This is a genomic window from Mammaliicoccus sciuri (assembly GCF_025561425.1).
GTDB lineage: Bacteria > Bacillota > Bacilli > Staphylococcales > Staphylococcaceae > Mammaliicoccus > Mammaliicoccus sciuri_A.
Map to the genome: position 1 here is coordinate 1,326,443 of NZ_CP094824.1, position 230,686 is coordinate 1,557,128.

The 230,686-nt window shown below is 32.3% G+C and carries 242 protein-coding genes, 1 other RNA gene, 4 pseudogenes, 2 riboswitches and 1 other annotated feature (2 of these 250 cut by a window edge); of the genes and pseudogenes, 212 read left to right on the forward strand and 35 right to left on the reverse strand.

Features of this window, described 5'->3' with window-relative positions; translation table 11 throughout:
* The 13 genes from MUA60_RS06840 to tnpA (MUA60_RS06900) all read left to right on the forward strand — a co-directional run.
* Positions 1-113, forward strand: partial view of a tetratricopeptide repeat protein gene (locus MUA60_RS06840; RefSeq protein ID WP_262650376.1) — the end only. It extends 556 nt beyond the left edge of the window; only the last 113 of its 669 coding nucleotides appear in the window; its start codon lies beyond the left edge, outside the window; the stop codon is at positions 111-113.
* A gap of 2 nt (positions 114-115) precedes the next feature.
* Entirely contained in the window at positions 116-2,506 is a 2,391-nt protein-coding gene (gene recD2 / locus MUA60_RS06845) for an SF1B family DNA helicase RecD2 (protein ID WP_262650378.1), read from the forward strand.
* A gap of 39 nt (positions 2,507-2,545) precedes the next feature.
* Positions 2,546-2,711, forward strand: a binding site (T-box leader).
* Positions 2,712-2,755: 44 nt separating this feature from the next.
* Positions 2,756-5,386 (forward strand): alanine--tRNA ligase, encoded by a 2,631-nt coding sequence (alaS, locus tag MUA60_RS06850; protein ID WP_262650380.1) that lies wholly within the window; start codon positions 2,756-2,758, stop codon positions 5,384-5,386.
* 67 nt (positions 5,387-5,453) lie between these two features.
* The gene (locus MUA60_RS06855) at positions 5,454-5,723 is read left to right on the forward strand and encodes an IreB family regulatory phosphoprotein (protein ID WP_037588397.1); all 270 of its coding nucleotides are present in this window, start codon (positions 5,454-5,456) and stop codon (positions 5,721-5,723) included.
* The gene (ruvX, locus tag MUA60_RS06860; protein ID WP_262650381.1) at positions 5,716-6,144 is read left to right on the forward strand and encodes a Holliday junction resolvase RuvX; all 429 of its coding nucleotides are present in this window, start codon (positions 5,716-5,718) and stop codon (positions 6,142-6,144) included. The genes MUA60_RS06855 and ruvX overlap by 8 nt, the downstream gene beginning before the upstream one ends.
* Before the next feature lie 19 nt (positions 6,145-6,163).
* Positions 6,164-6,469 (forward strand): DUF1292 domain-containing protein, encoded by a 306-nt coding sequence (locus tag MUA60_RS06865; RefSeq protein ID WP_025904237.1) that lies wholly within the window; start codon positions 6,164-6,166, stop codon positions 6,467-6,469.
* A gap of 79 nt (positions 6,470-6,548) precedes the next feature.
* A complete protein-coding gene (mltG, locus tag MUA60_RS06870) occupies positions 6,549-7,664 on the forward strand; it encodes an endolytic transglycosylase MltG (protein WP_262650382.1) in 1,116 nt (371 codons plus the stop codon).
* A 185-nt stretch (positions 7,665-7,849) separates the two neighbouring features.
* Complete coding sequence (locus tag MUA60_RS06875; RefSeq protein WP_262650383.1) at positions 7,850-8,491, forward strand: O-methyltransferase; 642 nt, start codon at positions 7,850-7,852, stop codon at positions 8,489-8,491.
* A complete protein-coding gene (locus MUA60_RS06880) occupies positions 8,491-9,414 on the forward strand; it encodes a peptidase U32 family protein (protein WP_262650385.1) in 924 nt (307 codons plus the stop codon). The genes MUA60_RS06875 and MUA60_RS06880 overlap by 1 nt, the downstream gene beginning before the upstream one ends.
* A 23-nt stretch (positions 9,415-9,437) precedes the next feature.
* The gene (locus MUA60_RS06885; RefSeq protein ID WP_262650387.1) at positions 9,438-10,706 is read left to right on the forward strand and encodes a peptidase U32 family protein; all 1,269 of its coding nucleotides are present in this window, start codon (positions 9,438-9,440) and stop codon (positions 10,704-10,706) included.
* Entirely contained in the window at positions 10,706-11,329 is a 624-nt protein-coding gene (udk, locus tag MUA60_RS06890) for a uridine kinase (RefSeq protein ID WP_025904232.1), read from the forward strand. The genes MUA60_RS06885 and udk overlap by 1 nt, the downstream gene beginning before the upstream one ends.
* Before the next feature lie 29 nt (positions 11,330-11,358).
* On the forward strand, positions 11,359-11,835 hold the full coding sequence (gene greA, locus MUA60_RS06895; protein ID WP_262650388.1) for a transcription elongation factor GreA: 477 nt from the start codon (positions 11,359-11,361) through the stop codon (positions 11,833-11,835).
* A 197-nt stretch (positions 11,836-12,032) separates the two neighbouring features.
* The gene (gene tnpA, locus MUA60_RS06900) at positions 12,033-12,512 is read left to right on the forward strand and encodes an IS200/IS605 family transposase (protein ID WP_262650389.1); all 480 of its coding nucleotides are present in this window, start codon (positions 12,033-12,035) and stop codon (positions 12,510-12,512) included.
* Positions 12,513-12,656: 144 nt separating this feature from the next.
* On the opposite strand, the gene MUA60_RS06905 is transcribed toward tnpA (MUA60_RS06900), so the two are convergent.
* Positions 12,657-13,520 carry an IS3 family transposase gene (locus MUA60_RS06905; RefSeq protein WP_103361549.1) on the reverse strand — a complete coding sequence of 288 codons (864 nt, stop codon included), beginning with the start codon at positions 13,518-13,520 and terminating at the stop codon, positions 12,657-12,659.
* A complete protein-coding gene (locus MUA60_RS06910; RefSeq protein WP_025907016.1) occupies positions 13,484-14,035 on the reverse strand; it encodes a helix-turn-helix domain-containing protein in 552 nt (183 codons plus the stop codon). Before MUA60_RS06910 ends, MUA60_RS06905 begins: the two co-directional genes overlap by 37 nt.
* A gap of 158 nt (positions 14,036-14,193) precedes the next feature.
* Here MUA60_RS06910 and pxpB point away from each other — a divergent pair, with 158 nt between their 5' ends.
* The 21 genes and pseudogenes from pxpB (at position 14,194) to MUA60_RS07015 (ending at position 29,169) form a co-directional block, all read left to right on the forward strand.
* Positions 14,194-14,919: a 5-oxoprolinase subunit PxpB gene (gene pxpB / locus MUA60_RS06915; protein WP_262650390.1), complete on the forward strand. Its 726-nt coding sequence runs from the start codon at positions 14,194-14,196 to the stop codon at positions 14,917-14,919.
* The gene (locus tag MUA60_RS06920; protein WP_262650391.1) at positions 14,916-15,923 is read left to right on the forward strand and encodes a 5-oxoprolinase subunit C family protein; all 1,008 of its coding nucleotides are present in this window, start codon (positions 14,916-14,918) and stop codon (positions 15,921-15,923) included. Before pxpB ends, MUA60_RS06920 begins: the two co-directional genes overlap by 4 nt.
* Positions 15,920-16,339, forward strand: coding sequence for an acetyl-CoA carboxylase biotin carboxyl carrier protein (locus tag MUA60_RS06925; protein WP_262650393.1), 420 nt, complete (start codon positions 15,920-15,922; stop codon positions 16,337-16,339). Before MUA60_RS06920 ends, MUA60_RS06925 begins: the two co-directional genes overlap by 4 nt.
* Positions 16,340-16,353: 14 nt before the next feature.
* Positions 16,354-17,691 carry an acetyl-CoA carboxylase biotin carboxylase subunit gene (gene accC, locus MUA60_RS06930; protein ID WP_262650596.1) on the forward strand — a complete coding sequence of 446 codons (1,338 nt, stop codon included), beginning with the start codon at positions 16,354-16,356 and terminating at the stop codon, positions 17,689-17,691.
* Between the two features lie 12 nt (positions 17,692-17,703).
* Entirely contained in the window at positions 17,704-18,462 is a 759-nt protein-coding gene (gene pxpA, locus MUA60_RS06935) for a 5-oxoprolinase subunit PxpA (protein WP_262650395.1), read from the forward strand.
* A gap of 11 nt (positions 18,463-18,473) precedes the next feature.
* Positions 18,474-19,712 carry an NRAMP family divalent metal transporter gene (locus MUA60_RS06940; RefSeq protein WP_262650396.1) on the forward strand — a complete coding sequence of 413 codons (1,239 nt, stop codon included), beginning with the start codon at positions 18,474-18,476 and terminating at the stop codon, positions 19,710-19,712.
* A 66-nt stretch (positions 19,713-19,778) separates the two neighbouring features.
* Positions 19,779-20,468, forward strand: coding sequence for a 5'-methylthioadenosine/adenosylhomocysteine nucleosidase (locus MUA60_RS06945; protein ID WP_262650398.1), 690 nt, complete (start codon positions 19,779-19,781; stop codon positions 20,466-20,468).
* 230 nt (positions 20,469-20,698) lie between these two features.
* A complete protein-coding gene (locus MUA60_RS06950; protein ID WP_243559961.1) occupies positions 20,699-21,223 on the forward strand; it encodes a YqeG family HAD IIIA-type phosphatase in 525 nt (174 codons plus the stop codon).
* A gap of 2 nt (positions 21,224-21,225) precedes the next feature.
* A complete protein-coding gene (gene yqeH, locus MUA60_RS06955) occupies positions 21,226-22,326 on the forward strand; it encodes a ribosome biogenesis GTPase YqeH (RefSeq protein WP_262650399.1) in 1,101 nt (366 codons plus the stop codon).
* A 12-nt stretch (positions 22,327-22,338) separates the two neighbouring features.
* On the forward strand, positions 22,339-23,157 hold the full coding sequence (aroE, locus tag MUA60_RS06960; RefSeq protein WP_262650401.1) for a shikimate dehydrogenase: 819 nt from the start codon (positions 22,339-22,341) through the stop codon (positions 23,155-23,157).
* Positions 23,151-23,441 carry a ribosome assembly RNA-binding protein YhbY gene (gene yhbY / locus MUA60_RS06965; protein ID WP_262650403.1) on the forward strand — a complete coding sequence of 97 codons (291 nt, stop codon included), beginning with the start codon at positions 23,151-23,153 and terminating at the stop codon, positions 23,439-23,441. The genes aroE and yhbY overlap by 7 nt, the downstream gene beginning before the upstream one ends.
* Positions 23,442-23,457: 16 nt before the next feature.
* Positions 23,458-24,018: a nicotinate (nicotinamide) nucleotide adenylyltransferase gene (gene nadD, locus MUA60_RS06970; protein ID WP_262650404.1), complete on the forward strand. Its 561-nt coding sequence runs from the start codon at positions 23,458-23,460 to the stop codon at positions 24,016-24,018.
* On the forward strand, positions 24,008-24,580 hold the full coding sequence (gene yqeK / locus MUA60_RS06975; RefSeq protein WP_025904220.1) for a bis(5'-nucleosyl)-tetraphosphatase (symmetrical) YqeK: 573 nt from the start codon (positions 24,008-24,010) through the stop codon (positions 24,578-24,580). Before nadD ends, yqeK begins: the two co-directional genes overlap by 11 nt.
* Before the next feature lie 12 nt (positions 24,581-24,592).
* A complete protein-coding gene (rsfS, locus tag MUA60_RS06980) occupies positions 24,593-24,946 on the forward strand; it encodes a ribosome silencing factor (protein WP_025904219.1) in 354 nt (117 codons plus the stop codon).
* Positions 24,946-25,662, forward strand: a complete 717-nt coding sequence (locus MUA60_RS06985) for a class I SAM-dependent DNA methyltransferase (RefSeq protein ID WP_262650406.1) — start codon at positions 24,946-24,948, stop codon at positions 25,660-25,662. The genes rsfS and MUA60_RS06985 overlap by 1 nt, the downstream gene beginning before the upstream one ends.
* Before the next feature lie 42 nt (positions 25,663-25,704).
* Complete coding sequence (locus tag MUA60_RS06990; RefSeq protein ID WP_262650407.1) at positions 25,705-26,352, forward strand: helix-hairpin-helix domain-containing protein; 648 nt, start codon at positions 25,705-25,707, stop codon at positions 26,350-26,352.
* Positions 26,353-26,412: 60 nt separating this feature from the next.
* A complete protein-coding gene (locus MUA60_RS06995; RefSeq protein WP_262650409.1) occupies positions 26,413-26,868 on the forward strand; it encodes a ComE operon protein 2 in 456 nt (151 codons plus the stop codon).
* A gap of 15 nt (positions 26,869-26,883) precedes the next feature.
* A complete protein-coding gene (locus MUA60_RS07000; RefSeq protein WP_262650410.1) occupies positions 26,884-27,438 on the forward strand; it encodes a hypothetical protein in 555 nt (184 codons plus the stop codon).
* A gap of 8 nt (positions 27,439-27,446) precedes the next feature.
* A pseudogene (locus tag MUA60_RS07005) lies at positions 27,447-28,213 on the forward strand (ComEC/Rec2 family competence protein).
* A gap of 33 nt (positions 28,214-28,246) precedes the next feature.
* Positions 28,247-28,618, forward strand: a complete 372-nt coding sequence (locus MUA60_RS07010; RefSeq protein ID WP_262650412.1) for an MBL fold metallo-hydrolase — start codon at positions 28,247-28,249, stop codon at positions 28,616-28,618.
* A 32-nt stretch (positions 28,619-28,650) separates the two neighbouring features.
* Positions 28,651-29,169 (forward strand): ComEC/Rec2 family competence protein, encoded by a 519-nt coding sequence (locus MUA60_RS07015; RefSeq protein ID WP_262650413.1) that lies wholly within the window; start codon positions 28,651-28,653, stop codon positions 29,167-29,169.
* A 34-nt stretch (positions 29,170-29,203) separates the two neighbouring features.
* Here the strand turns inward: MUA60_RS07015 and MUA60_RS07020 are convergent, their stop codons facing one another.
* Positions 29,204-29,341, reverse strand: coding sequence for a YqzM family protein (locus MUA60_RS07020; protein ID WP_262650414.1), 138 nt, complete (start codon positions 29,339-29,341; stop codon positions 29,204-29,206).
* Positions 29,342-29,432: 91 nt separating this feature from the next.
* Between MUA60_RS07020 and holA the strand changes: the two genes are divergently transcribed.
* Positions 29,433-30,407: a DNA polymerase III subunit delta gene (holA, locus tag MUA60_RS07025; protein ID WP_262650416.1), complete on the forward strand. Its 975-nt coding sequence runs from the start codon at positions 29,433-29,435 to the stop codon at positions 30,405-30,407.
* A gap of 72 nt (positions 30,408-30,479) precedes the next feature.
* Here the strand turns inward: holA and rpsT are convergent, their stop codons facing one another.
* Positions 30,480-30,731: a 30S ribosomal protein S20 gene (gene rpsT, locus MUA60_RS07030; protein ID WP_025904213.1), complete on the reverse strand. Its 252-nt coding sequence runs from the start codon at positions 30,729-30,731 to the stop codon at positions 30,480-30,482.
* A gap of 234 nt (positions 30,732-30,965) precedes the next feature.
* Here rpsT and lepA point away from each other — a divergent pair, with 234 nt between their 5' ends.
* From lepA to recO, 20 genes are all read left to right on the forward strand, one after another.
* Positions 30,966-32,789: a translation elongation factor 4 gene (lepA, locus tag MUA60_RS07035; protein ID WP_262650417.1), complete on the forward strand. Its 1,824-nt coding sequence runs from the start codon at positions 30,966-30,968 to the stop codon at positions 32,787-32,789.
* Between the two features lie 54 nt (positions 32,790-32,843).
* On the forward strand, positions 32,844-33,962 hold the full coding sequence (gene hemW, locus MUA60_RS07040) for a radical SAM family heme chaperone HemW (protein ID WP_262650419.1): 1,119 nt from the start codon (positions 32,844-32,846) through the stop codon (positions 33,960-33,962).
* Positions 33,963-34,078: 116 nt separating this feature from the next.
* Positions 34,079-35,053: a heat-inducible transcriptional repressor HrcA gene (gene hrcA / locus MUA60_RS07045; RefSeq protein WP_262650420.1), complete on the forward strand. Its 975-nt coding sequence runs from the start codon at positions 34,079-34,081 to the stop codon at positions 35,051-35,053.
* Between the two features lie 27 nt (positions 35,054-35,080).
* Positions 35,081-35,668: a nucleotide exchange factor GrpE gene (gene grpE, locus MUA60_RS07050; RefSeq protein WP_262650421.1), complete on the forward strand. Its 588-nt coding sequence runs from the start codon at positions 35,081-35,083 to the stop codon at positions 35,666-35,668.
* A gap of 43 nt (positions 35,669-35,711) precedes the next feature.
* Positions 35,712-37,547 carry a molecular chaperone DnaK gene (gene dnaK / locus MUA60_RS07055; protein WP_262650423.1) on the forward strand — a complete coding sequence of 612 codons (1,836 nt, stop codon included), beginning with the start codon at positions 35,712-35,714 and terminating at the stop codon, positions 37,545-37,547.
* Between the two features lie 94 nt (positions 37,548-37,641).
* Complete coding sequence (gene dnaJ / locus MUA60_RS07060; protein WP_025904208.1) at positions 37,642-38,775, forward strand: molecular chaperone DnaJ; 1,134 nt, start codon at positions 37,642-37,644, stop codon at positions 38,773-38,775.
* A 3-nt stretch (positions 38,776-38,778) separates the two neighbouring features.
* Positions 38,779-39,711 carry a 50S ribosomal protein L11 methyltransferase gene (gene prmA / locus MUA60_RS07065; protein WP_262650425.1) on the forward strand — a complete coding sequence of 311 codons (933 nt, stop codon included), beginning with the start codon at positions 38,779-38,781 and terminating at the stop codon, positions 39,709-39,711.
* 8 nt (positions 39,712-39,719) lie between these two features.
* Complete coding sequence (locus MUA60_RS07070) at positions 39,720-40,469, forward strand: 16S rRNA (uracil(1498)-N(3))-methyltransferase (RefSeq protein WP_107577765.1); 750 nt, start codon at positions 39,720-39,722, stop codon at positions 40,467-40,469.
* 6 nt (positions 40,470-40,475) lie between these two features.
* Positions 40,476-41,822 (forward strand): tRNA (N(6)-L-threonylcarbamoyladenosine(37)-C(2))-methylthiotransferase MtaB, encoded by a 1,347-nt coding sequence (gene mtaB / locus MUA60_RS07075; RefSeq protein ID WP_262650427.1) that lies wholly within the window; start codon positions 40,476-40,478, stop codon positions 41,820-41,822.
* Positions 41,823-41,946: 124 nt separating this feature from the next.
* Positions 41,947-42,123 (forward strand): 30S ribosomal protein S21, encoded by a 177-nt coding sequence (rpsU, locus tag MUA60_RS07080; protein ID WP_016998564.1) that lies wholly within the window; start codon positions 41,947-41,949, stop codon positions 42,121-42,123.
* Positions 42,124-42,379: 256 nt separating this feature from the next.
* Complete coding sequence (locus tag MUA60_RS07085; protein WP_262650597.1) at positions 42,380-43,051, forward strand: NfeD family protein; 672 nt, start codon at positions 42,380-42,382, stop codon at positions 43,049-43,051.
* 23 nt (positions 43,052-43,074) lie between these two features.
* On the forward strand, positions 43,075-44,070 hold the full coding sequence (floA, locus tag MUA60_RS07090; protein WP_025904203.1) for a flotillin-like protein FloA: 996 nt from the start codon (positions 43,075-43,077) through the stop codon (positions 44,068-44,070).
* Positions 44,071-44,085: 15 nt separating this feature from the next.
* Positions 44,086-44,790, forward strand: coding sequence for a hypothetical protein (locus tag MUA60_RS07095; RefSeq protein WP_262650429.1), 705 nt, complete (start codon positions 44,086-44,088; stop codon positions 44,788-44,790).
* A 98-nt stretch (positions 44,791-44,888) separates the two neighbouring features.
* Positions 44,889-45,392, forward strand: coding sequence for a PH domain-containing protein (locus MUA60_RS07100; RefSeq protein ID WP_262650431.1), 504 nt, complete (start codon positions 44,889-44,891; stop codon positions 45,390-45,392).
* A 35-nt stretch (positions 45,393-45,427) separates the two neighbouring features.
* Positions 45,428-46,375: a PhoH family protein gene (locus MUA60_RS07105; RefSeq protein WP_262650433.1), complete on the forward strand. Its 948-nt coding sequence runs from the start codon at positions 45,428-45,430 to the stop codon at positions 46,373-46,375.
* 1 nt (position 46,376) lies between these two features.
* A complete protein-coding gene (gene ybeY / locus MUA60_RS07110) occupies positions 46,377-46,838 on the forward strand; it encodes an rRNA maturation RNase YbeY (RefSeq protein ID WP_262650434.1) in 462 nt (153 codons plus the stop codon).
* Positions 46,831-47,178: a diacylglycerol kinase family protein gene (locus tag MUA60_RS07115; RefSeq protein ID WP_243522209.1), complete on the forward strand. Its 348-nt coding sequence runs from the start codon at positions 46,831-46,833 to the stop codon at positions 47,176-47,178. Before ybeY ends, MUA60_RS07115 begins: the two co-directional genes overlap by 8 nt.
* 19 nt (positions 47,179-47,197) lie before the next feature.
* The gene (gene cdd / locus MUA60_RS07120; RefSeq protein WP_025904197.1) at positions 47,198-47,602 is read left to right on the forward strand and encodes a cytidine deaminase; all 405 of its coding nucleotides are present in this window, start codon (positions 47,198-47,200) and stop codon (positions 47,600-47,602) included.
* Entirely contained in the window at positions 47,603-48,502 is a 900-nt protein-coding gene (era, locus tag MUA60_RS07125; RefSeq protein WP_037588330.1) for a GTPase Era, read from the forward strand. It abuts the gene before it with no gap.
* 22 nt (positions 48,503-48,524) lie between these two features.
* Complete coding sequence (gene recO / locus MUA60_RS07130) at positions 48,525-49,277, forward strand: DNA repair protein RecO (RefSeq protein ID WP_232174158.1); 753 nt, start codon at positions 48,525-48,527, stop codon at positions 49,275-49,277.
* Positions 49,278-49,379: 102 nt separating this feature from the next.
* On the opposite strand, the gene MUA60_RS07135 is transcribed toward recO, so the two are convergent.
* Positions 49,380-50,768 (reverse strand): glycine--tRNA ligase, encoded by a 1,389-nt coding sequence (locus MUA60_RS07135; protein WP_262650437.1) that lies wholly within the window; start codon positions 50,766-50,768, stop codon positions 49,380-49,382.
* 294 nt (positions 50,769-51,062) lie between these two features.
* Between MUA60_RS07135 and MUA60_RS07140 the strand changes: the two genes are divergently transcribed.
* The 9 genes from MUA60_RS07140 to MUA60_RS07180 all read left to right on the forward strand — a co-directional run bounded on the left by MUA60_RS07140 (position 51,063) and on the right by MUA60_RS07180 (position 59,172).
* Entirely contained in the window at positions 51,063-51,698 is a 636-nt protein-coding gene (locus MUA60_RS07140) for a transcriptional regulator CcpN (protein ID WP_037588327.1), read from the forward strand.
* 14 nt (positions 51,699-51,712) lie between these two features.
* Positions 51,713-52,528, forward strand: coding sequence for a pyruvate, water dikinase regulatory protein (locus MUA60_RS07145; protein WP_262650439.1), 816 nt, complete (start codon positions 51,713-51,715; stop codon positions 52,526-52,528).
* Positions 52,529-52,539: 11 nt separating this feature from the next.
* Entirely contained in the window at positions 52,540-54,312 is a 1,773-nt protein-coding gene (gene dnaG / locus MUA60_RS07150) for a DNA primase (protein WP_262650440.1), read from the forward strand.
* A 26-nt stretch (positions 54,313-54,338) separates the two neighbouring features.
* Positions 54,339-55,448, forward strand: a complete 1,110-nt coding sequence (gene rpoD, locus MUA60_RS07155; RefSeq protein WP_048539697.1) for an RNA polymerase sigma factor RpoD — start codon at positions 54,339-54,341, stop codon at positions 55,446-55,448.
* Between the two features lie 100 nt (positions 55,449-55,548).
* Positions 55,549-55,902 carry a c-type cytochrome gene (locus tag MUA60_RS07160; RefSeq protein WP_048539698.1) on the forward strand — a complete coding sequence of 118 codons (354 nt, stop codon included), beginning with the start codon at positions 55,549-55,551 and terminating at the stop codon, positions 55,900-55,902.
* 54 nt (positions 55,903-55,956) lie between these two features.
* Positions 55,957-56,622, forward strand: a complete 666-nt coding sequence (locus MUA60_RS07165; RefSeq protein WP_262650441.1) for a tRNA (adenine(22)-N(1))-methyltransferase — start codon at positions 55,957-55,959, stop codon at positions 56,620-56,622.
* Positions 56,622-57,716 (forward strand): Nif3-like dinuclear metal center hexameric protein, encoded by a 1,095-nt coding sequence (locus tag MUA60_RS07170; RefSeq protein WP_262650442.1) that lies wholly within the window; start codon positions 56,622-56,624, stop codon positions 57,714-57,716. The genes MUA60_RS07165 and MUA60_RS07170 overlap by 1 nt, the downstream gene beginning before the upstream one ends.
* 47 nt (positions 57,717-57,763) lie before the next feature.
* On the forward strand, positions 57,764-58,300 hold the full coding sequence (locus tag MUA60_RS07175; protein WP_262648361.1) for a transposase: 537 nt from the start codon (positions 57,764-57,766) through the stop codon (positions 58,298-58,300).
* An 8-nt stretch (positions 58,301-58,308) separates the two neighbouring features.
* A complete protein-coding gene (locus MUA60_RS07180) occupies positions 58,309-59,172 on the forward strand; it encodes an IS3 family transposase (RefSeq protein WP_262650532.1) in 864 nt (287 codons plus the stop codon).
* A gap of 66 nt (positions 59,173-59,238) precedes the next feature.
* On the opposite strand, the gene MUA60_RS07185 is transcribed toward MUA60_RS07180, so the two are convergent.
* Positions 59,239-60,207 carry a 4-hydroxy-3-methylbut-2-enyl diphosphate reductase gene (locus MUA60_RS07185; RefSeq protein WP_262650443.1) on the reverse strand — a complete coding sequence of 323 codons (969 nt, stop codon included), beginning with the start codon at positions 60,205-60,207 and terminating at the stop codon, positions 59,239-59,241.
* A gap of 148 nt (positions 60,208-60,355) precedes the next feature.
* Between MUA60_RS07185 and MUA60_RS07190 the strand changes: the two genes are divergently transcribed.
* From MUA60_RS07190 to tnpA (MUA60_RS07215), 6 genes and pseudogenes are all read left to right on the forward strand, one after another.
* On the forward strand, positions 60,356-61,690 hold the full coding sequence (locus tag MUA60_RS07190; protein ID WP_262650444.1) for a DEAD/DEAH box helicase: 1,335 nt from the start codon (positions 60,356-60,358) through the stop codon (positions 61,688-61,690).
* 9 nt (positions 61,691-61,699) lie between these two features.
* Positions 61,700-62,590, forward strand: coding sequence for a deoxyribonuclease IV (locus MUA60_RS07195; protein ID WP_262650446.1), 891 nt, complete (start codon positions 61,700-61,702; stop codon positions 62,588-62,590).
* 108 nt (positions 62,591-62,698) lie between these two features.
* Complete coding sequence (locus tag MUA60_RS07200; protein ID WP_262650447.1) at positions 62,699-63,505, forward strand: metal ABC transporter ATP-binding protein; 807 nt, start codon at positions 62,699-62,701, stop codon at positions 63,503-63,505.
* Between the two features lie 99 nt (positions 63,506-63,604).
* Positions 63,605-64,486 (forward strand): metal ABC transporter permease, encoded by an 882-nt coding sequence (locus MUA60_RS07205; protein ID WP_232188196.1) that lies wholly within the window; start codon positions 63,605-63,607, stop codon positions 64,484-64,486.
* Positions 64,449-64,862: a Fur family transcriptional regulator gene (locus MUA60_RS07210; RefSeq protein ID WP_262650449.1), complete on the forward strand. Its 414-nt coding sequence runs from the start codon at positions 64,449-64,451 to the stop codon at positions 64,860-64,862. The genes MUA60_RS07205 and MUA60_RS07210 overlap by 38 nt, the downstream gene beginning before the upstream one ends.
* A 174-nt stretch (positions 64,863-65,036) precedes the next feature.
* Positions 65,037-65,515: pseudogene (gene tnpA, locus MUA60_RS07215) on the forward strand (IS200/IS605 family transposase).
* Between the two features lie 298 nt (positions 65,516-65,813).
* Here tnpA (MUA60_RS07215) and MUA60_RS07220 read toward each other — a convergent pair.
* From MUA60_RS07220 to MUA60_RS07230, 3 genes are read right to left on the reverse strand one after another with little or no spacing between them, the layout of a single operon-like run.
* Complete coding sequence (locus tag MUA60_RS07220; RefSeq protein ID WP_262650451.1) at positions 65,814-66,377, reverse strand: 5' nucleotidase, NT5C type; 564 nt, start codon at positions 66,375-66,377, stop codon at positions 65,814-65,816.
* A 28-nt stretch (positions 66,378-66,405) separates the two neighbouring features.
* On the reverse strand, positions 66,406-67,488 hold the full coding sequence (ispG, locus tag MUA60_RS07225; protein WP_262643427.1) for a flavodoxin-dependent (E)-4-hydroxy-3-methylbut-2-enyl-diphosphate synthase: 1,083 nt from the start codon (positions 67,486-67,488) through the stop codon (positions 66,406-66,408).
* A 41-nt stretch (positions 67,489-67,529) separates the two neighbouring features.
* On the reverse strand, positions 67,530-68,285 hold the full coding sequence (locus MUA60_RS07230; RefSeq protein ID WP_262650452.1) for a DUF1189 domain-containing protein: 756 nt from the start codon (positions 68,283-68,285) through the stop codon (positions 67,530-67,532).
* A gap of 164 nt (positions 68,286-68,449) precedes the next feature.
* Between MUA60_RS07230 and MUA60_RS07235 the strand changes: the two genes are divergently transcribed.
* The 13 genes from MUA60_RS07235 to MUA60_RS07295 all read left to right on the forward strand — a co-directional run bounded on the left by MUA60_RS07235 (position 68,450) and on the right by MUA60_RS07295 (position 79,892).
* Entirely contained in the window at positions 68,450-69,052 is a 603-nt protein-coding gene (locus MUA60_RS07235) for a superoxide dismutase (RefSeq protein ID WP_025904177.1), read from the forward strand.
* A gap of 189 nt (positions 69,053-69,241) precedes the next feature.
* Positions 69,242-71,287, forward strand: a complete 2,046-nt coding sequence (locus tag MUA60_RS07240; protein ID WP_262650454.1) for a peptidoglycan D,D-transpeptidase FtsI family protein — start codon at positions 69,242-69,244, stop codon at positions 71,285-71,287.
* Between the two features lie 381 nt (positions 71,288-71,668).
* Positions 71,669-72,619, forward strand: a complete 951-nt coding sequence (locus MUA60_RS07245; protein ID WP_262650456.1) for a PstS family phosphate ABC transporter substrate-binding protein — start codon at positions 71,669-71,671, stop codon at positions 72,617-72,619.
* Between the two features lie 66 nt (positions 72,620-72,685).
* A complete protein-coding gene (gene pstC, locus MUA60_RS07250) occupies positions 72,686-73,615 on the forward strand; it encodes a phosphate ABC transporter permease subunit PstC (protein ID WP_262650458.1) in 930 nt (309 codons plus the stop codon).
* 1 nt (position 73,616) lies between these two features.
* Positions 73,617-74,519 (forward strand): phosphate ABC transporter permease PstA, encoded by a 903-nt coding sequence (gene pstA, locus MUA60_RS07255; protein ID WP_025904173.1) that lies wholly within the window; start codon positions 73,617-73,619, stop codon positions 74,517-74,519.
* Between the two features lie 78 nt (positions 74,520-74,597).
* Positions 74,598-75,386 carry a phosphate ABC transporter ATP-binding protein PstB gene (pstB, locus tag MUA60_RS07260; protein WP_394812744.1) on the forward strand — a complete coding sequence of 263 codons (789 nt, stop codon included), beginning with the start codon at positions 74,598-74,600 and terminating at the stop codon, positions 75,384-75,386.
* Position 75,387: 1 nt separating this feature from the next.
* Positions 75,388-76,035, forward strand: a complete 648-nt coding sequence (gene phoU / locus MUA60_RS07265) for a phosphate signaling complex protein PhoU (RefSeq protein WP_262650460.1) — start codon at positions 75,388-75,390, stop codon at positions 76,033-76,035.
* A gap of 76 nt (positions 76,036-76,111) precedes the next feature.
* The gene (gene rpmG / locus MUA60_RS07270) at positions 76,112-76,261 is read left to right on the forward strand and encodes a 50S ribosomal protein L33 (protein WP_016911879.1); all 150 of its coding nucleotides are present in this window, start codon (positions 76,112-76,114) and stop codon (positions 76,259-76,261) included.
* A gap of 149 nt (positions 76,262-76,410) precedes the next feature.
* Positions 76,411-76,965 carry a 5-formyltetrahydrofolate cyclo-ligase gene (locus tag MUA60_RS07275; protein ID WP_262650461.1) on the forward strand — a complete coding sequence of 185 codons (555 nt, stop codon included), beginning with the start codon at positions 76,411-76,413 and terminating at the stop codon, positions 76,963-76,965.
* Positions 76,966-78,414 (forward strand): rhomboid family intramembrane serine protease, encoded by a 1,449-nt coding sequence (locus MUA60_RS07280; protein WP_262650463.1) that lies wholly within the window; start codon positions 76,966-76,968, stop codon positions 78,412-78,414.
* Between the two features lie 4 nt (positions 78,415-78,418).
* Positions 78,419-78,610 (forward strand): YqgQ family protein, encoded by a 192-nt coding sequence (locus tag MUA60_RS07285; RefSeq protein ID WP_078099923.1) that lies wholly within the window; start codon positions 78,419-78,421, stop codon positions 78,608-78,610.
* Complete coding sequence (locus MUA60_RS07290; protein WP_262650464.1) at positions 78,607-79,578, forward strand: ROK family glucokinase; 972 nt, start codon at positions 78,607-78,609, stop codon at positions 79,576-79,578. The genes MUA60_RS07285 and MUA60_RS07290 overlap by 4 nt, the downstream gene beginning before the upstream one ends.
* Complete coding sequence (locus MUA60_RS07295) at positions 79,578-79,892, forward strand: MTH1187 family thiamine-binding protein (protein WP_037588286.1); 315 nt, start codon at positions 79,578-79,580, stop codon at positions 79,890-79,892. The genes MUA60_RS07290 and MUA60_RS07295 overlap by 1 nt, the downstream gene beginning before the upstream one ends.
* Positions 79,893-79,921: 29 nt before the next feature.
* Here MUA60_RS07295 and MUA60_RS07300 read toward each other — a convergent pair whose 3' ends face one another.
* Positions 79,922-80,161 (reverse strand): DUF2759 domain-containing protein, encoded by a 240-nt coding sequence (locus MUA60_RS07300; RefSeq protein WP_016911885.1) that lies wholly within the window; start codon positions 80,159-80,161, stop codon positions 79,922-79,924.
* A gap of 97 nt (positions 80,162-80,258) precedes the next feature.
* Between MUA60_RS07300 and MUA60_RS07305 the strand changes: the two genes are divergently transcribed.
* Entirely contained in the window at positions 80,259-80,891 is a 633-nt protein-coding gene (locus MUA60_RS07305) for an MBL fold metallo-hydrolase (RefSeq protein WP_262650465.1), read from the forward strand.
* Between the two features lie 215 nt (positions 80,892-81,106).
* Positions 81,107-82,459, forward strand: a complete 1,353-nt coding sequence (locus MUA60_RS07310; protein ID WP_262650467.1) for an IS1182 family transposase — start codon at positions 81,107-81,109, stop codon at positions 82,457-82,459.
* 131 nt (positions 82,460-82,590) lie between these two features.
* Here MUA60_RS07310 and MUA60_RS07315 read toward each other — a convergent pair whose 3' ends face one another.
* Entirely contained in the window at positions 82,591-82,839 is a 249-nt protein-coding gene (locus MUA60_RS07315; RefSeq protein ID WP_025904960.1) for a DUF2626 family protein, read from the reverse strand.
* Positions 82,840-82,992: 153 nt separating this feature from the next.
* Here MUA60_RS07315 and comGA point away from each other — a divergent pair, with 153 nt between their 5' ends.
* The 10 genes from comGA to gcvPB all read left to right on the forward strand — a co-directional run bounded on the left by comGA (position 82,993) and on the right by gcvPB (position 91,186).
* Positions 82,993-83,895, forward strand: a complete 903-nt coding sequence (gene comGA, locus MUA60_RS07320; protein WP_262650468.1) for a competence type IV pilus ATPase ComGA — start codon at positions 82,993-82,995, stop codon at positions 83,893-83,895.
* Positions 83,885-84,925, forward strand: a complete 1,041-nt coding sequence (gene comGB, locus MUA60_RS07325; protein ID WP_262650469.1) for a competence type IV pilus assembly protein ComGB — start codon at positions 83,885-83,887, stop codon at positions 84,923-84,925. Before comGA ends, comGB begins: the two co-directional genes overlap by 11 nt.
* 15 nt (positions 84,926-84,940) lie before the next feature.
* Positions 84,941-85,258, forward strand: a complete 318-nt coding sequence (gene comGC / locus MUA60_RS07330) for a competence type IV pilus major pilin ComGC (protein ID WP_037588275.1) — start codon at positions 84,941-84,943, stop codon at positions 85,256-85,258.
* Between the two features lie 28 nt (positions 85,259-85,286).
* Entirely contained in the window at positions 85,287-85,685 is a 399-nt protein-coding gene (locus MUA60_RS07335; protein ID WP_262650599.1) for a prepilin-type cleavage/methylation domain-containing protein, read from the forward strand.
* Positions 85,669-85,950 carry a competence type IV pilus minor pilin ComGE gene (gene comGE, locus MUA60_RS07340; protein ID WP_262650471.1) on the forward strand — a complete coding sequence of 94 codons (282 nt, stop codon included), beginning with the start codon at positions 85,669-85,671 and terminating at the stop codon, positions 85,948-85,950. The genes MUA60_RS07335 and comGE overlap by 17 nt, the downstream gene beginning before the upstream one ends.
* Positions 85,925-86,359, forward strand: a complete 435-nt coding sequence (locus MUA60_RS07345) for a competence type IV pilus minor pilin ComGF (RefSeq protein WP_262650473.1) — start codon at positions 85,925-85,927, stop codon at positions 86,357-86,359. Before comGE ends, MUA60_RS07345 begins: the two co-directional genes overlap by 26 nt.
* Before the next feature lie 234 nt (positions 86,360-86,593).
* Positions 86,594-87,082: a shikimate kinase gene (locus tag MUA60_RS07350; protein ID WP_262650475.1), complete on the forward strand. Its 489-nt coding sequence runs from the start codon at positions 86,594-86,596 to the stop codon at positions 87,080-87,082.
* A 16-nt stretch (positions 87,083-87,098) separates the two neighbouring features.
* Positions 87,099-87,194, forward strand: a riboswitch (glycine riboswitch).
* An 80-nt stretch (positions 87,195-87,274) separates the two neighbouring features.
* Entirely contained in the window at positions 87,275-88,363 is a 1,089-nt protein-coding gene (gcvT, locus tag MUA60_RS07355) for a glycine cleavage system aminomethyltransferase GcvT (RefSeq protein WP_262650600.1), read from the forward strand.
* Positions 88,364-88,374: 11 nt separating this feature from the next.
* Entirely contained in the window at positions 88,375-89,718 is a 1,344-nt protein-coding gene (gene gcvPA, locus MUA60_RS07360) for an aminomethyl-transferring glycine dehydrogenase subunit GcvPA (RefSeq protein ID WP_262650476.1), read from the forward strand.
* Complete coding sequence (gene gcvPB, locus MUA60_RS07365; RefSeq protein ID WP_262650477.1) at positions 89,711-91,186, forward strand: aminomethyl-transferring glycine dehydrogenase subunit GcvPB; 1,476 nt, start codon at positions 89,711-89,713, stop codon at positions 91,184-91,186. Before gcvPA ends, gcvPB begins: the two co-directional genes overlap by 8 nt.
* 44 nt (positions 91,187-91,230) lie before the next feature.
* Here gcvPB and MUA60_RS07370 read toward each other — a convergent pair whose 3' ends face one another.
* The gene (locus MUA60_RS07370) at positions 91,231-91,611 is read right to left on the reverse strand and encodes a rhodanese-like domain-containing protein (protein ID WP_262650478.1); all 381 of its coding nucleotides are present in this window, start codon (positions 91,609-91,611) and stop codon (positions 91,231-91,233) included.
* Between the two features lie 120 nt (positions 91,612-91,731).
* Here MUA60_RS07370 and MUA60_RS07375 point away from each other — a divergent pair, with 120 nt between their 5' ends.
* Positions 91,732-92,562, forward strand: a complete 831-nt coding sequence (locus tag MUA60_RS07375; protein WP_262650479.1) for a lipoate--protein ligase family protein — start codon at positions 91,732-91,734, stop codon at positions 92,560-92,562.
* 27 nt (positions 92,563-92,589) lie between these two features.
* Here MUA60_RS07375 and MUA60_RS07380 read toward each other — a convergent pair whose 3' ends face one another.
* Positions 92,590-92,802, reverse strand: a complete 213-nt coding sequence (locus tag MUA60_RS07380; RefSeq protein WP_025904948.1) for an SA1362 family protein — start codon at positions 92,800-92,802, stop codon at positions 92,590-92,592.
* 55 nt (positions 92,803-92,857) lie between these two features.
* Positions 92,858-93,448, reverse strand: a complete 591-nt coding sequence (locus MUA60_RS07385) for a hypothetical protein (protein WP_262650480.1) — start codon at positions 93,446-93,448, stop codon at positions 92,858-92,860.
* Between the two features lie 99 nt (positions 93,449-93,547).
* Between MUA60_RS07385 and MUA60_RS07390 the strand changes: the two genes are divergently transcribed.
* The 13 genes from MUA60_RS07390 to MUA60_RS07450 all read left to right on the forward strand — a co-directional run bounded on the left by MUA60_RS07390 (position 93,548) and on the right by MUA60_RS07450 (position 105,367).
* Entirely contained in the window at positions 93,548-94,603 is a 1,056-nt protein-coding gene (locus MUA60_RS07390; protein WP_262650481.1) for a M24 family metallopeptidase, read from the forward strand.
* Positions 94,604-94,628: 25 nt separating this feature from the next.
* The gene (efp, locus tag MUA60_RS07395) at positions 94,629-95,186 is read left to right on the forward strand and encodes an elongation factor P (protein ID WP_025904945.1); all 558 of its coding nucleotides are present in this window, start codon (positions 94,629-94,631) and stop codon (positions 95,184-95,186) included.
* Between the two features lie 181 nt (positions 95,187-95,367).
* Positions 95,368-95,817, forward strand: coding sequence for an acetyl-CoA carboxylase biotin carboxyl carrier protein (accB, locus tag MUA60_RS07400; protein WP_262650482.1), 450 nt, complete (start codon positions 95,368-95,370; stop codon positions 95,815-95,817).
* Between the two features lies 1 nt (position 95,818).
* Positions 95,819-97,177, forward strand: a complete 1,359-nt coding sequence (accC, locus tag MUA60_RS07405; protein ID WP_262650483.1) for an acetyl-CoA carboxylase biotin carboxylase subunit — start codon at positions 95,819-95,821, stop codon at positions 97,175-97,177.
* Positions 97,178-97,189: 12 nt separating this feature from the next.
* Complete coding sequence (locus MUA60_RS07410) at positions 97,190-97,549, forward strand: Asp23/Gls24 family envelope stress response protein (protein ID WP_025904942.1); 360 nt, start codon at positions 97,190-97,192, stop codon at positions 97,547-97,549.
* A 56-nt stretch (positions 97,550-97,605) separates the two neighbouring features.
* Positions 97,606-97,998 carry a transcription antitermination factor NusB gene (gene nusB, locus MUA60_RS07415; RefSeq protein WP_262650484.1) on the forward strand — a complete coding sequence of 131 codons (393 nt, stop codon included), beginning with the start codon at positions 97,606-97,608 and terminating at the stop codon, positions 97,996-97,998.
* A 12-nt stretch (positions 97,999-98,010) separates the two neighbouring features.
* On the forward strand, positions 98,011-99,336 hold the full coding sequence (gene xseA / locus MUA60_RS07420) for an exodeoxyribonuclease VII large subunit (RefSeq protein WP_262650485.1): 1,326 nt from the start codon (positions 98,011-98,013) through the stop codon (positions 99,334-99,336).
* Between the two features lie 32 nt (positions 99,337-99,368).
* A complete protein-coding gene (gene xseB / locus MUA60_RS07425; protein WP_394812745.1) occupies positions 99,369-99,560 on the forward strand; it encodes an exodeoxyribonuclease VII small subunit in 192 nt (63 codons plus the stop codon).
* On the forward strand, positions 99,541-100,419 hold the full coding sequence (locus MUA60_RS07430; protein ID WP_262650488.1) for a polyprenyl synthetase family protein: 879 nt from the start codon (positions 99,541-99,543) through the stop codon (positions 100,417-100,419). The genes xseB and MUA60_RS07430 overlap by 20 nt, the downstream gene beginning before the upstream one ends.
* Positions 100,420-100,475: 56 nt before the next feature.
* A complete protein-coding gene (dxs, locus tag MUA60_RS07435; RefSeq protein WP_262650490.1) occupies positions 100,476-102,344 on the forward strand; it encodes a 1-deoxy-D-xylulose-5-phosphate synthase in 1,869 nt (622 codons plus the stop codon).
* Positions 102,345-102,492: 148 nt separating this feature from the next.
* Positions 102,493-102,945 (forward strand): transcriptional regulator AhrC/ArgR, encoded by a 453-nt coding sequence (ahrC, locus tag MUA60_RS07440; protein WP_025904936.1) that lies wholly within the window; start codon positions 102,493-102,495, stop codon positions 102,943-102,945.
* A gap of 17 nt (positions 102,946-102,962) precedes the next feature.
* The gene (gene recN / locus MUA60_RS07445; protein ID WP_262650491.1) at positions 102,963-104,639 is read left to right on the forward strand and encodes a DNA repair protein RecN; all 1,677 of its coding nucleotides are present in this window, start codon (positions 102,963-102,965) and stop codon (positions 104,637-104,639) included.
* 23 nt (positions 104,640-104,662) lie between these two features.
* Entirely contained in the window at positions 104,663-105,367 is a 705-nt protein-coding gene (locus MUA60_RS07450; protein ID WP_262650493.1) for a sporulation initiation factor Spo0A C-terminal domain-containing protein, read from the forward strand.
* A gap of 2 nt (positions 105,368-105,369) precedes the next feature.
* Here the strand turns inward: MUA60_RS07450 and MUA60_RS07455 are convergent, their stop codons facing one another.
* Positions 105,370-105,627 carry a DUF2627 family protein gene (locus tag MUA60_RS07455; RefSeq protein ID WP_025904933.1) on the reverse strand — a complete coding sequence of 86 codons (258 nt, stop codon included), beginning with the start codon at positions 105,625-105,627 and terminating at the stop codon, positions 105,370-105,372.
* Between the two features lie 120 nt (positions 105,628-105,747).
* Here MUA60_RS07455 and MUA60_RS07460 point away from each other — a divergent pair, with 120 nt between their 5' ends.
* From MUA60_RS07460 to MUA60_RS07500, 9 genes are all read left to right on the forward strand, one after another.
* Positions 105,748-106,638, forward strand: coding sequence for a phosphate acyltransferase (locus MUA60_RS07460; protein WP_262650495.1), 891 nt, complete (start codon positions 105,748-105,750; stop codon positions 106,636-106,638).
* A gap of 209 nt (positions 106,639-106,847) precedes the next feature.
* On the forward strand, positions 106,848-107,948 hold the full coding sequence (locus MUA60_RS07465) for a Glu/Leu/Phe/Val dehydrogenase dimerization domain-containing protein (protein WP_316964789.1): 1,101 nt from the start codon (positions 106,848-106,850) through the stop codon (positions 107,946-107,948).
* Positions 107,948-109,009 (forward strand): butyrate kinase, encoded by a 1,062-nt coding sequence (gene buk, locus MUA60_RS07470; protein ID WP_262650497.1) that lies wholly within the window; start codon positions 107,948-107,950, stop codon positions 109,007-109,009. Before MUA60_RS07465 ends, buk begins: the two co-directional genes overlap by 1 nt.
* An 11-nt stretch (positions 109,010-109,020) precedes the next feature.
* Entirely contained in the window at positions 109,021-110,433 is a 1,413-nt protein-coding gene (lpdA, locus tag MUA60_RS07475) for a dihydrolipoyl dehydrogenase (protein WP_262650499.1), read from the forward strand.
* Positions 110,434-110,447: 14 nt separating this feature from the next.
* Entirely contained in the window at positions 110,448-111,446 is a 999-nt protein-coding gene (locus tag MUA60_RS07480; RefSeq protein WP_025904928.1) for a thiamine pyrophosphate-dependent dehydrogenase E1 component subunit alpha, read from the forward strand.
* Positions 111,439-112,422 (forward strand): alpha-ketoacid dehydrogenase subunit beta, encoded by a 984-nt coding sequence (locus MUA60_RS07485; RefSeq protein WP_262650500.1) that lies wholly within the window; start codon positions 111,439-111,441, stop codon positions 112,420-112,422. Before MUA60_RS07480 ends, MUA60_RS07485 begins: the two co-directional genes overlap by 8 nt.
* 11 nt (positions 112,423-112,433) lie before the next feature.
* A complete protein-coding gene (locus MUA60_RS07490) occupies positions 112,434-113,708 on the forward strand; it encodes a dihydrolipoamide acetyltransferase family protein (RefSeq protein ID WP_262650502.1) in 1,275 nt (424 codons plus the stop codon).
* A gap of 73 nt (positions 113,709-113,781) precedes the next feature.
* A complete protein-coding gene (locus MUA60_RS07495) occupies positions 113,782-114,219 on the forward strand; it encodes a BrxA/BrxB family bacilliredoxin (RefSeq protein ID WP_025904925.1) in 438 nt (145 codons plus the stop codon).
* An 18-nt stretch (positions 114,220-114,237) separates the two neighbouring features.
* Positions 114,238-115,203 carry an aromatic acid exporter family protein gene (locus MUA60_RS07500; RefSeq protein WP_262650503.1) on the forward strand — a complete coding sequence of 322 codons (966 nt, stop codon included), beginning with the start codon at positions 114,238-114,240 and terminating at the stop codon, positions 115,201-115,203.
* A gap of 236 nt (positions 115,204-115,439) precedes the next feature.
* Here MUA60_RS07500 and prli42 read toward each other — a convergent pair whose 3' ends face one another.
* Positions 115,440-115,541, reverse strand: a complete 102-nt coding sequence (gene prli42 / locus MUA60_RS07505; protein ID WP_150527395.1) for a stressosome-associated protein Prli42 — start codon at positions 115,539-115,541, stop codon at positions 115,440-115,442.
* 95 nt (positions 115,542-115,636) lie between these two features.
* Between prli42 and MUA60_RS07510 the strand changes: the two genes are divergently transcribed.
* Together MUA60_RS07510 and gndA are read left to right on the forward strand one after the other, a co-directional pair.
* Positions 115,637-116,752, forward strand: coding sequence for a M20/M25/M40 family metallo-hydrolase (locus MUA60_RS07510; RefSeq protein WP_262650505.1), 1,116 nt, complete (start codon positions 115,637-115,639; stop codon positions 116,750-116,752).
* Positions 116,753-116,862: 110 nt separating this feature from the next.
* A complete protein-coding gene (gndA, locus tag MUA60_RS07515; RefSeq protein ID WP_262650506.1) occupies positions 116,863-118,266 on the forward strand; it encodes an NADP-dependent phosphogluconate dehydrogenase in 1,404 nt (467 codons plus the stop codon).
* A 50-nt stretch (positions 118,267-118,316) separates the two neighbouring features.
* Here gndA and MUA60_RS07520 read toward each other — a convergent pair whose 3' ends face one another.
* Together MUA60_RS07520 and zwf are read right to left on the reverse strand one after the other, a co-directional pair.
* Positions 118,317-119,177, reverse strand: a complete 861-nt coding sequence (locus MUA60_RS07520) for an effector binding domain-containing protein (RefSeq protein WP_232174181.1) — start codon at positions 119,175-119,177, stop codon at positions 118,317-118,319.
* A gap of 28 nt (positions 119,178-119,205) precedes the next feature.
* Positions 119,206-120,690, reverse strand: a complete 1,485-nt coding sequence (gene zwf, locus MUA60_RS07525; RefSeq protein WP_262650508.1) for a glucose-6-phosphate dehydrogenase — start codon at positions 120,688-120,690, stop codon at positions 119,206-119,208.
* Between the two features lie 195 nt (positions 120,691-120,885).
* Here zwf and rnz point away from each other — a divergent pair, with 195 nt between their 5' ends.
* Complete coding sequence (gene rnz, locus MUA60_RS07530; protein ID WP_025907037.1) at positions 120,886-121,803, forward strand: ribonuclease Z; 918 nt, start codon at positions 120,886-120,888, stop codon at positions 121,801-121,803.
* Positions 121,804-121,860: 57 nt separating this feature from the next.
* Here the strand turns inward: rnz and proC are convergent, their stop codons facing one another.
* A complete protein-coding gene (gene proC, locus MUA60_RS07535) occupies positions 121,861-122,676 on the reverse strand; it encodes a pyrroline-5-carboxylate reductase (protein WP_262640936.1) in 816 nt (271 codons plus the stop codon).
* Between the two features lie 139 nt (positions 122,677-122,815).
* Here proC and MUA60_RS07540 point away from each other — a divergent pair, with 139 nt between their 5' ends.
* Positions 122,816-123,571 carry an SDR family NAD(P)-dependent oxidoreductase gene (locus tag MUA60_RS07540; protein ID WP_262650511.1) on the forward strand — a complete coding sequence of 252 codons (756 nt, stop codon included), beginning with the start codon at positions 122,816-122,818 and terminating at the stop codon, positions 123,569-123,571.
* A gap of 42 nt (positions 123,572-123,613) precedes the next feature.
* Here the strand turns inward: MUA60_RS07540 and MUA60_RS07545 are convergent, their stop codons facing one another.
* Positions 123,614-124,525 carry an aldo/keto reductase gene (locus MUA60_RS07545; RefSeq protein ID WP_262650513.1) on the reverse strand — a complete coding sequence of 304 codons (912 nt, stop codon included), beginning with the start codon at positions 124,523-124,525 and terminating at the stop codon, positions 123,614-123,616.
* A 77-nt stretch (positions 124,526-124,602) separates the two neighbouring features.
* Here MUA60_RS07545 and MUA60_RS07550 point away from each other — a divergent pair, with 77 nt between their 5' ends.
* From MUA60_RS07550 to xerD, 3 genes are all read left to right on the forward strand, one after another.
* Positions 124,603-125,145, forward strand: coding sequence for an NUDIX hydrolase (locus tag MUA60_RS07550; protein WP_262650514.1), 543 nt, complete (start codon positions 124,603-124,605; stop codon positions 125,143-125,145).
* A 100-nt stretch (positions 125,146-125,245) separates the two neighbouring features.
* Complete coding sequence (fur, locus tag MUA60_RS07555) at positions 125,246-125,686, forward strand: ferric iron uptake transcriptional regulator (RefSeq protein ID WP_025907044.1); 441 nt, start codon at positions 125,246-125,248, stop codon at positions 125,684-125,686.
* 91 nt (positions 125,687-125,777) lie between these two features.
* Positions 125,778-126,692 carry a site-specific tyrosine recombinase XerD gene (xerD, locus tag MUA60_RS07560; RefSeq protein WP_262650516.1) on the forward strand — a complete coding sequence of 305 codons (915 nt, stop codon included), beginning with the start codon at positions 125,778-125,780 and terminating at the stop codon, positions 126,690-126,692.
* 86 nt (positions 126,693-126,778) lie between these two features.
* Here the strand turns inward: xerD and MUA60_RS07565 are convergent, their stop codons facing one another.
* A complete protein-coding gene (locus MUA60_RS07565; protein ID WP_262650518.1) occupies positions 126,779-127,282 on the reverse strand; it encodes a DUF309 domain-containing protein in 504 nt (167 codons plus the stop codon).
* Positions 127,283-127,379: 97 nt separating this feature from the next.
* Between MUA60_RS07565 and MUA60_RS07570 the strand changes: the two genes are divergently transcribed.
* The 9 genes from MUA60_RS07570 (at position 127,380) to MUA60_RS07610 (ending at position 136,242) form a co-directional block, all read left to right on the forward strand.
* Positions 127,380-128,114 (forward strand): segregation and condensation protein A, encoded by a 735-nt coding sequence (locus tag MUA60_RS07570; protein ID WP_262650520.1) that lies wholly within the window; start codon positions 127,380-127,382, stop codon positions 128,112-128,114.
* On the forward strand, positions 128,101-128,661 hold the full coding sequence (gene scpB, locus MUA60_RS07575) for an SMC-Scp complex subunit ScpB (protein WP_037588190.1): 561 nt from the start codon (positions 128,101-128,103) through the stop codon (positions 128,659-128,661). The genes MUA60_RS07570 and scpB overlap by 14 nt, the downstream gene beginning before the upstream one ends.
* Positions 128,661-129,398, forward strand: a complete 738-nt coding sequence (locus tag MUA60_RS07580) for a pseudouridine synthase (RefSeq protein WP_262650522.1) — start codon at positions 128,661-128,663, stop codon at positions 129,396-129,398. Before scpB ends, MUA60_RS07580 begins: the two co-directional genes overlap by 1 nt.
* A 114-nt stretch (positions 129,399-129,512) precedes the next feature.
* Entirely contained in the window at positions 129,513-130,049 is a 537-nt protein-coding gene (resA, locus tag MUA60_RS07585; protein ID WP_058592335.1) for a thiol-disulfide oxidoreductase ResA, read from the forward strand.
* A 13-nt stretch (positions 130,050-130,062) separates the two neighbouring features.
* Positions 130,063-131,682 carry a cytochrome c biogenesis protein ResB gene (gene resB, locus MUA60_RS07590; protein WP_262650524.1) on the forward strand — a complete coding sequence of 540 codons (1,620 nt, stop codon included), beginning with the start codon at positions 130,063-130,065 and terminating at the stop codon, positions 131,680-131,682.
* Between the two features lie 32 nt (positions 131,683-131,714).
* Positions 131,715-132,932, forward strand: a complete 1,218-nt coding sequence (gene ccsB, locus MUA60_RS07595; RefSeq protein WP_262650525.1) for a c-type cytochrome biogenesis protein CcsB — start codon at positions 131,715-131,717, stop codon at positions 132,930-132,932.
* Positions 132,933-132,959: 27 nt separating this feature from the next.
* Positions 132,960-133,667 (forward strand): response regulator transcription factor, encoded by a 708-nt coding sequence (locus MUA60_RS07600; protein ID WP_262650526.1) that lies wholly within the window; start codon positions 132,960-132,962, stop codon positions 133,665-133,667.
* Complete coding sequence (locus MUA60_RS07605; protein ID WP_262650527.1) at positions 133,667-135,409, forward strand: ATP-binding protein; 1,743 nt, start codon at positions 133,667-133,669, stop codon at positions 135,407-135,409. Before MUA60_RS07600 ends, MUA60_RS07605 begins: the two co-directional genes overlap by 1 nt.
* Positions 135,410-135,484: 75 nt before the next feature.
* Positions 135,485-135,614: riboswitch (FMN riboswitch) on the forward strand.
* Positions 135,615-135,693: 79 nt separating this feature from the next.
* On the forward strand, positions 135,694-136,242 hold the full coding sequence (locus MUA60_RS07610) for an ECF transporter S component (RefSeq protein ID WP_262647760.1): 549 nt from the start codon (positions 135,694-135,696) through the stop codon (positions 136,240-136,242).
* A gap of 41 nt (positions 136,243-136,283) precedes the next feature.
* On the opposite strand, the gene MUA60_RS07615 is transcribed toward MUA60_RS07610, so the two are convergent.
* Positions 136,284-136,532 carry a ferredoxin gene (locus MUA60_RS07615; RefSeq protein ID WP_016913182.1) on the reverse strand — a complete coding sequence of 83 codons (249 nt, stop codon included), beginning with the start codon at positions 136,530-136,532 and terminating at the stop codon, positions 136,284-136,286.
* 104 nt (positions 136,533-136,636) lie between these two features.
* Here MUA60_RS07615 and MUA60_RS07620 point away from each other — a divergent pair, with 104 nt between their 5' ends.
* The 5 genes from MUA60_RS07620 to MUA60_RS07640 all read left to right on the forward strand — a co-directional run bounded on the left by MUA60_RS07620 (position 136,637) and on the right by MUA60_RS07640 (position 142,631).
* The gene (locus MUA60_RS07620; protein WP_262647761.1) at positions 136,637-137,593 is read left to right on the forward strand and encodes a helix-turn-helix domain-containing protein; all 957 of its coding nucleotides are present in this window, start codon (positions 136,637-136,639) and stop codon (positions 137,591-137,593) included.
* On the forward strand, positions 137,574-138,947 hold the full coding sequence (locus MUA60_RS07625; RefSeq protein WP_262647762.1) for a RecQ family ATP-dependent DNA helicase: 1,374 nt from the start codon (positions 137,574-137,576) through the stop codon (positions 138,945-138,947). Before MUA60_RS07620 ends, MUA60_RS07625 begins: the two co-directional genes overlap by 20 nt.
* Positions 138,948-139,035: 88 nt before the next feature.
* Positions 139,036-140,520, forward strand: coding sequence for a LysM peptidoglycan-binding domain-containing protein (locus MUA60_RS07630; RefSeq protein ID WP_262647763.1), 1,485 nt, complete (start codon positions 139,036-139,038; stop codon positions 140,518-140,520).
* Between the two features lie 24 nt (positions 140,521-140,544).
* Positions 140,545-141,183, forward strand: a complete 639-nt coding sequence (locus MUA60_RS07635) for a CBS domain-containing protein (RefSeq protein ID WP_262647764.1) — start codon at positions 140,545-140,547, stop codon at positions 141,181-141,183.
* A 461-nt stretch (positions 141,184-141,644) separates the two neighbouring features.
* Positions 141,645-142,631: a YpdA family putative bacillithiol disulfide reductase gene (locus MUA60_RS07640; RefSeq protein WP_262647765.1), complete on the forward strand. Its 987-nt coding sequence runs from the start codon at positions 141,645-141,647 to the stop codon at positions 142,629-142,631.
* Positions 142,632-142,677: 46 nt separating this feature from the next.
* Here the strand turns inward: MUA60_RS07640 and MUA60_RS07645 are convergent, their stop codons facing one another.
* A complete protein-coding gene (locus MUA60_RS07645) occupies positions 142,678-143,646 on the reverse strand; it encodes an asparaginase (RefSeq protein ID WP_262647766.1) in 969 nt (322 codons plus the stop codon).
* Positions 143,647-143,720: 74 nt separating this feature from the next.
* On the opposite strand from MUA60_RS07645, the gene cmk reads away from it, so the two are divergent.
* The 31 genes from cmk (at position 143,721) to MUA60_RS07800 (ending at position 172,480) form a co-directional block, all read left to right on the forward strand.
* A complete protein-coding gene (cmk, locus tag MUA60_RS07650) occupies positions 143,721-144,374 on the forward strand; it encodes a (d)CMP kinase (RefSeq protein ID WP_262647767.1) in 654 nt (217 codons plus the stop codon).
* A 78-nt stretch (positions 144,375-144,452) separates the two neighbouring features.
* Positions 144,453-145,610 carry a 30S ribosomal protein S1 gene (gene rpsA, locus MUA60_RS07655; protein ID WP_262647768.1) on the forward strand — a complete coding sequence of 386 codons (1,158 nt, stop codon included), beginning with the start codon at positions 144,453-144,455 and terminating at the stop codon, positions 145,608-145,610.
* Between the two features lie 128 nt (positions 145,611-145,738).
* Positions 145,739-147,049, forward strand: a complete 1,311-nt coding sequence (der, locus tag MUA60_RS07660) for a ribosome biogenesis GTPase Der (RefSeq protein ID WP_025907085.1) — start codon at positions 145,739-145,741, stop codon at positions 147,047-147,049.
* 19 nt (positions 147,050-147,068) lie between these two features.
* A complete protein-coding gene (locus MUA60_RS07665) occupies positions 147,069-148,073 on the forward strand; it encodes an NAD(P)H-dependent glycerol-3-phosphate dehydrogenase (RefSeq protein WP_262647769.1) in 1,005 nt (334 codons plus the stop codon).
* A gap of 17 nt (positions 148,074-148,090) precedes the next feature.
* On the forward strand, positions 148,091-148,297 hold the full coding sequence (locus MUA60_RS07670; RefSeq protein WP_025907089.1) for a DUF2768 domain-containing protein: 207 nt from the start codon (positions 148,091-148,093) through the stop codon (positions 148,295-148,297).
* Positions 148,290-149,015 carry a hypothetical protein gene (locus tag MUA60_RS07675; protein ID WP_262647770.1) on the forward strand — a complete coding sequence of 242 codons (726 nt, stop codon included), beginning with the start codon at positions 148,290-148,292 and terminating at the stop codon, positions 149,013-149,015. Before MUA60_RS07670 ends, MUA60_RS07675 begins: the two co-directional genes overlap by 8 nt.
* 127 nt (positions 149,016-149,142) lie before the next feature.
* Positions 149,143-149,415: an HU family DNA-binding protein gene (locus tag MUA60_RS07680; protein WP_016912122.1), complete on the forward strand. Its 273-nt coding sequence runs from the start codon at positions 149,143-149,145 to the stop codon at positions 149,413-149,415.
* A 131-nt stretch (positions 149,416-149,546) separates the two neighbouring features.
* Complete coding sequence (locus MUA60_RS07685) at positions 149,547-150,017, forward strand: hypothetical protein (RefSeq protein WP_262647771.1); 471 nt, start codon at positions 149,547-149,549, stop codon at positions 150,015-150,017.
* Positions 150,018-150,057: 40 nt separating this feature from the next.
* Positions 150,058-150,762, forward strand: a complete 705-nt coding sequence (locus MUA60_RS07690; RefSeq protein WP_262647772.1) for a demethylmenaquinone methyltransferase — start codon at positions 150,058-150,060, stop codon at positions 150,760-150,762.
* A 12-nt stretch (positions 150,763-150,774) separates the two neighbouring features.
* Complete coding sequence (locus MUA60_RS07695; RefSeq protein ID WP_262647773.1) at positions 150,775-151,737, forward strand: polyprenyl synthetase family protein; 963 nt, start codon at positions 150,775-150,777, stop codon at positions 151,735-151,737.
* A gap of 75 nt (positions 151,738-151,812) precedes the next feature.
* Positions 151,813-152,265, forward strand: coding sequence for a nucleoside-diphosphate kinase (ndk, locus tag MUA60_RS07700; RefSeq protein ID WP_262647774.1), 453 nt, complete (start codon positions 151,813-151,815; stop codon positions 152,263-152,265).
* A gap of 644 nt (positions 152,266-152,909) precedes the next feature.
* Positions 152,910-154,076, forward strand: coding sequence for a chorismate synthase (aroC, locus tag MUA60_RS07705; protein WP_159315643.1), 1,167 nt, complete (start codon positions 152,910-152,912; stop codon positions 154,074-154,076).
* A gap of 8 nt (positions 154,077-154,084) precedes the next feature.
* The gene (gene aroB, locus MUA60_RS07710; RefSeq protein ID WP_316964812.1) at positions 154,085-155,158 is read left to right on the forward strand and encodes a 3-dehydroquinate synthase; all 1,074 of its coding nucleotides are present in this window, start codon (positions 154,085-154,087) and stop codon (positions 155,156-155,158) included.
* A gap of 15 nt (positions 155,159-155,173) precedes the next feature.
* Positions 155,174-156,412, forward strand: a complete 1,239-nt coding sequence (locus MUA60_RS07715) for a tetratricopeptide repeat protein (protein WP_262647776.1) — start codon at positions 155,174-155,176, stop codon at positions 156,410-156,412.
* Positions 156,413-156,424: 12 nt separating this feature from the next.
* Positions 156,425-156,961: a YpiB family protein gene (locus tag MUA60_RS07720; RefSeq protein WP_262647777.1), complete on the forward strand. Its 537-nt coding sequence runs from the start codon at positions 156,425-156,427 to the stop codon at positions 156,959-156,961.
* On the forward strand, positions 156,961-157,392 hold the full coding sequence (locus MUA60_RS07725) for a DUF2487 family protein (protein WP_239739337.1): 432 nt from the start codon (positions 156,961-156,963) through the stop codon (positions 157,390-157,392). The genes MUA60_RS07720 and MUA60_RS07725 overlap by 1 nt, the downstream gene beginning before the upstream one ends.
* 135 nt (positions 157,393-157,527) lie before the next feature.
* A protein-coding gene (locus MUA60_RS07730) for an IS3 family transposase (protein WP_262647778.1) occupies positions 157,528-159,080 on the forward strand; the annotation gives its coding sequence in 2 pieces (ribosomal slippage) (positions 157,528-158,202 and positions 158,205-159,080; 1,551 coding nt in all).
* 362 nt (positions 159,081-159,442) lie between these two features.
* The gene (locus MUA60_RS07735) at positions 159,443-159,946 is read left to right on the forward strand and encodes a Rieske (2Fe-2S) protein (RefSeq protein ID WP_107577812.1); all 504 of its coding nucleotides are present in this window, start codon (positions 159,443-159,445) and stop codon (positions 159,944-159,946) included.
* Positions 159,947-159,959: 13 nt separating this feature from the next.
* Positions 159,960-160,634 carry a menaquinol-cytochrome c reductase cytochrome b subunit gene (gene qcrB / locus MUA60_RS07740; protein ID WP_016912349.1) on the forward strand — a complete coding sequence of 225 codons (675 nt, stop codon included), beginning with the start codon at positions 159,960-159,962 and terminating at the stop codon, positions 160,632-160,634.
* Between the two features lie 37 nt (positions 160,635-160,671).
* Entirely contained in the window at positions 160,672-161,460 is a 789-nt protein-coding gene (locus MUA60_RS07745) for a menaquinol-cytochrome c reductase cytochrome b/c subunit (protein WP_262640976.1), read from the forward strand.
* Positions 161,461-161,518: 58 nt separating this feature from the next.
* Complete coding sequence (locus MUA60_RS07750) at positions 161,519-162,112, forward strand: DUF1405 domain-containing protein (RefSeq protein WP_262647779.1); 594 nt, start codon at positions 161,519-161,521, stop codon at positions 162,110-162,112.
* Between the two features lie 86 nt (positions 162,113-162,198).
* Positions 162,199-162,852, forward strand: coding sequence for a zinc metallopeptidase (locus MUA60_RS07755; RefSeq protein ID WP_048539821.1), 654 nt, complete (start codon positions 162,199-162,201; stop codon positions 162,850-162,852).
* A 181-nt stretch (positions 162,853-163,033) separates the two neighbouring features.
* The gene (locus MUA60_RS07760; protein WP_025905482.1) at positions 163,034-163,348 is read left to right on the forward strand and encodes a nucleotide pyrophosphohydrolase; all 315 of its coding nucleotides are present in this window, start codon (positions 163,034-163,036) and stop codon (positions 163,346-163,348) included.
* 19 nt (positions 163,349-163,367) lie between these two features.
* A complete protein-coding gene (gene bshA / locus MUA60_RS07765; RefSeq protein ID WP_262647780.1) occupies positions 163,368-164,489 on the forward strand; it encodes an N-acetyl-alpha-D-glucosaminyl L-malate synthase BshA in 1,122 nt (373 codons plus the stop codon).
* Between the two features lies 1 nt (position 164,490).
* Entirely contained in the window at positions 164,491-165,702 is a 1,212-nt protein-coding gene (locus tag MUA60_RS07770) for a CCA tRNA nucleotidyltransferase (protein ID WP_262647781.1), read from the forward strand.
* Positions 165,689-166,657, forward strand: a complete 969-nt coding sequence (locus MUA60_RS07775) for a biotin--[acetyl-CoA-carboxylase] ligase (protein ID WP_262647782.1) — start codon at positions 165,689-165,691, stop codon at positions 166,655-166,657. Before MUA60_RS07770 ends, MUA60_RS07775 begins: the two co-directional genes overlap by 14 nt.
* A gap of 10 nt (positions 166,658-166,667) precedes the next feature.
* The gene (locus MUA60_RS07780; RefSeq protein ID WP_262647783.1) at positions 166,668-169,361 is read left to right on the forward strand and encodes a helicase C-terminal domain-containing protein; all 2,694 of its coding nucleotides are present in this window, start codon (positions 166,668-166,670) and stop codon (positions 169,359-169,361) included.
* 62 nt (positions 169,362-169,423) lie between these two features.
* On the forward strand, positions 169,424-170,716 hold the full coding sequence (asnS, locus tag MUA60_RS07785) for an asparagine--tRNA ligase (protein WP_025905487.1): 1,293 nt from the start codon (positions 169,424-169,426) through the stop codon (positions 170,714-170,716).
* A gap of 69 nt (positions 170,717-170,785) precedes the next feature.
* On the forward strand, positions 170,786-171,478 hold the full coding sequence (locus MUA60_RS07790) for a DnaD domain-containing protein (RefSeq protein ID WP_262647784.1): 693 nt from the start codon (positions 170,786-170,788) through the stop codon (positions 171,476-171,478).
* On the forward strand, positions 171,468-172,136 hold the full coding sequence (gene nth / locus MUA60_RS07795; protein WP_058611264.1) for an endonuclease III: 669 nt from the start codon (positions 171,468-171,470) through the stop codon (positions 172,134-172,136). The genes MUA60_RS07790 and nth overlap by 11 nt, the downstream gene beginning before the upstream one ends.
* A complete protein-coding gene (locus MUA60_RS07800) occupies positions 172,133-172,480 on the forward strand; it encodes a YpoC family protein (protein WP_262647785.1) in 348 nt (115 codons plus the stop codon). Before nth ends, MUA60_RS07800 begins: the two co-directional genes overlap by 4 nt.
* 67 nt (positions 172,481-172,547) lie before the next feature.
* Here the strand turns inward: MUA60_RS07800 and MUA60_RS07805 are convergent.
* From MUA60_RS07805 to recU, 3 genes are all read right to left on the reverse strand, one after another.
* A protein-coding gene (locus MUA60_RS07805) for an IS3 family transposase (protein ID WP_262647786.1) occupies positions 172,548-174,100 on the reverse strand; the annotation gives its coding sequence in 2 pieces (ribosomal slippage) (positions 172,548-173,423 and positions 173,426-174,100; 1,551 coding nt in all).
* Positions 174,101-174,261: 161 nt separating this feature from the next.
* Positions 174,262-176,595 carry a transglycosylase domain-containing protein gene (locus tag MUA60_RS07810; RefSeq protein ID WP_262647787.1) on the reverse strand — a complete coding sequence of 778 codons (2,334 nt, stop codon included), beginning with the start codon at positions 176,593-176,595 and terminating at the stop codon, positions 174,262-174,264.
* Complete coding sequence (gene recU / locus MUA60_RS07815) at positions 176,592-177,218, reverse strand: Holliday junction resolvase RecU (protein WP_049318846.1); 627 nt, start codon at positions 177,216-177,218, stop codon at positions 176,592-176,594. The genes MUA60_RS07810 and recU overlap by 4 nt, the downstream gene beginning before the upstream one ends.
* A gap of 168 nt (positions 177,219-177,386) precedes the next feature.
* On the opposite strand from recU, the gene MUA60_RS07820 reads away from it, so the two are divergent.
* From MUA60_RS07820 to MUA60_RS07840, 5 genes are all read left to right on the forward strand, one after another.
* Positions 177,387-177,716, forward strand: coding sequence for a DUF1798 family protein (locus tag MUA60_RS07820; RefSeq protein ID WP_262647788.1), 330 nt, complete (start codon positions 177,387-177,389; stop codon positions 177,714-177,716).
* Positions 177,713-178,273, forward strand: a complete 561-nt coding sequence (locus MUA60_RS07825; protein WP_262647789.1) for an SLOG family protein — start codon at positions 177,713-177,715, stop codon at positions 178,271-178,273. The genes MUA60_RS07820 and MUA60_RS07825 overlap by 4 nt, the downstream gene beginning before the upstream one ends.
* A gap of 13 nt (positions 178,274-178,286) precedes the next feature.
* A complete protein-coding gene (gene gpsB / locus MUA60_RS07830; protein ID WP_243560063.1) occupies positions 178,287-178,601 on the forward strand; it encodes a cell division regulator GpsB in 315 nt (104 codons plus the stop codon).
* A 47-nt stretch (positions 178,602-178,648) separates the two neighbouring features.
* An RNA gene (gene rnpB, locus MUA60_RS07835) (RNase P RNA component class B) lies at positions 178,649-179,018 on the forward strand.
* Between the two features lie 84 nt (positions 179,019-179,102).
* Positions 179,103-180,227 carry a THUMP domain-containing class I SAM-dependent RNA methyltransferase gene (locus MUA60_RS07840; protein ID WP_262647790.1) on the forward strand — a complete coding sequence of 375 codons (1,125 nt, stop codon included), beginning with the start codon at positions 179,103-179,105 and terminating at the stop codon, positions 180,225-180,227.
* Between the two features lie 131 nt (positions 180,228-180,358).
* On the opposite strand, the pseudogene MUA60_RS07845 reads toward MUA60_RS07840, so the two are convergent.
* A pseudogene (locus MUA60_RS07845) lies at positions 180,359-182,011 on the reverse strand (b(o/a)3-type cytochrome-c oxidase subunit 1).
* Positions 182,008-182,487, reverse strand: coding sequence for a cytochrome c oxidase subunit II (locus tag MUA60_RS07850; RefSeq protein WP_025905838.1), 480 nt, complete (start codon positions 182,485-182,487; stop codon positions 182,008-182,010). The pseudogene MUA60_RS07845 and the gene MUA60_RS07850 overlap by 4 nt, the downstream one beginning before the upstream one ends.
* Positions 182,488-182,772: 285 nt before the next feature.
* Here MUA60_RS07850 and MUA60_RS07855 point away from each other — a divergent pair, with 285 nt between their 5' ends.
* Together MUA60_RS07855 and MUA60_RS07860 are read left to right on the forward strand one after the other, a co-directional pair.
* Complete coding sequence (locus tag MUA60_RS07855) at positions 182,773-186,201, forward strand: dynamin family protein (protein ID WP_262647791.1); 3,429 nt, start codon at positions 182,773-182,775, stop codon at positions 186,199-186,201.
* Positions 186,202-186,212: 11 nt separating this feature from the next.
* Positions 186,213-187,097, forward strand: coding sequence for a 5'-3' exonuclease (locus MUA60_RS07860; RefSeq protein ID WP_262647792.1), 885 nt, complete (start codon positions 186,213-186,215; stop codon positions 187,095-187,097).
* Positions 187,098-187,139: 42 nt separating this feature from the next.
* Here MUA60_RS07860 and MUA60_RS07865 read toward each other — a convergent pair whose 3' ends face one another.
* Complete coding sequence (locus MUA60_RS07865; protein WP_262650602.1) at positions 187,140-187,538, reverse strand: ribonuclease HI family protein; 399 nt, start codon at positions 187,536-187,538, stop codon at positions 187,140-187,142.
* Positions 187,539-187,990: 452 nt separating this feature from the next.
* Between MUA60_RS07865 and MUA60_RS07870 the strand changes: the two genes are divergently transcribed.
* From MUA60_RS07870 to MUA60_RS07895, 7 genes and pseudogenes are all read left to right on the forward strand, one after another.
* Entirely contained in the window at positions 187,991-190,765 is a 2,775-nt protein-coding gene (locus tag MUA60_RS07870; RefSeq protein WP_262647793.1) for an MSCRAMM family adhesin SdrC, read from the forward strand.
* Between the two features lie 47 nt (positions 190,766-190,812).
* A complete protein-coding gene (locus MUA60_RS07875; protein WP_262647794.1) occupies positions 190,813-191,169 on the forward strand; it encodes a helix-turn-helix domain-containing protein in 357 nt (118 codons plus the stop codon).
* A gap of 9 nt (positions 191,170-191,178) precedes the next feature.
* Positions 191,179-191,349: a hypothetical protein gene (locus tag MUA60_RS07880; protein WP_262647795.1), complete on the forward strand. Its 171-nt coding sequence runs from the start codon at positions 191,179-191,181 to the stop codon at positions 191,347-191,349.
* Positions 191,350-191,357: 8 nt separating this feature from the next.
* The gene (locus tag MUA60_RS07885) at positions 191,358-192,221 is read left to right on the forward strand and encodes an IS3 family transposase (RefSeq protein WP_262650532.1); all 864 of its coding nucleotides are present in this window, start codon (positions 191,358-191,360) and stop codon (positions 192,219-192,221) included.
* 130 nt (positions 192,222-192,351) lie between these two features.
* A pseudogene (locus MUA60_RS15550) lies at positions 192,352-192,477 on the forward strand (G5 domain-containing protein); the annotation flags it as partial.
* A gap of 33 nt (positions 192,478-192,510) precedes the next feature.
* Positions 192,511-197,589 carry a Rib/alpha-like domain-containing protein gene (locus MUA60_RS07890; protein WP_262647796.1) on the forward strand — a complete coding sequence of 1,693 codons (5,079 nt, stop codon included), beginning with the start codon at positions 192,511-192,513 and terminating at the stop codon, positions 197,587-197,589.
* Between the two features lie 94 nt (positions 197,590-197,683).
* On the forward strand, positions 197,684-199,282 hold the full coding sequence (locus tag MUA60_RS07895; protein WP_262647797.1) for a poly(glycerol-phosphate) alpha-glucosyltransferase: 1,599 nt from the start codon (positions 197,684-197,686) through the stop codon (positions 199,280-199,282).
* Between the two features lie 61 nt (positions 199,283-199,343).
* Here the strand turns inward: MUA60_RS07895 and MUA60_RS07900 are convergent, their stop codons facing one another.
* Complete coding sequence (locus tag MUA60_RS07900; RefSeq protein ID WP_262647798.1) at positions 199,344-200,033, reverse strand: queuosine precursor transporter; 690 nt, start codon at positions 200,031-200,033, stop codon at positions 199,344-199,346.
* Between the two features lie 151 nt (positions 200,034-200,184).
* On the opposite strand from MUA60_RS07900, the gene MUA60_RS07905 reads away from it, so the two are divergent.
* The 13 genes from MUA60_RS07905 to MUA60_RS07965 all read left to right on the forward strand — a co-directional run bounded on the left by MUA60_RS07905 (position 200,185) and on the right by MUA60_RS07965 (position 208,445).
* On the forward strand, positions 200,185-200,379 hold the full coding sequence (locus MUA60_RS07905) for a zinc-finger domain-containing protein (RefSeq protein WP_353463798.1): 195 nt from the start codon (positions 200,185-200,187) through the stop codon (positions 200,377-200,379).
* Positions 200,380-200,389: 10 nt separating this feature from the next.
* Positions 200,390-201,514, forward strand: coding sequence for a virulence factor (locus MUA60_RS07910; protein WP_262647799.1), 1,125 nt, complete (start codon positions 200,390-200,392; stop codon positions 201,512-201,514).
* A gap of 3 nt (positions 201,515-201,517) precedes the next feature.
* Complete coding sequence (locus MUA60_RS07915; RefSeq protein WP_025906276.1) at positions 201,518-201,955, forward strand: BrxA/BrxB family bacilliredoxin; 438 nt, start codon at positions 201,518-201,520, stop codon at positions 201,953-201,955.
* Positions 201,939-202,739 carry a class I SAM-dependent methyltransferase gene (locus MUA60_RS07920; protein ID WP_262647800.1) on the forward strand — a complete coding sequence of 267 codons (801 nt, stop codon included), beginning with the start codon at positions 201,939-201,941 and terminating at the stop codon, positions 202,737-202,739. Before MUA60_RS07915 ends, MUA60_RS07920 begins: the two co-directional genes overlap by 17 nt.
* A 408-nt stretch (positions 202,740-203,147) precedes the next feature.
* Entirely contained in the window at positions 203,148-204,101 is a 954-nt protein-coding gene (locus tag MUA60_RS07925) for a thymidylate synthase (RefSeq protein ID WP_262647801.1), read from the forward strand.
* A 15-nt stretch (positions 204,102-204,116) separates the two neighbouring features.
* The gene (locus MUA60_RS07930; protein ID WP_262647802.1) at positions 204,117-204,593 is read left to right on the forward strand and encodes a dihydrofolate reductase; all 477 of its coding nucleotides are present in this window, start codon (positions 204,117-204,119) and stop codon (positions 204,591-204,593) included.
* Position 204,594: 1 nt separating this feature from the next.
* A complete protein-coding gene (locus MUA60_RS07935) occupies positions 204,595-205,344 on the forward strand; it encodes a lysophospholipid acyltransferase family protein (protein ID WP_262647803.1) in 750 nt (249 codons plus the stop codon).
* The gene (locus MUA60_RS07940; RefSeq protein WP_262647804.1) at positions 205,331-206,173 is read left to right on the forward strand and encodes a DegV family protein; all 843 of its coding nucleotides are present in this window, start codon (positions 205,331-205,333) and stop codon (positions 206,171-206,173) included. The genes MUA60_RS07935 and MUA60_RS07940 overlap by 14 nt, the downstream gene beginning before the upstream one ends.
* Positions 206,163-206,729, forward strand: a complete 567-nt coding sequence (locus MUA60_RS07945; RefSeq protein ID WP_262647805.1) for a DUF2140 family protein — start codon at positions 206,163-206,165, stop codon at positions 206,727-206,729. Before MUA60_RS07940 ends, MUA60_RS07945 begins: the two co-directional genes overlap by 11 nt.
* Positions 206,730-206,756: 27 nt before the next feature.
* The gene (msrA, locus tag MUA60_RS07950) at positions 206,757-207,275 is read left to right on the forward strand and encodes a peptide-methionine (S)-S-oxide reductase MsrA (protein ID WP_048542967.1); all 519 of its coding nucleotides are present in this window, start codon (positions 206,757-206,759) and stop codon (positions 207,273-207,275) included.
* A 1-nt stretch (position 207,276) separates the two neighbouring features.
* Complete coding sequence (gene msrB, locus MUA60_RS07955) at positions 207,277-207,705, forward strand: peptide-methionine (R)-S-oxide reductase MsrB (RefSeq protein WP_262647806.1); 429 nt, start codon at positions 207,277-207,279, stop codon at positions 207,703-207,705.
* A gap of 14 nt (positions 207,706-207,719) precedes the next feature.
* The gene (locus MUA60_RS07960) at positions 207,720-208,223 is read left to right on the forward strand and encodes a PTS sugar transporter subunit IIA (protein ID WP_262647807.1); all 504 of its coding nucleotides are present in this window, start codon (positions 207,720-207,722) and stop codon (positions 208,221-208,223) included.
* Positions 208,224-208,445, forward strand: a complete 222-nt coding sequence (locus tag MUA60_RS07965) for a YozE family protein (protein WP_262647808.1) — start codon at positions 208,224-208,226, stop codon at positions 208,443-208,445. It abuts the gene before it with no gap.
* 63 nt (positions 208,446-208,508) lie between these two features.
* Here MUA60_RS07965 and MUA60_RS07970 read toward each other — a convergent pair whose 3' ends face one another.
* Complete coding sequence (locus MUA60_RS07970; RefSeq protein WP_103361549.1) at positions 208,509-209,372, reverse strand: IS3 family transposase; 864 nt, start codon at positions 209,370-209,372, stop codon at positions 208,509-208,511.
* Positions 209,336-209,887, reverse strand: a complete 552-nt coding sequence (locus MUA60_RS07975) for a transposase (RefSeq protein WP_262647809.1) — start codon at positions 209,885-209,887, stop codon at positions 209,336-209,338. Before MUA60_RS07975 ends, MUA60_RS07970 begins: the two co-directional genes overlap by 37 nt.
* Before the next feature lie 387 nt (positions 209,888-210,274).
* Between MUA60_RS07975 and MUA60_RS07980 the strand changes: the two genes are divergently transcribed.
* The 15 genes from MUA60_RS07980 to MUA60_RS08050 all read left to right on the forward strand — a co-directional run bounded on the left by MUA60_RS07980 (position 210,275) and on the right by MUA60_RS08050 (position 228,115).
* Positions 210,275-211,702: a S41 family peptidase gene (locus tag MUA60_RS07980; protein ID WP_262647810.1), complete on the forward strand. Its 1,428-nt coding sequence runs from the start codon at positions 210,275-210,277 to the stop codon at positions 211,700-211,702.
* Positions 211,703-212,233, forward strand: a complete 531-nt coding sequence (locus tag MUA60_RS07985) for a GNAT family N-acetyltransferase (RefSeq protein ID WP_262647811.1) — start codon at positions 211,703-211,705, stop codon at positions 212,231-212,233.
* Between the two features lie 2 nt (positions 212,234-212,235).
* On the forward strand, positions 212,236-213,303 hold the full coding sequence (locus tag MUA60_RS07990; protein WP_262647812.1) for an undecaprenyldiphospho-muramoylpentapeptide beta-N-acetylglucosaminyltransferase: 1,068 nt from the start codon (positions 212,236-212,238) through the stop codon (positions 213,301-213,303).
* Positions 213,304-213,316: 13 nt separating this feature from the next.
* The gene (locus MUA60_RS07995; RefSeq protein WP_262647813.1) at positions 213,317-213,925 is read left to right on the forward strand and encodes a phosphatase PAP2 family protein; all 609 of its coding nucleotides are present in this window, start codon (positions 213,317-213,319) and stop codon (positions 213,923-213,925) included.
* 770 nt (positions 213,926-214,695) lie between these two features.
* The gene (locus MUA60_RS08000; protein WP_262647814.1) at positions 214,696-215,370 is read left to right on the forward strand and encodes a response regulator transcription factor; all 675 of its coding nucleotides are present in this window, start codon (positions 214,696-214,698) and stop codon (positions 215,368-215,370) included.
* Entirely contained in the window at positions 215,367-216,743 is a 1,377-nt protein-coding gene (locus MUA60_RS08005) for a HAMP domain-containing sensor histidine kinase (RefSeq protein ID WP_262647815.1), read from the forward strand. The genes MUA60_RS08000 and MUA60_RS08005 overlap by 4 nt, the downstream gene beginning before the upstream one ends.
* A gap of 91 nt (positions 216,744-216,834) precedes the next feature.
* A complete protein-coding gene (locus MUA60_RS08010) occupies positions 216,835-219,621 on the forward strand; it encodes a 2-oxoglutarate dehydrogenase E1 component (protein ID WP_262647816.1) in 2,787 nt (928 codons plus the stop codon).
* A gap of 13 nt (positions 219,622-219,634) precedes the next feature.
* Positions 219,635-220,879: a 2-oxoglutarate dehydrogenase complex dihydrolipoyllysine-residue succinyltransferase gene (gene odhB / locus MUA60_RS08015; protein WP_262647817.1), complete on the forward strand. Its 1,245-nt coding sequence runs from the start codon at positions 219,635-219,637 to the stop codon at positions 220,877-220,879.
* A gap of 158 nt (positions 220,880-221,037) precedes the next feature.
* Positions 221,038-221,229 carry a hypothetical protein gene (locus tag MUA60_RS08020; RefSeq protein ID WP_159315679.1) on the forward strand — a complete coding sequence of 64 codons (192 nt, stop codon included), beginning with the start codon at positions 221,038-221,040 and terminating at the stop codon, positions 221,227-221,229.
* A 335-nt stretch (positions 221,230-221,564) separates the two neighbouring features.
* Complete coding sequence (locus MUA60_RS08025; RefSeq protein ID WP_262647818.1) at positions 221,565-222,380, forward strand: VOC family protein; 816 nt, start codon at positions 221,565-221,567, stop codon at positions 222,378-222,380.
* 15 nt (positions 222,381-222,395) lie between these two features.
* On the forward strand, positions 222,396-222,599 hold the full coding sequence (locus MUA60_RS08030) for a DUF6501 family protein (protein WP_025905040.1): 204 nt from the start codon (positions 222,396-222,398) through the stop codon (positions 222,597-222,599).
* Positions 222,600-222,677: 78 nt separating this feature from the next.
* Positions 222,678-223,475: an ATP-binding protein gene (locus tag MUA60_RS08035; RefSeq protein ID WP_204170198.1), complete on the forward strand. Its 798-nt coding sequence runs from the start codon at positions 222,678-222,680 to the stop codon at positions 223,473-223,475.
* Between the two features lie 10 nt (positions 223,476-223,485).
* Complete coding sequence (locus tag MUA60_RS08040; RefSeq protein WP_262647819.1) at positions 223,486-225,372, forward strand: vWA domain-containing protein; 1,887 nt, start codon at positions 223,486-223,488, stop codon at positions 225,370-225,372.
* A 115-nt stretch (positions 225,373-225,487) separates the two neighbouring features.
* Positions 225,488-226,825, forward strand: coding sequence for a branched-chain amino acid transport system II carrier protein (gene brnQ, locus MUA60_RS08045; protein WP_262647820.1), 1,338 nt, complete (start codon positions 225,488-225,490; stop codon positions 226,823-226,825).
* Between the two features lie 87 nt (positions 226,826-226,912).
* A complete protein-coding gene (locus MUA60_RS08050; protein ID WP_262647821.1) occupies positions 226,913-228,115 on the forward strand; it encodes a DUF819 family protein in 1,203 nt (400 codons plus the stop codon).
* Positions 228,116-228,341: 226 nt separating this feature from the next.
* On the opposite strand, the gene MUA60_RS08055 is transcribed toward MUA60_RS08050, so the two are convergent.
* The 3 genes from MUA60_RS08055 to MUA60_RS08065 all read right to left on the reverse strand — a co-directional run.
* Entirely contained in the window at positions 228,342-229,217 is an 876-nt protein-coding gene (locus MUA60_RS08055) for an IS3 family transposase (RefSeq protein WP_316964813.1), read from the reverse strand.
* Positions 229,214-229,750, reverse strand: coding sequence for a transposase (locus MUA60_RS08060; RefSeq protein ID WP_262647822.1), 537 nt, complete (start codon positions 229,748-229,750; stop codon positions 229,214-229,216). The genes MUA60_RS08055 and MUA60_RS08060 overlap by 4 nt, the downstream gene beginning before the upstream one ends.
* A 190-nt stretch (positions 229,751-229,940) precedes the next feature.
* Positions 229,941-230,686, reverse strand: the 3' portion of a protein-coding gene (locus tag MUA60_RS08065; protein ID WP_262647823.1) for a toxic anion resistance protein. 457 nt of this gene lie beyond the right edge of the window; the window shows 746 of its 1,203 coding nt (coding positions 458-1,203); its start codon lies off the right edge, out of view — the gene reads right to left on this strand; the stop codon is at positions 229,941-229,943.

Sequence of the window (230,686 nt, forward strand, 5' to 3'; positions counted from 1 at the left end):
ACGCTGAAGAAGCACTTGTTTATTTTAGAAAAGCAGTCGACATTCAACCAAATCATTTATTAAGTGGTCACGCTATTAACATGTTTGAACAATTATTAGAAGAGGAGGACTAACATTGGAAAACTTATCTTTATTTGATCTTTCACATGTAAAAGGTGAAGTTATTAGAATTCTTTTTCAAAACAGTGATAACTATTATACCGTTATTAAAGTCGATGTGATGGATTCAAATGAAGATTTTGATCAAGAAGTCACAATTGTTGGTTACTTACCTCAAATAGTTGAAGGAGAAACGTACCTTTTTAAAGGTAAAGTGACAAACCATCCGAAATACGGTAAACAACTACAAGCCGAAACATTTGAAAAAGAATTACCACAAACAAAACAAGGTGTTATCCATTACTTATCAAGTGATTTATTTAAAGGTATTGGTAAAAAAACAGCAGAAACAATAGTGGACAAACTAGGTGAAGATGCACTTCAGAAAATTATAGATGACCCCGATGTCCTTAAAGAAATACCTAAACTCAACAAGCAAAAAAGAGATACAATTGCAGAATCAATACGTGAGAATCAAGCTATTGAACGTATTATGATTAAACTTAATGAACTTGGTTTCGGACCTAAACTTGCGATGGCGATTTATCAATTTTATAAAGAAGAAACACTTAATATAATTAAACAATCTCCTTATCGTTTAGTGATGGATATAAATGGTATAGGTTTTCAAAGAGCTGACCAAATAGCTGATCAAGTTGGGATTTCTAAAGATCATCATGATCGACTTGTAGCGGGTGTCAGTTACTTTTTAGACCAACAATCATTACAGAATGGTCATACATTTTTACCTGTTGATATTTTGGTCAACGGGGCATATGAATTGTTAAATCATAATCAACCTGAAGTTGTAAATAAAGATCAGATTAATGGTGTCATTATAGAAATGAGTGAAGAAAATAAACTTATTATCGAAAATGATAATTGTTTTTTACCTTCACTTTATTATTCAGAAGCGAAAAGTGTGCAAATCATTCATAGGCTTTATCAACATCAAGATGAGCTTAAAGAAATTGAGAAAAGTGATCTTCAATTACACATTGGCCAAATTGAAGATATGAATGATGTTTCATATGCAGATGGACAAAAATTAGCGTTAGAAACAGCTATTAATCACAAAATGATGCTATTAACAGGTGGACCTGGAACAGGTAAGACGACCGTTATTCGAGGTATTTGTGAGTTGTATTCTGAAATACATGGTGTAAGTTTGAATTATGATGATTATCAAGAAGGAACAGACTTTCCAATTGTGTTAGCAGCACCGACTGGTCGTGCAGCAAAGCGTTTAAGTGAATCAACTCGACTAGAAGCAATGACGATTCATAGATTAATTGGATGGAGTAAAGATACACAACCGGATGATGTGTTAGATAATGATATTCATGCCCATTTAATCATTCTAGATGAAATGTCTATGGTAGATGCATGGTTAATGTATCAATTTTTAAGAGCAGTCCCTGATTATGCCCAAATCATATTTGTAGGTGATGAAGATCAATTACCATCAGTTGGACCAGGTCAGATTTTTAAAGATTTGATTGATTCTAAAGTTATACCGAGAGTGAACTTAACAGAAGTTTATAGACAACAAGAAGGATCATCCATCATAGACTTGGCGCATAAAATAAAAAATGGATTGCCTGTTTCTATTAATGAAAAACATCACGATCGCTCATTTATTCCGTGCAGTAGTAATCAAATTGCGACAGTTGTAGAAAAGGTCGTTCAAGGTGCTGTTAATAAAGGATATAATATGCAAGATATTCAAGTGCTAGCCCCTATATATCGTGGACCAGCTGGTATTAATAAATTAAATGAATTATTGCAAGATATATTAAATCCGAAAGATGAAGATACAAGATTCCTTCAATATGGTGATATTGAATATCGTGAAAATGATAAAGTACTACAACTTATTAATCGGCCAGATGATAATGTGTTTAATGGTGATATTGGTGTAGTGACGGGTGTTTATAAAGCAGAAGAAAATGCACTCGGTAAAGATGTCGTCATTGTGGATTATGAAGGGAATGACATTACATACACTAAACAAGATTTATCAGAAATTACACATGCTTATTGTTGTTCAATTCATAAATCCCAAGGGTCGGAATTCCCGATAGTCATTATGCCTATCGTCAGACAATACTTTAGAATGTTACAAAAAAATATTCTATATACCGGACTTACACGTGCGAAACAGTCGCTTGTTGTGTGTGGTGAAGAGCAAGCCTTTAATCAAGGTATTCAAACGCTAGGTCATGAGAGAATGACTTCGTTTGATACGAAATTAAAAATGTATTTCGATACTGATGTTGAAGAAGATACGGTGTCTGAAACAGAATCTATTCAAACGAAACATATTATTTTAACTGAAGATAATATGTTTGAAATAGATCCGATGATTAATATGAATGATAAAACACCATATGATTTTATGAAATAATTGACATCTAAAAATCGAGTGATTATAATCAAATAGAATACAAAAAAGAAACCGAGTAAATAATTGATTGTTTAAGAGACATGTTGGTTGGTGAGAAACATGACAATGATTATTGAACGCTACTTCTTTTATAAAAGTTTAATAAACTTAAAGTGATGACTTTTAGTCATAACTAGGGTGGTACCGCGATACGTTCGTCCCTTTTTTAGGGGATGGACGTTTTTTTATTTTAATTGAGGAGTGAAGACAATGAAAAAATTAAAAGCTAGTGAAATCAGACAAATGTATATTGACTTTTTTGTTGAAAAAGGACATATGGTTGAACCATCTGCACCTTTAGTGCCAATTGATGACGATACATTATTATGGATAAACTCAGGTGTTGCGACTTTAAAAAAATATTTTGATGGTCGAGAAATCCCTAAAAATCCTAAAATTGTAAATGCTCAAAAAGCAATTAGAACAAATGATATTGAAAATGTTGGTTTTACTGCAAGACACCATACATTCTTTGAAATGTTAGGAAACTTTTCAATTGGTGATTACTTTAAACGTGAAGCAATTGAATATGCTTGGGAATTTTTAACGAGTGATAAATGGATGGCAATGGATCCAGAAAAATTATATGTAACGATTCATCCAGAAGATACAGAAGCATATGATTTATGGCATGATTTAATTGGACTTGAAGAAAGTAGAATTATTAGAATCGAAGGTAACTTCTGGGACATCGGTGAAGGACCTTCTGGACCTAATACTGAAATATTCTACGACAGAGGCGACACATACGGGAAAGAAGATCCAGCTGAAGAAATGTATCCAGGTGGAGAAAATGAACGTTATTTAGAAGTGTGGAATTTAGTGTTTAGTGAATTTAACCATAATGCTGACCATACTTATACGCCACTTCCAAATCAAAATATTGATACAGGTATGGGTCTTGAGCGTATGACATCTATTTCTCAAGATGTACCAACGAACTATGATACAGACTTATTTATCCCAATTATTGAACAAGTTGAAGCGGTTAGTGGATTAAAATACTTAGAGAATAAAGAACAAGATATCGCATTTAAAGTTATTTCAGACCATATTAGAACAATCAGTTTTGCGATTGGTGACGGTGCGTTACCTGCTAATGAAGGTAGAGGATACGTATTAAGAAGATTGCTAAGAAGAGCTGTTCGTTTTAGCCAATCACTTAATATTAACGAGCCATTCTTATATAAATTAGTTGATATTGTAGCAGATATTATGGAACCTTATTACCCAAATGTTAAAGCGCAAAGTGACTTCATTAAAAAAGTTGTAAAATCTGAAGAAGAACGTTTCTATGAAACACTTGAAGAAGGTTTAGCAATTTTAAACACAATGATGGCATCAGCTAAGCAACAAGGTAATGTATTATCAGGATCAGATGCATTTAAATTATATGATACGTATGGTTTCCCAATCGAGTTAACGGAAGAAATCACTGCGCAAGAAGGCATTTCAATAGACAATGAAGGTTTTGAAAATGAGATGCATCAACAACGTGAAAGAGCAAGAGCTGCACGTCAAAAGACACAATCAATGCAAGTTCAAAATGAAGTACTTGGTAACATCAACACACCAAGTAAATTCGTTGGATATGACGTAACAGAAACACAAACAGAAATTACAGATATTATATTTAATGGTGAATTAGTTGATGAAGTAGAAAGTGGAGAAAACATTCAATTTATTTTAAGAGAAACACCGTTTTATGCAGTATCAGGTGGTCAAGTAGCGGATAAAGGTATTATTCGTCACGATCAATTTGAAATTGAAGTGACAGAAGTTATAAAGGCACCTAATGGCCAAAATCTACATGCTGGACATGTAACATTTGGACAAGTTCATGTTGGTGAAACTGTAGAAGCAATTGTTAATAAAGATGATCGTAAATCAATCATCAAAAACCACTCAGCAACTCACTTATTACATGCAGCTTTAAAAGAAGTTTTAGGTACGCATGTTAATCAAGCAGGTTCATTAGTTGAAAATGATAGATTACGATTTGACTTCTCACACTTTGGCCAAGTTACACAAGAAGAATTAGAAACGATCGAAAAAATTGTTAACGAAAAAATTTGGCAAAACATTCCTGTAGTAATCGAAGAAATGCCAATAGAACAAGCTAAAGAAAAAGGCGCAATGGCATTATTCGGAGAAAAATATGGTGATGTTGTAAGAGTTGTTAAAATGTCATCATACTCAATTGAGTTATGTGGTGGTATACACGTACGTAACATAAGTGAAATTGGTATCTTCAAAATTGTTTCAGAATCAGGTACAGGTGCAGGTGTTCGAAGAATCGAAGCTGTAACAGGTAGAAAAGCATATGAAACATTAAAAGAAACAGAAACAATCCTTAAAGATGTTATGCAACATGTCAAAATTAAAGACCAAGCAAGAACAATTGAAAAAATCGAACAAATTCAACAACATAATAAAGACTTAGAAAAAGAAGTTCAACAAAAGAACAAAACAATTACTGAATTAAAATCAGGCAATATTGAAGACAGTGTTGAAGAAATTAATGGCATTAAAGTGCTTTCGCAATTAGTTGAAGCTGAAAATCCAAAAGTATTAAGATCAATCATGGATGATTATAAATCTAAAATGCAAGACACAGTTCTATTATTAGCAAGTGTCAATGGAGATAAAGTTTCACTTGTTTCTTCAGTACCAAAAGATTTAACGGATAAAGTTAAAGCTGGTGACATTATTAGAGAAGCTGCTCAAATTACAAACGGTAAAGGTGGCGGTCGCCCTGATATGGCTCAAGGTGGCGGAACAGATCCTTCTAAAGTAACAGAAGCATTACAGTTTGTTAAAGACTACATTAAAACGCTATAATTTTACGTGTAATTAGAATATGATATAATTAATATTAAGTTAATGGAGTTAGGGAGTGTAAATAAAGATGAATAATTTTGATAAAACTATGAAATTTAACTATGATGATTTTCCAAAAGAAAATGTCAAAACAGTACTACAAAATGTTTATCGAACTTTAGAAGAAAGAGGCTATAATCCAGTAAATCAAATAGTCGGTTATTTACTTTCTGGCGATCCAGCTTATATACCTAGACACAACGAAGCAAGAAATCAAATAAGACGTTTAGATAGAGATGATATTATGGAAGAGCTTGTATCACACTATTTAAAGCAAGAAAATGAATTCAATGCTTAAAAACAGGATAATAGGTTTAGACGTCGGTAGTAAAACAATAGGTGTAGCTGTAAGTGATGCGATGGGTTGGACAGCTCAAGGTATAGATACACTCCGCATTAACGAAGAAAACGAAGATTTTGGAATTGACCAACTTATAAAAATCATTGATGAATATGATGTTGATACTGTCATTATAGGATTGCCCAAAAATATGACCAATTCTATTGGTCCTCGCGGAGAGGCATCCATTCAATTCAAAGATTTACTTCAACAAGAAAGACCAGAATTAAAAATGGTAATGTGGGATGAAAGACTAAGCACAGTTGGTGCTGAACGCATATTATTAGAAGCAGATGTTTCTCGAAAGAAAAGAAAAAAAGTAATAGACAAAATGGCAGCTGTATTTATATTACAGGGTTACCTAGATTCTATTAAATAATTGATGAGGAGAATGAATAATGACTGAACATAATCACGAAGGACATTTAGAAATTAACAATGAGGAAGAATTATTAACATTAATAGACGAAAATAATAATGAAGTCTTATACCGTAAAGTATTAGAATTCTATCACCCAGAATTCAAAAAAGAATACATCATCTTAGCTGAAGAAGGTACAGCAGATGATGAAGAAATTGAATTAATCCCAATGATCAATGAAGCAAACGACGACGGTGAAGGTGGTAAATTATTACCAGTTGAAACTGACGAAGAGTGGGATATGATTGAAGAAATCGTTAATACTGAAATGGACGATGTTTAAAATTTAATATGTAATAGTACACTTTACCCCTAATGTGATATAATCATTAGGGGTATTTATTTTACTTAAGGAGTTACATATGGAAAAAAATAGTATATATAAAGATGCGAGATTATTATCCAAGTATATTAGTTTAACAATCATAAGCATCCTCTTTTTATTACTTATATTAATTACTTTAATAGGCTTGATCGTAGTAGGGATAAATGTGAAACCTGTTAACGCTGATAGCAATGAGCAAGTTATTGTAAATGTTAATCCAAACACAAATACTGAAATGTTAAGCCAAGAGTTATCCGATAAAAAAATAATTAGAAATGCTACTATTTTTAAATATTATTTGAAACTCAATAATATTTCTAGTTTTCAAGCTGGGGAATATAAGTTTTCTCCTTCAATGTCACCTAGAGAAATTGCGAAAAGTTTAGAAACTGGAAAAGTGTATTTAAAAACAGCGATCCAATATGATGTAAAAGAAGGTTCGAATATAGAATTAATTGCAGGCATTTTAGAAGAAAATACTTCTATTAGTCGCGAAAGCTTTTTGAAGAAAATGAGAGATCAAGATTTTGTGAAAAAATATCAAAAGAAATATCCCGATATGTTGACAGACGAAGTATTAAATAAAAACTTAAGATACCCATTAGAAGGCTATTTAGCACCAAGTACGTATCAGTTTTCAAAAAAAGATGTGACGATTGATGACGTTACAAATGAAATGTTGAATGAAACATACCATACAACTTATAAAATATATAAAGAAAATGGCGGTTTTAAATACACGAGTAACTATGAAGAAAAGAAGGTTACTTTCCATGAGTATTTAACGTTATCTTCAATTGTAGAATCAGAAATGAAAAACGTTACAGATAAATCGAGATATATTTCATTACTTTTAAACAGAATTGAAAACAATCCACAAATTGCTTTGAATTCAGATGCGACAGTAAGATATGCAAATAAAAAAGAAACAACAGAAGCACTATCAGATAAAGATTATAAAAATGATTCAAAATATAACACATACGCACATAAAGGATTACCTATAGGGCCAATATGTAACATATCTGATGAAACAGCTAGAACAACAGTTAACCCTCCAGAAACAGATTATTTTTACTACACAACAACCAAAAAGGGTAAAGTATTATTTGCAGAGAACTTAAAAGAACAAGAAAAGAATAGAGATAAATAATATAAACAAGAACGCTTTTAAATTTTAAAAGCGTTCTTGTTTGCATATATACTTACTTTTTATTCGAAAATATGGTAAAATATCTAATGTTTATGAAATCATATTGTAGATATGACTGATACATACTAACTAGTCAGGAGACTAGTTGGGTTTTTTATTATATTCGAGTGTAAGGAAGTAATGACATGGAAAAAGATATAGAATATATCGAACAATTGTTGTTTCAAAATTCATCAAATATCGATGAATTAAGGCATTATGCTGAACAATATAATGTTCCAATAATGGATAAAATCTCCACAGAGTTTGTTAAACAAATAATTAGAATTAAAGATGTGAAAAGTATTCTAGAGATTGGAACGGCAATTGGATATAGCGCGATGCATTTTGCTTCATGTGATCCGGATATTAATGTTTGGACGATTGAAAGAAAAGAAGAAATGTATGAACAAGCTATTTCAAATATTAAAGACTTTGGTTATGAAAGCCAAATAAATGTTATCTTTTCTGATGCATTAGAAGCTTTTGACTTATTACCTACCGACCAGACATTTGATATGATTTTTATCGATGCTGCTAAAGCACAATCACAAAAGTTTTTTGAGCTTTATGAACCACTGCTTAAAGATGACGGTATCATAATTACAGACAATATTTTATACCATGGTTTTGTCAGTAATATAGAAATTGTAAGAAACAGAAACGTTAAACAAATGGTTAAAAAAGTTCAAAAATATAATCATTGGTTAATGAATCATGATAAATATAAAACAACATTGATTAATATTGGTGATGGAATGTCCATTTCTAAAAAGGAGAAGTTGTAATGACAGAATTACTAGTGACACCTAAGTCCGTTAAACATATTGAAGAATTAATTAAATTAGGTGCTGATGCATTTGTCATTGGTGAAGAAAAATTTGGATTAAGACTTGCTGGTGAATTTAAAGAACCAGAACTTCGTGAAGCCATTAAGCTTATCCATGAGCATGGTAAAAAAGCATACGTAGCGGTAAATGGTATTTTTCATAATGAACACATTGATGATTTGGAATCTTATATTGATCTGTTACATGAATTAAAGGCAGATAGAATCATCTTTGGCGATCCAGCAGTTGTTATGGCAATGAAAAATCGTGAGAATCCTATTCCTTTAAATTGGAATGCTGAAACAATTGTGACAAATCATTTTCAATGTAATTATTGGGGGGATAGAGGTTCAGCTAGAGCAGTGTTGGCTCGTGAGTTAAGTATTGAAGAAGTACTAGAAATTAAAGAAAAAAGTAATGTCGAAATAGAAGTTCAAGTACACGGCATGACTTGTATGTTCCAGTCTAAAAGAAAAGTACTAGGTAATTACTTTATGTATCAAGATAAAGTCATGAAAATTGAAAATCGTAAAGAAAATAAAGACATGCTTTTATACGATGAAGAAAGAAGTAATAAATATCCAATTTATGAAGATTATAATGGTACACACATTATGAGTCCGAATGATATTTGCTTAATCGAAGACTTAGAGGATTTATTAGAAGCACAAATTGATGCGTTTAAGATTGACGGCGTACTTCAAACAGAAGAATATATTAATATCGCGACTGAGCAATATAGACAAGCGATTGACTTATATAACGAAGATCCAGAGTTATATGAAGATGAAAAATTTATGTTAGTAGAACCTATTGAAGAAGTTCAAAAAGATCATCGTCCAATGGATCAAGGATTTATGTTCAAACAAACAGTTTATTAAGTTATATTAAAGGAATGATATATATGAAAGTTCTAGAACCTATTGGCGCAAGTCGTCAAACAAAGATAAAAAAACCAGAACTTCTAGCGCCTGCAGGAAATTTAGAAAAACTCAAAATTGCTGTTCATTATGGTGCGGATGCAGTGTTCCTAGGTGGACAAGAATATGGTTTAAGGTCAAATGCTGATAACTTTACGATGGAAGAAATTAAAGAAGGCGTTCAGTTTGCAGCAAAATATGGCGCAAAAATTTATGTCACAACAAATATTTTTGCACATGATGAAAATATTCCAGGGCTAGAAGAATATTTAAAAAAACTAAATGAAACGGGTGCACACGGAATTATAGTTGCCGATCCACTTATTATAGAAACGTGTAAACGTGTTGCACCTAATTTAGAAATCCATTTAAGTACACAACAGTCTTTATCAAATTACCGTGCAGTTCAATATTGGAAAGAAGAAGGGCTTGAAAGAGTCGTTTTAGCTCGTGAAACGAGTGCTGAAGAAATGCGCGAAATGAAAGAAAAAGTTGATATCGAAATTGAAACATTTATACATGGTGCAATGTGTATTGCTTATTCTGGTAGGTGTACATTAAGTAATCATATGACAGCAAGAGACTCAAATAGAGGTGGTTGTTGTCAAAGTTGTAGATGGGATTATGATTTAATTTCAGTAGAAGAAGATGGAGAATTAGAACCATATTTCGATGGTAATGAGATCACACCTTTTGCAATGAGTCCAAAAGACTTGAAATTAATCGAATCAATACCTAAAATGATGGACATCGGTATAGATTCTCTAAAAATTGAAGGTCGAATGAAATCTATTCATTATATTGCAACCGTTGTATCTGTATATCGTAAAGTAATTGATCGCTATGCTGAGGATCCAGAAAACTTTAAAATCGATCCTAGATGGTTGATTGAAATAGATAAATGTGCGAATAGAGACACTGCACCAGCGTTCTTCGAAGGTGTTCCACATTACGAAGAACAAATGTTTGGACACGAATCAAATAAAAAAACACCTTTTGATTTTTGTGGATTAGTGTTAGACTATGACGAAGTATCACAAATAGCTACCATCCAACAAAGAAATTATTTCAAGCCAGGACAAGAAATTGAATTTTTTGGACCTGAGATTGAAAACTTCACTCAAGTCATTGATAAGATATATGATGAAAATGGTGAAGAGCTCGACGCAGCCAGACATCCACTTCAAGTCATTCAAATAAAAGTGGATCGTCAGATTTATCCAAATAACATGATGAGAAAGGGAATCGTTTGATGGGAAAGACTACAATTATAGGTATTGCAGGGGGTTCTGGTTCAGGTAAGACTTCTGTAACATCCGAAATTATGAAAAATTTAGATGGATATAGTGTTGCATTAATAGAACAAGATTACTATTATAAAGATCAATCACATATGTCTTTTGAAGATAGATTGAAGACGAACTATGATCATCCATTCGCTTTCGATAATGAAAGATTAAAACAAGATTTAACTAGAATTAAAGATGGACATGCAATTGAAGTGCCTACGTATGATTATTCAAATCACACGAGAAGCGATAAGACGATTAGATTCGAACCTAAAGATGTTATTATACTTGAAGGTATATTCGCGCTTGAAAATGAAGATTTACGTAATTTAATGGATGTTAAGATATATGTTGATACTGATGCTGACTTAAGAATTTTACGTCGTTTAACGAGAGACATTAAAGAAAGAGGACGTACGATGGAATCAGTAATTGATCAATACTTATCAGTTGTAAGACCGATGCATATCCAATTTATTGAACCAACGAAGAAATATGCGGATATCATCATCCCTGAAGGTGGTAGTAATAAGGTAGCTATTGATATTATGACTACGAAAATTCAATCGTTAGTTAAAAATATTTAAATAATTATAAAGTAAAGGAAGATGGAAGAATGGAAACACAAAAAGAATTTCCTATGACACAGGAAGGTTTTAACAAATTAGAAAAAGAACTTGAAGAATTAAAAACAGTTAAGCGACCAGAAGTCGTTGAAAAAATAAAAGTAGCACGTAGTTTTGGTGACTTATCTGAGAACTCTGAATATGATGCAGCTAAAGATGAGCAAGGTTTCATTGAACAAGAAATTCAAAAAATTGAAAACATGATTCGTCATGCTCAAATTATTGAAGATAATGGTTCAAAAAATGACGTGCAAATCGGTAGAACTGTAACATTTACTGAAATTCCAGGTAACGAAGAAGAAAGTTACAAAATTGTAGGTTCAGCAGAAGCAGATCCTTTTGAAGGTAAAATTTCTAATGAATCTCCAATTGCTAAAGCTTTAATTGGTAAAAAATTAAACGAAGAAGTAAATGTTCCATTACCAAATTGTAACGAAATGAAAGTTAAAATCGTAAAAATCGATTAATCGTATTATAATTTAGAAGAAAAGCTGTAAAAACGTATGAAATAAATGTTTTTACAGCTTTTTTTTGTGAAATTAAAACCATATGCTATGCGTATGGTACAGTATGGTTTCGCCGTTGTATTAAAAAATGCATCTCTACATGCTAGAATAATATTTGGTCAGCCAACCAAAATTAACAACACGAGGAGATGCATTAAATGTCATCAGACACAAACAGTTTAGCACATACAAAATGGAATTGTAAGTACCACATTGTGTTTGCACCAAAATATCGTAGACAAATTATTTATGGGAAAATTAAAAGAGATATTGGTATTATTTTAAGACAATTGTGTGAAAGAAAAGGTGTAGAAATAATAGAAGCTGAAGCATGTAAAGATCATATTCATATGTTAGTTAGCATTCCACCAAAGTTAAGTGTTTCTCAATTTGTAGGTTATTTAAAAGGTAAGAGCAGCTTAATGATATTTGATAGACATGCCCATTTAAAGTATAGATATGGTAACAGAAAATTTTGGTGTAAAGGATTTTATTTAGATACAGTTGGTAGAAATAAAAAAGTGATAGAAAATTATATAAGAAATCAATTACAAGAGGATATAGTAGCAGAACAGTTAACAATGATAGAGTACATAGATCCTTTTACTGGGGAAGAAACTCGAAAGAAGAAAAAATAAAACAACCCTTTTAAGGGTTGCTGGGAAAGTAGTACATTTGGCTGATCTTCTCAGTGCCCTTTTAGGGCTGGTCAGTAATAGAGGCTTATAGCCGCAGAACAAACCACCCGTTAAGGTAGTGCCCCCCCAAAGTTAGAGTTTCCATTATGCTATTAATTGGCTGGATTGAGTTCGGTATTGTACTGGACTTCGTCCAGCCAATTTTAATTTCAAACGTTCATTGTTATACCAATAGATGTAATCCTCAATTCTTCTTTTTAATGTTTCATAGTTAACAAGTTCTTCTCCATGATACATTTCCTGCTTCATGATGCCAAAGAAATTCTCCATAGAAGCATTATCCGCACACGTCGCTTTACGTGACATACTTTGATAAATCCTTTGTTCCGATAATCTTCTAATCCATGCATTATGCTGATAATGCCAACCTTGATCAGAATGTATCGTCGTACGATATGGTGCTTCATGCTTAATGATTGTAACTGCTTTATCCAATGATTGAAGTACTAAGTCTAATGTTGGTCTTCTGGATATACCATAAGAAATGATTTCCCCATTGTATAAATCCATAATAGGGCTGAGATATAATTTTTGTTCTTCAGCACATTTAAATTCAGTGATATCTGTCACTAATTTTTGAAGTCGAATAGATGTATGGAATCTACGATTCAAGCGATTTTCAGCCACTTTACCAACTGTACCTTTGTATGATTGATAGCGTGATTTACGTGTGAATTTTTGACATTTTAATCCTAGTTCTCGCATAATTCGTTGTACTTTCTTATGGTTAATGAGATAACCTTGATTTCTCAAAGCTAAATATATACGACGATAGCCGTATTTACCGTTGTGTTTTTGAAAAAGTTCAATGATCTTTTTCTTCCAACCTTTATCTAAATCTTCCTTTTGTAATTGTTTGGCATGGTAATGATAGGTTGCTTCTGGTATACCAACCTTTACTAAGATATCTTTTAATTTGAATCCTTCTTCTTTGAGTTCGAATGCCACTGCTGCTTGTGCTTTTCTAGAAAGGCACTCGGATTCTCTCGAAAAGCGTTCAACTTTTTTAAATAAGCATTCTCTAATCGAAGATTTTCATTTTCTAGCTCTAACTCTTTTTCTCGTGATAGGTTTTGATTAGATTTCTTCTGTTTCTTCTTTTTCATGGGAGGTCGTCCTTTCGGCTTTTCGAGTCCTTCCACACCTTCTTTGTCATATATCTTTTTCCATCGCACAATAATAGATGGGGTATTTAGGCCAAATTTAATCGCTGTATCTTGGAAGGAATCGCCTGTTCTTTTCATATAGTTTAATACATTTATTTTGAATGTAACAGAATAAACTGTCTTTTTCTGTTTCTTTTTAATGCCATCTACACCGAATGATTGAAAGGCTTTTACCCATGTTCGTATAATAATTTTATCAGGTATATTATATTTTTTAGCTAATTTTCGATAACCATAATGGCCATCTAGATAATCTCTTACAACTTTCAACTTAAATTCATCACTATATTTTGTCATATTAAAACACCCCCTAAAGTTAGTTTTTTTTTACTCTAACTTTAGGGGTGCAGTACCTAAACGGGTGGTTTTGATTATATATAAATCATGGTATTATGATAAAGTATAATTGTTTTAATAATCTGATTATTAAAAGCGTTAACAAAGGGGTGGTAAAATTGGATATTAAGCAAGTGAGTGAGACGCATTTTATGATTTATGAACAAAATGAAATCAGTCCAGAAATAAGGAATAAAATTTCGACGATTGCTTTACATATTGAATCTTTGCAGCATCCAGCTGTTATAAGTGTGACATCATCATATCGATCAATCATGATTGCATTTGATGCAAAACAATATACATATGAAACAATCCTTAATGAACTAGACTTGCATCATTTAAATCTTAATCAAGAAAATGCATCACGGTCAAAAAAATTGATTACATTACCAGTTGTATATGGTGGTGAATTTGGTCCAGATTTAAATATTGTTGCTGAACATGCACAATTAACTGAAGAAGATGTGATTCAAATACATACGGAAGACAATTATTTGATTTATGCAATTGGATTTTTACCTGGCTTTCCATTTTTAGGGGGATTAAATAAGAAAATACATACACCTAGAAAGGAAACTCCGAGAAGTAAAATCGTCCAAGGATCTGTTGGAATTGCAAATAATCAAACAGGACTTTATCCGAAATCATCACCAGGCGGATGGCAAATTATTGGTCGAACACCAATAGATGTTTTTAACTTAGATCGTGAGCCTATGATTTTATATGAAGCTGGAGACTATATTGCTTTTAAAGCTATTCATCAAGAAGAATTTACGCGAATTGAAGACGAAATTGCAAATGGCACATTTGATTATAGTCAGTTAGTAGGTGATTTGAAATGAAATGTATAAAACTAGGTTTGTTTACGACTGTTCAAGATATAGGTCGATCAAAATTTGAAAAAGATGGATTTTCTGAAGCGGGTGTTATGAATCAATATTTATACAGTATCGCAAATGCTTTAGTGGATAATGACAATGCACCAGTATTAGAAGTGACATTAAATGGACCTACATTGAAATTTGAAGAACCGAATATTGTCGCATCTGTTGCGTATGCTGCAGATATACAGCTTGATGATGCACCGATATCAGTTAATACAGCAATTTATGTAGAAAAAGGGCAAGTGCTCAATATCAAGTCTATTTCATCTGGGGCAAGAGGCTATTTAGCTTTTCATAAATCTTTAAATATTGAACCGATATTAGACAGTGTATCGACACATACTAGAAGTGGTATAGGTGGCATGAATGGAAGAACATTAAACAGAAATGATGTTTTGAAATTCAAAGATAAAACTATAAACCATGACATAATTGGTAATACGTTTAATATTAATCAATTAGAAGATGCAAACATCATTCCAATTATGGAAGGGCTACAATTTGATGAATTTACATCAGAAGCACATGACCAACTTGTTAATCAATCATATACAATATCAGAAATGTCAGATCGTATGGGTTATCGATTAAATGGGGATGAACCACTTGAACATAAGCACAACGCAGACATTATTTCTGAACCGATTGCACCAGGTAGTGTACAAGTTCCTATTAATGGTCAACCGATTATATTGCTTAATGATCGTCAGACGATAGGTGGTTATACAAAGATTGCTACAGTTAGTTTTATAGGTAGAGAAAAGCTCTCTCAATTAAAAGCAAATGACAGTATTACTTTTAAATGGATTTCGTTTGAAGATGCCACGGTTGAATATCAAACATATAATAAACAAATAGAAGCAGATATAGATGATATTAAACTGAAAAAATATAAAGATTTAAGCAATATTCGTCCTAAATCTAAAAAAATAGCAAAACTTATAAAGGGGAATCAGTCATGAATATAGAAAAGATAGAAGAACTTATTAAACTCATGAAACAAAATCAAGTAAATTATATGAAATATAAAGATGAAATGGTCGAAGTTGAGTTAGATTTAAAATCAACTTCAAATAACGTGACTACAACGCCAGTCAATAAAGTTGAAGAAAGCTCGACATCTTCAAATCAAGAAGAACAATTAAATACAATTGAAGCGGAAATTCTTGGAACATTTTATTTACAAGATGAAGAAACTTTACAAAATCCACTTGTCAAAGTTGGGGATGAAGTTAAAAAAGGTCAAGTTGTCGGTTATATCGAATCAATGAAAGTACTCAATGAAGTTATAAGTGAGTATGACGGTATCGTTAATGATATACAAATTAATCATGGGGATCCTGTTGAATACGGACAAACGATTATCACATTGAAATAAGGGGGATTTATATGATTAAGCGTTTACTGATTGCAAACAGAGGCGAGATTGCGGTAAGAATCATTAGAACATGTAGAATGATGAATATCACAACAATCGCAATATATTCCAAAGCAGATAAAGATAGTTTACATGTGCAATTAGCAGATGAAGCCATTTGTATTGGACCAAGTCAATCAAGTGATAGTTATTTAGATATTGAACGCATTTTAGAAGCTTGTAAGATGAGTAAAGCAGATGCGATTCATCCTGGTTATGGATTTTTATCAGAATCCACGACTTTTAGAAAAAGAGTGGATGAAGAAAATATTATCTTTGTTGGTCCTAGTTATAACACGATGGATTTAATGGGAGATAAAATAAAAGCAAGAGAAACGATGTACAACGCGAACGTACCTATTATTCCTGGGTCTATTGGAGAAGTAAAGACAGTTCAAGAAGCAGAAGAAGTTGCTGAAAAAGTAGGCTATCCATTTGTGTTAAAAGCTGCTAGTGGCGGTGGTGGTAAAGGGATTCGAATCGTACAAGAACCTGACCAACTTGAACAATTCTTTAAAGAGGCTCAATCTGAAGGCGAAAAATACTTTGGAGATAAACGTGTGTATATTGAAACATTCATTGATGAAGCTAGACATGTGGAAGTTCAAATACTCGCGAGTAAACATGGAGAAGCGATTCATCTCGGTGAACGTGATTGTTCAATTCAAAGAAAGAACCAAAAGTTAATCGAAGAAGCACCTTGTGCAGCACTCGATCAAGAAACAAGAGATTCACTTCATGCAGATGCTGTTAAAGCTGCTAAAGCTTGTAATTATGAAAGTGCTGGAACAATTGAATTTTTACTGACTGATGACGGCTATTATTTCTTAGAAATGAATACACGTATTCAAGTTGAGCATACAGTCACAGAATTATTAACAGGTGTCGATTTAATAAAGCAACAAATATTAGTAGCTAATGGTGAGAAGTTATCTATTAATCAAGAGGATATCCATTTTGATGGACATGTGATTGAATGTCGTATTAATGCTGAAAATCCAGAAAAACAATTCCGCCCAGCAGCAGGTGTAGTTCAAGCATTACATTTACCTAATGGATTTAATACGAGAGTAGACAGTATGTTATATGATGGTTATCAAATTCCACCTTACTATGATTCATTAGTCGCAAAAATACTTGTTAAAGGTGAAGATAGACTTGAAGCAATTGAAAAAATGAAAGGTACGTTAGAAGAAACGGTCATTGACGGTTTTCCGACAACGTTAGACTTTTTATATCGCGTATTGAGCTATGAACCATATATTAAAAATGATATAACAATTAAGTTTCTACATGAACATAAAATCGTTTAAGGAGAGGGTATTGTGGTACAAGTTGATTTGAATTGTGATTTAGGAGAAAGCTTTGGTAACTATAAACTTGGAAATGATGAAAGTATATTACCTTTAATCACTTCTGCAAATGTGGCTTGTGGTTTTCATGCAGGAGATCAACACGTTATGAATGAAACAGTTAAATTGGCGGTTCAACATGATGTACATATTGGTGCTCATCCAGGATTTCAAGATTTAATTGGATTTGGGCGTAGAAATATAGATGTTACACCGGAAGAAGTTTATGATTTAATCATTTATCAATTAGGTGCATTATCTGGATTTTGTAAAATACACGAAACAAAAATTCACCATGTTAAACCGCATGGCGCGTTGTATCAAATGGGTGCTAAAAATCCAGAAATTGCCGATGCAATTGTTAAAGCAGTGAAAGATTTTGATGATCAATTATTATTTGTTGGTTTATCTAACAGTGAATTAATCGAATCATGTAAACGTCATAATTTAACATATAAGAGTGAAGTATTTGCTGATCGTGCATACGAGGATAATGGCCAATTAGTATCTAGGAAAAAAGAAGGTGCGCTTATTAAAGATACAAACCAAGCTGTCGCACAAGTAATTAAAATGGTTAAAGAATCTAAAGTTATCACGATAAATGGAAATGAAATTCCGATTGAAGCAGATACAATCTGTGTACATGGAGACGGACAACATGCTTTAGATTTTGTTCAAGAAATTATTCGACAGTTTAAAGCTGAAGGCATAGAAATTAGTGCAATGAAATAGGAGGAAAGCGTATGAAGCAAAATAAAGGGTATCAGGAGTTAAATCAACCGTTTGAAATAACAAATAAACATAGAAGAATTCTATGGGGTGCAGTATTCTTAATGGCTACTTCATCTATTGGACCAGCATTCTTGACTCAAACGGCAGTTTTTACTGAGCAATTTCTTGCAAGCTTTGCATTTGCAATACTTGCATCTATTCTGATTGATGTCGGTGCACAAATTAATATTTGGCGTGTTATCACAGTTGTAGGTAAAGGTGGACAAGATATCGCGAATGATGTGTTTAAGGGGTTAGGTACATTTATCGCAATATTAATCGCTATTGGTGGGCTAGCATTTAACATCGGTAACGTTGCAGGGGCTGGACTAGGACTTAATGCGATATTCGGTTTAGATGTAAGAATTGGTGCAGGTATTACAGGCGTATTAGCGATTTTAATATTTGTTGTTAAAAACGCACAAAAAGTCGTAGATATTATTACACAAATTTTAGGTGTACTCATGATTGCCATTGTTGCTTATGTAATGGTATTAACGAAACCACCAGTTGTCGAAGCGGCACAAAAAATGATTGTACCTGATGATATTAGTAAACTCATTGTACCAATCATTACTTTAGTAGGTGGAACTGTTGGTGGTTATATTACATTTGCAGGTGCACATAGATTGTTAGAAGCAGGTATAACTGGAAAAGGCTATATACAATTTGTAAATAGAGCTTCTATTTCAGGTATTTTAACAACGGGTATAATGAGAACATTTTTATTCTTAGCAGTACTTGGTGTTGTTGTTACGGGATTCGCTTTAAATCCAGAAAATCCACCAGCATCTGTATTTGAACATGTATTAGGACCTGTTGGTAAACAAGTATTCGGTGTTGTATTATTTGCAGCAGCATTATCATCAGTAATTGGCTGTGCATACACTAGTACAACATTTATTCAATCATTGCATCCATCTATTAAAAATCATAGAAACTTAGTTATTATTATTTTCATAGTCGTTTCATCTATTATATTCTTAACAATTGGTAAGCCGGTTAAATTATTAATTATTGCTGGTGCATTGAACGGTTTGATTTTACCAGTAACTTTAGGAACAATTTTAATTGCTTCTAAGAAGAAAAGTATCGTTGGTGACTATAAACACCCAACTTGGATGATTGTACTTGGTGTTGTTGCTGTTCTTACAACAATAATAGCAGGGGTATTATCATTACAAGGCTTACAAAGTTTGTGGAATAGTTAAAACTTATTTCAAAGTATACTAATTATGTTAATATGAATATGAATGAATATGATGGAGTGATAAAGCATGATTGGTATTATTGGAGCAATGGAAGAAGAAGTAGAAATATTAAAGTCATCTATTGAAAATAGAGAAACAATCCAAATTGCACATGTTATTTTTTATAAAGGTAATATAGAAGATAAACAAGTTGTATTAGCACAAAGTGGTATTGGTAAAGTAAATGCTGCAATTACAGCAACATTACTTATCAATGAATTTAAACCAGATTTAATCATTAATACAGGGTCAGCAGGTTCTGTTGATAGCGAATTAAATATTGGTGATATCATTATTAGTAATAAAGTTTATTATCATGATGTTAATGCAACAGCATTTGGCTATAAATTGGGACAAGTACCAAGTATGCCAGAATTTTATGAAACTGATAAAGCATTAATTGACTTAGCGAAATCATCAATAGAACAACTTGATTTAAATGGTATTGTGGGTGAAGTTGCTACAGGTGATAGTTTCATAGGCTCAATTGATCAGCGTAAAGTGATTAAATCTAACTTTCCTACTGCGAGTGTAGTAGAGATGGAAGCTGGTGCAATTGCGCAAACTTGTTACCAATGTAATGTGCCTATTATTGTTACGAGAGCTGTTTCAGATTTAGCAGATAAAGAATCTGATGTTACTTTTGAAGAATTTTTAAAAGTAGCTTGCGTCAATTCTAGTAAAATTGTAAAATTATTATTAAATAGAGTGGCATAAGGAGGCAGTTTCATGTTAATATTAATGGCTATCGCTGTCATTGCTACAGCACTTGTTGGTTATGTGATTTATGCGAATACAGAAGTTGAAAAATCTTCTGACCGTGAAATTACAGAATAATATTTAGTGTTGCGAATCGTAAGTGATTTGCAACACTTTTATTTTGTATTCAACTAAAGGAATGTATATATGATTTATGTTAAAATAAAAGATAATATAGAGGTGTAATAATGGGATTATTTACAAAATATTTTTTACCAAATGAATATGTTCAATCAGTATTTAATATCGAACCTGAACATTTAAAATCAAAAAATATAAAAGCAATTATCACAGACTTAGATAATACATTAGTAGGTTGGGATGTTAAAAATCCAACTGATGAAGTGAGAAATTGGTTTGAAAATATGAAAGATAATGGTATAACAGTTACGATTGTTTCTAATAATAATCAAGAACGTGTTGCGTCATTTTCATCAAGTTTAAATATTGATTATATTTTTAAAGCACGTAAACCACGTGGTAAAGCTTTTAGACAAGCAGCTAAATTAATGAACGTCAATAAGTCTGAAGTAGTTGTTATTGGTGATCAAATGTTAACAGATGTGTTTGGTGGAAATAGAAACGGATTATATACAATTATGGTCGTACCTGTGAAAAAGACAGATGGTTTCGTTACGAAATTCAATCGATTAATAGAAAGAAGATTTTTAAATTACTTTAAGAGAAAAGGTTTAATTAACTGGGAGGAATAAATTTGACAGAGTTTGCTAAATGTATTGGTTGTGGTGCAACACTTCAATCTGAAAATCCGAATGAAGCTGGATACGTTCCACAATCAAGTTTGAATAAAGAAGATGTCATTTGTAAAAGATGTTTTAGACTTAAAAATTATAACGAAGTCCAAGATGTTGATTTAACAAGTGAAGATTTTCTAAATATGTTGAAATCTCTTCACAATGAAGATGGTCTAATCGTCAATGTTGTGGATGTATTTGATTTAGAAGGTTCAATGATACATCGCTTAAAAGATATAGTAGGTAAGAAAAAAGTTGTACTTGTTGCGAACAAAATGGATATCTTACCTAAAGCCATTAATAAAAGAAGAGTCGAAATTTGGTTAAGAAATCGTGCGAAAGATTTTGGACTTAATCCTGACGAAGTTGTACTGATTTCTGCATATAAAAATCAAGGAATTGATGATTTACTATCAACTATCGAGAAAGTAAGAGATGGTAAAGATGTTTATGTAGTGGGTACAACAAACGTAGGTAAATCTACATTAATCAATAGATTGATTGAAAAGAGTGTCGGTGAAAAAGAAGTAATTACAACAAGTCATTTTCCTGGTACAACATTAGATATGATTGATATACCATTAGATGATGATTCATATATGTTTGATACACCTGGTATTATTCAAAGTCATCAAATGACGCATTACGTTACTGATAAAGAATTAAAAGTTGTAATGCCTAAAAAAGAAATTAAGCCAAAAGTGTATCAATTAAACGAAGAACAAAGCTTATTTTTAGGTGGATTAGTTAGAGTAGATTATGTAAGTGGCGGTAGACGTTCTTTAACATGTTTTGTATCAAACGACTTAAACATTCATAGAACAAAGTTATCAAACGCTGATGATTTATGGAAACGTCAAATTGGTGAACTGCTTAAACCACCATATGACCCATCAAACTTTAACTTCGACAACTTAAAAACAACTAAGATTACAACCGAATCTGAAAGAAAAGATGTTATGATTTCAGGATTAGGATTTGTAACTGTAGATGCTGGGGCAGAAATACATGTTACGGCACCTAAAGAAGTCGAAGTTACATTAAGAACATCTATTTTATAAGAGGTGAATTAAATGAAGTTTGGAGTTATCGGACATCCTATTAACCATTCGCTTTCACCGATTATGCACGAAGCAAATTTTGACGCATTAGGTAGGGAAGATGAATATGGTGCTTTAGATATTCCACCAGAACAATTTAAACATATTAAAGAAATAATAAATGAAAAAGCTTTAAACGGCTTTAATATTACAATACCTCATAAAGAATCCATCTTACCTTATTTAGATGAAATATCTTCAAATGCTAAGCATATTGGTGCTGTTAACACCGTTCTAATACAAGATAATAAATGGATTGGTTATAATACGGATGGCATTGGTTTTGTTAAAGGTTTAATTGAACATTATGGTAGTATTCAAGATCGTAAAATTTTAGTGCTCGGTGCTGGTGGTGCGAGTAAAGGTATTGTTTCCGAAATGCAGAAGTTCACGAATCATAAAATAACAGTAGCAAATAGAACGATGTCTAGATTTGATAATTGGCAAATTGCTATAAATACAATAAGTCTTACAGATGTTCAATCTATTCTTCATACATTTGATATTATTATTAATACGACACCGGTAGGCATGAATACTCAACATAGTGAATTCATTATTCCTGTGGAGAAAATAAGTAAAAGTAGTTTAGTCTGTGATATTATCTATATTCCTGACAAGACACCGTTACTGCAAGCATGTGAGCAAACAGGTATTGCAATATATAATGGATTAGATATGTTCGTTTATCAAGGCGCAGAAAGTTTTAAAATTTGGACGGGACAAGAAGCCCATATAGAATCAATGAGAAATAAAGTACAAGAGGAACTTAAAAGGAGATCATTATGTTAACAGGTAAACAAAAGAGATATTTAAGAAAAGAAGCGCACCATTTAGATCCAATTTTCCAAATTGGTAAAGGCGGATTAAATGACAATATGATAGAACAAGTGCAAGACGTACTTGAAAAAAGAGAATTGATCAAAATTCATATCTTACAAAACAATATGGATGATCATAAAGAAGTAGCTGAATCAATCGCTGAACAAGCAGGTGCTGAACTCGTACAACTTATCGGTAATATTATTGTCTTATATAAAGAATCTAAAGATAATAAAAGATTAGAACTACCATAATATTATGAAAAAGCTCATGATCTATGGAGGTCAATTTAATCCAATTCATATTGGACATATGTTAGTTGCGAGTGAAGCATATCAATTTGTTCAACCTGATAAATTCATTTTCTTACCAAGTTATCAATCACCACTTAAAGAACATAACGAATCTTATTTAATAGAATCAGAACGTGTAAAAATGTTAGAATTAGCTATTGAAGATTTGCAATTCGGTGAAGTTGATGAGAGAGAGCTTAATAGAAAAGGTACGAGTTACACATTTGATACGATTAAAGAATTTAAACAAGAATTTCCTGATTATCAAATATATTTTGTAATCGGTTCAGATCAATACGAGAAATTGCATAAATGGAGAAACATTGCAGAATTGAAAGAATTATTAACATTTGTCGTTGTTAATAGAGAAGTTGATAAACAAGATGTAAAAGAAGGGATGTTAGCATTGCACATTCCTAGAATTGATGTAAGCTCAACAGACATTCGCAATAGATGTAAAAATCGTCAATCTATAAAGATGCTCGTTACGCCACGAATTGAAAGATATATCAAAAGGGGACGATTGTATGAAAATTAAAAAAGCAGTCAAATTGGTTGAAGAAACATTACCATCAAAAAGATATAATCACTCTATGAGAGTAGCCGAAACAGGTAAGAAAATGGCAGAAATCTTTGATGGTGATATGAAAAAAGTTGAATTAGCAGGTATACTGCATGATTTATGTAAATATGAAGAACTTTCAGCGTTATACCAAAGTGTAACGCAATATGATCTAGGGCAAGATTTATTAAGTTATGGCTCAGAAATACTACATGGACCAGTTGCTGCTGCAAGGCTTAAAGATCAATATGATATAAATGACGAAGATATTTATTATGCTATATATAGTCATACGACTGGTAGAGCACAAATGAATAAGACTGAAAAAATAATTTTTATTGCTGACTATATTGAACCTAAAAGAACAACTCCAGGTGTAGATGAAATTAGAGATATTGTCTTTAAAGAACGCAACTTGGATAAAGCAGTATATGAAATATCAAAACGTACAGTGTTACACTTAATTAATAAGGATAAAACAGTACATTTAAAAACTATAGAATGCTTAAATTATTATAATATGCATTCAGAACAATAAGGGAATGGTTAAATGAATTCAAATGATTTAATGAAACAAACGTTACTAGCATGTGATGATAAACGTGCTGAAGATATTATTGCAATTGATATGAAAGGTATTAGCGATATAGCTGATTATTTTGTTGTATGTCATGGTAACAGTGACAAGCAAGTTCAAGCTATTGCAAGAAATGTTAAAGATGAAGCGGAAATTAATGATGTATTAGTGAAAAGACTAGAAGGCTTTAATGAAGCAAGATGGGTATTAATTGATTTAGGCGATGTTGTTGTACACGTATTCCATAGAGAAGAACGTGATTACTACGATTTAGAAAGATTATATAAAGATGCACCAATTATTACACTAAATGAGGTAGCACAATAATGGCATACAATCGTATGAGTCATTATTATGACCTTCTAACTGAAGATCAACCATATGATAAATGGAAAGACATTGTCGGTCATTATGTTACAGGTAATGATAACGATATTTTGGATATTGGTTGTGGGACAGGACGCTTAACAGAGCAATTATTAGAATATGGTCGCGTAAGTGGTCTTGATTTAAGTGAAGATATGTTAGAAGTAGCTGAAAGTCGTAATCCTAATGTTAATTGGTATTGCCAAGATATGAGAGATCTAGACTTACCGCAAAGTTACAATTTGATTACAATTTTTTGTGACAGCTTGAACTATATAACAGACCCTGAAGAAGTTCTTCAAGTATTTAACTATGTAAATGAATTTTTAAATGATGGTGGGTTGCTTATATTTGATGTGCATTCACTATATAAGATGAATCACCAATTTAATAACCGTAACTATATTGATGAAACTGAACAATTAACATTAGCATGGCAAGCAATTGCAGGTGAAGAACCTAATAGTGTATTTCATCAAATGTCATTTTTCATCGAAAGAGAAGATGGACTTTACGAACGATTCGATGAAGAACATTATCAAGTCACATATGAAATCGACCTTTATAAACAACTTTTAGACTTTGCTGGATTTAAAGTCGAAAATATATTTACTGATTTCAATATTGATCAATTTGATGAAAATGGCGATAGACATTTTATAGTTGCACGTAAGTAATTTTGAACACTTCCTACGTTTAATAATGTAGGAGGTGTTTTTTTGAAATATATTCATAAAATGAAGGATTGGGTAATGGAGAATTACCAACTTGCAATCATCATGATTGTTGTATTATTTTTTATTTGTAATAGCCTTCTCACTGGCAATGATGATCATGAAGCTATCATTCATCAACAAGATACAACAAATGAAGTTAAACAAGAGTCTTCAGATGAGAAGGCCGTTGATAAGACAGATGAATCTAAATCTACTAAAGAAGTTAATAGAAATGTAGTAGTAGATGTGAAAGGAGCTGTTAATTATCCTAATACATATTCAATGTCTTCAAAGGATCGTGTGCATGATGTGTTAAAGAAAGCTCAAACAAAGCATAATGCAGATTTGTCTAAAATCAATCTATCTGAACGACTTAAAGATCAAATGTATATATATGTTCCAATAACTGGCGAACATGTGCCAAGTGTTAATACAAACCAATCTTCTAATGATAAAGTAGAAGTTAATATCAACACAGGAGATAAATCAGAAATTGAAAAGTTACCTGGTATCGGTCCGAGTAAAGCAGATGCCATTTTACAATATAGAGAAACAAATGGAGAATTTAAGACTGTTGATGATTTGAAGAAGGTCAAAGGATTTGGAGATAAAACAGTCGAAAGTTTAAAAGACTTTATCGTTTTAAATTGAATTGCATTTATACTTGTTAAATTTTACAATAAGAATATATGAAAGGTAGGTCGATGTGTAATGGATAGAATTGAATGGAAAGAATACTTTATGGCTCAAAGTCATCTATTATCATTAAGGTCAACATGTGAAAGATTATCTGTTGGTGCAACAATCGTTAAAGATAATAGAGTGATTGCTGGTGGATATAATGGGTCTGTTTCAGGAGAAGAACATTGTATAGATAATGGCTGCCTTGTAGTGGACGGACATTGTATAAGAACTATTCATGCTGAAATGAATGCGATCATGCAATGCGCTAAGTTAGGTGTTTCCTCAGAAGGTGCGACTATTTATGTTACACATTTCCCTTGTCTAAATTGTACGAAATCAATTATACAAGCTGGTATTAAACAAATTTATTATGCTGACGATTATCATAATCATACATATGCAATACAATTGTTAGAACAGTCTGGTGTACACTATGAAAAAATTAATTTCCATCCAGAAGACATTATTAAATATCTAAAGTAAGGACTAATATATAAGATGTGGTTTTATTTTGCACTTTATTTATTGTCTGGTTTAATTTTCTTTGTACATCCTTATGTAAGTATAGTCATGCTCATTATCTTAGTTATAAGTTGCTATATTAAATGGCAATCATTAAAAATTTTGGTGATGAGCTTTATATTTTTTATGATAGGTTACTTAATTTATCCGAATGATCCAATACAATATTACGAATCATTTAACGTTTCAATAAATCATAAAAATTATACTGAAATGATTCAGTTTGGAGATAAAATAACGATTGATGGAGACGGCGTTCAAGCTGAAGGACAAATCCATAATCAAACGTATAAAGCATTTTATACGATTAAAAATGAAAAAGAAAAGCTTAAACTTCAGAAGAAAATGCCTTATTTAAAAAATTGCCGTATTACTTACTCTGTAAATCAAATTTTACCAAATACTAACGCATTAAAATTTCAATACTTTGAGTTTTTGCAAAATCATGATATTAAAGGTGTTATTAAGATAGAACACTTATTTTTAAATACTTGTACGAGTCGGTCATTAACTATTATCGAACGAATTTAATTCATGAAATGAAACAACTTGATATAGATGGTGTTGATGATATTATTGCGCTCACGTTAGGTGATACAAGTTATTTAGGTGAAGAAAGAATAGATCAACTTAAGAAATTAGGTATATATCATTTATATGCTGTAAGTGGATCGCATGTCGCATTGTTAAATATATTTTATTTAAATTATTACTTAGGATGAACATCAAATATCATCATGCCGAGAATATGATATTTATACTGTTACCAATATACGCTGTCTTAACTGGTTTAAGTCCGAGTGTTCTTAGAGCAGTAGGGGTAGTAATGGTTTATATGATTTTGAATAAAGTCATGAAAATAGACGCTTTACAAATACTATCTATCACTTTCATTGTTTATACAATTTATAATCCTCATATTATTTTTGATATTGGTTTCCAATTATCCTATATCGTCTCCACGTTTATCATTTTATGTGTACCACTTATAAAATCTTTCAATACAATCCACAAAATCATTACGATTAATGTCGTATCTCAATTATCTTCATTTGTCATATTACTGATTCACTTTAATGCTTTTCAATGGCTAGGATTTATAACAAACTTTCTTTTTATTCCACTTTTTGAATTAATTATTTTTCCACTTGTGATGTTATTCATGTTGATGTTTGCCACTTTTGGTAAAGTTCCCAATTTATTTGCGACAATAATAGAAATTTGTATGAATCAAACTTTTAAATTAATAGATGTTATGAGTCGTATTCCTATAAATGAGTTAGTCGTAAGAAATCTATCCGAATGAATATATTTAATCATACTTATTATAGTAGTGTTAATGTTATTTATTAAAAAGAAATATATAACATCTTTACTCCTTTTCACAATGTTAGTCATTGCCATCACATATCATTTTAATCATAACGAGGTTGTTTTAAAATTTATTGATATTGGTCAAGGAGATGCAATGGTTGCTTATCATCAGGATGTGAATCAAGTTGTGATGATAGATACTGGTGGTAAAGATAAATTGAAGAAGAAACCATGGCAAACTAGAAGTAAAATATCAAATTATACAGATTCAATTATCGTGCCAGAACTTAAAGAAAAGGGATTTCAAAAAATTGATTATTTAATCATTACACATCCACATGTAGATCATATGGGAGAATTAGCTACTTTGAGTAAAAAATATCAATCAAACATTTAATTATCAACAAGAAGACTTGGGACAGCCATGAATTGAAACATTTGTTAGAAGAGGTTAAAGAAACGAACACACAAATTGTAGATAGCTCAAATTTGAATGAATTAAAGGTTGGAGAATCGACGTATAAATTTTTTAACCAAAATAGTCCGAATTATGAAGATAAGAATGATACATCAATCGTTACTGAAATCACTTCGTTTGGCAGAACGATATTAACAACAGGTGATGCAACAGTAGAGGTAGAGGAAAGTATATTGAGTCAATTTATAGGTGATTATGATATTTTAAAAGTGGCGCATCATGGTAGTTTAACAAGTACAAGTGATAGCTTTTTAATAAAAGCAAAGCCACAAATTTGTGTTATAAGTTCTGGACGTCATAATAGGCATGGGCTACCGAAAGCGGCCATTGTAAATAAACTTAAACAAAACAATTGTAAAGTATTCAATACACAAGATTATGGAATGGTGCAATTTAAGATCAATAAAGACAACATGATGATGACACATGGACTACAAGAATATAATAAAAAAGCTTACAATCGACAGTAGTCGTTTGTAAGCTTATATAAATGGATTTGTTATATTAGTTTGGTAATAAACTGAATACTTGTGCAATAATATAAATTGCAGCTAAGAATACGAAACCAATTATAAATGCAAATCCAGAGTCTTTAACATCATTGTTACGCCCTTGAGTATTTTCACCTTCAAATCTGTTCATATGACTCCCTCCTATACTTACTTTCATTATATGATAATAAACTTAAAAATGCTATACTTAATTAGAACTTTATAAGAGAGGGAGACTTATTTTGGAAGACAATATTGTATTGAATTATGGTGCAGTAAATGCACTTATTGAGAAAAAATCTGACGAAATTATAAATCAATATTTAGGTGGAGAAAGAGACGATTTCAATTATGTTAAATTTGATTTATACGAAACACCTATTTCAAGTGCGATAGAAGAATCATTAACTTTACCATTCCTCTCAGACAAAAAAGTTGTACATGTTAAGAATGCTTACCTTTTTACAGGAGAAAAAGTTAGTACTCAAATCAATCAAAATATCGATCAATTGATTCAATTTATTGAACAGTATGATGGTGATACGTTAGTCGTATTTGATGTGTTTAATGAGAAGTTAGATGAGAGAAAGAAACTCGTCAAAACAGTTAAGAAAAATGCAAGACTCAATAAAATTGACCAAATGACTGAACAAGAAATTAAACAATGGATTAAATCTTATTTGCATGAACAATATAAAGATATTAAAGAAGATGCATTGATAGAATTTCTAGAACTGACAGGTATTCAATTTAATATAATTAAAGCGGAATTGGATAAATTAGTGTTATTTATTGGTGATGAAGCGGTTATTAATAAACAGGACGTTAAAGAAATTGTGAGTCGTTCTCTAGAACAGAATGTATTTTTGTTAACGGAATATATTCAGAAAGGTCAAAAAGAAAAGTCTATTAATTTATTGAAAGACTTAATCAATATGAAAGAAGAGCCGATTAAGCTGTTAGCGTTAATCACAAGTAATTATCGCTTGTATTATCAATGTAAGATTCTAGCTAGTAAACATTATAGTGAACAGCAAATTGCCAAAACGATTGGTGTACATCCATATAGGGTTAAACTGGCACTACGTATTACGAGAAAGCTATCACTCGATCGTTTATTAGCGACCATTGATATTTGTGCTGATACAGATTACCAATTGAAATCTTCATATATGGATAAAGTACTCATATTAGAACTTTTCATTTTAAAAATATAAGATGTGAGGTTGGTATTTCATGCCATAAAAAAGGGCGTGACACAGAATGTTCTGTGTCACGCTCTCACATAATTAGTTAGCTTTTGACATTAAGCTTGATTTAATTCTATCAGCTTTATTTGAATGAATTAGATTGTTTTTAGAAGCTTTATCAACTTTTTTAACAGCTAATGAAACTAATTCAGCTTTGTTTTCAGCATTGTTTTCGATTGCAGTTTTAGCAGCTTTTACAGCTGAACGCATATCATTTTTTTGTGAAATGTTAGCAGCGTCTTTCTTTTCTGTAACAGCAACGCGTTTAATAGCAGATTTAATGTTTGGCATGAGAGTCACCTCCTAAATATGTTGTCCGTGATCAAAGAATTTTTGATTGCAACAAAAAATATTTTATCAAATGTAGGGCATAAGTGCAATGATTATTTACACATTCCTTATAAAGCATAACACTTTATTGATAGTTTGATAATACGTTTGCATTTATTTCATAAAGACGGTATCATATCAAAGATGCGACTTACATTTAATACATGTAAAATTAACGAGAAAGTTGGAGTTCAAATGGACAGAACTAAACGCCTAGAGCGCCAAAATAAAATTAGAAACTTTTCTATCATTGCTCATATTGACCATGGTAAATCTACGTTAGCTGATAGAATTTTGGAAAATACAAAAAGTGTAGAATCACGTGAAATGAAAGAACAATTATTAGATTCCATGGATCTTGAAAGAGAACGTGGTATAACAATCAAACTTAATGCTGTTCGATTAAATTATACTGCTAAAGATGGGGAAACATATATCTTACATTTAATTGATACACCGGGGCATGTCGATTTTACATATGAAGTTTCAAGATCACTCGCAGCATGTGAAGGTGCGATTTTAGTTGTAGATGCTGCACAAGGTATCGAAGCACAAACGTTAGCAAACGTATACTTAGCTTTAGACAACGACTTAGATTTAATACCTGTAGTCAATAAAATCGATTTACCTGCAGCTGAACCTGAGCGTGTTAAACAAGAAATTGAAGACGTAATTGGTTTAGATACAAGTGATGCAGTACTTGCAAGTGCTAAATCTAATATTGGAATTGAAGACATATTAGAGAAAGTTGTAGAAATGGTACCACCTCCAGAAGGTGATCCAGATAACCCATTACAAGCGCTTATTTTTGATTCTTCTTTTGATGCTTATAGAGGTGTAATTTCTTCTATACGTGTTGTTGAAGGTTCAGTTAAAGCTGGAGACAAGATTCAAATGATGTCTACAGGTAAGACATTTGAAGTTACTGAAGTGGGTATTAATACACCGAAACAACTTCCAGTTGATACGTTATCTGTCGGAGATGTAGGTTATATTGTAGCTTCAATTAAAAATGTTGGAGATTCCAACGTTGGTGATACTATCACTTTAGCTGACAGACCTGCTGAGAAGCCGTTAAAAGGATATAAAAAGATGAATCCAATGGTATTCTGTGGATTATATCCAATTGATAATAGTAAATACAATGATTTAAGAGAAGCACTTGAAAAGCTTCAACTTAATGATGCATCTTTAGAATTTGAAGCTGAAACTTCTCAAGCTTTAGGTTTTGGTTTCAGAACAGGATTCTTAGGTTTACTACACATGGAAATTATTCAAGAAAGAATTGAAAGAGAATTTAATATTGAACTGATTGCGACTGCACCGTCAGTTATTTATGAATGTGAATTAACAGATGGCGAAAAATTACAAATTGACAACCCATCACAATTCCCAGACCCACAAAAAATCAACAGAATATATGAACCATATGTTAAAGCAACTATGATGGTTCCAAATGATTATGTTGGTGCTGTAATGGAATTATGTCAGAAAAAACGTGGTAACTTTAAGACGATGGATTATTTAGATGATATTCGTGTCAATATTATTTATGAACTTCCATTATCTGAAGTTGTATTCGATTTCTTTGATCAGTTGAAATCTAATACGAAAGGTTATGCATCGTTTGATTATGAATTAATTGGATATCAAGAAAGTAAACTTGTTAAAATGGATATTTTATTAAATGGTGATAAAGTAGATGCATTAAGCTTTATCGTCCATAAAGAGTTTGCATATGATAGAGGTAAAGCAATAGTAGATAAATTAAAAACATTAATCCCAAGACAACAATTTGAAGTACCAGTTCAAGCAGCAATTGGTAATAAAATAGTAGCTCGAACAAACATTAAATCTATGGGTAAAAATGTTTTAGCAAAATGTTACGGTGGGGATATTAGCCGTAAACGTAAGTTACTTGAAAAACAAAAAGCAGGTAAAGCTAAGATGAAATCAGTAGGTAATGTGGAAATTCCACAAGATGCATTCTTAGCCGTGCTTAAAATGGATGAAGAATAATTTTGAAACAGCTGCATAATATGTAGCTGTTTCTATTTTTAAAGGAGCGTTTATATGGCAAAAAGTGTATATATTCATATACCTTTCTGTGTGAGAATTTGTACTTATTGTGATTTTAATAAGTTCTATATTGCTAATCAGCCGGTAGATGAGTACTTAGATTGTTTGATAAAAGAGATGTCAACGAGAAAAGATAAAGAAGTTGAGACAGTTTTTGTAGGTGGAGGTACACCAACAGCATTATCTGAAGCACAACTTGAAAGATTACTGCAAGCTATTAACGATTTATTTGTGATTACAAAAGAGTATACATTTGAAGCTAATCCAGATGAATTAACAGAAGCAAAAATAAAATTACTCAAACAATATGATGTGAACAGATTATCATTAGGTGTTCAAACATTTGATGATGAATTGTTAAAAGTATTAGGAAGAACTCATCATAGTGACGATATTGAAAAAGCTGTTACATTATCTAGAAAACATAAAATTCCTTCTGTAAGTTTAGATCTTATGTTTCATTTACCTGGTCAAACATTAGAACAATTTGATGATTCACTCAATAAGGCACTATCACTTGATGTAGATCATATTTCAAGTTATGCACTTATACTTGAACCTAAAACGCAATTCTACAATTTATATAGAAAAGGGCGTTTGAAGTTACCTAATGAAGATTTAGGTGAAGAAATGTATCAACATTTGAAAAAGAAATTAGCAGACTCTAACCTTAATCAATATGAAATCTCTAACTTCTCGAAAGAAGGGCATGAATCTGTTCATAATAAAGTATATTGGAAAAATGAAGAATATTATGGTTTCGGTGCAGGTGCTCATGGCTATATTAATGGTATACGCTATAGAAATATTAATCCGGTTAACCAATATATTAAGAAGTTAAAGAATGGTGAAATGCCTGTATTGCATAGTACAGAAGTTTCATTGAAAGAACAAATGGAAGAAGAAATGTTTCTTGGATTAAGAATGACTAAAGGTGTGTCCAAATCAAAATTCAAAAATAAGTTTGACCAATCAATAGAAGATGTATTTGGTCAACATGTGAAAGAACTCATTGAACAAGAATTATTACTAGATGAACAAGACTATTTACGTTTAAGTAATCGCGGACAAATAATCGGAAATGAAGTGTTTGAGAAGTTTTTATTAAGCTAAAAATATGTATTAAAAAAAGATATAAAAATTGAATGCTTTAACGTTGACTTTCTTTGACCAATTTGATAAATTATAATTAGCACTTGGGAAGATAGAGTGCTAATCGAGGTGATGACATGATTACTGAGAGGCAATTACAAATTTTGAATGTAATTGTTGAGGATTATGTTGAGTTAGGACAACCAATTGGTTCTAAGTCGATTATTGAAAGGCATCAATTGCCGATTAGTCCAGCGACAGTTAGAAATGAAATGAAACAATTAGAAGATTTGAACCTTCTTGAGAAGACGCATACGTCATCAGGTCGTATTCCTTCTGAACAAGGAATTAAGTATTATGTTAATCAATTACTTGAGTCTAAATCTCAAAGTAAGAAAAGCTTAAATTGGTTTGAACATTTTCAAGATAAAAATCAATACGATGTAAACGCAATGCTTAAATGGTTAGCATTAGAAATTTCAAATCGATCACATTATACAACTGTAGTACTCGGACCGAATAAATTTTCAAGATTTATATTTGAAATTCATTTTGTGAGAGTCAGCCCAACTCATCTCATGGGCGTCATTGTATTTACAGATGGTTATGTAGAGAAAGTTCATATTCAAATTCATGAATCTTTAAATCAATTACAAATTGAGAAATTTATGAACTACTTAAACCAGTATTTTAAGCAAAATACTTTAACTACAATGATAAAAACGTTAGAATCATTATCGTTGTCATTCATTGATCAAGAATTTATTAATAATTTTAAACAAGCATTATTAACGCAAATTAATGATCATAATGAAGAAATGTTTCTAGGTGGTAAGATGCACCTAATTGACGCGTTAGATGTTACAAATGTATCGATGATTCAATCGATTTTAAAGTATCTTGAATCTGAACGAATCGCTCAATTTTTAAATGAAACATCAAATGATTCGATAAGTGTCAAAATTGGACAGGAAATTAATAAAGATTTACATGGTATTTCGATTATTAGTACCAATTATGAAATTTCTGGTGATATAACTGGTCATTTAGCCGTTATTGGTCCAACTGCAATGTATTATAACAAAGTGGTTCAACTTTTGAATCATTTTTAAATATGGAAAGAAAATGGAGGGCATGTAATGACGGAAGAAAAGCAAAATGAACAATTCGATGAAACAAACGATCAAACTCAATCTGTCGCTACTGAAGAAGTAGAATCGAATGAAACTGAAGAAAATGTTGAAGAGGTTGAGCAAGATAAAGTAGTCGAAATTCCGGAAGCTGAACTCGAACAACTTAAACAAAAAGCAAATGAAGAAGAAGAAAAATACTTACGTTTATATGCTGAGTTTGAAAACTATAAACGTAGAATGAAACAAGAAGCAAGCATTACTAAAGATTATCAAGCACAACGTGTACTTACAGATGTATTACCTGCGCTTGATAATATGGACCGTGCACTTAAACAAGAAGGTGAGTCTGAAGATTTCCTAACTTTCAAAAAAGGTGTAGACATGGTTTATAACGATTTACTTAAATCATTAAAAGATAATGGTTTAGAAGAAATCGAATCTTATAACCAACCATTCGATCCAAATGTACATCAAGCAGTAATGCAAGATAACAATCCTGACTTTGAATCAGGTGTTGTAACTGAAGAGTTACAAAGAGGATATAAATTGAAAAATCGTGTTTTAAGACCAGCAATGGTTAAAGTAAACGAATAATGAAATCGATGATTAATTAATTATAATTGGAGGAATAATTCTTATGAGTAAAGTAATAGGTATAGACTTAGGTACAACAAATTCAGTAGTTTCAGTATTAGAAGGTGGAGAACCTAAAGTAATCCAAAATCCAGAAGGTAACAGAACAACACCATCAGTTGTTGCATTTAAAGATGGTGAAACACAAGTTGGTGAAGTTGCTAAACGTCAAGCAGTAACTAATCCAAATACAATTCAATCAGTTAAACGTCATATGGGTACTGATTATAAAGAAAAAGTTGAAGATAAAGAATATACACCACAAGAAATCTCAGCTATGATTTTACAAAACTTAAAATCAACTGCTGAAAGTTATTTAGGTGAAAAAGTAACTAAAGCTGTTATTACAGTTCCAGCATATTTCAATGACTCAGAACGTCAAGCAACTAAAGATGCTGGTAGAATCGCTGGTTTAGAAGTTGAACGTATTATTAACGAACCAACTGCAGCAGCATTAGCTTACGGTTTAGATAAAACTGAAACAGATCAAAAAGTTTTAGTATTTGACCTTGGTGGTGGTACTTTCGACGTATCTATCCTTGAATTAGGTGACGGTGTATTCGAAGTATTAGCAACTGCAGGTGACAATAAACTTGGTGGTGACGATTTCGATGACGTTATCATTAAATATTTAGTTGAAGAATTCAAAAAAGAAAATGGCATAGATTTATCACAAGATAAAATGGCATTACAACGTCTTAAAGATGCTGCTGAAAAAGCTAAAAAAGACTTATCAGGCGTATCTTCTACTCAAATTTCATTACCATTCATCTCTGGTGGCGCAAATGGTCCATTACACTTAGAAACAACACTTTCAAGAGCTAAATTTGAATCATTAACAAGCGATTTAGTAGAAAGAACAATGGGTCCAACTCGCCAAGCAATGAAAGATGCAGGATTATCTAATTCTGATATCGATGAAGTTATCTTAGTTGGTGGTTCAACTCGTATCCCAGCTGTTCAAGAAGCAATCAAAAAAGAAATCGGTAAAGAACCTAACAAAGGTGTTAACCCAGATGAAGTAGTAGCAATGGGTGCTGCAATTCAAGGTGGCGTAATCACTGGTGATGTTAAAGATGTAGTATTACTTGACGTTACACCATTATCATTAGGTATCGAAACTATGGGTGGCGTATCTACAGTATTAATCGAAAGAAATACAACAATTCCAACATCTAAATCTCAAGTATTCTCTACTGCAGCTGACAACCAACCAGCAGTTGATATTCACGTATTACAAGGTGAACGTCAATTAGCAGCTGATAACAAAACGCTTGGTAGATTCCAATTAACGGATATTCCACCAGCTCCACGTGGTGTGCCACAAATCGAAGTATCATTTGATATTGATAAAAACGGTATCGTTAATGTAACAGCTAAAGATTTAGGTACAAACAAAGAACAAAAAATTACGATTGAATCAAGCTCATCATTATCAGATGAAGAAATCGACCGTATGGTTCAAGATGCAGAGAAAAATGCTGAAGCAGACAAAAAACGTCGTGAAGAAATCGATTTAAGAAATGAAGCAGACCAAATGGTATTTACTGTTGAAAAAACTTTAACTGATCTTGGCGATAACGTTGATGAAAGCGAAAAAGCTAAAGCTGAAGAAGCTAAAGAAGAATTGAAAAAAGCACTTGAAGGTACTGATATAGAAGATATCAGAACTAAAAAAGATGCACTTCAAGAAATCGTACAACAATTATCTGTTAAAATGTATGAACAAGCTGCACAAGCACAACAAGGTGCTGAAGGCGCTGAAGGCCAATCTACTTCAAACGATGATGACGTAGTTGATGCTGAATTTACAGAAGTCAACGAAGACGATAAAAAATAATACTAATCATTAAAAAGTCAAAGTCAATGTGATTGGCTTTGACTTTTTTAATTCATATACGTATTATAAATCAGTGTGTAAAGGAGAGATTACATTGGCAAAAAGAGACTATTATGAAGTACTTGGCGTATCCAAAGATGCTTCTAAAGATGAAATAAAAAAAGCTTATCGTAAATTATCAAAAAAGTACCATCCTGATATCAATCAAGAAGAAGGCGCTGACGCAAAGTTTAAAGAAATTTCAGAAGCATATGAAGTGCTAAGTGATGAAAATAAACGTGCGCAATACGACAGATTCGGTCATAGTGGTCCGCAACAAGGATTCGGTGGATCACAAGGATTTGGAGGACAAGACTTCTCTGGATTCGGTGGCTTTGAAGATATATTCGGTTCATTCTTTGGTGGCGGTGGCGCTAGAAGAGATCCTAACGCTCCAAGACAAGGTGATGATTTACAATATAGCATGACATTAACATTTGAAGAAGCTGTATTTGGTACTGAAAAAGATATTACAGTTCGTAAAGATGTAGAGTGTGATACATGTCATGGTAATGGTGCTAAACCTGGCACTAAGAAAAAAACTTGTACGTACTGTAACGGGCAAGGTCATGTAACAGTTGAACAAAATACTATTCTAGGTAGAATGCAAACACAAAAAGTTTGTCCTGAATGTGAAGGTTCTGGACAAGTATTTGAAGAAAAATGTTCAGATTGTCATGGTAAAGGTACTCAAAATAAAAAAGTTACAATCAAAGTAAAAGTACCTGAAGGTGTAGATAACGACCAACAAATTCGCTTAGCTGGTAAAGGTGGTCCAGGTATAAATGGTGGACCTGCAGGCGATTTATATGTTGTATTCAGAGTGAAACCACACAGTAAATTTAGACGTGATGGAGATAATATCTTCTATGATCTAAATCTATCATTCCCTCAAGCAGCACTTGGTGATGAAATTACTGTTCCTACGTTGACTGGTAATGTATCATTAACCGTTCCAGCAGGTACACAAACTGGTAAACAATTTAGATTGAGAGAAAAAGGTGTACAAAACGTTCACGGTTACGGTAAAGGTGATTACTTCGTAACTGTAAAAGTTGTAACACCAGATAAAATGACTGAAAGACAAGAAGAACTATTACGTGAGTTTGCTGAAATAGGTGGAGAAACAATTACAGAACAACCATCTAGCTTTAAAGACAGAGCCAAAAAGTTTTTTAAAGGAGAATAGCCTGTGAATTGGATTGAGTATTCTATCATGATAAATAGCGAAGCAGAACCAGAAGTTACAGCATTGTTAAATGAATTAGGTGCAAATGGTGTCGTAATTGAAGATTCAGCAGAATTAGAGAAAGAACATACAGATGTATACGGTGAGATTTATGAATTAAATCCCGCAGATTATCCTGACCATGATATTAGGGTTAAATGTTATTTTAATGAATTAGTATTTACGGATCAATTAGAACAAGAAATTCAAGAAACGCTTGCAAATGTAAATGGCATCCAGTCAGAAATTTTATCGTTTGAGAAGACGATTATTAAAGAATCAGATTGGGAAAATGAATGGAAAAATTATTTCCATCCGTTTAAAGCTTCTGAAAGATTTGCGATTGTTCCAAGTTGGGAACAAGAAGGATATCAAAATGACGAAGGTGATCTTTGCATCAAACTAGATCCAGGTATGGCTTTTGGTACAGGTGACCACCCAACAACAAGTATGTGTTTAAGACATATAGAAGAGGTTGTACAGCCTCAACATAAAGTGATTGATGTTGGTACTGGTTCAGGTATTCTGAGCATAGCTTGTCATTTACTAGGGGTAAACGACATAAAAGCGGTGGATTTAGATGATTTAGCAATTAAAGTTGCTAAAGAAAACTTTGAAATCAATGATTATGAAAAAGATATCGTCGCAGATACTGGCAATTTACTTACTGAAGAAACAGAACAATATGACGTGATCATTGCAAATATATTAGCGCATATAATTGATTTAATGATAGAAGATAGTTTTGAAAGATTAAACGATAATGGCTACTTTATTACTTCAGGCATTATTGAAGAAAAATCCGATGAAATAATTGAAAAACTACAAAATACTGGTTATACTATCGAAAAAGTACTACGTGAAGATGGTTGGGTTTCAATACGAGCTAGAAAGTAGGAGAAATGATGCAAAGATATTTCTTACAAGAAAACGCTGAGTTAAATCAGCGTTTTTTTATACATAATACAGATGATATACATCATATTAAAAATGTGATGCGCAAAAGTATCGATCAAGAAATTATATTAACTTTTGAAGATCAAAAGTCGTTAATTTCAAAAATCATTGCTTTTCATGACGATAGCATTGAGTTAGAAACGATAGAAGACATTACAAGACAAACGGAACTACCTGTTGATATAACGATTGCGAGTGGGCTTATTAAAGGCGATAAATATGAATGGTTGCTTCAAAAAGCAACTGAAATGGGTGCGCATCATTTTATTGCTGTTCAATCCGAAAGGTCTATTGTTAAATTAGACGAGAAAAAAATATCTAAAAAATTAGATAGATGGCAAAAAATTGTTAAAGAAGCTAGTGAACAAAGTATGAGACTTACAATACCAAGTATAAAGTATAAGTCGAATTTTAAATCAATTTATGATAATATGAATGAATATGATTATGTAATAATAGCTTATGAAGAAGAAGCTAAAAGTGGGGGAACAAGCAAATTTCATCAAATTGGTTCTAACCTTAAACATGGACAAAAGGTTTTAATGATATTTGGACCAGAAGGTGGATTAACTGAAAATGAAGTTAATCTTTATGATGATGCTATTAAGGTGAGTTTAGGACCTAGAATTTTAAGAGCTGAAACCGCTCCATTGTATGCTTTAGCTGCTTTAAGCTATCAATTAGAATTAATGAGGTGAATAAAATTGGCTACAGTAGCGTTCCATACGTTAGGTTGTAAAGTAAACCATTATGAAACTGAAGCAATTTGGCAATTATTTAAGGAAAATGAATACGAAAGAGTGGATTTTGAAACGAATGCTGACGTCTTTATCATCAATACTTGTACTGTAACAAATACAGGCGACAAGAAGAGTAGACAAGTGATTAGAAGAGCAATACGTAAAAATCCAGATGCAGTTGTTTGTGTAACAGGTTGTTATGCTCAAACATCTCCTGCTGAAATTATGGCAATTCCGGGCGTTGATATTGTTGTAGGTACTCAAGATAGACATAAACTTATTTCTTATATTGAGGACTATAAACAAAGTAGACAACCTATTAATGGTGTCGGTAATATTATGAAAAACAGAAAGTATGAAGAATTAGAAGTTCCATACTTTACTGACAGAACACGTGCATCATTAAAAATTCAAGAAGGCTGTAATAATTTCTGTACTTTCTGTATCATTCCATGGGCAAGAGGGTTAATGAGATCGAGAGATCCTGAACAAGTTGTAAGCCAAGCAACAACACTTGTAAACTCAGGATATAAAGAAATTGTTTTAACAGGTATTCATACAGGTGGATATGGTGAAGATTTAAAAGATTATAACTTAGCGCAATTATTAAGAGATTTAGAACAAGTTGAAAATCTTGAAAGAATTCGTATTTCATCTATAGAGGCGAGTCAACTTACTGATGAAGTTATTGATGTTATCGACAAATCAACTAAAGTTGTAAGACATCTTCATATACCATTACAATCAGGTTCTGATACTGTATTGAAACGTATGAGAAGAAAATATACAATGGCACACTTCTCAGAAAGATTACAAAAATTGCATAAAGCTTTACCGGGTTTAGCTGTTACAAGTGACGTAATTGTTGGATTCCCTGGTGAAACTGAAGAAGAATTCCAAGAAACATATGACTTCATTGTTAAACATCAATTTTCTGAACTACACGTGTTCCCTTATTCTATGAGAACAGGAACACCAGCAGCTAGAATGACAGATCAAATTGATGAAGAAGTGAAAAATGAACGCGTACATCGTTTAATTGAATTATCAAATCAATTAGCTAAAGATTATGCTTCTAAATTTGATCAAACTGTTTTAGAAGTAATACCTGAAGAAAAAGGTTCAACTGATGGTAAACTAGTCGGATATGCAGATAATTACATGAAGATTGAATTTGAAGGCGATGAATCACTAATTGGAGAATTAGTGAAAGTGAAAGTTGTCACACCAGGTTATCCTATCAATAAAGGTAAACTTGTAAAAGTTGTGGATCATGCAACAAATAAAGACGAAAGATTAGTTGCATATTAATATTCATAACAAATGATTATTGACTTAAAAAATGACTTATTTTATAATGTTTAAGTACATAGTAATATATACTATGTAAATGACATATAAAGCTTTGTTGATATTTGGAGGGAGGGAAATACAGATGTCTAAAACAGTAGTTCGTAAAAACGAATCAATCGAAGATGCATTACGTCGCTTCAAACGTACAGTTTCAAAAAGCGGTACGATTCAAGAAGTGCGTAAACGTGAGTTCTATGAAAAACCAAGCGTTAAGCGTAAGAAGAAATCAGAAGCAGCACGTAAACGTAAATTTAAATAATTAATTTTTTATTGAACTCCCTCAATGAATATTAATTAATTATAATGAACAATATTTAACGTTGAACGTCATAAAGAACACATAAACGATATCGTTTATGTGTTCTTTTATTTATTTGAAAAACAATTAAGTTTATAAATTTAGAATATTATGTATATACGTTTTAGTTCACGCCTATTTTATTGTATAATAAATATGAGGGGTGAGATTATTGACATCAGGGTATGAATACATATTTGCTTATTTTCAGAACAACATGAATTTAGGTATTGTTTCAAGTCAAAGTATGTCGTCTATTGGTGAGTTTATTACTTCTCCTTTGGTCACATTGATACTGACTTGTATTATTTTTCTAGGTGCACTATATCAATTATATTCAGAACGTATTAATTTTGCGGGAATTTTAAGCTTTATTTGTACACTTATCTTTTTCATCGGCTACGTTTTAATTGATGAAATAAGTTTGATTTCTGTTTTACTTTTTGGGATCGGTGCATTATTAGTAATAATTGAATTATTTGTTATAGGAGCAGTACTAGGTATCCTTGGTTTTATTGCCATTATTGGTAGTTTTGTATTAGTTGGAGAAAATATCTTAACTATGGGTATGATTATTGCTGTAGCATTAATTCTAACAACGATAGAGTGGGTGATATTAGTGAAAGGATTTAATCGTAAAATACCATTCTTTGATAAAGTCATTCTTAGAGATTCTACAAATAAAGAATCTGGCTATACATCTCATGATGATAGAAGTCATTTGATTGGCAAACTATGTACAACATACACTGCATTGAGACCCTCAGGAATTATACTTGTTGATGACGAAAGAATAGATGCTGTTTCAGATGGAAGTTTTATTCAGAAGGATAAGCAAGTTAAAATTGTACAGGTTGAAGGTACAAGAGTTGTCGTAAGAGAAATTTAATTTAGACAAGGAGAGAAATGCATATGTTATCAGGTTTAATTGCTTTTGTAATTATTGCTGTCATATTAATCGTACTACTTATGATTTTATTCTCATTTGTACCAGTAGGATTATGGATTTCAGCTATTGCAGCAGGCGTAAAAGTAGGTATTGGTACTTTAGTTGGTATGCGTTTAAGACGTGTATCACCTAGACGTGTTATTAACCCATTAATTAAAGCGCACAAAGCTGGTTTAGCATTAACAACGAATCAGTTAGAATCTCATTATCTTGCAGGAGGTAATGTTGATAGAGTAGTTGATGCAATTATTGCGGCGCAAAGAGCAGAAATCAACTTAGTATTCGAAAGAGGGGCAGCGATTGATTTAGCTGGTCGTGACGTTTTAGAAGCAGTTCAAATGTCCGTTAACCCTAAAGTAATTGAAACACCATTTATTTCAGGTGTTGCGATGAATGGTATCGAAGTAAAAGCAAAAGCTAGAATTACAGTTAGAGCAAACATTGATCGATTAGTCGGTGGTGCTGGTGAAGATACAATCATCGCACGTGTTGGTGAAGGTATTGTATCAACAATTGGTTCAAGTCAACATCACACTAAAGTACTTGAGAATCCAGATAGTATTTCACAAACAGTATTAAGTAAAGGTTTAGATTCAGGTACAGCATTTGAAATTCTATCAATTGATATTGCCGATGTAGATATCGGTAAAAACATTGGTGCAGACTTGCAAACTGAACAAGCACTTGCTGATAAAAATATTGCGCAAGCTAAAGCCGAAGAACGTCGTGCAATGGCCGTTGCTACTGAGCAAGAAATGAAAGCAAGAGTACAAGAAATGCGTTCTAAAGTTGTTGAATCAGAAGCAGAAGTACCACTTGCAATGGCAGAAGCACTTAAATCAGGCAATTTAGGTGTTAAAGACTACTATAATTTAAAAAATATAGAAGCTGACACTGGCATGAGAGAAGCAATCAATAAGAGTACAAAGCCACAAGATTCTAATTCACCGAACCAATAAGAGAGGTGATTTAAAATGGAAATAGGCATTATCATCTTTGTTATTTGGGTTATTTTTAGTGTCGTGAGTGGTATAATCGAAGGCACTTCTAAAAATAAAAAGAAAAATAAGCAACCTCAAACAAGACAAAGATCAAATCCAGTAAATAGACAAGCTGAAGATAAGAAAAAATCTGCTGAGCAAGAATTAAAAGAGTTAGTTAATAAGTATGAAACTTATAAACAAAAAGCAGAAACAAGTTCAACTGAACGAATGTCTGGCCATTATAAAAACTTAGCAGATCAACTTGCAAATCATCTTAAACAATATAATATAGATGTTGAAAAAACTGTTGTTCAATCACATAAAGTAGAACAACAACCAGAGCAAACTTCTAAAGAGCATGAGAATGCTTATATCAATCAGAGAAAAGAACAAACTTATAAAAACAGACCTAAAAAACAACAAGAAGCAATCAAACAGCTATTGGCATATAGCCAAGAAGAAAAAAAGTCTTTAATGAATGTACAGCATGAAAGTATAGCTGATGTTGAAAAAGAAGCAGAGCAAATTATCAACAACACGCAACTTTCAGAAAGAACGAGAAGAGCGATGGTTAAACAACTCTATTTAAACAGTAAACATAAGTTTAACGATGAAGCAATCAATGTTGATGAAAACCAAGTCGTAAATGGTATCATTTGGTCAGAAATTTTAAAAAGACCAAATGAATTAAAATAACGAACCTTTAAACAGAACCTAATTAATTTTAGGTTCTGTTTTTTATTCACAAAAATACCATTTAGACTTACAATAAAGGTAGGATTCAAGAGGGCGTGATGAAAATGGTATTTAAGAAAAAGCAGAGTGTATTATCTATTATCATTTCGATTTTATTATTATTCATTGCTTTTATACCGCTTTTTATTAGTAATAAGTATTTAATAGTCATTACTTTTATTCTCGTTTTTCTTATAATTTTAAACATTCTTTTTGAGAGATACACAATAAAAGAGCATTTTTTATCCATAAGAAGAGGATTATTCAAAATTCGTTATAATATCTTTGATATCGATCAAATTAATATGACTAAATCCATAGAAGGTAACAGCATGTTAGAAATTGTTTCAAAAGGTGAATTGGTCGAAAAAGTGAGTCCAATTGAAGAACGTGAGTTTATTATTACATTAATTCGCATTAATCCAAAAATTAAATTAAATAATAGCAATAGATTACATGAATATGAAAAAGTTAGAAACCTCATTATTGCACGTGAAAAACTAAATAATATACAAAATAAAGTGCATAAGATTGCACGTTACAATAAGGTTTGGTACATTTAAAGTGTCAACAATTCAACTTACAAAGGAGATATTTAATGCCTACATTAATTCAAATCGAGAATATGGATCAAGCTCAAGCTCTATTGGGTAATGGGGACGAGCACATAAAGTATATTGAAAATGAACTCGAGGTGGATATATTAACACGTGGACAAGAAATTGCTGTCCGTGGTAAACGTATAGAAAATGTTGAAAAAGCTGAAAAAGTATTATTGAACTTACTAAAAGTAATCGAGAGTGGTGCGAGTATAACGATTAATGATGTCCAAGCAGCGGTTAAAATGGCTGATAAAGGAACAATCGATCAACTGATTAATTTATATGATGAAGAAATCACTAAAGATAGTAATGGTAAAATAATAAGAGCTAAAACAATGGGTCAAAGAGTATATATCAATAATATAAAGAACAATGACTTAGTATTCGGCATAGGTCCAGCAGGTACAGGGAAGACCTTCTTAGCTGTTGTAATGGCTGCAAGGGCATTACGTCTAGGACAAGTGAAACGTATCGTATTAACGCGTCCGGCAGTTGAAGCGGGTGAATCATTAGGTTTCTTACCAGGTGATTTAAAAGAAAAAGTAGACCCTTATTTAAGACCTTTATATGATGGGCTTCATACCGTGTTAGGAACTGAGCAAACTTCACGCTTAATTGAGCGAGGCACGATTGAAATTGCACCTCTTGCTTATATGAGAGGTCGAACATTAGATGATGCGTTTGTAATTCTTGATGAAGCACAAAATACAACACACCCACAGATGAAGATGTTCTTAACAAGGTTAGGTTTCGGTTCAAAAATGGTTGTAACAGGTGACCGTTCACAAATCGATTTACCTAAAGGTGTGAAAAGTGGATTAATTGAAGCTGATCAACGATTAAGTGGTGTAAAAGGGATAGCAATGACTTACTTAGAACAAACAGACGTTGTGAGACACCCATTGGTAGGTAAAATAATAAACGCATACGAAGAGGAGAAATAATATGCTAACAATGGATTTTATAGATGAGCAACAAGTAATTGATGAAGATACAAAAAATCAAATTGAATCATTGCTCACTTTTGCTGCTAAAAAGGAAAATATTACTGAAGAAGCAGAACTTTCAATTTCATTTGTCGATGAAGAAGAGATTCAAGCTATCAATCGTGATTATCGCGATAAAGATAAAGTAACAGATGTTATTTCATTTTCATTAGAAGAAGATGAACCTGAAATAGAAGGCATAGATATGCCTAGAGTGTTAGGTGATATTATCATCTGTCTTGAAGTTGCTAAAGAGCAAGCTGAGTCTTATAATCATAGCTTGAGTAGAGAATTAGGATTTTTAGCATTACATGGATTTTTACATTTACTAGGTTATGATCATATGACTGAAGAAGCTGAAAAAGAAATGTTTTCTCGACAAGATGAAATATTAAATGAATTTGGATTAACACGTGAATAAATTTGTAAATCGCTTTAAATTTCCTTTAGCAGGTTTAGTGACCATTCTCAAAAAAGATAAAAACTTTTTATTACATCTTATATTCGCTGTACTTGTATTGATTGTTAGTTTAATATTAAATCTCAATACATTTGAATGGTTATGGATTTTATTTGCAATATTTAGCGTACTCATTGTTGAGATTCTCAATACTTCCATAGAGTATGTAGTAGATATGTTTACGGACGAATATAACTTACTTGCTAAACATGCTAAAGATACAGCCGCTTTAGCCGTTTTATTAACATCAATAATGGCTGCAATAATCGGGATAATGATATTTTTACCAAAAATAATATAAACATATAGGGGGAAATGGTATGGAATTCAAACAAGAGTGGTATGAAGGCGCAAGAGAAGCACAAAAGAGAGCATATACACCATATTCTAAATTTAACGTTGGTGCATATTTAGTTACAAAAGATGGTAAAGCTTATTATGGTGCTAACATTGAAAATGCAGCTTACCCATCAACAATTTGTGCTGAGAGATCTGCACTCGTTGCAGCAATGTCAGATGGGTATAGACCGGGAGACTTCAAATGTATTACAGTTACAGTAGATGCTGATAAACCATCATCTCCATGTGGCACATGCAGACAAGTGTTAAAAGAGTTATGTGATGATGACATGCCAGTATTTTTAACACATCAAACAAATGAAAGAATTGAAACTACAGTTAATGAATTATTACCTTTAGGTTTCTCAGGAAAGGATCTAGAATAAATGAATGAATTTAAATCAGGGTTTATATCTATTATAGGTAGACCTAATGTTGGTAAATCTACTTTTATGAATAAAGTTATTGGTCATAAAGTAGCGATAATGTCTGATAAAGCACAAACGACTCGAAACAAAGTGCAAGGTGTATTAACAACTGATGATGCTCAAATGATTTTTATTGATACACCAGGTATTCATAAACCTAAACATGCTTTAGGTGACTACATGATGAAAATCGCTAAAAATACTTTGAAAGAAGTAGACTTAATCATGTTTATGGTTAATGTTGATGAAAGTATCGGTAAAGGTGATGAATACATTATCGAATTGTTGAAACAAACGAAGACACCAGTATTTTTAGTGTTAAATAAAATAGATTTAATTCACCCTGATCAACTTTTAGTTGAAATTGAAAAGTATCAAAAAACAATGGATTTTGCAGAAATTATTCCAATTTCAGCATTAGAAGGGTTAAACATTGAGACACTACTAGAACAATTTAAAAAGTACCTTGAAGAAGGCCCAATGTATTATCCTAAAGACCAAATTTCTGACCACCCAGAACAATTTGTTGTAGCTGAGTTGATAAGAGAAAAAGCATTACACCTTACGAATCAAGAAATTCCGCATGCTATCGGTGTGAACGTCGATAAAATGACAAAAGCAGAAGGTGAGAAAGTCCAAGTAGAAGCAACAATTTATGTTGAAAGAGACTCTCAAAAAGGTATTGTCATTGGTAAAGGCGGTAAAATGCTTAAAGAAATAGGTAAACGTGCAAGAAGAGATATTGAAATGCTACTTGGCTCAAAAGTATACTTGGATTTATGGGTTAAAGTACAAAAAGATTGGCGTAATAAACCTAATTTCATTAAACAAATTGGTTATAGAGAAGACGAGTATTAAGTATAATGGAGGCGATGATATAATGCTTTATAAACAAGAAGGATTTGTCATTCGCTCTGTAGATTATGGTGAAAACAATAAAATCATCACAATATTAAATGAACACGGTCATAAAGTTCCATTAATGGCGCGTGGTGCTAAAAAAACAAGTCATCCACTACAAGGTGCTACTCAGCCCTTTGTACATGGCTTGTTTATTTTTTCGAAGTTTAAAGGAATGGGCACATTATCATCAGCTGATATAATTAACAGTCATAGAACGATGCAATCCGATATTTTTAAAAGTGCATATGGTGCATATTGTATAGAAGTTGTAGATAAGGCGTTAGAAGCGGAAGAACATGATGTATTCTTTTATGAATTATTGTTAGGTGTATTCCAAGCAGTAGAAAGAGGCGTTGATGCAGATACGATGAGCATGATTGTCGCGTTGAAATGTATGCCTAAATATGGTTATGAACCAACTTTCAATGCGTGCGTCGTAACAGGAGATATGAATCAACAGCAACTAAATGCCTATAGTTTCAAATATAACGGACCACTTAGCAATCAAGCATTAATACATGATGAACATGCATATCGAATATCTAATAGAGCATTATATTTTATGAATCTCATGTATCAATTGCCGATTAAACATTTAAACAGCTTTAAAATAAACGAACAAGTCAAAAAAGAAATACAAACATTAATCGATAACATGTATGACGAATACGTTGGTGTAGTATTTAGAACCAAAAAATTACTCAACCAACTCGAAAACTTGAAAATGTAAAAGTCTTATGTGAAGTGTTTCGTAATGCCTTCTTAACAACTTAATCATAAAAAAACAGAGCAAAACTTAATTTATAAGTTTTGCTCTGTTTTTTGTTTAGTATTAGAATCTAATTTTTTCAGCTAAGAAGTTTTCAACTTCATCAATTGGCATACGTACTTGTTCCATTGTATCTCTATCACGTACTGTAACTTGGTTGTCTTCTAATGAATCGAAGTCAAATGTGATACAGTATGGTGTACCAATTTCATCTTGTCTACGGTAACGTTTACCGATTGATTGTGACTCATCAAAGTCGATTGCAAATTTTTCACTTAATTTTTCATATACTTTAATAGCATCTGGTGAAAGTTTTTTGCTTAATGGTAAGATTGCTGCTTTATATGGTGCTAAAGCAGGGTGGAAATGCAATACTGTACGTTGATCTTTCTCACCTTCATTTTCTTCTTCGTATGCATCACATAAGAATGCTAATGTTACACGGTCAGCTCCTAATGATGGTTCGATACAGTAAGGGATGAATTTTTCATTTGTTTCTTGATCATGATATTTGAAGTCTTCACCACTAAATTCACTATGTTGTTTTAAGTCGTAATCTGTTCTTGAAGCGATACCCCAAAGTTCTCCCCAACCAAATGGGAATTTGTATTCGATATCTGTTGTTGCATTAGAGTAGTGACTTAATTCATCTTCGTCATGGTCACGTAATTTTGTATTTTCTTCTTTAATACCTAAATCTTTTAACCATTTAGCAGCGAAGTCTTTCCAGTAATTTTGCCATTCAATTTCAGTACCAGGTTTACAGAAGAATTCAAGTTCCATTTGTTCGAATTCTCTTGTTCTGAAGATGAAGTTACCAGGTGTAATTTCGTTTCTGAATGATTTACCAACTTGCGCAATACCGAATGGTAATTTTTTACGCATAGAACGTTGAACGTTTTTATAGTTTACGAAAATACCTTGTGCAGTTTCAGGACGTAAGAAAATTTCGTTAGTTGAAGATTCAGTAACACCTTGGAATGTTTTGAACATTAAGTTGAATTGACGAATGTCTGTCCAGTTTGCTGTGCCACTTTCAGGACAAGTGATACCTTTATCATCAATTAATTGTTTCATTTCATCAAAGCTCATACCGTCAGCGATAAAGTTCTCATCACCTTCAACATTATGCATGTAATCTTCAATTAACTTATCTGCTCTGTAACGAATTTTAGAATCTTTGTTGTCTATCATTGGATCGTTAAAGTTTGATAAGTGACCTGAAGCTTCCCAAGTTCTTGGGTTCATTAAAATAGCTGCATCTAGTCCAACGTTGTATGGAGATTGTTGAACAAACTTTTGCCACCATGCTTTTTTGATGTTATTTTTTAGTTCGACACCAAGTGGACCATAGTCCCAAGTGTTTGCTAAACCACCATAAATTTCACTACCAGGGAATACAAACCCTCTATGTTTTGCTAATGTTACTACCTTATCCATATCTTTTGCCATAAAAATTCACTCCTCAATTAAATTAAAAAAGCCCCAAGACATCATCAAATAATGCCTTGGGACGAGTATATTACCCGCGGTTCCACCCAAATTAGTGTAGCCACTCACTTTTTATAAAATTTTGTAAGCCAAAACTTTAATGTTAAGCTTTCACCATCCTTAACTCGCTTTTATTTCAAAGTTAATTAAAATATAGCACGGTATGGGAGAATTATCAAGTGAAAACAGATATTCAAATTGAGCAATATTTGTGTTACATGTTATAATTAATCTATCTGAATTGTGTTCGAAGGGGTGAGAGCAATCGAATTAAATCAAAGACAAGAACAAATTGTACAAATTGTTAAGAACAATGGACCCATTACAGGTGAAAAAATAGCTGAACGATTAAATTTAACAAGAGCAACTTTAAGACCAGATTTAGCAATTTTAACAATGGCAGGTTATCTCGATGCAAGACCTAGAGTAGGATATTTTTATACAGGGAAATCAAGTACACAATTGTTAAGTGATTCAATTAAAAAAATGACCGTAAAAGAATCGATGGCGATTCCAGTCGTAATAGAAGAAAGTATTTCTGTATATGAAGCAATATGTAAGATGTTTTTAGAAGATGTCGGCACATTATTTGTCATAAATAAAGAAGGCAATTTAATCGGCGTATGTTCAAGAAAAGATTTACTGAGAGCTGCAATAGGTGGTCAAAGTTTAAAAGATACACCGGTTAGTATTAATATGAGCAGAATGCCAAACATAACAGTATGTTTAGAAGATGATTTATTGATTTATGCAGCAAAATTATTAATTGATAAACAAATAGATGCAATACCTGTTGTCAAAAAACTTAAAGGCGACAAAATGAAAGTTAAAGGCAGAATTACAAAAACAACGATCACAAGAGCATTTGTTTCACTTATTGAAGATGAGTAGGAGGAGTTAGTTAAATGGAAGAGATAAGAATAATTATAGCATCCGATTCAGTAGGAGAAACGGCAGAGCTTGTTACGAAAGCATGTACGTCTCAATATAAGACAGAAGGAAATGCTTTAGATATTGTAAGATTACCGTATATAGAGAATGAAAGTAATATTAATGAAGTCGTATCATTAGCATTAGAACAAAAATCAATAGTCGTTTATACATTGGTTAAACCTGAAATGCGCTTATACTTAAAAGAAAAATTAGAAGAAAATAATATACAAAATGTAGACATTATGGGTCCATTGATGAGCATATTAAGTAATGAACTTAATGAAGCCCCACTTAATGAGCCAGGCAATATTCATAAATTAGATGAAGATTATTTCAAGAAAATAGAAGCAATTGAATTTGCGGTTAAATATGATGATGGTAGAGATCCACGAGGCTTACCAAAAGCTGATATTGTTCTTATAGGTGTATCTAGAACTTCAAAAACACCATTGTCGCAATACTTAGCACATAAACGATATAAAGTAATGAATGTACCATTAGTGCCTGAAGTTGCACCACCAGAAGGATTATTTGAAATAGATCCGAAGAAATGTATCGCTTTAAAAATTAATCAAAAAAACCTTAATGCGATTAGAAGAGCAAGATTAATTCAATTAGGTTTAAGTGATGATGCTAATTATGCGAAAGATGACAGAATCGAAGAAGAATTAAGATACTTCGAAGAAATTGTTGAAAAAATTTGTTGTCCTGTACTAGATGTTTCTGACAAGGCAATAGAAGAAACAGCAAATGATATTATTAAAATCATTACACAACAAAACCGTTAAAGGGTGACAGGATGCGTATAGAACAAGATTTAATAAATGAAATACGTGAGAAGAATGACATATTAGATGTCGTAAGTGAATATGTGAAACTAGAAAAAAGAGGACGTAATTATATAGGATTATGTCCTTTCCATGATGAAAAGACACCGTCGTTTTCAGTATCTGAAGATAAACAAATTTGTCATTGCTTTGGTTGTAAGAAAGGCGGCAATGTTTTTCAATTTATTCAAGAAATTAAAGGAATATCTTTTGTCGATGCAGTAAGAGAACTTGGTGATAAAGTAGATATTCATATTGAAAAGCAAGAAACAGCACCAACTGAAGGTATTGTGGATGATCATATCAAAATGATTGAAATGCATGAATTAATGGCAAATAACTACCATTATATATTGAAGCATACTGAAGAAGGCGAAGCAGCTTTAAACTATTTGAAATCAAGAGGCTTTACGGAAGAATTGATTAATGATAGAAAAATTGGATATGCACCAAACCATTCGAAGTTCACGCATGACTTTTTAGAGAAAAATGGTTATGATGCTGTACTTGCATATGAAGCAGGTTTGTTAAGCCGAAATGATGAAACGTTTGATTACTTTGATCGATTCAGAGATAGAATCATATTTCCATTGTTGAATTTCCAAGGTAAGACAGTTGGTTTTTCTGGTCGAACGTATACTGATCAATCGCCGAAATATTTAAATAGTCCAGAAACACCTATATTCCAAAAAAGAAAAATGTTATACAACATTGATCGCGCAAGGAAATTTATACGACAAAATGATGAAGTCATTTTGTTAGAAGGATTTATGGATGTTATAAAGTCGTTTGAAGCGGATATTAAACAAGTTGTGGCAACAATGGGTACGGCATTATCTAGAGAACACGTTACGGTGGTCAAAAAACTGGCATCTAATGTAACTTTACTGTATGATGGAGATTTCGCAGGTAAAGAAGCTGCCATAAATGTTGGTAAAGACTTATTAAATGAAGGATTAAATGTCTTTGTTGTCAATTTACCAAAAACGATGGACCCTGATGATTATATTACAGAATACGGAAGTGATGCTTTCAAATCATTTGTTGAAGGGCAAAAACAATCCTATGTTGCATTTAAAGCGCAACAATTATATTATGCCAACGAAAATAATGATTTAAAACATGAACAACATATTGAAGAATTGATTCATGACATCAATCTGATTCAATCGGAATTTTTAAGAAAAAAAGTATTGCAACAAGTAGCAGATTTGTATAAAGTAGATGTTAACAGTCTAAAAAATCGACTTCCGCCTAATATTGTTCAAAATTATACCGATTATAATAATTTCGTTCCTGAGATGAAGGAAAAAAAACTTGATAAAGTCGGTAGAGCAGAGCAAGCGTTGTTAAAACATTTTATGAATCATAAACAGCTATTTTTAGAATATCATTCTAGGATTAATCAAGAAGACTTCACTTCATTGAATAATAGAGTGATTTTTTCACGTTTAAATGGGTATTATAAGAATAACGATGTTTTTAACATAAGTGATTTTTCAAGTTACATTGAAGAACATCAAATCATTGAAACAGTTATGTATCTAGATTCATTGCTAATCAATGATGAACCAGAGACAGAAGAAATCGAAGACTACATTAGGATTATCAGTCCTAACGAACACAAAGAAAATTCCATAGAATATTTGAATCAACAATTGAATAAAGCAATGCAAGCAGGCGATATCGCTCTGCAAAGGCAATATTTAGAACAAATTGTACAATATAATCGGAATAGAATGTAAGAGTTAATAACCCGGGAGGCCTATTCATGTCTGATAAAGAATTAAACAAAATTAATAGCGCTAATAATGAAGAAGTGCTTACAATTGAACAAGTTAAGCACCAATTAATTGAACAAGGTAAAAAAGCAGGACATTTGAGTCACGAAGAAATTGCGGATAAATTGCAAAACTTCGAAATGGATCCAGATCAAATGGATGATTTCTTTGATTTAATTAATGAGAATGAAATCAATCTTATTAATGAAAAAGATTCAAGTGATACAAATGACAAACTAAATTTAAATGACTTAAGTGCTCCTCCAGGTGTTAAAATAAACGACCCAGTAAGAATGTACTTAAAAGAAATAGGACGTGTCAATTTATTAACTGCCCAAGAAGAAATCGAATTAGCTAAACGCATCGAGCAAGGTGATGAAATTGCGAAATCACGTCTTGCTGAAGCGAACTTAAGACTTGTTGTAAGTATCGCTAAACGTTATGTAGGTAGAGGTATGTTATTCCTTGACCTTATTCAAGAAGGTAATATGGGTCTAATCAAAGCCGTAGAAAAATTCGACTTTAACAAAGGTTTCAAATTCTCAACATATGCAACATGGTGGATTCGTCAAGCAATTACTAGAGCGATTGCTGACCAAGCACGTACAATCCGTATCCCAGTTCATATGGTTGAAACGATCAATAAATTGATTCGTGTTCAACGTCAATTATTACAAGATTTAGGTAGAGATCCATCTCCTGAAGAAATTGGTGAAGAAATGGATTTACCACCAGAAAAAGTTCGTGAAATTCTGAAAATTGCTCAAGAACCAGTGTCATTAGAAACGCCTATTGGTGAAGAAGATGACAGTCACTTAGGCGACTTTATTGAAGACCAAGATGCACAAAGTCCATCTGATCACGCTGCATATGAATTACTTAAAGAGCAATTAGAAGATGTATTAGATACATTAACTGACAGAGAAGAAAATGTATTAAGATTAAGATTTGGTCTTGATGATGGTAGAACAAGAACTCTTGAAGAAGTTGGTAAAGTATTTGGTGTTACAAGAGAACGTATTCGTCAAATTGAAGCGAAGGCATTGCGCAAGTTAAGACATCCATCAAGAAGTAAGCGTTTGAAAGATTTTATGGATTAAACATGAAAAGTTTATATTAATCCCAAAAAGCCTTTGACAATGCCTTGTTTTAATATAAAATATAATTGTATGAAGGTTTAACAAAAGGGAGGTTGTATGAATGAATCGTAATCCTGTTATCCCGTTTATTCTGATTTTACTACTCGGAGTAGGATTAATATTCTTCATGTCAGCACATGGTGCTAACAAAGAGGAAGAAAAAGAAGGCGGTGGCGGTGCTAAAACTGAAAAGTTTGATGCAGCTACATTCGCTAAGGACAATTGTACAAGTTGTCATGGACAAAATCTTGAAGGTGGAATGGGACCTAAATTAGCTGGAAGCAAAAAAGGTGCCGATGAAATGAAAAAAATCATTCGTAATGGTAAAGGTTCAATGCCTGCACATGACGAAGCTACTATTTCAAATAAAGATTTAGACACACTTGTCAAGTACTTAAAAGATGGCGCTAAATAACACAAAAAAATCTTTTGCTATTGCAAAAGATTTTTTTAATGAAAGGGAAAAATAATGATCCAAATAAATAAACGTTTAATGAAGGTAAGTGAATATTTAAATCATCATAAATTAGCAGATATCGGTTCCGATCATGCATATTTACCTATATACGCAATTCAAAATGGATTAATTAAAGAAGCGATTGCTGGAGAAGTTGTCAAAGGACCTTTTCTTGCTGCTCAAAAGAATACTAAATTATATGGTATGAACGACCTTATTGAAGTTAAACTGGGTGACGGTTTAGAAGTAGTAGACGAGACGATTGATGCGATTACAATTTGTGGCATGGGTGGTCCATTAATTGCACAAATTATTGAAGAAGGAAAGCATAAGTTAACAGGGCATCCTGATTTAATTTTACAAGCTAATATTCATGCGTTGCCAATTAGAAAAGTATTACAAAGCATTGGTTATCAAATCGTTGATGAACAACTCATAAAAGATAAAAAACATATATATGAAATCATAGTGGCTAAAAAAGGTGAGATGGACCTAAATGAATTAGAATTAAAATTTGGTCCTAAATTATTAGCCAATAAAAATGATTTATTCCATGAAAAATGGCAAAGAGAATTAGAATCGCTTAATAAAATTAGTAAACAATTAGAATATCACGAAGATAAAAATAGGTATAATGAAATTAATCAACAAATACTTCAAATAAAAGAGGTGCTTTAATGATTATTCAAGAGCTATTACAAGAAATTGATAAACAAGTCCCATTTTCTACGAGTGAATCTTGGGATAATGTTGGTTTATTAATTGGTTCAGAAAAAAGTGAAGTGAACGGTGTATTAACAACATTAGATTGTACGTTAGAAGTTGTAGAAGAAGCCATTCAAAACAATATCAATACGATCATTGCACATCATCCACTTATTTTTAAAGGTGTTAAAAATATTACGGATAAAAGCTATGGTCCTATTATTCGTAAATTGATTCAGCATGACATCAATTTGATTGCACTCCATACAAATCTTGATGTACATCCTAAAGGTGTTAGTTACATGATTGGGCAACAAATAGGATTAGATAATATGAAAGTATTGGAAGAACAACAAGAGTCCTATTATAAAGTACAAATATTCTTACCTGATAAAGATGTTGAAGCTATGAAAGCTGCATTTAATGACCATCATTTAGCTCAAACAGAAGAATACAGCGAAGTATTTTTCCAGTCTCAAGGTAAAGGACAATTTAAACCGAGTGCATCAGCAAATCCACATCTTGGACAAGCTGATAAGACTGAGACTGTTTATGAAACGAAACTAGAATTAATGGTTGATGAGAAAGATTTAGCACTTGCTAAAGAACTGATTATTCAAACACACCCATATGAAGAACCTGTTTATGATTTCATCAAAATGTCTAGAACATCTTCTGTAGGCTTAGGAATTATCGGAGAATTAAATGAAACGCAATCAGTAAATGAATTTGTGCAAAACTATAAACAAAAGCTCGCTATTCCAGCAGTTAGATTTATAGGAGACCAATCAACGCAAATTAAACGCGTCGCAATTGTTGGTGGTGCTGGTATTGAATATGCAAATTTAGCTAAAGCACAACAAGCTGATTTATTTATTACTGGAGACGTTAAACATCACGAAGCATTAGATGCACTAATGGACGGTATAAACGTCTTAGATGTTAATCATTATAGTGAGTATGTTATGAAAGAAGGATTAAAGTCATTATTAGAAGAATGGACAAATGGAACGATTAAAGTGTTAACATCTTCTATTAATACAGATCCTTATCAATATATGATGTGAACCCAAATATTTGAACTAAACAAATCAAAATATTGGGGTGCATTCTAATGAGGAAAAAATATGAATTTAAATTCAAACTAAAACTTGTAAAAGAATATTTAGAAGGACATCAAAGTTATAGAACAATTGCTTTAAAATATGGTATTTCAAGTTGGTCTGTCCTTCGGATTTGGGTCAATCAATATAAAGAGTTTGGAGAAGAAGGTTTAGAAATAAAAAGTAGAAATACTGTTTATACTAGCGAATTTAAATTATCTGTTTTAAAATTTAGACAAGAAAATATGTTGTCTTATCAAGATACTGCGAATCACTTTAGAATTATTAATCCTATTATCATTGCCAATTGGCAACATCAATTTGATGAAAAGTGTCGTCTTGATATAGATAATAAACAAAAGGGACGATCTCACACTATGACTAAAAAACGATCTAAATCAGATAATAAAAATTTACCTTTAAATGAAAATGAACGTGAAGAACTTGAAAGACTTAGAAATGAAAATGAGACGTTAAAGGCAGGTATAGCTTATCAAAAAAAGTTACAAGCCTTGACCGACATTTACGGAAGCAAAAATCAGAAATAGTAAAGGTCATTAAGGAACTAAATGAAACATATAATATACGATTAAGTATCTTATTTAAAGTCGCTCAAATAGCTAAATCTGTATACTATTATTGGATAAATAAATTTAGTAAAGCTGATAAAGATGAAACATTGATTCAAGTAATAAAAGAAATATGTGAAGAATCAAACCATACCTATGGTTATCGTCGTGTTACACAAGCACTAAGAAATAGAGGTCTTATCGTAAATCATAAAAAAGTACTAAGAATTATGAAAGAACATAATCTAACTTGTACAAAGTTCACACATAGAGGTCGTAAGTATCGTTCCTTTAAAGGTAAAGTTGGTAAAGTAGCTCAAAATATATTAAATCGTAGATTTAAAACAAGTCTCCCATTTCAAAAAGTCGTAACAGATATTACAGAGTTCAAATTAATGAATGGTCAGAAATTATATTTATCACCTTTTATGGACTTATATAGTTCAGAGATTATCAGCTTTAAAATCTCAAGTCGTCCTACATTAGATATAGTCATCAATCCATTAAAAGAAATGATAAAGCGTCGTCCAAACCTAGATCATCGTTTAACGATTCATTCAGATCAAGGCTGGCATTATCAACATTCACAATACACTAGATTATTAAAAGACCATAAAATATTTCAGAGTATGTCTAGAAAAGGTAATTGTCTAGATAATTCAGTTATGGAAAACTTTTTTGGGTTACTTAAACAAGAAATGTATTATGGCCAAGAATTTAAAGATTTTCAGGACCTTGAACAAGCTATTCATCGATATATCGATTTTTATAATAACGAAAGAATCAAATCAAAATTAAAAGGCTTATCTCCCAAAAATTACAGGAGACAAACCTTTGAAATAATATACTAATTAAGGTTTAGATTTTTGGGTTCAGTACAATATGTAAAAAACTGCCGAGTCAATTCGGCAGTTTTTTTAGTCCATTATTTTAACGGGTTTAGGCTTTTTAATTTTAGGTAATATTTTTTCAACAGGTACATTACTTGTTAATTTTATGTCACGCGCTTCTGTCGGGTCATAATTTTTAATATAATCAATGACTTCTTTAACGATAGGTGTTGGTGTTGAAGCACCTGCCGTTACAGCTACACTTTCGATGTCTTGTAGCCATTCTAATTTTAATTCACTCAAATCAGCGATTCGATATGCGTTTGTATGTGCAATTTCTTTAGATACTTGGGCTAATCTATTTGAATTATTACTTTTAGGATCTCCAACGACAATGAGTAAATCTGCTTGATCTGCTTGTGTGGCAACAGCTTCTTGTCTAACTTGTGTTGCTAAACAAATTTCTTCATGTACTTCAATATGAGGATATTTAACTTTTAATTCATCAATAAGATGTTTAACATCCCATTGTGACATTGTTGTTTGATTCGTTACGATGAGTTTTTGGTTCATTAATTCTTCTGGCAAGGCATCGATATCTTCTAAAGTTTGAACGAGATGAACGATATCAGGTGCCACACCAACTGCGCCTTCTGGTTCTGGATGTCCTTTTTTACCAATATAGATGACGTGATAGCCATTTGATTTAACGTCACGTATTAACTGATGTGTATTATCTACATCTGGACATGTCGCATCTATACAAACGAGTCCTTTTTCTTTTGCACGTCTTTTGACTTCAGGTGAAACACCATGTGCAGTAAATATAACGGTACCTTCATCAATTTGTTCTAAAATCTTTAATCTGTTCGGACCATCTAAAGTAATAATGCCATCAGATTCAAAGGCATCAGTCACATGTTTATTATGAACAATCATGCCAAGTATATAAATGGGTCTTGGAAGTGACTTATCTAAAGATGCATTTCTAGCAATAACCATAGCGTCTACAACACCGTAACAATAGCCTCTAGGGGTAATCTTTATAATTTCCATAAATTGCCCTCCTTATTAATGTCTATTATAACAACACACAAGTCTTAAAGAAACTAAATAAAAATTCAAAATAAATCTTTTAGCCTATCATAAAGTGCGCATTTACTATATAATGTATGAAGTGAAAAAGAAACGAGGAGGGTCGCTTATGTCTAAGCATCCGTTTGAACATTTTCAACTTGAAAATGAATTAGTAGAGGCCGTTAAAGATTTACATTTTAACCAGCCAACAGAAATACAGCGAAGAGTTATACCCAAAATTAAAAAAGGATCTAATATAATAGGACAATCTCAAACTGGTACAGGGAAATCACACGCATTTCTACTGCCATTATTTGATAAAATCGACGTCGATATAAAAGAACCACAAGTGATTATTTTGGCACCAACAAGAGAATTAGCAAAGCAATTATATGATGCAGCATCACATTTAACTCAATTTAAAAAAGGTGTAAAAGTTAGCCTATACATTGGTGGAACAGATAAATCAAGAGATATTGATAAATCAAAAAACACACCACATGTAGTTGTAGGTACACCGAATAGAATCGATGATATGGCTGTAGAGCGTGCTTTAGATTTACATCTAGCGAAGTCAGTAGTTGTAGATGAAGCAGATTTAATGATTGATTTAGGATTTATGCCTAAAGTAGATAGAATTGCGAGTAGATTAGATGAAAACGCACAAATTTCAGTATTTAGTGCAACGATTCCTAAAGCATTACATCCATTCTTAAATAAATATTTAAGTAATCCTGAATTTGTTGAAATTGAAACAGCATCATCTAACAAAGACAATATCGACTTTTACTTAATACCGACTAAAGGTGTTGAGAAAAAAGAGAAAGTCTTAAAAGTTATGAATGTGATTAATCCTTATTTAGCAATCATATTTGCTAATAGCCGTGATAGAGCAGATGAATTAGTTGCGTATTTATCAGAAGAAGGCTATAAAGTAGGGGTAATCCATGGTGGTTTATCACCTAGAGAAAGAACACAACAAATGAAACGTATTAAACAATTAGACTTTGAATTTGTTGTCGCAAGTGATTTAGCATCACGTGGTATTGATATTGAAGGTGTAAGTCACGTTATCAACTATGATTTACCTAAAGAAATAGACTTCTTTACACATAGAGTTGGTCGTACAGGTCGTGGTGATTATAAAGGTATCTCAATCACTTTATATACACCTGATGAAGATGATTTAATTACACAAATTGAGAAGCATAATTACAAGTTTAAACATGTCGATATTAAAAACGATGAATTTGTAGAAATTAAAGATCGTCAAAAGCGTACGAAACGTGTTAAAAAAGAAGATAATATTGAAAAATCACTAAAACAAAAAATTAAACGAAACAATAAAAATAAAGTAAAACCTGGCTATAAGAAGAAATTTAAACGAGAATTAGATGAGTTGAAATTTAAAGAGAAGAAAGCTCATTCTAAGAGAACGAAAAGACAAAGTAGAAAAGGATAGGTGTCAAATATGTTAATTGGATCACACGTTTCGATGAGTGGTAAGAAGATGCTATTACAAGCAGCAGAAGAAGCGGCAAGTTATAATGCTTCAACATTTATGATTTATACAGGTGCTCCACAAAACACAAGACGTAAAAAAATTGAAGATTTAAATATTGAAAATGGTAAAGCAGCAATGAAAGAATATGGTTTATCTAACATTGTTGTGCATGCACCATATATCATCAATATTGCAAATACAACTAAACCAGAAGTATTTAACCTAGGTGTTGAATTCTTACAATCAGAAATAGAACGTACTGAAGCATTAGGTGCTAAAGACATCGTTCTTCATCCAGGTGCTCATGTTGGTGCTGGTGAAGAAAAAGGTATTCCAAAAATTATTGAAGGTTTAAATGAAGTATTAACAAATAATAATGATGTACGTATCGCATTGGAAACAATGGCAGGTAAAGGTTCTGAATGTGGTAAAACATTCGAAGAACTTGCACAAATCATTGATGGTGTTAACCATAATGAAAGATTATCTGTATGTTTCGATACTTGTCATACAAATGATGCTGGTTACAACGTTAAAGAAGACTTTGATGGCGTATTAAATGAGTTTGATAAAATCGTTGGTATCGATCGTATAAAAGTACTTCACGTCAACGACAGTAAGAATCCACAAGGTGCAAGAAAAGATAGACATGAAAATATTGGCTTTGGATCAATTGGTTATGATGCATTGCACTATATCGTCAATCATGATGCATTTAAAGAAGTACCTAAAATTTTAGAAACACCATATGTTGGTGATGACAAAAAGAACAAAAAACCACCATATAAATATGAAATCGAAATGATTAAAAATGGTACATTTGATCCAGATTTAAAAGAAAAAATCTTTAACCAATAACATTATTTAAGAATGCTAATTCAATTAGCATTCTTTTTTGTTCGTAAACATTACTATTTACATTTTTTCATATTCATTGTATAGTATTCTATTGACGAGGTGATGAAGATGGAAAAAGAAACACCGATTTTCGAGTTAAAAGATATCAGTTATAGCTATCCAAATAAATTGGCACTTAGCCATATAAATATACAAATTTATAAAGGAGATTTCTTGGCAATAGTTGGCCCAAATGGCTCTGGGAAATCGACTTTACTGAAACTCATATTAGGCTTATTACCTTTACAAAAAGGTGATATCTTAATAAGTGGTAAAAAAATTAATCAATATAAATCTTGGGAAAAAATTAGTTACGTATCACAAAAGTCCAACGCTTTTAGCTCTGGTTTCCCAGCGACAGTAAAAGAAGTTGTCATGAGTGGCTTAACTAAAAATAAAAGTCTTTTCAAATGGTTTAATAAAGAAGATGCTGCACAAGTAGATGCCATATTAGAACGATTAAATATAAGTGGTCTTAAGAATGAAAATATTGCACAGTTGTCAGGTGGTCAACAGCAAAGAACGTTTATTGCTAGAGCATTAATTTCTAAACCGAGTATTTTAATATTAGATGAACCTACTGTAGGTATTGATGCAAGACACGTTTCAGAATTTTATCAATTACTGACGCAATTAAAACAAGAAGGGATTACAATCATTCTTGTAACGCATGATATTGGTGTTGTAGCTGATACGGCAAGTAAAGTAGCTTGCTTAAATCAACATATACATTTCCATGGTACAAGTGAGTCATTTAAATCATTAGATGAAGTCTCAATATCTAAAATCTATGGACATCCCGTACAATTTGTCGATCATCAACATGATCGTGACTGTTGTGCACATGAAGAAGTTGAAGAATTAGTACAAAGTTAACGTGAACATAATAAATATATAGATTTTAAATAAGGAGATTGGATATGTCAGTTGAAATGAGAGATAGATTTATGCTCCTGAATGAAGGAGTGTTATATCGTGATTGATGCGTTTTTAAATTTTGATTTTATAAGATACTCATTTATAAGTGGTATCTTAGTAGGATTGATTGCACCTTTAATAGGGGCATTTATTGTAGTTAGAAGACTATCGCTCATTGCGGATGCACTAAGCCATGTGACGTTAGGTGGTATATCAATGGGACTGTTCTTAATGAGTGTTAGTCCATTGTTTGCTACTATAAATCCGATATGGTTTGGTATTATTTTTTCAATAGCAGGTGCGTTATTAATAGAACAATTAAGAACTGAATATAAACATTACCAAGAAATCGCGATACCCATTATCATGAGCGGTGGTATAGGTATTAGTGTTATATTTATTTCTTTAGCGAATGGATTTAATCAAGATTTATTTGGATATTTATTCGGTTCAATTAGTGCCGTAAATTTAAGTGATTTATTTACTATTATCGTCATTACATTAATTGTTTTAATCTTTGTTATGTTATTGTACAAATCATTATTTGTATTATCATTCGATGAAGAATACTCAAAAGTTATTGGTATGCCAAAATGGATCCAATTATTATTTATTGTCATTGTCGCACTTGTTATTTCAGCTTCAATGAGAGTCGTTGGTATCTTGTTAGTGAGTAGTTTAATGACATTGCCAGTCGCTACAAGTATGAGATTAGCTAAAGGGTTTAAACAGTTAATCGCATTAAGTATTTTATTCGGTGAAATCTCAGTAGTACTAGGATTGATATTATCCTTCTATTTGAATATTTCACCAGGAGGTATTATAGTAGGATTATTAATTATTGAATTACTTGCTAGCATAGCGTATAGTAAAGTACTGATTAAAAAAGGAGGCTATCATCTTGAAAGTAGAGGAAGCCATTCAAATATTGAAAAATGATGGACATAAGTACACAAATAAACGCCGTGATATCATCTCATTATTTGTAAATGAAGATAAATACATCACAGCTAAATATATTCAAGAAGCATTGAAAGACGATTATAATGGATTATCTTTCGATACAATTTATCGTAATTTATACTTATTTAAAGACTTGAATATTATCGAAAGTACTGAAATAGACGGCGAAATGAAATTTAGAATTGCATGTCAAAATCACCATCATCATCATTTTATTTGTGAATCATGTGGTACAACAAAAGTAATAGACTTTTGCCCAATGGATTCTATAAAACAACAATTACCAAATGTAGAAATAGCATCACATAAATTAGAAGTATACGGTAAATGTGAGCAATGCAAAACAGTATAAGAAGTGAGGAATGGTAGCTTGAGGAGCTACCATTTTTTTATTTGTGAAATTAAAACCATACGCTATGCGTATGGTACAGTATGGTTTCACCGTTGTATTAAAAAATGCATCTCTACATGCTAGAATAATATTTGGTCAGCCAACCAAAATTAACAACACGAGGAGATGCATTAAATGTCATCAGACACAAACAGTTTAGCACATACAAAATGGAATTGTAAGTACCACATTGTGTTTGCACCAAAATATCGTAGACAAATTATTTATGGGAAAATTAAAAGAGATATTGGTATTATTTTAAGACAATTGTGTGAAAGAAAAGGTGTAGAAATAATAGAAGCTGAAGCATGTAAAGATCATATTCATATGTTAGTTAGCATTCCACCAAAGTTAAGTGTTTCTCAATTTGTAGGTTATTTAAAAGGTAAGAGGAGCTTAATGATATTTGATAGACATGCCCATTTAAGTATAGATATGGTAACAGAAAATTTTGGTGTAAAGGATTTTATGTAGATACAGTTGGTAGAAATAAAAAAGTGATAGAAAATTATATAAGAAATCAATTACAAGAGGATATAGTAGCAGAACAGTTAACAATGATAGAGTACATAGATCCTTTTACTGGGGAAGAAACTCGAAAGAAGAAAAAATAAAACAACCCTTTTAAGGGTTGCTGGGAAAGTAGTACATTTGGCTGATCTTCTCAGTGCCCTTTTAGGGCTGGTCAGTAATAGAGGCTTATAGCCGCAGAACAAACCACCCGTTAAACGGGTGGTTTTGATTTTGTAGGAATATAGGTAGTATTGAATATGGGCTAACGATCAAGACTCGCAAACAAGATCGTTAGAAATTCTAACGTTCAAGAAAATAAAACAAGATCGTTAGCCGCCCACTTTAATCAGTCAATACACGAAAAAACCTGGTCCATCTCATATATGGGCCAGGTTTTAACTATATTCGATTAAGTAACGTTGATACTTCATGCCAATTTTTAATTCTATATATACCATTTTGTAAATCTTTCTGGTTATAAGGTGTGTCAAACAAGAAAACAGGGATATTTAAATAGTGATTGATATCTTCTGCGTTATCTAATTTATCTTCGAAGAAAATATCGATATTCTGTTCTTTTGTTATTTCTAATTTATTATGACTACCTGTTAATGTAATTTGATCAAATGGTATATGGTGTGATTGAAACCATTCTTTCGTAATATCTTCTAAATAATGATGTCTTGCACTTATATAATAAAGTTCGTAGTCATCTTTTAATTGATTCAAAATGTCTCTTGCGCCCTCTGCAACAGGGGAGTGTTGGTATATATGTGATTCATTATTTTTAAACCAATTCAGCATTTCTTCTTCTTTACAGTTTAAGACATTTGCTAAATTGTATTCTGTAATATCTTCATATTTAAGTTGTTGATTAAAATCTCTTTGTAAATAGGGTACAAATGTTTTTGGACATGTAACAGTTCCGTCAATATCTATACCTAATCTTGGCTTTTGATTCATAAAAATTCACCTTTTTACTTTATGCTTTTTAAGCTTCTTTATTTTGTTCCATTTCAATTGCTAATTTATCTATCTCTTTTTTTAATTCTTCAACCATTGTTTTTTCAGGTACTTTACGAACGGTTTTACCTTTCATAAATAGTAATCCTTCGCCACGTGCACCAGCAATACCGATATCTGCTTCTCTTGCTTCTCCAGGACCGTTAACTGCACAACCTAGTACAGCTACTTTTAATGGGACTTGAAGGTTTGAAATATATTCTTCTACTTCATTAGCTATAGAAATTAAATCAATTTCTATTCGTCCACATGTAGGGCAAGCAATTAATGTAGCAGCATTACTCGCTAAACCAAATGCTTTAAGCAAAGATTTCGCTACTTTAACTTCTTCGACTGGATCAGCTGATAAAGAAATTCTACACGTATTTCCAATTCCTAAGCTTAGTATAGCGCCTAATCCTGCAGACGATTTAACCGTTCCATTAAATAGTGTGCCACTTTCTGTTATACCTAAATGTAGTGGATAGTCAAAAGCTTGTGCTGCTTTCGTATATGCTTCAATAGCTAAATTTACGTCACTTGCTTTCATTGATACGATAATGTCATGAAAATCTAAATCTTCGAGTATTTTTATATGATGTAATGCACTTTCGACCATACCATCAGCAGTAGGGTAGCCATATTTTTTAATAATATGTTTTTCTAATGATCCAGCATTAACACCAATTCTAATAGGAATACCTTTTTCTTTACATGCTTTGACAACTGCTTCAACTTTTTCTCGTCTACCAATGTTTCCTGGATTGATTCGAATCTTATCTGCGCCATTTTCAATTGCAATTAAAGCTAATTTATAATTGAAATGAATATCTACAACTAAAGGGATATTAATTTGTGCTTTAATATCTTTAATTGCATATGCGTCTTCTTCATTTGGACAAGCTACTCTAACAATTTGGCAACCAGCTTCTTCTAATCGTTTAATTTCAGCTACAGTTGCGTCAACATCATATGTTTTTGTAGTCGTCATACTTTGAATGATAACTTCATCTGAACCGCCAATCGTTAAATCCCCAACTTTAACAGGTCTTGTTTTCGTGCGATGAATGATTTCTGACATGATAAGACTCCTTTGTTTAAATTTGCTAATCTTTACACTTTAGCAGGTCTTTTTCCTTTAGGTAAATACATAGCAATTATAACAATGCTTAAAATGATTATACACCATGAAGCAATTAATAATAAAGGAATCACTGTAATCATTCCTAATAATAGGACTAAAGTCGGAAGCGTTATCACAAATGTCATCATTTTGAACCAAGTCATAAACCGAGACTTTCTTCGTAAAACCATTCCCAATAAATGTCCAGCAAATGCTAGAATGCCAATTTTGATTGATAAGCTTAAAAATTGAATAAATAATAGAAAGACAACAATCAAACTTAAATAAAAATATTTAGAATCATTTGTCGTTTCAATAAACTTAATTAAATCATCTTGATCGGTAACAAGGGAAGATAGGGACCCATAGCTAATTTCTGTGTAGTCACTATAATTTGATATCTCAATATGATTTGGTTTAAACACGATTAAATGATGATCTTTCATTTGAAAATCATTAGATTGAGTAAATTCTACCGTTTGATGATGATTTAATTGGATAGATTTATCTTGTGATAAAATCATTTTGTTCTGATCGATTTCAAAATCAGGTATCTCTGTTACTTCATCATTGACTAACGTTGATAAATTTTGAGTGATTTGTATGTATTGAATAGAATTAGGTATGATTAATATCAAACTTAATAATAATATATGAAGGAATATGTATCTTAACTTCGTAATTCTAAACATTGGATACTTACTAGGATGCTTAAATAACCGTTTAAGCTCTTTTATATACTGCATAAATTCACCTCTTCTTCACTTAATAATAATGTTAAAAAACACCTGTTGCAAGGCGGTACATAAGAAATAAAAATTTTTTGATTATTTATTAAACAAATTATTTGTTATAAAACTTTAATCTTGATAAGATAGGTATGTAAAATAAATGAGGAGGATGATTTTTTATGGCTTTTGAATTACCAAAATTACCATATGCGTATGATGCATTAGAACCACACATCGATAAAGAAACTATGGAGATTCATCATACGAAACACCATAACACTTATGTAACAAAATTAAATGATGCAGTGAAAGGTACAGATTTAGAAAGCAAATCTATTGAAGATATTGTTAAAAACTTAAACTCTGTTCCTGATGATATCCGTACTGCAGTTCAAAACAATGGTGGCGGACATTATAATCATTCATTATTCTGGGAACTATTAACTCCAAATGCTTCTGAGCCTTCAGGAGAAGTTGTAGATGCAATTAGTTCTACATTTGGTTCATTAGACAAATTCAAAGAAGAATTTGCAGCTGCAGCAGCTGGCCGTTTTGGTTCAGGATGGGCATGGTTAGTTGTAGATAATGGCGAATTAGCGATTGTTTCAACTCCAAACCAAGACAACCCAATTTCAGAAGGTAAACTTCCAATTTTAGGTTTAGATGTTTGGGAACATGCTTACTACTTAAACTACCAAAACAGACGCCCAGATTACATTAATGCATTCTGGAACGTTGTAAATTGGGATAAAGTAAACGAATTATACCAAGCTGCAAAATAATTCGACTTTAAATTTGGATGACTGATTAATAAAACAATCATCCTGATGGGGTGGAGCAATGAAATCTTTTTATTTAAACAAGATTTCAGCTCCACTCTTTTTTATTAAAATTTACCTATATCAATAGCAATGTAAGTCATAATAATATATGATGAAATTATTATAAAAGAGTTAAAAAGGTAGGTTTAGTTGTTGAAACGAGTAAAAAAGAAATCAAAAGAAGAAGCATTTCGCCTATTAATGAATAAACGCGTAAGCCTAATATTGGCAGTAGTCGTCATTTTATTCTCTGTGCTCATTATGCGGTTAGGTTATTTACAAATTGTAAAAGGCGGAGAATACAAGCGTGCGATAGATAGTACAGAATCTATTACTGTTAATGAATCGGTGCCTAGAGGCCGTATATATGATAGAAACGGCAAAGTATTAGTAGACAATGAGTCTAAAAAGGCAATTACATACACGAGAGATAGAAGAACAAGCCAAGATGATATTTTGAAAATCGCTGAAAAACTATCTCATTTAATGAAGATGGATACTTCAAACATTACAGAACGTGATAAGCAAGATTTTTGGATATTGAGAAATCAAGATGAAGTTCATAAGTTAATGAAAGATGAACAAGCTTTATTCTCAGATGGCAATATTAGTCAAGATGATTATGATAAAGCGTTATACGACAAAGTGACATCTAAATATACAGATAAATTATCTAAAAAGGATTTACAAATCCTTGCGATATTTAGAGAAATGAATTCTGGATCTCAGCTGAGCCCTGTTGTTATAAAAAATGAAGGTGTTAAAAATGATGAGTATGCAGCTGTATCTCAACATTTATCAGAACTACCTGGCGTTAATACAACAATGGACTGGGAAAGACGTTATCCTTATGGTGATACTTTAAGAACGTTATTTGGAAATGTTTCAAGTAAAGAAGAAGGATTACCTAAAGAGTTAGTAAATGACTATCTCGCTAAAGGATATTCTAGAAATGATAGAGTTGGTAAATCTTACTTAGAATATCAATATGAAGATATTTTAAAAGGTTCTAAGAAGAAAATGAAATATGTCACTGATAAATCTGGGAAAATAACAAGTTCAGAAGTTATTTCACAAGGTTCACGTGGTAACGACTTGGTGTTAACGATCGATATAGACTTACAGAAAAAAGTTGAAGAATATATTGATAAACACATTGAATCATTAAGAAGTAAAGGCGCTACAGATATGGACAGAGTTATGGTTGTTGTTCAAGATCCTAGAAACGGTGATGTGTTAGCAATGGCCGGACGTGATATTGACAAAAATGGTAAGATTACGGATAACCATATTGGTAACTTTACGAGTCAATATACAGTAGGTTCATCTGTTAAAGGTGCTACACTACTTACTGGCTACCAAAACGGCGTATTAAATGTTGGCGATACAATGGTCGATGAACCATTAAAATTTAGTGGTGGTTTAACAAAACGATCATACTTTAACCAAAATGGTAGAAAAACAATTACAGATGCTGAAGCTTTAATGCACTCATCAAACGTATATATGTATAAGACAGCATTGTTATTAGCTGGATCTCCATACAGTAGTGGTATGTCACTACCATCTGATGTAGAACAAGCCGGTATCAAATTACGTAAAGGTTTAAATCAAGTTGGTTTAGGTGTTAAAACAGGTATTGATTTACCAAATGAATCAGCTGGTCAAATTGAACCAATTAAAGATAACCCAGGTAACTACATTGATTTAGCAATAGGACAATTTGATACTTATACACCAATACAGTTATCTCAATATGTCGCTACTATTGCGAACGATGGATATAGATTGAAACCACATTTAGCAAAAGAAATCAGAAGCTCTACTAATGAAGATTCACTTGGACCTATTAAAAAGAGTTTTAAAGGCGAAGTGATGAATAAGGTTAATAATAGTGATAAAGAAATAAAACAAGTACAAAAAGGTTTCGATATGGCATTTAATAAGCCAGAAGGAACAGGATATTCAAGTTTTAATAAAACGGTTGTAAGATCAGCTGGTAAAACAGGTACAGCAGAAGTATTCAAAGATGGTAAACCGAAAGTAAACTCAACATATATTGGATATGCACCTGCTAAGAATCCTAAATTATCATTCTCAATCACATATACAAACCAACCCGTACCAGAACCATGGTTACCAGGTGGGGATTTAGGTCGAGATATTATTAACTATTATTTTAAAGATAGAAAATAATTTAATATAAAGATTGATTCAACATAACATCTCATTTTACTGATTAATTCAGTAGAAATGAGGTGTTATTTTTTTGTTTGCGATTTTGTTTGTGCATGCTTGCCTAGGGTATGGCTCGAGCCTGTAGTCTCTCGCTCATACGATTCCCTCAGGAGTCAGCACTTCACAAAATCGTTTCTAGTTATGAGTAATCACAGTTCTCCGGCTTTTGTAACTAATGTCCCCATATTTATACAACATTCTCTTTATGTTTTTACATTTTAAAACGTTTTCATATGAAGTTAACACAAAATTTACATTCAATTTATTTGTACTTAATAAAGAAATTGTAAAGTGAAGATGTAATAAAGATTAAGGCGATATTAATTAGGAGGATTTAACATGAAAAAGTGGCAATTAATTGGATCAACAACAGCTTTAAGTTCTGTAATTTTATTAGGAGCTTGTGGTGGGGCAGCTGAAAAATCTAGTTCAGGGGATACTAAATCTTCAGATGATAAAAAATTAAGTGGTGAAGTTAAAGGTGATGGATCATCAACAGTTGGACCAGTTATGGAAAAAATAAATGAAGACTTCTCAGCGGAGCAACCTGATGTTTCAGTTTCAATAGGTGTATCAGGAACTGGTGGCGGTTTTGAAAAGTTCATAGCGGGAGAAACAGACTTTTCAAATGCTTCTAGAGATATTAAAGATGAAGAAAAAGAAAAATTGAAAAAGGCTAAAATTGAATACACTGAATTTAAAGTTGCTCAAGATGGTTTAACAGTAGCTGTTAACAAAGATAATGACTTTGTTGATGAATTGAGTATGGATGAATTAGCTAAAATTTATAGCGGAAAAGCAAAAACATGGAAAGATGTTAATTCAAAATTCCCTGATAAAAAGATCAAAGCATTTTCACCAGACCAATCACATGGTACTTACGACTTCTTTAGTGAAGAAGTATTAGATGAAAAAGATTTACAATCTGAGAAAAATGCTGACACGAATGTCATCGTTAAATCTGTCAAAGATAATAAAGATTCAATCGGATTCTTTGGATATAACTTCTATCAAGAAAATAAAGATTCACTTAAAGCTGTGAAGATTAAAGATGATGGAAAAGCAATAGAACCTACAGATAAAACAGTTAATGATGGTAGTTATCCATTAAGTAGACCATTATTCGTATATGCGAAAAACAAATCTCTAGAAGATAATGATGCGTTTTACGGATTTATGGAATACGTAATTGATAACTCAGCTGATGCTGCTAAAGACGCTGGTTATGTTCCGTTGAAAGATGATGAGTATAAAGAAGATAAAGAAACGTTAGAAAAATTTAAAAAATAATCATTAATAAATGAAAGCAGAGGGCGGTCAGTAATCGCCCTTTTTCAAAATGAAGGAGTTATTTTTATGAAACAACAAACTTCAGTACAAGAATTGATTAAACAAAATAACAATAATAAAGGTAAAGTCTTTGCTGATAAAGCTGTTCCCATTATTTTATTGTTAATCGCTTCAGTTTCTGTACTTACAACAATCGGGATATTATTCACGCTTGTCACTGAAACTGCAACATTTTTTACGAGAGTGAATCCATTTGAATTTCTATTTACGAAAGACTGGGCACCATTTTCATCTGATCCTAAATACGGTATTTTCGCACTGATATTAGGGACGTTGAAAGTTACAGCAGTAGCGACAATCTTTGCTGTTCCAGTTGGATTAGGTGCAGCACTATATTTGAGTGAGTATGCATCTGATAGATCAAGAAGAATAATTAAACCAATTCTTGAAATATTAGCAGGTATACCAACAATTGTTTACGGATTTTTCGCGTTAACATTTGTAACACCAATTTTAAGAGGTATATTCCCGGATTTAGGAAGCTTTAACTCTATTAGTCCAGGTTTAGTCGTGGGGGTCATGATTATACCGATGATTACGAGTATGAGTGAAGACGCAATGAGTTCGGTACCTGATTCAATTAAAGAAGGTGCACTAGGATTAGGTACAACAAAGTTTGAACTTGCGACTAAAATCGTATTTCCAGCTGCTTTATCCGGTATTATCGCATCTGTTGTATTAGCGATATCAAGAGCTATCGGTGAAACAATGATCGTATCTTTAGCGGCAGGTAGTACACCAGATTCAAGCTTTAGTTTAATAGGGTCTATTCAGACAATGACAGGATTCATTGTCCAAGTTGCGACTGGTGATGCGACTTACGGATCTGATATTTATTACAGTATTTATGCTGTAGGTTTCACATTATTTATATTCACATTTATTATGAATATCATTTCACAATGGATTACAAAACGATTTAGAGAGGAGTATTAATATGTCAGAAGTTAATTTAGTTGATCAAACCGTCGTTCGTAAAAAGCTACCGACAAGACTAATGAAAAATAAAGTTATTAAATCAATATTTTTCGTTTGTACATTAATTGGCTTAATCGTATTAGCTATTTTGCTATTTGACATATTTAGAAAAGGTATTCCTTATCTAAGTACAGATTTCTTCACAAACTTCTCATCAACATCACCTGAACGTGCAGGTATTAAAGGTGCTTTAATTGGGACACTATGGCTCATGATGACAATAGCACCTATATCTATCATTCTTGGTGTTGGTACAGCGATATATATGGTTGAATATGCAAAAGAAAATTGGTTTACGAAATTTATAAGAGTTAATATTTCAAATTTAGCAGGTGTGCCATCAGTAGTATTTGGTTTATTAGGATTAACTATATTTGTACGCGGTGCAGGTATTGAAAATTTATCTCTAGGTAAGACGGTTATTGCAGCAGCATTAACGATGTCGCTTATGATATTACCAATCATTATTGTAGCAAGTCAGGAAGCAATTAAAGCAGTCCCATCATCTATTAGAGAAGCATCATTAGGATTAGGTGGTACTAAATGGCAAACGATTAAAAACATCGTATTACCAGCTTCAATACCTGGCATTTTAACAGGCACAATTCTTGCACTATCAAGAGCACTTGGAGAAACAGCTCCACTTGTTGTAATCGGTATTCCTGCCATATTGATGAAAACACCTAACAGTATATTTGAATCTTTCCAAGCTTTACCAATGCAAATATACAACTGGGCTAAGTTACCACAAGCAGAATTTCAGTTTGTTTCATCGGCAGCAATTATCGTATTACTCGTAATTTTAATTCTTATGAACTCAATCGCAATCTATATTAGAAATAAATATCAAAGAAAATTATAATAATCAAAATGAAGAGGGGTCATGACTATGACAGACGTAAAATTTAGAGATTTATCTCAAAATATACCTTCAAGTGAAATGACGGCAAATCAACAAATAGCTGTAGAAGATAAAAACATCGTTTATAAAACGAATAATTTAGATTTATGGTATGGAGATTTTCATGCGCTTAAAAATATAAATTTAGATATTGCAGAAAATGAAGTGACTGCAATAATTGGACCATCTGGTTGTGGTAAATCAACTTATATTAAAACATTAAATAGAATGATTGAATTAATTCCAAGTGTTAAAACATCAGGAGAAATCATTTATAGAGATAAAAACATTTTCGACAAAAAATATAGTGTTGAAGAATTAAGAACGAATGTCGGTATGGTGTTCCAAAAACCGAACCCATTCCCAAAATCAATCTATGACAATATTACTTATGGACCTAGAATTCATGGTATTACAGATAAAAAGGTACTAGATGAAATCGTTGAACGTTCATTAAAAGGTGCAGCAATTTGGGATGAATGTAAAGACAGACTAGATAATAATGCCTATGGATTATCTGGTGGGCAACAGCAAAGAATTTGTATAGCGAGATGTTTAGCTATTGAACCAGATGTTATTTTAATGGATGAGCCAACTTCAGCACTAGATCCTATTTCAACGTTAAAAGTAGAAGAACTTGTGCAAGAATTAAAAACTAAATACTCAATCATTATCGTGATACACAACATGCAACAAGCAGCTAGGATTTCTGATAAAACAGCGTTCTTCCTAAACGGTTATGTAAATGAGTTCGATCAAACAGATAAAATCTTCTCTAACCCATCAGATAAGAAGACTGAAGATTATATTTCAGGGAGATTTGGATAATATGGTTATTAGAGAAAAATATGAAGATGAATTAAATTCACTCATTAATGATTTATTTGTGTTGGGTAAAGAAATATACTTTATGATAGAACAATCAATATCTGTATTGAGCGATGAAGATAGAAACAACGCTCGTAATTTAATCAAATACGATAAAAAAATTAACCAAATGGAATATGACATTAATGAAAAAGTAGTTATGCTTATTACAAAGCAACAACCTATAGCGACAGACCTTCGAGTTATGATCTCAGGTTTAAAAATAGCTTCTGAATTAGAGCGAATGGCAGACAATTCTACTAATATTGCTCAAATTAGAAAAAGAGTTAAAATAACAGATTACTTTATACTAACGAGATTAAAAACAATGGGTAAGTTAGCAATGTTAATGTTAAAAGATTTAGAAGTGGCAGTTAATGACAAAGATATCTTGTTGATAAAAGAAATTATCAATCGTGACAATGATATTGATGATTTATATCGTGAGATTAATAACACGACATATTTAATCGATAATGATCCATTCATTTCAGGTCAAGCACATCTTGCTGCAAGATACTTAGAAAGAATAGGAGACCATATCACGAATATCAGTGAAAGTTGCTATTATTATATAACTGGTGAACACTATGAACCTATTGAAAAATAGTACTGGAATTATATAAGCATAGATGGTATTATAATAAGGTCGTATATTAATTGAAATAAGAATAGGAGGGTTCATCATGCGCGTAAATGTAACTTTAGCATGTACAGATTGTGGTGAAAGAAACTACATCTCTAAAAAGAATAAACGTAACAACCCAGAGCGTATTGAAATGAAAAAATATTGTGCTCGTGACGGTAAACACACTCTTCATAGAGAAACAAAATAATAAAACGAATAAAAACACATTCCATTATTCGGAATGTGTTTTTTTTAATACCTTTAAAGGTTCTACGACTACCTATCACAATAATTCTTGTGTTATCATATTATGTGTACCTGATAAAAATTTAATCAATATTTGGAAGTGTTAAATTCATGTCAAACAAGAAAAATTTAAGAAAAGAAATTTTGAATTTAATGAGAAATCAAGACATTTCTCAAAAAGAACAATATGATTTAAATTTAAAAGAACAATTATTTGAACATAACAATTTTAAGCAAGCCAATTCAATTGCTATCGTTATGAGTATGGATCATGAAGTCAATACGATACCTATTATTGAACATCTTTTAAATATAGGTAAGAAAGTATTCGTACCGAGAACCGATTACGATACGAAACAAATGGAATTTCAACGACTACTTGATTTGAATTCCATTGCAATTGATCAAAAAGGTATTAAGTATGTTAATCAAGAAACTGAAATAAGTGATGATATTGACTTAATTATTGTACCTGGTGTTGTATTTAATCAAGATGGATATCGAATAGGCTATGGTGGAGGGTATTATGATAAATATTTATCTCATTATAATGGACATACAATAAGTTTGTTATATCCTTTTCAGATAAGAAACTTTGGAGCTGAATCACACGATATACCAGTTGATGAGATGTTGACACCAAATGATATATATGGAGAAGAATAGATGGATAAAACAAAACAAATGTGGAAGTTGATATATTATTTAGTTTATACAGAAGGTTACAAAATAATATCGATTGATGAAGAAGAAGCAGAAATATGGTTGACTCATGAATCTAAAAAAATTGTCAAAAGGTTTATACATAAGACACCTACACATCAAGAAGTTGATTTTGACTTAGAAAAAATCACTGACCATATAGGTGACTTAATTGATAGTATAGGGTTTAGCTTTGAACAATTAGATGTTTTTTATATTACCGAAAAAGAGATAGACTTCACTGAATTTAATCATACTAAACGACCTAAAATTAGGTATCATGCTTTATATGAGCTTGATGATTTCGAGAAAGTATCTCATCACTTTGTAACGAAACATCAAATTAAACGTAATAGAACAAATCCTGTTACGACATATAAAAACAAATTATTGAATGCGAGCTTTATTGATAGCTTTATGCTTAAGTTTTCACCTGTGACATATTTTTTAGTAGCTGCTAATGTTATTGTTTGGCTGTCTTTAGTTTTAATTTTTAATCATTTTGGTCAAATTAATTTAGTCGATTACGGCGGACTTGTGCATTTCAATGTTGTTCACGGTGAATGGTACCGTTTATTAACGTCCATGTTTATACACGCGAATTTTACACACTTAATGATGAATGTATTTTCGCTTATTATATTCGGTAAACTGATTGAAGGTGCATTAGGGTCCATTAAAATGTTCACCATTTATTTCATATCAGGTCTATTTGCAGGTATTGTATCGCTTAGTATAGATACACAATCTATTTCAATTGGTGCAAGTGGTGCCATTTTTGGATTAATTGGTGCATTTATTGTGTATTTATTTACACGTAAAAATATTAATAAACAATTTGTATTACAAACATTTATAGGTATTGTGATTATTTCGTTATTAGCATTGTTTATTAATAATGTGAACCACTTCGCTCATTTAGGTGGATTTGTTGGCGGGGCAATCTTAATGTTTATCATGTACAAATGGATGGAACATGACAAGTTCAAACTTTATTATATTGCTGCCTTTATAGTGATTATCATCATTTTGATTGTTATTATATTTAACAGACAACAACATTATATATATGATGAATTAACGAAAGATGCTATGAATAACGGTGATTTTGATAGAGCGGAAACAATGGTAAAGCAAATTAAAGAAAAGAACTTCGAGTCGGATGAGACATATATTTTAAGTGGCTTAATTGTATCGAATAATACGTCTTTGAATGAAGCGATTCTAGAATGGGAAAGAGGATTAAAAGTTTTTCCTAATTCAGCTAAATTAAATTACCAATTAGCTTTAGGTTATAGAGCAAAAGATGACTATAATAAAGCAAATAAGTTTATTAATAAGGCGATAAAGCTTGATAAAAAGAATAAACATTATGCAACATTAAAAGATGAAATTGAAGCGTTTAGGAGTTAATTTTATGAATAATTTATACGACGTACAACAATTACTTAAAAAGTTTGGTTATATTATTTATTTTAAAGATGAAGAAGATCAACTAGAAATGATGGAACAAGAAATAAAAGCTATGTATCAATCTATGCTTATTGATAAAGAAACATTTTTACAAGCAAGACTTATTATAAATCAGAGAAGGATTGAGAAAAAATGACACATATTTTATCAGCAGATATTGGTGGTACGACTTGTAAATTAGGTATTTTTGATCGTTCACTAAATATCGAAGAGAAATGGGAAATTTCAACGAATAAAACAGGAGAAGGTATATTAGAGAATATATATGATTCATTCGTTGTACATCTGAATAGAAAAGATATCGATATCAAGAACATTATCGGTATGGGAATCGGTGTACCTGGCCCGATTGATTTTGAAAATGGTATCGTCAACGGTGCTGTGAATTTAAATTGGACTGGTAACATTGAAGTTAGAAAACATATGCAACAATATTTTGATGGACCAATTTACGTAGATAATGATGCGAATGTTGCAACTTTAGGTGAAAAATTTAAAGGTGCTGGCCAAAACGAAAGCGACGTTGTTTGTATGACGCTAGGAACTGGTGTAGGTGGCGGCATTGTTTCAAATGGCGAATTACTTCATGGCCATAATGGTTCAGGCGCTGAAATAGGTCATTTCTTAGTGGATCAAAAGAAAAGATTTCAATGTAATTGTGGTATGAAGGGCTGTCTTGAAACGGTTGCTTCAGCTACAGGTGTCATTAATTTAGTACATCATTATTATCCAAATATCAATATGAAATCAAGTATTCATGACTTAATTACAGGTAAAAATGTAACAGCTAAAGACGTATTTGATGCTGCAAAATCAGGAGATGAATTCAGTTTATTTATCATTGATAAAGTTGCTGGTTACATAGCTTATGCAGCAAGTGTTGTTAGCGTCATGACTAACCCTAAATATATTATAATTGGTGGTGGCGTTAGTAAAGCCGGCGATATTCTTATCCAATTTATTAAGAAGCATTATGAAAAAATGACATTTAAACCTGCACAAGATGGTACAAACATTGTAGTTGCACAATTAGGAAATGACGCAGGTATCATCGGTGCAGCTGGTCTAATTAAGACATATGTAATAGATAAGGAGAATGAATAATGGCAATAGTTGATGTAGTCGTAATACCAGTGGGAACAGAAGGACCTAGTGTGAGTGAATATATTGCAGATATTCAAATAATTCTTGAAAAGCATAAAGAGGCGGGTACAATTGATTATCAATTAACACCAATGAATACACTTATTGAAGGTGATCTTAAAGATTTACTTGAGATTATACAAGAAATTCATGAAAGTCCATTCAATAAAGGATTAGACAGAGTTTGTACAAATATCCGAATTGACGATAGAAGAGATAAATCTAGAAAAATGAACGATAAATTAGATTCTGTTAACAAACATTTGAACAAATAAAAAAAGACGAGTGTAAACTCGTCTTTTCTTTAATGATGTAAAATTGGATAACCGTATGTAAAGATTGTAGCTAATGAGAAGAACCCAAAAGATACTACAGTTATTGCACCAAAAAGAATGCCCAAAATATTTTTGTTTTTGAATGCTGAAATTAAACCAAATATAGCTAGAATAAAAACAGCTAGCATTAATAATGAGAAAATATTAACACCGATATGGATTTTTACTCCAAATAACTCAAATAGTTCCCCTGTGTCGATAAATGGCATTCCAATACCCCCAATACAAATTTCTTTTATTATCATATTAATTGTATAATTAATATGTGGTTTTGTCGAGATACTTTTTAAAAGAGGAGGAAATAAAATGCAAGTACATAGTTTTTCATTAGGAATTGTAGAAACTAATTGTTATATTCTCGAAGGTGAAAACGAATTACTCGTGATAGATCCAGGAGATAATGGCGATTTTTTAAATAAACAAATTAAACAATATCATAAAAAGGTGAGTGCTGTATTATTAACACACGCTCATTTTGATCATATAGGTGCAGTAGATGATGTCGCAAATGAATTTGATGTGAAAGTATATGTGCATCCTGAAGAAAAATCATGGTTAACGGATACAGAGAAAAATGGTTCTAAAAAATTTGCAATGTATCAATTACCACAAGTGGTTCAACATACTGTTCCACAAATAATGGAACCTGGTGAATATGAGATTGGTGAATTTAAATTTGAAGCGATCCATACACCCGGTCATTCACCGGGTAGTTTATCATTTGTATTTGGCGAATTTGCTATAGTAGGTGATACTTTATTTAAAGGTGGAATTGGGAGAACGGATTTATATAAAGGTGATACAAAAACATTATTGAATTCAATTGAAGATAAGTTGTTAGAACTAGATCCAAATACAACTATTTTCCCAGGTCACGGACCGGAGACTACAATAGCAGATGAAGAAATGACAAATCCGTATTTAAATGGATTTAATTAAAAGAAGCATTACACGTTTGTGTAATGCTTCTTTCAGAGTGTCGACAAAGTCTTAGACTTTGCCGGCATTTTTTTATGCGCATGCTTTCCGCGGGCATGTTCTCAGCCTGTAGTCTTCGAATCATGCTGTTCCCGCAGGAGTCAGCGCTAAAAAAATACCAAAAATTAATAATCCATTTTATAATATAGTTGAAATTTTATTTAGGAGTTGATTCTATGTTAAATAAATCCGAGAATAAACGTGACCAATATGAAATGATTTCTGTTTCAGAGTTAGTACCTAAAAATCATTTATTGAGAAAAGTTGATAAAGTATTAGATTTAAACTTCGTTTATGAACTTGTTGAAGATAAATACTGTTTAGATAACGGACGTCCTTCTATTGATCCTGTTATCTTAGTTAAGATCTTACTGATTCAAAGATTATTTGGCATAAAATCAATGAGGCAAACTATTAAAGAAATTGAAACTAACGTAGCTTACCGTTGGTATTTAGGATTTAGCTTTCTTGATAAAGTCCCTCATTATGGTACATTCAGTAAAAATTATACAAGACGCTTCCATGATACTGACCTGTTTGAACAAATATTCGAAAGAATATTAGAAATTGCGATTAAGAATAACTTAATTGACCACTCAACGTTATTCATTGATTCAACACATATCAAAGCTAATGCGAATAAAAATAAATATATTAATCAAGTTGTAAAAAAGGATACATTACATTTCCAAGAAGAACTTAATAATGAAATTAATCAACAGAGGTTAGCGCAAGGAAAAAAGCCCATAAAAAATAAGAAAAAGGAGGAGTTTAAAAATAAGAAAGTCAGTACTACCGATCTAGAAGCTGGTTACTATGTTAAAGGTGAAAGAGAAAAACAATTTGCGTATAGCTTACATAGTTGTGTAGATAAAAATGGTTTTATAATTGATCAACATGTCACACCTGGAAATATACATGATAGTACACAGTTGAAACCTATGGTTGAAAGATTAGAAGAAAAAAATATGTTGCCAATCACACTAGCAGTAGACTCCGGATACAAAACGCCATTCAATGCGCATTATTTACTTGAGAAATCGATTGTACCTGCAATGCCCTATACAAGACCAAAAGGAAAGCCAGGAATATTTAAAACTAAAGATTTTATTTATGATGAATATTACGATAGTTATATATGTCCAAATGATAAACTACTAACTTTTAAAAGAACTATGCCAACAGGGCATAGATTATACAAATCTAATCCTATTATATGTAAATCATGTCCACTACTAAATGAATGTACAGAAAATAGAAGTTTTACTAGAGAAATTCGAAGACATGTATGGCAAGATGATTTAGATATAATCGAAGATTTAAGGTTTGTAGATACAATAAAAAAAGCATATAAACTAAGAAGTCAAACAGTAGAAAGACGCTTTGGTGATGCAAAAGAACAGCATGGTATGAGATGGACTAGATATAGAGGAATTAAAAAAGTTTCCCTGGACACCACGCTTATTTGTGCTGCCATGAATCTTAAAAAGTTGGCAATGTGGCTCGTAAAAGAGCCACAAATAGCCTAGATTAAACGTAGTTTAATCATGATTTTAGTGGAAAATATTAATCCATATAAAAAAACAAACTGAACTTATAAATTTAAGTTCAGTTTGTCCACAGTCTGAAAGAAGCATTACACGTTTGTGTAATGCTTCTTTTAATGATGTGCTCCAAAACTTGGCTCTAATAAGAATGTAGAATAATATGTAAATCCAACAAAACATAATACTAAATAAATTGCGAATATATACATATACATTCTTTCTGTTAATTTTAAGTATCCCAACAATACGAAAAATCCAGTTTGTGCTAAGAAGAAATATGCCATCATGTCCATACCGCCGACATAAAACATCGTAGCAAAAATAGCAGTCCAGAAGCCTAGAGTTTTATAAACTTTATCCATCTTCTTAAGAACCCCCTCTGTGTTTACTTTCTTATTCATATTTAATTATAAAGTTACTCTATACAAAAGTAAATAGCATTTTAACGCAAATTCATAAGCATTAAACAAGTAATTTTGGTAATTGGAAGCGTTTATATATATTAGGAGGAGATTATGGAGAAATTATTTAAGTCAATTATTAACGATGCTGTCAATTCTAATGCGAGTGATATTCATTTTGTACCTTTAAACGATGATAAAGTCTTTGTTCAAATGAGGATAAATGGCGATAATACACCTTATGATTTAAATCTAGACTTTAAATTGTATAGTAGGCTACTCATTTATATGAAATTTATCGCGCATCTTGATGTAAGTGAACGTAATAAAGCACAAAGTGGTCAATATTTATTTGAACATGAGATTCAATACTATTTAAGAATTTCTACAATACCAATCAGTTTAGGGATAGAATCTAGTTCCATTAGAATAACCCCTCAACATTTTAATCACTCACATGGAAAATCAGAAGAGCAATCATATATCGTTCTACAAAATAGAATGTATCAATCTGAAGGGTTATTTCTATTTACGGGACCAACTGGATCAGGTAAGACGACATTAATGTATGAATTGATGTATACATTAAAGAAAGAGAAGAATAAACATATTATTACAATTGAAGATCCTGTAGAACAAACATTAAATGGCATTGTCCAAGTTTCAGTCAATGAAAAAGCTAACATAACTTATCAACAATCTTTTAAAGCCATTTTAAGATGTGATCCTGACGTTATTATGATTGGGGAGATAAGAGATGATGTTACTGCTAAGCAAGTTGTTCAGGCAAGTTTAAGTGGTCATTTAGTGCTTTCAACTATGCATGCTAGTGATACAATCGGGGTAATCCACCGACTAATTGAACTAGGTGTAACAGTTGAACAAATTAAACAAGGTATTTCATGTATCACGAACCAACGTCTTGTGAAGAAAAATGATGAAACAAGAACATTAGATATGTCATATATTTTTAAAGATGACATTATTAAATATATGGAGAATGATTATGAAACGTAAGAAAAATGTATTAAAAAAAGATCAAGTATTATATTTAACACGACTGTTAGATATGTTGAAACAAGGTTTCACTTTACTAGAAGCTATTCAATTACTGTCTGATCAATTCATACAACTTAAAAAGCATAATTTAAATACTACTGCTTGTGAAATTGTTAAAGAGACTGGTCAATTACATGAAATACTTAAACTGTTTAATTATCCGCAAGTTATTATTACTCAAATATACTTTGGTGAACAATATGGTAATTTGAATGAAACGTTAGAACACTCTATTCTATATTTAAAAAAGATTGAACAAGTTAAACAAAGATTTATAAAAACAATTCAATATCCCGCTTTATTATTCAGCATCTTTTTTATGTTACTTGCTGTTGTAAATCAAACCATTATTCCTCAATTCACAGAAATTTATGCTTCAATGAATGTAGAAATTTCTACTTCGTTACGTATTATCACGACAATATTTTCATATTTACCAACTACTATTTTTTCTTTAGTCCTCATTTTATTCCTCGTTTATCTTATCAGTTATATGAATTTTATGGATAAAGAAATGGCTCGTAAAATAGCAATATACCAGAAAATTCCAATCATCAATCGTTACATTACGATGTATAACTCATATCGTATATCTAGAGATTTTTCCTTTTTTATTCAAAATGGTATCACCCTTACTAAAATAATTGAAATATATATGTTGCAAACTAAAGATGATTTTTTGAAATATATTGGATATTCTATTAATCAATCATTAGGTTCTGGTATGACATTTCCAAATTCCATTAAGAAGTTAGGGTGCTTTGAATCTAATTTCATACACTATATCAATCACGGAGAAAATAAATCTAAATTAGATTTAGAACTTTATTATTACAGTCTTTTTATGCTGGACACACTAGAAAAGACTTTCTTAAAACATCTCAAATGGATACAACCAGTCGTATTTGGTGTTCTAGCTTTATTAATCGTAACGCTATATTTAATTATCATTCTACCGATGCTGCAAATGGTAGAAGGTATAAAGTGAAAGGAATGTATTAAAATGAAAAGATTTAAATTTTTAAGTAAAAAAGAAGGATTTACATTGGTTGAAATGTTAATTGTTCTTTTAATTATAAGTATATTATTGGTGATCATCATACCAAACATAAGTAAGCAATCAGAGACGGTAAAAAGTACTGGATGCCAAGCTCAAGTGAAGATGGTTGCTGGGCAAGTAGAAGCTTATACATTGAAGCACGATGCTAAACCAAATTCTATAAATGATTTAGTAAGTGATGGTTATATTAATCAAAAGCAACTGACATGTAAATCAGGTGAAACAATTACACTTGAAAATGGTGAAGTTGTTGCACATTAATGATAATAAAGGATTTACATTGGTGGAAATGATTATTGTGTTATCCATCATCAGTATTATCTTTATGGTGACAATGTATTTATCTATAAACGCATTGGCTCGTAGTGGATTAAACAATGGCATTGATGATTTTGAAACGAAGCTAGAGTTCTTAGAAACGAAATCTCTATCTCAAAAGCAACCTATATTAGTTTGGTTTAAACCTAATTCAGAAAAAATATTTTATCAAATTGAGAAGAATCAGATTCAAACGATTTCACTCTATAAAGGTCGTATATCTAAAAATAACCAATTTACGACATTAGTTTTTGATGGAGAGGGAAATATTAATCAATTTGGCACTTTAAAAGTGGAGTTTAACGATAAAAAGTATCATGTTATTTTCCGAATTGAGAAAGGGAGATATAGAATTGTTGAAACGACATGATGGGTATGTGTTTATAGATTTTATGTTGTCTATTTTTATCATAATGCTATTGAGTGGGACATTACTGCCTTTAGTTACAACATTAAATGAAAATATCACTCGTGAACACGATAGAATAAAGCTTTATCAAATGATCTATCAAACTGTGCAATCAAAATCTAACGAACCTAAATATGATGTAAAGAGATATAAATATTTAGAGTTTAATACAAAAGTTTGTATGAAAGATGAATTAAAAAATGAAAAAATATGTATTGAAAAATAGTAAAGGCTTTAAGATGATAGAAATGCTACTATCATTATCTTTTTTATTAATTATATTAGCTTTAATCCCATTGCTCATTAAGAGTCTTTATTTATTTAAAGATAATGCAATGGATCATACACATTTTGAATTGATGATGTTTAGAAAAGAACTCTCCGATGAAATAAAAGAAAGTACTATAAAATTAGACAACGCTCATAACAGGATTAAATTTATAAATGAAATGCATTCAACAGAATTCACATTATTAAATGGAAAGATAATAAAAACTATAAATGGTCGAGGTAACATCACTTTGGTTAATAATGTGAAGACTTTTCAAGTAGATAAAATATCTAACGAAACATTTAAAGTAATTATTATTATAAGAAAAGGCGATAAAGAAATACATGAAGAAATTTATATCTAACGATGCTGGTTTTATTTTACCGTTATTACTTGGAATATTATTTATTTATAGTTCCTTTTTGTCATTTTACTTAGTACAATATAGCTTTAAGCTTAATACTTATCACAATTTAGAACAATACTATATACGTGAAATAAAAATTATGATAAATAAATAATTTTAAGCTTTTTATTTTCTGAATAATGAGATAGAATAAAGTTTAAGTTGAAATGAAACAACTGAGGAGTAGATTTAATGTCAATCGTATTAATTGGATTTATGGGTGTTGGCAAAACAACTATCGGAAATTTGTTGAGCGAACATTATGATAAAAGTTTAGTAGATATAGATACTTATATCGTTGAAACAACTCAATTACCAATCCCACAAATTTTTGAAAAATATGGTGAAAAACATTTTAGAGATTTAGAGTATCAAGCTTTAAAAAAATGGATTGACCAAGATGTGATTATTTCAACTGGTGGCGGTATTGTAGAATCAGAATTATGTAAAGAATTATTAAAGCAAAATGACAATACTTTTTGGCTAAAATGTGATGTCGAAACCCTATTTAATAGAATTAATTATGATAATAACAGACCGAATGCTAACGGAAAGTCATTAATTGAATTAAAAACCTTGTATTCAAAACGAGAATTAAGTTATAATGAAATCGCATTCAAGCATATTGATGCTAACAGACCTAGAGAAGTAGTTGCAAGTGAGATTATTGAATCTCTATAAGCTTAAATATTTGCGAATGATCAAAGTTAGAGAGAATGAATGGTATATTCATCGCCGAAGGAGCAAGCCAGATTTGAGTGAATCTCTCAGGCAAAAGGATAACTTTGTGACGCATTCCTGAAGAGCACTTCAACAGGGTAGCTTTCGCTACCCTGTTTTTTTATTATACATATTCAGAAGGGGAGAGATATGATGACGACAGATTTAAAACAAACACCTTTGTATCAAACTTATATAGATCAAGGTGCTAAAGTAATTGATTTTTCTGGATGGGCTTTACCAGTCCAATTTTCAAGTATTAAAGAGGAACACAATGCAGTAAGAAATCATGTTGGTATTTTTGATGTGAGTCACATGGGTGAAATTCTCGTTACAGGTGAAGAAGCGGATCAGTTTATTCAATACACTTTAACGAATGATTCAACATTATTAACGGATAGTAAAGCTCAATATACAACACTATGTACCCAAGATGGTGGCGTAATTGATGATTTAGTTGTTTATAAATTAGACGACAAAGTTTATTTCTTAGTTGTCAATGCTGGTAATACAGATAAAGATTTCGAATGGTTAAAATCAATTAAAGATTTTAATGTAAATGTTGAAAATAAATCTTCTGAATATGGCCAATTAGCAATCCAAGGTCCAGAAGCACGCGAATTAATTCAAAAATTAGTAACTGATGGTGTATCAGAAATGAAGATGTTTGAATTCAAACAAAATGTAACACTATTCGGGAAAGAAGTTATATTATCTCAATCTGGTTACACGGGTGAAGATGGATTCGAAGTTTATTGTGATGCTGCAGATACAAAAGCTATTTGGGATGGTTTTATAAACGAAAATGTTGTTCCATGTGGTCTTGGCGCACGCGATACACTAAGACTTGAGGCTGCATTACCATTACATGGCCAAGATTTATCTGAACAAATCACACCATATGAAGCTGGTATTGGATTTGCTGTTAAACCATTAATTGAAGATGACTTTATTGGCAAAGATGTATTGAAAGCTCAAAAAGAAAATGGTGCTCCAAGAAAATCAATCGGTATAGAAATGATTGACAAAGGCATACCAAGAACAGATTATGCAATTCTGGATACTGATGGTAATGAAATTGGTTATGTAACTTCTGGAACACAGTCTCCTTCAACTGGTAAATCAATTGCTATGGGATTAATTGAGAAGGATGCATTTGAATTAGATAAAGAAATTTTAATACAAGTTAGAAAAAGACAAGTAAAAGCTAAAATTGTTAAAAAATCATCATTTAAATCATAGGAGTGAATAAAATGGGTCACCGCTATATACCTTTAACTGAAAAAGATAAATCTGAAATGTTGGATGTCATTGGTATTCAATCTGTAGATGAATTATTTACGGATATACCTGAATCTGTAAGGTTTAATAAACCGTTAAATATTAAAGAAAAGAAAGCTGAAACGCCTTTATTACGTGAACTATCTCAAATTGCGAATAAAAATATCACAAGTGAAACACATGCTTCATTTTTAGGCGCGGGCGTATATGATCACTATATTCCAACTGTTGTAGATCATGTTATTTCTCGTTCAGAATTTTATACTGCTTATACACCTTATCAACCAGAAATTTCACAAGGTGAATTACAAGCTATTTTTGAATTTCAAACTTTAATTTGCGAACTAACTGGTATGGATGTAGCCAATTCATCTATGTACGATGGTGGAACTGCTTTTGCTGAGGCTGCTGTTCTTGCAGCAGGTCATACTAAGAAGTCAAAAGTAATTGTATCTAAATCTGTACATTATCAATCTATAGAAGTACTTAAAACATATACAAAAGCACAAGATATTGAAGTAGTTGAAGTTGATTTAGACGGTACTGTAACGGACTTAGAAAAGTTGAAAGCAGTTATCGATGACGACACTGCGGCAGTATGTGTTCAATATCCTAACTTCTTTGGTTCTTTAGAAGACTTAGAGGCAATTAAACAATTAATTGAAGATAAAAAAGCTTTATTTATCGTATCAAGCAATCCTTTATCACTTGGTTTAATTACACCTCCTGGAGAATTCGGTGCTGATATTGTTGTTGGTGATGCACAAGTGTTCGGTATTCCAGCACAATATGGTGGACCTCATTGTGGTTATTTTGCATCTACTAAGAAACTTATGAGAAAACTACCAGGACGTTTAGTTGGTCAAACTCAAGATGAAGATGGCAATAGAGGCTTTGTTCTTACGTTACAAGCACGTGAACAACATATTAGAAGAGATAAAGCGACATCAAATATTTGTTCTAACCAAGCTCTAAATGCATTAGCAGCATCAGTTTGTATGAGTGCTTTAGGTAAGAATGGTGTGTTTGAAATGGCTAAACTTAACATGGAAAAGACAACTTACATGAAACAAAAAATGCAAGATTCTGGATTTGATGTGTTAGAAGGTATATCATTTAACGAATTTGTTGTTAAATTTAACAAACCTATTAGTGAAATCAACGCTGAATTACTAGATGAAGGTATTATTGGTGGATTTGACTTAGGTTTCATAGACGAAGCATTCAACAATCATATGTTAATTGCAGTAACAGAATTAAGAACAAAAGAAGAAATCGACACATTTATCAAAAAAGTAGGTGAATACAGTGCGTAAACCATCAAGCGAATTAATATTTGAAAGATCTAGAAAAGATAGATTTGCATATTCTTTACCTGAAAAAGATGTTGAAACACAAGATGTTCAAAATCTTTTAGGAGATAAATTTACAAGAAAACAAAAAGCAGAATTACCTGAAGTTAGTGAATTAGATTTAATGCGCCATTACACTGAATTATCTAATAAAAACCATGGTGTAGATACTGGATTCTATCCTTTAGGTTCATGTACGATGAAATACAATCCTAAAATCAATGAAAAAGTCGCTAGAATGTCAGGCTTTGCAAACGCACATCCATTACAAGATGTTTCAACTGTACAAGGTTCATTAGAAATCATTTATGATTTACAAGAACATTTAAAAGAAATTACGGGTATGGATGAAGTAACTCTTCAACCAGCAGCAGGTGCGCACGGTGAATGGACTGCTTTATTAATGATTAAAGCTTTCCACGAATCAAATGGCGATTTCAATAGAACGAAAGTTATCGTTCCAGACTCAGCTCACGGTACGAATCCAGCTTCTGCAAAAGTAGCTGGTTTCGATACAGTAACTGTAAAATCTAATGAAAAAGGATTAGTTGATATCGAAGACTTAAAACGTGTAGTTGGAGACGACACAGCTGCTATCATGTTAACAAATCCTAACACATTAGGTTTATTTGAAGAAGATATTTTAGAAATCAGAGAAATCGTACACCAAGCAGGTGGTAAACTGTATTACGATGGTGCTAACTTAAATGCAATTATGAGTAAAGTTAGACCTGGTGATATGGGATTTGACGCTGTTCACTTAAACTTACACAAAACATTCACAGGACCTCATGGAGGCGGTGGACCTGGTTCAGGACCAGTCGGTGTTAAAGCAGATTTAGTACCATTTTTACCAAAACCAACAGTAGTTAAAGAAAATGATACATTTAAATTCGAACATGACATGCCCCAATCTATCGGAAGAGTTAAACCATTCTTCGGTAACTTCGGTATCTATTTAAGAGCATATACTTATATTAGAACGATGGGACCAGATGGATTAAAAGCAGTTTCAGAAACAGCTGTATTAAATGCTAATTATATGTTGAGAAGATTACAAGATCACTTTGACACACCATATACACAACACTGTAAACACGAATTCGTAATCAGTGGTTCAAGACAGAAAAAACTTGGTGTAAGAACATTGGATATTGCAAAACGTCTCTTAGACTTTAACTTCCATCCACCAACAATTTACTTCCCAATCAACGTGGAAGAATGTATGATGATTGAGCCAACAGAAACAGAATCTAAAGAAACTTTAGATGCATTCTGTGATACGCTCATTCAAATTGCTAAAGAAGCAGAAGAAACACCAGAAGTTGTATTAGAAGCACCACATACAACTGTCATTGGCCGATTAGATGAAACACAAGCAGCAAGAAAACCAGTACTTAAATTCGAATTACTAAAAGAAGAAAAAGCATAATAAAAAGCGTCTTGGTCGTATTTAACGATTAAGACGCTTTAATATTATTTAGATTTAACTTTACCAGTCCATTTTTTATAGCCGCCTTTAAGCATGAATAATTCAGTGTAACCTTTTTTCTTCATCGTTCTAGCAGCTCTATAACTTGCTACGCCATTTGTGTCGCAAAAATATATAGGTTGGTCTTTACGTAAACCTTGATATCTTGTACGAAATACACTCATCGGTATATTTCTTGCCCCGATAATATGACCATAGTCAAAATCAGTCTTTTCACGCAAGTCTATAACTTGTGCCTTTCTTAATCCCTTATGGAATTCATTTTGATCTAATTCTTTTACTGCGCGCTTATTTAATGAATAGTTAATTGCCATATAAATGATAATCAAGACTAGGACTATGAGCGCGATATACCAATAATTCATGGTCTGATTCCTCCCAATTCAAGTCGATACCCTTATTATAAGATTTCTTGTGAGATTTATCAAAATATTTTTGCTAAAATAGAAAAGTACATAAGAATTAATTGAATAGGAGTTTTAATTGTGAAAGAAACTTGGCACTTTATAAACACGAAATCGAATAATCCATATTATAATATGGCAGTTGATGAAGCACTTATGAATTTTGTGAGTAGAGGAGAAATCGATCCTGTTATTAGATTTTACACATGGGATCCAGCTACGTTATCAATTGGATATTTTCAAAAACTAACTAAAGAAATTGATATTGAAAAAGTAAAAGAAAAAGGTTTTGGACTTGTAAGACGTGCTACAGGAGGTAGAGGTGTCTTACACGATAAAGAGTTAACTTATAGCGTCATCGTTCCAGAATCGCATCCAAATATGCCTAAAACGGTTACTGAAGCTTATAGAGTCATTTCTGAAGGTTTGTTAGAAGGTTTTAAATCGTTAGGGTTTGATGCATACTTTTCAATTCCAAAGACTAAAGAAAAAAGAGATAAACTTAAGACACCACGTAGTTCAGTATGTTTTGATGCGCCAAGTTGGTATGAACTTGTAGTAGAAGATAGAAAAATAGCAGGAAGTGCCCAAACACGTCAAAAAGGCGTTATCTTGCAACACGGTTCAATTTTACAAGATATAGATGTTGATGAATTGTTCGATATGTTTATATATAGAAACGATCGACTAAAAGATAAAATGAAAGCTGCATTTACAGATAAAGCAGTTGCTATCAATGATTTATCAGATAAATACATCACTTTAGAAGAAATGGAAACAGCATTTTATGAAGGATTCAAGAAAGGTTTAGATATAGAATATAAACCACTTGAATTTACCGAAGAACAGCTTGCTGAAATTAAACAATTAGAAGAAAAATATAAATCAGAAGAATGGACTTATAGAAAGTAAAAAAAGAGACTTCAATAGTCTCTTTTTTTATCTATTTCTACGCTTTTGTTTGCGCATGGCTTTTTTATATTTTCGTTGATCTGGCGTTAAAAAGAAGAAATAGTAAATTAGATAGATGATTAATCCGAATATGATAAATGAGACAATCATACGAATGAAGCCCATGATAAAGAAATCAAGATTCATAATTAATCCAAAAACTGCTATAGCAATAATTAAATAGAATAAAACGTTTTTCATAAAATCTCACCTTAAATTATTAGTCTATTTAATATAGCACATTTTATGTATAATCTCACTCAATTTGACCTATCTCTTTGTCTAATCCATGAAGTTCATCAATTGCTTTTTGAACATCTTTTTTATCCTTTTTATTGTAGGCATCACTTAAATCTTTAAACACTTTTTCAAAGCTTGTTGATAGCTTTAGCATGCTTTTATGAAGAGATTTATAATCTTTAGGAAGAGATTTACCTTTCATTTCATCTTTATATCTATCTGTAATATTTTCTTGATTGTGATAAATATTTTCTAATTCATTTTTAGTATGTTCATCATCGAATTTTGAAGTTACATTTTTCTTGATTTTGTTATAACTCGCAATATTCGTTTTCGTTTCATTTACAAATTTTGTAGATGACTTTAAATATTGAGTTGTAAACTGGTTAGACGACTCTTGTTCATTTTTTTTAATTTTGCTTTTAACACTATTTTCTTTTTGTTTATATGTTTTGTTTTTATCTTCTAAATCTAATACTTCTTGTTTTAATTTTCGATTATCACTTTTTAATGATGACTTCTTTTCTTCAAGTTGTTGAACTTTATCATTTCCACACGCAGATAAGACAACTGTACTTGCCATGATTGTTATAATTGTTTTTCTCATGTTTATTTACTCCCAATGTTTTACTCTGAAAAAATTTCGATATGTATGATATTATTTTAATGTATATAGATTTAATGTACAAATAGAAAGGGGATAATTATGAAAATTAATAAATTAAGAGAAGTCATGAATCAAAAAGGTCTTGAAGCAGTTGTAATTCTATCAGCGTATAACAGAAGATATCTTTCTGGATTTACAGGGACAAGTGGTAGTCTACTAATTACACAAGATAAATCCCTTTTAATTACAGACTTTAGATACATTCAACAAGCGAATGATCAAGCTCAAGATTTTGAAGTTATTAATCAAGAAGGACCAATGTTAGGTAAGATTAATGAACTGATAAAAGAAGTTCAATATAAAAAAGTTGGCGTTGAAACACATTTAATTACTTATAATGAATATCAAGCATTAAATACAGATGCAGTTGAACTTGCTTCTATTGAAGGTGTTATTGAGACAATCAGAATGATTAAAGACGAATTTGAAATTAAACAAATTCAAAAAGCAGCTGACATTGTAGATGAAACATATGAACACATTTTAAATTGGGTTAAACCAGGCATGACTGAAAATGATGTGAATAATGAAATGGAAATGTTCATGAGAAGTAAAGGAGCAACATGTTCTTCATTTGATACGATTGTTGCTTCTGGGCACCGTGGTGCATTACCGCATGGTGTAGCAAGTAATAAAGTTATCGAAGAAGGAGATATGATTACTTTAGACTTCGGTGCACTATATGAAGGATACGTTAGTGATGTTACGAGAACATTTGCAATTGGTGAACCTAAAGAAGAAATGAAGAAAATCTATAATATAGTTTTAGAAGCACAATTAGCTGCTTTAGAACAAATTAAACCGGGGATGACTGGTAAAGAGGCAGATACAATTGCAAGAGACGTTATTAAAAGTTATGGATATGGAGAACAATTTGGCCATTCATTAGGACATGGCATTGGGTTAGAAGTACATGAAGGTCCAGCATTATCTCAAAAATCTGATATCGTACTTGAAGAAAATATGTGTATCACATTAGAACCAGGTATTTATGTAGATGGTTTAGGTGGCGTTAGAATAGAAGATGACGTATTAGTTACAAAAAATGGCTTACAGCGCTTTACTAAATCTTCAAAAGACCTTATTATTTTATAAGAAGGTATAAATAGGAGGAAAATGAATGATTTCAGTTAATGATTTTAAAACAGGTTTAACAATTAAAGTTGATAATGGTATTTGGAAAGTTATGGACTTCCAACACGTAAAACCAGGTAAAGGTGCGGCATTCGTACGTTCTAAATTAAGAAACTTAAGAACTGGTGCAATCCAAGAGAAAACTTTTAGAGCCGGTGAAAAAGTTGAAAAAGCTCAAATCGATAATCGTCGTATGCAATATCTATATGCTAATGGTGATAGCCATGTGTTCATGGATAACGAAACTTACGATCAACTAGAATTACCTGGTGATAAACTAGAATATGAACTTAAATTTATTAAAGAAAACATGGAAGTTCAAATCCAATCTTACGAAGGTGAAACAATTGGTATTGAATTACCAAATACAGTTACACTTCAAGTAACAGAAACTGAACCTGGTATTAAAGGTGATACAGCAACTGGTGCAACTAAACAAGCTACAGTTGAAACAGGTTATAGTTTAAACGTACCGTTATTTGTTAATGAAGGTGATTTACTTGTCATTAACACTACTGACGGAAGCTACGTATCAAGAGGTTAATATTAAACATTAAAATGAGGCCGGGACAGTAACTTGTGTCCTGGCCTCAATCATTTTAGTTAAATTAGGAATGTATCTTATTTACATTTATAATTAAATATTAAAATCTCTTGAATTGGTATGACCACTAAAGTAAAATGTATGAAGTGTAACGTATTAGAATTTAAAAGGAGTTTTTCAAATGAACTTAAAACAAATTAAAGAACTAGTTGATGTGTTAGATAATTCTTCTTTAACTGAAATTGATATTAATGATAAAGATTTTAAACTAACTTTAAAAAAAGATATTAAACAAGAAATCATTTATAGCCAAGGGGCAACAAATGTCGTTGCAGAACAACCACAACAAGCAACTCAAGCTGCACCACAACAAAATGTTGAACAAGAAGCACCAAGTGGTGTAACAATTAATGCGCCAATGGTTGGTACATTCTATAAATCACCATCTCCTGATGAAGGTCCATACGTTCAAGTAGGTTCACGTGTTGAAGTTGATACAACTGTATGTATTTTAGAAGCAATGAAATTATTTAATGAAATTCAAGCAGAAGTTTCTGGTGAAATCACTGAAATATTAGTTGAAGACGGACAAATGGTAGAGTATGGCCAACCGTTATTCAAGGTGAAGTAATATGAAAAAAGTATTAATTGCAAATAGAGGGGAAATTGCAGTAAGAATCATTAGAGCTTGTAGAGAATTAGACATACAAACGGTCGCAATTTATTCAGAAGCTGATAAAGATGCATTACATACTCAAATAGCAGATGAAGCTTATTGTGTTGGACCGACACAATCTAAAGATTCATACCTTCACGTTCCTAATATTATTTCAATTGCTAAATCAACAGGTTGTGACGGTATCCATCCCGGATATGGATTCTTAGCCGAAAATAGTGATTTTGCTGAAATGTGTGAAGCATGCCAAATTAAATTTATTGGACCTAGTTATCAATCTATTCAGAAGATGGGTATTAAAGACGTTGCGAAAGAAGAAATGATCAAAGCGAACGTTCCTGTTGTACCTGGTAGTGATGGTTTAGTAGATACAGTAAGAATTGCAAAGAAATGTGCGAAGAAAATTGGATATCCCGTTATTATTAAAGCTACTGCCGGTGGTGGTGGTAAAGGTATCAGAATTGCACGTAATGAAGAAGAGCTTGTAACAGGCTTTAGAATGACACAACAAGAAGCTGAAACAGCATTTGGTAACAAAGGTTTATACTTAGAAAAGTTCATCGAAAACTTTAGACATATTGAAATTCAAGTAATGGGTGATTCAGAAGGTAATGTTATACATCTTGGTGAACGTGATTGTACGATCCAAAGACGTATGCAAAAATTAGTAGAAGAATCGCCATCACCAGTCCTTTCTGAAGAAATGCGTATAGAAATGGGTGAAGCGGCTATTAGAGCAGCTAAAGCTGTTAATTATGAAAATGCTGGTACAATTGAATTTATTTATGATTTAGATGCTGAAACGTTCTATTTCATGGAAATGAATACGCGTATTCAAGTAGAACATCCTGTTACTGAGATGGTTACTGGAATGGATTTAGTTAAACTTCAACTAAAAGTAGCAAGTGGTGAAACATTACCTGTTACACAAGAAGAAGTTGACTTGAGTGGACATGCGATTGAATTTAGAATCAATGCAGAAAGCCCATTTAAGAATTTCATGCCATCACCAGGTAAAATTAATCAATATTTAACACCAGGTGGCTTTGGTGTGCGTATTGATTCAGCATGTTATACAGGATATACGATTCCACCTTATTACGATTCAATGGTTGCAAAGCTAATTGTTCATGGTAAAGATAGAACAGATGCAATTCAAATCGGTAAAAGAGCTTTATCAGAATTTTTAGTTGCTGGCATAGATACTACGATCCCATTCCATTTAAGATTGTTAGAAAATGATGTATTTGAGTCAGGTGATTTTAATACCAATTTCCTAGAGATTCATGATATTATAAATAATGAAGACAAATAGGGAGGGATTCAAATGGCTAAAACAATTGAAAATAAAAAGCCTTCTTTAGGTAAAATAGAGATTGCGCCAGAAGTTATTGAGGTCATTGCGAGCATTGCGACTACTGACATTAAAGGTGTATCTCATATGCAATCCGTTTTTAATAAGAATTCCTTAGAAAAATTCGGGAAAAAGAATTTTGGAAAAGGTATTAAAGTCGATATTAAAGAAGACGGCATCTACATTAATGTCTACTGTACATTTGACTACGGTACAAAAATTTCTGAAACAGCACGTAAAGTACAATCAGAAATTAAACAAGCATTAAATACGATGACGGCATTAACACCAAAAGAAGTTAATGTACATATCGTTAATATACATTTCCAATAATAAAATGATTAATTAAGAGGATGCGTGCATCCTCTTATTCTTTGAAGGAGAAGAATATGAAAAGAACAGAACTAAGAGAGATTGTCTTTAAATCACTATATCAATTAGAAAATAACAGAACTGATTTAACAGTAGAAGAAGCGATTCAATATTTAGTAGAAGATTTTAAAGGTGAACAATATTTATACGTGAAAAATTTTGTTAAAGAAGTTATAGAGAAAAAAGACGAATTAGATGAAATTGTAAGTCCACATTTAAAAAACTGGACATTAGACCGTTTACTTAAAACTGATAGAATCATTTTAAGAATGGCAACTTATGAATTGAAATATACAGATACACCAGAAAAAGTTATATTTAATGAAGCAGTAGAAATTGCGAAAGTATACAGTGATGATGATCACTATAAATTTATTAATGGTGTATTAAGCAGTTTATCAAAAAGTTAAAGAGTGATATAAATGGATAAGTATTTATCAGTTACAGCAATAACTAAATATATCAAATATAAATTTGATCAAGATCCACATCTACTTAATGTCTTTATTAAAGGTGAAATATCAAACTTTAAAAGACATTCAAGTGGTCATCTTTACTTTGCCTTAAAAGACGATAAAGGTGTACTCAGTGCTATGATGTTTAAATCGAGCGCAAATCAATTGTCGTTTAATCCTAAAGAAGGTGACCAAGTACTAGTTGAAGGTAGAATTGGGGTTTATGAATCAAGAGGTGCTTACCAAATTTATGTTCAATCTATGCAATTAGATGGTGTTGGACTTCTATATGAAAAATTCGAAGCACTCAAAAAAGAATTAGCAGAAAAAGGTTACTTTGACCAAGAACACAAATTAAGTATACCTAAATATCCTAAGAAAATCGCTGTTTTAACAGCATCGACTGGCGCTGCAATAAGAGATATATGTTCTACTTTAGATAAGCGATATCCACTTGCAGAACAAGTGTTAATGAGCACGTTAGTTCAAGGTAAAGGAGCTAAGGATAATATCATTAACAATATCAAAGAAGCTGATTCCATGGACGTTGATGTTATTATCGTTGGTCGTGGTGGTGGATCTATTGAAGATTTATGGAGCTTCAATGAAAGAGAAGTTGTAGAAGCCATTTATCATTGTAAGACGCCTGTTATTTCAGCAGTTGGTCATGAAACTGATACGACATTAAGTGATTTTGTCAGTGATGTAAGAGCTGCAACACCGACTCAAGCTGCAGTTATTGCGACACCAGATATTAATGCGCTGTATCAACTGATTTCAAATGCTAGACAGTATTTAACAAAACATATCACGCAATCTATACAGCAAGATAAACATAAATTAAAACAACTTTCATCATATTATAAATTGAAGACCCCTACGTTGCTATATGATCAAGAAACTCAGAAGTTAGATGAATTACAAAAACAATTATCTAGAAATTTAGAACAGACTGTTACGCGTAATAATCATAAGCTGGATATCTTACAAAATAAATTGCGAATTACACCAATTTATAATAAGACTTTTCAATTTAGACAAGACTTTGATCGTTTAAATATGCTTCAAATACAGCTCGTTAATCGTATTATAAGTCAAAAAAGACAAGTGCTGACAAGCAAGTTAGCGCAACTAGATGCGTTAAGTCCGACTCAAATCATGTTGAGAGGTTATTCAATCATCGAAAAAGATGATAAAATCATTACAAGCAAAAATGATTTAAAAATTGACGATGATATTACAATCAATTTAAAAGATGGTAAAATAAATGCTAATGTTAAGGAAATTAGGTGACAAATGTGACTAAAGAACAAACTTTTGAAGAAATGATGGAAGAATTAGAAAAAGTCGTCGGTAAATTAGACGAAGAAAATATTTCTCTTGAGGAATCAATTGAACTTTATCAAAGAGGTATTGAATTAAGTAGTAAATGTGAAAGGAAACTTAAAGCAGCGGAAGATAAAGTAAATAAACTTGTTCAAAAAGAAGGTGATTCAGATGAGTCAAATCATGAATAGTTATGTAGATAAGTTCACTGAATCACTTAAACAAACGAAACTAGATTCAGTTGTAAATACACAATTAGAAGAAAGTATGCGCTATTCTTTATTAGCAGGTGGTAAGCGTATTCGTCCTGTACTATTATTAATGACGTTATCGATGTTAAAGACAGATATTAATAAAGGAATGGAAACGGCAAAAGCACTTGAAATGATACATACATATTCCCTTATACATGATGATTTACCAGCCATGGATAACGATGATTACAGACGAGGAATGGAAACGAATCATAAAATCTATGGTGATGCGACTGCAATCTTAGCTGGTGATGCATTATTAACAAAGGCTTTTGAACTGATTACTAAAGATACATATATTGAAGCTGACGACAAAGTGAAATTGATTAGATTGCTTTCTGAATCAGCAGGCCATCAAGGTATGGTTGGTGGACAAGTGTTAGATATGGAAAGTGAAAACAAAGAAATTTCGCTAGATACTTTACGCAAAATCCATAGATATAAAACTGGCGCATTGATACGTTTTTCTGTCGTTGCAGCCTGTACGCTCGCTAAAGTTAATAGTAAGACATTTTTATTACTTGATTCATTTAGCCAAGAATTAGGATTAATATTCCAAATTAAAGACGATTTACTAGATATTGAAGGGGATTTCGATAAAATAGGTAAGTCGGTTGGTAGTGACGTCGCGAATCATAAGAGTACTTATGTGTCTTTATTAGGTAAGACGAATACTAAAGTTGCTTTAGAACAACATGTGAATCAAGCGTTATATTTACTTGAACAATTAGAAGATCAATATAACACTGAAGAACTCAAGTCTCTCACAAAATTATTTGCAAATAGAGAAAATTAATCTATTTAATAATTTAGATGACTAGTCACAAGAATCGGGCTAAAGGTGGTTAAAAAATGGATGTTTCAAAAATAAAAAACCCATCCTTCCTCAAAGATTTATCTCATCAAGAACTTGAACAACTGAGCAGTGACATTAGGAAATTTTTAATAGAAACTTGTTCAGTAACTGGCGGACATATTGGGGCAAATTTAGGTGTGGTTGAATTAACATTGAGCCTACATAAACATTTTAATAGCCCTGTAGATAAAATATTATGGGATGTTGGACATCAAACATACATTCATAAAATATTAACCGGAAGAGGCCACGAATTTAATTCTTTGCGACAATATAAAGGATTATGTGGTTTTCCTAAAATGAAAGAATCTGAACATGATGTATGGGAAGCTGGACATAGTTCAACTTCTTTATCTGCTGCTGTGGGGATGGCAAAAGCAAGAGATATATTAGGACAAGATCATCATGTTGTACCTGTAATTGGTGATGGTGCTTTAACAGGTGGTATGGCATTAGAAGCATTAAACCACATAGGACATGACAAAACGAATTTAACGATTATTTTAAATGATAACGAAATGAGTATCGCACCAAATGTCGGTGCAATGCACAATATGTTTGCAAGAATACGATCAAACCAAAATTATAATCGCTTTAAATTTGATGCTGAAAGTTTGATTAACAGATTGCCTGGTGGAGATTTGTTAAAAGAGTCCGCGGATAAAATTAAAGACAGTTTAAAATATTTAGTCGTAGATGGCATCTTCTTTGAAGAACTCGGCATTAAATATATTGGGCCAGTAGATGGCCATAATTTTAAAGCATTAGATGAAGCGATCACCGTTTCTAAACAAATGGACAAACCTGTTCTCATACACGTTGTCACTAAGAAAGGGAAAGGTTATAAACCTGCTGAGAAAGATGTAATTGGGACTTGGCATGGTTTAGGACCATATAAACTTGAAACGGGTGAAGTGATAAAAGGAAATGCTGAAGGTCCAGCATGGAGTGCTTTAATGAGTGATGAAGTATTAGCTTATGCGCAACAAGACAAACGAATTGTTGCAATCACGCCAGCTATGCCTATTGGATCAAAATTAACTAAATTTCAACAAACGTTACCTGAACAATTTTTTGATGTAGGTATTGCTGAACAGCATGCTGTTACGATGGCAGCAGGATTAGCGACACAAGGCATGAAACCATATGTCGCAATCTATTCAACTTTTATGCAACGTGCTTACGATCAGTTGTTACATGATGTAGATCGTCAAAACTTAAACGTATTATTTGGTGTTGATCGAGCTGGACTTGTTGGAGCTGATGGAGAGACACACCAAGGTGTATTTGATGTTGGCTTTTTAAGTCAATTTCCTAACTTTACAATCATGATGCCTAAAGACGGAAATGAAGCGAAAAATATGATCAAAAGTGCTTTTAAAACTGACCATGGTCCAATGGCGATTAGATACCCAAGAGGAAATGCTCCGTTACTTGATGATTCTAAAGATAGTGAATTACTCAAAATAGGATCTTGGAATGTTGAAAGAAACGGTGATGATCTAACCATTATAAGTTATGGACCAACAGTCTCACTTGTAACAGAGTTAGCAGATGAATTATTGAAAGAGGACATCCATATCAATATTATTAATGCTCGGTTTATAAAACCTATGGACTATGAAATGCTTCATAATCTCGGTAAAGCGTCTAAACCGATCCTGACAGTTGAAGAAGCTATGTTGACTGGTGGTTTAGGAAGTCAAATTGCTACTTTTATGAAAGACAATGATTATCATAATATTATGCGCAGAATAGGCATAAATGACACGTACATTGAGCATGGTGATGTAGGTTTATTATTAGAAGATATTGGTATCTCTAAATCAAATATCATATCTACTGTCAAATCTTTAATAAAGTAGTTAAGAGAAATATATGAATATTTATGTTGAAAAAGGCGCTTTAGTATATCTAAAGCGTCATTTAAATGTTTGTAGCGCTTACATTACTATTTTTTTCAATTTTATGCTATTATAAGTGTATAAATATTCATTAACAGAGGTGTATGTAATGGCGAACAAAACAATGCGTCAGATTAAGATAAGAGAAATAATTTCTAACGAACAAATTGAAACACAAGAAGAATTAGTCAAAAGACTAAATGAATATGATTTGAATATCACACAAGCTACAATATCTCGTGATATTAAAGAACTTCAATTAATTAAAGTTCCAGCACCTTCTGGTCAATATATCTATAGTTTACCTAGAGACCGTAAATATCACCCGATTGATAAATTAGGTAGATACTTAATGGATTCATTTGTAAAAATTGACGGAGCAGATAATTTATTAGTCCTTAAAACATTACCAGGTAATGCGCAATCAATTGGTGCAATAATTGACCAAATCGATTGGACAGAAGTAATTGGGACGATATGCGGTGATGACACATGCCTAATTATTTGTAAAGATACTGAAGCAGCTGAAGTGATTACGGATAGAATTTTTAATATGCTTTAAAGGAGATTTAATATACAATGTTACAAGCACTTACAATTAAACAATTCGCTATAATTGAATCTTTAGAAATTAATTTTTCAGGTGGACTAACTGTTTTAAGCGGTGAAACTGGTGCTGGTAAATCTATTATTATAGATGCTATTGGTCAGTTAGTAGGTGCAAGAGCCTCACAAAGTTTCGTGAGACATGGAGAACAGAAGGCGACAATTGAAGGCGTATTTGATATTGATAATGTACCTAACGTCAATAAGATCTTAAGTGAGTTAGATATCGACTTTGACGAAGATTTCCTGTTTGTAAAAAGAGAAATCTTTGCTTCAGGGAAAAGCATATGTAAATTAAATAATCAGAATGTAACGCTATCTGATTTAAAAATTGTCATGCAAGAATTACTTGATATTCACGGGCAACATGAAACACAAATATTACTTAAGCCTAAATATCATTTATCCTTGTTAGATGATTTTGCTGATGGTACTTATCAAGCTGAAATTGATCAATACGACGAAACTTTTCAATCTTATCGCTTAAAGAAACAAGAACTTGAAAAGTTAGAATCTCAAGACCAAGCATTATTACAAAGATTAGATTTAATAAAATTCCAACGAGATGAATTACAAGATGCGAATTTAAAAGAAGACGAAATTGATTTTTTAAATCAAGAAATTAAGAAACTACAAAATCACGAAAAAATAAACGAAAGTCTTAATAAAGCACATATGTTATTGAGTAGTGAAGAAAACATTACTGATAAAATTTATGAGCTTAATCAAGAAATTCAACATATCAACGATATAATTCCGGATAAATACACTGCTTTTAGTGAAGAATTAGATCAAATGTATTACACTTTAGAAGACTACAAACATGAATTATATAATGAGTTAACGTCTAATGACTTTGATGAATCTTTACTAAATGAGTATGAGTCTAGATTAAATGTACTCACAGACCTCAATCGTAAATATGGCAAAAGCATACCTGAATTAATCAAATATAGAGATAAAATTGACGATGAAATTTATAAAATTGAGAACTACGAACAAAGTACATCTCAATTACGTGAAGAAATTAATGATCTTTATACAAACGTTGTAAAATACGGAGAAGCACTATCGACTAAAAGAAGACAAGTTGCGTTGGATCTTAGAGATAGATTAGTTGAAGAAGTACAGAATTTACACATGCAAGATGCGAATATAGAAATTACATTCACTAAAACGAAGCCTACTCAATATGGCTTAGAAGAAGTAGAATTCTTAATCAGCCCCAATAAAGGAGAACCATTAAAAAGCTTAAATAAAATAGCTTCTGGCGGCGAACTATCAAGAATAATGCTTGCGTTGAAAAGTATATTTGTTTCTTCAAAAGGACAAACAGCAATATTATTCGATGAAGTAGATACAGGTGTATCTGGTAGAGTCGCACAAAAAATGGCTGAAAAAATGCATCAAATTGCGCAAACACTTCAAGTGATATGTATTTCGCATTTACCTCAAGTTGCAGCAATTAGTGATAATCATTTGTATATCGCTAAAAAAACCGTAAATGATAGAACAACGACTTCTATAAAACAATTAGATGGTGAAGATAAGATAGATGAAATAGCAAGAATGATATCAGGTGTTGAAGTTACAGAATTAACTCGACAACACGCTAAAGAAATGATTATACAAAACAAAAATTTAAAATAGAATGATTCGTTAGGGTGTTAAGCATGGTAATTAAGGTAGCAATAATAGAAGACTCGAAAGCATATGTTAGTGAGATGGCACAATATTTAAAAAAACACGATATTGAAATTGTTAATATTGGATACAACGGTAAAGAGGCACTTGACATTTTAAATGGAGAAGTTTTCGTTGTTCTTCTATTAGACTTAATCTTGCCACACATAGATGGCATGACTTTGCTTAAAAAATATATAAAACAAAATAAGCAATTTAAAGTGATATGTATGAGTGCTTTTGTGAGTGATGATGTCTTAAAAGAATCTGTTTCATTAGGAGTAGATTACTTCTTAATTAAACCTGTTGAGTTTGATGTCTTGTTAGATACGATACAACGTGTATTAACGACAACAGATTCTAATATAAAAGAAATGGATGCTTTAGATTTATTACTTGAGAATATTGGATTTTCATCAAATTTAAACGGGTACGAATATATTAAGTATGGTGTACACCTTATGCTTCAATATAATCGTAAGATGCCGTTAACTAAAGAACTATATCCTTTAATTTCTCAAAATTATAATATTCAAGCGAATAATGTAGAAAGGTCTATAAGACATGCCATTAAATTAGCTTGGGATAAAGAATTAAAGTCCTATTGGTATAATAGCGAAAAATTGTATGTAAGACCTACAAATGGTGAGTTTTTATTACATTTATATGAAAAGTTTAAAAAAGAGACTAGATAAGCCTAGTCTCTTTTTTTGGCGTTTTGTTTCTTCATAAAATGTTCTTGTGCGCGTTTATTTTTCTTTTCACGATGTAGTATATAACCCCCAATGAATACTACACCAAATACAAAGAAGATAAAGCCTAATAAAAACTGTAACCAAATAAAATGTAATTGTGGAACAAGTTGTCCGAAAACAGCATCTCTCATCCATTTAATACCTAGTCCTGCAATGATACCTGGTATCACCAAAATGAGTAATGCAATATACTTTTGCATAAGTTAAAACTCCTATTAATTAATAACTTATATTATATATGAGATAATGAGTAAAAGTAAACATTGAAAAAATGGAATAAACGGTACAATTTGATTATGATAGTAATAGGAGGGGATTAAATGCTTTTTAAAGATATGATAAAAAACGGTCAAAATATATCAGCTACAATTGCTGTATGTAAATCTAATGATGAAGGTGTCATTAAAGCAATTGTTAAAGCGATTAAACATACAAAAGCTAGGTTCATGTTGTTTGATGAACGACCACAAGATGAGTTGATCAGGTCATTTAATTTAACACATGAAGAATTAAATAGAATAGAAATTATTCAAACACTCAACGAAGAACATACTGTATCTCAATGTGTACAAGTTGTAGCAGATGGAAAAGCTGACTTAATTATGAAGGGGTTAATTTCAACATCAGAATTGTTGAAAGAAGTATTAAAAGATAAATATAACTTGAAGACCAACTATAGAATGAGCCATATCGCGATATTTAATATACCTGAATATCACAAGATGTTAACTGTATCAGATGTTGCGATGAACATTGCACCAAATATCGAACAAAAAATTGAAATCACATCGAATTTAGTTTATTCGCTCAAAAAAATTGGTATCGACTCACCTAAAATAGGGGTGCTTTCTGCAATTGAAAATGTGAATCCGAAAATGCAGTCGTCGGTTGATGCAAATGAAGTCGTGTCTTATTTTAATCAAGAAAAACCAGATCTTGAAATAGAAGGTCCAATTGCATTTGATGCTGCAATTAATAAAAAAGCATCCATTATTAAAAAAATAGATTCAAAAATTTCAGGTAATGTTGATGGTTTAATCGTCCCTCAAATTGAAAGTGGCAATATTTTATATAAATCACTCGTATATTTATCGAATGCCGATGTAGCATCTGTTATAATTGGTGCAAAAATACCCATAATTTTAACTTCTAGATCAGATTCATCACAAGATAAATTTCATTCTATATGTAGTGCGTTAATGCTTATTTAGTATATTATAATAACAAATTAATAACTATACTCTTTATTTCAAAGTATTGAAAGAGCTTACAATGCTTTTATATCAATAAAGATTGAATTTTCTAAAAATTTTTACTTTTTGTAAGCGCTATCATTTTTCGTCAATTTATTTGATAAATAAAACATTTCATGTAAAATTAGAAATGAAGTTATTATATAAAAGTTGAAAAGGGGATTATTATGTTATTTGAAACGATAGAAAAATATAACTATGAGCAAATAGTATTTTGTCACGATAAAAGTTCAGGATTAAAAGCGATCATTGCGATCCATGATACAACATTAGGACCAGCACTTGGTGGTTGTAGAATGTGGCCATACGAAAGTGAAGAAGAAGCTATTAATGACGCATTACGCCTATCAAGAGGTATGACATATAAAAATGCTGCAGCTGGTTTAAACTTAGGTGGCGGTAAAACAGTTATTATCGGAGATCCTAAAAAAGATAAATCAGAAGCTTTATTTAGAGCTTTAGGTAGATATGTAGAAAGTTTAAATGGTCGTTATATTACTGCTGAAGATGTAGGAACGACTGAAGACGATATGGATATTATCTTTGAAGAAACTGATTACGTAGTTGGTTTATCTGAAAATCACCAATCTAGTGGGAACCCAAGTCCTAAAACTTCATTAGGTGTATTTGTTTCTATGAAACGCGCAGCTAAAGAAGCATTTGGAACAGATGACTTAAACGGGAAAACAGTTGCTGTTCAAGGTGTTGGACACGTTGCTTACGAACTATGTCGTTATTTACATGAAGCAGGCGCTCAATTAGTTGTAACAGATATTAACCAAGATCCAGTTGATAGAGTTGTAAATGACTTCAACGCTCAAAGTGTAGGAATTAATGATATTTATGATGTAGATGCTGATATCTTTGCACCTTGTGCTTTAGGTGGCGTATTAAATGATGATACTATCGCACGTTTAAAAGTTAAAGTCGTATGTGGTAGTGCAAACAACCAATTACAAGACATAGATGTACACGGTGCTCAATTAGAAGATAAAGGTATTGTATATGCACCTGACTTCGTTGCTAACTCTGGTGGTGTTATCAACGTTGCGGATGAATTAGATGGATACAATGAAGTACGTGCTATCTCAAATATTGAAAAAATTTATGACCAAATGGATAAAGTATTTGAAATTAGTAAACGAGATCAAATTACTACTGCACGTGCAGCTGAAATTTTAGCTGAAGAACGAATTGAACAACTGATGAATGTAAGAAGTAATTTCTTAAAAACTGAAAGATCTATCATTTCTAGAGGTAAAAAATAATGAAAAAAATTCTTGTACTTAATTTAGGAAGCACATCATCTAAAGTTGCAGTATTTAATAACTATGATATGTTATTTGAAGATGTTATCAGACATGATATCGATCAAACTAATCTTCCATTAATTGATCAAGTCCTGTTTCGACTTGAAAGTATCAAGAACTCATTAAACCAACATCATATCTCACTACAAGCAATAGATGCTATTGCTTGTAGGGGTGGTGTTTTAAAGCCTATACAAGGTGGAACATATCATGTTAATAACATCATGTATCAAGACTTGAAATCTTTTAAATATGGATTTCATGCCTCAAATTTAAGTGGTATTATCGGCTATACATTTGCTAAAGAATTAAATATACAGGCATATATTGTTGATCCAGTCGTCGTAGATGAATTAATACCTGAAGCAAGAATTACTGGCATAAAAGGTATTGAAAGACGCAGTATCTTCCATGCATTAAACCAGAAATCAGTCGCTAAACAATATGCAGCTGATACAAACAAAGCATATGAAGATATTAATGTCATCGTCGCACATCTTGGAGGCGGTATAAGTGTAGGTGCTCATAGAAAAGGAAGAGTCATCGAAGTTAATGACGGCTTGTTAGGCGAGGGTCCATTTAGTCCTGAAAGAGCTGGTTCCATTCCGAATGATGCGTTAATTAAATGGGTTATTGATCACGATTTAAATGCTAAAGAAGCTAATAATGAATTAAGTAAAAATTCTGGGTTATTATCATATTTTGGTACAAATGATTGTTTAAAAGTAGAACAAATGATGGAAAATGGCGATAAAACTGCTAAACTTGTCTTAGATGCCATGTGTTATCAAATTGCTAAATCTATAGGGTCTTGCGCGGTCGTTTTAGAAGGTCAAATCGATCAAATTATCATTACTGGCGGATTAAGTTATTCAAAATATATCACAAATAAAGTAAAACAATATGTATCTTGGCTACAAAATGTTACTATATATAAAGGAGAAAAAGAAATGCACGCCTTAAATATTGGCGTAATGGACCTCTTACACGGTAAAATTAGTACCAAGTCATATGAATAAGGAGTAATACTATGTCTAAAGAATATGATTTAGTTGTTCTAGGTGGTGGTACGGCAGGCTATGTATCAGCAATTCGTGCTTCTCAACTAGGAAAAAAAGTCGCAATTGTAGAGAAATTTAAGTTAGGTGGAACTTGTTTACATAAAGGTTGTATACCTACAAAATCATATTTAAAAACTGCAGAAATTTTAAGATACATACAACATTCAAACGCATATGGTATTAAAACTGCTTCAGCTGATTTTGAAATGACGGATGTTGTTGCTAAGAAAGATGAAACAGTTACTACGATGTACAATGGTGTACAAAGTTTGATGAAAAAATACAAAATTGACATTTACGAAGGTAATGGCAGAATTCTAGGACCTTCATTGTTCTCGCCTCAAGCTGGAACTGTATCTGTTGAATTTGAAAATGGCGAATCAGAACTACTCGTTAATCAACATGTATTAATTGCAACAGGATCAAGACCAATTGAATTACCATTCTTAAAGTTTAACCATCAAACCATCATTTCAAGTGATGATATGATGCAATTAGAAACGTTGCCTGAAAGCATGTTAATTATCGGTGGCGGTGTAATTGGACTTGAATTTGCATCTTTACTAAATGATTTAGGTGTAAAAGTAACAGTTGTAGAAGCTGGGCAATCTATTATCCCTAACGAACAACGAGAAATCAGTAAAACGATTAAACGTAGCTTTGAAGAAAATGGCATAACCATTCATGAGAATTGTCCTTTATCTGAACAAGATGTCAATATACATGATCAACATGTAGATGTCACACTTCAAAACGAGCAACAAACTTTTGAAAAAGTATTAGTCGCAGTTGGTAGGACACCGAATACTGAAGATTTAGGATTGAACAACACAAAAATAAAGACCGATGAAAAAGGCTATATACTAACAAATGACGTTTATCAAACAGATGATAAACATATTTATTCGGTTGGAGATGTCATCGGTAATTATCAATTAGCACATGTTGCAACAAAAGAAGGCACTATTGCAGTAGAGCACATGTTTGATCAAAATCCTATCACATTAGATTACTTAACAGTACCAAGATGTATATATACAAATCCTGAAATTGCTTCGATAGGGATGACTGAACAGGATGCTAAAGCGCAAAATATTAATTTCAAAAAATTCAATGTACCATTTAAAGCGATTGGCAAATCCGTCATCGAAAATAATGGACTTGGTGAATGTATATTAATTAAAGATATAGACAATGAAAAAGTGCTTGGCATTCATATGATTGGTGCAAAAGTAACTGAATTAATTAATGAAGCAGCTCTATTTACATTTATGAATGGCTCTACTGAAGAACTAGCAACTACTGTACATGCACATCCTTCAATTGGAGAAGTGCTCATGGAACTAGGGTTAAAATCTGAGAATCGTGCTATTCACGTCTAAAGAGGAGAGATTAGATGTTAGATTATAAGACTGTCGGATTAACGCATGAAGACTTAAAAGAAATTTATAAATGGATGTTATTAGGTAGAAAAATTGACGAGAGAATGTGGCTACTTAACCGAGCAGGTAAACTACCGTTTGTTATTAGTTGTCAAGGTCAAGAAGCAACACAAATTGGCACATATTATGCACTAAAAGACGAAGACGTATTAGCACCTTACTATAGAGATTTAGCTTTAGTTACAGCACGCGGTATTTCTGCAGAAGAATCTATGTTAGCTGCATTTGCTAAACAAGGTGATACTTCAAGTGGTGGTAAGCAAATGCCATCTCACTTTAGTAAAAAAGATTTATCTATTTTAACGCAAGGTTCTTGTGTAACAACTCAAGTATTACATGCAGTTGGCGCAAGTTTATCACTTAAAATGGATGGCAAAGAAGCGATTGCACTTGCTACTTTAGGTGAAGGTAGTACCAGTCAAGGTGATTTCCACGAAGCAATGAACTTTGCTGGTGTTCATAAGTTGCCATTTATTTGTATTATTGAAAACAATAAATATGCTATTTCCGTACCAAGTCACTTACAGTATGCAACAGATGATTTATCATCAAGAGCTGCAGGTTACGGTGCATTTGGTGAACAAGTGGATGGTAATGATCCTATAGCTGTTTATGAAGCAGTAAAACGCGCAAGAGAACGTGCAATTAATGGTGAAGGACCAACACTTATTGAAGCATTATGTAGCCGTTTAACACCTCATTCTTCAGATGATGATGATAATTATCGTCCAGCAGAAGAGATGAAAGAAGAAAAAGAAAATGATTGTATGATTAAATTCAAAGAATATTTAGTTGAACATCAAGTTACAAACGATGAATGGTTCAGCCAAATTGAAGATGAAATAAAACAAGAAATCAATACGGCTACTAAAAATGCAGAAAAAGCACCTTATCCATTACCGGAAGAAGCTTTAACACATGTATATGATCAAGGAGGCGAAAAGAATGCCTAAGTTATCCTATCTTGACGCGATTAATCAAGGAATGGACCAAGCGATGGAAAATGATAATAGCGTATTTGTTATCGGCGAAGATGTTGGTCTAAAAGGCGGCGTATTTGGCGCAACTAAAAATTTATACAACAAATATGGTGAAGGACGTGTAATTGATTCACCATTAGCAGAATCAAATATCGTTGGTGCTTCAATTGGTGCTGCTATGATGGGTAAAAGACCGGTATCTGAAATTCAATTTGCAGAGTATATCGTTCCGGCAACAAACCAAATCATCAATGAAGCAGCAAAAATAAGATACCGTTCTAATAATGATTGGGATTGTCCTTTAACAATTAGAAGTCCATTTGGTGGCGGAATTCATGGCGCATTATATCATTCTCAAAGTATTGAGAGTATATTCTGTTCAACACCAGGCTTAAGAGTTGTCATTCCATCATCACCATACGATGCTAAAGGTTTACTTCTTGCGGCAATTGAAGATAATGACCCTGTATTATACTTTGAACATAAAAAAGCATACAGACTATTAAAAGAAGAAGTTCCTGAAGAATATTATACTGTCCCAATCGATAAAGCAGATGTTAAACGAGAAGGTACAGATATTACAGTATTCACTTATGGATTATGTGTAAATTACGCACTTCAAGCAGCTGAAATATTATCAACTGAAGGTATAGATGCAGAAATAGTAGATTTACGTTCATTATATCCACTAGATAAAGAAACAATTATTAATTGTGCAAAAAAGACTGGCAAAGTATTGGTAGTAACTGAAGATAATCTAGAAGGTAGTGTTATGAGTGAAGTATCTGCCATAATAGCTGAAAATTGCTTATTTGATTTAGACGCACCAATTGCAAGACTTGCAGGTCCAGACGTACCAGCTATGCCGTTTTCACCACCAATGGAAGATTTCTTTATGATGAATCCTGTGAAAATAGAAGAAAAAATGAGAACATTAGCTGAATTTTAGGAGGTTAAATTATGGACGTAAAGATGCCGAAACTTGGAGAAAGTGTTCATGAAGGTACAATCGAACAGTGGCTTGTTAAACCAGGTGACACAATTGAAGAGTACGATGCACTGTGCGAAGTGATAACAGATAAAGTAACAGCTGAAGTACCTTCAATATTTAATGGAACAATTAAAGAAATCATTGTCGAAGCTGGTGAAACAGTAGATGTTGGAACAGTTATTTGTACAATGGACATTGAAGGTGAATCATCAGAGGATAACAATAATGGTTCTGATGAACAAACTGAACCAGACGTAACTAAAGAAGATCAACCTGCAAAAACTGAAACACCTGTTTCTAATGAACCACAAGAAGGACCAATGAATAACGGTCAATATTCACCTGTTGTATTTAAATTAGCAAGTGAAAATAATATTGATTTAAATAAAGTTAAAGGTACTGGAAATTTAGGAAGAGTAACTAAAAAAGACATTTTAAATGCGATTGAAAATGGTGTACCAACTGAAGATGCATTATCTAAACAAGTAGATGCACCAACTCAAGAAATTGCTCAAAACACAGCTCAACCAGAAACGTCTTCTTTACCTGGCGATTCAATTCCAGTCAATGGTGTAAGAAGAGCAATTGCGAATAAAATGTTGCAAAGTGTTCATGAAATCCCACATGCTTGGATGATGGTCGAAGTTGATGCTACAGAACTTGTTAAAACAAGACAACATCATAAGTCATCTTTTAAACAAAATGAAGGTTATAACTTAACATTCTTCGCATTCTTCGTAAAAGCTGTTGCAGAAGGATTGAAAAAATATCCGATGTTAAATAGTACTTGGGCAGGCGATGAAATTAAAATTCATAAAGATATTAATATTTCAATCGCAGTAGCTAGTGAAGATAAATTATATGTACCTGTTATTAAAAATGCTGATGATAAATCAATTAAAGGTATCGCTCGTGAAATTAATGATCTTGCAACTAGAGGAAGAAAGCATAAATTAACTTCTCAAGATATGCAAGGTGGTACATTCACAGTCAATAACACGGGTTCATTTGGCTCAGTATCATCAATGGGTATTATCAATCATCCACAAGCTGCTATTTTACAAGTTGAATCAATTGTGAAACGACCTGTAGTTGTCAATGATATGATCGGTATTCGTGATATGGTTAATTTATCATTATCCATTGATCATAGAATATTAGATGGTCTAATGGCCGGTGAATTCTTAAAATATGTAAAAGAAAGATTACAAAGTATGACAATCGAGAACACATCTATATATTAATAAAACCTTGTCATTGTTTTACCCTTAAATCTCCTGTAAAATAGACTTATCTATTATTACAGGAGGCTTTTTTATGGAAATGGATTTCAATTTATATATGAACGACGTAGTCAATTCTGCGAGAAATGAAATAGAAGCGGCTGGATACAAACAATTAACAACTAAAGAAGAAGTTGAAGAAACTTTCAACAAACCAGGTACAACGTTTGTTATGGTTAATTCAGTTTGTGGATGTGCAGGCGGAATCGCAAGACCGGCAGCACAACATGCGTTACACTATGATAAATTACCAGATCAATTAGTAACTGTATTTGCAGGTCAAGACAAAGAAGCAACAGAAACAGCACGTGATTATTTCGAAGGTTATCCACCATCAAGTCCATCATTTGCTTTTCTAAAAGATGGCAAAATTGTCAAAATGATTGAAAGACATGAAATCGAAGGTCACGATCCAATGAGTGTTATTACAAACATTCAAGCACTATTTGAAGAGTATTGCGAAGAAGTGTAAAGGAACGGTTCATTTCTTATGCAAATAAAACCGTACAGAATAGGATACAGAACAATAAAAACTGCCCTAGGGATGACATTAGCTGTCATCCTTTCTAGGTTAATCGGCTTAGATAATTATGCATCCAGTGCTATTCTTGTTGTATTATGTATTAAGGATACAAGAGTTAAATCATTTGAAGCTGCAATATATAGATTTATAGCATGTTTAATAGCAATTTTGATAGGTTCAGTATTTTTCACTTATTTAGGAAGTACGCCTATTATACTTGGTATTATGGTGCTTTTATTTATACCCGTAACAGTCATGATTGGTGTACAAGAAGGAATTGTAACAAGCTGTGTTATTATACTTCATCTGTATATGGCTAAAACGATTGATATGAATGTCGTCATAAATGAAATTTTATTACTTTTAATCGGTATCGGTATAGCTTTAATCATGAATATGTTTATGCCAAGTTTAGATTATAAACTTAACAACTATAAGCGCAAAATAGAAGACGACTTTATATTAATAACCTTTATTTATAGTCAATGCTTACAAGATCCAAATAAGAAGATTAATGTACCGTCATTCGATATCGTTTCAGAAAATATTAGAAAAGCTAAATCATTAGCATTTAGAGAAGTTAAAAATCATTTTGTGAGAAATGAGAACTCTTACTATCATTATTTTGATATGAGAGAAGAACAATTAACTTTATTAAAAAGAATGAAAAAATTAATCGAATCCATGCAACACAGTCAGCATGCACATCATTTATGTAGTCAATTGTTATTAGAAGTATCACAAAACGTACAAGGTAACGATTACTCACTCATGAGATTGCATAACCTATATGACATAAAAATAAAATTACAATCTATCGAGCTACCAAAATCACATCAAGAATTAGAAAGTATCGCAACACTATTTCAACTATTAAACGAAGTAGAAGAATACTTACTAATCAAATCACAATTCGGTAGCCTTAAGAAGTAAAAACGCAATGCAATACAGCATTGCGTTTTTTGTGTATATAGTGGGGGAGATGACTTAAAGTTTGAAACCTAATCTATGAAATACCCAAACTCTTGGCTTAATAATAGACTTAAGCTACGAAATACTGAATCTCTTAGCTTAATGATGAACTTAAGCCATAACATAGCTAATTTTCCGGCTATAACCCAAAACAAAAAACGCTTCTCATCATGAGATAGCGCTTTTGAATTATATTATTAATTTAATAGGAATGGTAAGATACCTGATAATACAAGTGCAGCTACGATTGCTACTAACATTACGATGATTATGATTTTACGTACATTCTTATTTCCCATGATAACCCTCTCTTTAAACATTAGTTTTGTATATATTTATCAACTATTATACACTAGATTATGAGATATTTAAATAAATGAAAAGAGGGACTATCATGATTAATGAAGAAAGATTATTAAATACTTTTATGGAACTTGTAAAGGTAGATTCTGAATCTAAAAATGAAAGAAAGATTGCTGACTTATTAAAGCAAAAGTTTACGGATTTAGGTTTAGATGTTAAAGAGGATGACTCTCAAAGTGAAACTGGGTATGGTGCGGGTAATTTAATTTGTAAATTAAAAGGTGAAGATTCTAACAAGACACCGATTTATTTTACAAGCCATATGGATACTGTTACGCCTGGTAATAATATTGAACCTGAATTACGTGAAGATGGTTACATTTATTCTAAAGGTGAAACAATCTTAGGTTCTGATGATAAAGCTGGTTTAGCTGCAATTTTAGAAGCTATTCAAGTTATTAAAGATAACAATATTCAACATGGTGATATCGAATTTATCATTACAGTAGGTGAAGAATCTGGTTTAGTTGGTGCTAAAGCGTTAAATCCTGATGATATTCAAGCGAAATATGGTTTTGCTATTGATGCACCAGGTAAAGTAGGTACAACGGTTGTAGCAGCTCCTACACAAGCTAAAATAGAAGCTATTATTAAAGGTAAAACAGCACACGCTGGATTAGAACCTGAAAAAGGAGTTTCTGCTATTAATATTGCTGCTAAAGCTGTTAGTCATATGAACTTAGGACGTATCGATGAAGAAACAACTGCTAATATCGGTAGATTCGAAGGTGGAACAGCAACTAATATCGTAAGTGATCATGTATATATTTTAGCAGAAGCTAGATCTTTAGATGATGAAAAAATGAACCAACAAGTCACACATATGAAAGAAGCATTCGAGAAAACTGCTGAAGAATTTGGATGTACTGCAGAAGTTAATGTACAAATTATGTACCCAAGCTTTAATTTAACTGAAGAAGACGACGTTGTTCAATTAGCTGTTAAATCTTCTGAAAAAATTGGACGTAAAGCAGACCTTGTTAAACTAGGTGGCGGATCTGACGGAAATGTTATTAGCGGATTCGGAATTCCTACTGTTATTTTAGGTGTTGGTTATGAATATATTCATACAACAAATGAACGTATGCCAGTTGAAGAATTACAAAAAATTACAGAACAAATCGTTGCAATTGCTGAACTTGCATAAAAATTCAGTATGTAAACGCATTCATTTGAAATTAAAGACTTTATAGACGAAAAACGTATTCAAACTATGTTAAAATGTACTAGAAAATGAAAAAAAGTGAGGTTAATTTCATGACACAACAAATAGGTGTAGTTGGTTTAGCTGTAATGGGTAAAAACTTAGCTTGGAATATCGAATCACGTGGTTACTCAGTTTCAGTGTATAACCGTTCAAAAGAGAAAGTCGACCAAATGGTTGAAGAATCACAAGGTAAAAATATACATCCAAACTATTCAATCGAAGAGTTTGTAGATTCATTAGAAAAACCAAGAAAAATTTTACTTATGGTAAAAGCTGGTGAAGCAACAGATAAAACAATCGATAGCTTATTACCATTATTAGATAAAGGCGACATCCTTATCGATGGCGGAAACACTAACTATTTAGATACGATTCGTCGAAATCAATACTTAGATGAAAGTGGAATAAACTTCATTGGAACAGGTGTTTCAGGTGGAGAAGAAGGCGCATTAACTGGTCCTTCAATTATGCCTGGTGGTCAGAAAGAAGCTTATGAATTGGTAGCACCAATTTTAGAAAGCATTTCTGCAAAAGCAAGCGACGGTTCTCCATGTGTAACATATGTTGGTCCAGACGGTGCTGGTCACTATGTAAAAATGGTGCATAACGGTATTGAATACGCAGATATGCAATTAATCGCTGAAAGTTATGACTTAATGAAACGTGTATTACACATGGATCATAAAGAAATCGCTGAAACGTTTAAATCATGGAACGCTGGCGAATTAGAAAGTTATTTAATTGAAATCACAGGCGAAATCTTTAATAAATTAGACGAAGATGGTACACCATTAGTTGAAAAAATTATGGATAAAGCTGGACAAAAAGGTACTGGTAAATGGACTTCAATTAATGCTTTAGAATTAGGTATTCCATTAACAATTATTACTGAATCTGTATTTGCTAGATTTATTTCTTCATTCAAAGATGAAAGAGTTAAAGCAAGCACAGCGTTTAATCCAGAAGTAACGGAGTTTGATGGTGACAAAGAAGCATTCTTAGAACAAATCAGACAAGCACTTTATATGAGTAAAATCTGTAGTTATGCACAAGGATTTGCTCAAATGAAAACTGCTAGTGAAACAAATAACTGGAACTTAAAATTAGGTGAGTTAGCTATGATTTGGAGAGAGGGTTGTATCATCCGTGCGCAATTCTTACAAAAAATCAAAGACGCTTACGATAATGATGCATCATTAACAAACTTATTATTAGATCCTTATTTCAACGATATCGTTGCAAAATATCAAGGTTCATTAAGAGAAGTATCAGCTACTGCAATCAAAGCAGGAATCGCAACACCTGGTTTCTCTTCAGCAATCAATTACTTTGATAGTTACCGTTCAGAAGATTTACCTGCCAACTTAATTCAAGCACAACGTGATTACTTTGGTGCACATACTTATGAACGTAAAGACAAAGAAGGTATTTTCCATACTGAATGGACTAAATAATAAGATATAACAAAACAACCCGTTATCTTCAAGAGATAGCGGGTTGTTTTTTAATTCATTCTTTTATGATCAATAGGTATCCAAAGTTGTACTTTAGAAGTTTCTTGATCAAAATTAACATCAAGAGGGTAAACCTCAACATAAAAATCATCATGCAAATAAGGCATTTTAAGTTGCCATTGATTTTCAATATGATGCCAAGCTTCACTCACTACAAAATCCAATTCACCTTGTAAATTAAACGTCGCAAAATGATGTCCAGGTAAATAGTAATTATCTAAATGACCTGGATATCTTTCACTAGGAACACCTACAAATACTTCGAGTCCATCTACAAGTGGTCTTCGAATAACGAATAGTTGATTAGGTTTAACATCATTATATTTAATAAAGTCTTCTATGTAATTATTCTCTAATAACATTTCTAATAAGTCAGGTATTAAAAAATGATTATCTAGTTCATTTGAATGATAATGATGATTTTTTCCTACTAACTTTAAATCATCTTTGTATTGTAATGAATAATTTAACGGTTCTGTTTCTGTAGAAGTTAATTTAATAGAGACTCTTTTTTTAATTTTAAGCATAGATTGATGTGTCTTCGTTTGTAGCGGACTTATGCCATGATATGCATTAAAATCATGAGCGAATGCATGTGCATCTCTGTATCCATACTTTAAGGCAATATCTAAAATACGTGAATGACCACTTAAAATATCAAACGCCGCTTCAGTCATTCTTCTAGCAAGTTGATATTCAATAGGTGTCATACCAATAACCATCGTAAATGATTGGTTCAAGTGAAAAGGGGACTTTTCAACGTGATCGCTCAAAGTTTGTAAATCGATATCGCTCAATAGATGATCTTCAATGTACACAATTGCTCTTTGTAAATCTTTAATTACTTCCAATGTTCAGTCACTCCTGTTGGCAGAAAGATTAGTTAATATCGTCCCACCATTTAAATCCATCAATAGACAATAATAATTGACTCTTAATCGGTCCATTAGTACCCGCTCTATAATTAGGGAACGGTGCTTTATCATTGTCCCACACATTTTGTATCACATCTACATATTTCCATGTTGCTTTTAATTCTTCCCAATGCGTAAAGTTTGTTGAATCACCTTTAAGACAGTCGAAGATTAAGTTCTCATATGCATCAACTGTATTCATTTTATCTTGTGCACTCATTGCGTATGATAATTGAACAGGTTCTGTTTCTATACCTTGAACTTGTTTTTTAGCATTTAAATGTAGTGAAAGACCTTCATTAGGTTGAATATTAATGACAAGTAAATTAGATTCTAGTTCTGAATCACGTTGATAATATAAATTCATTGGTACTTCTTTGAATTCAACAACGACTTGAATACCTTTTTTCTTCATTCTTTTACCAGTTCTAATAAAGAATGGAACGCCAGCCCATCTGAAATTATCTATCAATACTTTACCAGCAACGAAAGTAGGGGTATTAGAGTCTTCTGCTACTTTATCTTCTTCTCTATAGCTTCGAACTTCTTCGCCTTCAATTTGACCTTTATCATATTGTCCTCGAACAAAGTTCTGTTTAACTTCAGACTCATCTAATGCTCTAATTGAACGCAATACTTTTACTTTTTCATTTCTAACATCTTCACTGTTTAGACTAATAGGTGGTTCCATTGCTAATAAAGCAACCATTTGTAACATATGGTTTTGGAACATATCTTTTAATGCACCACTATTTTCATAGTATCCACCACGATCTTCTACACCTAATATTTCAGATGATGTTACTTGAATATTAGAAATATATTTATTATTCCATAATGGTTCGAACATCGCATTCGCAAATCTTAACACTTCGATATTCTGTACCATATCTTTACCTAAATAATGGTCGATTCTGTAAATTTCTTCTTCTTTAAATGAACGTCTAATTTGTTCATTTAATTCTTCAGCAGATGCTAAATCTGTGCCGAAAGGTTTTTCGATAATTAAACGTTTGAAACCGTCAGTATCTGTTAAACCTGAAGATTTTAAGAAATCTGTAACAGTTCCAAAGAATTGAGGTGCCATTGCTAAATAAAATAATCGATTACCTTCTAATTGATATTGTTCATTTAACTCATTTGAAAAAGCTAATAATTCTTCATAACTAGAAGGGTCACTAACATCGTGCGATTGATAAAACACATGTTCCATAAATTCATCTAACTTGTCTGTATTCTGTACATGTTTCTCTACTGAAGCTTTAATTTCATTTCTGAACTTTTCAGTAGTCCAATCTCTTCGACCAACACCAATTATTGCGATGTGCTCGTCTAATTGATTTTGTTGATATAAATGAAAAATAGATGGGAATAATTTACGGTGACTTAAATCACCTGTAGCCCCAAATATTGTAATTAAGCATGGAATATTTCTAGTTTCGGTTGTCATTTATTTACCTCGATTCTCTAACTTTTTCACAATTTACAATATTAATTATTATAACATGTTAGTGATTGATATTCTTCCATTTGAACTGTTAAATTTTCAATTTATTCAGTAAGTTGTATAATCATCATCATTTTTATGTATTTTTATAAATCATTGTACGATACATGTTATAATAATATCGTAAGGAGGAAGACGATGGAACTCACATTTTTAGGCACAAGTGCCGGATTACCGACTAAAGAAAGAAATACACAATCAATTGCCTTTAATTGCCTACCTCACGTCAATCAACTATGGTTATTTGATGTTGGTGAAGCAACTCAACATCGAATATTACATACTGGCATTAAACTTGGCAAAATAAGTCATATATTTATTACGCACTTACATGGTGACCATATATTTGGATTACCTGGATTATTAACAAGTCGTTCCTTCCAAGGTGGTAAAGATAAACCTTTAACAATAATTGGCCCTAAAGGTATAGCAAAGTTTATACAAACGGCATTAGAAATTTCTCAATCAAATTTAAATTATCCGATAACAGTAAATGAATTCAACACGGAAACCGAACTTAATATCGATGGCTTTCATATTAAAGCTTTACCTTTAAAACACGGTATATTATCTGTCGGTTATCGCATCACAGCACCTGATATTGAAGGGAAGCTTGATGTTGAAAAACTTAAAGCAATCGGAATTGAGCCAGGACCAAAATATCAAGAAGTAAAAGCAAACGAAACTTTTGAATACGAAAATCAAACTTATCAATCTAAAGATTTCAAAGGTCCTAAGAAAAAGGGCAAAGTGATTACAATCTTTGGTGATACGATGCCATGTCAAAACGAACATATCCTTGCTCAAGATGCAGACGTTATTGTTCATGAAACAACGTATATCGAAGGCGATAAAAAATTAGCGAATTCTTATTATCATAGTCATATTGAAGATGTCTTTCAATTAATGACTGATGTTAATGTAAAAAAAGGTCTATTCACACATTTATCTAATCGATATGAATTAGAAGATATTCAAACAGTTGAAGCCACATTGCGTTCAGCTGTAAATCATGACTTTAAATTTGTAAAAGATTATGACCAATTTCAAATATAAAAAACATCTCATCTTATATGTATTTTAAGATGAGATGTTTTTTTGTAACTTATTTAATTAATCTTCATCCGCTTCTGCAAGTTCGATACTTCTCTTAACAGCTGCGTTTAAACAATCTAAGAAAATAGCTTCAATGTCATGGTTGCTTAACGCATTTAAACCAGCTTGCGTTGTACCACCTTTAGACGTAATATTTTTTCGTAATTGATCCATTTTTAAATCAGAGCGTTCGATCATTTTACCAGTACCAATAATCAACTCTTTAATAGACTCTTCAACTTGAGATTGTTCAATGCCTAATTTAGTACCAGCATTTACATATTGTTCAAATACGTGATATAAGAATGCAGGTCCACTACCAGTGATAGCTGTCACTTGGTGTAAATGGTCTTCTTTAACTTCTAATGCTGTACCGAAAGCTTCAATAAGCGTCAATACTTCTTGCTTAGAATTAGGATCAAAGTTTGTAGAGAAACTAATACCTGTTACTGAATGACCAACGTGTGCATTCGTATTTGGCATAATTCTAGCAATTGGATTATCAGCTTGTAAATTATCTCTAATATAACTAATTGGTAAACCAGCCATAATTGAAATGAATTTATTATCACTCGTTATGAAAGGTTTAATGCGTTCAGCTAATTTTAAGAAATCATAAGGTTTTGTACTTAAGAATACATAATCTGCATCTTTCAACAATTCTTCATCATCATAACTATAGCTAACGCCTAAAGCTTCATGATAACTTTCCAATGCTTCTTGGTTCGACTTATTTGTTAAATAAATATTTTCAGGTTCAATCGACTTACTGTTAACAATTCCAGTGAATATCGCGTTTGCCATATTACCAGATCCATAAAACACAATTTTCATAATAATATCACTCACTTCCATATGAATTCATTTTAATTATAAAGAAATATAATCTTATGTCAAAATTGCTTGTATCGTATTTAGTTTTTTTGAAGTGTTATGATACATTATACATAACAATGAATAAAGGATGAGTTAAATGATCGGTAAACATTATTTATTAACTGGTGCCTCAGGTTCACTAGGGGAGAGCTTGATACAATCATTGAATAATCATGGTGCTTACGTTTCTATAATTGTAAGAAATAAGGATAAAGCCAATCATTTAATGACGACATATAAAAATATTAAAGAAGTCTTTATACTAGATATGAATGACACCGCGCAAGTCGAACAATTTAATCTTGCACAGAAAAATACGTATGATGGGATTATTAATAACGCTGGGTTAGGTTACTTTAAATCTAACGAGGCACATACAAATGAGGAAATTAAGGACATTTATCATACGAATCTCGTTAATTTAATTATTCTTCTGAATCGTATATTACCTTATTTAAAAAGAGGGGCATCAATCATTAATATATCATCGATTTCTTCTAAAGTAACAACGCCATACGGTAGCCATTATGCAGCGTCAAAAGCAGCTTTAAGTAGTTTCACAAATGCTTTAAGACTTGAACGCGAAGATTTACATGTACTTAATGTCAATCCGGGACCTTTCAAATCACAATTTCATACTAAAGCAGACCCTACAGGTAACTTTGAAAAGCTCACATCTCAAATACAACTTAATGTAGAAGATTTAAGCGAACAAATTGTTAAAAGTATGATTAAAAGAAAAATTGAAATAAATGAACCAAAATGGATGGATTTAGGATTGAGATTTTATCAATTAGCACCTCGTACATTTGAAAAATTATTTAAACAAAGTTTTTTAAGTAAAAAAATATAACAAGAGTCTGGGAATATTAATTTTCTCCCAGACTCTTTACTTTTAAACTAAGTCATTTGTGTATTCAATATTTTTAACGATTGAACGAGCGTGCTTAATTTGATCTTCTGATAATGTTCCATTATAACTTTGGATACTCTCAGCTAATTGCTCTGGTGAACTTGCACCTGTAATAATAGAGCCAAGTGCGTCAAATGATTTCAAATAATTAAATGTAACATTTGATAAGTCATCATATTCTTTATTCAGTTGAGAAATGGTATCGGATAAATCATTATAATTGTATTCAAGTAAGCCATCTTTAAATTTACGAGCTAATACTTCGTTTGATTTATGAGTTAATAACCCCTTAAAAACAGGACCTCTTGCTAATATTTTGACGCCATGTTCGTTAATCTTTTCTAAAAGACTTTCAGGACGATTATCTAATATACTAAACTGCATCATAATTGTTTCGATATTACTGTTTTTCAAATAATAATCAATAACATTAGGTCTAATTGACGAAATACCATATGCTTTTATAAGGCCTTGTTCTTTTAATCTTTCAAATGCTTCTATTGTTTCATCTTTGTTATCTTCAATCGTACCGCCATGTAACATATATAAATCTAATTGTTCAAAATCTAATCTTTGTAAAGATTCTTTAATGCTTTTCATAATGTGTTCTTTTGAAGGATCCCAAAAGTGTTCTTGTTTATCTTTATCAAAATGATTACCGACTTTTGATCCAATGACAATATCTTGTTGATCTTGATATTTCTTCAAAAGTTGTCCTACGATTTTTTCATTCTCACCATAATCATATAAATCCGCAGTATCAAAATATGTGATACCTTGTTTGATTGCTTCATCAACAATTGTTTCTGCATGGTTGATATCAGTTCCTAGACTCATACAACCTAATCCGACTTCTGAAATTTCAATGCCACTTTTCAATGTATTCTTTTGCATATTGAAGCTCCTTTCGCTACACTTTATTTATTAAGTTTACCAGATAAATTATTTTAATGAAAAGAGGCACACTTATAATGAAACTAACTGAAGAAACGATTTCGAAAGAAACGATATATGATGGTCGTATTATTAAGCTGGAAAAACATCAAGTAACGCTTCCAGATGGCCAAACGAGCGAACGCGAAGTCGTATTACATAATGGTGCAGTATCTGTATTAGCAATAACACCAGACAATGAAGTATTAGTGGTTGAACAATATAGAAAAGCAATGGAAAAGACTTTAATCGAAATTCCTGCTGGCAAATTAGAAGTAGGTGAGGAACGTGAGTCAGCTGCACTGAGAGAATTAGAAGAAGAAACAGGATACGTTGCAGACGAACTCGAACTCATTGGTGAAGTATATGGATGTCCAGGGTTCTGTAATGAAAAAGTAAGTATTTATATCGCGAAAGGTTTAAAAGAAGGAAAAGTGAATTTAGATGAGGATGAGTTCTTAAATTTAACTAAAATTCCCATCGAACAAATACAGTCATTATTATCAGAACATAAAATTGAAGATGCCAAAACAATGATTGCCTTCCAATACTTATTATTAAATTATAATCATTCTAAATAAAATGATATTTATTCTTGCTTTTTGGGAAGATTATTGGTATTTTAGTATACGAATACATTACTAATTGATAATGATTATTTTTTAGAAAGAAGGTGTCAAGTTGGAAGAACGCATACAACGTGTGAAAGAACAATTACACAAAGCTTCCTACAAACTAACTCCGCAAAGAGAAGCGACAGTTAGAGTATTACTTGAGAATGAAGCCGATCATTTAAGTGCAGAGGACGTTTACCTAAAAGTTAAAGATAAGGCACCTGAGATTGGTCTCGCAACTGTCTATCGTACGTTAGAACTATTAGCAGAATTAAAAGTAGTCGACAAAATAAACTTTGGTGATGGTGTTGCTAGATTCGATTTAAGAAAAGAAGGGGCAAAACATTTTCACCACCATATGGTATGCATGGAATGTGGCGCAGTCGATGAAATCGAAGAAGATTTATTAGAAGACGTAGAACGTCGTGTTGAAAAAGAATTTAACTTTAAAATTTTAGACCATCGATTAACTTTTCATGGTATTTGTCATAGATGTCACGAAGAATAAATCTATAATGGACGTTACTAAATGAAGTTTTATACTGATTTTAGTGATGTCTTTTTTTATGGTAAAATAATGACAACAATGAGGTGAATTCATGGAACAAATCATAAATGAGTTTATAGATTTTATAAGGTTAGAAAAAGGTTTGAGTCAAAATACAATCCAATCGTATCAAAGAGATTTAAAACAATATAACCAATACATAACTGAACATAAAATTAGTCATATAGACAACATTAATCGAATAGTGATACAAAAATATTTTGCACATCTTAAACAAGAAGGTAAGTCTGCTAAAACAATTGCGAGATTGGCAGCGACGATTAGAAGCTTTCATCAATTTGCGATTAGAGAAAAATATGCCGTTAAGGATCCAACGATATTGATTGAAACACCTAAATACGAACAAAAGCTTCCAGATGTATTGAGTGAAGATGAAGTAAATCAACTCTTAACATTTACACATATTACAAATCCTAGAGATGAACGAGACCGTACGATGCTTGAACTTTTATATGGCACAGGTGTTCGTGTAAGTGAATTGATTCAATTAAATGTAGAAGACGTCAATTTGACAATGGGATTTATTAGAGTGTTTGGTAAAGGAAATAAAGAACGCATCGTACCGCTTGGTGAACATTTAATGGGCATATTAAGAAACTACATCCAGGAAGTTCGACCAAATTTATTGAAGAAACATGTTACAGATATATTATTCTTAAATGCACGTGGTACAGCTTTAACGCGACAAGGATTTTGGAAAATATTAAAAAAAATCGGCTTAGAAAAAGGGATAACGAAAACTTTAACACCTCATACTTTAAGGCATTCTTTTGCGACGCATTTGCTTGAAAATGGTGCAGACTTGAGGGCAGTGCAAGAAATGCTCGGTCATTCCGACATTTCTACAACACAACTTTACACACACATCTCTAAGAAACAAATACGCGAGATGTATTTAACATATCACCCTAGAGCCAAGAAGGAGAAGAAAAATGAAGAACAATAAACAACAACAAAATGAATCAAAAAAATATGTCACTTTAGCAATTTTATTAACATTTGCTGTCGCGTGGGGACTCATTTATTGGTTATTTATTGTCTAGCGTGACGTTGCTTATATGCTGAAATTCGACTTTCTATCACTTCAGTACGATCTCTTAGTAGATGATGATGTTTAATATAATCTGATACATCTGTATTATAGTTAAATTCAAAATCATCAAAAGTACTTTCTAATGCACGATAGCTTGCATCTGTTAAAGGGAGTTGAATGTTTTCATAAGGATGACCTTGCTCAATGCGCATGATTTGTGAACGAATTAAAGATTGAAACGATGCTTTTTCAATACCTAGATGGCTAAAGTCATCATTTAATTCTACAATTTGTAATGCTTTTTTATAAGTTTTTAGTGCGCCTTTCGTATTATCACGTCTATAGTGGTAACACGCTGTCGAGAACAATATTAAACTTACAATTGCATCATGTTTACTAAATTGAGTTTGATCTTTCCAATGATCTTCTAATATATCGTGACATTCAAAATAATGTCTTAAGACATGGAAATGATAGTGAAATGACATTATTTGTGTTTCCATTTAAAGTCCCTCTCAACATAGAATATTTATACGTAATCATGGTATAATAATTTTTAGATTTATGCACGTAAAAGGAATAGAAATGAGGAAGTTTTAAATGTATGAAGTAAAACTTGATGCCTTTGAAGGACCTTTGGATTTATTACTTCATTTAATACAAAAATATGAAATAGATATTTATGATATTCCAATGAAGGAACTAACCGAGCAATACTTAAGTTATATACATCAAATGAAAATATTAGAAATAAATGTAGCGAGTGAATATTTAGTGATGGCATCAGAGTTATTGATGATCAAAAGCAAATTATTACTACCTACACAACCATCAGATATTGATGAATTTGAAGATGATCCAAGGGACGATTTAGTTAGACAATTAATCGAATACCAAAATTATAAAGAATATGCTGAATTATTAAATCATAAAAAGCAAGACAGAGAACAAATATTCATCAAAAAGCCAGCAGATTTATCCAAATTTGAAGCCGTTCATGACAAACGTACACCTTTAGATTTAGATATGACGGATTTAATTATTGCATACCAACGTACTAAACGTAGACAGAGATTTAATAAACCACAGAATGTTACCGTTAACGAGGATAGTTATACGATTGAAATGGCAACTGCTTCAATACAAGCACAACTTGCCGAACATAAGAGTTATAAATTTTTCGAGACATTACCATCTGATTTATCTACAAATGTATTGGTAACGTTGTTCTTGGCAATATTAGAAATGATGAAATTAAGACAAATTGATGTATTCCAACAATATCAATTTGGAGAAATAACAATAAATCGAGGCGTGAATTATGTCAGTGAGTAAATTAGGATTATTAGAAGGATTATTATATTCATTAGGTGATGAAGGCATTGAAGTTAATCAGTTATGCGAGTTATTAGAATTAACACCATCACAATTAAAAGATTTAGCAAATGAATATGATCGCGAAACATTACAAATTATTTTTTACGGTAATAAATGCATTCTTACAGCAAAGCCAATTATGCATCAATATCTTGAAAAATTAATGATAGATAATATGAATACAAAATTATCACAAGCAGCGTTAGAAACATTATCTATTATTGCATATAATCAACCTGTTACGAGAAGTGATATAGAAGTGATTCGTGGTGTGAATTCAGATGCTTCTGTTAAGACTTTAATTGCGAAAGGTGTCGTTGAATCGAAACATAACGATCAATCTAGAAGCCAATTATTGTATACGACAGATTACTTTTTAAATGTATTTGGACTGACTTCTTTAGACGAATTACCGAAATCAACAAATGAAGAAAATGAACAAGAAGAAATGGATTTGTTTTTTAGTAGCATGAACGAAAAACAAAACAATGAGGAGCAATCATAATGAGTGAAGAATTAGAGAGATTACAAAAAGTTATTGCGAAAAGTGGCTATACGTCACGTAGAAAAGCAGAAAAATTAATCGAAGAAGGGCTTGTATATGTTAATCATAAACAAGTAACAGAACTTGGCACTAAAGTGAAAGATTCTGATTATATCGAAGTAGAAGGTATTCCATTAGAAATGCCGGATAAACTATATATTCTATTCCATAAACCAACAAAAGTAATTACAAGTGTATCTGACGATAAAGGAAGAGCGGTTGTAACGGATTATTTTAAAGATATTAAGACGAGAATTTTTCCAGTTGGTAGATTAGATTATGATACATCAGGTTTATTAATTTTAACGAATGATGGTGAGTTTACAAACTTAATGACGCATCCTCGTTATAAAATTCAAAAGAAATATGTAGCAAAATTAAAAGGCTATTTACTAAGAGAAGAAGTTAAACAATTAGAAAAAGGTATACAGCTAGAAGATGGATTGACACAACCTGCAATTGTAAAAGTAAAAAGTCAAGACAGAGAGCGTAATGTAACGCATGTGGAAATTACGATTACGGAAGGTCGAAATAGACAGGTTAGAAGAATGTTTAGTCATTTTGGACATGAAGTCGATAAACTTACGAGAGTAGAATATGGGCCACTTAACTTAAAAGGCTTAAATGCTGGACAGGGCAGAACGTTATCACCTCATGAAATCAAAGTTTTAAGACATTTGGCACAAGATGGTAAATAATCTGTAAACGTTCACAATAATGCCACTAATCTGCTTTTTAGTCATGATATACTAGACAAAACACCATAACATTGCATATGTATGGTTTTTTTATTGTGTTAGGGAGGATTTTAAATGAAGAAAAAACAGAAGACTGTACTCCAAATTGTTATAACGGCAGTAATCTTAATTGCAATTATATTTACAGTATGGTCCAGTCTTACGAAAGATAAGGATAAAGTAGCGCAAGTTGGAGATGATGCGCCACTTTTTGAACTCCAAACAGTTGATGGGAAAAAGGTTAATTTAAAAGATTTACGTGGGAAAGGTGTTTTAATTAACTTTTGGGGGACTTGGTGTGAACCTTGTAAACGTGAAATGCCTGAGTTAGAAAGACAATATCAAAACTATAAAGACAAAGGTGTTGAAGTCGTTGCGATACATGTCAGAAATAATCCTCAACAAATCAAACAATATTTAAGTTCATTAAAAGAAACACCAACATTTACAGTTGCGATGGATAACGATAATTTAGTAACAGATGCATACGGTATCAATCCATTACCAACTACGATAACGGTTGATAAAGATGGTAAAATAAAAACAAAGCATACTGGTGAACTTTCTAAAAAGCAAATCATAGAAGAAATGGAAAAGGTCAAAGTGAAATAGAGGGGGATTTAAAGTGAGCAACAAGCAAATTGTTTGTGAGTGCGGGCATAAGAACCCAGAAGGAACTCAATTATGCTTAAACTGTGGTCGCTTAATAAATGACGACTATGATAAGAAAAAGACAACCGACGTTATGCGTTACGATGGGCAAGCGATACGTTCGAAAACAAAAAACAGAACAATATTAGATCGCATATGGAATTTCTTCGCTTCAATCAAAACAGGTGTTACTTTACTCGTATTAACGGTTATTGCAGCTTCAATTGGAACTATATTCCCACAAGAATATTTCATTCCAATGAATGTGAATCCAGAACAATATTATTATGAACATTATGGTTCTCTCGGTTTACTATATTATAAACTTGGATTCCACAATTTATATAGTTCATGGTGGTTCTTAATTCTGTTAGGTTTAGTAGCGTTCTCTATTATTACATCAAGTATTGATAGAGGGATACCTTTACATAAATCTTTGAAAAATCAAAGAACGAAAAAGCACAGTTCATTCTATAAACGTCAAAGATTAAACTTACATTCAGATGATCAAGTTAATCTAGATGAAATAAGTCAATCTTTTAAAGATAAAAGATACAAAGTTAAACAAGATGGGAATCATATCTTACTTGAAAAAGGACGTTTATCTAGATACGGTCCTTATATTAACCATACTGGTTTAATCATTTTATTATTTGGGGCAATGTTAAGATTCTTACCTGGCTTTTACTTAGATGATATGGTCTATGTGAAAGAAGGAGAAACGAAGCCAGTTCCTGGTACAGATAGAGGCTATTATATAAAAAATAACGACTTTATATATGAAGAGTATGATCAAAAATCTCAATCCAATACAAACCCTGAATCAATTGACCCAAGTTTAAACAAAATTGCTAAGAACTACGAAACAAAAGCTACTTTGTATAAAAACAGTCAAGAAGAAGTCATTGGGTCAGATGCTAATCTAAAAGAAGTCGCTTCTGGTTCAATTAAAGTCAATCATCCATTGAAATATGATCACTTACAATTTTACCAAAGCAGCTTCGACAACTCGTTGTTAAAAGATATGACATTTAACTTAAAAACAAAAGACGGTAAAGCACTCGGGAAACCATTTACAGTCAATTTGGAAAGTCCTAAAAAGACTTATAAAATTACAGATGATTTAACAGTTAAGTTAAGAAGTTATGCACCAGATTACGAAAAAATAGAAAATGGTGTTCTTGCAACTAAATCTCCAAATCCAAATAATCCAGCTTTTGTGTTTGAAGTAACTGATAAAGATAAACAATCAGAATTTAGTTTCTTAAGAATTAAAGAATCACAAGATATATCTAAAAATAATAAATACGATGTGAAATTTGCCAATGCAACAAATCAATGGGCAACAGTGTTGGCAGTGAAGAAAGACTTAACACTTCCAATATTATTTACAGGTTTCGTTATTTTCTTATTAGGTTTAGCCGTTGGATCATATATTAACCATAGGCGTATTTGGATTAATACAGATAACGGTGAGTTTAATATCGCTGCTCATACAAATAAGAATTATTATGGTTTCTCTAAAGAGATTAACCAAGTCTTATATAAACATCATATTTCACACATAGAAGATACTAAACATAGAATATACTAAACAAGACATTCACGAAAGTAAGGAGGCAAACAATGGATAAAGATATATTTTTAAATATTAGTAATATCAGTTTATATTCTGCTTTTATTTTATACTTAGTTGCGATTGTCCCATATTCATTCTCAATCCGTTCACCTAAGAAAAGAGCAGAAAAAGTAGGGGTGACATTAACTGTCATCGGCTTTGTATTACAAATTCTATACTTTATTACAAGATGGATTGCTGCGGGGCATGCACCAGTAAGTAATATGTATGAATTCTTAACAATGTTTGGCATTATGATGGTAGGTGGCTTCCTTGTTATTTACTCAATATATAAGACACCTATTTTAGCGTTATTCGTATTACCAATTGCGATGTTGTTAATTGCATATGCAAGTATGTTCTCTAGAGATGTTTCACCGTTAATTCCTGCGTTACAATCTAGTTGGTTAGCAATTCACGTTATAACCGTAACGATTTCATATGGTATTTTATCAATCAGCTGTGTAGCAGGATTAATTTATTTATTCGCAGCTGTTAGTCCAGAAGAAAAATCGATACATAGTTTCTTTGTAGAAGTCATTATGTATTTCATCGTTATTGTCATTGGATTTATATTAACAACGATCATTATGAAAGATATCGTTGGTTACGACGACACTTATTTCTTTATCGATAAAAACGATAATAACTCTGTGCAACATTATCATCTTCCAGCATTTGTGACACAACAAGATAGTTTACTTGTAGATCATGTTTCTGGTAGCGATTATGAACCAAAAGATAGAACAGATATCTTAAAATGGAGCAAGATTGAATTACCTGCTGTTATCAATGCTCAAAAACTAAATACAGTCGTTTGGTCAATTGTAGTTGGTACAGTCTTATATGGTATACTAAGATTGATTTTGAAAGGCAAGACTTTGTTTAGTCTTATCAAACCACTTACGAAAAAAGTCAATCTATCCTTAATGGATGAAATAGGATATCGTTCAGTTATCATTGGTTTCCCATTATTTGCACTTGGCGGTATATTATTCGCGAGTATCTGGGCACAAATGGCTTGGAGTAGATATTGGGGCTGGGATCCTAAAGAAGTTTGGGCGCTTATAACATTCTTATATTATGCGATATTCTTACATTTAAGATTAGGTAAAGGTTGGGAAGGCAGAAAATCAGCATGGTTAGCTGTTGGTGGCCTTGCAATCATACTATTTAATGTTATTGCCGTTAACTTAATAGTAGCTGGTTTACATTCTTATGCTTAAAAAATGCTAGAAGGGAGTCAACGAAGCATGACAGATTGTATTTTAGTAGTAGATGATGAAGATAGAATTCGAAAATTAGTTAAAATGTATCTCGAAAGAGAAGGTTATGAGACTGATGAAGCGGATAATGGCCAAGATGCCTTAGATAAAGCTTTAAACGAAGATTATGACTGCATATTATTAGACTTAATGTTACCTGAAATAGATGGAATCGAAGTATGTAAGAGAGTAAGAGAAACAAAATCAACACCTATTATTATGTTAACAGCTAAAGGTGAAGAAAATAATCGCGTTGAAGGATTTGAAATTGGGGCAGATGATTATATCGTCAAACCATTTTCACCTAGAGAAGTTGTCTTACGCGTAAAAGCATTACTAAGACGTACAACAAATCATTCAATGGTTAATCAAACAAATACAGCTAAAGATTTAATTGTATTTGAAAACTTAGTCATTGATAATGACGCACATCGCGTATTAGCAGATCAAAAAGAAGTAAATTTAACACCTAAAGAGTATGAATTATTATTATATTTAGCAAAATCACCTGATAAAGTATTTGATAGAGAACAACTGTTGAAAGAAGTTTGGCACTATGAATTTTATGGTGATTTAAGAACAGTTGATACGCATGTTAAAAGATTACGTGAAAAGTTAAATAGAGTTTCTGAAGATGCTGCACAAATGATTCATACAGTATGGGGCGTCGGTTATAAATTTGAGGTTCCTGAATAATGAATCGATTAAATAGTGTTGTTGTAAAACTGTGGTTATCTATTATTTTAATAGTAACGACAGTTTTACTTTTATTAAGCGGATTTCTTATAACTTTCTTACAATCTTATAATACATCTACTACAGGTGAAAATTTATATAATAATGCAAGCAAAATAGAACGATTATTACTAAGTTCACACGAAAAAGAGTCAGCAATCGATTATGCAAGAGCACTTGTTGAAGACCCTGCTGGACTTATAATCGTTAAAAATAGCGATGATTTAACAGCAAAATCTGAAAATCCATTAAAAGAAGTTATGATTAATGAGATTAGAACTAATCATGCGTTCGACAAAGTGTTTAATGAAGATAAACACGTACTAAAAGAAATCAATTTAACTTATAACGGCGAGAAACATCAATATATTTTATTAGGCTATCCTTCTCAAGCTTTTCCTGAGGAAGATGCAGGTATCTTTTTATTCCAAGATATCAACTCCATTAAAGAAGCTCAAAATGTTGTTACACTGAGTATACTTGTTTCAGCCATTATATTATTAATCGTAAGTACGGTCTTTGCATTCTTCCTTTCAAACAGAATAACGAAACCTTTAATTCAATTAAAACATGCAGCCTTTAAAGTTGCTAAAGGTCACTATACTGAAAAAGTACCGATTTATACGCGTGATGAAATCGGCGAACTCGGTCTAGCATTTAATAAAATGAGTAAAGACATCCGTACAAACATTGATGATGTTAAATCGAAAAATAACATACAAGAAAAACTCATTAATTCAATGATCGATGGTGTGTTAGGCATTAATGATAAGAATGAAATCATTATTACTAACTCAAAAGCCGATACATTCTTAAAAGAAGTAAGAGAATTTGATCATGTTGATATATCTACACAAAGAAATGACACATTTAAAGAGAAGGATACGCAGTTTTTCGAATACGAATTAGGTCATAAATATTATGTCGTTATATCAACATATATCGATAGCATTCAAAATGATGGTTCATCAGGTATAGTAGTAATCATTCGTGATATGACCGACGAACACCATATGGATCAAATGAAAAAAGACTTTATCGCAAGCGTTTCACACGAATTAAGAACACCAATTTCTATGTTACAAGGTTATACTGAAGCAATTGTTGACGGTATTGTTACAGAGAAGAAAGATGTTGATGATTTCTTATATATTATTTTAGATGAGTCTAAAAGATTAAGTAGATTGATTAATGAATTATTAGAAGTTGCCAAAATGGATGCTGAAGGCATTAAAGTTCATTTAGATGACTTTAATATTTCAACATTAATGAACAAAATTGAAACTAAATTCTTACCTCAAGCAAGAGAAAATGGTTTGAATTTATCCGTTAAACATATTGGAAATCTTACGAATTGGTATGGAGATAGTGATCGTGTTGAGCAGATTTTAACGAATTTAATCGATAACGCGATTAGATACACACATCAAAATGATTCTATTAATGTCGTCTTTGATGATACGGATGAAGAAGATTTTGTTATAACAGTTCAAGATAGTGGCGTAGGTATTGCTAAAGAACATTTAAATCAAATATTTGATCGTTTTTATAAAGTTGATGCTTCTCGCACAAGAGGTAAACATGGAACAGGACTTGGTCTCTTTATCGTTCAAAAAATTATAGATGCACATCATGGTACGATTAAAGTCGATAGTAAAGAGGGTGAAGGCACTCAATTTACAATAACTTTACCAAAAGTTTAAATTGTTGAGTTATTTAGATGAAAATACCTGACCAATGTGCTAATATATATTTTGTAATTAAAACTAAATAAAAAAATTCATCTTCGGGGTTTGGTGTAATTCCATACCGGCGGTTAAAGCCCGCGACCCAATATATGTATGTATATTGGCTGACTTAGTGAAATTCTAAGGCCGACAGTTAAAGTCTGGATGGGAGAAGATGGAGGAAAAAATCTAGTCTTGACTAGGTTTATTTTGCGATAATTTTTCCTCCTATTCTTACGAGATGAATAGGAGGAGTTTATATGTCTAACGATAACAAAACAAAACGCTTACTCACTGTAAGTATGCTCATCGCAATCAGCTTTATTTTAATGTTTTTGAAATTTCCATTGCCATTTTTACCACCATATTTAACAATGGATTTCAGTGATATTCCTGTACTTGTCGCAACATTTGCGTTCGGTCCAGTTTCAGGTATATTAGTCGCATTATTTAAAAACGTATTGAATTTCTTAATTGTGTCACACGAACCAATTGGAAATACAGCTAACTTTTTAGCGTCAATATGTCTCGTCATTCCAACTTATTATTTCTATCGCATGAAAAAATCAAAATTATTTATGGGATATGGATTATCAGTTGGTACAATCTTGATGACAATTCTAATGAGTTTAATGAATTACTTTGTTCTATTACCTTTATACGGACAAATTATGAATCTTGCAGATATCGCAAATAATTTAAAATTAATCGTATCTGCCGGTATTATCCCATTTAATTTAATTAAAGGTATTGTCATTTCTGTCATATACATTATAATATTTGATAAACTTAAGTCTATTATAAAATAAAGAAAGGCTAGGACCTCACATCCTAGCCTTTCTCATATATATTATTCGAATTTAAGTGCATCTCCATCGAATGATTCATCTGCTATTTTAATTGAATCTGTCGGACAACCTTCGAAAGCATCTTCCATATCTTCTAATAATTCTTCTGGTACAGCTTCGATTCCCTTATTGTCGTCTAGTATCACGTAGGCGATTCCCTCATCATCATAATCGTATATATCAGGGGCAGCTGCTCCACATGCGCCACATGCTATACATGTATCCATATCTACTATTGTGTATTTAGCCAAAATTTTCGCCTCCTTTAAAAAACATGCTACACTTATTATACATACTTATTTTAGTGATAACACTTAGAGATTTCAACATTTTTATGTTATTTGAGGTGACTTATTTGAAACAGATTATACTGAAAACCCTTTCCATGAAGCATGACAACAAAACTGATAAAAGTATTTATAATATTTTAATAGGTAAAAAGACTCATCAAACATATTTTGATGCCACGATTGAACATTTAAAATTGTATTATGGCTCTTTGCCAAATTTGAAATTTGAACAATTCGAACTAATCATTAACGAACCTGTAGAACACATTAATAAGCCAATTATTGGCGACTTTTTCTATAGTCAGGCCATTCAATCTGTTAATACAATCTTATTATTAACTCAGATGATTAGTCAAAAAAAGCATAACCATTTAGCGTATCAACCAATCATCAATGATAAAGAGATACAATTTAAAGCTAAAGAAATTTATGTACACATTAAAGAAGTAGGGGAAAATCAATTTATAGAAGAAATATATCAGCTATTTGAAGATATGAATACATACTTTCAAACAATTTATATGCATTATTTATTAGCAGGTTTTCGGGAAACACCTTATACAATTGAACAAATTTCAATGATTGAAGACATTGGTATTATGGATTTAAGAGAACAGTTAGTAGAAGAATATCAATTTATCCAAGTTACGATACAAAATAAAGAACGCTATCCAATATTATCTCAGATTAACTACCAGCCTTTGTTAAACCAACAAACATTTACTACATATGAACTATTAAATCGCAGTTACGATATGGATCAACTTGCAAACATTAAACGTGTTAAGACACATACTATTCATGATCATATTATTGAAATGTTTATTAAAGGTTATTTAAAGGATAAGAATTTATACGTAAGTGATGAACAATACGCTAGATTTATAGAAGTTATTCAACAAACACCTAATCAAAATTTGAAATTTTATTATGAAGTGTTAAATGATTTTACGTATTTCGAAATCAAACTCATGTATGTTTGCTATGCAATGGAGGGATTAAATGCTACAACAAGAACTTAAAAAGTATTTTGGTTATGATCATTTTAGAAACGGGCAAGAGGAAACCGTCCAAAATATATTAGACGGCCATGATGTGCTGAGCATCCTTTCAACCGGTGCTGGAAAAAGTTTATGTTACCAATTGCCAGCATATATAACTGGTGGCAGAGTGCTCATTATTTCTCCACTAATTTCTTTAATGGATGATCAAGTCGTTCAGATGAAATTAAATGGCGAGAAGAATGCTGTTGCAATCCATTCTGCTATTAATCCTAATGAACGGTCAGACATATTTAGAAATTTATCGAACTATCAATTTATATTTTGTAGCCCGGAATTCATATATGAAGAACATAATTTTAAACGATTTAAATCTATTGGTTTTAAATATATTGTCTTAGATGAAGCACACTGTTTAAGTGAATGGGGCTTTGATTTTAGACCACATTATGCACTGATTTCTAAAGTCACACAATACTTTAAAGAAGCACAAGTTATTGCACTATCAGCTACTCTGACAAATAAAATGATACAAGATATAGAAGTGATTACAAAGCGTCAATTTAAAATACATAAAGAAGGACTCAATCGTTCAAATATTATGTATCATCATGTTAATTTTGATAGCGAAGAAGAAAAAGATCATTACCTATTAGACACAATAAAAGACTCAGGACCAACCATTATTTATGTATCATCTAAAAAGAAATGTCATGAATTAGCTGAAATGATTTATAAAGAAGGCTTTTTAACAGGGATTTACCACGGAGATTTAAACTATCAAGAAAGAACAACTGTACAAACTCAGTTTATCAATAACGATATTAAAATCATTGTTGCCACAAGTGCTTTTGGTATGGGGATTAATAAACAAGATGTAAGAACCGTTATACATTACCATTTACCTACTTCACCTTCTAAATATGTACAAGAAGTAGGGCGCGCAGGTCGTGATGGCGAATCCTCTCAAGCAATTAGTTTATTTACAGCAAGTGATATTCACATATTAAGCCATTTAGCTGATGAGCATGGAATTGATATAGATATGCTTAATTTATTCGAACAAGGGTATCAACTAAATGAGGAGATATCTAAAAATATTCAATATCTTCTTGAATTATATCCACTTAATCAATTAAAAGAGAAAATTCAAGCTGAGCAGAATCAAAAACAATATGCATTTAGTTTTATGAGAAATTATATTCAAATCGATACATGTAGACGTACGTATTTAATGAACTATTTTAATGAACATGTTACACAAGATAATCATTGTTGTGACAATTGTAAGAATGCAAATTTATTAAAATTACCAAATATAAAAGAAGTCAAATACAAAACTTCTTATAAAAATAGATTAAATGCAATATTTTAATAGGATTACTTTACTTGATAAGTTCAACAAGGATATAATAAAGTATAATTCAATATATATACAAAAAGATAATGATGAGGTGAGTTTATTGTCTAAAGATAATTTTAAAGACGAATTCGAAAAAAGTCGTCAAAAGATAGAACGACCTGAAGACAAGACACAAGAATTAGAAAACAACAACGAAGAGGTTAACGATAAAAGTCAGCCAAATCGAAAAGAATCAGACAAACCAAAAGATGAAAAACAACAACAAAGTAAACAAGAACAACAATATCCACCAAGAGGCGCATTAAGAAGACAACGTAGAAAAGAAGAAGCTAATAAACAGAAAACAAAAGAAGAACAACCTAAAAAAGAAATACCTAAAGCTTCAGAAACACCAAACAATGAAGATAAGTCGTCTAAAAAGGCTGGAGCAATTGGCGCTGCAGGTGCAGTTGGTGCTGGAGCAGCAGGCACAAGTGCTGCTAACGCCAATAAAAACACTCAAAATAATAAACCAAAACAAAAAAGATCTTTAACAGATAAACCTGAAACTAAGGATCAACAACCTAAAGAGCAAAATGATCATAAAAAAGCTGCAGGTGCTGCCGCTGCTACTGGTGCAGGCGCTAGTGGTGCAAGTAGTTCTGCAAAACAGAATAATGCTAAAGATCAAAACAAAAAAGAGTCCCAAAAAGACAAATCAAAAGGTAAAAAAGGTGCAGCAGCCGCTGCCGGAGCTGGTGTAGCAGCATCTGCCGCATCAAATAAAAACAACAAACAAGAATCAAACAGTAAAGATAACAAAGATAAGCAATCTAAAAACAAAAAAGGTGCAGAAGCAGCGGGTGCCGGAGCAGTTGGCGCTGGCGTAGCAGGAGCTGCAGGAGGCGGTTCAGCCGGTGGAGGTACACCACCAAGTAATGGTAGTGGTGGACAAAACGGCGATGATGGCAACTCAAATAAATTCAAGAAAGCACTTGTTCCTATAATAGCTGCAATTCTTATACTTGGCGCACTTGCCTTATTCTTAGGTATGTACTTAAATGGTGCAAATAAAGATAATGGTAAAGAAATTGCTGAAAAAACAGAGCAAACAAATAGTGACGCTAAGAAAAAAGCTGATGAACAAGTTGAAAAAGATAGAGCTAAAAAAGAAGACGAAGATAAAGCGAATGACAAAGCTAAAGAATCAAATGAAGACTCTGACAAAAACAGTGTTTCAAGCGACTCAAATAATGCTTCTGAAAATAGCTCAGACGAAAGTAATTCAGATTCAGACTCAAATGCAAATAGCAATGAAGACAGTCAAAGTAACCAAGATCAAAATAGTGATGATAGCGTAAGTAATGAAGATGTACAAAATGCAGCTGATGATGCAGCTAACAACCAAACAAATCAAAATACACAAAGTAATCAAAACCAAAATCAGTCTCAAGAAACACATACTGTAACTGGTAAAGAAAACTTATACCGTATTGCGATTCAATATTATGGTAGTGGATCACCAGAAAATGTAGAAAAAATTAGACAAGCAAATGGTATTTCTGGCAATGAAATATCTCAAGGTCAGAATTTAGTAATACCATAGACATAAACAAAAGGGGATGGCTTTATGTATTTATCGAACATTATGATACCAAAAGAAAAATGTTATATCGCGAATCCGAAAGATACGATTCACTCAGCACTTGATAAATTAGAACATCATGGTATTGATGGGTTACCAGTAGTTAGTGATGGAAAGTATGTTGGCATGATCACGAGATATAGTATTTTTAGACATTACTTCTTCAAAAAAGAAAATGTCTCAAGGGATGAATTTATTGAAAATACTAAAATTGAAGAAATTTTAACATTAGATTTACATTCATTACATGCAAACCAAGTAGTAGAAGAATCACTACTTAACTTGCAAGACTTTCCAATATTAGCAGTTGTAAATAATGAAAAAGATTTTCTTGGTATCTTAACAAGATATGATGTAATGGAACAATTTAAATCAGCATTCGGTATGAAACAAAAAGGAATCCGTATTGCGATTACTTCTGTAGAAGCTGAAGGCAGAATTAAACGATTATCAAGTATCATAGCGAAATTCAAACTCAACACAATATCTTTCGTAACATTTGATGAAACAGATAAAATGTATCGCAGAATGATCATCAAAGTTGAGAAAACAAACAATTTAGAAAAATTCATTAAGTATTTAGGCAAAAATGGATTCAAAGTACTTGATGTATCAGAAGAATAAATTAAGAAAGAACCTGAACATGTAATGTGTTCAGGTTCTTTTCATTTTGGCGAAGTTATATGGAGTGGTGTGGCAGCTGTTATGTACACTTCTGCCTAAACTTGTTCGTAACGAGGGTCTTGTGAACACTTTCGGCCAAACTTGTTCATAACGGGGCTGTTAGTTACAAAACTACTGAGAATTGTTACTATACCCCCCCTTAATTACAAAACTCGGTCGAAGTGTTACTATGGGCTAACTTAGTTACAAAAGTCAGCTGAATTGTTACTAACGACCTCAGTATTTGCACTTCTAACTAAAACTGCTAATAACGACCTCAGTATTTGCACTTCTAACCAAAACTGCTAATAACATCTAGCCACGCTTCATTCCCAATCTTTTCATATATTCAGTTTCATTTTATTTTACTAATCTCGCATTATTGATATAATGATTGAGGATATTATAAGGAGTGAAAGTACATGCAAGAATATGAAAGCTTAATAATCGGTGGTGGCCCTTGTGGATTGAGTGCAGCAATCGAACAGAAGAGAAAAGGTATTAATGCTGTCGTGATTGAAAAAGGTAATGTTGTAGATGCTATTTATCATTATCCTACTCATCAAACATTCTTTTCTTCTAGTGATAAACTTGGTATTGGTGATGTACCATTTATCGTTGAAGATTTAAAGCCTAAAAGAAATCAAGCACTCGTTTATTATAGAGAAGTCGTGAAACAATACCAACTTGATGTAAGGACTTTTGAAGAAGTATTAGCTGTTAAAAAGGTTGATAATAGATTTTTAGTATCAACAACTAAACAAACGTACAAAGTGAGATTCTTAACAATTGCTACTGGTTACTATGGTCAGCCAAACGAATTAGAAGTACAAGGCCAAGAGTTAAGTAAAGTGATGCATTATTTCAAAGAAGCACATCCATATTTTAATCAAGACGTTGTGATTATTGGCGGAAAAAATTCAGCTGTCGATGCAGCAATTGAATTAGAAAAAGCAGGTGCAAATGTAACAGTGTTATACCGTGGATCAGAATACTCTAAAAGTATTAAACCATGGATATTACCTAACTTTGAATCATTAGCAAAACACGAAAAAATCACGATGCATTTTAACAGTGAAGTAGAACGTATCGATGAAGACACGCTTACATTTAATAAAGAAGGTAAGTCATATACAATAAAAAATGACTTTGTCTTTGCAATGATCGGTTATCACCCTGATTATAAATTCTTAGAATCTTGTGGTGTAGAAACAATTACAAATGAATTTGGAACTGCACCTTCATATAATAGAGATACAATGGAATCGAATGTTGAGAATTTATATATCGCTGGTGTTATAGCTGCTGGTAACGATGCTAACACGATATTTATCGAAAATGGTAAATTCCACGGTGGCACAATTGCACAAGATATTGAAAGAAAAAAGCAAACACCTTTAGAATCATAAAAACAACCATGTTATTGGACAATTAGCCAGTAACATGGTTATTTTTTTATGCGAAATATTCAACTAAATCTTCTTTAGATAAATGATTACTTAAACCAACAAGTAGTTTAAGACGTGCTTTTTGTCCATTTAATCCGTTTGATAAAATAATGCCCATTTGTTGAAGTTGGTATCCGCCACCTTCATAAGCGTAAATACCTCCTACAATGCCATTGAATGAACGCGAAACCATTACAACTGGAATATCAGCATCGAGCAAGTTCTGAATACCTTTTAATGCAGTAGGTGGCATGTTGCCTTGACCAAGGGCTTCTATAATTAGACCATCATATTGTTTTTCTACAAAGAAATCTAATAAATCACTTGATAGATCCATGTGAGCTTTTACAATTCCTATTTTGATATCCGGATTGATGTTTGGATATTTTTTATATGGAAAAGGTTGATGATGGAATATGACATGCGTCTTTGTAACACTGCCAATTGGTCCATAGTTAGGACTTTGGAAAGTACTCGTGTTTGACGTATGTGTTTTTGTTACATTTTTAGCTGTATGAATTTCATCATTGAATACAACCATAACCCCTTTATTTTGTGCATCATCTGTAGATGCTACTTTTAAAGCTGAAACATAATTGTATAAGCCATCCGAACCTATTTCATTTGAAGATCTCATGGCACCTGTTAAAATAATAGGTAACTTCGTATCTATTGTTAAATCTAATAAATACGCCGTTTCTTCTAAAGTATCTGTTCCATGAGTAATCACAAACGCATCATATTCATCTTTATCAATTGATTCTGTAATAATATCTTTCAATTGATTAATATATTGATTATTCATATGTGGGGAAGGTACTTGGAATGGATTTATTTCTGTAATATCACCTAGAGATTGTATAAATGCTTGATGTCTATGCATCGGATGTTCAGCATTTGTTTCTACTTTACCTGTATCTTTATCTTCAGACATACTAATTGTTCCACCAGTATGTATAACTAATATTCTCTTCATTTCTTTCCTCCTATTCATATGATTATAATTTATGATAAAATATATAAGATTAAAGAACAAGAGAGGTTATACAAATGAAAAAAATAAATATAGCAATAGATGGTCCAGCAGCAGCTGGTAAAAGTACAATCGCTAAACTTGTAGCTCAACATTTTAATATGATTTATGTGGATACAGGCGCTATGTATAGAGCGATTACACTTTATTATATTGAGCAAGACTCAGAAGACTTTGACCATCTTGTTAAAGAAATTGACTTAAAAATCGTATTAGATAACGGGCAACGTGTTATTTTAAACGGTAAAGATGTTTCAGAAAGAATCAGAGAAAATGATGTAACCGAAAAAGTTTCATATGTTGCCTCTAAAGAACCTGTAAGAACATTTTTAGTAGAAGAACAACAAAGATTAGTAGATGAGAAAAATGTCGTAATGGATGGTAGAGATGTCGGTACAACAGTATTACCTGATGCAGAATTAAAAGTATACATGATAGCATCAGTTGAAGAGCGTGCTATTAGAAGATTTAAAGATAATGAATTACGTGGCATCGAATCTGATATCGAATCATTAAAGATTGATATTGAACGTCGTGACCAATATGACATGAATCGCGAAATCTCACCTTTAGTGAAAGCAGAAGATGCTATTAGTATCGATACGACTGGATTGTCAATTGAAGAAGTGACAAATAAGATAGTCGAACTTGCAAAAAGTAAAATGGTCTAAATAGTTCGAATTTCTTGACAATTTAGCCGCTTTATAAGAAGTTATTATTATGATATTTATTTAAAGGAGGCAATTTTGATGACGGAAGAATTCAACGAATCCATGATAAATGAAGTGCAAGAAGGTGACAAAGTTAAGGGTACTGTACAACAAGTAGAAGATAAACACGTAGTTGTGCATATAGTGGGTGGTAAATTTGATGGCATCATTCCAATTAGCCAACTGTCAACTCAACACATCGAAACAGCTAACGAAGTCGTCAATATTGGTGATGAAATCGAAGCATTCGTAACTAAAATCGAACAAAATGATGAAAGCGGACATTATATATTATCGAAACGTAAATTAGATGAAAATCTTTCATACGAAAAGTTACAAAAGATTTTAGAAGATGACGCAACAATCGAAGCTGAAGTAACTGAAGTTGTGAAAGGCGGTTTAGTCGTTGATGCTGGTATTAGAGGCTTTATTCCAGCTTCATTAATCTCTGTAAACTATATTGATGATTTCTCAGACTATTTAGGTAAAGTATTAACACTTAAAGTTGAAGAATTAGATCAAACAAATAACAGAGTCATTTTAAGTCACAAGAAAGTTGAACAAGAAGCATTAAGTTCTAAAAAAGAAGACTTACTCAATAATATTTCACAAGGTGATGTATTAGAAGGTACTGTCGCTAGAATCGCGAACTTTGGTGCATTCATTGACTTAGGTGGCGTAGATGGACTTGTACATGTATCTGAGTTATCTCATGATCATGTTAAATCACCTGACGAAGTTGTAAAAGTTGGCGATACGGTTAAAGTTAAAGTGCGTGCTGTTGATAGAGAAGCAGAAAGAATTTCTTTATCTATTAAAGACACGTTACCAAGCCCATTTGAACAAATCGATTCACAATTCATTGTTGGTGATATCGTACCTGGTAAAGTCGTGCGTTTAGCTCAATTCGGAGCATTTGTAGAAATCGCACCTGGCTTACAAGGATTAGTTCATATTTCTCAAATCAGCCACGATCACATCGGTAATCCTGATGAAGTATTAGAAAAAGGACAAGATGTACAAGTGAAATTTCTTGCTGTCGATAAAGATGAAGAAAGAATTTCTTTATCTATTAAAGATACAATTGAACAAGAGACTGATTTTGATGAATCTTATTTAAACCAACAAGACACAGATGATGACAATCCTACTTTAGGAGATGTCTTCGGAGATAAATTAAAAGATTTTAAATTATAATATGTGTGTATATAAGGGACTGGAACATAATGAAATGTTTCAGTCTTTTTTAGTTTTTTTAATTCGATAGGCTAAATAGTCATCATATGTTAAAATAGAAAGGATTATGAAAGAGAGGAAGTAGATTTATGACGAAACCCATTATAGCAATTGTAGGTAAACCAAATGTAGGGAAATCTACAATTTTTAATAGAATTATAGGCGAGAGGGTATCTATCGTTGAAGATACACCAGGTATAACAAGAGATAGAATATATTCAAGTGGAGAATGGTTAACCCATGACTTCAACTTAATAGATACAGGTGGAATAGATTTAGGTGATGAACCTTTCCAACAACAAATAAGAGCACAAGCAGAAGTTGCAATTGATGAAGCGGATGTTATTATCTTTATGGTTAATGGTCGTGAAGGTGTAACACAAGCTGATGAAATGGTCGCTAAAATATTATACAAATCAAATAAACCTGTCGTATTAGCAGTTAATAAAATTGATAATCCAGAAATGCGTAGTGAAATCTATGACTTCTATTCATTAGGATTTGGTGAGCCATTCCCAATCTCAGGTTCACATGGTCTAGGTTTAGGTGACTTATTAGATGAAGCGGCTAAACATTTTCCTGAAGATGACGAACCAGATTATGATGATGAAACAATTAGACTATCACTCATCGGTCGACCAAACGTTGGTAAATCTAGTTTAATCAACGCCATTCTTGGAGAAGAACGTGTTATCGTTTCACCAATTGCTGGTACAACAAGAGATGCGATTGATACAATATACACATATGATGATCAAGAGTATGTATTAATTGATACTGCAGGTATGAGAAAGAAAGGTAAAGTATACGAAAGTACTGAAAAATATTCAGTATTACGTGCTTTAAAAGCCATCGAACGTTCTAATGTCGTACTTGTTGTGATTGATGCTGAAGAAGGCATTATTGAACAAGACAAAAAAGTTGCTGGATATGCGCATGAAGCCGGTAAAGCAATTGTTATTGTTGTTAACAAGTGGGATACCGTTGAAAAAGACTCGAAAACAATGAAGAAGTTTGAAGAAAAAGTTAGAGATAACTTCCAATTCTTAGACTATGCGCCAATTGCGTTCGTATCAGCATTAGAAAAATCACGCTTAAAAACATTATTCCCATTAATTACGATGGCAGATGAAAACCACCGTAAACGTGTACAAAGTTCTACACTTAATGAAGTTATTACAGATGCTGTAGCGATGAATCCAACGCCTACTGATAATGGTAGAAGATTAAACATTTTCTATGCAACACAAGTAGCGATTCAACCGCCAACATTTGTAATATTTGTTAATGATGTTGAATTAATGCACTTCTCTTATAAACGTTTCTTAGAAAATCGTATAAGAGATGCGTTCGGTTATGAAGGTACACCAGTTCATTTAATCTCAAGAAAAAGAAACTAATATTAAAGGATTGATAGCTATGACAAATATAACTGTATTTGGTACAGGTAGTTGGGGTACTGCTTTAGCAAACGTATTAGCAGACAACCAACATAATGTATTAATGTGGGGTAAGACTGAAGCAACTATTAACGAGATCAACAAAGAACATAAGAATACAAAATATTTAAAAGAAAATATTTTAAATGAAAATATTAAAGCAACAACTGATTTAAAAGATGCTATCCATCATGCATCTATCTTTATTATTGCTGTTCCGACAAAAGCCATTCGCGAAGTATGTGAAAATATTAATGAAATCGCATATGGTAAAAAAGTATTCATCCATGTGTCTAAAGGTATCGAACCAGGCACTTTCAAACGTATTTCTGAAATGATTGATGAATCAATCGATACCAAAATCAATGGCGGTATCGCTGTATTATCAGGACCAAGTCATGCAGAAGAAGTTGCGATTAAACATCCAACAACAGTTTCAGTATCATCTGAAAACGAAGAAGTTGCTCGTTTAGCTCAAGATTTATTTATGACGGATTATTTCCGTGTATATACGAACAATGATTTTGTCGGTATTGAAATAGGTGGCGCGTTAAAAAATATCATTGCACTTGCTGCAGGTATTACTGACGGCATTGGATATGGTGACAACGCGAAAGCTGCACTTATAACGAGAGGTTTAGCTGAAATTACACGTTTAGGTGTTAAAATGGGCGCTGATCCTATGACATTCTTAGGACTTGGTGGTATCGGTGACTTAATCGTTACTTGTACATCTGTACATTCACGAAATTGGAAATGCGGAAATATGCTTGGTAAAGGGGCTACATTGGACGAAGCATTAGAAGAAATGAATATGGTCGTCGAAGGTGTAAGAACAACTGAAGCTGCATACAACTTAGCGAAAGAATATGATGTTGAAATGCCAATAACTTCAGGTTTATATAAAGTGTTATTCGAAGATTATCCAGTTTCTGAAGGTGTCAAAGATCTTATGGAACGTGACAAAAAGTCAGAGAATATTTAAGCAAGAGGGGTATTTAAATGTTTGATATATCAAGAATGGATTTAATGTGGGTGTCATTTTATTCTATTGGTTTTATGATTTTAGCAATTATACTCGTATATTTATCAAGATTTAAATTAAAAAATAAAATCATCAGTAGTATAACAATGTTTTTAGCAGTCATTTCTCTAATTATTGCTGGTATCTTTATGATTGTTGTATTAGGTGGATCGAGCCATGCATAATTACAAAAAATTATCGATCTTATTAATATTGAGTACTTTAATTTTGTCAGCATGTGCTTTTCCTAATAAAGAGAAAGCAGAAAACCAAGTGCCAGCGAAAGACCAATTAAGTATGGTTCAAACAGCGGTAGATGAATACAAAAAGGCAAGTGGTGGATTATTACCTATCAAAGATAGAGATGATAGTTATTCAGTATACTTAAAACACCCAGTTGACTTTAATAAATTAAAACCAAAGTTCTTATCACAATTACCAGGTAATTCATTTGAGAACGGCGGTATTTATCAATATGTAATCATGGATGTCGACAAAGACCCTAAAGTGCATTTAATCGATTTAAGAACATCAGAAGTCTTAAAAGATATTCGAATTCGAATAGATGCATCAGGTAAACCATTACAATTAGGTAAAAAAATTGCACCTAATGTATATGAACTTGAATACAAAAAGTATGGTTTCAAAAAACAGCCAACTGTACCAAGTCCATATAGTAATGAACGATTACCTGTCTATATGAACGGCGGAAATGATTTTGTTATTGATTATAGATTAGATTTAGCAAAAGCAATTAAAACAGAAAAATCACTTCCTAAACCAGGTGAAGATATTCGATATTTATTATACAAAGATTCACCGATATTACCGGCTTATTCGCCTGAATTTACAATAAATAGTAAAAATGAACCTGTTTTTAAATCAAAAGTGAAAAAATATTAATAAAAATATAGAAATTATGCATTTATAGCTTGTAAATCGTTGCAGTGGCACAGGTTGTTGTGTTAAAGTCTTATCATAATGGTATTTATACATATCATTAGATAACCTTTTGGGAGGTGAAATTGAAATGAACAAAACAGAATTAATCAACTCAGTAAGTGAAAAAGCTAATTTAACTAAAAAAGAAGCTGGTCTTGCTGTAGATGCAGTGTTCGAATCAATTCAAAAATCTTTATCTGACGGTGAAAAAGTACAATTAATTGGTTTCGGTAACTTTGAAGTACGCGAAAGAGCTGCTCGTAAAGGACGTAACCCACAAACTGGTAAAGAAATTGATATCCCTGCAAGCAAAGTTCCAGCTTTTAAAGCAGGTAAAGCATTAAAAGATGCAGTTAAATAATTGATTGTATCAAAGCCCTTTTTAAGGGCTTTTTTTATTTGTCTTATTTCTTTATATGAAATGAATATATGCATTTTCAATTCAATTAACTTAGTGTTAAGATATATAGGTGATATTGTTGAGGTGATAAGATGGATAAAATTGAAAAAATTTATAATAAAGATATTTCTAATTTGTTAAAAGGTGTAGAGAATAGTAATGTACCTGTAGTTAATCCAATCATAGCTGACGTATTAGATGAAATGAACATCGATACTAATGCTAAATTAGCTACATTATCTATTGATGCCTCAATGCGCTTTTTAAATAGAATAGGCGAGCCAAATGTTTCTAATCAAGATATCTTAATAGGTGATCTTGTTAGTGCATATTTTTATAAATGTGCTACATTAAATAAAGACCTCGTATTTTTAGATATTATGACTCAAGCAATTAGTAAACAAAATGAATTAAAACAAACGTTGGCTCATGATAAAATAAATCAAGATACAGCTATTATAAAAGAAATAGAATCAATCTTTATTACAACAGTGATTGATTACTACAAAATTAATATGGATAAAGAAATTTTGAAAGAAAAAATTTATGCGTATTATTATTAATGAATAACTACATTTTTAAACTTAAAGGAATGAATAACTAGTGGATAATAAATCGAAATCAGAACACGTACATGAAGTTTTCCAAAATATATCAGGTAAATATGATACATTAAATAATATCATCAGCTTCGAGCAACATAAAAGATGGCGTAAATATACAATGAAACAAATGGATGTTAAACCAGGTTCTAAAGCTTTAGATGTTTGCTGTGGAACTGCAGATTGGACAATTCAATTAAGTCACGCTGTTGGACCATATGGTGAAGTAGTTGGTATCGACTTTAGTGAGAATATGCTAGAAGTCGGTAAGAAAAAAACAGATAACATGGCAAATATTCATTTAATTCATGGTGATGCTATGAACTTACCATTCGAAGATAATGAATTTGATTATGTAACGATCGGATTCGGCTTACGAAACGTACCCGATTATAAACATGTCTTAAGCGAACTTAAAAGAGTCGTTAAACCAGGCGGTATGGTTGTATGTTTAGAAACAAGTCAACCAACAATGCCAGTATTCAAACAATTATATAGATTTTATTTCAAAAATATCATGCCACTATTCGGTAAAATTTTTGCGAAATCTTTAGAAGAATACAACTGGTTACAAGAATCTGCCGGAAACTTCCCTGGCAAAAAAGAATTAGCAGAAATGTTTGCTGATGTTGGATATGAAAGAATTAAAGTGAAAAGCTTCACTGGCGGCGTTTCGGCAATGCATTTAGCTTACAAACCTAAATAACAAGGTGATTACATGTATGACAAAACTAAAATTCATATAAATAAAGAAGTAAAAGAAATAGAAAAACAATTGAATAGTTATATAAATAGTGACCAAAACACTATAAACGAAGCTTGCCAATATTTATTAACTTCTGGTGGTAAACGTATACGACCATTATTCACTTTAATTGCAAGTCAATTTGGCGAGCATTATTCAAGAGATGTAATCACTGTAGCAACTACATTAGAACTTATACATATGGCCAGTTTAGTTCATGATGATGTCATTGATAAAAGTGACAAAAGAAGAGGTAAGCCAACTATAGCAAAGAAGTCGGATGTGCAAACTGCAGTTATTACGGGTAACTATTTATTATCTCAATCTTTAAATGCAGTTAGTCAAATAGAACATCCAAAGCTTCATGAACAATTAGCAAATGGAATTATCGAAGTATGTCGTGGTGAACTATTCCAATTCGAAGATCAATTCGTTTCAAATCAATCGATAACAAATTATCTACGTAGAATTAAACGTAAGACCGCATTGCTTATTTCATTATCTACAGAATTAGGTGCGTACGCGGCACGTGCAGATGATGAAACTGTGAAGAAGTTAACTAAAATTGGATATTACATTGGTATGAGTTATCAAATAGTAGATGACATCTTAGATTTTACAAGTACTGAAAAGAAACTCGGTAAACCAGTTGGATCTGATTTAAGAAACGGACATTTAACTTTACCAGTCTTATTAAGAATGAAAAATTCGAAAGATTTTAAAGCAAGTATCAATGAACTCCAACCCGATAGTCCTTCAGAAGTATTTGACGGTTTAGTTCAAGAAATTATTACATCACCAGAATTACAAAAATCTAAAGAAGTAAGCAATCATTATTTACAAAAAGCAGAAAATTTAATTGATACATTAAATAATGAATCAGGAAAAAAAATGCTATTGGAAATAATTGTGAAAATAAGAGATAGAAACCACTAGAAAGCGCTTGCAAGTATGCGTAGTCAATGATAAACTTATCTTGGATTTACATAAAACAAAGGTAGGGATTACGCAATGGAAAGAACTTTTTTAATGATTAAACCTGATGCAGTACAAAGAAACTTAATCGGTGAAGTCGTTTCACGATTAGAAAGAAAAGGCTTAAAATTAGTTGCAGCTAAATTATTCCAAGCTAGTGAAGAATTAGCTAAAGAACATTATGCTGAACACGTTGAGAAACCTTTCTTCAATGATTTAGTAAGCTTTATTACATCAGGACCAGTATTTGCAATGGTAGTAGAAGGTAAGAATGTAGTAGAAGTAACAAGAACACTTGTTGGTGAAACAAACCCTACTAAAGCAGCGCCAAGTACGATAAGAGGGGATTATGGTATCGATTTAGGCAGAAACATTATTCATGGATCAGATTCAAACGAATCAGCAGAACGTGAAATTGGTCTCTGGTTTGATCAATCAGAACTAAATGATTATAAATTAAATAATGAAAATTGGGTTTACGAAAAATAAATACAATAGTGGAGTAGTTCAACAAGAAATTGTTGAACTACTTTTTTGTTAAGAGGCGGAAGTGGGGAGTTGTGTGGGGGCATATATGAGTATTCGTCGGTATTCTCGGGACGTTTACGAGTATTCGTGGTGCGTTGACTGAAATTCGCGGGCATTGTGAACACTTCTGGCCAAACTTGTTCATAACGGGAGCTTTAGTTACAAAACTCGGCCGAAGTGTTACTATGGGCCGCCTTAATTACAAAACTCGGCCGAAGTGTTACTATGGACTTCCTTAATTACAAAACTCTATCGAAGTGTTACTATGGACTGCCTTAGTTACAAAACTACTGAGAATTGTAATTACTGGTCTCCTTATTTGCACTTCTCACCAAAACTGCTAATAACGACCTCAGTATTTGCACTTCTCACCAAATCTGCTAATAACGGCACCCAGTATTTCCTCCGCACAACCAACACACTTATAAAAACACCCCAGTATTTCCACCTCACAACCAACATGCCAATAACAACATAAAATTCACACTTATTTAAAATCAAAAAAATCTAAAACTTTGTTAAACTATTCGTCTGTTTTTGTTAATTTAACGCACTAAATATGATATGATTAATTTTATATTTAATTAACAGTAGGGAGAGATAATATGCGTTACTTAACATCTGGTGAATCACATGGACCACAACTAACTGTCATTATAGAAGGTGTACCAGCAAACTTGAAAATTGACGTAAACGAGATTAATGAAGAAATGTTTAAACGTCAAGGTGGATATGGACGCGGTCGTCGTATGCAAATTGAAAAAGATTCAGTAGAAATCGTTTCAGGTGTGAGACATGGTTATACATTAGGTAGCCCTATTACACTCATCGTTAAGAATGATGATTTTAAACATTGGAGAAAAATTATGGGCGCTGACCCATTAACTGAAGAAGAATTAGAAAATATGAAAAGAGTTATCACTAAACCTAGACCAGGCCATGCCGATCTTGTTGGTGGTATGAAATATAATCATAGAGATTTAAGAAATGTACTTGAACGTTCGTCTGCACGTGAAACAGCTGCAAGAGTTGCTGTTGGTGCAGTTTCTAAAATTTTATTAAAAGCTTTAGACATTGAAATTTATTCAAGAGTTATTGAAATCGGTGGCGTTAAAGACGATTATGAATACACACTTGAAGAAGTCAAGCAAAATATTGATCATAATGATGTACGTTGTATTAATGATGACGTAGCTGAAAAAATGAGAAACCGTATTGATGAAGCGAAAAAAGATGGTGACTCAATCGGTGGTATCGTTGAAGTAGTCGTTGAAAATATGCCTGCTGGAATTGGAAGTTATGTTCATTATGACCGTAAACTAGACGGTCGTTTAGCACAAGCAGTCGTAAGTATTAACGCATTTAAAGGTGTTAGTTTCGGTGAAGGCTTTAAAGCTGCTGAAAAACCAGGTAGTGAAATTCAAGATGAAATTGCTTACGATAGCGAAATCGGCTACCATCGTTTATCAAATCACTTAGGTGGACTTGAAGGCGGTATGTCAAATGGAATGCCAATCGTCATTAATGGTGTTATGAAGCCAATACCAACTTTATATAAACCATTAAATTCTGTAGATATCGATTCTAAAGATAGCTTTAAAGCGACAATTGAAAGATCAGATAGTTGTGCTGTTCCTGCTGCAAGTGTTGTTTGTGAAAATGTTATCGCATTTGAAATTGCAAAAGCTTTAACTGAAGAATACCAATCTAATCACATTGACCAATTACAAGAAGCTATTAAGAATCATCGTAATTGGAACTTAAACTTCTAGGTGATGAAATGATTTTTGAAACAACATATACTAACAACAATTATCCGATAATATTAAAGCAGAACGCACTAGCTGAACTTAATCAATATCTTAAAGCAGATGAACAAAATATTGTATTAATTGACCAAGATGTTTATAGATTTCATAAAGACTATATTAAGTCGCATCTTCAAGATCAAGATATTAAATTTTTAACGGTTATGAGTGGTGAAGCTTGTAAGCAAATGTCATATTTTGAATCGCTCAGCGAAAAGCTCTTATCAATGAATATCACAAGACAATCTCAACTCATCGCTATTGGTGGTGGCGCAACTGGAGACTTTGTTGGTTTTCTAGCTGCAACTTTGTTACGTGGCATTGATTTTATACAAGTACCAACAACACTTTTGGCACACGATTCAGCAATCGGTGGAAAAGTGGGTATTAATGCATCGGTCGGTAAAAATTTAATAGGTGCATTTCATAGACCACGCGCTGTTATATATGATATAAATTTCCTAGAAACATTGCCGCATATCGAAATACGTAGTGGTTATGGCGAAATACTTAAACATGCCATTTTAAATAGTGAAGCTGACACGCTTCATTTGATGGATGTTTATCCTTCAATTAAAGAATTAGCGCAATTGAAAAATATAGAAGATTATTTAAAAATGGGCATTGAAACTAAATTAAAAATTGTGATTGAAGATGAATTTGAGGGTGGCGTACGTAAACATTTAAATTTAGGACACACTTTTGGACATGGACTAGAATACTTAACAAAAATTGCTCACGGTGAAGCTGTGATGATCGGTATTCTTTTCCAGAAAGTGATAAATAAAAATAGAAATATGTACGATAACACTTCAAGTGTGAATCTGTTCATTAATTATTTAAAAGAATTAGGCTACCCATTAAACGTCTTAAATCATGCTGATATTGAACAAATTTTTGAATATATGAAAAAAGACAAAAAGAATATTGGACAAACGATTCAAATGGTTTTACAAAATGGTGAAGCTTCATTTACAATTGAATCCGTTTCTAAAGAAGAAGTATTAGATGCATTTAAAGAACTTAAATCTCTAATAAATGAATAGAAGGAGTCCTTTAACATGGAAGATGTATATAAAGTAATTGACGATATTCACATGAAGAATATCGAACATTTAGATGAGAAAGTAAACAGAGTTCTACAATCTGACGATCACGACGCGTTATTTATGTTAGGCGAAACATTATATAAATACGGTATTGTCGATCAAGGCGTTAAAATATTCGAAGAACTTTATTTACTTTATCCTGATGAAAATGAATTGCTTGTTTATTATATAGAAGGGCTAATTGACCAAAACGACTTAGATAAAGCGCATGAAGTATTGTATAATAGCCCACATTCTACAGAGAAATTGATGCTTGAGGCTGATTTATACCAACAACAAGGCTTATTTGAAGTTGGAATAGAGAAATTACTTGAAGCAAAAGAAATGGAACCAGATGATATTGTGATTACATTCGCTTTAGCTGAAAGGTACTATTACGATGGTCAATATTTAAAAGCGATTTCTAACTATGAAACAATCACACAAACTGGTGAAGATATTATTAATGGTATTTCGATTTATGCACGAATGGCAGACGCAAGTTTACAAAGTGGTGCATACGAAGAAGCAATCAAATATTATGAAAATGTATCAGAAATGGATATGACAGCTGAAGATTATTTCAAACAAGCAATTAGTTACCAAAAAAATGACTTAACAAGAGAAGCAATTAAGCAACTTGAAAAGTTATTACAAAAAGACCCAGACTTTATGCAAGCTTACCATTACTTATTGCAAATTTATGAATCAGAAAAAGATTATGAAAAAGCAATAGAAATCGGTAAAGAAGGGCTACGCTTAAACGCATATTATAAAGAACTTATGACAGATACTGCTAGACTAATGTTAACAACAAATGATGAGCATGGTGCAATTCTGTTACAAGATGCATTAACAGTTGACCCTTCTTATACTGAAGCTGCCATTATACTTGCTGATTATTATCGCGAAAAAGATAATATAACAGGTCTTATTAATTTATTAACATATGTTGATCATGAAGATATAGACCCTGTAGTAGCTTGGCACGTTGCATATGCATTCGGTGAAGAAGAAAGAGATAAAGAAGCTCAACACTTCTATGAATTAGCATATCCAGATTTAACACAAAATATTGATTTCTTAAACGACTATTACCATTACTTAATTGAAATCGGTCATGTCGATAACGCTAAAAATATATTAGAATCTGTTCGCAAACTTGATCCTGAAAATCCATATTGGGACCAAGAATACGAAAGATTATTATAAGTAGGGTTAATTATGAATCATACATGGTTAAACTATGAAAAACAGCGATTTATAGAATATATTCTATATCAATACGATTTTAAAATTGCTGAAAGTGTATGGATATTAAATTTATTAAAAAGTAGCCCTAAATATTTATCTAACATTTCATTCGTCAATGAATTTTCTGATGAACGCATACTGTCCATTAGTACGGAGCAATCTAAACAACTGCCTTTACTTTATTGTAAAGATCGTTTCTGTATAGAAGATGGTCGACAAATATTCCACGATATTCGATTAGATAATACACATTTAAATGTACTTTTATATTTAAATAGAAATGATGATCGACTGAATAAGTTGCTATTGTTACAAATGCTTGTTGATTATTATGGAGATGACAAAGATATTCGTGCTTTAAATCATAACAATACACACGGACTAGGACATTGGCGTAAACTCATCAGTAATGAAATAGATAAATCTTTAGATAATAATGATCAAGACATGTTTATAGAAATGTCTAAAATATTACAATTCATTAATGAGTTGGAGGAACATCGATAATGTTATTTAATCATGTTGACTTAAAAGAATTAAAAAACAACTTAGAATATATCGATACAGCCATCATTCCTGTATCTAATATTGATATGAATCATCAATTATTAACATCATGCGACCAAAATGAAACAGTTCAACTTGTTGGCATGTTAGCAGAAAAACAATTTAAAGGTAGATTATTACTTACACCAACATTTTTCACAAGTGGTAATCAATACGATCACGTCGTATCGTTTATACAAAGTTTAAAAGAGTATGGCTTGAACAATATAATTATTTTAAGCAGTGATCAAGTAGAACTGAGTGTCGATCACGAATTGTATAAAGTAAACACGATTCCAATGGGTGACTTAGACGATGATATGAAACGCACACTTATCGAAGACGAAGTCAAACAATTTATGAAGTTTATCATTAGAACATGGAATAAATAGTAGGTAGATGCACGATATCTCGTAGTCTTCGTGCGATACGGCTTGATTTTGTACCCTTGCGCACGATATCTCGGAGTGTATTATTCCCTATAGAGTAGACATTAAAAAAACTAAAACTCTATAGGGGGTATTTTTATGTATAAAACTAGACTACCTGTTAAACTGTATCAGGAAATCTTCGATTTGCATGAAAAGGGTTATTCCTTTCAAAATGTAATTGATAAGTTAAATTTAGATATTAGTGATAGTGTGATTCGATTTAAATATAAAGTGTATAAGCAACATGGTATAACAGCACTTATAAATAAGAATCGAAATAAAATCTATACACGCGAATTTAAAGAAAAAGTTGTTAAAGAATATCTAGAGACTAATAAGACGTATTCAGATCTAGCAGCCTATTACAATATTTCACATCATGCTACTTTAAAAAACTGGGTGGTAAAGTATACTGAAGGAAAGGAAAATAAATCTTATTTTCCATATCTGGAGGTAGACACTATGAATACTAGAAAAACAACATTTGAAGAGAGAATTGAAATAGCTAAATATTGTATTGAAAATAATAGAGACTTTAATAAGACAGCTGAAAAGTACCAAGTTAACTATTCACAAGTCTGTAATTGGGTAAAAAAGTATGAAAAACATGGTGATATTGGTTTAGTAGATGGTAGAGGTAAAGGAAAACCAGTTGAAGCTTTAACTAGAGAAGAAGAACTTGAATTAAAAATAAAAGCACTTGAACAAAGAAATAAATTTCTCCAAATGGAGAATGGGGTATTAAAAAAGCAGGAAGAAATAGAGAGGCAGTTGATGAATCGAAAATCAAGCAAATAGCAGCATACAAGACAATCGAAGCATTAAAAGATAAGTATCCAATCAAATGGATATGCGCCGCACTTGAAATATCGAGAGCAAGTTATTATAAATGGAAAAACAGAGAGGTTTCAGAATCTGAAAGATTCAATAACGAATTAAAAGATGAGATTTTCAGGATTTATCATGAACATGATGGCATATATGGATATCGAAGAATTTATATTTATCTGAGATTATATACTAAATTCCAGGTTAATCATAAACGCGTATATAGAATTATGAAGAAGTATGGATTAAAAGCTGTCATTAGAAAAAAGAGAAGGCAATATAAACTTAGTAAGCCAGAAATCACTTCTCAAAATATCCTAAACAGAAAATTTACAACAAGTAAAGTTAATAAGGTCTGGTTAACAGATGTGACAGAATTTAAATTGAAAAATGGATCTAAAGTGTATTTAAGCACTATTTATGATTTAGGTGCTAAGAAAGTCATCAGCCATGTAGTCTCATCTCAAAACAATAATAAGCTTGTATACGATACCTTTAACAAAGCCATAATTAAAAGAAATACCGAAGGCATTATATTTCATAGCGACAGAGGATTCCAATATACGAGTGTTCTATTTAGAGAGATGATTAAAAATGCTTCTATGAAGCAAAGCATGTCTCGTGTAGGTAGATGTATTGATAATGGTCCTATGGAAGGCTTTTGGGGGTTACTCAAATCAGAGGTATTCAAAGACAAATCTCAAACATTCAATGATATAAAACACGCCACAAAGCAAATAAATGAATATATAAAATTTTATAATTCTAAAAGAATTTCATTAAAAATGGCTGCACTTATAAAAGCACAGCCAACATATTGATTACTTTTTTTAGTGTCTACTTGACAGGGTTATGTTCATAGTCTTCGTGCGATAATAACCAACTTCTAGATAACTTCACATCATAATATCCGTAACAAATCTTAACTCAATAAGATTTGTTGCGGTTTTTTATTTTAAAAATACAATTGTCTCCTCTATATGGAAAATAAGGTTATTTCCACAGTTTTTTATCAATATTTCCGCCTTTATAATAAAGCCTTTTCATTTTTTTGAAAATTCCTAGATAAAAGGTTAATAAATAAACATTTAAATTGTGACAAAGCGTTGACCGTCTTGAAATAATAGGCTAAAATTAAGTTGTCCTAGTTATAAAAGAACGATTAATAGAGGGGGGAATCTAAATGAGCCAACGTGTCACACGACGCCAATTTTTAAACTATTCATTGATGGGTGTTGGGTCATTTATGGCTGCTGGTATGATTTTACCTATGGGTAGATTTGCGCTTGATCCTGTATTCAAAGCTGATGCACAAGGCGATATGATTGCTACAGGCGTAAAGGAGTCAGAACTTGGTAAAGAGCCTATTAAAGTGGACTTTAAATTCGAGCAAGAAGATGCTTGGTATACAAGTGAAGTTACAGAATTTGCTTGGGTGTACAAAGATGGAAATGAAATCGTAGCATTATCACCAGTCTGTAAACATTTAGGATGTACAGTACAGTGGAATGGCGATAAATCAAATCCAAATCAATTCTATTGTCCATGTCATAACGGTCGTTATGAAAAGAACGGTAAGAATATTCCAGGTACGCCGCCATTAGCACCACTTGATCAATATGAAGTAAAAGTTAAAGGTGGCATTATTCAAATCGGTAAAAAGCACGAGAACGAATTAGCTAAATAAGGAGGGATTAACAATGATAGATAAAATCTATGATTGGGTCGATGACAGACTTGATATTACACCAATTTGGCGAGATATTGCTGATCATGAGGTGCCAGAGCATGTTAACCCTGCTTATCACTTTTCAGCTTTCGTTTATTGTTTTGGTGGTCTAACGTTTTTCATTACAGTAATACAAGTTTTATCAGGTATGTTTTTAACGATGTACTATGTTCCAGATATCGTTAATGCATGGAAATCAGTTTACTATCTACAACACGATGTAGCTGCTGGTGTTATCGTACGTGGTATGCACCATTGGGGAGCAAGTTTAGTAGTAGTAATGATGTTTTTACATACACTTCGTGTATTCTTTACAGGATCTTATAAACAACCTAGAGAATTAAACTGGGTTGTCGGTGTATTAATATTCTTCGTAATGCTTGGATTAAGTTTTACTGGTTATTTATTACCATGGGATATGAAAGCACTATTCGCAACAAAAGTAGGTTTACAAATTGCAGAATCTGTTCCTATCATTGGGCCGTGGGTTAAGACATTACTAGCAGGGGATGCAGAGATAGTTGGTGCACAAACTCTAACTCGTTTCTTTGCGATACATGTATTCTTCCTACCAGCTGCACTATTCGCGTTATTAGCAGCACACTTTATAATGATCAGAAAACAAGGTATTTCAGGTCCACTATAAAATTAACGTGAATAAATGAAAAAGGAGGTCATGCGACATGCATCGCGGTAAAGGGATGAAGTTTGTTGGTGATTCAAGAATAAAGTCATACGACAAACCGAAATTAAATCGAGATTATTCAGAATTTCCAGGTCGTACAGAAAGTTTCTGGCCTGACTTTCTACTAAAAGAATGGATGACTGGTGCGGTATTCTTAATCGCGTACTTATGTTTAACAGTCGCTCATCCATCGCCACTTGAACGTGTGGCAGATCCATCTGATACTGGTTACACACCATTACCAGACTGGTATTTCTTATTCTTATATCAAATACTTAAATATTCATTCGCATCTGGTCCTTATAACACATTCGGAGCAATTATCTTACCAGGTATCGCATTCGGTGCTTTATTATTAGCACCTTGGTTAGATAGAGGCCCTGAACGTAAATGGACAAAGAGACCATTTGCTTCTGGATTTATGTTAATCGCAATTGCAATCTTATTCTATACAACATGGGAATCAAGTTATTACCATGATTGGAAACAACAAGCAAAACAAGGTGAAATCGTCTTCTCTAACTTAGACAAGTCAGACCCAGTTTATACTGACATCATCAAGTCAAACTGTACAAGTTGTCACGGTGGTGAGTTAACGGGTGGACAAGGTCCAAACTTAGTTGAATCGAAATTACCTAAAGATGGCGTTAAAGGATTCTTAGAAAATGGTGCAGGTAAAATGCCTAGCTTTAAAGATACGCTTTCTAAAGATGAAATCGACAAAGTTGCTAAATACGTTGCAGATTTACATGAAACAGATGCAAACGGTAAAGAATTGAAAAAATAATTAAATTTGAGCCTGGGGCATATGACGTGCCTCAGGCTCTTTTCAAAGGAGTAATACAATGGAATTTTGGAGATATGTAATGGGGCAGAAATCTATTCTCATTACGCTATTTATCGCAAATCTTCTCGGCACCATTTATGGATACATATGGTATGGCAGTCAATTACTTGATAGCAAATGGTACTTTTGGCCATTTATACCCGACAGTCCAACAGCAACATTATTCTTAGTGATTGCGATAGCAGCAATCTATTTCAATAAACATTTAGGTTTGTTTGAATGTTTAGCATTTATTACATTAATTAAATATGGTGTATGGGCGGTTGTTATGAATATATTTGTAATGATTCATTACGATCAACTTGTTCCAATGGCAATTATGCTGATGACTTCACACGGCATTATGGCTATTCAAGCATTGATGTTTTATCCTTTATTCAACATTAAAAAGTGGCATATTATTGTAACAATGATTTGGGTATTTCATAATGATGTTATTGATTATGTGTATCATCAATATCCCGTTTATAGTATGTTAAGTCAGTATGAGGCACATATAGGATACTTTGCTTTTTGGCTAAGCGTTATCGCTTTTCTGTTATTACTATATTTCCAAAAAAACATCAAATTACGTTCAAAATATTTGACGTAAGAGCCGTCACTCCGTAATATAATAAATAACAGGGATAAAAAGGAGGAAGTTATTTGTTTTCATATATCATATATTTTATTATCATTATGATTGTCCCTATGTACTTCCAATTTAGAGTAAAATCAACATACAATAAATACTCAAGAGTACGTTCAACAAGTGGGAAGACGGGTAAACAAGTTGCAGAAGAAATTTTAGCTGCAAATGGAATTCATGATGTAGAAGTGTTACAAGGCGAAGGTTTCTTATCAGATCATTTTGATCCAACTAAGAAACGTGTTGTATTATCACCTGCAAACTATCAACAACCAAGTGTTGCGGGTACAGCAATTGCAGCACATGAAGTAGGACATGCTATTCAACATGCTCAAGGATATGGATTCCTTAAATTTAGATCAGCGCTTTTACCGCTTGCTAATTTAGGAAGTTCGTTATCATACATTATCATTTTAGCTGGTATCGTATTAACAGCAATGAGTAGTACATTCGGTACAACATTATTATGGGTTGGTATCGTATTTATGTCATTCGCTGTATTATTCTCAATTATTACATTACCAGTTGAATTTGACGCAAGTAAACGGGCAATGCGACAAATTGAAAAATTAAATATCGTTAACCAACAAGAATATAGACATGCTAAAAAAGTATTATCTGCAGCTGCTATGACATACGTTGCAGCAACGGCTGTAGCCGTAGCTGAATTAGCAAGATTTATTCTGATGGCACGTAATAATTAATGAAATCATTTTAATACCAATAAAGTCTTTTGACTTTGTTGGTATTTTTTATTTTATAAATATTTATGAGGTTTGTAGTTATAAGCTTATTACGTTGTCATTATGCATGATTATCATATATAATTTTATTATGTGAGTTCTTTTATATAGAGTTATAAAAGATATGTAGGGAGGAAATTTTATGGACATGAAAGAGATGCAACATGAAGTTGATCAATATATTTCTCAGTTTAAAGCAGGTTATTTTTCGCCTTTAGCAAATTTAGCGAGATTAACAGAAGAAGTTGGAGAACTAGCTAGAGAAATTAATCATAGTCATGGTGAAAAGAAAAAGAAACCAACAGAAGAAGACAATACAATTGAAGCTGAATTAGGAGATAATTTATTCGTCTTAATTTGTTTAGCAAATTCTTTAGATATAGATTTAAATAAAAGTTTCCAAGATACAATGAATAAATTCAATGTAAGAGATAAAGATAGATTTGAACGTAAATAAGTCATAATGGAGGATTAATATGAAAATCGGTATAACTTGTTATCCATCAATGGGGGGCTCAGGTATTGTTGCAACTGAGCTTGGTTTGGAAATGGCGAAAAGAGGTCATGAGATTCACTTTATTACTTCTAATATGCCTTTTAGAATGAGAGAGCCTGTTCCAAACGTAACATTTCATCAAGTTGACGTAAATCAATATTCTGTATTCCAATATCCACCATATGATATTACATTAAGTGCTAAAATTGCAGATGTCATTAACGATTACGACTTGGATATATTACATATGCACTACGCAGTACCGCATGCAATTTGTGGTATTTTAGCGCGTCAAATATCCGGAAAAGATGTCAAAATCATGACGACTTTGCATGGAACAGATATTACAGTATTAGGTTATGATACGTCATTACAAAGTGCTATTCGATTCGGAATTGAAAAGAGTGACGTTGTAACAAGTGTCAGTGATAGTCTTAAAAAAGAAACATATGACATTATAGAACCTGATAAGGAAATCAAAACAATATACAATTTTGTACAGGAAGAAAGTTTCCCACAAATTTATAATACGGATTTAAGAAGCCGATATGGCATAGAAGAAGATGAAAAAGTCATCACGTTTGTATCAAATTTTAGAAAAGTTAAGCGCGTGCCAGATGTCGTAGATACATTCTACAAAATTAACAAACAAATTAAATCTAAATTATTACTCATCGGTGATGGCCCAGAGTTACAAGTGGCAAGAGAACAAATTAAACAGCTTAATATAGAAGACCAAGTTCTATTTTTAGGTAAACAAGATGAAGTAAATATCTTCTATCAAATGTCTGATTTAACGTTGTTACTAAGTGAAAAAGAAAGCTTTGGACTTGTATTGCTTGAAGCTATGCTTACAGGTGTCGTGCCGATTGGTACAAATGCAGGTGGTATTAAAGAAGTCATTAAAAACGGTGAAACGGGTTATACGGTTGATGTCGGTGATACAGATAAAGCGAGTGAATATGCGGTTAAATTATTAACAGATTCAGAACTTTATCGCAAAATGCAAAACGCTATGATTCAAGATGTACGTGAAAGATTCTCATCTAAAGTGATTGCTGATCAGTACGAATCTTGCTACAACGATATGTTAGGAGAATAATATGCATGAATATCAAGTATTTGAAGATGCGAAATGGATAATTGAAACACTTGAACGTAATGGGCATCAAGCATATTTTGTCGGTGGTTCAGTAAGAGACTATTTAATGGACAAAGAAATTTCAGACGTTGATATCACAACAAGTGCTTTACCAGATGAAGTTGAACAATTATTTGACAAGACTTTACCAATAGGCAAAGAGCACGGCACGATGATTGTAATGGGTGAAAATCAACAGTTTGAAGTTACAACATTTAGAAAAGATGGGGATTATGTTGATCATAGAAGACCTACATCTGTTCAGTTTGTAACGGATTTATATGAAGATGTAGCAAGAAGAGATTTTACAATGAATGCTATCGCAATGGATAAGTCGTATCAACTCCATGATTATTTCAACGGATTAAACGATATACAATCCAAAATTATAAAAGCTGTCGGAACACCTATTGATCGCATGGAAGAAGACGCATTGCGTATTATGAGAGGTGTAAGATTCCAAGCTCAGACAGGCTTTGCACTTGATCACGATACTAAAGACGCCATGCATCAAACAGCACATTCTTTAAATGCTATTGCAATTGAAAGAATAGTTGTTGAACTAAAAAAAATGATTCAAGGTCAATATATTCATGATACAAAAAAGACTGCTCATGAACTAGAAATATTTAAATATATTCCATTTTTCAAAGAAATCAACCAAACAAGTATCTTCATGCCAGAACATGCCCATTTCAATTTATGGGTGGCTGCATTATGTTATTTATACGAATTAGATTTAACAAACTTGAACAGTTTGAAAATCAGTAATCAAGAAAAGCGCGATATCTCATCATACGTTCAATTATTGATAACACTTTCTGAAAATAATATTTCAAAGCAAGATATGATTCGTCTCGTTTATACGTATCATCGTGATAAAATGAAAGAAATCATACACTTTATTTCCGAGCATAATACAGAACTGAATATCTCTATACATCCCACAATTATGAATGACCGTGTAATTGATGAAATATATGATAAACTACCTATATATGATAAATCAGAATTACAAATTAACGGTCAAATATTGATGGTTACATTTAATAAAAAAGGTGGACCATGGATAAAAGATATTTTAAATAAAGTTGAACAGGCTGTTATTAACCATAAAGTGGATAACACAGAAAATGATTTAATAGAATGGGTGCGAGAGAATGTCAAAATATAAACGTGAAATTATTAAATATTTATATCAAAATAATGAATATTTGTCAGGACAACAGATAGCTGAAACGTTAAATTGTTCACGTGTAACAGTTAAAAAAGTCATCGATCAATTGAGAAAAGAAGGTTTTGAAATTGAGTCTATTTCTAATAAGGGATATAAAATCTCAGAAATCCCTACAACTTGGCAAGAAGACATTGTGAACATTACACTTCAAGATCAAAGTATATTGAATCATGCAATTGTTCAAACACAAGTAGATTCAACACAATTGTTAGCCAAGTCTCGTGTAAATGACATTGATCATGACTTTATTGTTTTGAGTGATGAACAAACAAATGGGAGAGGGCGTTTCCAAAGAGAATGGTCATCTCTTAAAAGTAAAGGACTTTGGATGTCAGTTGTATTACGTCCAGATATTCCAATTCAAAGAATGTCGACTTTCAATCTATTTATAAGTCTTGCCATTCAAGAAGTGATTGAACAGCATTATGACATTCAAAGTAAAATTAAATGGCCAAATGATATTTATATAGCCGATAAAAAAGTTTGTGGCTTTTTAACAGAAATGATTGCAGATACAGATGGCGTTAATGCGATTATTTGTGGCATTGGTATAAATTTAAACCAAACACAAGAAGATTTCGATCAAGCTGGTCAATCACGTGCCACAAGCTTAAAAATAGAGAATGAACAATCTATAGAACCTTATCAATTTTTAAAATTATTAATAGAAGCTATTGAACTGAGATATAATCAATTTTTAGAATTACCATTCAGTGACATTAAAGCGTTATATAAAAGTAAAAGTATGATTTGGGACAAAAAATTAACTTATACAGAAGGTAAAAAACAAGTATTTGGTCGAGCAATTGATATACAAGATAATGGGTTCTTAACCGTGATATCTGATGATGGTCAATTACACCAATTTATGAGTGCAGATATCGAAATATAGGAGAGATAATATGGCGCAAAGATACGCTGTTGTAGATTTAGAAACAACCGGAAACCAAATTCAATATGATGAAATCATTCAAATTGGGATAACATTTATAGAAAATAACCAAATTACCGATACATATCATTCATATGTCAAAACGGATTTGGAAATTCCATCTTTCATTCAAGCATTAACCAATATTAATGAATTAGACTTAGAAGAAGCTCCGTACTTCGAAGAAATCAGTCAATCATTATTTAACTTGTTGAAAGATTGTGTATTTGTCGCGCATAATGTTCTATTTGATTTAAACTTTCTCAAATCCCATTTCGAAAAGCATCAAATACAATTTGAACCTAAATTAACGATTGATACGATGGAATTGTTTAAAATCGCATTTCCAAACGAAGAAAGCTATCAGTTAAGTGAACTGAGTCAATCTCTACAAGTTGATTTAAACCAAGCGCATAGTGCTTATGAAGATGCTAAAGCAACTGCACTATTATTTATCAAAGCCATTCAAAAATTAAATGGTCTTCCGATTGATACCATTAAACAACTTTATTATTTATCTAAATCTTTAAAGTATGATTTAAAAGACGTTCTATTTGAAATTGTTAGAACACATCAAGGTGCCGAAACGCATAATCGCAATATTAAAAAGTACCAGAACATTCATTATTTAAAACAAATGCCTATCCATCATTCAAGTAATCGTACATCTATTACACTAGATGAAGCTTATGATAGAATACTTAAAACATTTAACTTCGATTATCGTAAAGAACAATATCAACTCGTTCAACAATTGTTCGATTCATTAATGCATAACGAGAATGCTTTAATTGAAGCACCGCTTGGTAGTGGTAAATCGATGAGCTTTGTGCTCGCTGCATTATTGTATTATTTAGAAACTGGTGAACATATTCTCGTTTCAACACATACGAAGTTACTCCAAAATCAACTTCTAGAACAAGAATTTAATAAAGTCTTAAATGCATTAGATTTAGATTTAAAAGCGATGATTATTAAAAGTAAAGATCATTATATTTCGCTTGGTTTAATCTTGAATATATTACAAGACGATACAGACAACTATGAAGCGACAATTTTAAAAATGCAGTTACTTGTATGGATTCTTGAAACGGAAACAGGTGACATTGAAGAGCTCCATCTTAAAGGTGGTCAAAAAGTCTTCTTTGAACAAAAACGCACGACTTATGTACCATTTAAAAATGATATACATTACTACCAATTTATTAAAGAGAGTGCGCAGCATGTAGAGATTGGTATAACAAATCACGCGCACTTGTTACAACATAGTACAGAAGATACGGTATATCAATTGTTCAAACATATTATTGTTGATGAAGCACATCGCATTCAAGATTACGCACTTAATCAAGTGACAGATGATTTAAATTACCAACATATTAAATATCATCTCGGTTTATTAGGTAAAAATGAGCAAGAAAAATTATTTAAACGATTAGATAAATTAGAAAATAGAAGAGTCATTGAACAATATCCAATTGAACCAATCGATATTTATCAACTGAAACGTGATATTGATTTACTGCACGAACAAAACGAACAATTATTTGATGATTTAATGGCTCAAATTTCTGATAAGCATCAAGAATCACATGAAGATGATAAACAAATTCATTACTTCTATGATATTGATGTCGCGAATATATCTGAAATATTTAAACGACAAATTAGTACAATCAATCAAATATTATCTAGATTTAAATCATACTCACACGCACATGTTAAAGCGTTCAAGAAAGAGTTAATTTATATTTATCATCAATATACTAAAATTTATAACATGATTAAGTCTGGTCAAGTGCCATTCGTATCCATTAAGAAAATATCTCAGAAATCTACACTTTCACTTTTTGTTAAAAAAGCAGAAGTAAAAGATTTACTGAATGAAGTGTTTATTGAACAATTTAATAGCAATATTTTCATTTCTGGGACATTAACGGTTAATCATTCATTTACATCATTTAAATCTATGTTTCCTGAAGACATTCAATTTAACACTTATTATTTAAATGATATTTACGACTTGAAAAATCAAGCAACATGTTTTGTACCGCAAAATATGCCGACTTATCAATATCATCAACAAGATGACTATATTGAAACGATTGTTAGTTATTTATCAACATTTGTAAGTGAAACAAATCAAAAATGTTTAGTACTGTTTACGAACTATGCGATGTTGTATCAAGCATACCGATACATGGAAGAACTTGAAATCTTTGATGATTATGTCGTCTTAATGCAGCAACAACATTCACATGTGTACAAACTCGTACAACAGTTTAACCAATTTGATAAAACGATTTTACTAGGTACTTTATCATTCTTTGAAGGATTTGATTATCAATCTTCAGGTATTAAATGTGTCATGATGACGAAGTTACCGTTTATACATCAAGATGATCCACGATACCATTTAATGAAAGATGAATTTGACAATCCATTTAAAGACTTTGTCTTACCAGACGCTGTAACTAAATTCAGACAAGGTATCGGACGATTAATTCGAAACAAGAACGACCAAGGTTTATTAATTTGCTTTGATAGAAGAATATTAGATAGCAATTATAGTAAATACTTTATTAATGCATTAGGTGAAATACCTGTTATCGAAGGCGATTTAAATAAATTCCAAGATAAACTAAGAAAATATCCAAACAGATAGCAGTTGTATGCATAATTTGATAAAATAACTATAGGTAATTTATTTGAATAGGAGAAATAATAATGAATATTACGATTAAACAAGCTAAAGATTATGTCAATCAAGAAGTGACAATCGGTGCTTGGATTGCAAACAAGCGATCAAGTGGGAAAATAGCATTTTTACAATTAAGAGACGGAACAGGATTTATGCAAGGGGTTGTTGTGAAAGCTGAAGTATCAGAAGACATCTTCCAATTAGCTAAATCATTAACGCAAGAAACATCTGTTTATGTTACGGGTACAATTACAGAAGATGACCGTTCTAAATTTGGCTATGAAATGCAAGTAAGTGGTGTAGAAGTCATTTCAGAATCACATGATTATCCAATCACACCGAAAAATCATGGTACAGAATTCTTAATGGATCACAGACATTTATGGTTACGTTCTAAACGTCAACATGCCGTTATGAAAATTAGAAACGAAATTATTCGTGCGACATATGAATTCTTTAACGAAAGTGGATTCACTAAAATCGATCCACCAATTTTAACAGGTAGTGCACCTGAAGGTACAAGTGAATTGTTCCATACGAAATATTTCGATGAAGATGCATTCTTATCTCAAAGTGGTCAATTATACTTAGAAGCTGCAGCTATGGCGCATAATAGAGTATTTAGTTTCGGTCCGACTTTCAGAGCTGAAAAATCAAAAACAAGAAGACATTTAATTGAATTCTGGATGATCGAAGGCGAAATGGCATTTATGAAACATGACCAAAGCTTAGAAGTTCAAGAAAATTACGTTCATCACATCGTTAAAGCTGTGTTGGCAAATTGTAAATTAGAATTAGAACTTCTTGAAAGAGATACTTCTAAGTTAGAACAAGTTTCAACACCATTCCCAAGAATCACTTACGATGATGCCATTAAATTCTTACATCAAGAAGGATTCGATGATATTGAATGGGGCGACGATTTCGGTTCTCCTCATGAAACAGCAATTGCAAACCATTATGATAAACCAGTATTTATCATTAATTATCCAACAAAAATTAAACCATTCTATATGGAACCAAACCCTGAAAATCCAGACACTGTATTATGTGCAGATTTAATCGCACCAGAAGGTTACGGAGAAATCATTGGTGGTTCTGAAAGAATTAGTGATTTAGATTTAATTAATCAAAGAATTAATGAACATGGTTTAGATCCTGAAGCATATAGTTACTACACTGACTTAAGAAAATACGGAAGTGTACCACATAGTGGATTTGGCTTAGGACTTGAAAGAACAGTAGCATGGTTAAGTGGCGTAGAACACGTTAGAGAAACTGCACCATTCCCACGTTTATTAAATCGATTATATCCATAATAATATGCGAGTCTGGGAGCTAAATAGTGATCCCAGACTCTATATTTTTATAATGAAGTAGGTGAAAAAATGTATACAAGTGCTATGTTAAAAGAAAAGCCAGTCGTTGTTCAAAGAGCTTTGTTTGATCATTATGCCAATTTAGGATTAAATGAAAAACAATTCGTTATCCTTATTAAATTGCTGGATCAAGAGAATGATCGAAACTTACAGCCTCCACTAGAAGATATCCAACGTGGCACGTCATTATCTATACAAGAAGTAAGTCATATCATCAATCAACTTTCTCAATTAAAAATTATAGACATTAAAATTGAAAAAGATGACCAACATAAATATAATGAATTCATATCATTTGATCCTATGTATGAACAACTCGCATTAATCAAAAATGAAGCAATGCAACAAGGTACAGTAGAAGATCAAAACTTACAATTCAAGAAATTATTCCAAGAATTCGAATCCACTTTCGGTCGACCATTAACACCATTAGAAGTACAAACATTAAACCACTGGATTGATACTGATAAACATTCAAACGAACTTATTATGAGCGCACTTAACGAAGCGCATAGTTTAGACAAACTCAGCATCAAATATATCGACCGTATCTTATTGAACTGGAAGAAGAAGAACATCACGACTGTTGAATCTTCCAAAGAAGAAAGTGAAAAGTTTAATCAAACTAAAAAAGTAAAGCAAAATGTTAATTTAATACCGACTTTTGATTGGGTAAATGGGGAGAATCCTTATGATAAGTAAAAAGAAAGCATTAGAAATGATGGATGTTATTGATGAAATGTTTCCAGATGCTGAATGTGAACTCGTTCATGATAATCCATTTGAACTAACAATCGCAGTATTACTTTCTGCACAGTGTACAGACATACTCGTTAACAAAGTGACGAAATCACTTTTTGAAAAGTATAAAACTCCTGAAGATTATTTAAATGTAAGTTTAGAAGAACTACAAAATGACATTCGTTCAATCGGTTTATACCGTAATAAAGCTAAAAATATACAAAAACTTTGTCAGTCATTGCTAGATAATTTTAATGGTGTCGTACCAAGTACACATCAAGAATTAGAATCATTAGCTGGCGTAGGACGTAAAACAGCGAATGTTGTGATGAGTGTAGCATTTGGGGAACCATCATTAGCAGTAGACACACATGTAGAACGCGTATCTAAACGTCTTGCAATATGTAGAATTAAAGACAATGTGCGCCAAGTTGAAGATCGTTTATGTAGCATCATTCCAAGAGAAAGATGGACAAAAAGCCACCATCAGCTTATATTCTTTGGACGCTATCACTGTGTAGCGCGTAAACCGAAATGCGAAGTATGTCCATTATTTGCAGATTGTAGAGAAGGGCAAAAACGTTTAAAAGCTGGGTTAGTAAAGGTTGAAGGCGCATGATACAAAAAAATGATTTCATAGAACTTGAACAACAAATAGAGCCACTTGTTAAAAATAAAAAGCTTAAAACAAATGAAGCGCACCAATTATTAGATCAATATTATCATTTGATCATCGCTTATATAGAACAAATCAATCAAATAGAAACATTTGATATAGCACATATTGAAGAATATCCAGTTATACCAATGAATTTCGAAGAACGCTACCACTATATAAACGATAGAATATATCACTTTATGGGATATAGACAAATGGTAACATTGAAAGAAGAATTAATTAGAATGAATGCGAGATATCAGATTCAACTTAAAAGAACCGCACAACGTGAAAGCGGAGAATAGAAATTAATGGCCATATCGCACAATATCTTTGAACATAACCCTGTCAAGTAGACACTAAAAAAAGTAATCAATATGTTGGCTGTGCTTTTATAAGCGCAGCCATTTTTAATGAAATTCTTTTAGAATTATAAAATTTTATATATTCATTTATTTGCTTTGTGGCGTGTTTTATATCATTGAATGTTTGAGATTTGTCTTTGAATACCTCTGATTTGAGTAACCCCCAAAAGCCTTCCATAGGACCATTATCAATACATCTACCTACACGAGACATGCTTTGCTTCATAGAAGCATTTTTAATCATCTCTCTAAATAGAACACTCGTATATTGGAATCCTCTGTCGCTATGAAATATAATGCCTTCGGTATTTCTTTTAATTATGGCTTTGTTAAAGGTATCGTATACAAGCTTATTATTGTTTTGAGATGAGACTACATGGCTGATGACTTTCTTAGCACCTAAATCATAAATAGCGCTTAAATACACTTTAGATCCATTTTTCAATTTAAATTCTGTCACATCTGTTAACCAGACCTTATTAACTTTACTTGTTGTAAATTTTCTGTTTAGGATATTTTGAGAAGTGATTTCTGGCTTACTAAGTTTATATTGCCTTCTCTTTTTTCTAATGACAGCTTTTAATCCATACTTCTTCATAATTCTATATACGCGTTTATGATTAACCTGGAATTTAGTATATAATCTCAGATAAATATAAATTCTTCGATATCCATATATGCCATCATGTTCATGATAAATCCTGAAAATCTCATCTTTTAATTCGTTATTGAATCTTTCAGATTCTGAAACCTCTCTGTTTTTCCATTTATAATAACTTGCTCTCGATATTTCAAGTGCGGCGCATATCCATTTGATTGGATACTTATCTTTTAATGCTTCGATTGTCTTGTATGCTGCTATTTGCTTGATTTTCGATTCATCAACTGCCTCTCTATTTCTTCCTGCTTTTTTAATACCCCATTCTCCATTTGGAGAAATTTATTTCTTTGTTCAAGTGCTTTTATTTTTAATTCAAGTTCTTCTTCTCTAGTTAAAGCTTCAACTGGTTTTCCTTTACCTCTACCATCTACTAAACCAATATCACCATGTTTTTCATACTTTTTTACCCAATTACAGACTTGTGAATAGTTAACTTGGTACTTTTCAGCTGTCTTATTAAAGTCTCTATTATTTTCAATACAATATTTAGCTATTTCAATTCTCTCTTCAAATGTTGTTTTTCTAGTATTCATAGTGTCTACCTCCAGATATGGAAAATAAGATTTATTTTCCTTTCCTTCAGTATACTTTACCACCCAGTTTTTTAAAGTAGCATGATGTGAAATATTGTAATAGGCTGCTAGATCTGAATACGTCTTATTAGTCTCTAGATATTCTTTAACAACTTTTTCTTTAAATTCGCGTGTATAGATTTTATTTCGATTCTTATTTATAAGTGCTGTTATACCATGTTGCTTATACACTTTATATTTAAATCGAATCACACTATCACTAATATCTAAATTTAACTTATCAATTACATTTTGAAAGGAATAACCCTTTTCATGCAAATCGAAGATTTCCTGATACAGTTTAACAGGTAGTCTAGTTTTATACATAAAAATACCCCCTATAGAGTTTTAGTTTTTTTAATGTCTACTCTATAGGGAATAATACACTTTGAGTCTTCATGCGATATGCCCGGCTATAATTTAACACACTAATATATAAATCAAAAAAGCATCACATCCTTTACCGGATGTGATGCTTTTTCTAAATCTTAGTCATCTTTCTCTTCTTTGGCAGCTTGTTTTGCTGCATCTGAGGTTGAACTACTATTGTCAGAGTCTGAATCAGATTCTGATTCTTCAGATGTTGGTGTTTCTGTCGTTTGTTCTTCTGTTGTTACGTTCTGATTAGTAGATGACTGTTGTTGTGTATTGTTTTGTTGTGTTGTAGATGAATTTGAATTCGTCTGTGGTTCGTTTGTTGTTACATTATTATTATTGTTTGAGAAGTTATAGTTATTTTGCTGATTACTTCTATTACCAGTGCTAGGTGATGAGCTTGATGTTGTATTATTGTCTTCGTTACCTGCAACACTTAAGCTTTTACCGCTTCCTGTTACTGAATCTGGTTTTTCGAAGTCTGCACCATCATAATTAGAGATTTCTGACATAACTTCATTGAATAATATTTGTGGTTTAACTTGTTCATCATGTCCTAAGAATGAGTTCTCACCGTATTTTTTAACTTTGTTAAAGCCCATCCAAACTGACATAGTGTATTGTGGTGTATAACCTGTAATCCAAACGTCTTTCGCTGCATTTTCAGGTAATTGATATTCACTATATACTTGATCACCATAAGTACCAGTACCTGTTTTAGCTGCTACGTTCACACCGTTAATGCCATATCCATAAGCTGAACCGTATGCTTGGAATGTACCTTTCAGCATTTCAGTTAACATGTATGCTGTGTAGTCTTCCATAGCTTTATGGCTTTCGCTTGAGAATTTGATTGTTTCATCATCTTGAGTGACAACTTTTCTAATTGATTTTGCTTCATTATATGTTCCGCCATTACCCATAGTCGCAAATGCAGATGCTAATTGAGTAGGGGAGAATTCTGATTGTGAACCACCAAGTACTTCTGAAGGTCCAATTTCATCTTTATAATTTAAATTCACTTTAGAAGCAAAGTCTTTAACTGCTTTTTCACCAGCGTTTTGGTTTGTTTCTTGCCAAGATTTCAATGCTGGAATGTTATAAGATCTTGCTAATGCATCAGCCATTGTTACTGAGCCGTGACCTTGACCATCATAGTTCTTAAAGATAGTACCATTGATATTATACTCGCTTTCATCTTGGAACTTATGGTTTGTCGCATATTGCATATTTTCAATTGCTGGACCATAAGCTAATATCGGTTTAAGTGATGAACCTGTAGGATGAACGTCTGTTGCTTGGTTTCTATCAACTACATCTTTGAAATCTTTACCACCACTGATACCAACTAATTTACCAGTCTTCGTATCTACTATAGATGAACCAGTAATTTGGTCTTTATTCTTGTAGAAAGTACCGTTATCAACTGACTCTTGTAATGTTTTTTGAACATCTTTATCCATGTTTGTGTAGATTTTAAGACCGCTCGTCATAATATCATTTAATGATTGATCTTTGAACGCTTTGTTCTGAGTAATTTCTTGTTTAACGTAGTTAATATAAGAAGCGTACTCATTGTCAGGTGTATCCGTCATAGAGTCATTTCTTTCTTCAACTGTACGTTTAACTAAGTTCTTATCGATAGGTGTATCTTGCGCTTCTTTCATTTCTTTCTTAGTGATTCTACCGTGTCTTTCCATTAAATAAAGAACTGTGTCTTTACGTTTTTCAGCCGCTTCAGGATTATCGTAAATGTTATATTGGTTTGGAACTTGTGGTAAACCTGCTAAGTAAGCTGTTTCAGCTAAGTTTAAATCTTTTAATTTCTTATTGAAGTAATATTTAGCTGCTGTTTGAGAACCGTAAATACCATCTGAGTAATAGATTTTGTTTAAGTACATTTCAAAGATTTCATCTTTAGAATATTCTTGTTCTAATCTATATGAAAGGTAAGCTTCTTGAGCTTTTCTTTCGATGGATTTCTTATCTGTTAAGAATGAACGTTTGACAACTTGTTGTGTTAATGTAGATGCACCTTGTGAACCAAAGCCACCTGTAAAGTTCTTCATAACTGCTCCAGATAAACGTTTGTAGTCTAATGCACCGTGATCATAGAAGCGATTATCTTCAGTTGCGAGTACAGCATCTTTCATCTGATCTGGCACATCGTCAAATTTAACATGTTCTCTCTTTTGTCCCATATAAAGGGTTGTGACAAGTTTATTATTTTTGTCATAAATTTTAGTTGGTAATTGGTCTTTAAGCGCACTTTCATTGAAAGCAGGAGCTTTCCAAGCATAATATGCAAATACGAGAACACCTATGATTACCATTGCTAAGAATGCTAGCATGAGAATACCGAACAACTTAATTATCGTCCTTTTGATATTCCTCTTCTTAGGTTGTTCTTTACCATTTTTACTATTAGAAGCTTTTGATTGACTCATTTGAGCGCCTCACTTTCTGTTTTTATCAATTGATCAACTATTGTTATGTAGTTAATTCTTGGTTTAAATTGGATTGGTATTAAGTAACCATCATTTTCAATCTCTTTAAGCGTGATGGACTTCTTGCCTCCAGATTTATATCTGTCCCAATATACCATAAACTTCCTAAAAGGCAATAAAAATACGCTATCATGATAGCTAAATTTTATCAACAAAAAACATATACCTTTTTGGTTTAATACTTGTTCCATATGTGATACTTGGTGATCGTGGATATTATTTAAAGGGAAACTTGTTTTATTTTTCGTTTCCTTAGCTTCAAAATCAATATAGTATCCATTATAAACACCGTTATAATCTGTTGTTGAAGGCTTTCTAAAATAAGCTTCTTTAATGACAGCTTTTTGTCTTTTAGGGTAGTCAACATCGACGATTTGAATAGGTGTTGGTTTCTTATGAATAACTGCTATATTTTCTAATCTGAAGTATTCATTGGATTTATCAATTTCCTCCTCTAATCTCATACCCCGTTTTCCATATTGTATTCTACTATATTTAGGATCATCTTGGATTGAGACTTTAGAAGTATTTTTTGTAACTTTTTTTCCGTTTGGATAATTCAAATTCATCACCTAGCTTCATATCATAAAACTCTAAATATTATACCTTATTTCATTATAAGTTACAAAAGTTTTTTATGATACATAAATATTCTAGAACTTTTCTAGTTATGTTATCATTTTATCGTGAGTACATTTAAAATACAAACTTCATTAATAGTAGGTGTAGCGATGATACAAGATCTTTTAAATAAATTAAATGATATGCTAGATATTTTTCAACATGCGAAAGACGATCATGAATACGACTTTTATAAAGATGTCGTACCGTTTGTAGAACAAGTCGATGTTCTACTAGACAAACTTGCCGTTCATCAAGATGCCGTATTGAAATTACAATATATGAATGAACAGAAATTCCAGCTCTTAATTAGTAACTACAAAGAGTTGTCTGTAGAATGTCATTATAAACGTACAAGTAAGAAACTCTTCTTTGAAAAGCATAAAGCTGTACAACATGATTTGAATTATATTTATATCCATATAGGTGATTTATCATGACGTCTGTATATTTTACAGGATACAAACCGTTTGAACTGAATATTTTCAAAAATGATCAGCCTGAAGTAAAAGTCATCAAAGCATATCTTAAAGAAATCATTGAGCAAGAAATAGAAGAAGGTATGGAGTGGGTTATCATTTCAGGACAATTAGGATTTGAACTTTGGGCAGCTGAAGTAACAATTGAAATGAAACATAAATACCCACAATTGAAACTTGCGGTATTGACGCCATTTTTAAATCATTATAATAAATGGAACGAAGCAAACCAGCAAATTTACCAAAATATTGTTGCACAAGCAGACTATGTCAATGCGATTCATCAAAGTGACTATCAAGGTGGGTTCCAATTTCAACAAGCCAATGAATTTATACTCGATAATACCGATAAGACGATATTATTTTATGATGATGAACAAGAAGCATCACCTAAATACTTCAAAAGTAAGTTAGTTGATTTTGCTGAAAAGACAAACTATACTTATAATGTTATTGCATTCATGGATTTACAAGACTTTATGGAATTTAATTATAATAATGACAACGAATCATATTAAATGAGGTGTAAAAATGGCTGATGTAACATTAAAGCTATCTGCAAAAGATATTTATGAAAAGGAATTTGAAAGAGGTTTAAGAGGTTTCAAAACTGAAGAAGTAGATGCTTTTTTAGATGACATTATTTCAGACTATCAAAAAATGGCTGATTTAAATAATGAAGTCATCAAATTGACAGAAGAAAATTCTAAACTTAAAAAAGAAATCGAACAGTTAAGAATCCGTGTCGCGTCAGGCAGACCACAAGGCTCTCAACAATACAATTCTAATAATGTAGATATCTTGAAACGAATTTCTAATCTTGAAAAAGCAGTATTTGGCGAATAAATGATAGTTATTTAACGCTGTTTATGCTATAATTCTTTGTTGAGTGGTATTTCAGATAATCGCTACGTTAAGTAGAGGAAAGTCCATGCTCACACATTCTGAGATGAATGTAGTGTTCGTGCTTGGCGAAACAATAAGCCAGGGCAATTAATTGACGGCAATGAAATAACCTAAGTTAGTAATAATATGGTTAAAGTAGTTTGAAAGTGCCACAGTGACGTAGCTTTTACAGAAATGTAAAAGGTGGAACGCGGTAAACCCCTCGAGTGAGCAATCCAAAATTGGTAGGAGCACTTCTTTGACGGAAATGAACGGAATAAGAAGGTATGTAATCATACAGACAGATGATTATCACTGGCGTACGAGTGTAACTAGTACACGTTAGCAGTACTAAAGGACAAAACATGGCTTACAGATTTATCACTTACTAGTGTCGCTCTCCCAAGTAGGAGAGCTTTTTATTTGTAAATAATGATAATTTAAATATAAAGGAGTATATGCATGTATCAATTACTCGCTACTAGTCCAATGGGATTAGAATCAATTGTTGCTAGAGAAGTTCAAGAATTAGGATATGAAATAAAAGTAGAAAACGGTCGCGTACTTTTTGAAGGTGATGAAACAGCAATCGTTAAATCAAATTTATGGTTAAGAACTGCTGACAGAGTCAAAATCGTAGTAGGACGTTTCCATGCAACAACTTTTGACGAATTATTCGAAAAGACGAAATCATTACCATGGGAAGATGTAATTGGCGCTCAAGGTATGTTCCCAGTTCAAGGTAAAAGTGTTAAATCTAAATTATTCAGCGTATCCGACTGTCAAGCAATCGTTAAAAAAGCGATAGTTGAGAGATTGAAACATGCGTATCAAATTAAAGGTTGGATCGATGAAACAGGTAGTAAATACCAAGTTGAAGTATCATTACTGAAAGACGAAGCTTTATTAACAATCGACACTTCAGGTGCTGGACTTCATAAAAGAGGCTACCGTTTAGCACAAGGTGACGCACCTATGAAAGAAACATTAGCTGCAGCACTAGTTAAATTAACAAACTGGAGCGGTGAAACACCATTTATCGATCCATTCTGTGGTTCAGGTACACTTGCAATAGAAGCAGCACTCATCGCTCAAAATATTGCACCAGGATTTAACCGTGATTTTGCAAGTGAAGATTGGGATATCATACCAGAAGGCTTATATGACCAATTAAGACAAGAAGCAGATGATGCGGCATTATATGATAAAGAAATTAATATCATAGCAAGTGATATCGATCCTAAAATGGTTGAAATTGCGAAAGACAATGCAACAGAAGTTGGGTTAGGGGACATCATTCAATTTAAAGTTCAAGATGTTCATAACTTAGAAGTACCAGAAGGACCCGTTTCAATAATCGGAAACCCACCATATGGTGAACGTATCGGTGAACGAAGTGAAGTAGAAGCAATGTACAAACACTTAGGCGAAATCATGAAAAAAAACGACCAAGCATCATTATATATGCTTACAAGCTATAAAGAATTTGAACCATTAGTAGGTAAGAAAGCCACAAAAAGAAGAAAACTCTTTAACGGCTATATCGAATGTACGTACTATCAATATTGGGGCAAACGAAATAAATAGATAGTAGGAAAGAGGAAACCACCAACCCCATACAAAAAAAGACTGGCAACGCATCTTCTAAAGATTCATTGCCAGTCTTCCTATTATTCATCATTGTATGAAGGTTCTAAGTTAAATGTATTAATTTAGTATTACCAAAGTTTGCCTTCTCCTAATCCTTTGGCTCCTGGTGCTGGATCTGTGAACATTTGTCCGATAGGGACAGTATATGCGATTAAGATAAGCAATACTGTCACGATGATTAAGAATCTCCAGTTCTCAACAAATTTAATGACTGGTTGTTGTTCATCTAATGCTTCTGATACTGGATATTCTTCTTCGCCTTTAGGTGATAAGAAAGCTAAGTGTATAAACACCATTACGACTAATATTATAGAAATAAATAAAATTGTTCCCCCAACTGCTTGTAGTACTTGATATGGTATCCATTCAGCAGCTTGTTTAGCACCGCCATATTCTGAATATGTTGATCTTCTTGGTGCACCTTTTACTAATCCAACGTAGTGCATCGCGCCACTCATAATTGTCATACCAATTGCCCAAGTATAACCTTGCATAAGCGCTAATTTATTTGTGAATTTAGTTAGTTTTCTACCTGTACAATGAGGTATTAACCAGTACATAATTCCGAAGAATGTCATGATGACCGCTGAAGCGATTGTTAAATGGAAGTGTCCAGTTACCCAAATTGTATTATGAATTAATCCGTTCATTTGTGCAGATGCGTTTACTAAACCACCTGCGCCACCTGGGATAAAGGCTAACATACCTAAGAATGGTAATACGAATCTTGCGTCATTCCATGGTAAAGATTTAAACCATGTAAATAATCCTTTATATCCTTTAGAACGTCCGTAATTTTCAAATGTTGCAAACAAACTAAATGCTGTCATCATTGAAGGAATGACAACCATAAATGTTAATACAACTTGTAGGTATTTTCATGTATCATCAATACCTGGTTCAACTAATTGGTGGTGTATCCCAACTGGAATACTGAAGAATAAGAATAGCATAAATGACATTCTTGCTAAGTTGTCAGAGAATGCTTTTGCACCGATAATCTTTGGTACAATTGCATACCAACACATGTAAGCTGGTAACAACCAGAAATAAACAAGTGCATGACCAAAATACCAAAATAATGTTCTACTTAATGTTACATCTACTCTTTCAACTAAACCTAATGACCAAGGAATTAATTGAAGAAGTACTGTCGCAGCAACACCTAATGAACATACAATCCACATTACCCCGTTGATTGCTACCATGTAGCTTAATAGGGGAGATTTCTTACCTGGATTCTTCTTCTTAAACTCTACATATTTTAAAATTTGTCCAACTGTAGAAATCCAGCTACCTACAACAACAAGCGCCATACCAATATAGAAAATAGCATGTGCTTTTAATGGTGCATAAAAAGTATATAAAACAGTGGCTTTGTTTAATAGAACCATTGTTGCTGCCATGAGCGTACCAATAATCATTACCCAAAATCCAACCCAACCGAACTTTCTTTGTACAGACGTTAAATGTCCAGATGTCTTAGCTACTGCAGAAAATTGAAAGCCTAAGATAAAGAAAGTTGTCAGTACCAATGCTAATACAATACCGTGCACTGTTAAGATTTGATAATAAGAAATTTGTTTAGGTAATTGTAAATATCCTGATCTTACTAATGTTTGTAACAAACCTGCTAATCCACCAAGGACTAAACAACCAATGGCTACATACATATGCGCCATTACAAGTCTGCTATCATTCTTATTTAATCGTGTTATCATTTTTTATCCACAACCTTTATCATCGACTTCATATCTGCATGTCCGATACCACAATATTCATTACAGATGATTAAATATTCGCGTTTCTCATTGAATGTCTTGTAATATTCACTAATATGTCCAGGTTCTAACATCATGTTGACGTTTGTGCCTGGTAAACTAAATCCATGCAAAGTATCTTTACTTGTCGCAATGATTTTTACTTTTGAACCTTTAGGAATTTCGACTTTACCTGGCTGATAATTGAAAGCTGAAGCAAGAATCACTAATTCATAGTCGTAATCTTTGCCGCTAACTTTGTGTAAACCTGGTTTGTTGAAAGGTTCGATTTGATCGACTTTATCAGGATTAACATAGTCTCTACCAGAAGCGGCTGGCGTGTGTCCATTATGCAAACCTGTAATCATCAAAATTGTTAAGAAAATGACTAATGAGCTTATGCCGACTTTTAGCCATAACTTTTCGTATTTATGCACAGATTTCACCCCTTAAATTCTTACTAAAAATAAAATAAAACAAATTACCCATAATACTGCAAAGATGCCTCCCAATGTGAAAACTGAATACAGTGTGCCTCTTAAATCCAAATCATCATGAGAGTGGTCATCAGTCTTCTTGTTTAGGTCATTATTTTGGACTGTCATTTTATTCATCCTTTCTTATATTCTCTTCATTATTTATAATAGAATAGAGATTAAAAAATTAATGTGATGTAAATCACACTATTTAAATTATTTGTGTGAAAATAAAGGGGAATTAAAATGGATCGTAATCAAGCATCATTAGATTTACTTTATAAATTAAAAAAAGAAATTGAAAAGTCATCTAACCAACCATTAATTAAACAAATCAATGAAATGATTAAAAAAATATATAACGAACAATATACAGTGAGTTTTGTCGGACATTTTTCAGCAGGGAAATCTACATTAATTAACAATGTTATCGGACAAAATATATTACCAAGTTCTCCTGTTCCAACGACAAGCAACACAGCACAACTGATTTCTTCAGATAAAAACAGCATTTCCGTTAATTTAAACAACAATCAATATACAGTTGTAGATAATCAAGAAGATGTTAAAAGGCTTAATACCGAAGATGGAAAAGTGGAATCTATTGAAATTGAATTTACATCAGATAAATTCAATAAAGGCTTTACTTTCCAAGATACGCCTGGTGTCGATTCAATGAGTGACAATCATAGAGAAAGTGCTTTTCAATATTTGCTGACATCTAATTATGTATTTTATACAGTAGACTATAACCATGTGCAGTCGGATATGAATTTTAATTTTATTAAATCATTAAACAAGTTGGATATTCCGGTTATATTGGTAGTCAACCAAGTCGACAAACATGACGAAGATGAAATCTCATTTGATACTTATAAAAATCGTGTCAACAAAGCCGTTACAGATTGGAAACTGAATTTAGAGAAGATATTTTATGTTTCTAAATATGATACGCCTAACAATGAGAAGCAGTTATTTAATCAATATATCCATCAGCTTGATCAACAACGATCAGAACACCAAATATTTATAGACCGTGTGACGAATTACATTAAACAAGAACAGCTGAAATATATTAATCAACATATGGAAACGATTCTTTCTGATATTGATTCTACTGAAGAAACGTTCGATGACGATTATCAAGCATACAAAGAGAAATTCAATGTCCAAAGTGAACAATCATTAATTCAAGATAAAGATCAGTTCACTTCAAATTTAAAAGAAAAGCGCAAAGAAATTTTAGATAACGCTTATTTGATGCCATATGAAATGCGAGAAACGATTCGTCACTATTTAGAAACAACAGCTAAGGACTACAAAGTGAAAGGGCTATTTAATAAAGATAAAAAGAAAGCGATGATTCAAGATGAAACGCTTGAACAAGTGAAAGAAGCTTTAGACATCAAAATTCACGATGAAATTACAAAAGTATGGATTAAATCATTAGAGAACTTAAACAAATACATTCAAGATGCGGACTTATTCGAGAAAATCATCAACCAGCAATATACGATTAGTAAAGAAGAATTAAGTGGTCACGTACAAGAACAAACGTCCATTACAAATGATTACGTGTTGACTTATTCTAAAGGCATTACAGAAATGATTAATCGAAAAATACGCAATGAAACAAATCAATTAATAGAAGAAATCGTTAATTCGAGTGAAGTGCATAACGAGTCTAATGAAGAAACGAATCAATTAAATGAATATGAAACATATGTTGAATTTAAGAATTTAAAAACATCACTTATCACAAACAATTATCAACATTATTATATTCATCTTGATGAATCTATCGATAAATTAATAGATAGACATTTTATTCATATAAATGACCTGGACCTAGAAGATAAGAAAGAAACGAAACAACAATACAAAGAAGTTCAAACAGAACATCAAGAAAATAATCTGCAACAACTTAAAAATCAAATCAATCATTTAAAGAAACTGCCTTTATTTGAAGGTGAAGTTCATAATATCGAAAGCCAAGTCGAAAGAATAGAGCATAACATCACAAAGATTGCTGTATTCGGAACATTTAGTGCAGGAAAGAGTAGTTTAATTAATGCTATTTTACAAAAGCCCGTGCTGCTAAGTTCACCAAATCCTACAACAGCAAGTATTACTGAAATCAGCTACGGTACTGAACAAGAAGTAACTTTTAAGACTTATGAGCAATTATTAGAAGAGATTAATCATATAACAGAGTACGCCAATAAACAGTACTCAACAATTGAATCGTTTATTGACGATAAAGAGATTAAACAACATCCTTCATTATCTAGTAATCATTTAGCATTCTTTGAAGCAATCGAGACGAACTTTAACCATTACAAAGATATCTTAAAAGAAGGCAAATCTGTCACATTCGATATAGAAGAATTAGAAAAGTTAACAGCTGATGATACACATGCTGCATTTGTATACAAAATTAATTTAAGACTTGAAGAAGCATGGTTAAAAGACAAGATTATAATCGATTCACCAGGACTTAATTCTAACAACCAAAGACATACGAGAGAGACAGAACAAATCATTGCATCAAGTGACTTAATTATTTATGTGAGTTATTATAATCACGCCTTTACTGATAAAGACGGTGAATTCTTAACATACATGCGTGATATGAATAATTTACAACAATCACAAGGTTTGAAATTTGTCATTAACGCCATTGATTTAGCAGAATCTGAAGAAGATAAAAAAGCTGTTATATCTTACGTAGAATCATCATTAGATGCATTGAACATCAAACCAGAATGTTATCCAGTTTCAAGTAAACAAGCACTGAAATCACATGATGACGAGTTCAAACGTCTTATGGACGATTTAGATCACTTTGTTAAAGTTGAAAGTAAACAAGTTCTAAAGTCACAAGTAGAATCTAGAATTAAACAACTGACGAATGAATTAGAACAAATGGTGCATACGTATAGACAAGATAAAGCACAACTTGAAAAGAGAAAGTCAACTTTACTCAGTTATAAAGATAAACAGAACTTCACTAATCAAATTGTGATTAAATCACATCATCAACTAGAAAAAGAAATTCATGATCAACTGTATTACTTGAAAGACAGATTGAATATACAATTAAATGATATCGTCAAAAAACATTTCAATACATCTACTGTTACGGATCAATTTAAACAATCTCTACAAATGAGTACGAAATATTATGTAGATGATTTAAACCAGAAATTAAGTTTAGAAAGTTCACTTATCGTAGAAAGATTGAAGAATTTTTATGCGAGAATATTTGATGATTTATTAACACCAACAATTGTTGAATTAAATGATGCTTCTATTTTAATCTCTAAGTTTAAACATGACTTTGAAAATGAAATCAATCCAGAACCAATCAGCATTCACGTTCAAGATATTGTGAAACAAACAATCAGTTCGGTGAGTAAGAAAGATTTAATTAAGACATCTAAAGTAAAAGAAACACAAAATGCAATTTTAAATGATACAATGAAGCTTATCGACCATCCAATCGTGACGTTTAATGAAGCGTTAACTAAAAATTTGGCACATTATGATACAATAGGTGAGTCGTACATCGATCAGTATAATGAAGAGACGATTCATCTCATTGAAGATTACTTATCTGTAAATATTGATAATGATGTCATAGAAAAAATCGAAAACGTCTTAAAAGAGATATAAAGGAGCACAATATGAGTAACAAAATATTATTAATAGATGGTATGGCTTTATTATTTAGACATTTTTATGCTACAAGCATTCATAAACAATTTATGAGAGATTCTAAAGGAATTCCTACGAATGCTGTACAAGGATTTATTAGACATTCTTATACAGTGATCAATGATATTAAACCGACACACGTTGCCGTATGTTGGGATATGGGATCTAAGACTTTCAGAAATGATATGTTTGAAGCATATAAGTCAAATAGAGTTGCACCACCTGAAGAAATGATTCCACAATTTGACCGAGCGAAAGAAATCGCTGAGAAATTAGGACTACTCAATTTAGGTATTACGAATTATGAAGCGGATGATGTCATCGGGACAATTAGTAAACGCGCTCAAGAAAAAGGACATGAAACATATGTCGTGAGTGGTGACCGTGACTTATTACAATGTATTAATACAGATGTGGATATATGGCTGACGAAAAAAGGATTCAATATTTACAACAAATATGATATTCATAAGTTTAGAGAAGAGTATGGTTTAGAGCCACATCAATTAATTGATGTTAAAGCATTTATGGGTGACACAGCTGATGGTTATCCAGGTGTTAAAGGTATCGGTGAGAAAACAGCGATTAAATTGATACAACAATATCAATCTGTTGAAAATGTTCTTGAAAACATTAATGAATTAACAGCAGGTCAACAAAAGAAAATCATCACATATCGAGATGACTTAGCTATGTCGAAACAACTTGCTCAAATTCATACAGATGTACCATTAGAAACAGAAGATTTACTGAATCAAATGACATATCATCATGAAATCGAACAATCAATCGAAATCTGTAATGAGCACGAATTATTCGTATCAAGTAAATATTTAACAACAAACTTCTTATAATTAAACACAAAAAGCATATCACGCGCCGTCGTGATATGCTTTTTATTTATGCTTTAATTGTTTTCTTAAGGCAGTTTGTGCCAATTGATTCGCTTCTTTATTTTGAGCTCTTGGAATCCACTTAACAAATATTAAATCAAATTGACGTTCTAATTCTTTAAATAGCTCGAAGTAGGGTTTGAACGTAGGATTTTTGACATAATCTTTATCAATACTATCTTCAATTAATTTCGAATCTGTATAAATCAACGCATTACCAACTTCTAATTCAATCGCATGTTGAATAGAGAAGATTAACGCTTCCCATTCAGCACGATGATTATCCATTTCACCTAGGGATGACGTAAAATGATGTCTCGCATCATCCGTAATAATGACGCATGCACAACAACTCTCTCCAGGATTACCTTTAGAAGCGGCGTCAAAATATATTTGTGGCATTTCAATCAACTCTTTCAAATTATTTACCTTCTCATCTAATTTACACGAACGATAAACAGACTTCAATAAATGGTTATAATATCTTTATTTCAGACTTAATAATTCTTCATCAAAATTGTACATAATATTACAAGTTGTAAAAATAGTATATATAATTTATAGAGTTAGTTATAAATAGTATTTGAAATCGACATTAAAAATGATATACTAATTCAGAACGAAATATATTTTTGTTCATATCTTATGTGTGAATAATCTTAACGGAGGGAGAGTTAGTTTCGCACGACCATTCACATATTAATAGTGTGCACTTCACTCATATATCTGAGATTCATTAAATAGAATATATATTGAACACATTACTAATGAGATAGAGACAAAATAGTAACGGAAGAAACTCAGCCATGAGTAAAGTTGCCTTTTATGAAATTTTATAGTAAAGGGGCTTGCTAATGGATAAGCAACGGAAATTACAGAAGTTTAGTATCCGTAATTACACAGTAGGAACGTGTTCGATACTGATTGGTACGCTTATATTCTTAGGCTTACCAACTCATGATGCTTTTGCATCTGAAAATGTAATTCAAAAACATGCACAAGAAGAAAAAGCAGAAGGCAAATCAACAGATCCAGTTGAAGAAGCATCTGCAATTGAAGAAACATCATCAAATGTAGAAGAAACTAAAGAAATCGGTACAGCTGAAATACCAGCAGAACAACCACAAGAAGAAGCAACTACCGAAGCACCTGCAGTTGATGAAACAACACAAGATACAACAACTATCGAAGAATCAACAACAGAAGATAAATCAACTACAGAAGAAGCATCAACAGAAGAAGCAACAAAAGTTGATACAGTAGCACCAGAAGCTGATAAAGTTGAAACTGCTGAAAAAGCAGAACAACCAAAAGCTGAATCAACAGAAGTAGCTAAAGAAGAAACAATTACAGAAGCAGCAACAGAAACTGCAGAACCAGCAGTTAATACTGTAGATGCAGTACAACCAGCAAGTGTTGAAGAAACACCTGCAGTAGATACACCAACAGTAGAAGCAACAGTTACAAATACAATTTCTGATGTAGATACAAGCAGCGTGTCATCTAAATCACTTGAAGACATTGTTAATGATCAAAACAAAGACAAAGTCGAAGCAACAACATTAGAACAACCTTCAAGACAAGCACCAAGATCAGGTGAAAGTTACAGCAGTGTATTTCGAGCAGCAGAACTTCAAACACGTAATGTAAGTAACTGGGTTGAGTACTTTAGAGCACTTGAAGACAGAAATGTTGGAACAATCAATTTCACTCAAAATATCTCAATGCCTGCAGCTACAAGAGGACCAGCAGGTGCTAAATTTAACCATATTACATTAAGTAACAATCCAAGAGCGATAACTGTTAACTTAAATAGTCACGTATTCGATGCACAAGATAACTTCATCGAAGTACCTGCAAATGGTAAAAACCAACCAGCTTGGAGTTTCACATTTAATAATGGTGAAATCAGAACAGCTAGTATCAGTAACAATGAACTTAATGGTGATAATAAGGGTTTTATCATGTTTAAAAACGGCTCACATGATAATGTTCTTAACTTAAGAAACATTACACATACTGGTGGAACATTAATTAATGACGAAAAATTAGAAGTTAACTTACTAGAAACTTTCACAAGTCATAACAATGGCCAAAGTGGTAAAGATAAAAACATTACAATCGGTGCAAATGTTATTAAATCATCTCAGAATAGTATCATCAACATGGACATGAATACTAAAGGAAAATTATTCCAAGTCTATGGTGATAATAAAGAAATGAATAACGCTAGAAAATACCTTAACGGTAACCTTTCATTTGGTCATCACTCAACAGTTAATTTAAACACATCTTCTGAAAATCCATGGGACCAGGATTATGCACATACTATTTTCTCTACAAGTGGAAAAGGTGTACGTATTGTTTTAGGTGACGACAGTAATATTAATTTAACAGGTCAAAATATCTTTGACTATGGTGCTGATAATGGTATGTTAAATACAGGTAAACGTACTATAGTTACAATTAATCAAAAAGGTAATGGTAACATTTTAGATATGCAGAGTGCTTCTGTATTTAATATTGAACAAGATGCTGTATTCAATGCAAAATCGGATTCGAAACGCAATGCTGGTACTACGGGTAGAAACGGCAATCTAATTGGTTTAAATTCAAACTCAGAAATTAACGTTTTAAATAATGCAGTATTTAAAGTAAATGCAATCAATCACCAATTAGGCGGTCAAAGTAAAGATAATGCCGTTCTTGTAATGCCTGCATCTGGTGCTACCAAAGCTAGAATCAATTTGAAAGAAAATTCAACATTCGATATAAAATCTGACAACCCAGATTATGGTTCTGAACTAGTTAGATTTGTCAATATTGGTGGTGGCGATGATGAAAGAGGTATTTTCATTGATGGTACTGTTAAATACCTTAACTTACAACGTACAGGTGTCGTAACAGGTGGCGAAGCTGGTACAACTACTCATCCAAAAGACAATGTTGCTTTAATGCAAGGTCAAATTGGTAAGCAAAATATGATTAAATGGACTGGTAACCATCAAGTTAGAGCTTGGGATGCACGTGAATATAGTGGAAAAGGTCATTATGATTCAGACATTGAAAGTAATGTTTCACATGTTTGGGATAACGTAACTAGTTTTTCTACTAGAATAAACGGAACACATTCTGACTTAAGTTCAATATCACATGATGACAAATTTACAACTGAATACACTACTCCAGGATATGGTGAGGAAAAATCAATTAAAACGCTAGACTTAGGTAAGAGTCAACGTTTTGTATTGATTGTTAACACTATTGAGGAAGTTTCAGTACCTAGACTAGTTAAATACCAAGCACAACCTGATGAAACTAAGGCTTTTAAAGAAGAAACAGTTATCAAAGAAGGTAAAGATGATGTTCAATACACATTTACAAACCGTGTAACTGGTGAATCAGATACTAGATATGTTAAAGATACTGATAAACCTGTTGAAAAAGTCGTTGGTATAAATAACGTTGAAGTTGCAGACGAGACTACACCTTTTGAAACAATTTATCGTGCTAATCCTAATAAGTTAGTTACAGATGCACCAACAACTGTTCAAGAAGGACAAAACGGTACATCTAAAACTAAAAAGACATATGTAGTTAATCCAGAAACGGGTGAATTATTGATGTGAACCCAAATATTTGAACTAAACAAATCAAAATATTGGGGTGCATTCTAATGAGGAAAAAATATGAATTTAAATTCAAACTAAAACTTGTAAAAGAATATTTAGAAGGACATCAAAGTTATAGAACAATTGCTTTAAAATATGGTATTTCAAGTTGGTCTGTCCTTCGGATTTGGGTCAATCAATATAAAGAGTTTGGAGAAGAAGGTTTAGAAATAAAAAGTAGAAATACTGTTTATACTAGCGAATTTAAATTATCTGTTTTAAAATTTAGACAAGAAAATATGTTATCTTATCAAGATACTGCGAATCACTTTAGAATTATTAATCCTATTATCATTGCCAATTGGCAACATCAATTTGATGAAAAGTGTCGTCTTGATATAGATAATAAACAAAAGGGATGATCTCACACTATGACTAAAAAACGATCTAAATCAGATAATAAAAATTTACCTTTAAATGAAAATGAACGTGAAGAACTTGAAAGACTTAGAAATGAAAATGAGACGTTAAAGGCAGGTATAGCTTATCAAAAAAAGTTACAAGCCTTGACCGACATTTACGGAAGCAAAAATCAGAAATAGTAAAGGTCATTAAGGAACTAAATGAAACATATAATATACGATTAAGTATCTTATTTAAAGTCGCTCAAATAGCTAAATCTGTATACTATTATTGGATAAATAAATTTAGTAAAGCTGATAAAGATGAAACATTGATTCAAGTAATAAAAGAAATATGTGAAGAATCAAACCATACCTATGGTTATCGTCGTGTTACACAAGCACTAAGAAATAGAGGTCTTATCGTAAATCATAAAAAAGTACTAAGAATTATGAAAGAACATAATCTAACTTGTACAAAGTTCACACATAGAGGTCGTAAGTATCGTTCCTTTAAAGGTAAAGTTGGTAAAGTAGCTCAAAATATATTAAATCGTAGATTTAAAACAAGTCTCCCATTTCAAAAAGTCGTAACAGATATTACAGAGTTCAAATTAATGAATGGTCAGAAATTATATTTATCACCTTTTATGGACTTATATAGTTCAGAGATTATCAGCTTTAAAATCTCAAGTCGTCCTACATTAGATATAGTCATCAATCCATTAAAAGAAATGATAAAGCGTCGTCCAAACCTAGATCATCGTTTAACGATTCATTCAGATCAAGGCTGGCATTATCAACATTCACAATACACTAGATTATTAAAAGACCATAAAATATTTCAGAGTATGTCTAGAAAAGGTAATTGTCTAGATAATTCAGTTATGGAAAACTTTTTTGGGTTACTTAAACAAGAAATGTATTATGGCCAAGAATTTAAAGATTTTCAGGACCTTGAACAAGCTATTCATCGATATATCGATTTTTATAATAACGAAAGAATCAAATCAAAATTAAAAGGCTTATCTCCCAAAAATTACAGGAGACAAACCTTTGAAATAATATACTAATTAAGGTTTAGATTTTTGGGTTCAGTACATATCAAACCCTACTAGTGAAGTAATTAGTAGTACACCTAAACAAGATAAGATTGTTGAAGTTGGTGCTAAAGAAGTATCAACTGCAGAAATTCCTGTTGAAATTGAATATAGAAACAATCCAGATTTAGCTGCTGGTACTGAGAAAGTTGTAGACCCAGGTCAAGCTGGTACTAAAACTATTACAAAAGTTTACAATATTGATCCTAATACTGGTGAAAAAACTACAGTAGAAAGTACTCAAGAAAACATAACAACGCCAATGCGTAAGAAAATTGTTGAGCGAGGTTCTGGAACTAACGCTAGTCTTAACAATCCAGGATACAGTAATAAACCAACAGAAACGAAACCTGGTAAAGCTGTAGATGTGCCACAAACTGGTGATACTGATCTACCTCCTGGTACAACTTATGAAATTCCTGAAGGTGCTAATATTCCTGCAGGTTGGACTGCTACAGTTGATCCTAATACTGATGTAGCAACTGTTACAACTCCGGCTGACGCAACTCCTGGAACTAAAGCGGATATTCCAGTTAAAGTTAAATATCCTGATGGTTCTTCTGATGATACATCTGTTCCAGTTAAAGTAGAGAAAAATGATGCTCAAAATAATGAGCCAAACTACGGTGATCAACCTGTTCCTACTAAACCTGGTAAAGCTGTAGATGTACCACAAACTGGTGATACTGATCTACCTCCTGGTACAACTTATGAAATTCCCGAAGGTGCTGATATTCCTGCAGGTTGGACTGCTACAGTTGATCCTAACACTGGTGTAGTAACTGTTACACCTGCGGCTGATGCAAATAATGGAGATAAAGCTGATATTCCAGTTAAAGTTAAGTATCCAGATGGTTCTTCTGACGATACTTCTGTTCCAGTAAAAGTAGTTTCAAACCAAGCTAATGATCATACTCCTGGATATGAAGATACTGAAACTACTCCAGGTAATACTATTAAATTACCACAAAAAGGTGATAGCACTTTACCACCTAAAACAAAATTTGAAATTCCTAATGGTAGTGTTCCTGACGGTTGGGATGTTCAAGTTGACCCTAATACTGGTGAGTTAACTGTAACAACTCCAGCTAATGCTAATGGTGATGAAATAGAGCCTATTGAAGTTTTAGTTAAGTACCCAGATGGTACTTCTGAAGTAACTAGAGTTGCGGTTTCAGTAGTAAAACCTGACAGTGAAATTTTCGAACCAAGTTATGGAGGAGAACCAGTTCCTGTTAAACGCGGTACATCTATTGATATTCCTTTAACTGAGCGTGATTATCCTGAAGGTACTAAGTTTGAGATACCTAAAAATGATCTTCCAACAGGTTATACTGCTACAGTTGATCCATTGACAGGTGCTGTTACTGTTACACCTTCATCAGAAACACCAGTTGGAGACAAAAAAGACATACCAGTTTTAGTTAAATATCCAGATGGTTCTTCTGAAATAATACCTGCCAGGGTGATAGTAGAAGATAACAATAGCAATTCAGCTACTGACAGTTCTTCTGATTCTGCTACAGATAGTAGTTCAGCTACTGACAGTTCTTCAGACTCTAATTCAAATAGTGGTTCTGACATGAACTCTGATTCTAACAACGATTCTGGTTCTAACACAGATAGCAGCTCTGATAGCCAATCTGATAAAGATTCTGGTTCTGCTACTGATAGTAACTCAGCTACAGATAGTAGTTCTGATTCTAACAATGACTCAGGTTCTAATACAGACAGCAGTTCTGATAGTAACTCAACTTCAGATAGCAACACTGACAGCAGCTCTGATTCTGATTCAGACAAAGATACTGATGGAGATGGTACACCTGATAAAGATGACAAAGACATCGATGGTGACGGCATAAGTAATGAAGACGAAAAAGTTATTGGTACTGATCCAAACAACCCAGATACTGATGGTAATGGTGTGAGTGATGGTGACGAAGACCATGATAGCGATGGTATTCCTAATAAAGATGAGTCTGATCCATCTTCAGATAAACCAACTGACAAAGATGGTGACGGTAAACCTGACATCACAACTCCGAAGGATACTGATGGCGATGGTACACCTGATAAAGATGACAACGACATCGACGGTGATGGCGTAAGCAACGAAGACGAAAAAGTTATCGGTACTGACCCTACAAACCCTGACACTGATCACGATGGTAAACCAGATGGTGATGAAGATCATGATGGTGACGGTATTCCTAATAAGGATGAATCTGATCCAAATTCTGATAAACCAACTGATAAAGATGGCGATGGTAAACCTGATATTGATACACCTAAAGACACTGATGGCGACGGCATCCCAGATAAAGATGACACTGACATCGATGGTGATGGTGTAAACAATGAAGATGAAAAAGTTATCGGTACTGATCCAACAAATCCTGATACTGACGGTAATGGTGTGAGTGATGGTGACGAGGATTACGATAGCGATGATATTCCTAACAAAGAGGAATCTAATCCAACATTAGACAAACCAACGGATGAAGATGGTGACGGTAAACCTGATATCTCAACTCCGAAAGATACTGATGGTGATGGTACGCCTGATAAAGAGGATACTGACTTCGATGGTGATGGTATCAACAACGAAGATGAGAAATTAATTGGTACTAATCCATACAATCCTGATACTGATAATGACGGCATTTCTGATGGTGACGAAGATCACGATGATGATGGTGACGGTAAACCTGATATCACAACGCCTCAAGATACTGACGGTGATGGTATCCAAGATAATGATGATCGCGATATCGATGGTGACGGTGTTAACAACGATGACGAAGAACTTATCGGCACTGATCCATATGAACCTGATACAGACGGTGATGGAGTAAGTGATGGTGACGAAGATTACGATAGTGATGGTATACCTAACAAAGATGAGTCTAATCCAACATTAGATGGACCAACTGATAAAGATGGTGACGGTAAACCTGACATCACAACACCTAAAGACACTGATGGTGACGGTATTCCTGATAAAGAAGATACTGACATCGATGGTGATGGTGTAAACAACGAAGATGAAAAAGCTATTGGTACTAATCCGAATAATCCTGATACTGACCATGATGGTATTCCTGATGGTGATGAAGATCACGATGGTGCCGGTATTCCTAACAAAGATGAATCTGATCCTAAATCTGATAAACCAACAGATAAAGACGGTGACGGTAAACCTGCCATCTCAACTCCGAAAGATACTGACGGAGATGGCATACCAGATAAAGATGATACAGATATCGATGGAGACGGCGTTAACAACGAAGATGAAAAACTTATCGGTACTGATCCTACTAACCCAGACACTGACGGTAATGGTAAGAATGATGGTGACGAGGACTTTGATAGTGATGGATACCCTAACAAAGATGAATCTGATCCTAAATCTGATAAACCAACAGATGAAAATGGTGATGGTAAACCTGATATTACAACTCCAGATGATACTGATGGAGATGGCGTTCTTGACAAAGATGATCCAGACATCGACGGCGACGGCGTTAACAACGAAGATGAAATGCTTATCGGTTCTGATCCGTTAGATTCAGATACTAATGGTGATGGTGTAAATGATGGAGACGAAGATTTCGATGGTGACGGTGTTCCTAACAAAGACGAATCTGATCCAAATTCATTTGAAATAACTGATAAAGATAGTGACGGTAAACCTGACATCACAACTCCAAAAGATACTGATGGAGATGGCATTCCTGATGGTGAAGACGACGACATCGATGGTGACGGCGTTAACAACGAGGATGAAAAACTTATCGGTACTGATCCAACTAACCCAGACACTGACGGTAATGGTACAAGTGATGGAGATGAAGACCACGATAAAGATGGTATTCCTAACAAAGACGAATCTGATCCTACATCAGATGAAGTGACTGATAAAGATGGTGATGGTAAACCTGATATCACTACTCCTAAAGACACTGATGGTGACGGTAAACCTGATATCACTACACCTAAGGATAATAAGGGAGATAGTAGTTCTGACATAGACTCTAACAGCAGTTCTAATACAGACAGCAGCTCTGATAGTAATTCAACTTCAGATAGTAACACTGATAGCAGTTCTGACTCTACAACTGATAGCAATTCAGCTACTGACAGTTCTTCAGACTCAGATTCTAACTCTAACAGCGGTTCTGACATGAACTCTGACTCTAACAATGATTCTGGTTCTAATACAGATAGCAGCTCTGATAGTAACTCTACTTCAGATGACAACAGCTCTTCTGACTCAGACTCTAACTCTAATAGTGGATCTGACATGAACTCTGATTCTAATACAGACAGCAGCTCTGACAGTAACTTTACTTCAGATGACAACAGTACATCTGACTCAGACTCTAATTCAGTTTCTGATTCAAACAGTACTTCTGATAGTGACAGTAATTCAAGCTCAACTTCAGATAGCAACACTGATAGTAGTTCTGACTCTAACAGTACTTCAAATTCTAGCTCTGATTCTGATTCAGACAAAGATACTGATGGAGATGGAATCCCAGATAAAGATGACAACGACATCGATGGTGATGGTGTAAGCAATAAAGATGAAGAGTTAATTGGTACTGACCCAACTAAAGCTGATACTGATGGAAATGGAATTCCTGATGGTGACGAAGACTTTGACAAAGATGGTATTCCTAATAAAGATGAATCTGATCCTAAGTCAAATACACCAACAGATAAAGACGGTGACGGTAAACCAGATATTACTATACCTAGTCAAGCTGCTTCAAATGACCCTGGATATGGTGATAGCTCAACTCCAGTTAAACCTGGTACTGAAGCTAAAATACCTCAAACTGGTGATAAAGAATTACCACCTGGTACGAAGTTTGACGTTCCAGCTGACAAAGTTCCAAGTGGTTGGACTGTAACTGTAGACCCTAATTCTGGCGACATTACAGTTGTTCCACCGAAAGATGTAACACCTGGTACTATGGTTGATATTCCAGTAACTGTTACTTACCCTGATGGTTCTAAACAAACTGTAACTGTTGGTGTTGTAGTTGAAAAAGCTTCTGATAACACAGATGCTGGTTCTAGCAATATGGATGGTATGGATAGCAAAGCTGCTGATCATGCTGGACATATGGCACAAAATGAACAACAACAAAGCACTAATGGTATGGAAAGTTCTAAAGATAACATGATGAATAAAGATAGCAAAGAACAAGCAAAAGTATTACCAGACACTGGTGAAACACCTGCTGAAAATGCTACTTTATTCGGAAGCTTATTCGCAGGACTTGGCTCATTATTCTTATTCGGTCGTCGTAAAAAACAAGAAGAAGAACAATAAAATATAATGAGTATTTTCATTTTTGTCTATACATATTTGAATTCAGATTAAAAAATTTATATACATATATTGAAATTGAAAGGAATGAAAGAGTGTGAATGCTAAACAGCAAATTAAAAGTATTATAAGTGAACATTCTGATTGTGAAAGGTTGTTTATAAGTATTGGGCATCCTAAAGTTAAAGCCGTTGTTAAAAGCTTTAAATTATCGAACAGTAATCAAATGATTAAATTTATCGAAACATATCGTAAGAAGAGTGGTAAAGCGGCCAAATGGATTAAAATTGATATTGTAACATCTGTTGAAGACATCCCATTTGATAATTTAAAAGAATACTTAGTTCATACAACTAGAAATCATGTTGAGTATGGTTTTGTATTAGATTCCAATTGGCATCTAGCATTTTTACCAGAAGAAATAAACAGCAATGCTTTTATTAGACCTACAAACGAGAAAGGGATATTCATACTTTCTGAGAAAAATATCAATCATTATTTAAGAAAGTATAAGAAGAATTATAATTTGTATTTACACAAAGATTATGAAGGCAAAGTAGTTCAGAGATTCTATACAAAGAGTTTTTTTATTGAAGATGAACAGGTTATAAATTTAGAACAAGAAAGTTACAAGAAAGGGTTAAGACCAGTAGATAATCTTCCAGTTGAAATTGATCGTATGATTCAAACGAATACAGATTATTTGATGAAACTTATACAAGATAATGGTAAGTATCATTATGGCTATTTTCCACACTTTGATATCAATATCAATACTTATAACAACCTATGTCATAGTTCTACAACATATGCATTTATTAAATCATTATCTTATTTGAAGAAGAACGTAAGTTTAGCTAAGAAACCGATAGATTACATTATCAATCATTATTTACATAAACACGAAGGTGCAACTTATGTATTTGATGATACACATTATATTAATGAAATTAAAGTAGGTCAGAACGCTGCATTTATACTAGCTGTATGTGGTTATATACAATACGGTCGTTCGAATAAGAAGTATTTAAAAGCAGCTCAAAATGTAGCGAAAGGCTTATTAAATATGATTGATGAGAACGGAGAAACAACTCATGTATTGAATTATCCAGATTTATCAGTTAAAGAATCATTTAGATTCATTTATTATGAAGGTCAAGCAGCACTAGCATTATTAAAATTATATCAACTGGATCAAAATGAAGAATGGTTGAATACTGCCAAATTACTTTACGAAAAATTTATTCAAAAATCATATTGGAAACACCATGACTACTGGTTAAGTTATAGTACAGAAGTATTGATTCAAATAGAACCAGAAGAAAAATATTATCAATTTGCTTTTCAAAATTTAGGAGAACATTTGAATAACGTACAAAATCGTCAGTCTACAGATCCATTATTACTAGGCATGTTAATGGCTACATATAATATAGTAGAAAGTGCGAAACAACATGACCAATCTGAGTTGATTAAACAATATATAGACGTTGATTTATTAGTTGATACGATTCATAGAAGAGCAGATTATATGAGAACAGGTTATTTTTATCCTGAAGTTGCAATGTATTTCCAAAATCCAGAGCGCACATTAGAGGCATTCTATATTAAACATGAAGGTTATCGTGTAAAGATAGATGATATCGAACATTACTTAACGAGTTATGTAGAGTATCTGAAAGTATTCAATAAATAACAAAATCCTACCTTTTCCATTGTAATGGAGTAGGTAGGATTTTTATTGGAATTGTATGAAATTATTCGCTAATCTTACCATTTCTATACATTGATTTAGCAATGTAACCAAACGGTACGTTAGATAATGTTGTGATGAGTTTTAAGAAGTATGTCGTAAAGAATATTTCAAAGACAACATTGTTCGGTAAGTTACCATAGAACGCAATCAGTACAAAGATCGCTGTATCGACTATTGAACTGATAACTGTACTTCCGTAAGCTCTTATATAGAAAGTTCTATCAGATGAGAATTTCTTCTTAATTAATGTGAATAGTAATACATCTAAATGTTGACCAATGATATATGCAATGATGGATCCAAGTGCAATTCTTGGTACAATATTAAAGATTGTTTCAAGCGCTTCTTGAGAGATATCTTCCTGTGCAGGAATAAACGCTAAAGAGCACTGTAATAATATAACCATGACGATTACTGAAGAAAATCCAAGCCAAACTGCTTTTCGTGCTCGTTTTCTACCATAGATATCGTTTAATATATCTGTTGCAAGATATATTGATGCGAACATAACATTTCCAAGTGTTGCACTAACTGAAAAGAGTTCTACTGTTTTAATAACCTGTATATTTGCTATAATAGTACCTATAGCAACCCAAACGAACAGGCCAATTTTTCCAAAAAATCGGTATAGAACGAGCATCAATATAAACGTAACGAAGAAAGTTCCAATACCTATTAATTCATTATACATAACTTTGTTCCTCCTAAATTTTGATATAGCGGGTGTTTAGAAACCGCGATAATCGAACTTATCTATTATACGGCTCAAAGTTATAAAAATCAATAAGCTTTATCGTAAACAATTTGTATGATGAATGTTATAATAACGGTCTAGTAAGGGAGTGACACTCATTTTAGCTCAAGAAGAGAAACAAGCAATTAAACAAATAGATCAATTGATGGAAACATACTGTAAAGGGTGTTTATTAAAGACACATTATAGGGAAACTAAAGGTAAACGCCAAGCACATCAGTATTGTATATCGGAATGTTCTATCGGTATACGCATTAAACAATTAGGTAACAAGTTGCAATAAGGAGGATATTATGGAAATTGTTAGAGTTGAACCGACACCAAGCCCAAATACGATGAAAATCGTTTTATCATTTAAGAAAGAAGATAGGTCTTCAAATACTTATACTGAAGTGAATGATCATAATCCGGAATTCATTAACCGTATTCTTCAATTAGATGGTATTAAATCTGTATTCCATGTTATGGACTTTATCGCTGTAGATAAACGCCCAAAAGAAAACTGGGATACTTTACTTAAAGACGTTACAGCAGCCATCTCAGGTTCAGATCAAGAAGAGGACTTTGCTGAAAATCAAGTAAATGAACATTTCGGTGAAGTAAAAGCTGAAGTCTTAAAGTTTAAAGGTATACCTTATCAAATTAAATTAACAACACAAGAAGAAGAAAAACGAAAACAACTTCCAGAGATTTATATTGATAGTATGCTAAAAGCAACAAAAGACTCAGATAATGTTGTCTTTTTAAGAAAATGGGAAGATTTAGGTGTACGTTACGGCGAAGTAGAGGAAGTATTAGCAACCGTTCAAGAAGAAATATTAGCTTTGTACCCTAAAGAGAAATTAGAGGCTTTAGTTGAAGAAGCTTTAACAAGTGACATTACCATTCCTGAAAAGCAATTTGTACATGTTGATAAAGAAACGTTTGAACAAGAAGAGGATTGGAAAGTAAAATTAAGAATGTTAAATGACTTTCCAACACCGACAGAAGACGATTATCCATTATTAGATGTCGCGTTAAATGATGAAAAACCTCAAGTACGCAGAATGGCAATCGTACTATTAGGTATGATTGAATCAAAAGAAACATTACCTTATTTATACAAAGGTATGAAAGATAAAGTTGTTTCTGTTAGAAGAACAGCTGGTGACTGTTTAAGTGATTTAGGATTTAAAGAAGCTTTACCAGTAATGATAGAAGCATTAGAAGACCCTCAGAAAATTGTAAGATGGCGTGCAGCTATGTTTATATTTGATGAAGGCGATGAAACTGCTTTAGAAGCATTGAAGAAAAGACAAGATGATCCAGCATTCGATGTTAAATTGCAAGTACAAATGGCAATTGAAAGAATCGAAAATGGTGAAGAAGCATTAGGTTCAGTTTGGAAACAAATGGCTAATAGAAAGAAAGAGGGATAAAAGATGAATGCATATGAACAATACATGAAAGAACTCGCTCAACCAATGAGAAGTGAATTAACTGGACAAGGCTTTGAAAGTTTAGAATCAGCAGAATCAGTTAAAGAATATATGGAGAACGCGCAACCGAATGAAACAACATTTATCGTCGTAAACTCTGTATGTGGATGTGCAGCTGGTTTAGCACGTCCTGCAGCTGTTACTGTAGCTCAACAAAATGATAAAAAACCTTCAAGAATCGCTACAGTATTTGCTGGACAAGATAAAGAAGCAACTGAAACAATGAGAGAATATATCGCACAAGTACCATCAAGTCCATCAATGGCATTATTTAAAGGTAACGAGCTTAAATACTTTATGCCACGTGAACATATTGAAGGAAGAGATATCCAAGAAATCTGTTTGGATATTAAAGACGCTTTTGATGAATACTGTGATTAATATTCGTATCACAACTGCCGTTAAAACTAATGCATCTCTCTACAAACAAGTAGAAGATGCATTTTCTGTGTTATCTAAATTAGCATCCATTCAGAATGTTCAAATCATTAAACGAAGAAAATTAACGATTAATCAATTGTTTCAACGAGATGCGACACCATTAATTGTATTTGAAAGTAGCGGACCTAAACTCTATTTCACGCCAGATACACCGATATATTTTCATTTAGATACTGTCAAAGTTAAATTGCATATGATGAAACAACATAAGATGCCTGTACTAATTGAAATGTTAGATGAAATAATATCAGACTTTAAAATATTTAATTTCATAGATGGCACAATGGGCTTTGGGCGTGATACTTATTTAATATTAAAGCATTATCAACAAGCAAATGTATATGCGATAGAACAAAATCCACTTATCCATTATGTCATTTCTGAAGGCATGAAACGCTATTTAACAGAAGACGAATTAAGACGCATCCATTATATAAATGATGATTATCACAATTGGATCGAACAACATCCAGAATTGGTCGACATCTTATATTTAGATCATATGTTTGAACAGACGCTTGATGAAGCCGATAGAATGGGGGAACTTTCACGCAATATTGAAATACCTTCAGAAATCAAAAATGTATCGGGGTTCAAATATTTAATCGTAAAAGCACATTATAAAAGCGAGCTTTTCAAAAAGTTTAATACAATACAATGTATAAGGAAAAGCACTAAAACACATTATGGACTGAGAATAAATCAAGATTATAAATATGAGTGATGGTGGAGAATATTATACGAAAGTCTTCTTGCGATGTAGCTTGTTTTGGTACCTAGTCGCACGATATCTTCTAGTCTTCGTGCACTTACATTCATAATTTAAACATCACTTAATTCTATACCATTATATGCAAAAAACTGGGACAATAGTTTGTCCCAGTTTTTGTATATTACCCCTTATTGATACTATTCTGTAATGCACATACTAATCATATAGCATAATAATAAGAAAAAGCCTAAAGTAGCAAAAATTTCATTCATTGAAATAGCCTCCTTCGTTTTGTTAGCACTTTGTTAATTTATAACCATTATACCTAATAATCTGGAAATTTTCTATATTATATCAGTAGTAAATTACCGTTATTTTCGTTAATATAGTAACAGGAGAATATGAAAAAGAGGTGCTCAAATGAATAACTTTGATAAAGCGTATCACGATTTATGCAAAAAGGTATTAGAAGAAGGCGAGAATAAGGACGATAGAACGGGTACGGGTACGATTTCTATATTTGGTCACCAAATGAGATTTGATTTATCTGAAGGTTTTCCGTTATTAACAACTAAAAAGGTATCTTTTAAATTAATTGCAACTGAGCTTTTATGGTTTATTAAAGGCGATACTAATATAAGATATTTATTACAATATAAGAATAACATCTGGAACGAGTGGGCTTTCAAGAAATGGATTGAAAGCAATGACTATGATGGTCCTGATATGACAGACTTTGGTCGTCGTTCTTTAGTAGATGATGAATTTAATGAACAATACAAAGCACAACTTGCGATATTCAAAGATAAGATTCTGAATGATGATGATTTTATGATAAAATACGGTGACTTAGGCAATGTTTATGGTAAACAATGGAGAGGTTGGAAAGATCAAGATGGTAAACGATTTGACCAACTTAAGACTTTAATTGAAAATATTAAACAAAATCCTAATTCAAGACGCCATATTATTTCTGCTTGGAACCCAACTGAAATAGATACGATGGCATTACCACCATGTCATACATTATTCCAATTCTATGTGAAAGACGAAAAGTTAAGCTGTCAATTATATCAACGAAGTGCAGATATTTTCTTAGGTGTGCCTTTTAATATTGCAAGTTATAGTTTATTAACACATTTAATTGCGAAAGAATGTGGATTAGAAGTAGGCGAGTTTGTCCATACGTTTGGTGACGCGCATATTTATAAAAACCATATAGACGCAATAAATGAACAACTTTCAAGAGATTCTTACGATGCACCTAAACTTAATATCAACACAGATAAATCATTATTTGATATTGAATACGAAGATTTAGAAATTGACGGTTACGAATCACATCCAAGTATTAAAGCACCTATTGCAGTTTAAAAAGGAGTTATTTAAATGAAATCAATAATAGTTTGTCATGATCAAAATCGCGTAATTGGCTTAGACAACAAGATGCCATGGCATTTACCAAATGACTTAAAAAGAGTTAAAGCATTGACAACTGGAAATACGATCGTGATGGGAAGAAAAACATTTGATTCTTTAGGTAAGCCATTACCGAATAGACGTAATGTTGTATTAACGACAAATCCATCTTTTGAACACGAAGGTGTCGATGTGATTCATTCTTTAGATGAAATCAATCAACTTGATGGACATATCTTTATCTTTGGTGGTCAAGGACTTTATGAACAAATGATGGACCGCGTTGACGATATGTATGTAACAGTAATAGAAGATAAGTTTCAAGGTGATGCCTTTTTCCCTCCATACGACTTCAAAGATTGGACGGTTCTTTCATCTGAATCTGGCGAACTCGATGAAAAAAACACTTTACCACACACTTATATGCATTTGGAAAGGAAAAAATAGTATGTTAAGAACGACGAAAACAATCGGTTATATTATAGGTTATGCAGCACTTGTGTCTTCACAATTAAACAAAGTTAAGCATAAGAAGACATTGATTAATGATGTCCGTAAACAAGATGAAATGATCTTTTTATATGCAAAAAGATGGGCTTCACGAATTCTAGATTCAGCTGGTGTTACAACACACTTGTCTGGCAATACAGAACCATTTGATGAGCCTGTATTATACATTTCAAATCATGAAGGTAATTTTGATATTCCTGTATTAATTACTCATTTACCACAACCATTTGGATTTATATCAAAGACTGAAGTTCAAAAAATTCCATTTTTAAGTCCATGGATGGAAGAAATGAATTGCATATATTTAGATCGTTCAAATAGACGCGCAAGTTTACAAATGATAAAAGATGGTATTAATAAATTAAAAGAACGACATTCTTTATTAATTTTTCCTGAAGGTAGTAGAAGTAAAGGCGGAGAAATGCAAGAATTTAAAGCAGGTTCTTTTAAATTAGCTAAATCAGCTAAAGTTAAAATTGTACCTATTGCAATTTATGGCACGTCTAAAATCATGGAAGCTCAAGATTCTAAAAAAATGGTCCCTGGCGATGTTTATGTACACATTCTAGACCCAATTGAGCCTTCTATTTTTGAAGATAAGACCATGCAAGAAGTAAGTCAATTTGTACAAGGAAAAATTAGTAATACTGTTCAATCATTAAAGGAGAATCATTATGTCAAAAATTAAAATAGTTGTTGATTCGACGACAGATTTATCAGCAGACTTTTTAGAAGAAAACAACATTACTGTCGTACCCCTAAATATATTAATCGATGGTGTTACGTACGTAGACCAAGAGGATATTAGCTCATCAGAATTTCTAGAAAAAATGAAAGACGCTAAAGAACTACCTAAAACAAGTCAGCCACCAATTGGTAAAATTGTTGAAACATATGACACGTTAGGAGCAGATGGTTCTGAAATTATTAGTATTCATATGACTTCTGAGTTATCTGGTACATTTAGTGCAGCTCAACAAGCAGCTCAAATGACAGAAAGTAAAGTTACAGTTGTGGATAGTCAATTTATTTCATTAGCTTACGGGTTCCAAATTGAAGAAGTCGTGAAGATGATCAACGCAGGTAAGACTGTTGAAGAAATCGTTGAAGAAATTGAAGTGATTAAAAATAATTTAAGACTATTTGTGGTCATTGGTAATATCGACAACTTAATTAAAGGCGGTAGAATCGGTAAAGCGAAAGGCTTACTCGGTTCATTGATGAATATTAAACCAATCGGCGAATTGATTAACGGAAAAATCGAAATGATGCATAACGCAAGAACGCAAAATGCTATCGTTAAATATTTAATGAAAGAATTAGATGTCTTCTTAGAGAAGAAAGAACTTATTAAAATAGGTATTGCAGATGCGAATGCAGAACAATTGATGACGAAATTGATGAACACAATTAAAGAAAAGAAAAATTTCCACTTGTTTGATACTGCAGTGACGACACCAGTCGTTTCAACACATACTGGTGAAGGTGCAATTGGCGTGTTCTTCTATGGAAAATAAACATTGGATGAATCATAGAGCTTGGTTTTATGCTTTTATTATATTAATTATTCTAATACTTGGTGCTCTAGCTTATGTATGGTCTCAAATTTCAGACGATACAAACCATCCAACCATAAACACAGAACAAACTAAGAAAGATTTCACCATTTCTTTTGATAATGCACAATTAGAATCGTTAATGAATACTTCTATGAAAGATTATGATATTCAATCACGCATCACTAAGAAATCATTATCATTTGATACTCGTACTAAAATTTTAGGTAAAGATATTGATATAACACTACAAACGAAACCTAAAAAATTAAATAACGATACAATCTATTTCAAAATTCAATCGATAGATATTGGTAAATTAAATATTTCAAATCCATTTATTCTATCTCAAATCAAAAAATATAGTGAACTTCCACCATATATTCATGTAAATCCTAAAGATGAATCATTCAATTTATCTTTAAATCAGTTGGATATTGATAATGTTGAGTCTATACAAATTCAAACATTAGATATTTCAGACAAAAAATGGTACTTTGATATTAAGTTAAAGTAACCTAACATCATGAAAGGAGGTACAACTATGGCATATGCAACGTTAGCTGGGGGATGTTTTTGGTGTTTAGTTAAACCTTTCAATGAATTCCCTGGTATTATTGAAGTGACTTCCGGATATAGTGGTGGTCATGTTGAAAATCCAACTTATGAAGAAGTTTGTACAAATCAAACCGGTCATGTTGAAGCTGTTCAAATTGAATACAATGAAGATGAAACAGACTTTGAAGCTATTTTAGATATATACTTTAAGACTTTTGATCCAACAGATAACAAAGGTCAGTTCTTTGATAGAGGCGAAAGTTATGAACCTGTTATTTTCTACCACGACAAAGAACAAGAAGAAATAGCGCATAACAAAATCAATCAATTAAATGAACAAAATATTTTTGATAAACCAGTCATTACGCCAGTTAAACCGTACAAGAACTTTTACCCTGCGGAAGACTACCATCAAGATTACTACTTGAAGAATCCCGCACATTATCAAGGGTATCAACAAGGTTCTGGACGTAAAGCATTTATTGAAAAGTATTGGGGGCGTTAAAATGCTTAAAAAAAGTAAAGATGAATTAAATGAAATGGAATACCTCGTAACACAACAAAATGGTACAGAACCACCTTTTCAAAATGAATATTGGAATCACTTTGAAAAAGGGATTTATGTAGATAAATTATCTGGTAAACCATTATTCACTTCAGAAGAAAAATTTGAATCTGATTGTGGTTGGCCAAGTTTTTCAAAAGCGTTGGATGATGAAGAAATTATCGAGCTTGTTGATAAAACACATGGTATGATCAGAACTGAAGTACGTTCTGAAGATTCAGATAGTCATTTAGGTCACGTCTTCAATGACGGTCCTAAAGAAACTGGCGGATTAAGATATTGTATTAATTCAGCTGCTGTTCAATTTATTCCATATGATAAATTAGAAGATTTAGGGTATGGAGAATTAGTAAATCATTTTAAAAATTAGAGGAGTAGATTGTAATGTTTAAAAAATTATTTGGCGGTAACAAAGCAAAAGATACAAATGTTGAAGTATTTGCACCAATTTCAGGTGAATATGTAGCAATTGAAGATATTCCAGATCCAGTATTTGCTCAAAAAATGATGGGTGAAGGATTCGGAATTAAACCAACAGAAGGTGTAGTAGTTGCACCATTTGATGGAGAAGTTGTGAATGTATTCAAACCTTCAAATCACGCTGTAGGAATTAAAGCAGCTAACGGATTAGAAGTATTGGTACACGTAGGTTTAGAAACTGTTCAATTAGGTGGAGAAGGCTTTGAAGCACTTGTTAACACTGGTGATACAGTTCAACAAGGCGATGAGTTATTAAAATTCGACATCGAAACAGTCGAATCAAAAGTAAAATCAGTCATCAGTCCTGTAATTATTACAAACACAGATGACGCTGAAGAAATTAATATCGAAAAATTAGAAAGTCTAGTTAAAGGTGAAACTAAGGCTATTGATGTGAAAATGAAATAAATGAAACAATATTCTTTCTATCAATACGCACTAACAAAACGAAGTGAAAAAAGCGAAGTAGGTAAGTTGGCAGATTTAATCTTCCAAGACTTATCATTTCCAAAATTCACAAACGATTACCACACACTTTCAGATTACTTAGAAACAGAAGCCGTGTTCACACAACCAATGAGTGTCTTCGATGATTTATTCGAATCATACGAAGAATGGTTGAAATTCTAAGATAAGGTAAAACACCTCATTTTCAAACGGAAAGGTAGTGCCCCCCCAAAGTTAGAGTTTCCATTATGCTATTAATTGGCTGGATTGAGTTCGGTATTGTACTGGACTTCGTCCAGCCAATTTTAATTTCAAACGTTCATTGTTATACCAATAGATGTAATCCTCAATTCTTCTTTTTAATGTTTCATAGTTAACAAGTTCTTCTCCATGATACATTTCCTGCTTCATGATGCCAAAGAAATTCTCCATAGAAGCATTATCCGCACACGTCGCTTTACGTGACATACTTTGATAAATCCTTTGTTCCGATAATCTTCTAATCCATGCATTATGCTGATAATGCCAACCTTGATCAGAATGTATCGTCGTACGATATGGTGCTTCATGCTTAATGATTGTAACTGCTTTATCCAATGATTGAAGTACTAAGTCTAATGTTGGTCTTCTGGATATACCATAAGAAATGATTTCCCCATTGTATAAATCCATAATAGGGCTGAGATATAATTTTTGTTCTTCAGCACATTTAAATTCAGTGATATCTGTCACTAATTTTTGAAGTCGAATAGATGTATGGAATCTACGATTCAAGCGATTTTCAGCCACTTTACCAACTGTACCTTTGTATGATTGATAGCGTGATTTACGTGTGAATTTTTGACATTTTAATCCTAGTTCTCGCATAATTCGTTGTACTTTCTTATGGTTAATGAGATAACCTTGATTTCTCAAAGCTAAATATATACGACGATAGCCGTATTTACCGTTGTGTTTTTGAAAAAGTTCAATGATCTTTTTCTTCCAACCTTTATCTAAATCTTCCTTTTGTAATTGTTTGGCATGGTAATGATAGGTTGCTTCTGGTATACCAACCTTTACTAAGATATCTTTTAATTTGAATCCTTCTTCTTTGAGTTCGAATGCCACTGCTGCTTGTGCTTTTCTAGAAAGGCACTCGGATTCTCTCGAAAAGCGTTCAACTTTTTTAAATAAGCATTCTCTAATCGAAGATTTTCATTTTCTAGCTCTAACTCTTTTTCTCGTGATAGGTTTTGATTAGATTTCTTCTGTTTCTTCTTTTTCATGGGAGGTCGTCCTTTCGGCTTTTCGAGTCCTTCCACACCTTCTTTGTCATATATCTTTTTCCATCGCACAATAATAGATGGGATATTTAGGCCAAATTTAATCGCTGTATCTTGGAAGGAATCGCCTGTTCTTTTCATATAGTTTAATACATTTATTTTGAATGTAACAGAATAAACTGTCTTTTTCTGTTTCTTTTTAATGCCATCTACACCGAATGATTGAAAGGCTTTTACCCATGTTCGTATAATAATTTTATCAGGTATATTATATTTTTTAGCTAATTTTCGATGACCATAATGGCCATCTAGATAATCTCTTACAACTTTCAACTTAAATTCATCACTATATTTTGTCATATTAAAACACCTCCTAAAGTTAGTTTTTTTACTCTAACTTTAGGGGTGCAGTACCAAATGAGGTGTTTTTTCGTTTGTAAAGTTGGATGATGGGGGCTAACTACCACTATTCTGAATTCTGGTAATTAGAACGCTGTAACTTCCATTATTCTGAATTCTGGTAGTTAGAACGCTGTAACTTCCATTATTCCGAATTCTGGTAATTAGAACGGCGCTCACTTAGAGACATTTCTCAGAATTCTGTCCCTAATAGCACCCATAATAACTACGATATGAACATTTTTCCTTATTAATTTGTTCACTTTGCTGTTTCCCACACCAAAGTGTTTTTATTTATATGATTTAACTGTTAAAATAAATTATATTTGACAAGAAAGTTGTGAGTAAATGAAACCTTTTAAAAACAAACAAAGTCGGCAAATAACGCTTCCTTTATATAAGTTATTTATTATATTATTTGTTACGGTCTTATTAACGGCTGTTGTGACGTTTGCTTCGTATAAATTCGGTTTATACTTTGGTAATGATCAACAAAAAGAACTTAACAAAATTGAAAAAGCTTATAAACAAATTAATAACGACTATTACAAAGATGTTGATGACGACAAATTAACACAAGGCGCTATTGATGGTATGATCAAATCTTTAAATGATCCTTATAGTGAATACATATCCGCTAAAGATACAACAAGTTATAACGAAGAAATTTCTGGTGATTTTGTTGGAATTGGTGCAGAAATGGAAATGCACGATGGCTACGTTAGAATTACGAGTCCTATGAAAGATTCTCCTGCTGAAAAAGCTGGCGTAAAATCTTTAGATGTTATTACAAAAGTAGATCATGAATCGATTAAAAATAAATCGTTAAATGAAATTGTTAAAAAAGTAAGAGGTAAAAAAGGGACAACTGTTACGTTAACCATTAAACGAGAAGGTAAAGAACCTTTTGATGTTAAAATTAAGCGTGACAAAATTCATCTTACAAGTGTCGATTATACAAAGAAAAAAGACACTGGGGTCATTGCAATTTCTAAGTTCCAAAATAAAACAACGAAAGAATTACAATCCGCATTGAAACAAGCGAAAAAAGATAAAGTGAAACATGTCGTTTTAGATTTAAGAAACAATCCAGGTGGTTTATTAGATGAAGTTTTGACAAGTGTTAACTTGTTTGTAGATAAAAATAAACCTGTTATATATTTAGAAACGAAAGGTGATAAACCACAAGCAGTTGAAACTGAAAACGACAAAATGTCTGGTATTGACGATATGGACTATACAGTACTCGTTAATAAAGGTTCCGCAAGTGCTGCAGAAATATTTGCTGGCGCATTACAAGATTATAAAATTGCAGATGTCCTAGGTACAACGACTTTTGGTAAAGGTATCGGACAAGTTCATAAAGAATTTAGCGATTCTAGCATTTTGAAATATACAAACATGAGATGGTTAACACCTAACAAATCTTATATTCATAAAAAAGGTATTCAACCAGATAAAACCATTAAAGCACCTAAATATGAAGAAATAGAAATAATCGATCCAAGTAAGACTTACCAAGAAGGCGATCGATCTAAAGAAATTAAATCAATTAAGATTGGTTTGAACGCTTTAGGGTATAATATTAACAATGAAAATGACAATTTTGATGCCCAACTGACATCTCAAGTTAAATCATTCCAAAGTGATCAAGATTTAACAGCAAATGGTATTTTCACAGATGATACAACTAAGAAATTTATTGAACTTTTACGCAAGAAAATCCGTAGTGAAGATAAACAACTTGATGAAGCAATTCAATATATGCATAAGTAAATGGGGGAAATTAGTTTGAGAAAAGCAACAAGATCAGATATTCAACATATTAATCAATTAACAGAAACGGCTAAATCGATTATGGAACACGATCAGAATCCTCAATGGGATCATCGTTATCCATTAGAGAAGCATTTCTACGAAGATATAGATAACGGCGACTTATATCTATATGAAGAAAACAATGTCATTGCCGGATATATATGTGTCAATCAAGAACAAGCTGAATGGTATAAACAATTTGACTGGCCAGCTAATACTGACGGCGCATATGCCATTCATAGAATGGCTACAAATCCTGAATATAAAGGTGTCGCAATGAAGATGATGCAATTTGCCATTGATATTGCTACAGAAGCAGGCACGCCTATTATCATAACGGATACATTTTCACTTAATAAACGTGCACAAAGACTGTTTGAAAAATTTGATTTTATAAAAATGGGTGAATATGAAACAGATGAGTTTCCATTTGATAAGAACGCACCATTTTATGCATATTATAAATTGATAGAGAACGAGGAGAAATAACCATGAAGAAGATAGCATTTACCGGTGGCGGTACGATAGGACATGTTGCAGTAAATTTAGCACTCATTCCTGAAGCACAAAAGCGTGATATAAAAACAATATATATTGGATCTAAAAACGGTATTGAGAAAGAAATGATTACAGACTCTGCCAAAGATACGAAATATATTCCGATTTCAAGCGGGAAGTTACGTCGATATTTATCTTTTGAGAATTTAAAAGACGTCTTTAAAGTATTAAAAGGTATATTAGACGCTAGAAAAGTATTAAAAAAAGAAAAACCAGATTTAGTCTTTTCTAAAGGTGGATTTGTCAGTGTTCCAGTTATTATCGCAGCCAAATCATTAAAAATTCCATCAATTGTACATGAATCAGATGTTACACCAGGTTTAGCAAATAAAATTTCAATGAAATTTGCTAATAAAATGTATACAACTTTTGAAGAAACTTTAAAATATGTACCTAAAGAAAAATCAGATTATATTGGTGCGATTATTAGAGAAGATTTAAGAGATGGCTCTAAAGAAGAAGGCTATCAATCAACGGGCTTTAATGATCAATTACCTGTATTACTCGTAATGGGTGGTAGTTTAGGTTCTAAAGCATTAAATAAAGCGATTCGAGATAACTTAGACTATTTAACAAAGAAATATCAAATTATTAATTTAACTGGTAAAGGTCATGTAGATCATAGTATTAAAAACGACAACTATGTCCAATATGAGTTTGTTTCAAATGAATTAATGCACTTCTATGCGATTACAGACACTGTCATCAGTAGAGCAGGGGCTAACGCTATATATGAATTTGCGACATTGAAGTTACCAATGTTATTAATCCCACTTGGTTTAGATCAATCAAGAGGAGACCAAATTGATAATGCTAAAATTTTTGAGAAAAATGGATATGCTAAAGTATTACAAGAAAAAGATGTGAACCAAGCTAATCTGATTAGTCAACTTGATAAATTAGAAAACGAACGTGAAGCTATTATTGACAAAATGTCACATTTCAAAGAAAGTTATACTAAAGAAACACTATTCAACAAAATCGAATCAGACATAAAGTAAAGGGGGCAATCGAATGAGCCAAGCAAACCGTACTTTACTCATACTAATATTTAGTTTGATATTTGGAGTCATTGCATTTTTCCATGAATCAAGACTCGGTAAATGGATTGATAATGAAGTTTATAACTTTATATATTCAACTGAAAGCTTTATAACGACTTCTATAATGCTTGGTTTCACAAAACTAGGAGAAGTTTGGGCAATGATTGCCTTATCACTCATCGTGATTTGTTACTTAAAACTTAAAAAATATAACATTGAAACATTATTTTTTGCAGTTACGATGATTTTATCAGGTACATTAAATCCACTTCTTAAAAATATATTCGACAGAGAAAGACCAACTTTACTTAGACTGATAGATATATCTGGATTTAGTTTTCCGAGCGGACATGCAATGGGATCCACCGCATTTTTCGGATCACTGATATTCATTATATTTAGAGTAGCAAACAAATCTATACGACCTTATTTGATAGGGTTATGTGTCATTTGTATTGCAATGATATCATCATCACGCGTATATTTAGGCGTACATTATCCAACTGATATCATCGCTGGTATAATCGGCGGCGTCATTTGCATAATGTTAACTCAAAGTATGATACGAAAGAAATTATAGATGAGTATGGAACAGGATGAGCTGTTCCATACTTATTTTTTTGGAATTAGCTGCCGTTATGAACAAGTTTGGCTGAAAGTATTCATAAGGCACCCGTTATGAACAAGTTTGGTTAGAAGTGTTTATAAGGCACCCGTTACGAACAAGTTTCGTCAGAAGTGTTTATAAGAACCTCGTTATTTGCAGTTCTCACCAAAAGTGCTAATACTGATACCGTTATTTGCAGTTCTCACCAAAAGTGCTAATACTGATACCGTTATTTGCAGTTCTTATCAAAAGTGCTAATACTGACGCCGTTATTTGCAGTTCTTATCAAAAGTGCTAATACTGATACCGTTATTTGCAGTTCTCGCGAGAACTGCTCATAACGCTTCTATCCCTCAATAAATCCAAACAAAAAACAGCCGCAGTGATTTGGACAGAATCACTACGGCTATTTTACTTTTATGGGCATAAAAGGGGGTTATAGAAAATGTTCAATCTATACTTAGAGGGGGAACTCTTTTATTTGATTGATAATCATTTTCAATTACTATTATAACCAATTGAGAATGAATGTCAATTAGTTATTTAAATTTTTTACTATTTTAAATGATAAAATAGTGATGCTCATATATAATGAACATGTTAAACTCGAAAATGTTATCTTTTACTAGAGGGGGAACTCTTTTATTTGATTGATAATCATTTTCAATTACTATTATAACTAACTGAGAATCATTGTCAATTGAAAATTGAAAACTTTTATAATTTTATTACGAGGTGGCACTATGAAAAAGATACTCATCATAGAAGATGAACAAAATTTAGCAAGATTTATAGAATTAGAACTTAAGCATGAGGACTATGAAGTAGAAATATGTAATGATGGTGAGAGCGGACTAAACCAAGCTTTAGCAGAAGATTACAACTGTATATTATTAGATCTCATGTTACCAAAAATGAATGGTCTTGAAGTATGTAGACGTGTTCGTCGTGAGAAAGATACGCCGATTATTATGATAACGGCTAAGGGCGATACATATGATAAAGTTATTGGTCTTGATTATGGCGCAGATGACTATATTGTTAAACCATTTGATATTGAAGAATTATTAGCGAGAATTCGCGTTATTATTAGAAGAAACGTCACAGTTGAACCAATAAGTCACACAATTACTGTTAATGACTTAACAATTGATAAAAATGCTTTTTCTGTATCTATCCATGGTGAATCTATTGATTTAACGAAGACTGAATACGAATTGTTATTATTACTAGCTGAAAATCAAAATTTCGTCTTACAAAGAGAGCAGATTTTAAATCATGTATGGGGTTATGAGTCAGAAGTTGAGACTAATGTTGTGGACGTATATATTCGTTATTTACGTAACAAACTTAAACTATTCAAGAAAGAGAATATTATCGAAACTGTTAGAGGAGTGGGATACGTGATCAGATCATGAAACAACAATCATTAAAAACTAAATGGATGATGCTTACGACGACGATTACGTTTATTATATTTGCTTTGTTCAGTATGTTTATCATTTATTTCATTAGTTTATATTTGAAAGACCAAGAAACAAGCACAGCAACAAGAAGTACATATGACACCATTAATTTATTGAAGACGAAGACTCTTGGTCAAATTACTTCAACAGATACTAATGCGACGATAACGGATAATCAAAAGCTTGTGCTATATGATAGATTTGGTAAACCGATTTTTGAAGAAACGCATAATAATGATTTAGATTATACGCCGAAATTTGAGCGCGTGAATCAACTTAAAGTTTATGAAACGAAACAAAATAACAAATCATATATTGTCGTTTATACACCTGTAAACACAAGTTATTTCAGTGGTTATGAAGCTGTTGTCCATCCGCTAGCAAATTATGATGCCATCATTAAATTTATGATTATACTAGCAACTGTATTTGGATTAACGGCATTGTTCTTAATTGCATTAATCAGTTATGTATTTTCATCGCAAATCACGAAACCTATTACGATATTATCCGATAAAATGAAACAAATTCGTAGAGACGGTTTCCAAGAAAAGCTTGAAGTCCCAACAAACTATGAAGAAACAGACGATATGATCCAGACCTTTAATAGAATGATGGAACAATTGGAAAGTTCTTTTGACCAACAGAAACAATTCGTCGAAGATGCTTCACATGAATTGAGAACGCCGCTGCAAATTATACAAGGTCACTTAAACCTCATTCAAAGGTGGGGCAAAAACAATCCAGAAGTATTAGAAGAATCTTTAGATATTTCTATTGAAGAAATGACACGTATTACGAAACTCGTTGAAGAACTACTACTATTATCAAAAGACGCTCGATCAAGTACAGGTGATGAGATTGATATTGTCGATATCAACTATGAAATAAATTCTAGAATTAAATCATTAAAGAAATTACATCCAGATTATACATTCAATTTCGAATCAAATTACAACGCAATTAGAATGAATATCAATCGATTTCATTTTGAACAAATGTTATTAATCTTTATTGATAATGCTATGAAATATGATAAGAAAAATAAAAACATTGAAATTGTGACGAATTTAAAAAACAGAAATATTACAATTGATATTATTGACCATGGTGTGGGCATACCTCAAAAAGACTTAGAATTCATATTTGACCGCTTTTATAGAGTTGATAAATCACGTTCTAGAAAAGAAGGCGGCAATGGACTCGGCCTTTCAATTGCTAAGAAATTAGTCAATTCTTATGACGGAATTGTGAAAGTTGAAAGTGTTGTGAATGAGTACACAAAAATATCAGTTGTATTCAAAGAATCTTTTATAAACAAATAAGTTCAATATTGTCAAATTAGCCTTTAACTCAATACTGTTAAGTGCTAAAATGGAAATGTAAACGGTTTATAATTTTCTTGGAGGGTGGAACATGAAGAATGATAATCATGTCGAAGCACCTGTAAGATTTGGAACTAACTTAGGGTTAATGTTAGAAATGTATGATAATTACGTTAATGATCCAGAGTCAGTACCGAAAGACTTGCAAGTGTTATTCGATGAATTAACAAGTAACAACACAGGCGCTGGCCTACAATCAAGTACTGGGGTGGACAACTCAAGTGTAAAACGTGTAATGCGTTTAATTGATAATATCAGACAGTATGGACATTTAACTGCAGATATTTATCCAGTGTACCGTCCAGAAAGAAAAAACGTACCAAAATTAACTCATCAAGACTTTGGACTTTCAAAAGAAACTTTGGAAAAACTTCCAGCAGTTATCGTATCAGATCACTTTGATGGAGAATTTAACAATGCATATGAAGCAATAGAATATATGACTTCTTGTTACCAAGGTCCTATCGCTTTTGAGTACACGCATATTAATAATAATGAAGAACGCGTATGGTTGAAGAGATATATCGAATCAACACATACAATTGAAATTACTAAAGAAGAAAAAATCGAACTATTAAAAAGTTTAGCTGAAGTAGAAGGCTTTGAAAAATATATCCATAAGAATTTCGTAGGCGCTAAACGCTTCTCAATCGAGGGTGTAGATAGTTTAGTACCAATGTTACAAAGAGTCTTAAAACGTACGAATGCTGCAAATATACCAAACATCCAAATTGGTATGGCGCATAGGGGTAGATTAAACGTTTTAACTCACGTATTAGAAAAGCCATATGAAATGATGATTTCTGAATTTATGCATAAGAACCCACTTATTTTCTTACCGAAAGATGGTTCTTTAGAAATCACAGCTGGTTGGACTGGCGATGTTAAATATCACTTAGGTGGTACGAAGACAACAAGTAAATATGGTATCGAACAATCGATTACTTTAGCAAACAACCCAAGTCACCTAGAAATCGTTTCTCCAGTCGTTCTTGGTAAAGCGAGAGCAAATCAAGATACAACAGCAGATGTAGGTAGACCAAGTCAAGATGTTAATAAATCACTTGCAGTCTTAATTCATGGGGATGCTGCATTCCCTGGACAAGGTATTAACTTTGAATCTATGAACTTAAGTAACTTAGATGGTTACACAACTGGTGGTTCATTACACATCATTACGAATAACAGAATTGGTTTCACAACTGAAGTTGATGATGGACGCTCAACAACATATTCAACAGATGTTGCAAAAGGCTATGACTTACCAATTATCCATGTAAATGCAGATGATGTTGAAGCTACTGTTAAAGCTATTGAAATGGCAATGGACTTCAGAGAGAAATTCAATAAAGATTTCGTCATCGATTTAGTTGGTTATAGACGTTATGGACATAACGAAATGGACGAACCATCTATTACAAATCCAATGATGTATAAAGCGATTAAACAACATCCATCTATTGAACATATTTATGGTAAAAAACTTGTCGAAGAAGGCATTATTACAGAAGCTGAAATGAATGAAATATTTGAAGATGTAACGAAACGCTTAAGAGCTGCTCATGACAAGATTGATAAAGATGCTGAGATGGATAATCCAGAAATGTCTTTACCTGATAACATCAGTGAAGGACAAGATTATGAGTTAGCAAACGCTACTTATGAAGAATTAAAAGCGATCAATGATGCAATGTTTGATTATCCAGAAGATTTCACAGTCTTCAAGAAGTTAAACAAAGTATTAGATAGACGTCGTGAACCATTTGAAAAAGACGGTCTTGTAGACTGGGCACATGCTGAACAACTTGCATTTGCGACAATTTTACAAAATGGTACACCAATTCGATTAACTGGACAAGATTCAGAACGTGGAACATTCGCGCATAGACATGCTGTTTTACATGATGAGAAAGATGGAAAGTTATTTATTCCATTACATCACGTACCGAATGGTAAAGCATCATTCGATATTCATAACTCACCATTATCTGAAGCTGCAGTAGTTGGTTTTGAATATGGTTATAATGTTGATCATCCACAATCATTTAATATTTGGGAAGCACAATACGGTGACTTTGCAAATATGGCACAAATGATATTCGATAACTTCTTATCTAACAGTAATGCTAAATGGGGAGAAAAGAGTGGTTTAGCTTTATTCTTACCACATAGTAATGAAGGACAAGGTCCTGAACATTCATCAGCAAGATTGGAAAGATTTTTACAATTAGCTGGTGAAAACAACATGACAATCGCTAACTTAACAAGTGCTTCTAACTATTATCACTTATTAAGAAGACATGCAAAATATCTTAACACAGATAAAATGAGACCATTAGTCTTAATGTCACCAAAAAGCTTATTAAGAAATAAAATTGTTTCTCGTCCAATTGAAGAATTCACTAAAGGACAATTTGAACCAATTTTAGTTGAACCATACAAGAAGACTAAAGTTAAGAAAGTTATTATTTCATCAGGAAAAATGTTTATTGACTTAAAAACTGAATTACAAAAAAATCCTAACGATGAACTTTGTTTAATTGCACTTGAACAACTTTATCCATTCCCTAAAGAAGAGATAAAGAACGTTCTTTCTGAATTCAGAAATCTTGAAACAGTTCGTTGGGTTCAAGAAGAAGCGAAAAACCAAGGTGCTTGGTCATTTGTTAGCTTAAAACTTCAAGACATTCTAGAAGATCGCAAAGTAGAGCTTGAATATCACGGTCGTAAAGTACGTTCTTCAACTGCAGAAGGCGACGGCGAAATATACAAACTTATACAAAGTAAAGTAATCCAAGAAGCTTTAAAACATAATTAGGGGGAAAAGAATCATGTCAGAGGTAAAAGTACCAGAATTAGCAGAATCAATTACAGAAGGAACAATTTCAGAATGGCTCAAATCAGTTGGTGACCAAGTTGAAAAAGGCGAAAATATCGTCGAACTTGAAACTGACAAAGTAAATGTTGAAGTCATTTCAGAAGTTGCAGGTGTTCTAACTGAAATCAAAGCTGAAGAAGGCGATACTGTTGAAGTAGGTTCAGTCATTGCAGTCGTTTCAGACGGAGAAGCACAACCAGCTTCAAACGATGCTAAACCTGAAAAGCAAGAAGAACCATCTAAAGAAGATGCAGGTAAACCAGAATCTACAGAAACTAAAGAAGAAACAGCATCTTCAAATGAAAGAATTCAAGCAACACCATCAGCACGTCGTTTAGCACGTGAAAAAGGTATCGACTTAAGCAAGGTTAAGACTCAAGCAGGCGACGTTATTCGTCCAGAAGACGTTGAAAGTGCAGCTAAACCTCAACCACAAGCTAAACCAGCTGAGAAAAGCCAACCAGCACAAGCTAAATCTAATGACAATCCTTCTAAACCTGTTGTTCGTGAGAAATTATCACGTAGACGTCAAACAATAGCTAAGAAATTATTAGAAGTATCTAATAATACAGCTATGTTAACAACATTTAATGAAGTTGATATGACTAACGTAATGGAATTACGTAAACGTAAGAAAGAAAAATTCCAAGAAGACCATAACGGTACACGTTTAGGATTCATGTCATTCTTCACTAAAGCAGCAGTTGCAGCATTGAAGAAATATCCTGATGTAAATGCTGAAATTGATGGTACTGATTTAGTACTTAAACAATTCTATGATATCGGTATTGCCGTTTCTACAGAAGAAGGTTTAGTAGTACCAATCGTTAAAGATTGTGACAAGAAAAACTTCGCTGAAATCGAACAAGATATCGTAGACTTAGCTGTTAAAGCTAAAGACAAAAAATTAGGCTTAGATGACATGATGGGTGGATCATTCACGATAACTAATGGTGGTGTATTTGGTTCATTAATGTCTACACCAATTATCAATGGTACACAAGCTGCTATTTTAGGTATGCACTCAATTGTTACAAGACCAATTGCAATTGATAAAGATCGTATGGAAAATAGACCGATGATGTACATCGCGTTAAGCTATGACCACAGAATTATTGATGGAAAACAAGCAGTAGGATTCTTAAAAACAATTAAAGACTTAATTGAAAATCCAGAAGATTTATTATTAGAATCTTAATATAGGATTAAAGGAAAATACAACGGCGGAAATCGTCGTTGTATTTTTTTCGTTTTATGAATCATCTCAATTCTGAGTTGTGGTTTTATTTTTATATGAAAATGGCTTACTATAAAGAAAGTATTGAATTAAAACAATAATTTTAAATGGGGGATACTATGGGTAAATCGATACATGAACGTTGGAAAGAAGACGCGTATTACTATGAGAAACGTGCTGCAGAAGATGAGAATTACGAAGAAACGAAAGCACGAGTCGAAAAGAAAAAGGCTCAAATTATAGAATCATTGAAACACAATAAGGATAAAATTAAACAAATGGAAGAACGATTGAGTAAGAAAAATAGATAATGGATTTTGCCACCAATTTTATGTGATATTGGTGGCTTTTATTGTATATAAAAGTTAATATGGATTGAGGTTATTTGCACTTTCGGCCAGAACTGCTAATAACGGGGTTCTTATTTAAAAACTCATAAGAAGTGTAAATACTGCGGCTCTTATGAACACTTTCGACCAGACTTGTTCGTAACGCCGCTCTTATGAACACTTTCGGCTAAACTTGTTCGTAACGGCACCCATACAACCCAAAAATATATTTTTCATTATTCTCAATTTGATTGATTTGTCATACTTTGAATTTATTTGATATAATTTATAGGAATTCATATATAGGAGAGATATTCATGAATGGACTAAGAAGTGTTACATTATGGACTTTTGATATTAAAGAAACAGAGTCATTTTATAAAGATATTTTAGGGCTTAATACCTTGATGAACCACGAAAAGAATATCTTACATATAGGTGATGCAAATCTTGCACCTGGTACGAGACTGATTTTCAAGCAATATTCTGGTGATTCAGAACAATTAGATACGCATTTTCACGGGATAGCTTTACGTGTACCGACTGATTACGCATTATATGAATATAAACAACAATTTGATGATCATCAAGTTAAATATGAATCTGTGCAACAATTAAATGCTAAGCATCTATTTAAATTTTATGATAATAATGGACATGCGTTACATCTTATTTCTGATGAACAAAATTCTGGTGTACCTCTTGGAACTGCTTATGATGGTGGTCCAATTAGTCCCATTCATCAAATTCAAGGAATTGGGCCGGTCATGGTTAAATCACCTGAGACACAAGCAACTGGCTCATTATTAAATAATATTTTTGAGTTGCAATTGTTTGCCGAATACAAGACAATAGATGATGAGTCAGCTATCGTATTTAAAGTCGGTGCTGGTGGAAATGGCGGAGAGTTACATTTGATTGATTATCCAAATGCGATTGAGTCATTAAATCCACCTATCGAAAGAGTAGCAATCTCCATTGATGATATCGATCATTTTGAAAAAATAGTTAATCACGTTAAAGAAATTGAAATGGAACATCATATTATTAAACATGAAGCCGGCTTAATTTCGTTATATGTGCGTGACTTAACTGGCATCATCATTACAATTACATATGACACAGTGAATTAAAGGAGCGGTTTATTTATGTTACATGAAACTTGGAAAGAAAATCACGTTATAAAACAAGTAGAAGTTACACATACAGATGCACAAAAATTTAAAGTATCTGATATGTTAACAGTAGGTAAAACATACGATGTCGTTAATGAAACAGAAGAATATTATCAAATCATTGATAATTCTGGTCATGTTGGCGGCTACTACAAAACATACTTTAAAGAAGTATAAATATACGATAAGAGTCTGATACATCTATATGTTCCGGGCTCTTTTTTAAGTTTATAAAATGTACTAAAGGAGAACATAATGGCTAATTTTAATAAATATTTAAACAACGACGAAACTATATATGATGACGCTTTGTCTATGATAAAGCTTAATAAGAATATACTTTTAAAAGGACCGACTGGTTCAGGAAAAACGAAACTCGCTGAAACACTTGCGAGAGATTTAAATAAACCAATGCATTCTGTAAACTGTTCTGTAGATTTAGATGCAGAAAGCTTATTAGGTTTCAAAACAATTGAAACAAATGAACAAGGTCATCAACAAATCGTATTTATCGATGGACCTGTTATTAAAGCGATGAAGAATGGTGACATTTTATATATCGATGAAATCAATATGGCGAAACCAGAAACGTTACCTATTTTAAATGGTGTATTAGATTTTAGAAGAGCGTTAACAAATCCATTTACTGGTGAAGTCGTACAAGCTAAAGAAGGATTTTCAGTCGTTGCCGCAATCAACGTAGGCTATATCGGAACGTTACCAATGAACGAAGCATTAAAAAACAGATTCGTTGTCTTAGATATTGATTATATAGATGGTGAAACATTAAAAATGATTATTAAAGAACAAAGTGCATTACAAGATGATGAAATCATCGATTCAATCGTTCAATTTAATAAAGATTTACGCATTATGTCGAGCCAAGGTCAAATTTCAGAAGAATCAGCGAGTATAAGAGCATTGATTGACTTAGCTGATTTAGCGACTGTTATTCCAGTTAGACGTGCGATTAAACGCGCCATTATAGACAAAATAGACGACGAAAGAGAACAACAAGCTATACAAAATGCTATTGAATTAATTTTCGAGTAAGGAGAATATCATGAGTGATCGTTTTATATTATTTAATGACGAACAAATCGATGCACAACAAATAATGATGTTAACTGATTTAGCTAAATTATTACTTGAAGATCCAAACGTTAAAGTTTCTTTCCAAAAATTCCAACACTATGATCCTATCAACAATACATGTAATGTAAGTTTCACATGGTTACATCGACTCGAACACATTATAAATGCAGGGCTAAAATCTGACATCATGTTAGATACTCTAGGATTTAAACATACAGATCCAGGTATTTACAAAGAAGTATTAGATGAGTCATTTGATCATATGAGCTTTTTCAAACAATTATTTATGCTTATTGAAGAATATCGTCTTTCAAATTTGATTATGTCTAAACGTCCAGTCACTAAAAAGTTGTTTAAGCATAGATTGAACGTCAAAATCAAACAAAATAATAGTCAAATTCACGTTTATCAAACGAAGACAACTTATACAGACTTATTATTTTTAGCAATAGAACATGCGATTTTAAATGAAAATTTCATCAACAATATTTCAATAAATGAGGATTTTGATGATGCACTCGTACAAGTGTTTAATCGATTAACCCAAATATTCAACTTGCAATCATCGGAAGATAGTTATGATCTAGCAGTAAGTATTATGATTTTAGTGGATTATTTATTAAAAGAAGATATGCTCAACCAGTATTATCATATCCCTGAGCGTATTTATCGTTCTTATGAAGAAGAATGGACTTTAGAAGATTTAAAACGTCAAGATGCAGCTAACTCTGATCAAAGTCATGAACAAGAACATGATCCAGATGATATTGAAACTGCAGATGCTGAAACAAAGACGAACGACAGTCAAACTGACAGCAAATCTTATTTAGAAATGGAACTTCACGAAGGTGAAAATAGCGACATTCTGACAGATAACGATAGAGAAGGTGACGCTGGTGATGATATGACGGATATGATGGAGAAAAAAGGTAAGGGTTCTAACAATACTTTAGATGATGAAGAGGGCGGCGCACAAGGTCTTAATCAGCAATATCAACTTAAAGGTATTAACCAAAATGTTTCTCTTACATTCAATCGACCATATATTTTACCAACGCATATCGAAGCTTATAAAGAAGCTGTCGATAGTGTTCAGTTTGAAATAAAAGACTTAACGAGCATTATCCAAAAATCTATGAATCATCAATATAGTGATATAAGAGAGAACTTAACTAAAGGTCGATTACAAAAGAATTTACTAAATTGGTTTATCGATGATCAATATAAACTATTCTTCAAAAAAGATGCATTTAGTAGAAAATTAGATGCAACATTTACATTATTAGTTGATGCATCAGCAAGTATGCATGACAAAATGGAAGAAACTAAAAAAGGTGTCGTCTTATTCCATGAAACACTGAAAAATTTAGATATTAAACATGAAATTCTTGGTTTTAGTGAGGATGCTTTTGAAGCTGATAAATTAAATCAACCTAATTCTATTGAAGAACTTATCTTATATAATGAATCAACACTTAAACAGAATGATGCAAGAATTATGACACTAGAACCGCAAGATGATAATAGAGACGGTGTCGCATTAAGAGTTGCAACTCAACATTTACTTCAAAGATCTGAGTCTCAAAAATTCTTAATTGTATTTTCTGACGGAGAACCTTCAGCTTTTGATTATGCAGAAGACGGCATTATAGATACACATGAAGCTGTGATAGAAGCAGATAAACAAGGGATTTATGTCTTTAATGTATTCCTTAATCAAGACGTGATTGATGAAGCAACGAAAAAGACTGTTCATAACATCTATGGTAAACAAAGTTTATTTGTAGAAGGTGTTGAAAATTTACCATACCAGTTGGCACCGTTATTGAAAAAATTACTGTTGCAATCTATATAATTAACAAACCTAAATAATAACATTCTTTTTTAAATTTTCAGAAATTTCATATAGACGAAAACAAACTGCAATGATAGAATATAAATTATTGTAAGACGTAAAAGGAGTAAAATATATGAACAAGAATATTTTTGTAGTAGGGTTTATGTTATTTGCGATATTCTTTGGTGCCGGGAACTTAATCTTTCCACCAGCATTAGGATTATCGAGCGGTCATTTCTTCTGGCCAGCAATATTTGGTTTTGTAATTACGGGAATCGGTTTACCACTTATTGGTGTAATCGCAGGTTCGATTGAGGAAAAGGGATACAGAGTTTCATTAAGTAAAATTCATCCTGTCTTTGCAATTGTATTATTAGTTGCAATTTCTTTAACAATAGGACCATTATTCGCAATACCACGTACAGCAGCAACATCTTTCGAGATGGGTATTACACCAATTTTTGATACAAATAGTTCAATGGCTTTATTTATATTCTCACTGATTTACTTTGTGATTGTCTTTTACTTAAGTTTCAACTCAAGTAAAATGGTCGATAAAGTCGGTGAGATTTTAACACCATTACTATTAATTTCAATTACAGCATTAATTATTAAAGCATTCTTCTCATTAGGTGGAGAAGCACCTGTTCCAGGTGATCCTGCTGTTTATAGTAGTGCTGGAACAAGCTTTGGTAAAGGTTTCGTTGAAGGTTACTTAACAATGGATGCTATCGCAGCTATTGCTTTCTCCCTAATTGTTATTACAGCAATTAAGAGTAAAGGTGTAACGAGAGAAACAGGATTATTCAAACAAACAATTTATGCAGGTGTTATTGCAGCAATTGCACTTGGATTTATTTACATCTCATTAGGTTGGATCGGAAATCACATGAACGTTTCAGCTGAGACAATTAAAGAATTAAACGATAACGGTCAAAATATCGGTACATATCTCTTAACAACAGCCGCGCAATTAGCATTCGGCGAGTTTGGTAAATATTTAATCGGTATTATCGTTGCATTAGCTTGTTTAACAACAGCTACAGGTTTAATCGTATCAGTGAGTGAATTCTTCCACGAAATTATACCTAAAATTTCTTACAAATGGTTTGTAACAATCTTTACATTAGTTAGTTTCATCCTTTCAAACCAAGGTTTAACTACAGTAATTAAAGGTTCACTACCAGTATTATTAGTGTTATATCCAATCGCAATTACAGCTGTATTATTAATTGTTCTTGCTAAATACGTTGGTACACCACCAATCGCACAGCAATTATCAGTAGCACTTGTAACAATTATTTCATTAATATCAGTTGTAAACCAAATGGGTTGGGCAAAAATTGGATTTATTCAACAATTACCTTTATCAACTCACCAAATGGAATGGATTCCATTTGCAATCGTCGGATTCATTATTGGATTTATAATTGGTAAAGTTAAGAATCAAGCACCAATCACATATTCGTAAGTTGTATAAGAATCTTCAAAATAATTTTGAAGATTCTTATTTTTTATGTCATCATATTGATAACAATATAAAAAGGGGTTGGTTTTCATGATATTAAATGCATTTATAAACAAAGATGAAACATGGTTATTATGGGCAATTCTAGTAGGTATTGCTGCGCTTAGTATCTTCTTAGAACAAAGGTATCAATTTGCTGCAAAACTAACAGGCGCTATCATTGCATTAGTTGGTGCGATGATATTTTCCAATCTCAATATTATTCCGATTGAATCGCCAGTTTATGATCAAGTATGGGAATATGTTATTCCATTAGCAATTCCTTTACTTTTATTCAGATCAAACATATTTAAAATATGGAAAGAAAGTAGAAGACTTTTATTCATATTCCTAATCAGTTCAGTAGGTACTGTAGTAGGTGTTGCTGTAGGATTTTTATTACTTCACCAATTTATACCTGAACTAGATAAAATCGGTGCTATGATGACAGGTAGTTACACAGGTGGTGGTGTGAATTTTGCAGCACTTAGTACAAAATTCCAAACACCAGGTGAATTAGTATCTGCAACGGTTGTAGCTGATAATACTGTAATGGCGTTCTACTTCATTGTACTGATTACACTACCAAATATGAAATTTGTTAAAAAATATTTTAAAAGGCTTTATAATTCAAACGATGATGCAAATAGTAATCAAGCAGAAGCATATTGGAAACGAAATGAAATAAGTTTAAAAGATATTGCTTATTCGATTTCTATAGCATTTGTGTTAGTTGCGATTAGCTTTAAAATTTCAGAACTTGTAAATGAATACATTCCTAAAAACAATCACTTTATGGAAATATTAGTGAGTATTATAGGTGACCAATTTTTATTATTAACGACATTAACACTTGTTACAGTAGCTATGTTTAGTAAATTCTTTGAGAATTTAAACGCTTCTGATGAACTCGGTACATTTTTAATATATATTTTCTTTGTGGTAATAGGTGTACCTGCATCTATACCAATCATTATCAAAACTGCACCATTATTATTTATTTTCGTTGCCGTTATTTTGATTTTCAATTTATCTATAACACTGTTCTTCGGAAAATTATTCAAATTCAATATAGAGGAAATGTTACTCGCTAGTAACGCTAATGCCGGAGGACCAACAACAGCAGCTGCGTTAGCAATTTCAAAAGGTTGGCAAGGATTAGTCGGACCTATTTTAATTATCGGTACTTTAGGTTATGTAATCGGAAATTACGTCGGAACATTAATGGGGTATTTCTTAGGCCAATTTATGTAACAGTGTGTATGGATGAGCAGAGGGTGTAGGAGATGTGAGTTTGTTAGGGTACAACTCACATGTTTGACGATCTCGTGTGTTTATTCTGGCTTTAACTCACATCTAAAACCAAGTCTTAGCCTAACTAAGTAATTAAGCTATGACTTAGACAATCTCTTGGCTTTATTCAATACTTAAGCCATGACTTGGTCCATCTCTGTACTGAACCCAAAAATCTAAACCTTAATTAGTATATTATTTCAAAGGTTTGTCTCCTGTAATTTTTGGGAGATAAGCCTTTTAATTTTGATTTGATTCTTTCGTTATTATAAAAATCGATATATCGATGAATAGCTTGTTCAAGGTCCTGAAAATCTTTAAATTCTTGGCCATAATACATTTCTTGTTTAAGTAACCCAAAAAAGTTTTCCATAACTGAATTATCTAGACAATTACCTTTTCTAGACATACTCTGAAATATTTTATGGTCTTTTAATAATCTAGTGTATTGTGAATGTTGATAATGCCAGCCTTGATCTGAATGAATCGTTAAACGATGATCTAGGTTTGGACGACGCTTTATCATTTCTTTTAATGGATTGATGACTATATCTAATGTAGGACGACTTGAGATTTTAAAGCTGATAATCTCTGAACTATATAAGTCCATAAAAGGTGATAAATATAATTTCTGACCATTCATTAATTTGAACTCTGTAATATCTGTTACGACTTTTTGAAATGGGAGACTTGTTTTAAATCTACGATTTAATATATTTTGAGCTACTTTACCAACTTTACCTTTAAAGGAACGATACTTACGACCTCTATGTGTGAACTTTGTACAAGTTAGATTATGTTCTTTCATAATTCTTAGTACTTTTTTATGATTTACGATAAGACCTCTATTTCTTAGTGCTTGTGTAACACGACGATAACCATAGGTATGGTTTGATTCTTCACATATTTCTTTTATTACTTGAATCAATGTTTCATCTTTATCAGCTTTACTAAATTTATTTATCCAATAATAGTATACAGATTTAGCTATTTGAGCGACTTTAAATAAGATACTTAATCGTATATTATATGTTTCATTTAGTTCCTTAATGACCTTTACTATTTCTGATTTTTGCTTCCGTAAATGTCGGTCAAGGCTTGTAACTTTTTTTGATAAGCTATACCTGCCTTTAACGTCTCATTTTCATTTCTAAGTCTTTCAAGTTCTTCACGTTCATTTTCATTTAAAGGTAAATTTTTATTATCTGATTCAGATCGTTTTTTAGTCATAGTGTGAGATCGTCCCTTTTGTTTATTATCTATATCAAGACGACACTTTTCATCAAATTGATGTTGCCAATTGGCAATGATAATAGGATTAATAATTCTAAAGTGATTCGCAGTATCTTGATAAGACAACATATTTTCTTGTCTAAATTTTAAAACAGATAATTTAAATTCGCTAGTATAAACAGTATTTCTACTTTTTATTTCTAAACCTTCTTCTCCAAACTCTTTATATTGATTGACCCAAATCCGAAGGACAGACCAACTTGAAATACCATATTTTAAAGCAATTGTTCTATAACTTTGATGTCCTTCTAAATATTCTTTTACAAGTTTTAGTTTGAATTTAAATTCATATTTTTTCCTCATTAGAATGCACCCCAATATTTTGATTTGTTTAGTTCAAATATTTGGGTTCACATCACTCTTGGCTTTATTCTACACTTAAGCCAAGACTCAGAAGAGCTATTCACTTAACTAAGCCGTCACAACGCACACCTCTCATCCACAAAACAAAAATCCACCAACAAATGCGAAGTTTGTTGGTGGATTCTATTAATTATGATTTAAAAGTGTTTCTCAATTGCTGCTGTTCATCTTTGAGTTGTAATAATTTTATTTTTAAGTCTTGTTCTAAGCTTTGCAATTCTTGTTCTGCTTGCTGACGTTTGCGTGTGCCGTCTTCTTGTATGCGTAATGTTTCTTGAATTGTATCTACTATATTAGTTTGAGTGGTCTTCAATGTTTCGATATCAACGATGCCTCGTTCATTTTCTTCAGCTGTTCTAATTGCATTCTGTTTCAACATTTCAGAGTTCTTCAGCAATAATTCATTAGTTGTATCTGTTACTTTTTTCTGAGCTTCTGACGCGCCTTGTTGTCTTAAAAGTGTTAACGCGATTGCCATTTGGTTCTTCCATAATGGGATACTTGTTAAAATTGAACTTTGAATTTTTTCTGCTAAAGTTTGGTTAATATTTTGTATCATTCTAATTTGTGGAGCAGATTGTAATGTGATTTGTCTAGAAAGTTGTAAATCATAAATTCTTTTTTCTAGTCGATTAATATATTGTTGTAAATCTGCCAGTTCTTGTACATCCATTTGGTTATTAGATGCTTTAACTTTTTGTTCTAATTCTACAAGATTATGTTGTTTCAACTCGTCGCGTTTCTTTTCTGCTGCTGCGATATAAATATTTAATGCATCAAAGTAAGCTTTATTTTCTTCATATAATTGATCTAATAAGCCAACATCTTTCATCAGCATATTTTGTGATTTCTGCAATTCTACAGATATACGGTCGA

Bases quoted from the DNA above. Each gene is read 5' to 3' on its own strand.
- alaS (WP_262650380.1), top strand. From the start codon at position 2,756: ATGAAAAAATTAAAAGCTAGTGAAATCAGACAAATGTATATTGACTTT.
- MUA60_RS06855 (WP_037588397.1), top strand. From the start codon at position 5,454: ATGAATAATTTTGATAAAACTATGAAATTTAACTATGATGATTTTCCA.
- ruvX (WP_262650381.1), top strand. From the start codon at position 5,716: ATGCTTAAAAACAGGATAATAGGTTTAGACGTCGGTAGTAAAACAATA.
- MUA60_RS06865 (WP_025904237.1), top strand. From the start codon at position 6,164: ATGACTGAACATAATCACGAAGGACATTTAGAAATTAACAATGAGGAA.
- mltG (WP_262650382.1), top strand. From the start codon at position 6,549: ATGGAAAAAAATAGTATATATAAAGATGCGAGATTATTATCCAAGTAT.
- MUA60_RS06875 (WP_262650383.1), top strand. From the start codon at position 7,850: ATGGAAAAAGATATAGAATATATCGAACAATTGTTGTTTCAAAATTCA.
- MUA60_RS06880 (WP_262650385.1), top strand. From the start codon at position 8,491: ATGACAGAATTACTAGTGACACCTAAGTCCGTTAAACATATTGAAGAA.
- MUA60_RS06885 (WP_262650387.1), top strand. From the start codon at position 9,438: ATGAAAGTTCTAGAACCTATTGGCGCAAGTCGTCAAACAAAGATAAAA.
- udk (WP_025904232.1), top strand. From the start codon at position 10,706: ATGGGAAAGACTACAATTATAGGTATTGCAGGGGGTTCTGGTTCAGGT.
- greA (WP_262650388.1), top strand. From the start codon at position 11,359: ATGGAAACACAAAAAGAATTTCCTATGACACAGGAAGGTTTTAACAAA.
- tnpA (WP_262650389.1), top strand. From the start codon at position 12,033: ATGTCATCAGACACAAACAGTTTAGCACATACAAAATGGAATTGTAAG.
- MUA60_RS06910 (WP_025907016.1), bottom strand. From the start codon at position 14,035: ATGACAAAATATAGTGATGAATTTAAGTTGAAAGTTGTAAGAGATTAT.
- MUA60_RS06920 (WP_262650391.1), top strand. From the start codon at position 14,916: ATGAAATGTATAAAACTAGGTTTGTTTACGACTGTTCAAGATATAGGT.
- MUA60_RS06925 (WP_262650393.1), top strand. From the start codon at position 15,920: ATGAATATAGAAAAGATAGAAGAACTTATTAAACTCATGAAACAAAAT.
- MUA60_RS06940 (WP_262650396.1), top strand. From the start codon at position 18,474: ATGAAGCAAAATAAAGGGTATCAGGAGTTAAATCAACCGTTTGAAATA.
- MUA60_RS06945 (WP_262650398.1), top strand. From the start codon at position 19,779: ATGATTGGTATTATTGGAGCAATGGAAGAAGAAGTAGAAATATTAAAG.
- MUA60_RS06950 (WP_243559961.1), top strand. From the start codon at position 20,699: ATGGGATTATTTACAAAATATTTTTTACCAAATGAATATGTTCAATCA.
- aroE (WP_262650401.1), top strand. From the start codon at position 22,339: ATGAAGTTTGGAGTTATCGGACATCCTATTAACCATTCGCTTTCACCG.
- yhbY (WP_262650403.1), top strand. From the start codon at position 23,151: ATGTTAACAGGTAAACAAAAGAGATATTTAAGAAAAGAAGCGCACCAT.
- nadD (WP_262650404.1), top strand. From the start codon at position 23,458: ATGATCTATGGAGGTCAATTTAATCCAATTCATATTGGACATATGTTA.
- yqeK (WP_025904220.1), top strand. From the start codon at position 24,008: ATGAAAATTAAAAAAGCAGTCAAATTGGTTGAAGAAACATTACCATCA.
- rsfS (WP_025904219.1), top strand. From the start codon at position 24,593: ATGAATTCAAATGATTTAATGAAACAAACGTTACTAGCATGTGATGAT.
- MUA60_RS06985 (WP_262650406.1), top strand. From the start codon at position 24,946: ATGGCATACAATCGTATGAGTCATTATTATGACCTTCTAACTGAAGAT.
- MUA60_RS06995 (WP_262650409.1), top strand. From the start codon at position 26,413: ATGGATAGAATTGAATGGAAAGAATACTTTATGGCTCAAAGTCATCTA.
- MUA60_RS07000 (WP_262650410.1), top strand. From the start codon at position 26,884: ATGTGGTTTTATTTTGCACTTTATTTATTGTCTGGTTTAATTTTCTTT.
- MUA60_RS07010 (WP_262650412.1), top strand. From the start codon at position 28,247: ATGTTATTTATTAAAAAGAAATATATAACATCTTTACTCCTTTTCACA.
- MUA60_RS07020 (WP_262650414.1), bottom strand. From the start codon at position 29,341: ATGAACAGATTTGAAGGTGAAAATACTCAAGGGCGTAACAATGATGTT.
- rpsT (WP_025904213.1), bottom strand. From the start codon at position 30,731: ATGCCAAACATTAAATCTGCTATTAAACGCGTTGCTGTTACAGAAAAG.
- lepA (WP_262650417.1), top strand. From the start codon at position 30,966: ATGGACAGAACTAAACGCCTAGAGCGCCAAAATAAAATTAGAAACTTT.
- hemW (WP_262650419.1), top strand. From the start codon at position 32,844: ATGGCAAAAAGTGTATATATTCATATACCTTTCTGTGTGAGAATTTGT.
- hrcA (WP_262650420.1), top strand. From the start codon at position 34,079: ATGATTACTGAGAGGCAATTACAAATTTTGAATGTAATTGTTGAGGAT.
- grpE (WP_262650421.1), top strand. From the start codon at position 35,081: ATGACGGAAGAAAAGCAAAATGAACAATTCGATGAAACAAACGATCAA.
- dnaK (WP_262650423.1), top strand. From the start codon at position 35,712: ATGAGTAAAGTAATAGGTATAGACTTAGGTACAACAAATTCAGTAGTT.
- MUA60_RS07070 (WP_107577765.1), top strand. From the start codon at position 39,720: ATGCAAAGATATTTCTTACAAGAAAACGCTGAGTTAAATCAGCGTTTT.
- rpsU (WP_016998564.1), top strand. From the start codon at position 41,947: ATGTCTAAAACAGTAGTTCGTAAAAACGAATCAATCGAAGATGCATTA.
- MUA60_RS07085 (WP_262650597.1), top strand. From the start codon at position 42,380: ATGAATTTAGGTATTGTTTCAAGTCAAAGTATGTCGTCTATTGGTGAG.
- floA (WP_025904203.1), top strand. From the start codon at position 43,075: ATGTTATCAGGTTTAATTGCTTTTGTAATTATTGCTGTCATATTAATC.
- MUA60_RS07095 (WP_262650429.1), top strand. From the start codon at position 44,086: ATGGAAATAGGCATTATCATCTTTGTTATTTGGGTTATTTTTAGTGTC.
- MUA60_RS07100 (WP_262650431.1), top strand. From the start codon at position 44,889: ATGAAAATGGTATTTAAGAAAAAGCAGAGTGTATTATCTATTATCATT.
- MUA60_RS07105 (WP_262650433.1), top strand. From the start codon at position 45,428: ATGCCTACATTAATTCAAATCGAGAATATGGATCAAGCTCAAGCTCTA.
- ybeY (WP_262650434.1), top strand. From the start codon at position 46,377: ATGCTAACAATGGATTTTATAGATGAGCAACAAGTAATTGATGAAGAT.
- cdd (WP_025904197.1), top strand. From the start codon at position 47,198: ATGGAATTCAAACAAGAGTGGTATGAAGGCGCAAGAGAAGCACAAAAG.
- era (WP_037588330.1), top strand. From the start codon at position 47,603: ATGAATGAATTTAAATCAGGGTTTATATCTATTATAGGTAGACCTAAT.
- recO (WP_232174158.1), top strand. From the start codon at position 48,525: ATGCTTTATAAACAAGAAGGATTTGTCATTCGCTCTGTAGATTATGGT.
- MUA60_RS07135 (WP_262650437.1), bottom strand. From the start codon at position 50,768: ATGGCAAAAGATATGGATAAGGTAGTAACATTAGCAAAACATAGAGGG.
- MUA60_RS07145 (WP_262650439.1), top strand. From the start codon at position 51,713: ATGGAAGAGATAAGAATAATTATAGCATCCGATTCAGTAGGAGAAACG.
- dnaG (WP_262650440.1), top strand. From the start codon at position 52,540: ATGCGTATAGAACAAGATTTAATAAATGAAATACGTGAGAAGAATGAC.
- rpoD (WP_048539697.1), top strand. From the start codon at position 54,339: ATGTCTGATAAAGAATTAAACAAAATTAATAGCGCTAATAATGAAGAA.
- MUA60_RS07160 (WP_048539698.1), top strand. From the start codon at position 55,549: ATGAATCGTAATCCTGTTATCCCGTTTATTCTGATTTTACTACTCGGA.
- MUA60_RS07165 (WP_262650441.1), top strand. From the start codon at position 55,957: ATGATCCAAATAAATAAACGTTTAATGAAGGTAAGTGAATATTTAAAT.
- MUA60_RS07170 (WP_262650442.1), top strand. From the start codon at position 56,622: ATGATTATTCAAGAGCTATTACAAGAAATTGATAAACAAGTCCCATTT.
- MUA60_RS07175 (WP_262648361.1), top strand. From the start codon at position 57,764: ATGAGGAAAAAATATGAATTTAAATTCAAACTAAAACTTGTAAAAGAA.
- MUA60_RS07185 (WP_262650443.1), bottom strand. From the start codon at position 60,207: ATGGAAATTATAAAGATTACCCCTAGAGGCTATTGTTACGGTGTTGTA.
- MUA60_RS07190 (WP_262650444.1), top strand. From the start codon at position 60,356: ATGTCTAAGCATCCGTTTGAACATTTTCAACTTGAAAATGAATTAGTA.
- MUA60_RS07195 (WP_262650446.1), top strand. From the start codon at position 61,700: ATGTTAATTGGATCACACGTTTCGATGAGTGGTAAGAAGATGCTATTA.
- MUA60_RS07200 (WP_262650447.1), top strand. From the start codon at position 62,699: ATGGAAAAAGAAACACCGATTTTCGAGTTAAAAGATATCAGTTATAGC.
- MUA60_RS07220 (WP_262650451.1), bottom strand. From the start codon at position 66,377: ATGAATCAAAAGCCAAGATTAGGTATAGATATTGACGGAACTGTTACA.
- MUA60_RS07230 (WP_262650452.1), bottom strand. From the start codon at position 68,285: ATGCAGTATATAAAAGAGCTTAAACGGTTATTTAAGCATCCTAGTAAG.
- MUA60_RS07235 (WP_025904177.1), top strand. From the start codon at position 68,450: ATGGCTTTTGAATTACCAAAATTACCATATGCGTATGATGCATTAGAA.
- MUA60_RS07245 (WP_262650456.1), top strand. From the start codon at position 71,669: ATGAAAAAGTGGCAATTAATTGGATCAACAACAGCTTTAAGTTCTGTA.
- pstC (WP_262650458.1), top strand. From the start codon at position 72,686: ATGAAACAACAAACTTCAGTACAAGAATTGATTAAACAAAATAACAAT.
- pstA (WP_025904173.1), top strand. From the start codon at position 73,617: ATGTCAGAAGTTAATTTAGTTGATCAAACCGTCGTTCGTAAAAAGCTA.
- pstB (WP_394812744.1), top strand. From the start codon at position 74,598: ATGACGGCAAATCAACAAATAGCTGTAGAAGATAAAAACATCGTTTAT.
- phoU (WP_262650460.1), top strand. From the start codon at position 75,388: ATGGTTATTAGAGAAAAATATGAAGATGAATTAAATTCACTCATTAAT.
- rpmG (WP_016911879.1), top strand. From the start codon at position 76,112: ATGCGCGTAAATGTAACTTTAGCATGTACAGATTGTGGTGAAAGAAAC.
- MUA60_RS07275 (WP_262650461.1), top strand. From the start codon at position 76,411: ATGTCAAACAAGAAAAATTTAAGAAAAGAAATTTTGAATTTAATGAGA.
- MUA60_RS07280 (WP_262650463.1), top strand. From the start codon at position 76,966: ATGGATAAAACAAAACAAATGTGGAAGTTGATATATTATTTAGTTTAT.
- MUA60_RS07285 (WP_078099923.1), top strand. From the start codon at position 78,419: ATGAATAATTTATACGACGTACAACAATTACTTAAAAAGTTTGGTTAT.
- MUA60_RS07290 (WP_262650464.1), top strand. From the start codon at position 78,607: ATGACACATATTTTATCAGCAGATATTGGTGGTACGACTTGTAAATTA.
- MUA60_RS07295 (WP_037588286.1), top strand. From the start codon at position 79,578: ATGGCAATAGTTGATGTAGTCGTAATACCAGTGGGAACAGAAGGACCT.
- MUA60_RS07300 (WP_016911885.1), bottom strand. From the start codon at position 80,161: ATGCCATTTATCGACACAGGGGAACTATTTGAGTTATTTGGAGTAAAA.
- MUA60_RS07305 (WP_262650465.1), top strand. From the start codon at position 80,259: ATGCAAGTACATAGTTTTTCATTAGGAATTGTAGAAACTAATTGTTAT.
- MUA60_RS07310 (WP_262650467.1), top strand. From the start codon at position 81,107: ATGTTAAATAAATCCGAGAATAAACGTGACCAATATGAAATGATTTCT.
- MUA60_RS07315 (WP_025904960.1), bottom strand. From the start codon at position 82,839: ATGGATAAAGTTTATAAAACTCTAGGCTTCTGGACTGCTATTTTTGCT.
- comGA (WP_262650468.1), top strand. From the start codon at position 82,993: ATGGAGAAATTATTTAAGTCAATTATTAACGATGCTGTCAATTCTAAT.
- comGB (WP_262650469.1), top strand. From the start codon at position 83,885: ATGAAACGTAAGAAAAATGTATTAAAAAAAGATCAAGTATTATATTTA.
- comGC (WP_037588275.1), top strand. From the start codon at position 84,941: ATGAAAAGATTTAAATTTTTAAGTAAAAAAGAAGGATTTACATTGGTT.
- MUA60_RS07335 (WP_262650599.1), top strand. From the start codon at position 85,287: ATGATTATTGTGTTATCCATCATCAGTATTATCTTTATGGTGACAATG.
- MUA60_RS07345 (WP_262650473.1), top strand. From the start codon at position 85,925: ATGAAAAAATATGTATTGAAAAATAGTAAAGGCTTTAAGATGATAGAA.
- MUA60_RS07350 (WP_262650475.1), top strand. From the start codon at position 86,594: ATGTCAATCGTATTAATTGGATTTATGGGTGTTGGCAAAACAACTATC.
- gcvT (WP_262650600.1), top strand. From the start codon at position 87,275: ATGACGACAGATTTAAAACAAACACCTTTGTATCAAACTTATATAGAT.
- gcvPA (WP_262650476.1), top strand. From the start codon at position 88,375: ATGGGTCACCGCTATATACCTTTAACTGAAAAAGATAAATCTGAAATG.
- MUA60_RS07370 (WP_262650478.1), bottom strand. From the start codon at position 91,611: ATGAATTATTGGTATATCGCGCTCATAGTCCTAGTCTTGATTATCATT.
- MUA60_RS07380 (WP_025904948.1), bottom strand. From the start codon at position 92,802: ATGAAAAACGTTTTATTCTATTTAATTATTGCTATAGCAGTTTTTGGA.
- MUA60_RS07385 (WP_262650480.1), bottom strand. From the start codon at position 93,448: ATGAGAAAAACAATTATAACAATCATGGCAAGTACAGTTGTCTTATCT.
- MUA60_RS07390 (WP_262650481.1), top strand. From the start codon at position 93,548: ATGAAAATTAATAAATTAAGAGAAGTCATGAATCAAAAAGGTCTTGAA.
- efp (WP_025904945.1), top strand. From the start codon at position 94,629: ATGATTTCAGTTAATGATTTTAAAACAGGTTTAACAATTAAAGTTGAT.
- accB (WP_262650482.1), top strand. From the start codon at position 95,368: ATGAACTTAAAACAAATTAAAGAACTAGTTGATGTGTTAGATAATTCT.
- accC (WP_262650483.1), top strand. From the start codon at position 95,819: ATGAAAAAAGTATTAATTGCAAATAGAGGGGAAATTGCAGTAAGAATC.
- MUA60_RS07410 (WP_025904942.1), top strand. From the start codon at position 97,190: ATGGCTAAAACAATTGAAAATAAAAAGCCTTCTTTAGGTAAAATAGAG.
- nusB (WP_262650484.1), top strand. From the start codon at position 97,606: ATGAAAAGAACAGAACTAAGAGAGATTGTCTTTAAATCACTATATCAA.
- xseA (WP_262650485.1), top strand. From the start codon at position 98,011: ATGGATAAGTATTTATCAGTTACAGCAATAACTAAATATATCAAATAT.
- xseB (WP_394812745.1), top strand. From the start codon at position 99,369: ATGATGGAAGAATTAGAAAAAGTCGTCGGTAAATTAGACGAAGAAAAT.
- MUA60_RS07430 (WP_262650488.1), top strand. From the start codon at position 99,541: ATGAGTCAAATCATGAATAGTTATGTAGATAAGTTCACTGAATCACTT.
- dxs (WP_262650490.1), top strand. From the start codon at position 100,476: ATGGATGTTTCAAAAATAAAAAACCCATCCTTCCTCAAAGATTTATCT.
- ahrC (WP_025904936.1), top strand. From the start codon at position 102,493: ATGGCGAACAAAACAATGCGTCAGATTAAGATAAGAGAAATAATTTCT.
- recN (WP_262650491.1), top strand. From the start codon at position 102,963: ATGTTACAAGCACTTACAATTAAACAATTCGCTATAATTGAATCTTTA.
- MUA60_RS07450 (WP_262650493.1), top strand. From the start codon at position 104,663: ATGGTAATTAAGGTAGCAATAATAGAAGACTCGAAAGCATATGTTAGT.
- MUA60_RS07455 (WP_025904933.1), bottom strand. From the start codon at position 105,627: ATGCAAAAGTATATTGCATTACTCATTTTGGTGATACCAGGTATCATT.
- MUA60_RS07460 (WP_262650495.1), top strand. From the start codon at position 105,748: ATGCTTTTTAAAGATATGATAAAAAACGGTCAAAATATATCAGCTACA.
- MUA60_RS07465 (WP_316964789.1), top strand. From the start codon at position 106,848: ATGTTATTTGAAACGATAGAAAAATATAACTATGAGCAAATAGTATTT.
- buk (WP_262650497.1), top strand. From the start codon at position 107,948: ATGAAAAAAATTCTTGTACTTAATTTAGGAAGCACATCATCTAAAGTT.
- lpdA (WP_262650499.1), top strand. From the start codon at position 109,021: ATGTCTAAAGAATATGATTTAGTTGTTCTAGGTGGTGGTACGGCAGGC.
- MUA60_RS07480 (WP_025904928.1), top strand. From the start codon at position 110,448: ATGTTAGATTATAAGACTGTCGGATTAACGCATGAAGACTTAAAAGAA.
- MUA60_RS07485 (WP_262650500.1), top strand. From the start codon at position 111,439: ATGCCTAAGTTATCCTATCTTGACGCGATTAATCAAGGAATGGACCAA.
- MUA60_RS07490 (WP_262650502.1), top strand. From the start codon at position 112,434: ATGGACGTAAAGATGCCGAAACTTGGAGAAAGTGTTCATGAAGGTACA.
- MUA60_RS07495 (WP_025904925.1), top strand. From the start codon at position 113,782: ATGGAAATGGATTTCAATTTATATATGAACGACGTAGTCAATTCTGCG.
- MUA60_RS07500 (WP_262650503.1), top strand. From the start codon at position 114,238: ATGCAAATAAAACCGTACAGAATAGGATACAGAACAATAAAAACTGCC.
- prli42 (WP_150527395.1), bottom strand. From the start codon at position 115,541: ATGGGAAATAAGAATGTACGTAAAATCATAATCATCGTAATGTTAGTA.
- MUA60_RS07510 (WP_262650505.1), top strand. From the start codon at position 115,637: ATGATTAATGAAGAAAGATTATTAAATACTTTTATGGAACTTGTAAAG.
- gndA (WP_262650506.1), top strand. From the start codon at position 116,863: ATGACACAACAAATAGGTGTAGTTGGTTTAGCTGTAATGGGTAAAAAC.
- zwf (WP_262650508.1), bottom strand. From the start codon at position 120,690: ATGACAACCGAAACTAGAAATATTCCATGCTTAATTACAATATTTGGG.
- rnz (WP_025907037.1), top strand. From the start codon at position 120,886: ATGGAACTCACATTTTTAGGCACAAGTGCCGGATTACCGACTAAAGAA.
- proC (WP_262640936.1), bottom strand. From the start codon at position 122,676: ATGAAAATTGTGTTTTATGGATCTGGTAATATGGCAAACGCGATATTC.
- MUA60_RS07540 (WP_262650511.1), top strand. From the start codon at position 122,816: ATGATCGGTAAACATTATTTATTAACTGGTGCCTCAGGTTCACTAGGG.
- MUA60_RS07545 (WP_262650513.1), bottom strand. From the start codon at position 124,525: ATGCAAAAGAATACATTGAAAAGTGGCATTGAAATTTCAGAAGTCGGA.
- MUA60_RS07550 (WP_262650514.1), top strand. From the start codon at position 124,603: ATGAAACTAACTGAAGAAACGATTTCGAAAGAAACGATATATGATGGT.
- xerD (WP_262650516.1), top strand. From the start codon at position 125,778: ATGGAACAAATCATAAATGAGTTTATAGATTTTATAAGGTTAGAAAAA.
- MUA60_RS07565 (WP_262650518.1), bottom strand. From the start codon at position 127,282: ATGGAAACACAAATAATGTCATTTCACTATCATTTCCATGTCTTAAGA.
- MUA60_RS07570 (WP_262650520.1), top strand. From the start codon at position 127,380: ATGTATGAAGTAAAACTTGATGCCTTTGAAGGACCTTTGGATTTATTA.
- scpB (WP_037588190.1), top strand. From the start codon at position 128,101: ATGTCAGTGAGTAAATTAGGATTATTAGAAGGATTATTATATTCATTA.
- MUA60_RS07580 (WP_262650522.1), top strand. From the start codon at position 128,661: ATGAGTGAAGAATTAGAGAGATTACAAAAAGTTATTGCGAAAAGTGGC.
- resA (WP_058592335.1), top strand. From the start codon at position 129,513: ATGAAGAAAAAACAGAAGACTGTACTCCAAATTGTTATAACGGCAGTA.
- ccsB (WP_262650525.1), top strand. From the start codon at position 131,715: ATGGATAAAGATATATTTTTAAATATTAGTAATATCAGTTTATATTCT.
- MUA60_RS07600 (WP_262650526.1), top strand. From the start codon at position 132,960: ATGACAGATTGTATTTTAGTAGTAGATGATGAAGATAGAATTCGAAAA.
- MUA60_RS07605 (WP_262650527.1), top strand. From the start codon at position 133,667: ATGAATCGATTAAATAGTGTTGTTGTAAAACTGTGGTTATCTATTATT.
- MUA60_RS07610 (WP_262647760.1), top strand. From the start codon at position 135,694: ATGTCTAACGATAACAAAACAAAACGCTTACTCACTGTAAGTATGCTC.
- MUA60_RS07625 (WP_262647762.1), top strand. From the start codon at position 137,574: ATGCTACAACAAGAACTTAAAAAGTATTTTGGTTATGATCATTTTAGA.
- MUA60_RS07635 (WP_262647764.1), top strand. From the start codon at position 140,545: ATGTATTTATCGAACATTATGATACCAAAAGAAAAATGTTATATCGCG.
- MUA60_RS07640 (WP_262647765.1), top strand. From the start codon at position 141,645: ATGCAAGAATATGAAAGCTTAATAATCGGTGGTGGCCCTTGTGGATTG.
- MUA60_RS07645 (WP_262647766.1), bottom strand. From the start codon at position 143,646: ATGAAGAGAATATTAGTTATACATACTGGTGGAACAATTAGTATGTCT.
- cmk (WP_262647767.1), top strand. From the start codon at position 143,721: ATGAAAAAAATAAATATAGCAATAGATGGTCCAGCAGCAGCTGGTAAA.
- rpsA (WP_262647768.1), top strand. From the start codon at position 144,453: ATGACGGAAGAATTCAACGAATCCATGATAAATGAAGTGCAAGAAGGT.
- der (WP_025907085.1), top strand. From the start codon at position 145,739: ATGACGAAACCCATTATAGCAATTGTAGGTAAACCAAATGTAGGGAAA.
- MUA60_RS07665 (WP_262647769.1), top strand. From the start codon at position 147,069: ATGACAAATATAACTGTATTTGGTACAGGTAGTTGGGGTACTGCTTTA.
- MUA60_RS07670 (WP_025907089.1), top strand. From the start codon at position 148,091: ATGTTTGATATATCAAGAATGGATTTAATGTGGGTGTCATTTTATTCT.
- MUA60_RS07675 (WP_262647770.1), top strand. From the start codon at position 148,290: ATGCATAATTACAAAAAATTATCGATCTTATTAATATTGAGTACTTTA.
- MUA60_RS07680 (WP_016912122.1), top strand. From the start codon at position 149,143: ATGAACAAAACAGAATTAATCAACTCAGTAAGTGAAAAAGCTAATTTA.
- MUA60_RS07685 (WP_262647771.1), top strand. From the start codon at position 149,547: ATGGATAAAATTGAAAAAATTTATAATAAAGATATTTCTAATTTGTTA.
- MUA60_RS07695 (WP_262647773.1), top strand. From the start codon at position 150,775: ATGTATGACAAAACTAAAATTCATATAAATAAAGAAGTAAAAGAAATA.
- ndk (WP_262647774.1), top strand. From the start codon at position 151,813: ATGGAAAGAACTTTTTTAATGATTAAACCTGATGCAGTACAAAGAAAC.
- aroC (WP_159315643.1), top strand. From the start codon at position 152,910: ATGCGTTACTTAACATCTGGTGAATCACATGGACCACAACTAACTGTC.
- aroB (WP_316964812.1), top strand. From the start codon at position 154,085: ATGATTTTTGAAACAACATATACTAACAACAATTATCCGATAATATTA.
- MUA60_RS07715 (WP_262647776.1), top strand. From the start codon at position 155,174: ATGGAAGATGTATATAAAGTAATTGACGATATTCACATGAAGAATATC.
- MUA60_RS07720 (WP_262647777.1), top strand. From the start codon at position 156,425: ATGAATCATACATGGTTAAACTATGAAAAACAGCGATTTATAGAATAT.
- MUA60_RS07725 (WP_239739337.1), top strand. From the start codon at position 156,961: ATGTTATTTAATCATGTTGACTTAAAAGAATTAAAAAACAACTTAGAA.
- MUA60_RS07735 (WP_107577812.1), top strand. From the start codon at position 159,443: ATGAGCCAACGTGTCACACGACGCCAATTTTTAAACTATTCATTGATG.
- qcrB (WP_016912349.1), top strand. From the start codon at position 159,960: ATGATAGATAAAATCTATGATTGGGTCGATGACAGACTTGATATTACA.
- MUA60_RS07745 (WP_262640976.1), top strand. From the start codon at position 160,672: ATGCATCGCGGTAAAGGGATGAAGTTTGTTGGTGATTCAAGAATAAAG.
- MUA60_RS07750 (WP_262647779.1), top strand. From the start codon at position 161,519: ATGGAATTTTGGAGATATGTAATGGGGCAGAAATCTATTCTCATTACG.
- MUA60_RS07755 (WP_048539821.1), top strand. From the start codon at position 162,199: ATGATTGTCCCTATGTACTTCCAATTTAGAGTAAAATCAACATACAAT.
- MUA60_RS07760 (WP_025905482.1), top strand. From the start codon at position 163,034: ATGGACATGAAAGAGATGCAACATGAAGTTGATCAATATATTTCTCAG.
- bshA (WP_262647780.1), top strand. From the start codon at position 163,368: ATGAAAATCGGTATAACTTGTTATCCATCAATGGGGGGCTCAGGTATT.
- MUA60_RS07770 (WP_262647781.1), top strand. From the start codon at position 164,491: ATGCATGAATATCAAGTATTTGAAGATGCGAAATGGATAATTGAAACA.
- MUA60_RS07775 (WP_262647782.1), top strand. From the start codon at position 165,689: ATGTCAAAATATAAACGTGAAATTATTAAATATTTATATCAAAATAAT.
- MUA60_RS07780 (WP_262647783.1), top strand. From the start codon at position 166,668: ATGGCGCAAAGATACGCTGTTGTAGATTTAGAAACAACCGGAAACCAA.
- asnS (WP_025905487.1), top strand. From the start codon at position 169,424: ATGAATATTACGATTAAACAAGCTAAAGATTATGTCAATCAAGAAGTG.
- MUA60_RS07790 (WP_262647784.1), top strand. From the start codon at position 170,786: ATGTATACAAGTGCTATGTTAAAAGAAAAGCCAGTCGTTGTTCAAAGA.
- nth (WP_058611264.1), top strand. From the start codon at position 171,468: ATGATAAGTAAAAAGAAAGCATTAGAAATGATGGATGTTATTGATGAA.
- MUA60_RS07800 (WP_262647785.1), top strand. From the start codon at position 172,133: ATGATACAAAAAAATGATTTCATAGAACTTGAACAACAAATAGAGCCA.
- MUA60_RS07810 (WP_262647787.1), bottom strand. From the start codon at position 176,595: ATGAGTCAATCAAAAGCTTCTAATAGTAAAAATGGTAAAGAACAACCT.
- MUA60_RS07820 (WP_262647788.1), top strand. From the start codon at position 177,387: ATGATACAAGATCTTTTAAATAAATTAAATGATATGCTAGATATTTTT.
- MUA60_RS07825 (WP_262647789.1), top strand. From the start codon at position 177,713: ATGACGTCTGTATATTTTACAGGATACAAACCGTTTGAACTGAATATT.
- gpsB (WP_243560063.1), top strand. From the start codon at position 178,287: ATGGCTGATGTAACATTAAAGCTATCTGCAAAAGATATTTATGAAAAG.
- MUA60_RS07840 (WP_262647790.1), top strand. From the start codon at position 179,103: ATGTATCAATTACTCGCTACTAGTCCAATGGGATTAGAATCAATTGTT.
- MUA60_RS07855 (WP_262647791.1), top strand. From the start codon at position 182,773: ATGGATCGTAATCAAGCATCATTAGATTTACTTTATAAATTAAAAAAA.
- MUA60_RS07860 (WP_262647792.1), top strand. From the start codon at position 186,213: ATGAGTAACAAAATATTATTAATAGATGGTATGGCTTTATTATTTAGA.
- MUA60_RS07865 (WP_262650602.1), bottom strand. From the start codon at position 187,538: ATGCCACAAATATATTTTGACGCCGCTTCTAAAGGTAATCCTGGAGAG.
- MUA60_RS07870 (WP_262647793.1), top strand. From the start codon at position 187,991: ATGGATAAGCAACGGAAATTACAGAAGTTTAGTATCCGTAATTACACA.
- MUA60_RS07875 (WP_262647794.1), top strand. From the start codon at position 190,813: ATGAGGAAAAAATATGAATTTAAATTCAAACTAAAACTTGTAAAAGAA.
- MUA60_RS07880 (WP_262647795.1), top strand. From the start codon at position 191,179: ATGACTAAAAAACGATCTAAATCAGATAATAAAAATTTACCTTTAAAT.
- MUA60_RS07890 (WP_262647796.1), top strand. From the start codon at position 192,511: ATGCGTAAGAAAATTGTTGAGCGAGGTTCTGGAACTAACGCTAGTCTT.
- MUA60_RS07900 (WP_262647798.1), bottom strand. From the start codon at position 200,033: ATGTATAATGAATTAATAGGTATTGGAACTTTCTTCGTTACGTTTATA.
- MUA60_RS07910 (WP_262647799.1), top strand. From the start codon at position 200,390: ATGGAAATTGTTAGAGTTGAACCGACACCAAGCCCAAATACGATGAAA.
- MUA60_RS07915 (WP_025906276.1), top strand. From the start codon at position 201,518: ATGAATGCATATGAACAATACATGAAAGAACTCGCTCAACCAATGAGA.
- MUA60_RS07920 (WP_262647800.1), top strand. From the start codon at position 201,939: ATGAATACTGTGATTAATATTCGTATCACAACTGCCGTTAAAACTAAT.
- MUA60_RS07925 (WP_262647801.1), top strand. From the start codon at position 203,148: ATGAATAACTTTGATAAAGCGTATCACGATTTATGCAAAAAGGTATTA.
- MUA60_RS07930 (WP_262647802.1), top strand. From the start codon at position 204,117: ATGAAATCAATAATAGTTTGTCATGATCAAAATCGCGTAATTGGCTTA.
- MUA60_RS07935 (WP_262647803.1), top strand. From the start codon at position 204,595: ATGTTAAGAACGACGAAAACAATCGGTTATATTATAGGTTATGCAGCA.
- MUA60_RS07940 (WP_262647804.1), top strand. From the start codon at position 205,331: ATGTCAAAAATTAAAATAGTTGTTGATTCGACGACAGATTTATCAGCA.
- MUA60_RS07945 (WP_262647805.1), top strand. From the start codon at position 206,163: ATGGAAAATAAACATTGGATGAATCATAGAGCTTGGTTTTATGCTTTT.
- msrA (WP_048542967.1), top strand. From the start codon at position 206,757: ATGGCATATGCAACGTTAGCTGGGGGATGTTTTTGGTGTTTAGTTAAA.
- msrB (WP_262647806.1), top strand. From the start codon at position 207,277: ATGCTTAAAAAAAGTAAAGATGAATTAAATGAAATGGAATACCTCGTA.
- MUA60_RS07960 (WP_262647807.1), top strand. From the start codon at position 207,720: ATGTTTAAAAAATTATTTGGCGGTAACAAAGCAAAAGATACAAATGTT.
- MUA60_RS07965 (WP_262647808.1), top strand. From the start codon at position 208,224: ATGAAACAATATTCTTTCTATCAATACGCACTAACAAAACGAAGTGAA.
- MUA60_RS07975 (WP_262647809.1), bottom strand. From the start codon at position 209,887: ATGACAAAATATAGTGATGAATTTAAGTTGAAAGTTGTAAGAGATTAT.
- MUA60_RS07980 (WP_262647810.1), top strand. From the start codon at position 210,275: ATGAAACCTTTTAAAAACAAACAAAGTCGGCAAATAACGCTTCCTTTA.
- MUA60_RS07985 (WP_262647811.1), top strand. From the start codon at position 211,703: ATGGGGGAAATTAGTTTGAGAAAAGCAACAAGATCAGATATTCAACAT.
- MUA60_RS07990 (WP_262647812.1), top strand. From the start codon at position 212,236: ATGAAGAAGATAGCATTTACCGGTGGCGGTACGATAGGACATGTTGCA.
- MUA60_RS07995 (WP_262647813.1), top strand. From the start codon at position 213,317: ATGAGCCAAGCAAACCGTACTTTACTCATACTAATATTTAGTTTGATA.
- MUA60_RS08000 (WP_262647814.1), top strand. From the start codon at position 214,696: ATGAAAAAGATACTCATCATAGAAGATGAACAAAATTTAGCAAGATTT.
- MUA60_RS08005 (WP_262647815.1), top strand. From the start codon at position 215,367: ATGAAACAACAATCATTAAAAACTAAATGGATGATGCTTACGACGACG.
- MUA60_RS08010 (WP_262647816.1), top strand. From the start codon at position 216,835: ATGAAGAATGATAATCATGTCGAAGCACCTGTAAGATTTGGAACTAAC.
- odhB (WP_262647817.1), top strand. From the start codon at position 219,635: ATGTCAGAGGTAAAAGTACCAGAATTAGCAGAATCAATTACAGAAGGA.
- MUA60_RS08020 (WP_159315679.1), top strand. From the start codon at position 221,038: ATGGGTAAATCGATACATGAACGTTGGAAAGAAGACGCGTATTACTAT.
- MUA60_RS08025 (WP_262647818.1), top strand. From the start codon at position 221,565: ATGAATGGACTAAGAAGTGTTACATTATGGACTTTTGATATTAAAGAA.
- MUA60_RS08030 (WP_025905040.1), top strand. From the start codon at position 222,396: ATGTTACATGAAACTTGGAAAGAAAATCACGTTATAAAACAAGTAGAA.
- MUA60_RS08035 (WP_204170198.1), top strand. From the start codon at position 222,678: ATGGCTAATTTTAATAAATATTTAAACAACGACGAAACTATATATGAT.
- MUA60_RS08040 (WP_262647819.1), top strand. From the start codon at position 223,486: ATGAGTGATCGTTTTATATTATTTAATGACGAACAAATCGATGCACAA.
- brnQ (WP_262647820.1), top strand. From the start codon at position 225,488: ATGAACAAGAATATTTTTGTAGTAGGGTTTATGTTATTTGCGATATTC.
- MUA60_RS08050 (WP_262647821.1), top strand. From the start codon at position 226,913: ATGATATTAAATGCATTTATAAACAAAGATGAAACATGGTTATTATGG.
- MUA60_RS08060 (WP_262647822.1), bottom strand. From the start codon at position 229,750: ATGAGGAAAAAATATGAATTTAAATTCAAACTAAAACTTGTAAAAGAA.